This is a genomic window from Klebsiella michiganensis, from assembly GCF_002925905.1.
Taxonomy (GTDB): Bacteria; Pseudomonadota; Gammaproteobacteria; order Enterobacterales; family Enterobacteriaceae; genus Klebsiella; species Klebsiella michiganensis.
Window position 1 is genome coordinate 1,266,448 of sequence record NZ_PRDB01000001.1, and the last position, 210,039, is coordinate 1,476,486.

General features: G+C 56.4%; 176 protein-coding genes, 5 tRNA genes, 3 rRNA genes and 7 pseudogenes (1 of these 191 only partly in view). 103 read left to right on the forward strand and 88 right to left on the reverse strand.

The window, feature by feature from the left end:
- Window positions 1–2,612 (forward strand): annotated as a pseudogene (gene pulA / locus CDA56_RS06110) (pullulanase-type alpha-1,6-glucosidase); it begins 660 nt to the left of the window's first position.
- 71 nt (window positions 2,613–2,683) lie between these two features.
- A complete protein-coding gene (gene gspB / locus CDA56_RS06115; RefSeq protein WP_048262345.1) occupies window positions 2,684–3,208 on the forward strand; it encodes a type II secretion system assembly factor GspB in 525 nt (174 codons plus the stop codon).
- A gap of 28 nt (window positions 3,209–3,236) precedes the next feature.
- Here gspB and pulS read toward each other — a convergent pair whose 3' ends face one another.
- Entirely contained in the window at window positions 3,237–3,614 is a 378-nt protein-coding gene (gene pulS, locus CDA56_RS06120; protein WP_025107373.1) for a GspS family T2SS pilot lipoprotein variant PulS, read from the reverse strand.
- A gap of 572 nt (window positions 3,615–4,186) precedes the next feature.
- On the opposite strand from pulS, the gene mrcB reads away from it, so the two are divergent.
- From mrcB to fhuB, 5 genes are all read left to right on the forward strand, one after another.
- Window positions 4,187–6,739, forward strand: a complete 2,553-nt coding sequence (gene mrcB / locus CDA56_RS06130; protein WP_046877774.1) for a bifunctional glycosyl transferase/transpeptidase — start codon at window positions 4,187–4,189, stop codon at window positions 6,737–6,739.
- Window positions 6,740–7,013: 274 nt separating this feature from the next.
- Window positions 7,014–9,218 (forward strand): ferrichrome porin FhuA, encoded by a 2,205-nt coding sequence (gene fhuA / locus CDA56_RS06135; RefSeq protein WP_049082182.1) that lies wholly within the window; start codon window positions 7,014–7,016, stop codon window positions 9,216–9,218.
- Window positions 9,219–9,263: 45 nt separating this feature from the next.
- Complete coding sequence (fhuC, locus tag CDA56_RS06140; RefSeq protein WP_004098728.1) at window positions 9,264–10,061, forward strand: Fe3+-hydroxamate ABC transporter ATP-binding protein FhuC; 798 nt, start codon at window positions 9,264–9,266, stop codon at window positions 10,059–10,061.
- Window positions 10,061–10,951, forward strand: coding sequence for a Fe(3+)-hydroxamate ABC transporter substrate-binding protein FhuD (gene fhuD / locus CDA56_RS06145; RefSeq protein ID WP_102803160.1), 891 nt, complete (start codon window positions 10,061–10,063; stop codon window positions 10,949–10,951). Before fhuC ends, fhuD begins: the two co-directional genes overlap by 1 nt.
- Window positions 10,948–12,930 (forward strand): Fe(3+)-hydroxamate ABC transporter permease FhuB, encoded by a 1,983-nt coding sequence (fhuB, locus tag CDA56_RS06150; protein WP_102803161.1) that lies wholly within the window; start codon window positions 10,948–10,950, stop codon window positions 12,928–12,930. The genes fhuD and fhuB overlap by 4 nt, the downstream gene beginning before the upstream one ends.
- A gap of 118 nt (window positions 12,931–13,048) precedes the next feature.
- Here the strand turns inward: fhuB and hemL are convergent, their stop codons facing one another.
- The gene (hemL, locus tag CDA56_RS06155) at window positions 13,049–14,329 is read right to left on the reverse strand and encodes a glutamate-1-semialdehyde 2,1-aminomutase (RefSeq protein WP_046877771.1); all 1,281 of its coding nucleotides are present in this window, start codon (window positions 14,327–14,329) and stop codon (window positions 13,049–13,051) included.
- Between the two features lie 180 nt (window positions 14,330–14,509).
- Between hemL and clcA the strand changes: the two genes are divergently transcribed.
- Window positions 14,510–15,928 (forward strand): H(+)/Cl(-) exchange transporter ClcA, encoded by a 1,419-nt coding sequence (gene clcA / locus CDA56_RS06160; RefSeq protein ID WP_102803167.1) that lies wholly within the window; start codon window positions 14,510–14,512, stop codon window positions 15,926–15,928.
- A gap of 81 nt (window positions 15,929–16,009) precedes the next feature.
- A complete protein-coding gene (gene erpA, locus CDA56_RS06165) occupies window positions 16,010–16,354 on the forward strand; it encodes an iron-sulfur cluster insertion protein ErpA (protein WP_004098733.1) in 345 nt (114 codons plus the stop codon).
- A gap of 99 nt (window positions 16,355–16,453) precedes the next feature.
- Here the strand turns inward: erpA and CDA56_RS06170 are convergent, their stop codons facing one another.
- From CDA56_RS06170 to mtnN, 3 genes are all read right to left on the reverse strand, one after another.
- Entirely contained in the window at window positions 16,454–17,077 is a 624-nt protein-coding gene (locus tag CDA56_RS06170; RefSeq protein WP_009654554.1) for a TRIC cation channel family protein, read from the reverse strand.
- 183 nt (window positions 17,078–17,260) lie between these two features.
- Window positions 17,261–18,061: a vitamin B12 ABC transporter substrate-binding protein BtuF gene (btuF, locus tag CDA56_RS06180; RefSeq protein WP_025107381.1), complete on the reverse strand. Its 801-nt coding sequence runs from the start codon at window positions 18,059–18,061 to the stop codon at window positions 17,261–17,263.
- The gene (gene mtnN / locus CDA56_RS06185) at window positions 18,054–18,752 is read right to left on the reverse strand and encodes a 5'-methylthioadenosine/S-adenosylhomocysteine nucleosidase (protein ID WP_102803163.1); all 699 of its coding nucleotides are present in this window, start codon (window positions 18,750–18,752) and stop codon (window positions 18,054–18,056) included. Before mtnN ends, btuF begins: the two co-directional genes overlap by 8 nt.
- 83 nt (window positions 18,753–18,835) lie before the next feature.
- Here mtnN and dgt point away from each other — a divergent pair, with 83 nt between their 5' ends.
- The 3 genes from dgt (at window position 18,836) to cdaR (ending at window position 23,273) form a co-directional block, all read left to right on the forward strand.
- A complete protein-coding gene (gene dgt / locus CDA56_RS06190; protein WP_014227994.1) occupies window positions 18,836–20,350 on the forward strand; it encodes a dGTPase in 1,515 nt (504 codons plus the stop codon).
- 134 nt (window positions 20,351–20,484) lie between these two features.
- Window positions 20,485–21,924 carry a serine endoprotease DegP gene (gene degP / locus CDA56_RS06195; RefSeq protein ID WP_004098740.1) on the forward strand — a complete coding sequence of 480 codons (1,440 nt, stop codon included), beginning with the start codon at window positions 20,485–20,487 and terminating at the stop codon, window positions 21,922–21,924.
- 191 nt (window positions 21,925–22,115) lie between these two features.
- Window positions 22,116–23,273, forward strand: a complete 1,158-nt coding sequence (gene cdaR / locus CDA56_RS06200; protein ID WP_004098741.1) for a DNA-binding transcriptional regulator CdaR — start codon at window positions 22,116–22,118, stop codon at window positions 23,271–23,273.
- Window positions 23,274–23,309: 36 nt separating this feature from the next.
- Here the strand turns inward: cdaR and CDA56_RS06205 are convergent, their stop codons facing one another.
- The 5 genes from CDA56_RS06205 to map all read right to left on the reverse strand — a co-directional run bounded on the left by CDA56_RS06205 (window position 23,310) and on the right by map (window position 31,488).
- Window positions 23,310–26,288: a putative mucin/carbohydrate-binding domain-containing protein gene (locus CDA56_RS06205; protein WP_103814174.1), complete on the reverse strand. Its 2,979-nt coding sequence runs from the start codon at window positions 26,286–26,288 to the stop codon at window positions 23,310–23,312.
- Window positions 26,289–26,483: 195 nt separating this feature from the next.
- The gene (locus CDA56_RS06210; protein ID WP_004098742.1) at window positions 26,484–26,873 is read right to left on the reverse strand and encodes a DUF3461 family protein; all 390 of its coding nucleotides are present in this window, start codon (window positions 26,871–26,873) and stop codon (window positions 26,484–26,486) included.
- A gap of 107 nt (window positions 26,874–26,980) precedes the next feature.
- Window positions 26,981–27,805 carry a 2,3,4,5-tetrahydropyridine-2,6-dicarboxylate N-succinyltransferase gene (gene dapD, locus CDA56_RS06215; protein ID WP_004098743.1) on the reverse strand — a complete coding sequence of 275 codons (825 nt, stop codon included), beginning with the start codon at window positions 27,803–27,805 and terminating at the stop codon, window positions 26,981–26,983.
- Window positions 27,806–27,838: 33 nt separating this feature from the next.
- Window positions 27,839–30,502: a bifunctional uridylyltransferase/uridylyl-removing protein GlnD gene (gene glnD / locus CDA56_RS06220; protein WP_046878565.1), complete on the reverse strand. Its 2,664-nt coding sequence runs from the start codon at window positions 30,500–30,502 to the stop codon at window positions 27,839–27,841.
- A 191-nt stretch (window positions 30,503–30,693) separates the two neighbouring features.
- Complete coding sequence (map, locus tag CDA56_RS06230; RefSeq protein WP_004098745.1) at window positions 30,694–31,488, reverse strand: type I methionyl aminopeptidase; 795 nt, start codon at window positions 31,486–31,488, stop codon at window positions 30,694–30,696.
- 323 nt (window positions 31,489–31,811) lie between these two features.
- On the opposite strand from map, the gene rpsB reads away from it, so the two are divergent.
- The 21 genes from rpsB to tilS all read left to right on the forward strand — a co-directional run bounded on the left by rpsB (window position 31,812) and on the right by tilS (window position 57,512).
- On the forward strand, window positions 31,812–32,537 hold the full coding sequence (gene rpsB, locus CDA56_RS06235) for a 30S ribosomal protein S2 (RefSeq protein ID WP_003856207.1): 726 nt from the start codon (window positions 31,812–31,814) through the stop codon (window positions 32,535–32,537).
- A 119-nt stretch (window positions 32,538–32,656) separates the two neighbouring features.
- Complete coding sequence (gene tsf, locus CDA56_RS06240) at window positions 32,657–33,508, forward strand: translation elongation factor Ts (RefSeq protein ID WP_004098746.1); 852 nt, start codon at window positions 32,657–32,659, stop codon at window positions 33,506–33,508.
- 146 nt (window positions 33,509–33,654) lie between these two features.
- A complete protein-coding gene (gene pyrH, locus CDA56_RS06245) occupies window positions 33,655–34,380 on the forward strand; it encodes a UMP kinase (RefSeq protein ID WP_004098747.1) in 726 nt (241 codons plus the stop codon).
- A 205-nt stretch (window positions 34,381–34,585) separates the two neighbouring features.
- Complete coding sequence (gene frr / locus CDA56_RS06250; RefSeq protein ID WP_004098748.1) at window positions 34,586–35,143, forward strand: ribosome recycling factor; 558 nt, start codon at window positions 34,586–34,588, stop codon at window positions 35,141–35,143.
- Window positions 35,144–35,369: 226 nt separating this feature from the next.
- Entirely contained in the window at window positions 35,370–36,569 is a 1,200-nt protein-coding gene (gene ispC / locus CDA56_RS06255) for a 1-deoxy-D-xylulose-5-phosphate reductoisomerase (RefSeq protein ID WP_057173044.1), read from the forward strand.
- A 242-nt stretch (window positions 36,570–36,811) separates the two neighbouring features.
- Window positions 36,812–37,570 carry a (2E,6E)-farnesyl-diphosphate-specific ditrans,polycis-undecaprenyl-diphosphate synthase gene (gene ispU, locus CDA56_RS06265; protein WP_004098751.1) on the forward strand — a complete coding sequence of 253 codons (759 nt, stop codon included), beginning with the start codon at window positions 36,812–36,814 and terminating at the stop codon, window positions 37,568–37,570.
- Between the two features lie 12 nt (window positions 37,571–37,582).
- Window positions 37,583–38,440, forward strand: a complete 858-nt coding sequence (gene cdsA / locus CDA56_RS06270; RefSeq protein WP_014228000.1) for a phosphatidate cytidylyltransferase — start codon at window positions 37,583–37,585, stop codon at window positions 38,438–38,440.
- An 11-nt stretch (window positions 38,441–38,451) separates the two neighbouring features.
- Window positions 38,452–39,804 (forward strand): sigma E protease regulator RseP, encoded by a 1,353-nt coding sequence (gene rseP / locus CDA56_RS06275; protein WP_014228001.1) that lies wholly within the window; start codon window positions 38,452–38,454, stop codon window positions 39,802–39,804.
- 31 nt (window positions 39,805–39,835) lie between these two features.
- Complete coding sequence (gene bamA, locus CDA56_RS06280) at window positions 39,836–42,265, forward strand: outer membrane protein assembly factor BamA (protein ID WP_014228002.1); 2,430 nt, start codon at window positions 39,836–39,838, stop codon at window positions 42,263–42,265.
- Between the two features lie 130 nt (window positions 42,266–42,395).
- Entirely contained in the window at window positions 42,396–42,881 is a 486-nt protein-coding gene (gene skp / locus CDA56_RS06285; RefSeq protein ID WP_004098757.1) for a molecular chaperone Skp, read from the forward strand.
- Between the two features lie 3 nt (window positions 42,882–42,884).
- The gene (gene lpxD / locus CDA56_RS06290) at window positions 42,885–43,910 is read left to right on the forward strand and encodes a UDP-3-O-(3-hydroxymyristoyl)glucosamine N-acyltransferase (RefSeq protein WP_014837448.1); all 1,026 of its coding nucleotides are present in this window, start codon (window positions 42,885–42,887) and stop codon (window positions 43,908–43,910) included.
- A 102-nt stretch (window positions 43,911–44,012) separates the two neighbouring features.
- The gene (gene fabZ / locus CDA56_RS06295) at window positions 44,013–44,468 is read left to right on the forward strand and encodes a 3-hydroxyacyl-ACP dehydratase FabZ (protein WP_004098761.1); all 456 of its coding nucleotides are present in this window, start codon (window positions 44,013–44,015) and stop codon (window positions 44,466–44,468) included.
- Between the two features lie 3 nt (window positions 44,469–44,471).
- Window positions 44,472–45,260: an acyl-ACP--UDP-N-acetylglucosamine O-acyltransferase gene (gene lpxA, locus CDA56_RS06300; RefSeq protein ID WP_004098763.1), complete on the forward strand. Its 789-nt coding sequence runs from the start codon at window positions 44,472–44,474 to the stop codon at window positions 45,258–45,260.
- Entirely contained in the window at window positions 45,260–46,408 is a 1,149-nt protein-coding gene (gene lpxB / locus CDA56_RS06305) for a lipid-A-disaccharide synthase (RefSeq protein ID WP_102803164.1), read from the forward strand. The genes lpxA and lpxB overlap by 1 nt, the downstream gene beginning before the upstream one ends.
- Window positions 46,405–47,001 carry a ribonuclease HII gene (rnhB, locus tag CDA56_RS06310; protein WP_014228005.1) on the forward strand — a complete coding sequence of 199 codons (597 nt, stop codon included), beginning with the start codon at window positions 46,405–46,407 and terminating at the stop codon, window positions 46,999–47,001. Before lpxB ends, rnhB begins: the two co-directional genes overlap by 4 nt.
- A gap of 38 nt (window positions 47,002–47,039) precedes the next feature.
- A complete protein-coding gene (gene dnaE, locus CDA56_RS06315) occupies window positions 47,040–50,522 on the forward strand; it encodes a DNA polymerase III subunit alpha (RefSeq protein WP_049080690.1) in 3,483 nt (1,160 codons plus the stop codon).
- A gap of 12 nt (window positions 50,523–50,534) precedes the next feature.
- Window positions 50,535–51,494, forward strand: coding sequence for an acetyl-CoA carboxylase carboxyl transferase subunit alpha (gene accA / locus CDA56_RS06320; protein WP_004137983.1), 960 nt, complete (start codon window positions 50,535–50,537; stop codon window positions 51,492–51,494).
- Between the two features lie 190 nt (window positions 51,495–51,684).
- The gene (locus CDA56_RS06325) at window positions 51,685–53,475 is read left to right on the forward strand and encodes a chitinase (protein WP_104011301.1); all 1,791 of its coding nucleotides are present in this window, start codon (window positions 51,685–51,687) and stop codon (window positions 53,473–53,475) included.
- Between the two features lie 75 nt (window positions 53,476–53,550).
- The gene (locus CDA56_RS06330; RefSeq protein WP_025107388.1) at window positions 53,551–55,689 is read left to right on the forward strand and encodes a lysine decarboxylase LdcC; all 2,139 of its coding nucleotides are present in this window, start codon (window positions 53,551–53,553) and stop codon (window positions 55,687–55,689) included.
- Window positions 55,690–55,751: 62 nt separating this feature from the next.
- Complete coding sequence (locus CDA56_RS06335; RefSeq protein ID WP_004098774.1) at window positions 55,752–56,141, forward strand: VOC family protein; 390 nt, start codon at window positions 55,752–55,754, stop codon at window positions 56,139–56,141.
- A gap of 69 nt (window positions 56,142–56,210) precedes the next feature.
- Window positions 56,211–57,512: a tRNA lysidine(34) synthetase TilS gene (gene tilS, locus CDA56_RS06340; protein ID WP_102803168.1), complete on the forward strand. Its 1,302-nt coding sequence runs from the start codon at window positions 56,211–56,213 to the stop codon at window positions 57,510–57,512.
- Window positions 57,513–57,527: 15 nt separating this feature from the next.
- Here tilS and rof read toward each other — a convergent pair whose 3' ends face one another.
- Window positions 57,528–57,788, reverse strand: coding sequence for a Rho-binding antiterminator (rof, locus tag CDA56_RS06345; protein WP_004098776.1), 261 nt, complete (start codon window positions 57,786–57,788; stop codon window positions 57,528–57,530).
- Window positions 57,775–57,975: a YaeP family protein gene (locus tag CDA56_RS06350; protein ID WP_004098778.1), complete on the reverse strand. Its 201-nt coding sequence runs from the start codon at window positions 57,973–57,975 to the stop codon at window positions 57,775–57,777. The genes rof and CDA56_RS06350 overlap by 14 nt, the downstream gene beginning before the upstream one ends.
- 196 nt (window positions 57,976–58,171) lie before the next feature.
- Here CDA56_RS06350 and CDA56_RS06355 point away from each other — a divergent pair, with 196 nt between their 5' ends.
- Genes CDA56_RS06355 through nlpE form a run of 3 tightly spaced genes read left to right on the forward strand, consistent with a single transcriptional unit; the run spans window position 58,172 to window position 59,870 of the window.
- Window positions 58,172–58,717, forward strand: coding sequence for a YaeQ family protein (locus CDA56_RS06355; protein ID WP_004098780.1), 546 nt, complete (start codon window positions 58,172–58,174; stop codon window positions 58,715–58,717).
- Window positions 58,714–59,127 (forward strand): alternative ribosome rescue aminoacyl-tRNA hydrolase ArfB, encoded by a 414-nt coding sequence (arfB, locus tag CDA56_RS06360; RefSeq protein WP_025107391.1) that lies wholly within the window; start codon window positions 58,714–58,716, stop codon window positions 59,125–59,127. Before CDA56_RS06355 ends, arfB begins: the two co-directional genes overlap by 4 nt.
- Before the next feature lie 20 nt (window positions 59,128–59,147).
- Window positions 59,148–59,870, forward strand: coding sequence for an envelope stress response activation lipoprotein NlpE (gene nlpE / locus CDA56_RS06365; RefSeq protein WP_025107392.1), 723 nt, complete (start codon window positions 59,148–59,150; stop codon window positions 59,868–59,870).
- On the opposite strand, the gene CDA56_RS06370 is transcribed toward nlpE, so the two are convergent.
- The 7 genes from CDA56_RS06370 to metN form a co-directional block, all read right to left on the reverse strand.
- Entirely contained in the window at window positions 59,871–60,692 is an 822-nt protein-coding gene (locus tag CDA56_RS06370; RefSeq protein WP_032748068.1) for a YaeF family permuted papain-like enzyme, read from the reverse strand.
- A gap of 51 nt (window positions 60,693–60,743) precedes the next feature.
- A complete protein-coding gene (gene proS / locus CDA56_RS06375) occupies window positions 60,744–62,462 on the reverse strand; it encodes a proline--tRNA ligase (protein WP_014837454.1) in 1,719 nt (572 codons plus the stop codon).
- Between the two features lie 110 nt (window positions 62,463–62,572).
- Window positions 62,573–63,280, reverse strand: coding sequence for a tRNA (N6-threonylcarbamoyladenosine(37)-N6)-methyltransferase TrmO (gene tsaA / locus CDA56_RS06380; protein ID WP_064358571.1), 708 nt, complete (start codon window positions 63,278–63,280; stop codon window positions 62,573–62,575).
- A complete protein-coding gene (gene rcsF / locus CDA56_RS06385) occupies window positions 63,277–63,684 on the reverse strand; it encodes an Rcs stress response system protein RcsF (RefSeq protein WP_004098790.1) in 408 nt (135 codons plus the stop codon). Before rcsF ends, tsaA begins: the two co-directional genes overlap by 4 nt.
- Window positions 63,685–63,792: 108 nt before the next feature.
- The gene (gene metQ, locus CDA56_RS06390) at window positions 63,793–64,608 is read right to left on the reverse strand and encodes a methionine ABC transporter substrate-binding lipoprotein MetQ (protein WP_004098791.1); all 816 of its coding nucleotides are present in this window, start codon (window positions 64,606–64,608) and stop codon (window positions 63,793–63,795) included.
- Between the two features lie 39 nt (window positions 64,609–64,647).
- Window positions 64,648–65,301, reverse strand: coding sequence for a methionine ABC transporter permease MetI (locus CDA56_RS06395; protein ID WP_004098792.1), 654 nt, complete (start codon window positions 65,299–65,301; stop codon window positions 64,648–64,650).
- Window positions 65,294–66,325, reverse strand: a complete 1,032-nt coding sequence (metN, locus tag CDA56_RS06400) for a methionine ABC transporter ATP-binding protein MetN (protein WP_004098793.1) — start codon at window positions 66,323–66,325, stop codon at window positions 65,294–65,296. Before metN ends, CDA56_RS06395 begins: the two co-directional genes overlap by 8 nt.
- 188 nt (window positions 66,326–66,513) lie before the next feature.
- Here metN and gmhB point away from each other — a divergent pair, with 188 nt between their 5' ends.
- The 8 genes from gmhB (at window position 66,514) to dkgB (ending at window position 73,811) form a co-directional block, all read left to right on the forward strand.
- On the forward strand, window positions 66,514–67,080 hold the full coding sequence (gene gmhB / locus CDA56_RS06405) for a D-glycero-beta-D-manno-heptose 1,7-bisphosphate 7-phosphatase (protein ID WP_014837457.1): 567 nt from the start codon (window positions 66,514–66,516) through the stop codon (window positions 67,078–67,080).
- Window positions 67,081–67,448: 368 nt separating this feature from the next.
- Window positions 67,449–68,988: ribosomal RNA gene (locus CDA56_RS06415) — 16S ribosomal RNA — on the forward strand.
- A 71-nt stretch (window positions 68,989–69,059) separates the two neighbouring features.
- Window positions 69,060–69,136, forward strand: a tRNA-Ile gene (locus CDA56_RS06420).
- Between the two features lie 106 nt (window positions 69,137–69,242).
- Window positions 69,243–69,318, forward strand: a tRNA-Ala gene (locus CDA56_RS06425).
- A gap of 178 nt (window positions 69,319–69,496) precedes the next feature.
- A 23S ribosomal RNA gene (locus CDA56_RS06430) occupies window positions 69,497–72,402 on the forward strand.
- A 194-nt stretch (window positions 72,403–72,596) separates the two neighbouring features.
- Window positions 72,597–72,712, forward strand: a 5S ribosomal RNA gene (rrf, locus tag CDA56_RS06435).
- Together the 16S, 23S and 5S rRNA genes with 3 tRNA genes alongside form the textbook arrangement of a ribosomal RNA operon.
- 55 nt (window positions 72,713–72,767) lie before the next feature.
- Window positions 72,768–72,844, forward strand: a tRNA-Asp gene (locus CDA56_RS06440).
- Between the two features lie 163 nt (window positions 72,845–73,007).
- Window positions 73,008–73,811, forward strand: coding sequence for a 2,5-didehydrogluconate reductase DkgB (gene dkgB / locus CDA56_RS06445; protein ID WP_014837458.1), 804 nt, complete (start codon window positions 73,008–73,010; stop codon window positions 73,809–73,811).
- A gap of 30 nt (window positions 73,812–73,841) precedes the next feature.
- Here the strand turns inward: dkgB and yafC are convergent, their stop codons facing one another.
- Window positions 73,842–74,744, reverse strand: a complete 903-nt coding sequence (gene yafC / locus CDA56_RS06450; protein ID WP_004847906.1) for a DNA-binding transcriptional regulator YafC — start codon at window positions 74,742–74,744, stop codon at window positions 73,842–73,844.
- 104 nt (window positions 74,745–74,848) lie between these two features.
- Here yafC and CDA56_RS06455 point away from each other — a divergent pair, with 104 nt between their 5' ends.
- From CDA56_RS06455 to CDA56_RS06465, 3 genes are all read left to right on the forward strand, one after another.
- A complete protein-coding gene (locus tag CDA56_RS06455) occupies window positions 74,849–76,039 on the forward strand; it encodes an MFS transporter (RefSeq protein WP_014228021.1) in 1,191 nt (396 codons plus the stop codon).
- Window positions 76,040–76,144: 105 nt separating this feature from the next.
- A complete protein-coding gene (locus CDA56_RS06460; RefSeq protein ID WP_025108464.1) occupies window positions 76,145–76,942 on the forward strand; it encodes an endonuclease/exonuclease/phosphatase family protein in 798 nt (265 codons plus the stop codon).
- An 84-nt stretch (window positions 76,943–77,026) separates the two neighbouring features.
- Window positions 77,027–77,797 carry a class I SAM-dependent methyltransferase gene (locus tag CDA56_RS06465; RefSeq protein WP_057173109.1) on the forward strand — a complete coding sequence of 257 codons (771 nt, stop codon included), beginning with the start codon at window positions 77,027–77,029 and terminating at the stop codon, window positions 77,795–77,797.
- Window positions 77,798–77,854: 57 nt separating this feature from the next.
- Here CDA56_RS06465 and mltD read toward each other — a convergent pair whose 3' ends face one another.
- Together mltD and gloB are read right to left on the reverse strand one after the other, a co-directional pair.
- Window positions 77,855–79,222 (reverse strand): murein transglycosylase D, encoded by a 1,368-nt coding sequence (gene mltD, locus CDA56_RS06470; protein WP_004129156.1) that lies wholly within the window; start codon window positions 79,220–79,222, stop codon window positions 77,855–77,857.
- Between the two features lie 71 nt (window positions 79,223–79,293).
- A complete protein-coding gene (gene gloB / locus CDA56_RS06475) occupies window positions 79,294–80,049 on the reverse strand; it encodes a hydroxyacylglutathione hydrolase (protein ID WP_103815432.1) in 756 nt (251 codons plus the stop codon).
- Between the two features lie 32 nt (window positions 80,050–80,081).
- On the opposite strand from gloB, the gene CDA56_RS06480 reads away from it, so the two are divergent.
- Window positions 80,082–80,804 (forward strand): class I SAM-dependent methyltransferase, encoded by a 723-nt coding sequence (locus CDA56_RS06480; RefSeq protein ID WP_004847912.1) that lies wholly within the window; start codon window positions 80,082–80,084, stop codon window positions 80,802–80,804.
- Here CDA56_RS06480 and rnhA read toward each other — a convergent pair.
- Complete coding sequence (gene rnhA, locus CDA56_RS06485; RefSeq protein ID WP_004129160.1) at window positions 80,801–81,268, reverse strand: ribonuclease HI; 468 nt, start codon at window positions 81,266–81,268, stop codon at window positions 80,801–80,803. The genes CDA56_RS06480 and rnhA overlap by 4 nt on opposite strands.
- A gap of 65 nt (window positions 81,269–81,333) precedes the next feature.
- Between rnhA and dnaQ the strand changes: the two genes are divergently transcribed.
- Window positions 81,334–82,065, forward strand: a complete 732-nt coding sequence (dnaQ, locus tag CDA56_RS06490) for a DNA polymerase III subunit epsilon (RefSeq protein WP_025108466.1) — start codon at window positions 81,334–81,336, stop codon at window positions 82,063–82,065.
- 132 nt (window positions 82,066–82,197) lie between these two features.
- A tRNA-Asp gene (locus CDA56_RS06500) sits at window positions 82,198–82,274 on the forward strand.
- 254 nt (window positions 82,275–82,528) lie between these two features.
- Here the strand turns inward: CDA56_RS06500 and CDA56_RS06505 are convergent.
- Complete coding sequence (locus CDA56_RS06505) at window positions 82,529–83,299, reverse strand: amidohydrolase (protein ID WP_014837467.1); 771 nt, start codon at window positions 83,297–83,299, stop codon at window positions 82,529–82,531.
- Between the two features lie 183 nt (window positions 83,300–83,482).
- Window positions 83,483–85,927 (reverse strand): acyl-CoA dehydrogenase FadE, encoded by a 2,445-nt coding sequence (gene fadE / locus CDA56_RS06510; protein WP_014837468.1) that lies wholly within the window; start codon window positions 85,925–85,927, stop codon window positions 83,483–83,485.
- Between the two features lie 238 nt (window positions 85,928–86,165).
- Between fadE and lpcA the strand changes: the two genes are divergently transcribed.
- Together lpcA and CDA56_RS06520 are read left to right on the forward strand one after the other, a co-directional pair.
- Window positions 86,166–86,747 (forward strand): D-sedoheptulose 7-phosphate isomerase, encoded by a 582-nt coding sequence (gene lpcA, locus CDA56_RS06515; protein WP_004099149.1) that lies wholly within the window; start codon window positions 86,166–86,168, stop codon window positions 86,745–86,747.
- Window positions 86,748–86,896: 149 nt separating this feature from the next.
- Complete coding sequence (locus tag CDA56_RS06520; protein WP_004847917.1) at window positions 86,897–87,664, forward strand: class II glutamine amidotransferase; 768 nt, start codon at window positions 86,897–86,899, stop codon at window positions 87,662–87,664.
- Here the strand turns inward: CDA56_RS06520 and dpaA are convergent.
- Window positions 87,635–88,375, reverse strand: a complete 741-nt coding sequence (dpaA, locus tag CDA56_RS06525; RefSeq protein WP_014228031.1) for a peptidoglycan meso-diaminopimelic acid protein amidase — start codon at window positions 88,373–88,375, stop codon at window positions 87,635–87,637. The two genes, CDA56_RS06520 and dpaA, sit on opposite strands and share 30 nt — an antisense overlap.
- Window positions 88,376–88,788: 413 nt before the next feature.
- Between dpaA and CDA56_RS06530 the strand changes: the two genes are divergently transcribed.
- Genes CDA56_RS06530 through nqrM form a run of 7 tightly spaced genes read left to right on the forward strand, consistent with a single transcriptional unit; the run spans window position 88,789 to window position 94,848 of the window.
- Window positions 88,789–90,132: a Na(+)-translocating NADH-quinone reductase subunit A gene (locus CDA56_RS06530; protein WP_048261280.1), complete on the forward strand. Its 1,344-nt coding sequence runs from the start codon at window positions 88,789–88,791 to the stop codon at window positions 90,130–90,132.
- 3 nt (window positions 90,133–90,135) lie between these two features.
- Window positions 90,136–91,374, forward strand: a complete 1,239-nt coding sequence (locus CDA56_RS06535; RefSeq protein ID WP_004847922.1) for an NADH:ubiquinone reductase (Na(+)-transporting) subunit B — start codon at window positions 90,136–90,138, stop codon at window positions 91,372–91,374.
- A complete protein-coding gene (locus tag CDA56_RS06540) occupies window positions 91,367–92,161 on the forward strand; it encodes a Na(+)-translocating NADH-quinone reductase subunit C (RefSeq protein WP_004847924.1) in 795 nt (264 codons plus the stop codon). Before CDA56_RS06535 ends, CDA56_RS06540 begins: the two co-directional genes overlap by 8 nt.
- Window positions 92,154–92,792 (forward strand): NADH:ubiquinone reductase (Na(+)-transporting) subunit D, encoded by a 639-nt coding sequence (locus CDA56_RS06545; RefSeq protein ID WP_004099162.1) that lies wholly within the window; start codon window positions 92,154–92,156, stop codon window positions 92,790–92,792. Before CDA56_RS06540 ends, CDA56_RS06545 begins: the two co-directional genes overlap by 8 nt.
- 6 nt (window positions 92,793–92,798) lie before the next feature.
- On the forward strand, window positions 92,799–93,395 hold the full coding sequence (gene nqrE / locus CDA56_RS06550; protein WP_004847929.1) for an NADH:ubiquinone reductase (Na(+)-transporting) subunit E: 597 nt from the start codon (window positions 92,799–92,801) through the stop codon (window positions 93,393–93,395).
- An 11-nt stretch (window positions 93,396–93,406) separates the two neighbouring features.
- On the forward strand, window positions 93,407–94,630 hold the full coding sequence (gene nqrF, locus CDA56_RS06555; RefSeq protein ID WP_004847931.1) for an NADH:ubiquinone reductase (Na(+)-transporting) subunit F: 1,224 nt from the start codon (window positions 93,407–93,409) through the stop codon (window positions 94,628–94,630).
- Window positions 94,631–94,632: 2 nt separating this feature from the next.
- Window positions 94,633–94,848 (forward strand): (Na+)-NQR maturation NqrM, encoded by a 216-nt coding sequence (nqrM, locus tag CDA56_RS06560; protein ID WP_004847934.1) that lies wholly within the window; start codon window positions 94,633–94,635, stop codon window positions 94,846–94,848.
- A 32-nt stretch (window positions 94,849–94,880) separates the two neighbouring features.
- Here nqrM and CDA56_RS06565 read toward each other — a convergent pair whose 3' ends face one another.
- Entirely contained in the window at window positions 94,881–95,738 is an 858-nt protein-coding gene (locus CDA56_RS06565; RefSeq protein ID WP_025107267.1) for a glycerophosphodiester phosphodiesterase family protein, read from the reverse strand.
- Window positions 95,739–95,897: 159 nt separating this feature from the next.
- Here CDA56_RS06565 and dinB point away from each other — a divergent pair, with 159 nt between their 5' ends.
- Together dinB and CDA56_RS06575 are read left to right on the forward strand one after the other, a co-directional pair.
- The gene (dinB, locus tag CDA56_RS06570; protein ID WP_025107266.1) at window positions 95,898–96,953 is read left to right on the forward strand and encodes a DNA polymerase IV; all 1,056 of its coding nucleotides are present in this window, start codon (window positions 95,898–95,900) and stop codon (window positions 96,951–96,953) included.
- A 2-nt stretch (window positions 96,954–96,955) separates the two neighbouring features.
- Complete coding sequence (locus tag CDA56_RS06575) at window positions 96,956–97,420, forward strand: GNAT family N-acetyltransferase (RefSeq protein WP_025107265.1); 465 nt, start codon at window positions 96,956–96,958, stop codon at window positions 97,418–97,420.
- Window positions 97,421–97,522: 102 nt separating this feature from the next.
- On the opposite strand, the gene pepD is transcribed toward CDA56_RS06575, so the two are convergent.
- A complete protein-coding gene (gene pepD, locus CDA56_RS06580; protein WP_025107264.1) occupies window positions 97,523–98,980 on the reverse strand; it encodes a cytosol nonspecific dipeptidase in 1,458 nt (485 codons plus the stop codon).
- A gap of 258 nt (window positions 98,981–99,238) precedes the next feature.
- On the opposite strand from pepD, the gene gpt reads away from it, so the two are divergent.
- The 3 genes from gpt (at window position 99,239) to crl (ending at window position 101,504) form a co-directional block, all read left to right on the forward strand.
- Complete coding sequence (gpt, locus tag CDA56_RS06585; protein ID WP_004129200.1) at window positions 99,239–99,697, forward strand: xanthine phosphoribosyltransferase; 459 nt, start codon at window positions 99,239–99,241, stop codon at window positions 99,695–99,697.
- Window positions 99,698–99,803: 106 nt separating this feature from the next.
- The gene (gene frsA / locus CDA56_RS06590; RefSeq protein WP_004129202.1) at window positions 99,804–101,048 is read left to right on the forward strand and encodes an esterase FrsA; all 1,245 of its coding nucleotides are present in this window, start codon (window positions 99,804–99,806) and stop codon (window positions 101,046–101,048) included.
- A gap of 57 nt (window positions 101,049–101,105) precedes the next feature.
- A complete protein-coding gene (gene crl, locus CDA56_RS06595) occupies window positions 101,106–101,504 on the forward strand; it encodes a sigma factor-binding protein Crl (RefSeq protein WP_004847949.1) in 399 nt (132 codons plus the stop codon).
- Window positions 101,505–101,586: 82 nt separating this feature from the next.
- Here crl and CDA56_RS06600 read toward each other — a convergent pair whose 3' ends face one another.
- The 13 genes and pseudogenes from CDA56_RS06600 to gabD form a co-directional block, all read right to left on the reverse strand.
- A complete protein-coding gene (locus CDA56_RS06600) occupies window positions 101,587–102,093 on the reverse strand; it encodes a serine acetyltransferase (RefSeq protein WP_103815434.1) in 507 nt (168 codons plus the stop codon).
- Window positions 102,094–102,095: 2 nt separating this feature from the next.
- Complete coding sequence (locus tag CDA56_RS06605; protein ID WP_103815436.1) at window positions 102,096–103,514, reverse strand: DUF4832 domain-containing protein; 1,419 nt, start codon at window positions 103,512–103,514, stop codon at window positions 102,096–102,098.
- 2 nt (window positions 103,515–103,516) lie between these two features.
- The gene (locus CDA56_RS06610; protein ID WP_025107261.1) at window positions 103,517–103,927 is read right to left on the reverse strand and encodes a hypothetical protein; all 411 of its coding nucleotides are present in this window, start codon (window positions 103,925–103,927) and stop codon (window positions 103,517–103,519) included.
- Entirely contained in the window at window positions 103,924–105,039 is a 1,116-nt protein-coding gene (locus tag CDA56_RS06615) for a glycosyltransferase family 4 protein (protein ID WP_049080492.1), read from the reverse strand. Before CDA56_RS06615 ends, CDA56_RS06610 begins: the two co-directional genes overlap by 4 nt.
- Window positions 105,036–106,250, reverse strand: coding sequence for a glycosyltransferase family 4 protein (locus tag CDA56_RS06620; protein ID WP_064378307.1), 1,215 nt, complete (start codon window positions 106,248–106,250; stop codon window positions 105,036–105,038). The genes CDA56_RS06615 and CDA56_RS06620 overlap by 4 nt, the downstream gene beginning before the upstream one ends.
- Window positions 106,231–107,256, reverse strand: a complete 1,026-nt coding sequence (locus tag CDA56_RS06625) for a glycosyltransferase family 2 protein (RefSeq protein ID WP_064378308.1) — start codon at window positions 107,254–107,256, stop codon at window positions 106,231–106,233. The genes CDA56_RS06620 and CDA56_RS06625 overlap by 20 nt, the downstream gene beginning before the upstream one ends.
- Window positions 107,249–108,631, reverse strand: a complete 1,383-nt coding sequence (locus CDA56_RS06630) for a hypothetical protein (protein ID WP_014837479.1) — start codon at window positions 108,629–108,631, stop codon at window positions 107,249–107,251. The genes CDA56_RS06625 and CDA56_RS06630 overlap by 8 nt, the downstream gene beginning before the upstream one ends.
- Entirely contained in the window at window positions 108,622–109,839 is a 1,218-nt protein-coding gene (locus CDA56_RS06635; RefSeq protein ID WP_014228045.1) for a lipopolysaccharide biosynthesis protein, read from the reverse strand. Before CDA56_RS06635 ends, CDA56_RS06630 begins: the two co-directional genes overlap by 10 nt.
- A gap of 5 nt (window positions 109,840–109,844) precedes the next feature.
- Entirely contained in the window at window positions 109,845–111,932 is a 2,088-nt protein-coding gene (locus CDA56_RS06640) for a GumC family protein (protein ID WP_103815438.1), read from the reverse strand.
- 1 nt (window position 111,933) lies between these two features.
- A complete protein-coding gene (locus CDA56_RS06645; protein ID WP_004847971.1) occupies window positions 111,934–112,488 on the reverse strand; it encodes a polysaccharide biosynthesis/export family protein in 555 nt (184 codons plus the stop codon).
- Window positions 112,485–113,771 (reverse strand): outer membrane beta-barrel protein, encoded by a 1,287-nt coding sequence (locus tag CDA56_RS06650; protein WP_102803738.1) that lies wholly within the window; start codon window positions 113,769–113,771, stop codon window positions 112,485–112,487. The genes CDA56_RS06645 and CDA56_RS06650 overlap by 4 nt, the downstream gene beginning before the upstream one ends.
- Window positions 113,761–115,163, reverse strand: a pseudogene (locus tag CDA56_RS06655) (undecaprenyl-phosphate glucose phosphotransferase). Before CDA56_RS06655 ends, CDA56_RS06650 begins: the two are co-directional and overlap by 11 nt.
- A gap of 340 nt (window positions 115,164–115,503) precedes the next feature.
- A complete protein-coding gene (gabD, locus tag CDA56_RS06660) occupies window positions 115,504–116,952 on the reverse strand; it encodes an NADP-dependent succinate-semialdehyde dehydrogenase (RefSeq protein WP_032748090.1) in 1,449 nt (482 codons plus the stop codon).
- Window positions 116,953–117,214: 262 nt separating this feature from the next.
- Between gabD and CDA56_RS06665 the strand changes: the two genes are divergently transcribed.
- Entirely contained in the window at window positions 117,215–117,466 is a 252-nt protein-coding gene (locus tag CDA56_RS06665) for a zinc ribbon domain-containing protein (RefSeq protein WP_025107253.1), read from the forward strand.
- 42 nt (window positions 117,467–117,508) lie between these two features.
- On the opposite strand, the gene foxA is transcribed toward CDA56_RS06665, so the two are convergent.
- The 5 genes from foxA to uxuA form a co-directional block, all read right to left on the reverse strand.
- Window positions 117,509–119,617, reverse strand: a complete 2,109-nt coding sequence (foxA, locus tag CDA56_RS06670) for a ferrioxamine B receptor FoxA (RefSeq protein ID WP_104011302.1) — start codon at window positions 119,615–119,617, stop codon at window positions 117,509–117,511.
- A 121-nt stretch (window positions 119,618–119,738) separates the two neighbouring features.
- On the reverse strand, window positions 119,739–120,731 hold the full coding sequence (locus CDA56_RS06675; RefSeq protein ID WP_103815331.1) for a helix-turn-helix transcriptional regulator: 993 nt from the start codon (window positions 120,729–120,731) through the stop codon (window positions 119,739–119,741).
- A gap of 152 nt (window positions 120,732–120,883) precedes the next feature.
- Window positions 120,884–121,660, reverse strand: coding sequence for a Uxu operon transcriptional regulator (gene uxuR, locus CDA56_RS06680; protein ID WP_004847986.1), 777 nt, complete (start codon window positions 121,658–121,660; stop codon window positions 120,884–120,886).
- A gap of 138 nt (window positions 121,661–121,798) precedes the next feature.
- Window positions 121,799–123,274: a fructuronate reductase gene (locus CDA56_RS06685; protein ID WP_103815329.1), complete on the reverse strand. Its 1,476-nt coding sequence runs from the start codon at window positions 123,272–123,274 to the stop codon at window positions 121,799–121,801.
- 73 nt (window positions 123,275–123,347) lie between these two features.
- On the reverse strand, window positions 123,348–124,532 hold the full coding sequence (gene uxuA, locus CDA56_RS06690; protein WP_014228054.1) for a mannonate dehydratase: 1,185 nt from the start codon (window positions 124,530–124,532) through the stop codon (window positions 123,348–123,350).
- Window positions 124,533–125,207: 675 nt separating this feature from the next.
- Between uxuA and CDA56_RS06695 the strand changes: the two genes are divergently transcribed.
- The 4 genes and pseudogenes from CDA56_RS06695 to CDA56_RS31200 all read left to right on the forward strand — a co-directional run bounded on the left by CDA56_RS06695 (window position 125,208) and on the right by CDA56_RS31200 (window position 127,673).
- Window positions 125,208–125,465 (forward strand): YjhX family toxin, encoded by a 258-nt coding sequence (locus CDA56_RS06695; RefSeq protein WP_004110819.1) that lies wholly within the window; start codon window positions 125,208–125,210, stop codon window positions 125,463–125,465.
- Between the two features lie 10 nt (window positions 125,466–125,475).
- Window positions 125,476–126,027: a GNAT family N-acetyltransferase gene (locus CDA56_RS06700; RefSeq protein ID WP_103815327.1), complete on the forward strand. Its 552-nt coding sequence runs from the start codon at window positions 125,476–125,478 to the stop codon at window positions 126,025–126,027.
- Window positions 126,028–126,140: 113 nt separating this feature from the next.
- Window positions 126,141–126,566: pseudogene (locus CDA56_RS31195) on the forward strand (class I SAM-dependent methyltransferase); the annotation flags it as partial.
- 360 nt (window positions 126,567–126,926) lie between these two features.
- The gene (locus tag CDA56_RS31200; RefSeq protein WP_227632966.1) at window positions 126,927–127,673 is read left to right on the forward strand and encodes an SAM-dependent methyltransferase; all 747 of its coding nucleotides are present in this window, start codon (window positions 126,927–126,929) and stop codon (window positions 127,671–127,673) included.
- Window positions 127,674–127,797: 124 nt separating this feature from the next.
- Here the strand turns inward: CDA56_RS31200 and CDA56_RS06710 are convergent, their stop codons facing one another.
- Window positions 127,798–129,138, reverse strand: a complete 1,341-nt coding sequence (locus CDA56_RS06710; RefSeq protein ID WP_103815323.1) for a carbohydrate porin — start codon at window positions 129,136–129,138, stop codon at window positions 127,798–127,800.
- 122 nt (window positions 129,139–129,260) lie between these two features.
- The gene (locus tag CDA56_RS06715; protein WP_014228060.1) at window positions 129,261–130,658 is read right to left on the reverse strand and encodes an MFS transporter; all 1,398 of its coding nucleotides are present in this window, start codon (window positions 130,656–130,658) and stop codon (window positions 129,261–129,263) included.
- 437 nt (window positions 130,659–131,095) lie between these two features.
- Here CDA56_RS06715 and CDA56_RS06720 point away from each other — a divergent pair, with 437 nt between their 5' ends.
- The 4 genes from CDA56_RS06720 (at window position 131,096) to CDA56_RS06735 (ending at window position 135,705) form a co-directional block, all read left to right on the forward strand.
- A complete protein-coding gene (locus CDA56_RS06720; protein WP_004848002.1) occupies window positions 131,096–132,127 on the forward strand; it encodes a LacI family DNA-binding transcriptional regulator in 1,032 nt (343 codons plus the stop codon).
- A gap of 251 nt (window positions 132,128–132,378) precedes the next feature.
- Window positions 132,379–133,308, forward strand: a complete 930-nt coding sequence (locus CDA56_RS06725; RefSeq protein ID WP_004848004.1) for a dihydrodipicolinate synthase family protein — start codon at window positions 132,379–132,381, stop codon at window positions 133,306–133,308.
- A 142-nt stretch (window positions 133,309–133,450) separates the two neighbouring features.
- Window positions 133,451–134,299 (forward strand): fumarylacetoacetate hydrolase family protein, encoded by an 849-nt coding sequence (locus CDA56_RS06730; protein WP_103815321.1) that lies wholly within the window; start codon window positions 133,451–133,453, stop codon window positions 134,297–134,299.
- A gap of 116 nt (window positions 134,300–134,415) precedes the next feature.
- A complete protein-coding gene (locus CDA56_RS06735) occupies window positions 134,416–135,705 on the forward strand; it encodes an anaerobic C4-dicarboxylate transporter family protein (protein ID WP_004848008.1) in 1,290 nt (429 codons plus the stop codon).
- Window positions 135,706–135,779: 74 nt separating this feature from the next.
- Here the strand turns inward: CDA56_RS06735 and CDA56_RS06740 are convergent, their stop codons facing one another.
- A complete protein-coding gene (locus CDA56_RS06740; protein WP_014228062.1) occupies window positions 135,780–137,147 on the reverse strand; it encodes a formimidoylglutamate deiminase in 1,368 nt (455 codons plus the stop codon).
- Window positions 137,148–137,249: 102 nt separating this feature from the next.
- Between CDA56_RS06740 and hutC the strand changes: the two genes are divergently transcribed.
- The gene (gene hutC, locus CDA56_RS06745; protein ID WP_004848014.1) at window positions 137,250–138,011 is read left to right on the forward strand and encodes a histidine utilization repressor; all 762 of its coding nucleotides are present in this window, start codon (window positions 137,250–137,252) and stop codon (window positions 138,009–138,011) included.
- Window positions 138,008–138,565, forward strand: a complete 558-nt coding sequence (locus CDA56_RS06750; RefSeq protein ID WP_103815319.1) for a HutD/Ves family protein — start codon at window positions 138,008–138,010, stop codon at window positions 138,563–138,565. The genes hutC and CDA56_RS06750 overlap by 4 nt, the downstream gene beginning before the upstream one ends.
- Window positions 138,566–138,598: 33 nt before the next feature.
- Here CDA56_RS06750 and CDA56_RS06755 read toward each other — a convergent pair whose 3' ends face one another.
- From CDA56_RS06755 to CDA56_RS06775, 5 genes are read right to left on the reverse strand one after another with little or no spacing between them, the layout of a single operon-like run.
- On the reverse strand, window positions 138,599–140,131 hold the full coding sequence (locus CDA56_RS06755; RefSeq protein WP_064358626.1) for an HAL/PAL/TAL family ammonia-lyase: 1,533 nt from the start codon (window positions 140,129–140,131) through the stop codon (window positions 138,599–138,601).
- A gap of 10 nt (window positions 140,132–140,141) precedes the next feature.
- Entirely contained in the window at window positions 140,142–141,017 is an 876-nt protein-coding gene (locus CDA56_RS06760; RefSeq protein ID WP_049080081.1) for an ABC transporter substrate-binding protein, read from the reverse strand.
- Between the two features lie 30 nt (window positions 141,018–141,047).
- The gene (locus CDA56_RS06765; protein ID WP_014228066.1) at window positions 141,048–141,728 is read right to left on the reverse strand and encodes an ABC transporter permease; all 681 of its coding nucleotides are present in this window, start codon (window positions 141,726–141,728) and stop codon (window positions 141,048–141,050) included.
- 2 nt (window positions 141,729–141,730) lie between these two features.
- Entirely contained in the window at window positions 141,731–142,375 is a 645-nt protein-coding gene (locus CDA56_RS06770) for an ABC transporter permease (protein WP_032748114.1), read from the reverse strand.
- The gene (locus CDA56_RS06775; protein ID WP_014228067.1) at window positions 142,372–143,469 is read right to left on the reverse strand and encodes an ABC transporter ATP-binding protein; all 1,098 of its coding nucleotides are present in this window, start codon (window positions 143,467–143,469) and stop codon (window positions 142,372–142,374) included. The genes CDA56_RS06770 and CDA56_RS06775 overlap by 4 nt, the downstream gene beginning before the upstream one ends.
- Window positions 143,470–143,976: 507 nt before the next feature.
- Between CDA56_RS06775 and hutU the strand changes: the two genes are divergently transcribed.
- The 4 genes from hutU to hutG are packed head-to-tail and all read left to right on the forward strand — an operon-like array spanning window position 143,977 to window position 149,122.
- Window positions 143,977–145,653: a urocanate hydratase gene (gene hutU, locus CDA56_RS31205; RefSeq protein ID WP_103815317.1), complete on the forward strand. Its 1,677-nt coding sequence runs from the start codon at window positions 143,977–143,979 to the stop codon at window positions 145,651–145,653.
- A 52-nt stretch (window positions 145,654–145,705) separates the two neighbouring features.
- On the forward strand, window positions 145,706–147,100 hold the full coding sequence (locus CDA56_RS06785; protein ID WP_025107235.1) for a purine-cytosine permease family protein: 1,395 nt from the start codon (window positions 145,706–145,708) through the stop codon (window positions 147,098–147,100).
- Between the two features lie 11 nt (window positions 147,101–147,111).
- Complete coding sequence (gene hutI, locus CDA56_RS06790; protein ID WP_103815315.1) at window positions 147,112–148,320, forward strand: imidazolonepropionase; 1,209 nt, start codon at window positions 147,112–147,114, stop codon at window positions 148,318–148,320.
- Window positions 148,313–149,122: an N-formylglutamate deformylase gene (gene hutG / locus CDA56_RS06795; protein ID WP_103815313.1), complete on the forward strand. Its 810-nt coding sequence runs from the start codon at window positions 148,313–148,315 to the stop codon at window positions 149,120–149,122. Before hutI ends, hutG begins: the two co-directional genes overlap by 8 nt.
- A gap of 421 nt (window positions 149,123–149,543) precedes the next feature.
- Here the strand turns inward: hutG and CDA56_RS06800 are convergent, their stop codons facing one another.
- Window positions 149,544–149,924 (reverse strand): antibiotic biosynthesis monooxygenase family protein, encoded by a 381-nt coding sequence (locus tag CDA56_RS06800; protein WP_048261325.1) that lies wholly within the window; start codon window positions 149,922–149,924, stop codon window positions 149,544–149,546.
- Window positions 149,925–149,979: 55 nt separating this feature from the next.
- Window positions 149,980–150,873: an NAD(P)/FAD-dependent oxidoreductase gene (locus tag CDA56_RS06805; protein WP_048261327.1), complete on the reverse strand. Its 894-nt coding sequence runs from the start codon at window positions 150,871–150,873 to the stop codon at window positions 149,980–149,982.
- Between the two features lie 119 nt (window positions 150,874–150,992).
- Here CDA56_RS06805 and CDA56_RS06810 point away from each other — a divergent pair, with 119 nt between their 5' ends.
- The 3 genes and pseudogenes from CDA56_RS06810 (at window position 150,993) to drt4 (ending at window position 153,888) form a co-directional block, all read left to right on the forward strand.
- Window positions 150,993–151,652, forward strand: coding sequence for a TetR/AcrR family transcriptional regulator (locus CDA56_RS06810; RefSeq protein ID WP_048261329.1), 660 nt, complete (start codon window positions 150,993–150,995; stop codon window positions 151,650–151,652).
- Window positions 151,653–151,695: 43 nt separating this feature from the next.
- Window positions 151,696–151,767 (forward strand): annotated as a pseudogene (locus CDA56_RS06815) (phage polarity suppression protein); the annotation flags it as partial.
- A gap of 504 nt (window positions 151,768–152,271) precedes the next feature.
- Window positions 152,272–153,888: an antiviral reverse transcriptase Drt4 gene (drt4, locus tag CDA56_RS06825; RefSeq protein WP_048261331.1), complete on the forward strand. Its 1,617-nt coding sequence runs from the start codon at window positions 152,272–152,274 to the stop codon at window positions 153,886–153,888.
- A 15-nt stretch (window positions 153,889–153,903) separates the two neighbouring features.
- On the opposite strand, the pseudogene CDA56_RS06830 reads toward drt4, so the two are convergent.
- The 4 genes and pseudogenes from CDA56_RS06830 to proB all read right to left on the reverse strand — a co-directional run.
- Window positions 153,904–154,527, reverse strand: a pseudogene (locus tag CDA56_RS06830) (tyrosine-type recombinase/integrase); the annotation flags it as partial.
- Between the two features lie 245 nt (window positions 154,528–154,772).
- Window positions 154,773–154,848: transfer RNA gene (locus CDA56_RS06835), tRNA-Thr, on the reverse strand.
- Between the two features lie 112 nt (window positions 154,849–154,960).
- Window positions 154,961–156,214 (reverse strand): glutamate-5-semialdehyde dehydrogenase, encoded by a 1,254-nt coding sequence (proA, locus tag CDA56_RS06840; protein WP_014228088.1) that lies wholly within the window; start codon window positions 156,212–156,214, stop codon window positions 154,961–154,963.
- A 10-nt stretch (window positions 156,215–156,224) separates the two neighbouring features.
- Window positions 156,225–157,328, reverse strand: coding sequence for a glutamate 5-kinase (gene proB, locus CDA56_RS06845; protein ID WP_103815311.1), 1,104 nt, complete (start codon window positions 157,326–157,328; stop codon window positions 156,225–156,227).
- Between the two features lie 290 nt (window positions 157,329–157,618).
- On the opposite strand from proB, the gene phoE reads away from it, so the two are divergent.
- Complete coding sequence (phoE, locus tag CDA56_RS06850; protein WP_004129421.1) at window positions 157,619–158,671, forward strand: phosphoporin PhoE; 1,053 nt, start codon at window positions 157,619–157,621, stop codon at window positions 158,669–158,671.
- 61 nt (window positions 158,672–158,732) lie between these two features.
- Here phoE and CDA56_RS06855 read toward each other — a convergent pair whose 3' ends face one another.
- The gene (locus CDA56_RS06855; protein ID WP_048261334.1) at window positions 158,733–159,296 is read right to left on the reverse strand and encodes a C40 family peptidase; all 564 of its coding nucleotides are present in this window, start codon (window positions 159,294–159,296) and stop codon (window positions 158,733–158,735) included.
- 330 nt (window positions 159,297–159,626) lie between these two features.
- Here CDA56_RS06855 and CDA56_RS06860 point away from each other — a divergent pair, with 330 nt between their 5' ends.
- Entirely contained in the window at window positions 159,627–160,571 is a 945-nt protein-coding gene (locus CDA56_RS06860; protein WP_088168459.1) for a LysR family transcriptional regulator, read from the forward strand.
- Here the strand turns inward: CDA56_RS06860 and CDA56_RS06865 are convergent.
- Window positions 160,568–161,635 (reverse strand): ABC transporter substrate-binding protein, encoded by a 1,068-nt coding sequence (locus CDA56_RS06865; RefSeq protein ID WP_049082464.1) that lies wholly within the window; start codon window positions 161,633–161,635, stop codon window positions 160,568–160,570. The genes CDA56_RS06860 and CDA56_RS06865 overlap by 4 nt on opposite strands.
- Window positions 161,636–161,857: 222 nt before the next feature.
- Here CDA56_RS06865 and CDA56_RS06870 point away from each other — a divergent pair, with 222 nt between their 5' ends.
- Genes CDA56_RS06870 through CDA56_RS06880 form a run of 3 tightly spaced genes read left to right on the forward strand, consistent with a single transcriptional unit; the run spans window position 161,858 to window position 165,977 of the window.
- Window positions 161,858–163,426: an ABC transporter permease gene (locus CDA56_RS06870; protein ID WP_049082465.1), complete on the forward strand. Its 1,569-nt coding sequence runs from the start codon at window positions 161,858–161,860 to the stop codon at window positions 163,424–163,426.
- Complete coding sequence (locus CDA56_RS06875) at window positions 163,423–164,166, forward strand: ABC transporter ATP-binding protein (RefSeq protein WP_032718975.1); 744 nt, start codon at window positions 163,423–163,425, stop codon at window positions 164,164–164,166. The genes CDA56_RS06870 and CDA56_RS06875 overlap by 4 nt, the downstream gene beginning before the upstream one ends.
- Before the next feature lie 23 nt (window positions 164,167–164,189).
- Complete coding sequence (locus tag CDA56_RS06880) at window positions 164,190–165,977, forward strand: aryl-sulfate sulfotransferase (RefSeq protein WP_048261342.1); 1,788 nt, start codon at window positions 164,190–164,192, stop codon at window positions 165,975–165,977.
- Between the two features lie 7 nt (window positions 165,978–165,984).
- Here the strand turns inward: CDA56_RS06880 and CDA56_RS06885 are convergent, their stop codons facing one another.
- Window positions 165,985–166,782 carry an AraC family transcriptional regulator gene (locus CDA56_RS06885; protein WP_048261344.1) on the reverse strand — a complete coding sequence of 266 codons (798 nt, stop codon included), beginning with the start codon at window positions 166,780–166,782 and terminating at the stop codon, window positions 165,985–165,987.
- Window positions 166,783–166,882: 100 nt separating this feature from the next.
- Here CDA56_RS06885 and CDA56_RS06890 point away from each other — a divergent pair, with 100 nt between their 5' ends.
- Window positions 166,883–167,692: a sulfite exporter TauE/SafE family protein gene (locus CDA56_RS06890; protein WP_047724339.1), complete on the forward strand. Its 810-nt coding sequence runs from the start codon at window positions 166,883–166,885 to the stop codon at window positions 167,690–167,692.
- 110 nt (window positions 167,693–167,802) lie between these two features.
- Entirely contained in the window at window positions 167,803–168,465 is a 663-nt protein-coding gene (locus CDA56_RS06895; RefSeq protein ID WP_025107220.1) for an HAD family hydrolase, read from the forward strand.
- A 99-nt stretch (window positions 168,466–168,564) separates the two neighbouring features.
- Here the strand turns inward: CDA56_RS06895 and phnE (CDA56_RS06900) are convergent, their stop codons facing one another.
- From phnE (CDA56_RS06900) to phnC, 4 genes are all read right to left on the reverse strand, one after another.
- Complete coding sequence (phnE, locus tag CDA56_RS06900) at window positions 168,565–169,446, reverse strand: phosphonate ABC transporter, permease protein PhnE (RefSeq protein ID WP_025107219.1); 882 nt, start codon at window positions 169,444–169,446, stop codon at window positions 168,565–168,567.
- Entirely contained in the window at window positions 169,443–170,315 is an 873-nt protein-coding gene (phnE, locus tag CDA56_RS06905; RefSeq protein ID WP_025107218.1) for a phosphonate ABC transporter, permease protein PhnE, read from the reverse strand. Before phnE (CDA56_RS06905) ends, phnE (CDA56_RS06900) begins: the two co-directional genes overlap by 4 nt.
- A 68-nt stretch (window positions 170,316–170,383) precedes the next feature.
- The gene (phnD, locus tag CDA56_RS06910; protein WP_009654530.1) at window positions 170,384–171,325 is read right to left on the reverse strand and encodes a phosphonate ABC transporter substrate-binding protein; all 942 of its coding nucleotides are present in this window, start codon (window positions 171,323–171,325) and stop codon (window positions 170,384–170,386) included.
- 23 nt (window positions 171,326–171,348) lie between these two features.
- Window positions 171,349–172,191, reverse strand: coding sequence for a phosphonate ABC transporter ATP-binding protein (gene phnC, locus CDA56_RS06915; protein ID WP_014228100.1), 843 nt, complete (start codon window positions 172,189–172,191; stop codon window positions 171,349–171,351).
- Between the two features lie 927 nt (window positions 172,192–173,118).
- Here phnC and ecpR point away from each other — a divergent pair.
- From ecpR to CDA56_RS06945, 6 genes are all read left to right on the forward strand, one after another.
- Complete coding sequence (gene ecpR / locus CDA56_RS06920) at window positions 173,119–173,661, forward strand: ECP biosynthesis operon DNA-binding transcriptional regulator EcpR (RefSeq protein ID WP_014228101.1); 543 nt, start codon at window positions 173,119–173,121, stop codon at window positions 173,659–173,661.
- Between the two features lie 153 nt (window positions 173,662–173,814).
- The gene (ecpA, locus tag CDA56_RS06925; RefSeq protein ID WP_004848092.1) at window positions 173,815–174,402 is read left to right on the forward strand and encodes a common pilus major fimbrillin subunit EcpA; all 588 of its coding nucleotides are present in this window, start codon (window positions 173,815–173,817) and stop codon (window positions 174,400–174,402) included.
- Window positions 174,403–174,461: 59 nt separating this feature from the next.
- A complete protein-coding gene (locus CDA56_RS06930; RefSeq protein ID WP_014228103.1) occupies window positions 174,462–175,130 on the forward strand; it encodes an EcpB family pilus assembly chaperone in 669 nt (222 codons plus the stop codon).
- A gap of 25 nt (window positions 175,131–175,155) precedes the next feature.
- Window positions 175,156–177,681 (forward strand): fimbrial biogenesis outer membrane usher protein, encoded by a 2,526-nt coding sequence (locus CDA56_RS06935; RefSeq protein ID WP_046877023.1) that lies wholly within the window; start codon window positions 175,156–175,158, stop codon window positions 177,679–177,681.
- Between the two features lie 19 nt (window positions 177,682–177,700).
- A complete protein-coding gene (ecpD, locus tag CDA56_RS06940; RefSeq protein WP_134899450.1) occupies window positions 177,701–179,314 on the forward strand; it encodes a fimbrial adhesin EcpD in 1,614 nt (537 codons plus the stop codon).
- Complete coding sequence (locus CDA56_RS06945) at window positions 179,283–179,987, forward strand: fimbrial biogenesis chaperone (protein ID WP_014837540.1); 705 nt, start codon at window positions 179,283–179,285, stop codon at window positions 179,985–179,987. Before ecpD ends, CDA56_RS06945 begins: the two co-directional genes overlap by 32 nt.
- 27 nt (window positions 179,988–180,014) lie before the next feature.
- Here the strand turns inward: CDA56_RS06945 and CDA56_RS06950 are convergent, their stop codons facing one another.
- From CDA56_RS06950 to CDA56_RS06965, 4 genes and pseudogenes are all read right to left on the reverse strand, one after another.
- Complete coding sequence (locus tag CDA56_RS06950) at window positions 180,015–180,698, reverse strand: amino acid ABC transporter permease (protein WP_025107213.1); 684 nt, start codon at window positions 180,696–180,698, stop codon at window positions 180,015–180,017.
- Complete coding sequence (locus CDA56_RS06955) at window positions 180,688–181,440, reverse strand: amino acid ABC transporter permease (protein ID WP_014228108.1); 753 nt, start codon at window positions 181,438–181,440, stop codon at window positions 180,688–180,690. The genes CDA56_RS06950 and CDA56_RS06955 overlap by 11 nt, the downstream gene beginning before the upstream one ends.
- Window positions 181,437–182,254: pseudogene (locus CDA56_RS06960) on the reverse strand (amino acid ABC transporter ATP-binding protein). The gene CDA56_RS06955 and the pseudogene CDA56_RS06960 overlap by 4 nt, the downstream one beginning before the upstream one ends.
- 13 nt (window positions 182,255–182,267) lie before the next feature.
- Entirely contained in the window at window positions 182,268–183,077 is an 810-nt protein-coding gene (locus CDA56_RS06965; RefSeq protein WP_004099328.1) for an ABC transporter substrate-binding protein, read from the reverse strand.
- 721 nt (window positions 183,078–183,798) lie between these two features.
- Here CDA56_RS06965 and CDA56_RS06975 point away from each other — a divergent pair.
- Window positions 183,799–183,981, forward strand: a complete 183-nt coding sequence (locus tag CDA56_RS06975) for a hypothetical protein (protein ID WP_004129481.1) — start codon at window positions 183,799–183,801, stop codon at window positions 183,979–183,981.
- 107 nt (window positions 183,982–184,088) lie between these two features.
- Here CDA56_RS06975 and CDA56_RS06980 read toward each other — a convergent pair whose 3' ends face one another.
- The 5 genes from CDA56_RS06980 to CDA56_RS07000 are packed head-to-tail and all read right to left on the reverse strand — an operon-like array spanning window position 184,089 to window position 188,621.
- A complete protein-coding gene (locus CDA56_RS06980; RefSeq protein ID WP_004848112.1) occupies window positions 184,089–184,784 on the reverse strand; it encodes an ABC transporter ATP-binding protein in 696 nt (231 codons plus the stop codon).
- Window positions 184,777–185,559, reverse strand: a complete 783-nt coding sequence (locus CDA56_RS06985; RefSeq protein ID WP_014228113.1) for an ABC transporter ATP-binding protein — start codon at window positions 185,557–185,559, stop codon at window positions 184,777–184,779. The genes CDA56_RS06980 and CDA56_RS06985 overlap by 8 nt, the downstream gene beginning before the upstream one ends.
- Complete coding sequence (locus CDA56_RS06990) at window positions 185,546–186,595, reverse strand: branched-chain amino acid ABC transporter permease (protein WP_004848115.1); 1,050 nt, start codon at window positions 186,593–186,595, stop codon at window positions 185,546–185,548. The genes CDA56_RS06985 and CDA56_RS06990 overlap by 14 nt, the downstream gene beginning before the upstream one ends.
- Window positions 186,595–187,494 (reverse strand): branched-chain amino acid ABC transporter permease, encoded by a 900-nt coding sequence (locus CDA56_RS06995; protein WP_004099333.1) that lies wholly within the window; start codon window positions 187,492–187,494, stop codon window positions 186,595–186,597. The genes CDA56_RS06990 and CDA56_RS06995 overlap by 1 nt, the downstream gene beginning before the upstream one ends.
- Window positions 187,495–187,514: 20 nt before the next feature.
- Window positions 187,515–188,621 carry an ABC transporter substrate-binding protein gene (locus CDA56_RS07000; RefSeq protein ID WP_024359092.1) on the reverse strand — a complete coding sequence of 369 codons (1,107 nt, stop codon included), beginning with the start codon at window positions 188,619–188,621 and terminating at the stop codon, window positions 187,515–187,517.
- Between CDA56_RS07000 and CDA56_RS30845 the strand changes: the two genes are divergently transcribed.
- Entirely contained in the window at window positions 188,614–188,757 is a 144-nt protein-coding gene (locus tag CDA56_RS30845) for a hypothetical protein (RefSeq protein WP_162557331.1), read from the forward strand. The two genes, CDA56_RS07000 and CDA56_RS30845, sit on opposite strands and share 8 nt — an antisense overlap.
- A 260-nt stretch (window positions 188,758–189,017) precedes the next feature.
- Here the strand turns inward: CDA56_RS30845 and eutC are convergent, their stop codons facing one another.
- Genes eutC through eat form a run of 3 tightly spaced genes read right to left on the reverse strand, consistent with a single transcriptional unit; the run spans window position 189,018 to window position 192,570 of the window.
- Complete coding sequence (gene eutC, locus CDA56_RS07005) at window positions 189,018–189,794, reverse strand: ethanolamine ammonia-lyase subunit EutC (RefSeq protein WP_004099335.1); 777 nt, start codon at window positions 189,792–189,794, stop codon at window positions 189,018–189,020.
- Entirely contained in the window at window positions 189,791–191,179 is a 1,389-nt protein-coding gene (locus CDA56_RS07010) for an ethanolamine ammonia-lyase subunit EutB (protein WP_103814771.1), read from the reverse strand. The genes eutC and CDA56_RS07010 overlap by 4 nt, the downstream gene beginning before the upstream one ends.
- Before the next feature lie 11 nt (window positions 191,180–191,190).
- On the reverse strand, window positions 191,191–192,570 hold the full coding sequence (gene eat / locus CDA56_RS07015; RefSeq protein ID WP_004129501.1) for an ethanolamine permease: 1,380 nt from the start codon (window positions 192,568–192,570) through the stop codon (window positions 191,191–191,193).
- A 290-nt stretch (window positions 192,571–192,860) separates the two neighbouring features.
- Between eat and mmuP the strand changes: the two genes are divergently transcribed.
- Together mmuP and mmuM are read left to right on the forward strand one after the other, a co-directional pair.
- Window positions 192,861–194,267, forward strand: coding sequence for an S-methylmethionine permease (gene mmuP, locus CDA56_RS07020; RefSeq protein ID WP_103814773.1), 1,407 nt, complete (start codon window positions 192,861–192,863; stop codon window positions 194,265–194,267).
- Complete coding sequence (mmuM, locus tag CDA56_RS07025) at window positions 194,254–195,186, forward strand: homocysteine S-methyltransferase (protein WP_103814775.1); 933 nt, start codon at window positions 194,254–194,256, stop codon at window positions 195,184–195,186. The genes mmuP and mmuM overlap by 14 nt, the downstream gene beginning before the upstream one ends.
- An 89-nt stretch (window positions 195,187–195,275) precedes the next feature.
- On the opposite strand, the gene fbpC is transcribed toward mmuM, so the two are convergent.
- The 6 genes from fbpC to CDA56_RS07055 form a co-directional block, all read right to left on the reverse strand.
- Window positions 195,276–196,322, reverse strand: coding sequence for a ferric ABC transporter ATP-binding protein (fbpC, locus tag CDA56_RS07030; protein WP_014228120.1), 1,047 nt, complete (start codon window positions 196,320–196,322; stop codon window positions 195,276–195,278).
- 11 nt (window positions 196,323–196,333) lie between these two features.
- Complete coding sequence (locus CDA56_RS07035; RefSeq protein ID WP_103814777.1) at window positions 196,334–198,412, reverse strand: ABC transporter permease; 2,079 nt, start codon at window positions 198,410–198,412, stop codon at window positions 196,334–196,336.
- A 69-nt stretch (window positions 198,413–198,481) separates the two neighbouring features.
- A complete protein-coding gene (locus CDA56_RS07040; protein ID WP_103814779.1) occupies window positions 198,482–199,513 on the reverse strand; it encodes an ABC transporter substrate-binding protein in 1,032 nt (343 codons plus the stop codon).
- Complete coding sequence (uhpC, locus tag CDA56_RS07045) at window positions 199,513–200,832, reverse strand: MFS transporter family glucose-6-phosphate receptor UhpC (RefSeq protein ID WP_227638027.1); 1,320 nt, start codon at window positions 200,830–200,832, stop codon at window positions 199,513–199,515. The genes CDA56_RS07040 and uhpC overlap by 1 nt, the downstream gene beginning before the upstream one ends.
- 60 nt (window positions 200,833–200,892) lie before the next feature.
- Window positions 200,893–202,434, reverse strand: coding sequence for an MASE1 domain-containing sensor histidine kinase (locus tag CDA56_RS07050; RefSeq protein ID WP_014837550.1), 1,542 nt, complete (start codon window positions 202,432–202,434; stop codon window positions 200,893–200,895).
- Window positions 202,434–203,063, reverse strand: coding sequence for a response regulator transcription factor (locus CDA56_RS07055; protein WP_014228124.1), 630 nt, complete (start codon window positions 203,061–203,063; stop codon window positions 202,434–202,436). The genes CDA56_RS07050 and CDA56_RS07055 overlap by 1 nt, the downstream gene beginning before the upstream one ends.
- 466 nt (window positions 203,064–203,529) lie before the next feature.
- Here CDA56_RS07055 and tauA point away from each other — a divergent pair, with 466 nt between their 5' ends.
- Genes tauA through tauD form a run of 4 tightly spaced genes read left to right on the forward strand, consistent with a single transcriptional unit; the run spans window position 203,530 to window position 206,943 of the window.
- Entirely contained in the window at window positions 203,530–204,492 is a 963-nt protein-coding gene (tauA, locus tag CDA56_RS07060; protein WP_103814783.1) for a taurine ABC transporter substrate-binding protein, read from the forward strand.
- 11 nt (window positions 204,493–204,503) lie between these two features.
- The gene (gene tauB, locus CDA56_RS07065; RefSeq protein WP_103814785.1) at window positions 204,504–205,271 is read left to right on the forward strand and encodes a taurine ABC transporter ATP-binding subunit; all 768 of its coding nucleotides are present in this window, start codon (window positions 204,504–204,506) and stop codon (window positions 205,269–205,271) included.
- Entirely contained in the window at window positions 205,268–206,095 is an 828-nt protein-coding gene (gene tauC / locus CDA56_RS07070; protein ID WP_032694130.1) for a taurine ABC transporter permease TauC, read from the forward strand. Before tauB ends, tauC begins: the two co-directional genes overlap by 4 nt.
- Window positions 206,092–206,943: a taurine dioxygenase gene (gene tauD, locus CDA56_RS07075; RefSeq protein ID WP_032694131.1), complete on the forward strand. Its 852-nt coding sequence runs from the start codon at window positions 206,092–206,094 to the stop codon at window positions 206,941–206,943. Before tauC ends, tauD begins: the two co-directional genes overlap by 4 nt.
- 163 nt (window positions 206,944–207,106) lie before the next feature.
- Here the strand turns inward: tauD and olsF are convergent, their stop codons facing one another.
- The 3 genes and pseudogenes from olsF to CDA56_RS07090 form a co-directional block, all read right to left on the reverse strand.
- The gene (gene olsF / locus CDA56_RS07080) at window positions 207,107–208,825 is read right to left on the reverse strand and encodes a bifunctional ornithine lipid synthase OlsF (RefSeq protein WP_103814787.1); all 1,719 of its coding nucleotides are present in this window, start codon (window positions 208,823–208,825) and stop codon (window positions 207,107–207,109) included.
- A 238-nt stretch (window positions 208,826–209,063) separates the two neighbouring features.
- Window positions 209,064–209,555: an REP-associated tyrosine transposase gene (locus CDA56_RS07085; protein WP_032748194.1), complete on the reverse strand. Its 492-nt coding sequence runs from the start codon at window positions 209,553–209,555 to the stop codon at window positions 209,064–209,066.
- Window positions 209,556–209,767: 212 nt separating this feature from the next.
- Window positions 209,768–210,039 (reverse strand): annotated as a pseudogene (locus CDA56_RS07090) (porphobilinogen synthase); the annotation flags it as partial.

Genomic DNA, 210,039 nt, shown 5'->3' on the forward strand with positions numbered 1-210,039 from the left:
GCAAATTTACCGACCGCTATCTGAAACTGACGCCGACTACCGTCAGCCAGCAGGTCAGCATGCGCTTCCCGCACCTTTCCAGCTATGCGGCCTTTAAGCTGCCGGACAACGCCAACGTTGACGAGCTGCTGCAGGGAGAAACGGTCGCCATTGCCGCCGCAGAGGACGGGATCCTGATTTCCGCCACCCAGGTACAGACGGCGGGCGTGCTGGATGATACCTATGCCGAAGCGGCGGAAGCCCTGAGCTACGGCGCGCAGCTGGCCGACGGTGGCGTTACCTTCCGCGTCTGGGCGCCGACCGCTCAGCAGGTGGATGTGGTGGTCTACAGCGCGGACAAAAAAGTGATTGGCAGCCATCCGATGACCCGCGACAGCGCTTCCGGCGCGTGGTCGTGGCAGGGCGGTAGCGATCTGAAAGGCGCGTTCTACCGCTATGCGATGACGGTTTATCACCCGCAATCGCGCAAGGTTGAACAGTACGAAGTCACCGACCCGTATGCGCATAGCCTGTCGACCAACTCGGAGTACAGCCAGGTGGTCGATCTCAACGACAGCGCCCTGAAGCCTGACGGCTGGGATAGCCTGACGATGCCGCATGCCCAGAAGACAAAAGCGGATTTAGCGAAGATGACGATTCATGAATCGCATATTCGCGATCTCTCCGCCTGGGACCAGACCGTTCCTGCCGAACTGCGCGGTAAATATCTTGCGTTAACCGCCGGCGACAGCAATATGGTGCAGCATCTGAAGAAGCTCTCCGCTTCAGGCGTCACGCACGTTGAACTGCTGCCGGTCTTCGATCTGGCGACGGTGAACGAGTTCAGCGACAAAGTCGCCGATATTCAGCAGCCGTTCAGCCGCCTGTGCGAAGTGAACAGCGCGGTGAAAAGCAGCGAGTTCGCCGGATACTGCGACAGCGGCTCCGCCGTGGAAGAGGTGCTGAATCAGCTTAAGCAGAGCGATAGCCAGGATAATCCGCAGGTGCAGGCGCTGAATACGCTGGTGGCGCAGACCGACTCCTACAACTGGGGCTACGATCCGTTCCACTACACGGTTCCGGAAGGCTCCTACGCGACCGATCCGGAAGGCACGACGCGCATCAAAGAGTTCCGCACCATGATTCAGGCGATCAAGCAGGATCTGGGGATGAACGTCATTATGGACGTGGTATACAACCACACCAACGCCGCGGGCCCGACCGACCGCACGTCGGTGCTGGATAAGATAGTACCCTGGTACTATCAGCGTCTGAATGAAATTACCGGCAGCGTTGAATCCGCCACCTGCTGTTCCGACTCTGCGCCGGAGCATCGGATGTTCGCCAAGCTGATCGCCGACTCGCTGGCGGTGTGGACCACGGACTATAAAATCGATGGCTTCCGCTTCGATCTGATGGGCTATCACCCGAAAGCGCAAATTCTGTCGGCGTGGGAGCGCATTAAGGCCCTGAACCCGGATATCTACTTCTTCGGCGAAGGCTGGGACTCTAACCAGAGCGACCGTTTTGAAATCGCCTCGCAGATCAACCTGAAAGGTACCGGCATCGGCACGTTCTCCGATCGCCTGCGCGACTCCGTGCGCGGCGGCGGCCCGTTCGATTCCGGCGATGCTCTGCGTCAGAACCAGGGCGTCGGCAGCGGCGCGGGCGTGTTGCCAAACGAACTCGCCAGCCTGAGCGATGACCAGGTGCGTCATCTGGCCGATCTGACCCGTCTGGGCATGGCCGGTAACCTCGCTGACTTTGTGATGATCGACAAAGACGGCGCGGTGAAGAAAGGCAGCGAAATTGACTATAACGGCGCGCCTGGCGGCTATGCCGCAGACCCGACGGAGGTCGTCAACTATGTTTCGAAGCACGACAACCAGACGCTGTGGGACATGATCAGCTATAAAGCGTCCCAGGAAGCCGACCTGGCGACCCGCGTTCGCATGCAGGCCGTTTCGCTGGCGACGGTGATGCTCGGGCAGGGGATCGCTTTCGACCAGCAGGGTTCTGAACTGCTGCGCTCGAAATCCTTTACCCGCGACTCCTACGACTCCGGCGACTGGTTCAACCGCGTGGATTATTCCCTGCAGGATAACAACTACAACGTTGGGATGCCACGCATCAGCGATGACGGCAGCAACTATGACGTGATTACTCGCGTCAAAGAGATGGTTGCCACTCCGGGCGAAGCGGAGCTGAAGCAGATGACCGCGTTCTACCAGGAGCTGACCGAGCTGCGTAAATCCTCCCCGCTGTTCACCTTAGGCGACGGCAGCGCGGTGATGAAGCGCGTTGATTTCCGTAATACCGGTTCAGACCAGCAGGCCGGTCTGCTGGTTATGACCGTGGATGACGGAGTGAAAGCGGGCGCCAGCCTGGATAGCCGTCTTGACGGCCTGGTGGTGGCGATTAACGCCGCGCCGGAAAGCCGTACGCTAAATGAGTTTGCCGGTGAAACGCTGCAGCTAAGCGCGATCCAGCAGGCGGCGGGTGAAAATTCGCTGGCAAACGGCGTGCAGATTGCCGCTGATGGCACGGTCACGCTGCCGGCATGGTCGGTGGCGGTGCTGGAAATGCCGCAGGGCGATGCCCAGGGCGCCGGGCTGCCGGTCAGCAGCAAGTAAGACCTGAACCTCCCGGCCCGCGGCGTCATAACCACGGGCCGGGATGGCGTGTCTTGATTAAGGAGAAGCCCGTGCTTGTTCGTCAGCAAGAGCCGTACCCGCAGTCCGCGCCCCCGACGGTAGTTGGAAAAATGGTGCAGATCCCCTATGTGACCGTACCGCTGTACGCCGCGCTGCTGATTGCGCTCGGCTGGTTCGGCGGCGAGCAGTGGCGGAATAAGCCCGAGCCGCAGCCGATGAGCCAGCCAGTAGCGCATGCGGCGTTAGTGCCGCTGAATCAACCGGCGGTCAAAACTGCCGTGACGGCGGTTAAAGCCGAGCCAGAAATGAAGGCTGAACCAGAAATAGCGATCGATGAAGATACTCTGCCGCCTCTGCGCTATAGCGCGCACGTCTACGCCTCGCTGGCGGAGAAACGCAGCATTGTATTAAACGGACAGTCCTGGAAGGAGGGCGACTCGCCGCTGCCGAACCTGGTTATTGAGCAGATTCAGCAGGATCTCACCGTATTTAGCTTCAACGGTAAAACGTTTACCCTCGCGGCGCTGGATGACTGGCCGGGCGGGGCGATTGAGGAGAGTCCGCAGGCTGAATAAAATAGTGCGAGCGGAATAAAAATAAGCGCTATTTATTGCCGCGCAGGCTATCAATAAATGGCGCCAGCTGGCGATTAAACTGGCTGCATTTTGTGGCTTCCGGGGTACTGTCCTGCTGGAGCTGTTGATATAGCTGCGTGCTGCGCTGACTTAGCAGATTATCGTCAATATTCGCCCATCCGCGTTTTTTACCCACGTTTATTGCCGCACGATTAATCGCTTCATCGGCGGGCAGATCGCTGCGGTTGCATTTATTCTTCAGATAGCGCGCCCCGGCGGCGACGGAGGCAAGCTGCTCAAGCTGGGCCTGACCGCTCACGGCAGGACTGAGAGTTGTCGAACGATTTTGCTGACAGCCTGAGAGCAGGGCGACCGCCATAAGCGGGAATAGAATAAAGTTGCGCATAATATATTAATCGGAAAAATTAATTGGCTGACAGTTTAACAAATATTTGTCCGTAGTCATCAGAAAATCTGCCAAATTATCAATGTTAAGCGGCTCGCTTTTTTATCATTGTCGTCTTTTAAATTTGTTTTTCTTTCACCTGCATGATTTTTCTTTTATGGCGGAAATACTATTTTCCGGTGTTGCCGTTCCGCTTTCTTTTGGCGGCATGTAGAAGGATACGGACGGACATGTTTATGTTGTTAAAAAACATAATAATTTCCCTTTTGTTACCTGATGAGCATGTAAAATGCTGGTTAAGAATGTCGCGGTTTAGTGCTATCCTGTATCGCCTGGACAACAAGTACCGTGTCCCGAACTATTCTGTCGATGAAGCCGGTAACAATGTGATTTGTATGGTGAATTTTTAAAGTGAAAATCATGCGAGCGACATGATAACGCGTCGCGCAGTTCATAAATGGTCGCCTGAAAGCCAAAACGGTCGGGCGTCAATTTGAGAGATTTCTTCTTTCCCCCAATCGGGGAAACATTGAGAATCAGGCCTTTACGCCTGTAAGTTGCGGAGAAAAAGCATGGCGGGAGATGACCGCGAGCCGATCGGACGTAAGGGGAGACCCTCGCGCCCGGCAAAACAAAAGGTAACTCGCCGTCGGGTCCGGGAAGAGGACTACGACGACGATTATGATGATGACTATGAGGATGAAAAACCGATGCCGCGGAAAGGAAAAGGCAAAGGCGGTAAACCCCCTCGTCGTAAACGCGCCTGGCTATGGCTGCTGATTAAGATTGGGGTCGTCTGTGCGGTGTTGATTGCCGCCTATGGCGTCTACCTCGATCAGAAAATCCGCAGCCGCATCGACGGTAAAGTCTGGGATCTGCCCGCGGCGGTTTATGGCCGGATGGTCAACCTTGAGCCGGATATGCAGATCAGCAAAAACGAAATGGTGCGCCTGCTCAACGCCACGCAGTATCGCCAGGTGAGCGCGATGACGCGCCCGGGCGAATACACGGTACAGGCCAACAGTATCGAGATGATCCGCCGTCCGTTCGATTTCCCGGACAGTAAAGAAGGGCAGGTGCGCGCACGTCTGACCTTTAATGGCGATCGTCTGGACACTATCGAGAATATGGATAACAACCGCCAGTTCGGTTTCTTCCGTCTCGATCCGCGCCTGATCACCATGCTGCAATCGGCCAACGGCGAACAGCGTCTGTTTGTTAAGCGCAACGGCTTCCCGGATCTGCTGGTCGATACCCTGCTGGCGACGGAAGATCGTCATTTCTACGAACACGACGGCATCAGCCTCTACTCGATTGGCCGCGCGGTGCTGGCGAACCTGACCGCCGGGCGTACGGTGCAGGGCGCGAGTACGCTGACCCAGCAGCTGGTGAAAAACCTGTTCCTCTCCAGCGAACGTTCGTACTGGCGCAAGATTAATGAAGCTTATATGGCGCTAATCGTCGATGCCCGCTACAGCAAGGATCGTATCCTTGAGCTGTACATGAACGAGGTGTACCTCGGTCAGAGCGGCGATAACGAGATCCGCGGCTTCCCGCTGGCGAGCCTCTATTACTTTGGTCGTCCGGTGGAAGAGCTGAGCCTCGATCAGCAGGCGCTGCTGGTGGGGATGGTAAAAGGCGCGTCGGTCTACAACCCGTGGCGTAACCCGAAGCTGGCGCTGGAGCGACGCAACCTCGTGCTGCGTCTGCTGCAGCAGCAGCAGGTTATCGATCAGGAACTGTATGACATGCTGAGTGCGCGTCCGCTGGGCGTACAGCCGCGCGGCGGGGTGATCTCTCCGCAGCCGGCGTTTATGCAGATGGTACGCCAGGAGCTGCAGGCGAAGCTGGGCGACAAAGTGAAAGATCTCTCCGGCGTGAAGATCTTTACCACCTTCGACTCGGTCGCGCAGGACGCGGCGGAAAAAGCGGCGACGGAAGGTATTCCGGCGCTGAAGAAACAGCGTAAGCTGCCGGATCTGGAAACCGCGATGGTGGTGGTCGACCGCTTCACCGGCGAGGTGCGGGCGATGGTCGGCGGCGCGGAGCCGCAGTTTGCCGGCTATAACCGCGCGATGCAGGCGCGCCGTTCAATTGGTTCACTGGCAAAACCGGCGACCTATCTGACCGCGCTAAGCCAGCCGAACCAGTATCGTCTCAATACCTGGATTGCCGATGCGCCTATCTCGATTCGCCTGTCTAACGGCCAGACGTGGTCGCCGCAGAACGACGATCGTCGCTACAGCGATAGCGGTAAAGTGATGCTGGTTGACGCGCTGACGCGTTCAATGAACGTGCCGACGGTGAACCTTGGGATGGCGCTGGGTCTGCCGGCGGTGGTCGATACCTGGACTAAGCTGGGCGCGCCGAAGAATCAGCTGAACGCCGTGCCGTCTATGCTGCTGGGGGCGCTGAACCTGACGCCGATTGAAGTGGCGCAGGCGTTCCAGACCATTGCCAGCGGGGGTAACCGCGCACCGCTGTCCGCGCTGCGTTCCGTTATCGCTGAAGATGGTACCGTGCTCTATCAGAGCTATCCGCAGGCGGAACGCGCGGTGCCGGCGCAGGCGGCGTATATGACGCTATGGACCATGCAGCAGGTGGTGCAGCGCGGTACCGGTCGCCAGCTGGGCGCGAAGTATCCGGGCCTGCATCTGGCGGGTAAAACCGGGACCACCAACAACAACGTTGATACCTGGTTTGCCGGTATTGACGGCGGTCAGGTGACCATTACCTGGGTGGGTCGCGATAATAACCAGCCGACCAAGCTGTACGGCGCCAGCGGCGCGATGTCAATTTATCAGCGCTACCTGGCTAACCAGACGCCGACGCCGCTGGTGCTGACTCCGCCTGAAGACGTGGTGGATATGGGCGTCGATGGCAGCGGTAACTTTGTCTGCAGCGGCGGCATGCGCTCGCTGCCGGTATGGACGACCACGCCGGACGCGCTGTGCCGCCAGGGCGAACAGATCCAACAGCAGCAGCTTGAGCAGCAGCAGGCGAATAACCCGTTCAATCAGTCCGGGCAGCAGCCGCAGCAGCAAAATCAGCAGCAGCAACCGCCGAAGCAGGAGAAGAGCGATGGCGTAGCGGGCTGGATTAAGGATATGTTCGGCAGCAATTAACCCGCCGCTGCATCCTGTAAACCGGCGCTGTGTCGGTTGAATGGAGGCGGAAATATAGGCCCTCTACTACCCCGGTAGTAGAGGGCCTTTTTATCTCTGTCATTTAATTAACAGCCGTTTAACCCCACACTTACCGTCTGGTTATTTATTCATCCTTTGATCGCTCACAGGGGGCATATTTCTTGCCTTGCCGCGCGCGTTTCGCCTATTATGTCACCCGTTATAATAATAATTCTCGTTTACGTTATCATTCACTTCTATTAGAGATATACCCATGGCGCGTCTTAAAACTGCTCAGCCAAATCACTCGCTGCGTAAAATCGCAGTTGTAGTAGCCACGGCGGTTAGCGGCATGTCTGTTTATGCACAGGCGGCAGTTGAACCGAAAGAAGAAACCATTACCGTCACCGCCGCTCCGGCCCCGCAGGAGAGCGCCTGGGGACCGGCAGCGACCATCGCGGCGAAACATTCGGCTACCGCAACAAAAACCGATACCCCCATCGAAAAAACGCCGCAGTCTATTTCCGTGGTGACCCGTCAGGAAATGGAGATGAAGCAGCCGACGACGGTGAAAGAAGCGCTGGCCTATACGCCGGGCGTATTCTCGACTCGCGGCAGCTCAACCACCTATGATGTGGTGACGATTCGTGGTTTCACCACGTCGACAACGGTGAATACCAACCAGTATCTGGATGGGATGAAGCTGCAGGGTAATAACTATTCCGAAGTATCGATGGACCCTTATTTCCTCGAACGTGTTGAGGTGATGCGCGGGCCAACGTCGGTGCTGTACGGCAACAGCAACCCTGGCGGTATCGTCAGCATGGTCAGCAAGCGTCCGACCACTGAGCCGCTGAAAGAAATCCAGTTTAAAATGGGCACCGATAATCTGTGGCAGACGGGATTTGATTTCAGCGACGCCATTGATGATGACGGCGTGTGGTCTTATCGTCTGACCGGTTTGGGCCGCAGCCAGGACGCCCAGCAGCAAATGGCGAAGTCTACCCGTTACGCGGTCGCCCCCTCCTTTAGCTGGCGTCCGGATGACAAAACGGACTTCACTTTCCTGAGTAATTTCCAGAGCGATCCGTATGCCGGATATTACGGCTGGCTGCCGCGTGAAGGGACGGTGGTGCCGTATTACGACGCCAACGGTAAGGCGCATAAGCTGCCGACGGACTTTAACGAAGGCGAGGCGGATAATAAGATGTCCCGCCGTCAGCAGATGGTGGGCTACAGCTTCTCGCATCAGTTTGATGATACTTTCACCGTACGTCAGAACCTGCGTTATGCCAACGTCCATACCCTCTATCGTTCGGTCTACGGCAACGGATATACGCCGACAGGCAAAATCAACCGTGCGTATGTTCGCTCTGATGAGAACCTTAATACGTTTACCGTTGATACTCAGCTGCAGTCTGATTTCGCTACCGGCGCGGTAGGGCACACTCTGTTAACCGGCGTGGATTATTCGCGCATGCGCAATGATGTGAACGCCGATTACGGGACGGCTTCCGCGCTTGACATGCAGAATCCGCAGTACGGCAATGCAAACGTTAGCGTTAACTTCCCCTATTCAGTGCTGAACCGTATGGAGCAGACCGGTCTCTATGCCCAGGATCAGATGGCGTGGGATAAGTGGGTGATGACGCTGGGGGGCCGCTACGACTATGCAATGGCTTCAACCCTGACGCGCCCTGCGAATACCCTCGCCAAAAATCACGATCAGCAGTTCACCTGGCGCGGCGGTATTAACTATCTGTTTGATAATGGTATCTCGCCATACTTCAGCTACAGCCAGTCTTTTGAGCCGGTTTCCGGATCGTCGCGGGATGGTAAACCCTTCGATGCTTCCCACGGCGAACAGTATGAAGCCGGGGTGAAGTACGTACCGAAGGATATGCCGGTCGTGCTGACCGCCGCGGTATATCAGCTGACCAAAGATAAAAACCTGACGGCGGATCCGAACAACGCCTCGTTCAGCATCCAGACGGGCGAAATCCGCTCTCGCGGGATTGAGCTGGAGGCGAAGGCGGCGGTTAACGCCAACGTCAACGTGACGGCTTCCTATACCTATACCGACGCCCAATACCAGCATGACACCACCTTTAACGGCAAGCGTCCGGCGGAAGTGCCGCGCAACATGGCGTCGCTGTGGGCCGACTACACCTTCCACGAAACCGCGCTGAGCGGCCTGACGGTGGGTGCCGGGGCGCGCTATGTCGGTTCAACGGTAAGCTATTACAAAAACGATACTTCGACGGGGAAAAAAGATGACGCCTTCAACGTCGCGGGCTACGCGTTAATGGATGCCACCGTGAAATATGATTTAGCGCGCTTTGGTCTGCCGGGTTCGTCGATCGGGGTCAACGTCAACAACCTGTTCGATCGCGAATACGTTTCCAGCTGCTATAGCGAGTACGCATGCTACTGGGGCGCTGAGCGCCAGGTTGTGGCGACCGCGACTTTCCGTTTCTAACCACTTAACGGGCGCGGTTCGCCGCGCCTCTGACCAGGTTCCGTTATGCAGGAAATCACTCCGCACTCCGATACGACGTTTTCACTGGACCGCGTGACCTTCCGCGTGCCCGGCAGAACGCTGCTGCATCCTCTGTCGTTAACCTTCCCGGCGGGAAAAGTCACGGGCCTGATTGGCCATAACGGCTCCGGCAAATCGACGCTGCTGAAAATGCTTGGCCGCCATCAGGCGCCCTCGGACGGGGAGGTTTTGCTCGACGGTCAGCCGCTCGACAGCTGGGGCAGTAAAGCCTTTGCCCGCAAAGTGGCTTATCTGCCGCAGCAGCTGCCACCGGCGGAAGGCATGACGGTGCGTGAGCTGGTGGCGATCGGCCGCTACCCGTGGCACGGAGCGCTGGGGCGTTTTGGCGCGGCGGATCGGGAGAAAGTGGAAGAGGCGATTGCGCTGGTAGGCCTAAAACCGCTGGCCCACCGGCTGGTGGACAGCCTCTCCGGCGGTGAACGCCAGCGCGCGTGGATTGCCATGCTGGTGGCTCAGGATAGCCGCTGCCTGCTGCTCGATGAACCGACCTCGGCGCTGGATATCGCCCACCAGGTGGATGTGCTGGCGCTGGTCCATCGCCTCAGCCAGCAGCGCGGGCTGACGGTGATCGCCGTACTGCATGATATCAATATGGCGGCGCGCTACTGCGACTATCTGGTTGCGCTGCGCGGCGGTGAGATGATCGCTCAGGGAACGCCCGCGGAGCTGATGCGCAGCGAAACCCTGGAACAAATTTACGGCATCCCGATGGGGATCCTGCCGCATCCGGCTGGCGCAGCGCCGGTAAGTTTTGTCTATTGATGGAAAACCTCACATTCATCTCGCGGCGGCGCCTGCTGACCGCAATGGCGCTGTCTCCGCTGCTGTGGCAGATGCGCGGCGCGCGGGCGGCGGAAGTGGATCCGCAGCGTATTGTCGCGCTCGAATGGCTGCCGGTAGAGCTGCTGCTGGCGCTGGGCGTCACGCCCTACGGCGTTGCAGATATCCCTAACTACCGGCTGTGGGTCAATGAACCGGCGCTACCTGATTCGGTGATTGACGTCGGGCTGCGTACCGAGCCCAATCTGGAGCTGCTGACGCAGATGAAGCCGTCGTTTCTGGTCTGGTCGGCGGGATACGGCCCGTCGGCGGAAAAGCTGGCGCGTATTGCGCCCGGACGAGGATTCACCTTCAGCGACGGCAAGCGCCCGCTGATGATGGCTCAGCAGTCGCTTGGCGAAATGGCTGATCTGATCGGCAGGCAGCGGGAAGCGAAGCGCCATCTGGCGGAATTTGACGCGCTGATGGAGAGCCTGCGACCGCGCTTTGCCCGCCGCGGCGATCGTCCGCTGCTGATGATTACTCTGCTTGATAGCCGTCACGTGCTGGTTTTTGCGCAAAACTGCCTGTTCCAGGAGGTGCTCGACCGCTTTGCCATCAAAAATGCCTGGCAGGGCGAAACCACCTTCTGGGGTAGCGTCACCGTCGGTATTGACCGGCTGGCGGCCTACAGAGACGCCGACGTTATCTGCTTCGACCACGGCAATGCGCGGGAGATGGCGCAGCTTATGGCGACGCCGCTGTGGCGAGCGATGCCGTTTGTTCGCGCAGGGCGTTTTCAGCGCGTCCCGGCGGTGTGGTTCTATGGCGCGACGCTATCGGCGATGCATTTTGCCCGCGTGCTGGCCGACGCTCAGGGAGGCCCGGCATGAGATCGCGAATTTCGCCTTTGGCGACATCACTGCTGTTGACGCTCCTTCTCGTCGCTGCTGCGCTGACGCTGTTCAACCTCAACGTGGCGCTGCCGCGAAGCGAATGGGGGCAGGCGCTTTGGCAGCCGAATATCGATAATATCGCTCAGATGCTGTTCCACTACAGCCTGCTGCCGCGGCTGGCGATATCGCTGCTGGTCGGCGCCGGGCTGGGGCTGGTGGGCGTGCTGTTCCAGCAGGTGCTACGTAACCCGCTGGCGGAGCCGACGACGCTCGGCGTGGCGACCGGGGCGCAGCTGGGCATGACGGTCACCACGCTGTGGGCGATCCCTGGCGTGATGGCGTCGCAGTTCGCCGCGCTGGCCGGGGCGTGCATTGTCGGCGTGCTGGTGTTTGGCGTGTCGTGGGGCAAACGCCTCTCGCCGGTGACGTTGATTCTGGCAGGATTGGTGGTGAGTCTCTACTGCGGCGCGCTTAATCAACTGATGGCGATCTTCCATCATGACCAGCTGCAAAGTATGTTCCTGTGGAGTACCGGCACCCTGACGCAGACCGACTGGAGCGTGGTGCAGCGGCTGTGGCCGCAGCTGCTGGGCGGAGCGATTTTAACGCTACTGCTGCTGCGTCCGCTGACCCTGATGGGGCTGGACGACGGCGTGGCGCGCAACCTCGGACTGGCGCTCTCGCTGGCGCGGCTGGGGGCGTTGACCCTGGCGATTATCATTAGCGCCCTGTTGGTGAATGCGGTGGGGATTATTGGCTTTATCGGCCTGTTCGCGCCGCTGCTGGCGAAGATGCTGGGCGCGCGTCGCCTGCTCTCGCGCCTGCTGCTGGCGGCCCTGATTGGCGCGCTGCTGCTGTGGCTCTCCGATCAGGTTATCCTCTGGCTAGCCCGGGTGTGGATGGAGATCTCCACCGGTTCGGTGACCGCGCTGATTGGCGCGCCGCTGCTGCTATGGCTGCTGCCGCGCCTGCGCAGCATTAGCGCGCCGGTGATGAACGGTGGCGATAGCGTGCTGGCTGAACGGCAACATGTGCTGTGGTTCGCGCTGGGCGGGCTGGCGATTCTGCTGCTGGCCATCGTCGCGGCGCTGGCTTTCGGCCGCGACGCGCAGGGCTGGCACTGGGCCAGCGGTACGCTACTGGATGAGCTAATGCCCTGGCGCTGGCCGCGCATTCTGGCGGCGCTGTTCGCTGGCGTGATGCTGGCGGTGGCGGGCTGCATTATCCAGCGCTTAACCGGTAATCCGATGGCCAGTCCGGAAGTGCTTGGGATCAGCTCGGGCGCGGCGTTTGGCGTGGTGATGATGCTGTTCTTCGTGCCGGGAAATGCCTTTGGCTGGCTGCTGCCCGCCGGTAGCCTCGGCGCGGCGGCGACGCTGCTGGTCATTCTGATTGCCGCCGGACGCGGCGGGTTCTCGCCGCATCGCATGCTGCTGGCGGGGATGGCGCTGAGCACGGCGTTTACCATGCTGCTGATGATGCTGCAGGCCAGCGGCGATCCGCGAATGGCGCAGATCCTGACGTGGATTTCCGGCTCAACCTACAGCGCCACGCCGGAGCTCGTGATGCGCAGCGGCGCGGTGATGCTTATTCTGCTGGCGCTGACGCCGCTTTGCCGACGCTGGTTGACGATTCTGCCGCTGGGCGGCGAGGCGGCGAGGGCGGTCGGGATGGCGCTGACGCCGTCACGTATCGGGCTGCTGCTGCTGGCGGCATGTCTGACCGCGGCCGCAACCCTAACGATTGGCCCGCTCAGCTTCGTGGGGTTAATGGCGCCGCATATTGCGCGTATGATGGGATTCCGGCGTACGATGCCGCATATGGCGATCTCCGGCCTGATTGGCGGAGTGCTGCTGGTGTTTGCCGACTGGTGCGGCCGGATGCTGATGTTCCCGTACCAAATCCCGGCAGGATTGCTGTCGACGTTTATCGGCGCGCCGTACTTTATCTATCTGTTGAGAAAGCAGAGCCGGTAGCGTTTCACCATCGCGATGCCCGGCGGGCGTCGCGATGTTATAAACCGCTTATTGATTTTCAAAGAGTACAGCGCGTCGGAGAGGTATTGCCGGGGCTGCTCAGCCCCGGCAATCAGAGTTACAGCTTCGCGAAGGCGTTGCGCGCGGCGGCGACGGTGTTGTCGATATCTTCTTCGCTATGGGCGATGGACATAAAGCCCGCTTCAAACGCCGACGGCGCCAGGTAGACGCCCTCTTCCAGCATCAGGTGGAAGAAGCGTTTAAACCGCTCGACATCGCATTTGACCACGTCCTGGTAGCAGGTCACGGTTGGCGCATCGGTAAAGAAAATGCCGAACATGCCGCCGACGTTATTCACCACCAGCGGAATACCGGCATCGCGCGCGGCGTCCAGCAGGCCCTGGGCCAGCTGGTTAGTGAGCTCGGTTAGCGTCTCGTGCACGCCGGGCTGCGCCACTTCGCTCAGGCAAGCGAAACCTGCCGCCATCGCGATGGGGTTGCCGGAGAGGGTGCCTGCCTGGTAAACCGGGCCGGTCGGCGCCAGGGCATCCATCACCTCACGACGACCGCCGAATGCGCCAACCGGCATACCGCCGCCGATGATTTTGCCAAGGCAGGTCAGATCCGGCACAACGCCGTAGTAATCCTGCGCGCCGGCCAGCGCCACGCGGAAGCCGGTCATGACTTCATCAATAATCAGCAGCGCGCCGAACTCGTCGCACAGCGCGCGCAGGCCCGGCAGAAATTCCGGCTGCGGCGGGATGCAGTTCATATTACCGGCTACCGGCTCAACGATGATGCAGGCGATATCCTGCGGATACTGTTCGAACGCGGCGCGAACCGAGGACAGATCGTTATAGGTGCAGGTCAGGGTGTGTTTGGCGAAGTCCGCCGGCACGCCCGGCGAGTTCGGCTGGCCGAGCGTCAGCGCGCCTGAGCCGGCTTTTACCAGCAGGCAGTCGGCGTGGCCGTGGTAGCAGCCTTCGAACTTGATAATTTTGTCACGGCCGGTGAAGCCGCGGGCCAGGCGAATGGCGCTCATGGTGGCTTCGGTACCGGAGTTCACCATGCGGACCATATCCATGGTCGGGACCAGCTCGGTGACCAGCGCCGCCATTTTAACTTCCATCTCCGTCGGCGCGCCAAAGCTCAGGCCGCGTTCGGCGGCTTCAATGACCGCGTTGCGGATGGCCGGATGGTTATGACCCAGCACCATTGGGCCCCAGGAGCCGACATAATCGATATACGCTTTACCATCAACGTCGTAAAGGTAAGCGCCGTCGGCGCGCTCGATAAACAGCGGCGTACCGCCGACGCCGGTGAACGCACGTACCGGAGAGTTCACACCGCCGGGAATAAGTTCACGCGCAGCGTTATACAGATTTTCAGATTTGCTCATTGCCAGGGTCCTGGTTCGTGAAAAATGTTTTGTCGACTATTCTAAGTTATTCCAGGAAGGTTATGAAAGTTTTGCCCAATTGAAACAATGGGGTCACGGCGCATTTTTTTGACGACGGAGCCTGTCCGGTTGGCTAGAATGACCTTCTTTCTATTTGTATTACTTATTATTGATAATGGCATGAAAGCAGAAAACCCCTCTTCTTCAGCACATCAGTTCGTACGCGTTCGCCGCAGCGATGCCGTGCGTCGGTTGATTCAGCGTGATAAAACGCCGCTGGCGGTGTTATTAATGGCGGCCGTTGTCGGCACGCTGGCGGGGCTGATCGGCGTCGCGTTTGAAAAAAGCGTCAACTGGGTGCAGAACCTGCGCTTAGGCGCGCTGGTAGAGGTGGCGGACCACTGGTTTCTGGTCTGGCCGCTGGCCTTTATCCTCTCCGCTTTGCTGGCGATGGTGGGCTATTTTCTCGTCCGTCGTTTTGCGCCGGAAGCGGGCGGCTCCGGGATCCCGGAAATTGAAGGCGCGCTGGAGGAGCTGCGTCCCGTTCGCTGGTGGCGCGTACTGCCGGTGAAGTTTATCGGCGGCATGGGGACGCTGGGTGCGGGCATGGTGCTGGGGCGCGAAGGGCCGATGGTGCAGCTTGGGGGCAATCTTGGGCGCATGGTGGTGGACGTTTTTCGCATGCGCAGTCCGGAAGCGCGCCATACGCTGCTGGCAACCGGCGCCGCGGCGGGGCTCTCCGCCGCCTTTAACGCGCCGCTGGCCGGGATTCTGTTTATTATTGAAGAGATGCGCCCGCAGTTTCGCTACAACCTGATCTCCATTAAAGCCGTGTTTACCGGCGTCATTATGGCCACCATCGTTTTCCGTATCTTCAACGGCGATAAAGCGGTTATCGAGGTCGGTAAGCTCAGCAATGCGCCGGTCAACACCCTGTGGCTGTATTTGATCCTCGGGATGATTTTTGGCTGTGTTGGCCCGCTGTTTAATACGCTGGTGCTGCGCACCCAGGATATGTTCCAGCGGCTCCACGGCGGCAACATTAAAAAATGGGTGCTGATTGGCGGCCTGATCGGCGGAAGCTGCGGCGTGCTGGGCCTGATTCAGCCGGCGGCGTCCGGCGGCGGGTTTAACCTGATTCCCATCGCCGCGGCGGGCAATTTTTCCGTCGGCCTGCTGCTGTTTATTTTTATCGCGCGGGTGATTACCACGCTGCTTTGCTTCTCTTCCGGCGCGCCCGGCGGTATCTTTGCGCCGATGCTGGCGCTGGGGACGCTGCTGGGCACGGCGTTTGGCATGGCGGCGACGCCTCTATTTCCGGCCTATCATCTGGATGCCGGCACCTTTGCCATCGCCGGGATGGGGGCGCTGCTCGCCGCCTCGGTTCGCGCGCCGTTGACCGGCATCGTGCTGGTGCTGGAGATGACCGATAACTATCAGCTCATTTTGCCAATGATTATTACCTGTCTCGGCGCAACACTATTGGCACAATTCCTCGGCGGTAAGCCTTTATACTCGACTATTCTGCAGCGCACCCTGGCAAAACAAAAGGCGGAACAGGAAGCAAAGGCGCAGCCGGTCGGCGGGGAGAATACTTGAACGATTTACTCGGGTATTGGATAATGGCTCAAAAGGTCGGGTTATTCTTTAACCGGTCAGAAGTATCAATGGGAGCATAAAATGAGTGATGACGTAGCGTTGCCGCTGGAGTTTACCGAAGCCGCGGCGATTAAAGTAAAAGACCTGATTGCGGATGAAGACAATCCGAACCTGAAACTGCGCGTGTACATCACCGGTGGTGGCTGCAGCGGTTTCCAGTACGGCTTTACCTTCGACGATCAGGTTAACGAAGGCGATATGACTATCGAGAAGCAGGGCGTCGGCCTGGTGGTTGACCCAATGAGCCTGCAGTATCTGGTCGGCGGCGCCGTCGATTATACCGAAGGTCTGGAAGGCTCGCGTTTTATCGTGACCAACCCGAATGCGAAAAGCACCTGCGGCTGCGGCTCCTCGTTCAGCGTCTAAAGATAGTGCGCCCGGGAGCCTCTTCTTCCCAGCCCTCTCATACAGCGAGAGGGAGCAAACGCTAAAAACGGTAACGTTAAGGTTACCGTTTTGCTTTTATTACCGTCCATTCTCATCAAGCGCGAACGTTGGCAGCTTCAGGTGCCAGCGGATGGCCGCCAGCCTGATGACCAGCGTGACCACCATACCTATCATCGCCGCGTTTTCTAACGGAACCTGAAAGGTGTAGTACGCCGTCGCATGCACGATGCCACCAACGATGCAGGCCGTCGCGTAGATTTCCGTACGCAGAATCATCGGGATTTCACGCGCCAGCACGTCGCGGATGATTCCCCCGCCGACGCCGGTGACGACGCCCATGCAGACGGCCACCAGCGGTCCGCTATGGGCAAGAAAGGCTTTGTTGACGCCAATACCGACAAATACCGCCAGACCGACGGCGTCCAGCACCGGCAGCACCCATTTCGGTAACCGGCGCGGCTGGCGTACCAGCAGGATAGTGAACATACTGGTGACCATCGCCACCACCAGATCGGTAGGGTCTTTAACCCAAAATACCGGGCCGTTAGCAAGGGCCATATCGCGAATGGTGCCACCGCCCACCGCGGTCACCACGCCTAATACCAGCACGCCGAAAGGGTCCATGCGCAGCTTTCCAGCCAGCAGGACGCCGGAGATGGCAAACACGGCGGTGCCAATGATATCCAGCCAATAGACAAGCATCGTCAGTTCCCACTTAGAGTCTATCCCATTAGGCGATTTTATTTGCCAGTTTGGCCCCGGGCAGTGCTCACAGTCCTCACGCACCACATGTACGCTCCGGGTGTTCAGCGCTGCCCGTGTCCAAACTGGCTGCAACAATTGCGCCTGGTGGGATAGCCTTTTAGCACCTGGGTTAGCAGGTGATTATTTTATCTGCTCGAGCGCAGTACAGAGTTGTTTTGCGGCGAGAATAATACGTGGGCTCGCGCGTTCAAACCAGTCGCCATGTAGCGCAATAAAAGAAATTTTTAGCTGATTCTGCCAATAGCGCTCAACGGCGGGAAGTTGACTGGCGTCGCCGGCGATGACAATGGCCTGCGGCTGCCTTGCCAGCACCTGTTCACGGCTCACCTGCGGCCAGGGAACCCGGCTGGCGGCAAAAATGTTTTCTCCCCCACACAGCGTCAGAACCTGATCCTGAATCGAGCCTTTGCTGGTGGTAAAGAGAGGGTTGGCGCCGAACTGTAAAAAAACGCGTTTTTTCGGCCCGCTCGCGTAGCGGGTTTTTAAGGCCTGGTACGCGTCCTGCATTTTCTGCGCCGCCTGCCGCGCCTTTTCCGGCTGCGGGCTCCACTGCGCCAGCTGACGAAGCGTTGCGATAATCTCTTCGATGGTCGATGTTTCGACCCAGATGACTTTTATCCCGAGCGAGCTTAGCTGATTCACCTGGCGTTCAGCGTTACCGCCGCGCCACGCCAGCACCAGGTCGGGCTTAAGGGCGACGATGCGTTCCAGATTCATCCCCTGCCAGCTGGAGACCTGCTCTATCTTTGCGGCTTCCGGGGGATAATCGGAATAGCTGCTGACGCCAACCGGCGTAATACCGGCGGCAAACGCCAGTTCAGTATTGGCGGGAGATAGCGTAATCACCCGCGGCGCGGCGAAAAGCCACGCCGGGGCAAGCAGCATCAGGACGGCAAGCGCCGCGTTGAGCGACTTAGCCACGAGCCAGGTGCTGCACCAGGTTTTCCACCATCAGGGTGGATTGCTTCGCGGCAACGGCGAGAAACTCGTCGAAGCTCAGATGCGACTGCTGATCGGCAACATCGGAGATCGCGCGAACGACAACAAACGGTACGCCATAGTTGTGGCAGACGTGCGCGATGGAGGTGGCTTCCATTTCTACCGCGACGGCCTGCGGGAAGTTGTGGCGGATTTTGGCGAGACCAATGGAACCGTTGATGAATGCATCGCCGCTGACAATGAGTCCGCGAACCGCATTAAGATTCAGCGCGCTGATGCAGGTCTCTGCGGCGGCAATCAGCTTATCATCGGCTTTGAAACCGGCAGGGCAGCCCGGCAGCTGGCCATACTCATAGCCAAACGCGGTGACGTCCGCGTCGTGATAGCGCGTTTCGTCGGAGACGACAATATCGCCAACCTTCAGGGTCGACGCGAGGCCGCCCGCAGAACCGGTGTTAATAATCACATCCGGCTTGCAGTGCTCCATCAGAAGGGTGGCGCCCATGGCGGCGGCGACTTTGCCAATGCCCGATTTCAACAAAGCGACATCAACGCCCTGCAGCTGACCGGTGTAGATTTCGCTGCCGCCGATAGTGATGGTCTGGCGGTTGTCGATTTTGTCGCGCAGAAGGGTAACTTCTTCTTCCATTGCGCCAATAATACCGATTTTCATAGATTTACTCGCGATGTGTGGGTTTTAGCGGCATAGTCTATCATGCGCTTAGAAGGAAACGTTATTGCTCGCTCGGGGAGATCATGGCTAAGATCGATTTTCGCAACAAGATTAACTGGCGTCGCCGCTACCGTTCACCGCAGGGCGTTGAGACGGAGCGTGAAATCCTGCGAATTTTCGAAAGCGATCGCGGACGCATCATCAACTCGCCGGCAATCCGCCGGCTGCAGCAAAAAACCCAGGTTTTCCCGCTGGAGCGCAATGCCGCGGTGCGTACGCGGCTGACCCACTCTCTGGAAGTTCAGCAGGTGGGCCGCTACATCGCCAAAGAGGTGCTGAGTCGTCTGAAAGAGCAGAAGCTGCTGGAAAGCTACGGGCTGGATGAGCTTACCGGGCCGTTCGAGAGCATTGTTGAAATGGCCTGCCTGATGCACGATATCGGCAATCCGCCATTTGGCCATTTTGGCGAGGCGGCAATTAATGATTGGTTCAGCCAGCGGCTCTTCCCCGGCGATGCGGCCAGCCAGCCGTTAACCGACGATCGCTGCGTGGTTGCGGCGCTGCGCCTGCAGGAAGGCGATAGCCAGCTGAATGAGCTGCGGCGTAAGGTTCGCCAGGACTTATGCTGGTTTGAAGGCAATGCGCAGGGTATTCGCTTAGTGCATACGCTGATGCGCATGAATCTCACCTGGGCGCAGGTGGGCTGTATTCTAAAATATACGCGTCCGGCATGGTGGCGCGGGGAAGCGCCGGCCAGCCACAATTATTTAATGAAAAAACCTGGTTATTATTTAGCCGAAGAGGGCTATGTTGCGAGGTTGCGTAAAGAACTGGATCTGGCTCCTTACAATCGCTTCCCATTAACGTGGATTATGGAAGCCGCGGATGATATCTCATATTGCGTCGCCGACCTTGAAGATGCGGTAGAAAAACGCATCTTCAGCGTAGAGCAGCTTTATCAGCATCTCTATGAAGCCTGGGGCGTTCACGAAAAAGGCTCCTTGTTTAATCAGGTTGTCGAAAACGCCTGGGAGAAATCGCGTGCGAATTCTCTGAGCCGGAGTACTGAAGATCAGTTTTTTATGTATTTACGGGTTAATACGCTCAATAGGCTGGTACCGTATGCGGCGCGGCGGTTTATTGATAACCTGGCGAAGATTTTTAGCGGTGACTTTAACCATGCGCTGCTTGAGGACGATAGTGATTGCAGCCAGCTTCTTGAACTATATAAAAATGTCGCGGTAAAACATGTGTTTAGCCATCCGGATGTCGAGCAGCTGGAGCTGCAGGGCTATCGCGTGATCAGCGGTCTGTTAGATATATACCAGCCGCTGTTAAAATTATCGCTGGATGAGTTTAGTTTGCTGGTGGAAAAAGAGCGGGTGCGAAGTTTACCGATTGCATCACGTCTTTTTCAGAAACTTTCAACTCGTCATCGGTTAGCTTACATAGAAGCCGTAAATAAGATTTCGCGCAATAATCCGGAGTTTCCAGTGATGGAATATTATTATCGCTGTCGTCTCATTCAGGACTATATCAGCGGAATGACCGACTTGTATGCATGGGATGAATATCGACGATTGATGGCCGTAGAATAAGGGTGAGTTTTGTAAAGACGGACAATAAATTTTTACTTTTACCAAAACTTCATTCCGGAACTTCGCGCTATAAAATGACTCTGATAGTCACCAACACAGCAACTATTCGTTATCTGAAATTGAGATTGAAACCTATGAAAAAAACCACGTTAGCAATGAGTGCCCTGGCTCTGAGTTTAGGTCTGGCGTTGTCCCCTCTCTCTGCGAGCGCGGCGGAAACAGCTTCTTCTGCGACTAATGCGCAGCAGATGCCAAGCCTGGCGCCGATGCTGGAAAAAGTGATGCCGTCGGTCGTGAGCATTAACGTTGAGGGGAGCACCACCGTTAATACGCCGCGGATGCCGCGTAACTTCCAGCAGTTCTTTGGCGACAATTCGCCGTTCTGTCAGGATGGTTCTCCGTTCCAGAGCTCTCCGTTCTGTCAGGGCGGCGGGCAGGGCGGTGCGCCGGGTAGCGACGGCGGCCAGCAGCAGAAATTTATGGCCCTCGGTTCCGGGGTGATTATTGATGCCGCTAAAGGCTATGTCGTGACTAACAACCACGTCGTGGATAACGCGACTACTATCAAAGTTCAGCTCAGCGATGGCCGCAAGTTCGACGCGAAAGTGGTCGGCAAAGACCCGCGTTCTGATATTGCGCTGATTCAAATCCAGGATCCGAAAAACCTGAGCGCGATTAAGCTGGCGGACTCTGACGCCCTGCGCGTCGGCGATTACACCGTGGCGATCGGTAACCCGTTTGGCCTGGGCGAAACCGTGACCTCGGGGATCGTTTCCGCCCTGGGCCGTAGCGGCCTGAACGTTGAAAACTATGAAAACTTTATCCAGACCGATGCGGCGATCAACCGCGGTAACTCCGGCGGCGCGCTGGTTAACCTGAACGGCGAGCTGATCGGTATCAACACCGCGATTCTGGCGCCGGACGGCGGCAACATTGGTATCGGCTTCGCTATTCCGAGCAACATGGTGAAAAACCTGACCGATCAGATGGTCAAATTTGGCCAGGTTAAGCGCGGTGAGCTGGGCATCATGGGGACCGAGCTGAACTCCGAACTGGCGAAAGCGATGAAAGTTGACGCTCAGCGCGGCGCGTTCGTCAGCCAGGTGATGCCGAACTCGGCGGCCGCTAAGGCGGGGATTAAAGCCGGCGACGTGATTACCACGCTGAACGGTAAATCGATCAGCAGCTTTGCCGCGCTGCGTGCCCAGGTGGGGACCATGCCGATCGGCAGCAAAGTCGAGCTTGGCCTGCTGCGTGACGGCAAGCCGGTGACGGTGACCGTTGAGCTGCAGCAGAGCAATCAGAACCAGGTTGACTCAAGCACCATCTTCAACGGTATTGAAGGTGCGGAAATGAGCAACAAAGGTCAGGATAAAGGCGTCGTGGTGAGTAACGTGAAAGCGGGAACGCCGGCGGCGCAGATTGGCCTGAAGAAAGGCGATATTATCGTTGGCGCGAACCAGCAGCCGGTGAAAAATATTGCCGATCTGCGCAAAATTTTTGATGCCAAACCGTCGGTTCTGGCACTGAATATCCAGCGCGGCGATACGTCGATTTATCTGCTGATGCAGTAATCCCTGACGGTTCGCAAAGCCCCTTTTCTCCTTGCGGAGGAAAGGGGCTTTTTTATTTCTGCCGCCCCTTCCATTTTTCGTTCTGTGATATCTTCCACAACTCCATATTTCTTAGCCCGGCTTTGTGCAAATGCACAATGCGGCGTGTTGCCAACTCTTTTATGCTGTTAGCCTGCTCACGGGAGGGTTACATGGCTGGCTGGCATCTTGATACCAAAATGGCTCAGGATATCGTGGCGCGTACGATGCGCATCATTGATACCAATATTAACGTAATGGATGCCCGCGGGCGCATTATCGGTAGCGGAGACCGCGAGCGAATTGGTGAATTGCACGAAGGCGCGCTATTAGTGCTTTCCCAGGGCCGCGTTGTCGATATTGATGATGCCGTTGCCCGACATCTGCACGGCGTGCGCCAGGGGATCAACCTGCCGCTGCGTCTGGAAGGGGAGATCGTCGGCGTTATCGGCCTGACCGGCGAACCGGAGTCGCTGCGTAAATACGGTGAACTGGTGTGTATGACCGCCGAGATGATGCTGGAACAATCGCGGCTGATGCATCTCCTGGCCCAGGATAGCCGTCTGCGCGAAGAGCTGGTGATGAACCTGATTCAGGCGGAAGAGAACACCCCGGCGCTGACCGAGTGGGCCCAGCGTCTGGGGATCGATCTCAACCAACCGCGCGTGGTGGCTATGATTGAAGTGGATAGCGGCCAGCTGGGCGTAGACAGCGCGATGGCGGAGCTGCAGCAGCTCCAGACCGCGTTGACCACGCCGGACCGTAATAATCTGGTGGCCATTGTCTCGCTGACCGAAATGGTGGTACTGAAGCCCGCGCTGAACGCCTTTGGCCGCTGGGATGCGGAAGATCACTGCAAACGGGTCGAGCAGCTCATTAGCAGGATGAAAGAGAACGGTCAGCTGCGTTTTCGCGTGGCGCTGGGAAACTTTTTTACCGGACCGGGCAGTATTGCTCGCTCGTATCGCACCGCCAGAACCACCATGATGGTCGGTAAACAGCGGATGCCGGAGAGCCGTAGCTATTTTTACCAGGATTTGATGCTGCCGGTACTGCTGGATAGCCTGCGCGGCGGCTGGCAGGCTAATGAGCTGGCGCGCCCGCTGGTTCGCCTGAAGGCGATGGATAACAACGGCCTGCTGCGTCGCACCTTACAGGCCTGGTTTCGTCATAACGTGCAGCCGCTGGCGACGTCGAAAGCACTGTTTATCCACCGTAATACGCTGGAATACCGTTTGAACCGTATCTCTGAGCTGACGGGGCTGGATTTGGGTAATTTTGACGATCGTCTGCTGCTGTATATTGCGCTACAGCTCGATGAGCAGCGCTAAAAACACTCCCGCCTGCGGCGGGAGCGGGGACGGCAATTACAGGCGCTGCAGTCCGCGGGCCGTGACTTGCCAGGAGACGGTATGAGGCTGTGGCCAGGCGTTACCGTTTTGTGGGTTGATAATGACGGAGCGATCGCCGGCTTCGGCATGGAAGACTTCGATGATATAGCCCTCATCAAGTATTGCCGTATCTATATAGTCGCCAAGCTGCGATGAGCCTTTAATGGACTGGCGATAAACCACCGAGCCGCGCGTATTGTAGATATTCACCGCGGCATAGGCCGTCGTAAAGTGCTTATTCGGCACCACGGGGCTGGCGGTAAAGGTGAGCGCGCCGCGGCCAATATCCATCTCCATCGTCGCAAAACGAATATTATCATTGCCAAGTAGCTGCCAGCAGAAGAGATCGCCATACAGCTCTGTAGCCTCGTCCTCAGCATCCGTAGTTTCTTTATCCTCCGGGTCTGGCACCAGCGAACAGGTCTCCAGCCCATCCTTCACTACCCGCCAGCGGTTGTGCTGCTTCAGCGTAATGGCGCGATGCGTCGTATCATTGCTGGCGCTGGAGCGGAATGGCTCATCATGGAAAACCTCAATGATCATGTTTTCAGCGAGGGCGATAGTTTCGCTGTTTGCCAGGTTGTTGGTCGCTCCGGCATAGCTGCGGTGATAAACCACCGTTTCGTCCGCCCCGGTTACCGTAATGCTGGCGTAGGTATGGGAGACATAATACGGGTGCGGCGCGCCGGTACGGGTGGTGACCATCATGGCGTGCTGTTGATTATCGATAACGATCTGGCAAAAATCTTTGTTGCCCTGTCCTCTGAGATTGAGGGTCACGCTCTTGCCCGTCAACTCGCCCGGTTCACTATTATCCTGAGGCAGGACATCGGCATACTCTTTAAGCAGCCTGCTGCGCTGGGGCTCTTCAATATGGGAGAGCATCAGCCAGAGATCGTTTTTACATACGCTCTCTTCCTGCGCTAATAGCGAGGGCTGGTTACGCATCGCCTGAGCGTCATGCTCGAAAATAGCCAGTAAATCTTCCGCCGGATTATTATCGAGGATAAAGTTGTAAAGCCCACTCTCATCAATACGCATCAGCTGGCATTTCTCGCCCGCGATCAGCGGTAAATACTCCGGGGAGGCTTTCAGACGTCCCGGCTCGACGTGAGTAATATACAAGTGATAGTGAGGGCCGAAGGGAATAATCACCTTACCGGTGGCGCAGTTTGTGCCGTTCATATTGCGCTCAAAGACTTTTTCGCCGCTGGCGGAAAGTACGCATACGCCGGCATAGAGCGCGTCAGGGTAGTTGTTGTGCGGCGTGGCGCTGGTAATATTCAGCGTAAGCTGCTGATTTTCGAAATCGATATCCAGATATGCAAACGGCGTGTCGCCAATACCTAAAAAGCTCATTGTCACGTTACGCCCGCGGGTATCGCGTTGTCGGGTGTAGTTGATGGTAGCCGCATTTGCCCCTTCTTTTACGACGAGATAGCTGATATCCGGACGATATTTTTGTGAACGGCCTTTCGGAGGATCGATCTGGTAAACGCCGACTGGAATATCATTCAGGATCAACGTGTCATCATTAACAACCAGTGAATAATGCGTGCCACAATTATCTTTAATCGTCAGCGTTCGCCCGTAAATTTGTTCCAGCTGGTCGATATTGAACGTCAGGGATAGCGTCCCCGTTTTGCCTAATGCCGCCAGTTCGCTGTTATCCACCAGCCACACGAAGGAGTCCAGCCCCAGCTGCCGCCGCGCGCTATCCCATTCGCTTTGCGGAAGGAAAAGATATAGCGGATAGAGCGGTTTTGCCGCCAGCGCGGCGATATCTCCCTTAGTGGTAATTTCCAGCGTTAAGCCGCATAGCTCGATAAACGGCGTGACATCATACCCTGCGGCGGCGGCAATGGCGGTAGCCAACATATCGATAAGCTGATAATCGGACGGCCGGAAGCTATCGCCGTTGGCCAGTTCACGATAGTTCTGGTTAAAGGCGCTGAAGGCTTTGGTTCCTGCTTTTAGCAACATCAGCATCAGGAACTGCAGGCGCGGACGCAGGCCCCAGCTGGCGACCGGCGTCTGGTCTTTTATATAGGTCATCAGCTGGAGTTCCTGTACGGCCTGCTGACCATAGTTATAGAGCCAGCCATCCACATAGAGATGATTATCCTGGCTCAGGGTAAGCTGCTGATAGAAAGCGGCGTAAATATTGTTCCACACCTCATTGACGGGCAGAGTGGTGTCCTGCATAAATTTGCCCTGATACCCGTGCGCAATTTCATGAAGAATAACCCACTGCGTCGCAACGTTATCCAGCCAGCCTTCACCTAACGTTGATGATGTATGTGCGCACCACCAGGGGTGATAATAGGCTGCGCCGACGCCGTGTTTATCTGCCCGCACAAAGTAGCGGTTGGCGACATCCTGGTTCCACGGCGCATCCGGGCGATCGCTTAGCCCAGCCCAGTCGTTATAGCATTTGAAAAGGTGGGTGTAATAAGCGTGTAGCGAGGATAAGCCCGCTTTCATCGCATTATCGCGGTCGGCGTAGGGCAGCAGCAGGTTAATCACATCTAAATCAAGCAGCGCGAGTGCGGATTGATTTTTCTCCCAGCTGAGGAAAAATTCATCCTCAGATTGTCCTGCTTTCCAGCACGGCAGCGGTTTAGTTGCGACAGGTTGCTGGTAGATGACGGTGAATTCGCTGGACTGGTCGGTAAACAGCGTATCGACAAAAGGAACGGTGTCGACCGTGGCGCTGACCGTTTTCCAGCCGGTGGCGATCGTGCTGGTGCTTTCTAGCGCGGTATCATTGCAAAGCAGGCGCAGAATCGAGTTGCCGTTGCTGATATCCGGTTGGCGAATGTGCAGCGGCGTATTGGCGGGCAGAATAAAGCCCAGCGGCTGGCGATCGTGCTGCCGTCCTTTTTCAAAGCCGGTCTTATCCAGCCAGGGCGCAGATTGTAGGGTATAAAATTTTTGTTCAATTTCCTGTGTCATCGTATGATCTCCTTTCAGGTGGAAATTGAACATACAGCGACTTATTTTATTATGTCATTCATGCAGATAGGGATATGAGATGAAATGATATCAGAGAGGAATAGCTGATATTCGCTGATGCTGCCGGTGGGGGTGAGTGAGAAAAAAGAGGATGAGGCAGAGAGAAACAGGGCCAGCATCTGGCCCGTATCAGGCTTACTTATTGCGGGTCAGTTTTTCCAGATCGGATTCGATTTCGCTGATCTTATTCGTCACCACGCTTTCGAGGTGACGCAGATCGTCGAGGATCTTACGTTTCAGATCGATTTCGGTGCGATCGCGCTGACAGATTTGATCCAGCTCGTCGATGATATAGCGTAGATTAGGGCTAATCTCCTGGACTTCTTTATATCCCTGGCCCACGCCGTCGGCGACAACGGTTTTGCGCTGACGCGGATATTTGAACTTGACGCTCTTGGCGAAGAACTCGCCTTTATCCTTCTGAAAGTAGATTTTCAGAATGTCGTTGTTGGCTTCCTGCCGCAGGCTATAGCGATCGATTTCATCAGGATTGGTAATACCAAGACTTTTCAGATTATCGTACATAACGGTACCTTTGATATCATCGTAATCTTTGAATAATTAACGAAAAAATCCATCTTCGCCAGCTCAATATATAAAAAAAGCGGGATGCCTCCCGCTTTTCATGCTGCTTAGTCGATGGTACGCAGAAGTTCGTTGATTCCAACCTTGCCGCGGGTTTTGGCATCGACTTTTTTGACGATAACCGCGCAGTACAAGCTGTACTTGCCATCTTTTGACGGCAGGTTGCCGGAGACGACGACGGATCCCGCCGGAACGCGGCCGTAGAAGACTTCACCGGTTTCGCGGTCGTAGATTTTGGTGCTCTGGCCGAGGTATACGCCCATGGAGATAACGGAACCCTCTTCGACGATGACGCCTTCAACGACTTCCGAACGCGCGCCGATAAAGCAGTTATCTTCGATAATGGTCGGGTTAGCCTGCAGCGGCTCCAGTACGCCACCGATGCCGACGCCGCCGGACAGGTGGACGTTTTTGCCGATCTGCGCGCAGGAACCCACGGTCGCCCAGGTATCAACCATCGAACCTTCGTCAACGTAGGCGCCGATGTTCACATAGGACGGCATCAGAACCGTGTTGCGAGCGATATACGCCCCCTGACGAACGGCCGCCGGCGGAACGACGCGGAAACCTTCTTTCTGGAAACGCGCTTCATCATAATCCGCGAACTTCATTGGGACTTTATCGAAGTAGCGGCTTTCCGCACCATCGATAACCTGGTTATCGTTAATACGGAAAGAGAGCAGAACCGCTTTCTTCAGCCACTGATGGGTGACCCACTGGCCGTCAACTTTTTCAGCGACACGCAGCGCGCCGGAATCAAGCAGAGAAATCACCTGGTTAACCGCTTCGCGGGTTACGGTATCCACGTTTGCCGGCGTGATGTCGGCGCGACGCTCAAAAGCGGACTCAATAACGTTCTGTAATTGCTGCATTGTTTACTCTTTCCATTTACTTAAAAAAATACGTTACCCTTTATCGTTTGGATTGAGGGCCTCTGTCAACCGTTGTTGCACTTCTTGCTGTAGCTCATTATTAAGGGCGCGCCGGTCTGCGGTGGCGATTATAAATAAATCTTCTACTCGCTCACCAATTGTCGTAATTCGCGCGCCGTGGAGCGAAATTCCGAGGTCGGCAAACACCTGGCCGACGCGCGCTAACAGACCCGGCTGGTCGAGAGCAATCAGCTCAAGAAAGGATTTCCGGTCGGTATGCGTCGGCAGGAAATTCACCTCCGTCGGCACGGAAAAATGCCTCAGCTTCGCCGCCTGACGACGGGGCGCCGGCGGCTGCCAGCTGCGCTGGCTGATGGTCTGTTCCAGGCCCACGCGGATCATTTCGTGCCTGTCGGCGGAAAGCGGGCTGCCGTCCGGCTCAAGAACAATAAAGGTATCCATCGCCATGCCGTCGCGGGTGGTGAAGATCTGCGCATCGTGAACGCTAAGATTACGTCGATCCAGCTCGCCGCAAACGGCGGCGAAGAGGTAAGGACGATCCGGACTCCAGATGAAGATCTCGGTGCCCCCGCGCGAGGCGTGGGAACTGAGCAGGATCATCGGTTTGCTGAGATCGTGCTGCAGCAGATTACGCGCGTGCCAGGCGAGCTGGTTTGGCGTATGGCGCACAAAGTAGTTGGCGCGGCAGCGGTTCCAGATTTGGTGCAGCGCCTGTTCATTAATATTTTCCATCCGCAGCAGCGCCAGCGCCTGTAGCTGGTGGTGACGCACCCGCTCGCGCATATCCGGCGTGTTTTGCATCCCCCGGCGCAGCTGTTTTTCGGTGGCGAAATAGAGCTCGCGCAGCAGGCTCTGCTTCCAGCTGTTCCACAGGTTTTCGTTGGTGGCGCAGATATCGGCGACGGTCAGGCAAACCAGGTAGTGCAGACGGTTCTCCGTTTGCACCTCTTCGGCAAACTGCTTGATCACTTCCGGATCCTGAATATCGCGACGCTGGGCGGTGACCGACATCAGCAGATGATGACGCACCAGCCACGCCACCAGCTGGGTTTCGCGCGAGTTAAGACCGTGAAGCTCGGCGAATTTCAGCACGTCCTGCGCGCCGAGAATCGAATGGTCGCCGCCGCGTCCTTTCGCGATATCGTGGAAGAGGGCGGCGATAAGGATCAGCTCCGGATGCGTCAGGCGCGGCCACAGTTCAACGCACAGCGGATGGCGGCTGCGGGTCTCTTCTTTGGCGAAGCTCTCAAGCTTAAGCAGCACGCGGATCGTGTGTTCATCAACGGTATAGGCGTGAAACAGGTCAAATTGCATCTGACCGACAATATGCGACCATTGCGGCATATAGGCCCACAGCACGCTATGGCGGTGCATCGGCAGCAGCCCCCGGCTGACCGCGCCCTGATGGCGCAGCATGCTGAGGAACAGGGTCCGCGCTTCCGGAATATAGCAAAGCGGCTGCGTCAGATGACGACGGGCGTGGCGCAGGTGGCGAAGCGTGGTGGAGTAGATGCCGGTAATGCTGCTGTTACGCACCATCATAAAGAACATGCGCAGAATCGCCTGCGGTTCGCGGATGAACAGCGTGTCATCGCGCAGATCGATTAGCGTGCCGCGCAGCTGAAAATCATCGTCAATCGGCCGCGGCTTCTCATCTTCGGTGAGCGCCAGAATCGCCTCTTCGAACAGCTGGATCAGCATTTGGTTCAGCTCGCTCACCCGGCGGGTGACGCGAAAGAAATCCTTCATCATATGCTCGATCGGCTGGTTGCTTTCGCCTTCGTAACGCAGGCGACGGGCGACGCTGAACTGCCTGTCGAACAGCAGGCGATTATCGTAGCGGTTGAGCTCCAGATGCAGCGCAAAGCGAATGCGCCACAGCTGATGCAGGCATTCGTTAAGCTCGTTGCGCTCGGCTTCGGTCAGGAAGCCGAAGCCGACCATTTCATCAAGCGAGGTGGCGCCGAAATGGCGGCGCGCGATCCACTGCAGGGTGTGAATATCGCGCAGGCCGCCGGGGCTGCTTTTCACGTCCGGCTCGAGGTTATAGCTGGTCCCGTGATAGCGCTGATGGCGTACATTCTGCTCTTCGACTTTTGCCGCAAAGAACTTTTCCGATGGCCAGAAGCCGTCGCTGAATATATGTTTTTGCAGTTCAAGGAACAGCGCGACGTCGCCAATAAGCAGACGCGATTCAATCAGGTTAGTGGCGACGCTGAGGTCCGACAGCCCCTCCAGCAGGCACTCTTCGAGGGTGCGCACGCTGTGGCCGACTTCCAGCTTGATATCCCACAGCAGCGTCAGCAGCTCGCCGACCTTCTGCGCCTGCTCATCGGGCAGCTTTTTACGGCTCAGGATAAGCAGGTCGATATCGGAAAGCGGGTGCAGTTCGCCGCGGCCGTAACCGCCGACGGCGACCAGCGCGATGTCGTTCATCGACCCGAACCCGTACTCGACCCATAGCCGCTGAAGCAGCTGATCGATAAATTCGGTGCGCGCCTCAATCAATCTCTCTGCGGCGATGCCGTGGTCAAACGCTTCGCCCAGCCAGCGCTGAAAAGCGTCGATGTGCGCCTTGATAGCCGCGCAGTTGAAGTCGCTCTGCGGCCAGCAGCCCGGATTCGCCGGCTGGTCGGCCAGGGCAGGGGAGACAGTATCAGATAAAGAGTTGCTCATCGCGCCACCATAATAAAAAACTATCGCCCATAAAAAATCGCCGGGAGCGATTTTTAACGTCGCTTGCGGCGGCCCATAGGGTGACGGGCAGGACGCCCGTCATAAAAAATCGCCGGGAGCGATTTTTAACGTCGCTTGCGGCGGCCCACAGGGTGCCCGTCATAAAAAAGCCGGCTGGCGCCGGCTTTTCATCATTCGTTGTGCGAGATTATCGCCGGGATGGTGTCATCCTTGCGTAACGTCAGTATTTCGCAGCCGCTGTCTGTCACCACAATAGTATGCTCATACTGCGCAGACAAGCTCCGGTCTTTGGTTTTTACCGTCCAGCCGTCTTTCATACTGCGGATCTCTTTTTTACCCGCGTTGACCATCGGTTCAATGGTAAAGGTCATGCCGGGTTTGAGCACCACGTTGGTTTCCGGAGAGTCGTAATGCAGCACCTGCGGTTCTTCATGGAAACCGCGGCCGATACCGTGGCCGCAGTACTCGCGCACGACGGAGAAACCTTCCGCTTCGACGTATTTCTGGATAGCCGCGCCGATAGCGCGCAGATTAACGCCCGGTTTGACCATTTTCAGGGCCAGATAGAGGCTTTCCTGGGTAATGCGGCACAGGCGCTCGCCCAGAATGGTCGGTTTACCGACGATAAACATCTTCGAGGTGTCACCGTGGAAATCATCTTTAATGACGGTGACGTCAATGTTGACGATATCGCCATCTTTCAGCAGCTTGCCGTCGTCCGGGATCCCGTGGCACACCACTTCATTAATAGAGATGCAGACGGATTTCGGGAAGCCGTGGTAGCCCAGGCAGGCGGATACGGCTTTTTGTTCGTTAACGATATAATCGTTGCAGATGCGATCCAGTTCGCCGGTGCTGACGCCCGGTTTTACGTAGGGTTCGATCATTTCCAGCACTTCAGCGGCCAGGCGGCCGGCAACGCGCATTTTTTCGATGTCTTCAGATGTCTTGATAGAAATAGCCATGGATTGTGTCCAGCAGTGTCGATTTTTTCGACAATAATAGATTATGTCTGAACAATGTTAACAGTCCGGGCGTCCTGCTGCCAAATTGAGAATCATTAGCAGCACGCGACGTCAACAACAGTTGGTGTCTGGTCCTGTTTTGTGGTATAAAGCGCGCCGGACTTCTGTTCCATTCTCAGATACACAAGATGGACTGAAGCGACAAATCTCACTTTGTGTAACAACACACACGTATCGGCACATATTCCGGGGTGCCCTTTGGGGTCGGTAATATGGGATACGTGGAGGCATAACCCCAACTTTTATCTATAGAGGTTTTAAACATGGCAACTGTTTCCATGCGCGACATGCTCAAGGCTGGTGTTCACTTTGGTCACCAGACCCGTTACTGGAACCCGAAAATGAAGCCTTTCATCTTCGGCGCGCGTAACAAAGTTCACATCATCAACCTTGAGAAAACTGTACCGATGTTCAACGAAGCTCTGGCTGAACTGAACAAGATCTCTTCTCGCAAAGGCAAAATCCTTTTCGTTGGTACTAAGCGCGCTGCAAGCGAAGCGGTAAAAGACGCTGCTAACAGCTGCGACCAGTTCTTCGTGAACCATCGCTGGCTGGGCGGTATGCTGACTAACTGGAAAACCGTTCGTCAGTCTATCAAACGTCTGAAAGACCTGGAAACTCAGTCCCAGGACGGTACTTTCGACAAGCTGACCAAGAAAGAAGCGCTGATGCGCACTCGTGAGCTGGACAAGCTGGAAAACAGCCTGGGCGGTATCAAAGACATGGGCGGCCTGCCGGACGCGCTGTTCGTTATCGACGCTGACCACGAGCACATCGCAATCAAAGAAGCAAACAACCTGGGTATTCCGGTATTTGCTATCGTTGATACTAACTCCGATCCGGACGGCGTTGACTTCGTTATCCCGGGTAACGACGACGCAATCCGTGCAGTTAGCCTGTACCTGAGCGCTGTTGCTGCTACCGTTCGTGAAGGCCGTTCTCAGGATCTGGCTTCTCAGGCGGAAGAAAGCTTCGTAGAAGCTGAATAATAAGGCATACCCTTATTTAGTACCGTGTATAAATAGGGGCCTCTTAGCGGCCCCTTTTTCACTTTCAAATCTGTCTGGTTCCTGGAACCGGGCCGATCACATCTCCCGAGGAATAAAGAATGGCTGAAATTACCGCATCCCTGGTAAAAGAGCTGCGCGAGCGTACTGGCGCAGGCATGATGGATTGCAAAAAAGCGCTGACTGAAGCGAACGGCGACATCGAGCTGGCAATCGAAAACATGCGTAAATCCGGTGCTATTAAAGCAGCGAAAAAAGCGGGCAACGTTGCCGCTGACGGCGTGATCATCACTAAAATCGATGGCACCTACGGCATCATTCTGGAAGTTAACTGCCAGACTGACTTCGTGGCTAAAGATGGTGGCTTCCAGGCATTTGCTAACAAAGTTCTGGATGCAGCTGTTGCAGGCAAAATCACCGACGTTGAAGTTCTGAAAGCACAGTTCGAAGAAGAACGCGTTGCGCTGGTTGCTAAAATCGGTGAGAACATCAACATCCGTCGCGTTTCTTCCCTGGAAGGCGAAGTTCTGGGCTCTTACCAGCACGGCGCGCGTATCGGTGTTCTGGTTGCCGCTAAAGGCGCGAGCGAAGAGCTGGTTAAACAGCTCGCTATGCACATCGCTGCAAGCAAGCCTGAATTCGTTAAGCCGGAAGACGTTTCCGCTGAAGTGGTGGAAAAAGAGTACCAGGTTCAGCTGGACATCGCCATGCAGTCTGGCAAGCCGAAAGAAATCGCAGAGAAAATGGTTGAAGGCCGCATGAAGAAATTCACCGGCGAAGTTTCTCTGACCGGTCAGCCGTTCGTTATGGACCCGAGCAAATCCGTTGCTCAGCTGCTGAAAGAGCACAACGCTGACGTGACTGGCTTCATCCGCTTTGAAGTGGGCGAAGGCATTGAGAAAGTTGAGACTGACTTTGCAGCAGAAGTTGCTGCGATGTCCAAGCAGTCTTAATTTTCAAAAGGAGCCGCCTGAGGGCGGCTTCTTTTTGCGCCTAATGTGTAAATTCAGCCAACCGCTATAGTGGGCACGCTGAAAAGCGACGTACAATGTCGCCAGAATTAATTCATCTCATTCGTTGACAGTCTCAGGAAAGAAACATGGCTACCAATGCAAAACCCGTCTACAAACGTATTCTGCTTAAGTTAAGTGGCGAAGCTCTGCAAGGTTCAGAAGGCTTCGGTATTGATGCGAGCATACTTGACCGCATGGCTCAGGAAATCAAAGAACTGGTTGAGCTGGGTATTCAGGTTGGCGTAGTGATTGGTGGCGGTAACCTTTTCCGTGGTGCTGGTCTGGCGAAAGCGGGTATGAACCGCGTTGTGGGCGACCACATGGGCATGCTGGCAACGGTCATGAACGGCCTTGCAATGCGTGATGCACTTCATCGCGCCTATGTGAACGCCCGCCTGATGTCAGCGATTCCGCTGAATGGCGTGTGCGATAACTACAGCTGGGCGGAAGCTATCAGCCTGCTGCGTAACAACCGCGTGGTGATTCTTTCCGCGGGTACCGGCAACCCATTCTTTACCACCGATTCCGCTGCCTGCCTGCGCGGCATTGAAATTGAAGCCGATGTGGTACTGAAAGCCACCAAAGTCGACGGTGTATTTACCGCTGACCCGGCCAAAGATCCTTCCGCAACGATGTACGATCAGCTGACCTACAGCGAAGTACTGGATAAAGAGCTGAAAGTGATGGATCTTGCGGCCTTTACCCTGGCGCGTGACCACAAACTGCCGATTCGCGTATTCAATATGAATAAGCCTGGCGCGCTGCGCCGCGTGGTGATGGGTGAAAAAGAAGGCACATTAATTACTGAGTAATTCCCGTCAGCGTCAAATACGGGTAATATTCGGCCTTACTTTTTCGGGTTTTTGACCCGATGGTTTTCAACATGCTCTGTGGACGGAATGCTGCGGCTGACCCGCAGCCTGAAAGACGCTGAGCATAAACATGACTATACTTAGCTCACTTTTGCAGTGGGCGACCGTCTGGTCTGTCTGAGACAAGTTTTCAAGGATTCGTAACGTGATTAGCGATATCAGAAAAGATGCTGAAGTACGCATGGACAAATGCGTTGAAGCGTTCAAAACCCAAATCAGCAAAATACGCACGGGTCGTGCTTCTCCCAGCCTGCTGGATGGCATTATCGTGGAATACTACGGCACGCCGACCCCGCTGCGTCAGCTGGCTAGCGTAACGGTAGAAGACTCCCGCACGCTGAAGATCAACGTCTTCGATCGCTCCATGAGCCCGGCCGTTGAAAAAGCGATTATGGCTTCCGATCTCGGTCTGAACCCAAGCTCTGCGGGCAGCGATATCCGCGTTCCGCTGCCGCCGCTGACCGAAGAGCGTCGTAAAGATCTGACCAAAATCGTGCGTGGCGAAGCTGAACAGGCGCGCGTTGCCGTACGTAACGTTCGTCGCGATGCCAACGACAAAGTCAAAGCGCTGCTGAAAGAGAAAGAGATCAGCGAAGATGACGATCGCCGCTCTCAGGAAGATGTGCAGAAAATGACTGATGCTGCTATCAAGAAAGTTGATGCGGCGCTGGCGGATAAAGAAGCGGAACTGATGCAGTTCTGATTCTCTGCCGACACGCAGGTCTCACGATCGGCCTGCGTAAAATCTGAAACGCCGTACAGGAGACCGTACGCTCAATTTTCGGGATTGCGTTTAGACGGCTGGCCTTGTAGCCTTTGGCGCCATGTCAAAGGCCTTGCGCCTCCGCTCTGTCAACCGATAATTGATGCATAAGGGTTTGCTGGCGGCGTTTTGCTTTTTATCCTGTCTTCATTATTCTGGACGCCTCATGAAGCAATTAACCATTCTTGGTTCGACCGGTTCTATCGGCTGCAGCACGCTGGATGTGGTGCGCCATAATCCTGATAGCTTTTCTATCACCGCGCTGGTCGCCGGGAAAAATGTCGACCGTATGGTTGAACAATGTCTGGAATTCTCCCCTCGTTACGCGGTAATGGACGATGCGCACAGCGCGGAGCTGCTGCGTGCGCAACTGCGCGAGCAGGGCAGCCGAACGGAAGTCATGAGCGGCCAGCAGGCGGCGGCAGAAGTGGCGGCGCTCGACGAGGTCGAGCAGGTGATGGCGGCGATTGTCGGCGCAGCAGGCCTGGTGCCGACGCTCTCAGCCATTCGTGCGGGTAAAACGGTGCTGCTGGCGAACAAAGAGTCGCTGGTGACCTGTGGCCGTCTGTTTATGGATGCCGTGCAGCAGTACGGCGCACGATTGTTGCCGGTTGATAGCGAGCATAATGCGATTTTTCAGAGTATGCCGGAAACAATTCAACATAATCTGGGATACGCTGATTTAACCCAGAACGGCGTGGCGTCGATTCTGCTCACCGGCTCCGGCGGTCCCTTCCGGGAAACGGCGATTTCTGAACTGGCGGCGATGACCCCCGATCGGGCATGCAAGCATCCAAACTGGTCGATGGGGCGCAAAATATCTGTCGATTCGGCCACCATGATGAACAAAGGGCTGGAGTATATCGAAGCCCGCTGGCTGTTCAACGCCTCGGCGCAGCAGATGGAAGTCCTGATCCATCCGCAATCGGTGATTCACTCGATGGTACGTTATCAGGATGGCAGCGTCCTGGCGCAGCTCGGCGAGCCGGATATGCGTACGCCGATTGCCCACACGATGGGCTGGCCAAAACGCCTTAATTCTGGCGTGAAACCGCTGGATTTCTGTCAGTTGAGCACTCTGAGCTTCTCGGCGCCGGATTACGGCCGTTACCCCTGTCTGAAGCTGGCCATGGAGGCTTTTGATGTCGGCCAGGCGGCGACCACGGCGCTGAATGCGGCAAATGAAGTTTCGGTCGCGGCGTTTCTGAACGGGGATATTCGCTTTACCGATATTGCGGCGATAAATCAGGCGGTGCTGGATCAACAGGCGTTAAATGAGCCGCAAAGTATTGATGAAGTGCTGGCTATTGATGCGATGGCCCGGGTAAGCGCAGGCCAGCTCCTGACGGCGTGGCGCAAATTCTGATACGCGTTGTGATATTTGTGGGCGCTGTGCTTCAGTGATATAGTCTGCGCCATCCGATCGTTGCATTTTGGTGTGAAAGATTACGGTGGCCGTGGCAAGACACGGCTTTTTTGCGTAAAGCTTTTGGTTGTTCTCTGCGATTGGCCGTAGCTCCGGCACCGGATAAAAATGCGTATCCAGCGCTGACCGGTGGCCCGTGTTTAGTAGCTTAGCTAATCCTTATTATGGACTTAAAACGCGTTATGTTGTCTGCTAATCAAACTGTCAGCGAAATGTTGCCTGCGCATGGCTGTCGTCATGTGGCCATTATTATGGATGGCAACGGGCGTTGGGCAAAACGGCAAGGAAAGATCCGCGCCTTTGGCCATAAAGCCGGCGCTAAATCTGTTCGTCGCGCCGTCTCTTTCGCGGCGAATAATGGTATTGAAGCGTTGACGTTATACGCGTTCAGCAGTGAAAACTGGAATCGCCCGGCGCAGGAAGTCAGCGCGCTGATGGAGCTGTTTGTCTGGGCGCTGGATAGCGAAGTGAAAAGTCTGCACCGGCATAATGTGCGTCTGCGTATTATCGGCGAGACCACGCGCTTCAATGCGCGTCTCCAGGAGCGTATTCGCAAAGCGGAGGCGCTGACTGAGAACAACACCGGTTTGACCCTGAATATTGCGGCGAACTACGGCGGCCGCTGGGATATCGTCCAGGGCGTTCGTCATCTGGCCAAACAGGTGCAAGACGGGGTGCTTCAGCCCGAGCAAATCACAGAAGAGATGCTGAGCCAGCAGGTCTGCATGCATGAACTGGCTCCCGTAGATTTAGTTATTAGGACCGGGGGAGAGCATCGCATTAGTAATTTTTTGATTTGGCAAATTGCCTATGCCGAACTTTACTTTACGGATGTTCTTTGGCCCGATTTCGCTGAACAGGACTTTGAAGGTGCACTCCATGCCTTTGTTAATCGAGAGCGTCGCTTCGGCGGCACTGAGCCGGGCGGCAACAATGCCTGATGGGGGTCACTTTTGCTGAAGTATCGCCTGATTTCTGCTTTCGTCTTAATACCCGTTGTTATTGCGGCGCTTTTTTTACTGCCGCCCGCGGGTTTTGCCATCGTTACGCTAGTCGTCTGTATGCTCGCCGCGTGGGAGTGGGGGCAATTTAGCGGTTTCACTTCAACTACCCAGAGAGTCTGGCTGTCAGTGCTTTGCGGTCTGCTGCTGGCGCTGATGCTATTCCTGATGCCGGAATACCATTATGACGTTCATCAACCGCTGGTTGAGGGCGCGCTATGGGCATCATTAGGCTGGTGGGTCGTCGCGCTGCTTTTAGTGCTGACTTACCCCGCTTCAGCGGCTTTCTGGCGCAATTCAAAAACGCTCCGTCTGATTTTTGGCGTCCTGACCATCGTGCCGTTTTTTTGGGGCATGCTGGCGCTTCGGGCCTGGCATTATACCGATGACCACTATAGCGGTGCGCTGTGGTTGCTGTACGTAATGATTCTGGTCTGGGGCGCGGATTCCGGCGCTTACATGTTCGGAAAAATGTTCGGTAAGCATAAGCTGGCGCCGAAGGTTTCTCCGGGTAAAACCTGGCAGGGTTTTTTCGGTGGTCTGTTAACGGCAGCGGTTATCTCCTGGGCTTACGGCTGGTGGGCCCATCTGAATGTCACGCCGATGGTGCTGCTGGTGTGTTCTATTGTCGCGGCCCTGGCTTCGGTACTCGGCGACCTGACCGAAAGCATGTTTAAACGCGAAGCTGGCATTAAAGATAGCGGAAATCTGATTCCCGGACACGGCGGTATCCTCGATCGTATCGATAGCCTGACGGCCGCGGTGCCCGTGTTTGCTTGCCTACTCTTGTTGGTTTTCAGGACGATTTGACGGAAGGTTTTATGCTGAGCGTTCTCTGGAATTTGGCTGCTTTTATTATTGCGCTGGGCGTGTTGATCACCGTCCATGAGTTTGGCCATTTCTGGGTTGCTCGCCGCTGCGGTATCCGCGTTGAGCGTTTCTCAATCGGCTTTGGCAAAGCGCTGTGGCGCCGTTTTGATAAGCAAGGAACGGAATTTATTATCGCCCTTATTCCGCTGGGCGGTTATGTCAAAATGCTCGACGAACGCGTTGAGCCCGTGGCGCCAGAGATGCGTCACTCCGCGTTTAACAACAAAACCGTCGGCCAGCGCGCCGCCGTTATTGCCGCGGGGCCAATCGCGAACTTCCTTTTTGCCATTTTTGCCTACTGGCTGGTGTTTATTATCGGCGTGCCAGGCGTGCGTCCGGTCGTTGGCGACATAACGCCCAACTCGATCGCCGCGCAAGCACAAATTGCAAAAGGAACGGAACTTAAAGCGATAGATGGCATCGAAACGCCTGATTGGGATGCAGTACGTATGGCGCTGGTGGCGAAGATAGGCGATCGGCAAACAATAGTTACGGTCGCCCCTTTCGGGACCAATCAACGTCAGGATAAAATCCTCGATCTGCAGCACTGGGCGTTTGAGCCGGATAAACAAGATCCGGTTGCCTCGTTGGGCATTCAGCCTCGCAGCGCGCAGATTGATACCGTCCTGGCTGAAGTACAATCTGACTCGGCGGCGCAGAAGGCGGGTTTGCAAGCGGGCGACAGGATCGTTAAAGTCGATGGTCAACCGTTAACGCAGTGGATGACGTTTGTTAATCTGGTGCGTGATAATCCGGGTAGGGCATTAGTTCTGGACATCGAGCGGCAGGGTAGCCCCCTGTCGGTGACCTTGACGCCGGATACGAAGTCTACCAAAGGCAAAGCGGAGGGGTTTGCAGGGGTCGTACCTAAGGTCATCCCGCTGCCTGATGAATATAAGACAGTGCGTCAGTACGGGCCGTTTGCCGCCATCGCTGAAGCCACGGATAAAACCTGGCAGCTGATGTCGTTAACGGTCCGAATGCTGGGCAAATTGATAACCGGTGATGTCAAACTGAACAACCTCAGCGGGCCGATTTCTATCGCCCAGGGGGCTGGGATGTCAGCGGAATTTGGGTTGATTTACTATCTGATGTTCCTTGCGCTGATCAGCGTGAACCTCGGCATAATCAACCTGTTCCCGCTTCCCGTTCTCGACGGGGGACATCTGCTGTTTTTGGCGATTGAAAAGCTGAAAGGCGGGCCGGTATCCGAGCGAGTTCAAGACTTTAGTTATCGCATTGGCTCAATATTGCTGGTGCTGTTAATGGGGCTTGCACTTTTCAATGATTTCTCTCGGTTGTAAGAGAGTTTGTTAGGAAGAACGCATAATAACGATGGCGATGAAAAAGTTGCTCATAGCGTCGCTGCTGTTTAGCAGCGCAACCGTATACGGTGCTGACGGGTTCGTGGTGAAGGACATTCATTTCGAAGGCCTTCAGCGAGTCGCTGTTGGTGCGGCCCTCCTCAGTATGCCAGTGCGTCCTGGCGATACCGTAACCGATGATGATATCAGTAACACCATCCGTGCTCTGTTTGCCACCGGCAACTTTGAGGACGTCCGCGTACTGCGCGATGGTGATACCCTGCTGGTGCAGGTGAAAGAGCGTCCAACGATTGCCAGCATCACTTTCTCCGGTAACAAGTCGGTGAAAGATGACATGCTCAAGCAAAACCTTGAGGCATCCGGCGTGCGCGTAGGGGAATCCCTCGATCGCACCACGCTGGCTGATATCGAAAAGGGGCTGGAGGATTTCTACTACAGCGTCGGTAAGTACAGCGCCAGCGTTAAAGCTGTCGTGACGCCGCTGCCGCGTAACCGTGTCGACCTGAAGCTGGTATTCCAGGAAGGCGTCTCGGCGAAAATCCAGCAGATCAATATCGTTGGCAACCACGCATTCAGCACCGATGAACTCATTTCTACCTTCCAGCTGCGCGATGAAGTGCCATGGTGGAACGTGGTGGGCGATCGTAAATATCAGAAACAGAAGCTGGCGGGAGATCTTGAAACGCTGCGCAGCTACTATCTGGATCGCGGCTATGCTCGTTTCAACATTGACTCCACGCAGGTTAGCCTGACGCCGGATAAAAAAGGGATCTACATCACCATCAACATTACCGAAGGCGATCAGTACAAGCTTTCTGGTGTGCAGGTGACGGGTGACCTGGCTGGGCATTCGGCAGAAATCGAAGCGCTGACCAAAGTGGAGCCGGGCGAGCTGTATAACGGCACCAAAGTGACCAAAATGGAGAATGACATTAAGAAACTCCTCGGTCGCTACGGCTATGCCTATCCGCGCGTTCAGTCCCAGCCGGAAATCAGCGATAGCGATAAGACCGTGAAGCTGCACGTGAACGTCGATGCGGGTAACCGCTACTACGTGCGTAAAATTCGCTTCGAAGGCAACGACACCTCGAAAGATGCCGTTCTGCGTCGCGAAATGCGTCAGATGGAAGGCGCCTGGCTGGGCAGCGACCTGGTCGATCAGGGGAAAGATCGTCTGAACCGTTTAGGCTACTTTGAAACGGTTGATACCGATACGCAGCGCGTTCCGGGCAGCCCGGATCAGGTTGACGTGGTCTATAAGGTTAAAGAGCGTAACACCGGTAGCTTTAACTTCGGCGTTGGTTACGGTACGGAAAGCGGCGTCAGCTTCCAGGCCGGCGTTCAGCAGGATAACTGGCTCGGTACCGGCTATTCCGTTGGGATTAACGGCACCAAAAACGACTATCAGACCTATACTGAACTGTCGGTGACGAACCCGTACTTTACCGTGGATGGCGTCAGCCTCGGCGGTCGTGTTTTCTATAACGACTTCGACGCTAACGATGCGGACCTGTCTGACTATACCAACAAAAGCTATGGTACAGACATCACGCTGGGCTTCCCGGTTAACGAATACAATACGCTGCGCGCGGGCCTGGGCTATGTGCATAACAAGCTATCCAACATGCAGCCTCAGGTATCCATGTGGCGTTATCTGAATTCGATGGGGCAGTATCCGGACAACACCAACGACAGAAACTCGTTCAGCGCTGACGACTTCACCTTCAACTACGGCTGGACGTATAACAAGCTCGACCGTGGCTTCTTCCCGACCGAAGGCTCACGCGTCAACCTGAACGGTAAAGTGACGATTCCGGGATCGGATAACGAATACTACAAAGCGACGCTCGATACCGCGACCTATGTACCTATCGATGACGATCATAAATGGGTGATGTTGGGTCGTACCCGCTTTGGTTATGGCGATGGTCTGGGCGGTAAAGAGATGCCGTTCTATGAGAACTTCTATGCCGGTGGTTCAAGCACCGTGCGTGGCTTCCAGTCCAATACTATCGGTCCGAAAGCGGTTTATTTCCCGGCCAGCAGCCGTCATGACGACGACAGCAGCTACGATAACGAATGTAAGAGCAGCGAGTCCGCACCGTGTAAGTCTGATGATGCGGTGGGCGGTAACGCCATGGCGGTTGCCAGCCTTGAGCTGATCACCCCGACGCCGTTTATTAGCGATAAATATGCGAACTCGGTCCGTACTTCCGTCTTCTGGGATATGGGTACCGTGTGGGATACTCACTGGGATTCAGCCGCATATGGTGGTTACCCGGACTACAGCGATCCAAGCAATATCCGTATGTCTGCGGGTATCGCAGTACAGTGGATGTCGCCGTTAGGTCCGTTGGTATTCTCCTACGCTCAGCCGTTTAAAAAGTACGATGGAGACAAAGCCGAACAGTTCCAGTTTAACATCGGTAAAACCTGGTAATGGTATTGGCTACAATGGAATGTAAGTGCAGTTGCAGTATAGCGCTGACTATTGGCGATAACCGAGGTTATCGCCTGGCCACGCAAATAACGGTACCCCTGGGTACTCATGGGATGGTAAGGAGTTAATTGTGAAAAAGTGGTTATTAGCTGCAGGTCTGGGTTTAGCAATGGTAACTTCCGCTCAGGCGGCAGATAAAATTGCAATGGTTAACATGAACAGCCTCTTCCAACAGGTTGCCCAGAAAACAGGCGTTTCTAACACGCTGGAAAACGAGTTTAAAGGCCGCGCGAGCGAGCTGCAGCGTATGGAAGGCGACCTGCAGTCTAAAATGCAGCGTCTGCAGTCCATGAAAGCGGGCTCTGACCGTACCAAACTGGAAAAAGACGTGATGGCTCAGCGCCAGACTTTCTCCCAGAAAGCGCAGTCTTTCGAACAGGATCGTGCACGTCGTTCTAACGAAGAGCGCGGCAAGCTGGTGACTCGTATTCAGAGCGCCGTGCAGAGCGTGGCTAAAGATCAGAGCATCGATCTGGTTGTTGACTCTAATGCCGTTGCATACAACAGCAGCGATGTAAAAGACATCACCGCTGATGTGCTGAAACAGGTTAAATAAGTAATGCCTTCAATTCGACTGGCTGATTTAGCCCAGCAGTTGGATGCAGAATTACACGGTGATGGCGATATCGTCATCACCGGCGTTGCGTCCATGCAGTCCGCACAAGCGGGCGATATTACTTTCATGGTAAATCCTAAGTACCGTGAACACCTGGCCGCTTGCCAGGCATCTGCCGTCGTGATGACGCAGGATGATTTACCTTTTGCTCATAGCGCCGCGCTGGTAGTGCGTAATCCCTACCTGACCTACGCGCGCATGGCTCAAATTCTTGATACCACGCCGCAGCCGGCGCAGGATATCGCGCCCAGCGCGGTCATCGATGCGACGGCGAAGCTGGGTACCCACGTGGCGATTGGCCCCAACGCCGTGATTGAATCGGGCGTCATCCTCGGTGATAACGTGGTTATCGGCGCGGGCTGCTTCGTTGGGAAAAATACGAAAATAGGTGCCGGCTCGCGTTTATGGGCCAACGTCACCGTTTACCACGACATTGAGATCGGCGAGAATTGCCTGATCCAGTCCAGCACGGTGATTGGCGCAGATGGCTTCGGCTACGCGAACGATCGCGGCAACTGGGTTAAGATCCCACAGCTGGGTCGCGTGATTATTGGCGATCGCGTGGAGATTGGCGCCTGTACGACCATCGACCGTGGTGCGCTGGACGACACCGTCATCGGTAACGGCGTGATTATTGATAACCAGTGTCAAATTGCGCACAACGTGGTGATTGGCGACAACACCGCGGTTGCTGGCGGCGTGATCATGGCGGGCAGCCTGAAGATCGGCCGCTACTGCATGATTGGCGGAGCCAGCGTGATCAACGGCCATATGGAAATCTGCGATAAAGTCACCGTCACGGGGATGGGAATGGTTATGCGTCCTATCACCGAGCCAGGGGTTTACTCTTCAGGTATCCCGCTGCAGCCGAATAAGGTCTGGCGTAAGACCGCTGCGCTGGTACTGAATATTGATGATATGAGCAAGCGCCTCAAAGCCATTGAGCGCAAGGTTAATCAACAAGATTAGTGCTGCGTCCAGCCACATTAAATTTTCGGCCTGTTGCATTCATGAGATTGCCGCAGGCCGTGTTATTATTGCCTTTTAGGATATTTAGACAGGAAGAGTATTTTGACTACTGACACTCATACTCTGCACATTGAAGAGATTCTGGAACTTCTGCCTCACCGATACCCGTTCCTGCTGGTCGATCGCGTGCTGGATTTTGAAGAAGGTCGTTTTCTACGCGCAGTTAAAAATGTTTCTGTAAATGAGCCGTTTTTCCAGGGGCATTTCCCTGGTAAGCCGATTTTACCGGGCGTATTGATTCTCGAAGCTATGGCCCAGGCCACCGGCATTCTGGCATTCAAAAGCGTTGGAAAACTGGAACCGGGCGAGCTGTATTATTTTGCCGGGATTGACGAAGCGCGTTTCAAACGTCCGGTCGTGCCTGGCGATCAGATGATTATGGAAGTCACTTTTGAAAAAACCCGCCGCGGTCTGACTCGCTTTAAAGGCGTTGCAACCGTTGACGGAAAAGTGGTTTGCGAAGCAACGATGATGTGTGCCCGTAGCCGGGAGGCCTGATACGTGATTGATAAAACCGCCTTTATTCATCCTTCCGCCATTGTAGAAGAAGGCGCCGTTATTGGCGCTAACGTCCACGTTGGCCCGTTTTGTATTGTTGGTGCTAACGTCGAAATCGGCGAAGGTACCGTACTGAAATCTCACGTTGTCATCAACGGCCATACCAAAATTGGCCGCGATAACGAGATCTATCAGTTCGCTTCCATCGGCGAAGTTAACCAGGATCTGAAATATGCTGGCGAACCGACCCGCGTGGAAATTGGCGATCGCAACCGCATCCGCGAAAGCGTCACCATTCATCGTGGCACAGTACAGGGCGGTGGATTAACGAAGGTGGGCAGCGATAACCTGCTGATGATCAACGCCCACGTGGCGCACGATTGTACGCTGGGCGACCGCTGTATTCTGGCCAATAACGCGACCCTTGCGGGCCACGTTTCGCTGGATGATTTTGTTATCATCGGCGGCATGACCGCCGTGCATCAGTTCTGCATTATTGGCGCACACGTGATGGTGGGCGGCTGCTCCGGCGTAGCGCAGGACGTTCCGCCGTTCGTGATTGCGCAGGGCAACCACGCGACGCCGTTTGGCGTCAACATCGAAGGGTTGAAACGCCGCGGCTTCAGCCGTGAGGCGATCACTGCGATTCGTAACGCGTATAAGCTGCTGTACCGCAGCGGTAAAACGCTGGACGAAGCGAAAGCTGAAATTGCCGAGCTGGCGGCGCAGTATCCCGAAGTGCAGACCTTTACCGACTTTTTTGCCCGCTCCACGCGCGGCCTGATTCGTTAATGGCTGAATTGCGTCCCCTGACGATTGCCCTGGTCGCCGGAGAAACCTCCGGCGATATTCTTGGTGCCGGTCTTATCCGCGCGCTCAAAGCCCGCATACCTGATGCCCGCTTTGTCGGCGTTGCCGGGCCGTTGATGCAGGCGGAAGGCTGCGAAGCCTGGTATGAGATGGAAGAGCTGGCGGTGATGGGCGTTGTGGAAGTGCTGGGTCGCCTGCGCCGTCTGCTGCATATTCGCGCCGATCTCACCCGTCGATTGACCGAGCTTAAGCCAGACGTATTCGTCGGCATTGATGCGCCTGACTTCAATATCACCCTCGAAGGTAATCTGAAGAAGCAGGGTATCAAAACCATCCATTACGTCAGCCCCTCGGTGTGGGCATGGCGGCAAAAACGCGTTTTCAAAATTGGCAGATCCACCGATCTGGTACTGGCATTTCTGCCTTTCGAAAAAGCGTTTTATGATAAATTCAACGTTCCCTGCCGGTTTATTGGCCACACGATGGCGGATGCGATGCCGCTGGACCCGGATAAAGGCGCTGCGCGCGACCGTCTGGGGATCGATCGTAACGTGCATTGCCTGGCGCTGCTGCCGGGAAGCCGCGGGGCGGAAGTTGAGATGCTCAGCGCTGATTTTCTGAAAACGGCGCAGCTCCTGCGAGACCATTATCCTGACCTGGAAGTGGTTGTCCCGCTGGTCAACGCGAAGCGGCGGGAACAGTTCGAGCGCATCAAAGCGGAAACGGCGCCGGATCTTGCCGTCCACCTGCTCGACGGCCGGGCGCGCGACGCGATGATCGCCAGCGATGCCGCGCTGCTGGCCTCCGGCACGGCTGCGCTGGAGTGTATGCTGGCTAAGTGTCCGATGGTTGTCGGCTATCGGATGAAGCCGTTTACCTTCTGGCTGGCGAAACGGCTGGTGAAGACCGACTATGTGTCGTTGCCGAATTTACTGGCCGGGCGCGAACTGGTTAAAGAACTGCTGCAGGATGAATGCCAGCCGCAGGCGCTGGCCGAGGCGCTGAAGCCGCTGCTGGCCGACGGAAAAACCAGCCACGATATGCATGAAACCTTCCGCGCGCTGCATCAGCAGATCCGCTGCAACGCTGATGAGCAGGCGGCGGATGCCGTACTGGAGTTAGCAAAATGATGGAATTCGTATATCCGCATACCCATCTGGTTGCGGGAGTCGATGAAGTCGGACGCGGCCCGCTGGTTGGCGCGGTGGTGACCGCCGCGGTTATTCTCGATCCGGCAAAGCCGATCGTCGGTCTTAACGACTCAAAAAAGCTAAGCGAAAAACGCCGCCTTGCGCTATTTGACGAGATCAAAGAAAAAGCGCTGTGCTGGAGCCTCGGTCGCGCTGAGCCGCATGAAATCGATGAGCTGAATATTTTGCACGCGACCATGCTGGCCATGCAGCGCGCCGTTGCCGGTTTGCGCGTTTCCCCTGAGTTTGTTCTTATTGATGGTAACCGCTGTCCGCCGCTGCCGATGCCGTCACTGGCGGTCGTCAAAGGCGACAGCCGAGTGGCGGAAATCAGCGCCGCGTCTATTCTGGCTAAAGTGACGCGCGATGCTGAAATGGCCGTACTGGACCGGGAGTTCCCGCAGTACGGCTTTGCGCAACATAAAGGTTATCCCACCGCTTTTCATCTGCAAAAGCTGCTGGAACATGGCGTAATCGAGCAATACCGGCGCAGCTTTGGCCCGGTGAAACGCGCGCTGGGCCTGGCGTCCTGAACTGACACGCAAGCAATCAAGTAACGCGGAATCTGAAGATGGCTGAACCACGTTTCGTACACCTGCGGGTGCACAGCGACTATTCCATGATCGATGGTCTGGCGAAAACCGGACCGTTGGTAAAAAAGGCGGCCGCGCTCGGCATGCCTGCGCTGGCGATCACTGATTTTACCAACCTCTGCGGGCTGGTGAAGTTCTACGGAGCAGGGCACGGTGCCGGAATTAAACCCATTGTAGGGGCAGATTTTCACGTTCAGAGCGATCTGCTTGGCGATGAACTGAGCCAGCTGACGGTACTGGCGACGAACAACGTTGGCTATCAGAATCTGACGCTGCTGATCTCCAAAGCCTATCAGCGCGGCTACGGTGCGGCGGGCCCGATTATCGATCGCGACTGGCTGATCGAATTAAAAGAAGGGCTGATTTTGCTCTCCGGCGGGCGTATGGGCGACGTGGGTCGTAGCCTGCTGCGCGGAAACATGGCGCTGGTGGATCAGTGTGTTGATTTTTATGAACAACATTTCCCTGATTGCTACTTCCTTGAGCTCATTCGCACCGGCCGTCAGGATGAAGAGCCCTACCTGCATGCGGCGGTAGAACTGGCGGAAACCCGCGGCCTACCGGTGGTGGCGACCAACGATGTTCGCTTCCTTGAGCCGGGCGACTTCGACGCCCATGAAATCCGCGTGGCTATCCACGACGGCTTTACCCTCGACGATCCCAAGCGTCCGCGCAACTACTCGCCGCAGCAGTATATGCGCAGCGAAGAGGAGATGTGCGAGCTCTTTTCCGATATTCCCGAAGCGCTGCAAAACACCGTGGAGATCGCCAAACGCTGTAACGTGACCGTGCGCCTTGGCGAGTACTTCCTGCCGCAGTTCCCGACGGGGGATATGACCACCGAAGATTATCTGGTTAAGAAATCCAAAGAGGGTCTGGAAGAGCGTCTGGAATTCCTGTTCCCCGATCCGGATGAGCGGGCTAAACGCCGTCCCGAATATGATGAACGCCTGGATATTGAGCTGCAGGTGATTAACCAGATGGGGTTCCCGGGCTACTTCCTGATCGTTATGGAGTTTATCCAGTGGTCGAAGGATAACGGCGTGCCGGTAGGGCCGGGACGTGGTTCCGGCGCCGGATCGCTGGTGGCCTATGCGCTGAAAATTACCGACCTCGATCCGCTGGAGTTCGACCTGCTGTTCGAACGTTTCCTTAACCCGGAACGTGTCTCCATGCCCGACTTCGACGTTGACTTTTGTATGGAGAAGCGCGACCAGGTGATTGAACACGTCGCGGACATGTACGGTCGCGATGCGGTCTCGCAGATTATTACCTTCGGCACCATGGCGGCGAAAGCGGTTATCCGCGACGTTGGCCGCGTGCTGGGCCACCCGTACGGCTTTGTGGACCGCATTTCCAAGCTGGTACCGCCCGATCCGGGTATGACGCTGGCGAAAGCGTTTGAAGCCGAGCCGCAGCTGCCGGAGATTTACGAGGCGGACGAAGAGGTTAAAGCGCTGATCGACATGGCGCGTAAGCTCGAAGGGGTCACCCGTAACGCCGGTAAACATGCGGGCGGGGTGGTGATTGCGCCCACCAAAATAACCGATTTTGCCCCGCTGTACTGCGATGAAGCGGGCCAGCATCCGGTTACCCAGTTTGATAAGAACGACGTTGAATATGCCGGGCTGGTGAAGTTCGACTTCCTCGGTCTGCGTACGCTCACCATCATTAACTGGGCGCTGGAGATGATCAACGCCCGCCGCGAGAAGAACGGCGAGGGGCCGCTGGATATCGCCGCTATCCCGCTGGATGATAAAAAAAGCTTCGACATGCTGCAGCGTTCGGAAACCACCGCCGTCTTCCAGCTTGAATCGCGCGGTATGAAGGATCTGATCAAGCGTCTGCAGCCTGACTGCTTTGAAGATATGATCGCTCTGGTGGCCCTGTTCCGACCGGGGCCGCTGCAGTCGGGAATGGTGGATAACTTTATCGACCGTAAGCACGGTCGCGAAGAGATATCGTATCCGGACGTACAGTGGCAGCACGAATGTCTGAAACCGGTACTGGAGCCAACCTATGGCATTATCCTGTACCAGGAACAGGTCATGCAGATTGCCCAGGAGCTTTCCGGCTATACCCTCGGCGGCGCGGATATGCTGCGTCGTGCGATGGGTAAGAAAAAGCCGGAAGAGATGGCCAAGCAGCGCGGCACCTTTGAAGAAGGGGCGAGAAAGCGCGGCGTTGACGGCGAACTGGCGATTAAAATCTTTGACCTGGTAGAGAAGTTCGCCGGTTATGGATTTAACAAATCGCACTCTGCCGCTTATGCTTTAGTGTCCTATCAGACGCTGTGGCTGAAGGCGCACTATCCGGCTGAATTTATGGCGGCGGTAATGACCGCGGATATGGATAACACCGAGAAGGTTGTCGGCCTGGTGGATGAGTGCTGGCGGATGGGGCTGAAAATCCTGCCGCCGGATATTAACTCCGGCCTGTACCATTTTCACGTTAACGACGATGGCGAAATCGTTTATGGTATCGGCGCCATCAAAGGCGTCGGCGAAGGTCCGATAGAAGCGATCATTGAAGCCCGTAATCAGGGCGGCTATTTCCGCGAACTGTTCGATCTCTGCGCGCGTACGGATATTAAAAAGCTCAACCGCCGGGTGCTGGAAAAACTGATTATGTCCGGGGCCTTCGATCGCCTCGGGCCGCATCGCGCGGCGTTAATGAATTCACTGGGCGATGCGCTAAAAGCCGCCGATCAGCACGCCAAAGCCGAAGCTATCGGTCAGGCGGACATGTTCGGCGTACTGGCGGAAGAGCCTGAGCAAATTGAACAGTCCTACGCCAGCTGCCAGCCGTGGCCGGAACAGGTCGTGCTGGATGGCGAAAGGGAGACCCTGGGGCTGTATCTGACCGGGCATCCGATTAACCAGTACTTGAAAGAGATCGAGCGCTACGTAGGCGGCGTACGACTCAAAGACATGCATCCGACCGATCGTGGTAAAGTGACCACGGCGGCCGGGCTCGTTATTGCCGCGCGGGTCATGGTCACCAAGCGCGGCAATCGTATCGGCATCTGCACGCTGGATGACCGTTCCGGGCGTCTGGAGGTGATGTTGTTCACCGACGCCCTGGATAAATACCAGCAGCTGCTGGAAAAAGACCGCATACTTATCGTCAGCGGACAGGTCAGCTTTGATGACTTCAGCGGGGGGCTTAAAATGACCGCTCGTGAAGTCATGGACATTGACGAAGCCCGGGAAAAATATGCTCGCGGGCTTGCTATCTCGCTGACGGACAGGCAAATTGATGACCAGCTTTTAAACCGACTCCGTCAGTCTCTGGAACCCCACCGTTCGGGAACTATTCCAGTACACCTCTATTATCAGAGGGCGGATGCACGCGCGCGGTTGCGTTTTGGCGCAACATGGCGCGTCTCTCCGAGCGATCGTTTACTTAACGATCTGCGTGGCCTTATCGGCTCGGAGCAGGTGGAACTGGAGTTTGACTAATACAGGAATACTATGAGTCTGAATTTCCTTGATTTTGAACAGCCGATTGCAGAGCTGGAAGCGAAAATCGATTCTCTGACTGCGGTTAGCCGCCAGGATGAGAAACTGGATATTAATATCGATGAAGAAGTGCATCGCCTGCGTGAAAAGAGCGTAGAGCTGACGCGCAAGATCTTCGCCGATCTTGGTGCATGGCAGGTTGCGCAACTGGCGCGTCATCCACGTCGCCCGTACACCCTGGATTATGTCCGCCTGGCTTTCGACGAATTCGACGAACTGGCCGGTGACCGTGCCTATGCTGACGATAAAGCTATCGTCGGCGGGATTGCGCGTCTGGACGGGCGTCCGGTAATGATTATCGGCCACCAGAAAGGGCGCGAAACCAAAGAGAAAATTCGCCGCAACTTCGGTATGCCGGCGCCGGAAGGCTATCGTAAGGCACTGCGCCTGATGGAAATGGCCGAACGCTTTAAAATGCCGATCATCACCTTCATCGACACCCCGGGCGCCTACCCGGGCGTCGGTGCGGAAGAGCGCGGCCAGTCTGAAGCGATTGCCCGCAACCTGCGTGAAATGTCGCGTCTGAGCGTCCCGGTTATCTGCACCGTTATCGGTGAAGGTGGTTCCGGCGGCGCGCTGGCAATCGGCGTGGGCGATAAAGTGAATATGCTGCAGTACAGCACCTATTCCGTTATCTCCCCGGAAGGCTGTGCCTCCATTTTGTGGAAAAGCGCCGATAAAGCGCCGCTGGCCGCCGAAGCTATGGGGATTGTTGCCCCGCGTCTGAAAGAGCTGAAGCTGATTGACTCCATCATTCCTGAGCCGCTGGGCGGCGCGCATCGTAATCCGGAAGTCATGGCCGCCTCTCTGAAAGCGCAGCTGCTGGCCGATCTGGCTGACCTCGATGTTCTGAGTGAAGAAGAGCTGCTGAACCGTCGCTATCAGCGTCTGATGAGCTACGGCTACGCCTGATTATCTGACTCATTTTTTATCCCTAAGGGCCGGATTTTCCGGCCCTTTTTTTATGTGTTGTTTACTGAGACGAGATGAGATGAATAAGAGCAATTGTGATTAGCCGATGATGCCGATCTCTCCTGAAACTGCAGCAACTGCCAGGGATTGCGACCCGGCAGGCCGTTAACAAGGATAAAGGAGAAATACTATGGCATTGCACAAAACCGTCGCATTAAGCGCCGTGGCCGCAGGGATCATGTTAAGCCTGGGGGCCGCACAGGCCACACCGTTGCTTGGCGCAACGGAAGCGACAACCATCAAGGCGAGTGACCTGGCCGCGAAAGAAAAAGCCTTAACCGACTTTCCGCTCATGACATCGGTAAAATCATCGATTCAAACGCTGCCGAACAGCGAAGTTGAAAAAATCGAGCCGGGTCTGGCGACTAACCCGGCAAACGTGAAGCGCGTGGAAAGCATTCTGTCCGAAAAGGATTGGGAATATCTGTTCCCGATGCGCGCGGCAGAATATACCTACTCTAACTTTCTGAAAGCTATTGGTAAATTCCCTGCGGTTTGCGGGACCTATACCGACGGACGCGATAGCGATGCCATATGCCGTAAATCTCTGGCAACCATGTTTGCCCACTTTGCTCAGGAAACCGGCGGCCACGAAAGCTGGCGCGGTATTCCCGAGTGGCGCCAGGCGCTGGTTTATCTCCGTGAAGTGGGCTGGGTTGAAGGTCAGAAAGGCGGCTACAACGGGGAGTGTAACCCGGATATCTGGCAGGGGCAGACCTGGCCCTGCGGTAAAGATAAAGACGGCGACTACCTGAGCTACTTTGGCCGCGGCGCAAAACAGCTCTCCTATAACTACAACTACGGCCCGTTCTCCGATGCCATGTACGATGGCGACGTTCGTCCTCTGCTGGATAAACCGGAGCGGGTGGCGGATACCTGGATGAACCTGGCGAGCGCGGTGTTCTTCTTCGTTTACCCGCAGCCGCCGAAGCCCTCTATGCTGCACGTCATCGACGGAACCTGGGTACCAAACGATCATGATAAAGCGAATGGCCTGGTTGAAGGCTTTGGGGTCACCATTCAAATTATCAACGGCGGCGTCGAGTGCGGCGGGGCGGAAGAGAACGCGCAGTCTCTGAACCGTATTGCCTACTACAAAGAGTTCGCAAACTACCTGAAAGTGCCGATTGCTGATGATGAAGTTCTCGGCTGTAAGAATATGAAGCAGTTCGATGAAGGCGGCGCGGGCGCGTTACCGATTTACTGGGAAGAGGATTGGGGATGGAGCCCGGACACCGCTGACGGCAAGACTAACGCCTGCCAGCTGGTGGGCTACCAGACGCCGTATAGCGCCTTTAAACAAGGTGACTATGCGAAGTGCGTCCAGAGCCACTTCAACGTCAATATCATCGACGATACCGGCCAGGCCGAGGATACTACCCCGGCGACGCCTGACGATACCACGCCTGCGCAGGAAACTAACGTGGCGCCGGTTGCGCGTATCGCCGGTCCGATTGGCGCTATCGAAGCGGGCGCCAGGGTTTCCCTGAGCGCGGAGGGCTCTACCGATGCGAATGGCGATAAGCTCACCTATACCTGGATGTCGCAGGACGGTCAGACTATCAGCGGACAGGATAAAGCCGTTATCACCTTTACCGCTCCGGAAAAAGATCGCGATGCGCAATATGTGGTGAGCCTGACGGTAAGCGACGGGACCTTGTCCAGCACCGCAACGTACACCCTGAACGTGAAGGCTAAAGCTGCTGCTGCGGATGAAACGACCGATGGCAAAGACAGCGACACCATCAGCTATCCTTCCTGGAGCAGTACCCAGACCTGGAAAGCGGGCGATATCGTTAATAACCACGGCGCGCTGTATCAGTGTAAACCGCTACCTGAAGGGGCGTGGTGCAACGTGGCGCCGACCTACTATGAGCCCGGCGCAGGCATTGCCTGGGGCGATGCGTGGAAAGCGCTGTAATAGAGATAAATCCGCCAGTGCTTAGCGCTGGCGGGGTGATATGATGCTTTCCTTAGGTAAATTCAGGAGGAAAGCGTGAATATCATTGCGATCATGGGTCCCCACGGCGTCTATTATAAAGACGAACCGATCAAAGAACTGGAAGCCGCCCTGCAACGGCAAGGTTTCCAGACCATCTGGCCGCAAAATAGCGCCGATCTTTTGCAATTTATCGAGCATAATCCGCGGATCTGCGGGGTTATTTTTGACTGGGATGAATATAGCGTTGATCTGTGCAGCGATATTAATTGCTTAAATGAATATCTACCGCTGTACGCATTTATCAACGCCCATTCGACGATGGACGTCAGCAGCCAGGACCTGCGCATGACGCTATGGTTCTTTGAATACGCGCTGGGGCTGGCGGAAGAGATCGCTACCCGCATCGGTCAATACACCCGCGAATACCTCGACAACATAACCCCGCCGTTTACCAAAGCCTTGTTCAACTATGTGCAGGAGGGGAAATATACTTTCTGTACCCCCGGGCATATGGGCGGCTCGGCATATCAAAAAAGTCCGGTGGGCTGTCTGTTTTATGATTTCTTTGGCGGGAATACCCTAAAGGCCGACGTCTCTATTTCCGTGACGGAGCTGGGATCGCTGCTCGATCATAGCGGTCCGCATCTGGAGGCGGAAGAGTATATTGCCCGCGCATTCGGCGCCGAACAGAGCTATATGGTGACCAACGGAACCTCGACGTCGAATAAGATTGTCGGTATGTATTCTGCTCCGGCGGGCAGCACCCTGCTTATCGATCGCAACTGCCATAAATCGTTGGCTCATTTACTGATGATGAGCGACGTGGTGCCGCTGTGGCTAAAGCCGACGCGCAATGCGCTAGGGATCCTCGGCGGCATACCCAAGCGCGAATTTACCCGCGACAGTATTCAGCAAAAGGTTAATGCGACAGGCGGCGCCGGGTGGCCTGTGCATGCGGTGATCACCAACTCCACCTATGACGGACTGCTGTATAACACCACCTGGATCAAAGAGACCCTCGACGTACCGTCAATCCACTTTGATTCCGCCTGGGTGCCCTATACCCATTTTCATCCGATCTATCAGGGTAAAAGCGGGATGAGCGGCGATCGCATTGCGGGGAAAGTGATCTTTGAAACGCAGTCGACGCATAAAATGCTGGCCGCGCTATCGCAGGCTTCGCTGATTCATATTAAAGGCAGCTATGATGAGGATACCTTCAATGAAGCCTTTATGATGCACACCTCGACCTCCCCGAGCTACCCGATCGTTGCCTCCATTGAGACGGCTGCCGCCATGCTGCGCGGCAACTCCGGCAGACGACTGATTCAGCGTTCGATTGAGCGGGCGCTGGATTTTCGTAAAGAGGTGCAGCGGTTGCGCGAAGAGTCTGACGGCTGGTTTTTTGATATCTGGCAGCCGGAAGAGGTGGGGGAAGCGCAGTGCTGGCCGGTTTCACCCGGAGAAAGGTGGCATGGCTTTCAGGACGCCGATGACGACCATATGTTCCTCGATCCGGTGAAAGTCACCATTCTGACGCCCGGTATGGACGAGCAGGGCAACATGGATAGCGAAGGCATTCCGGCCGCGCTGGTGGCGAAGTTCCTTGATGAGCGCGGCGTGGTGGTAGAAAAAACCGGGCCGTACAACCTGCTGTTCCTGTTCAGTATCGGTATAGATAAAACCCGGGCGATGGGGCTGCTGCGCGGATTGACCGAGTTCAAACGCGCTTACGATCTCAATTTACGGGTGAAAAACATGCTGCCGGATCTGTACGCCGAAGATCCGGATTTTTACCGCAACATGCGTATTCAGGATCTGGCTCAGGGTATTCATCGTCTGATTCGCCAGCACCAGCTCTCGCAGCTGATGCTTAGCGCTTTCGACGTCCTGCCGGAGATGAAAATGACGCCGCATCAGGCCTGGCAGCGGCAGATTAAAGGCGAAGTGGAAACCATTGAACTGGAGAATCTGGTCGGGCGTATTTCAGCGAATATGATCCTACCGTACCCGCCCGGCGTGCCGCTGCTGATGCCCGGCGAGATGATCGCCGAAGAGAGCCGCGCGGTGCTCAATTTCCTGCTTATGCTGTGCTCCATCGGCCGCCACTATCCGGGTTTCGAAACCGATATCCACGGCGCGAAACGCGATGAAGACGGCGTGTACTGGGTTCGAGTCTTAAAAAATGACTAAGCGCTTGCGCACTCACGAACTGAACGAGTAACTTTGTTGGCTTCAACTGGAGGAGTTGTACCATGCTGGGTTTAAAACGGGTTCACCATATCGCCATCATTGCGACGGATTATGCGAAGAGTAAAGCCTTCTACTGCGACATTCTGGGGTTCACCCTGCAGGGCGAGTTCTATCGCCAGGAGCGCGATTCATGGAAGGGCGATCTGGCGCTAAATGGCGAATATGTTATTGAACTCTTTTCATTCCCGTTTCCTCCTGCGCGTCCGAGCCGCCCCGAAGCCTGCGGGCTGCGCCATCTGGCGTTTAGCGTTGATGATGTCGATGCCGCCGTTGCGCATCTTGAGGCCCACGGCGTGGCCTGTGAAGGCGTTCGTATCGACCCCTTCACCGGTAAACGATTCACCTTTTTTAACGATCCGGACGGGCTACCGCTGGAGATTTATCAGCAGTAATTCTTGTCAGAGCGTGTTCTGCCGGGTAACGTGCCGGACACGCTTTCCTCAGTTAGTACTCTCATGATGATGATCCCCGACATGGCGCAAACGCTACAGCCGCACCGCCATTTTTTAGTGGCCTTTAGCGGCGGGCTGGATTCGAGCGTGCTCCTGTATCGCCTGGTTTGCTGGCGCGAACAGGATCCTACCGTTCAGCTGCGGGCGATGCATATTCACCACGGCCTCAGCGCGAACGCCGACGATTGGGTGGCGCACTGCCGACAAATATGCCAGCAGTGGCAGGTACCGCTTTTGGTTGAACGGGTGGCGCTCGCCGATGAGGGGCTGGGGATTGAGGCCCACGCGCGTCAGGCGCGCTATCAGGCTTTCCGTTCGGCGCTATTACCCGGCGAAGCGCTGGTGACGGCACAGCATCTTGACGACCAGTGTGAAACCTTTCTGTTGGCGCTTAAGCGGGGGAGCGGCCCAACCGGGCTTTCGGCGATGGCCGGCGAGTCCGATTTTGCCGGGACGAAACTGCTGCGTCCGCTGCTTAACGAAAGCCGCGACTCCCTGCACCGGTGGGCGATAGCCCATCAGCTCAGCTGGATTGAAGACGAAAGTAACCAGGACGACGCCTACGATCGCAATTTTCTCCGCCTGCGAATTGTTCCGCTGCTTAGCGCTCGCTGGCCGCACTTCGCCGAGGCCGTAGCGCGCAGCGCCAGCCTGTGCGGCGAGCAGGAACAGCTGCTGGATGAAATGCTCGCTGCGGAGCTGGCAACGCTGGTGGCGGAGGATGGCGCGTTGACTATCGAACCGTTGGCGGCCATGAGCGCCCCGCGTCGGGCCGCGCTGCTGCGCCGCTGGCTGGCTGGGCTCAATGCGCCGATGCCTTCGCGCGAGATGCCGGAGCGTATCTGGCGTGAAGTGGCGATGGCGCGCGAGGATGCGTATCCCTGCCTGCGCCTTGGCCAATTCGCCGTTCGTCGCTATCAGCAACGGCTGCACTGGGTGAAATATCTCCCCGGACAGAGCGAGACGGTGCTGGCGTGGCGCGATATTGCCAGGCCGCTGCCGTTACCCGACGGCCTTGGCGAACTGAAGCTCCTGGCCGGCGGCCCGTTACGCGGCCCGCGCCAGGATGAAGCGGTCACTATTCGTTTTCGCGCCAGCGGTAACCTGCATATCGTCGGCCGCCGGGGCGGCCGCAAGCTGAAGAAAATCTGGCAGGAGCTCAACGTTGCGCCCTGGCGGCGCGATACCACGCCGCTGCTGTTTTACGGCGAAACGCTTATCGCCGCAGCCGATGGTCTGTTTATTACCGTCGATGGGAAAGTTCAGGAAGGTGAAGGCGTGCAGATGATGTGGATGAAAACGGGCGGCTGAGCCACCCGTTTTGCTTCAGGACTCGCTAACCACTACCGTACCGATTTCCGGATGGCTGAAGCTGGCGATTTTATCCAGGCGCAGTTCGCGGACGTCACCGGCGAGCTCCACGACGAGATACTCGATATTTTTGCGCGAGATAAGATCGTTGGCCTTCGCTTGCAGCTGTTCGCCATCTTTGAGCTCCAGCGCCAGGACCAGATGGTGCTGACAGGCAAGTTCGAGGTTGTCATAATCATCGCAATTGATGGGTTGATAAGTATCATTCATTGACATAATCGCTCACCAGTAAGTTTGCCGCCGCATATGCGGCCTTTTCCCTGACTGACTCAGCAAGGGCCTGATCCGCCGCAACCTCATTCAATACTTTCAACACGCAACCTAGCGCATCCGGGATATACCCAAGGTCCCCGCTGGCTATTTCCGCATACCGCTTGCGTATTAACTCACAATATTTGTCCACATGCCCTCCTGTCAGCGTTCTGACTTAACCGTGGGATGTAAGTTTAAGCCTACGAAGATAAACTCTGTTTAGCAAGGTGACTATACCATAGTCATTTAAGCAATATCAGCAGGATGAAAGGGGATCCTGCGATTGCTGACAGCCTTTTGCCGCCAGTTTCGCTACAATGAACGCCATTTTTATCAGGAGTTTCCTCATGGCGCTGAAAGCGACGATTTATAAAGCGACGGTGAACGTGGCCGACCTGGACCGAAACCAGTTTCTGGATGCCAGTTTGACGCTTGCCCAGCATCCGTCAGAAACCCAGGAGCGCATGATGCTGCGCCTGCTGGCGTGGATGAAATACGCCGACGAGCGTCTGCAGTTTACCCGCGGTCTGTCTTCCGATGATGAAGCTGAACTCTGGCTGCTAAACGATCATCTGGGCGTTGATCTATGGATTGAACTGGGGCTGCCGGACGAACGGCGGATTAAAAAAGCCTGTTCGCGGGCGCAAGAGGTGGCGCTGTTTGCCTATAATAGCCGGGCGGCAGAAATCTGGTGGCAGCAAAATAAAAGCAAAATGGCACAGTTTTCAAAGCTAACCGTATGGTATTTAGATGATACTCAGCTGGCGCAGCTCAGTGCTTTTGCCGATCGGACAATGTCGCTACAGGCGACTATCCAGGATGGCGCTATCTGGTTATCTGACGCTAAGAATAATCTGGAAATTCATTTAACGGCCTGGCAAACATCCGCATGATTACGATTAGCCGCAGCGTGGCGATTGCGGATGACGAGGTCTCGCTTTCCGGGATACGCGCCCAGGGGGCGGGCGGTCAGCATGTCAATAAAGCATCGACGGCTATCCATTTGCGCTTTGATATTAAGGCATCGAGCCTGCCCGAGTATTATAAGGAACGTCTGCTTACCTCCAGCCATCACTTAATTTCTGCCGAGGGTGTGGTTATCATTAAGGCTCAGGAATATCGCAGCCAGGAGATGAATCGCGAAGCGGCGATTGCGCGTCTGGTTGCCTTAATACAAGAATTAACCGCAGTGCAGAAGCACCGCCGGGAGACGCGGCCGACCAGAGCGTCAAAAGAGCGCCGGCTTGCCTCAAAGGCGCAAAAATCCTCAGTTAAGGCGCTGCGTGGGAAAGTTCGTCCTTAAAGGCATGGCGAACCGGTGGAATGGATAATAAGGAATTTACAGTGAAGAAAATCGTATTTTCAGTCGTGGCGGCATGCTCGCTTTTTGCCCTATTCGGCTGTAACCATCGCGCGGAGATGGACACGCTACAACCGGCGCCGATGGAAGAGCTAAAGCCGATGCAGCAGAGCTGGCGCGGCGTGCTGCCGTGTGCCGACTGCGAAGGCATCGAAACTTCGCTCTTTCTTGAGAAAGACGGCACCTGGGTGATGAACGAGCGGTATCAGGGCGTCAGTCGCGAGCCTTCCTCCTTTGCTTCCTATGGCACCTGGGCGCGCACGGCCGATAAGCTGGTGCTGACCGACAGCAAAGGCGAGAAGTCTTACTATCGGGCGAAGGGCGACAAGCTGGAAATGCTCGATCGCGACGGTAATCCCATCGAGTCTACGCTGAACTATACGCTTGAGTCAGTCAAATCCAGCCTGCCCATCACGCCAATGGCGATGCGCGGAATGTACTTCTATATGGCGGATGCCGCGACCTTTACCGATTGCGCAACCGGCAAGCGAGTGGCAGTCGCGAATAACGCGCAGCTCGAGCGTGATTATGCCGCGGCGCGCGGAACGGATACTCGCCCGGTGCTGCTGGTGGTTGAGGGGCACTTTACGCTGGAAGCGAATCCGGATTCGGGAGCGCCGGTTAAAGTTCTGGCGGTGGATTCACCAGGCAAGTTTTATCAAAAAGAAGACTGCAATTCTCGTTAGTTAATTGAGTCCTACGAGACGGCTTGTCTTGATATAAATTCCCAATTTAAGATGCCCGATATACTGCAATTGTGTTTCGGGCTTAAAGTTTGCCACGTCCCCCTCACGCATATGAAGCAGGTCTGATGGGCTAATCCAGCCCGGTTGAGCCAGGGTCAGCGGGTGTCCGGCCTTCGCGAAGGCATCGCTGACAAACTCAGAACAAAACCACATTTTTTTGTCCCCGGAAACGGCATCGCTAAGCTGCGCTTTGGCCAGGCCATTCACGCACTGCTGGCGGAAATCTTTCGAAAAGGGATTCAGGGAGCAGAGCTGTTTGGTTACCATAAAGGGCACAAATTCAATGATGCCGCGATAGTTATAGCCGCTGTTTCTGTTTTTATAGGCGAAATTTTTAATGCCTGCGGCCTGTTGCGGCGTGAGGTCAGGCGCTCTTAGAGCAAACAGCTTATCGCTGTGCCGCATCGCTTGCTGGAGCGGAATAATCTGCACCCCAGCGCCGGTTGCTTCTGCAACCTGGTTATCACCGATATAGATAGCAACATGGCTAACGGACGATGTGCTAAAAGCACGAATCCCCAGGGACGTCACGCCAATGCTGGAAGAGAAAAGGAGATCGCCGGGGAGCAGGTCTTGTGCGTTAATTTCAGTCAGCGTGTTATTAGCCACCGAGCTCTGGCGCTGAAGTTTAACTGCCCATTGCTGCGATGGTGGCTTAATAGCGGAAGCGGAAGGCGCGGACCGGCTGACGTCTACCGTGCAGGCCGAAAGTAAAAACAATGCGGGAAAAAGCAGGACATAATTTGCCCGTTGTTTAGCCATGATTACAATCCTTGTAAAAAAGAGGCTCTGAAACCAGAGCCTCTTTTGGCGTTAACCTTTAATTTGTTGTACCAGGTAATTCACGATATCGCCGGTTTTAATCAGCTGCTTCTCGCCGCTGCGACGATATTTATATTCGATATCGTCGTTGTCGAGGTTACGGTCGCCCAGCACGATGGTGTGCGGAATACCGATAAGCTCCATATCGGCGAACATCACGCCCGGACGCTCTTTACGGTCGTCCATCAGCACGTCGATACCCAGCGCGCTCAGCTCTGCGTACAGCTTCTCGGCCAGCTCCTGCACGCGGTAGGATTTATGCATGTTCATCGGCAGAATCGCAACCTGGAACGGGGCGATAGCTTCCGGCCACAGAATCCCGCGATCGTCAAAGTTCTGCTCAATGGCGGCCGCCACCACGCGCGTCACACCGATACCGTAGCAGCCCATCGTCAGGATCTGGTTACGGCCATCTTCGCCCTGTACGGAGGCTTTCATCGCTTCAGAGTACTTGGTACCCAGCTGGAAGATGTGGCCCACTTCGATACCGCGTTTAATCAGCAGCGTACCTTTACCGTCCGGGCTCGGGTCACCCGCCACGACGTTACGGATATCAGCCACTTCAGGGGTGGCGACGTCGCGATCCCAGTTGATGCCGAAGTAGTGTTTCCCGTCGATGTTCGCGCCCGCGGCGAAATCGCTCATTGCGGCAACGGTACGGTCAATAATCACCGGAATGGGCATATTAACCGGGCCCAGAGAACCAGGACCCGCCTGCACCAGCGCGCGGATCTCTTCTTCGGTGGCGAAGGTCAGCGGGCTGGCGACCTGCGGCAGTTTTTCCGCTTTCACTTCGTTCAGCTCATGATCGCCGCGAACCAGCAGGGCAATCAGCGGAGACTTGCTGTCTTCTACCGCTTTGACCAGCAGGGTTTTCACCGTTTTCTCAATCGGCAGATTGAACTGCTCAACCAGCTCGGCGATGGTTTTGGCGTTCGGCGTATCGACCAGCGTCATTTCCTGAGTGGCGGCCGCGCGTGGCTCTTTCGGCGCAACGGCTTCGGCGAACTCAATATTGGCCGCGTAGTCGGAAGAGTCAGAGAAGATCACGTCATCTTCGCCGCTCTGCGCCAGCACCTGGAATTCGTGAGATGCGCTACCGCCGATAGAACCGGTGTCAGCCTGTACCGCACGGAAATCCAGGCCCATACGGCTGAAGATTTTGCTGTACGCGGCGTACATCGCGTCGTAGGTTTCCTGCAGAGATTCCTGAGAGGTATGGAAAGAGTAAGCATCTTTCATCAGGAATTCACGGGAACGCATCACGCCGAAACGCGGGCGCACTTCGTCACGGAACTTGGTTTGGATCTGATAGAAGTTCAGCGGCAGCTGTTTGTAAGAGCTCAGCTCGTTACGAATCAGGTCGGTGATCACTTCTTCATGAGTCGGGCCGAGTACGAACGGACGTTCGCCACGGTCAGCAATACGCAGCAGTTCCGGGCCGTACTGTTCCCAGCGACCACTCTCTTGCCACAGCTCAGAGGGCTGAACTACCGGCATTAACACCTCGATTGCACCGGCGTTATTCATCTCTTCACGCACGATGTTTTCGACTTTTTTCAGGACGCGCACGCCGGTCGGCAGCCAGGTATATAACCCGGAGGCCAGCTTGCGGATCATCCCGGCGCGCAGCATCAGCTGATGGCTGATAACCTCGGCGTCGGCAGGTGTCTCCTTCAGAGTGGAGAGCAGGTATTGGCTAGTACGCATGTTGTTACGGTTCCATTTGGACGATCGATACAGGCTGGGAGCCAGCCTGACACAAAAAAGTGGTTTAGTTTACCAGTGTGGCAAAGATGCCAAAAGAGAGGAAAATAAAATTAGCGTGGTTCGAGAGAAAAGACTTCAAAACCGGACGAAATCACCCGCCAGCGCACGTTAAAATCCAGCAGCCAGACGGCGTAGGTCTTTCCCGGGTCTTCTTCTTTACGATATGCCGGGCGCGGATCTTGCGCCAGAACTTCGCTAATAAACACCTTAAGTCGGGGATAGCGCTTTTCCAGTTCTAAAAGCCGGGCTTCTGTTTCGGGCGTGAAGCTCACCGCCACTTCCGCCTGCGGTGCCTGCTGCGCGTAGCTCGCGCTGGCTTCCGGCAGCGCTTCGGCAAAGGGCAGGTAAGGTTTGATGTCCACGACCGGCGTACCATCCACCAGGTCCAGACTACCGAGTTCCAGAACAACGTGTTCTTTCTGGCAGCGAATACCTTTTAGCTCGACCAGCGACATACCGATTGGATTAGGACGAAAGGTCGAACGGGTGGCGAAAACGCCCATCCGCGCATTACCGCCGAGGCGGGGAGGGCGCACGGTCGGACGCCAGCCGCCTTCCATGGTCTGATGAAACACAAACAGGATCCACAGATGGCTGAAGTTTTCCAGGCCACGTACGGCATCGGCCTGGTTATAGGGGGGCAGAAGATATAATTCGCCGCCGCCGTTTTTAACCAGCCCAGGCTGGCGGGGGACGGCAAATTTTTCTTTATAGGGCGAGCGAATAACGCCTATCTGCGCAAACTGAAAATCACTCATTGCGCCGTAACGTTAAGCGCTGAACCAAGGCAGACGGCCTGGCGGTAGCAGCCCGGAGTTCCGCTGGTCACTTCGCAGCGGTGCAGCAGCACGGCATTGGCTTTCATTTTTGCAGCGTTAATCTGCATGCGCTTGCGCGCCGTCGGGATATTGGGCGGAGAGTCTTGATTCGAGGCCTGGCATGATTCACCGGTGACTTCGCCGAGTTCGCGGAAAGGTTTACCCACCAATTCTGTTGCATCGGTATAGATTCTTACCGGGGCCGGACGCGTCGCTTTCGGTTTTGCCGGTTCCGATTTGGCAGGCGGGGTTACGGTGCTTTGTACAGGCTCGACGGGAGATCTGCTTAGCATAGAACAACCGCTTAACATGAGTGCTAACAAACAGACCGGTAAAGCACGCATAGTATTTCCTCAATAAATAATAAAACAGGGCGCTATTGAATCAGGTGCTTGCATAAATGACAAGACGGGCATAAAGCCCGTCCTGAATGATATTACGCTGAGAAAAGATTACCAGCCTTTCACCGCACCGCCATTAAAGATTTTGTTAGCCGCTTCGTAAACTTCATCACTCTGATAGGCCTGAACAAATTTCTTAACATTTTCCGCATCTTTGTTGTCTTCGCGAGCGACAATCAGGTTCACGTACGGAGACTCTTTACCTTCCACGAAAATACCGTCTTTTGCCGGCGTTAAGCCAATCTGGCTGGCATAGGTAGTATTGATAACCGCCAGAGCGATTTGCGCATCATCCAGAGAGCGCGGCAGCTGCGGGGCTTCCAGCTCAACAATTTTCAGGTTTTTCGGGTTTTCAATAATATCCAGAGAGGTTGGCAGCAGACCAACGCCTTCTTTCAGTTTGATCAGGCCAACCTGTTGCAGCAGCAGCAGAGAGCGGCCAAGGTTGGTGGGATCGTTAGGAATCGCGACCTGAGAGCCCGGCTGCAGTTCGTCCAGCGATTTGATTTTTTTCGAATAACCCGCAATCGGGTAAACAAAAGAGTTACCTACGGAAACCAGCTTGTAGCCGCGATCTTTGATTTGCTGGTCAAGATACGGTTTATGCTGGAAGGCGTTAACGTCGATATCACCTTTGCTCAGCGCTTCGTTCGGCAGAACGTAGTCGTTGAAGGTCACCAGTTCGACATCAAGGCCGTATTTTTCTTTTGCTACTTTCTGCGCGACTTCCGCAACCTGCTGCTCCGCACCGACGATAACGCCGACTTTAATATGGTTAGGATCTTTTTCGTCCTGACCGCAACCCACCAGAGCCAGAGAACCGATTAACGCGCCGACTGCCGCAAAGGTTTTGAAATTAAAGGCCATGTTATTTCCTTCCTGTAAGATTCTGTATTGTGTGTAATGTTATTTGTGAGTCACAGCCCGGACGATACGATCGCCTGAGAATTGGATTAAGTACACCAGAATAACCAGCAGCACCAGTACGGTATTCATTACCGTTGCATTGTAGCCGATATAACCGTACTGATAGCCAATCTGCCCGAGACCACCGGCACCCACGGCGCCGCCCATCGCGGAATAGCCTACCAGCGTAATGAGCGTGATGGTTGCCGCATTCACCAGACCCGGCAGCGCTTCCGGCAGCAGAACCTTACGCACGATCTGCATCGGCGTTGCGCCCATGGCGCGGGATGCTTCGATAAGGCCGGTGGGGATCTCCAGCAGGGCGTTTTCCACCATACGGGCGATGAACGGCGCAGCGCCGACCGTCAGCGGAACGATAGCCGCCTGCAGGCCAATCGACGTGCCAACGATCACGCGAGTGAATGGGATCATCCACACCAGCAGGATAATAAAAGGAATCGAGCGGAAAATATTCACCACCGCCGAAAGCGTGCGGTAGAGCTTCGCATTAGCGACAATTTGCCCCGGACGGGTGACGTACAGCAGCACGCCGACCGGCAGGCCGAGAACAAAACCGAAGAAGCCGGAGACAAACGTCATGGCCAGCGTTTCCCATACGCCGCGAACCAGCAGCCAAATCATTGGTTCAGACATATCCCAGTACCTCTACTTTTACATGGTGTTCCTGTAGCCAGGCGATTGCGGCCTGGGTATCTTCCTGCGTGCCGTGCATCTCAGTGAGCATAATGCCGAACTTCACGCCGCCCGCGTAATCCATCTGCGCGCTAATAATGTTGTTATTCACATTAAAACGACGGGCAGTCTCAGAAAGAAGCGGGGCATCAACGGAGTGACCCGTAAACTCCATGCGCAGCATGGGCACGCTATCGGGAAGCGCTTCAGGTTTAAGGCGGGCCTGATAATCATCCGGGATATCAAGGTGCAGCGTTGACTGAATAAACTGTTGCGCCAGCGGGGTTTTGGGATGAGAGAAGACCTCACTCACCGTATCCTGTTCAATCAACTGGCCGTTGCTGATAACGGCAACGCAATCGCAGATGCGTTTGACGACATCCATTTCATGGGTAATCAGCAAAATCGTCAGGCCCAGGCGACGGTTGATATCTTTCAGCAGTTCCAGAATCGAACGCGTAGTGGCCGGGTCCAGAGCGCTGGTGGCTTCGTCGCAGAGCAGGACTTTTGGATTGCTCGCCAGCGCACGGGCGATGGCCACGCGCTGTTTTTGACCGCCGGAGAGATTTGCCGGATAGCTATCGTGTTTATCCCCCAGACCGACGAGATCGAGCAGCTCGGTCACCCGGCGCTTGATTTCATCTTTCGGCGTATTATCCAGCTCCAGAGGCAACGCCACGTTGCCGAATACGGTGCGTGAGGCAAGCAGGTTAAAGTGCTGGAAGATCATGCCAATCTGGCGACGAGCGCGAGTGAGCTCTTTTTCTGACAGCGCCGTTAGTTCCTGACCGCCCACCTGTACGCTGCCCTGCGTTGGACGTTCGAGCAGGTTAACGCAGCGGATTAACGTACTTTTACCCGCGCCGGAAGCGCCGATGACGCCATAAATTTGCCCGGCGGGGACATGCAGGCTGACATCGTTCAGCGCCTGTATGCTGCGATTTCCCTGCTGGAACACTTTGGTAATATTCGAAAGTTTAATCATCAGTTATTTATTATCGTTTAGCCGTTTGCCGTGGCATTTTCTTCTGCCGTGTCCAGGCGATGCCTGTCAATGAAATGGATGTTAAGGCATCCAGACGTCTAAATCAATCTGACTCTGTATAATGAGCACTTTCTTGCGTCCGGAAACATGCGATACTACGCGCATTAGCCTTTATCAGGAGCAAACCGGTGGCAATGTCAGTACCCGCAATTTTTCTTGACCGTGATGGCACGATTAACGTCGATCACGGCTATGTCCATGAAATCGACAACTTTGAATTTATCGATGGCGTCATTGACGCAATGCGTCAATTAAAGGAGATGGGCTACGCGCTGGTGCTGGTGACCAACCAGTCCGGTATCGCCCGCGGTAAGTTTACTGAAGAGCAGTTTGAAACGCTGACGGAGTGGATGGACTGGTCGCTGGCCGATCGCGGCGTTGATCTGGATGGCATCTATTATTGTCCGCACCACCCGCAGGGAACCGTTGAAGAGTTTCGCCAGACCTGCGACTGCCGCAAGCCGCATCCAGGGATGCTGATTTCGGCGCGCGACTATCTGCATATTGATATGGCGGCTTCATTTATGGTTGGCGATAAAGTCGAAGATATGCAGGCAGCTCTGGCGGCCAATGTCGGCACGAAAGTATTAGTGCGCACCGGCAAGCCGGTGACCCCAGAAGCCGAAAGTGCCGCTGATTGGGTACTTAATAGCCTGGCAGACCTGCCGGATGCTATCAAAAAGCAGCAAAAATAAGCGTTATGTATAAAAGGTGAGCGGTTGAAATAAAATTGCATTTTACCGCTTGTCACCGCCGAATAACTCCCTATAATGCGCTCCCACTGACACGGCAGATGTGAATCACTTCACAAACAACCCGGTCGGTTGAAGAGAAAAAATCCTGAAATAACGGGTTGACTCTGAAAGAGGAAAGCGTAATATACGCCACCTCGCAACGGTGAGCGAAAGCCGCGTTGCACTGCTCTTTAACAATTTATCAGACAATCTGTGTGGGCACTCAAAGTGACATGGATTCTTAACGTCGCAAGACGAAAAATGAATACCAAGTCTCTGAGTGAACATACGTAATTCATTACGAAGTTTAATTCACGAGCATCAAACTTAAATTGAAGAGTTTGATCATGGCTCAGATTGAACGCTGGCGGCAGGCCTAACACATGCAAGTCGAACGGTAGCACAGAGAGCTTGCTCTCGGGTGACGAGTGGCGGACGGGTGAGTAATGTCTGGGAAACTGCCTGATGGAGGGGGATAACTACTGGAAACGGTAGCTAATACCGCATAACGTCGCAAGACCAAAGAGGGGGACCTTCGGGCCTCTTGCCATCAGATGTGCCCAGATGGGATTAGCTAGTAGGTGGGGTAACGGCTCACCTAGGCGACGATCCCTAGCTGGTCTGAGAGGATGACCAGCCACACTGGAACTGAGACACGGTCCAGACTCCTACGGGAGGCAGCAGTGGGGAATATTGCACAATGGGCGCAAGCCTGATGCAGCCATGCCGCGTGTATGAAGAAGGCCTTCGGGTTGTAAAGTACTTTCAGCGGGGAGGAAGGTGTTGAGGTTAATAACCTCAGCAATTGACGTTACCCGCAGAAGAAGCACCGGCTAACTCCGTGCCAGCAGCCGCGGTAATACGGAGGGTGCAAGCGTTAATCGGAATTACTGGGCGTAAAGCGCACGCAGGCGGTCTGTCAAGTCGGATGTGAAATCCCCGGGCTCAACCTGGGAACTGCATTCGAAACTGGCAGGCTGGAGTCTTGTAGAGGGGGGTAGAATTCCAGGTGTAGCGGTGAAATGCGTAGAGATCTGGAGGAATACCGGTGGCGAAGGCGGCCCCCTGGACAAAGACTGACGCTCAGGTGCGAAAGCGTGGGGAGCAAACAGGATTAGATACCCTGGTAGTCCACGCTGTAAACGATGTCGACTTGGAGGTTGTTCCCTTGAGGAGTGGCTTCCGGAGCTAACGCGTTAAGTCGACCGCCTGGGGAGTACGGCCGCAAGGTTAAAACTCAAATGAATTGACGGGGGCCCGCACAAGCGGTGGAGCATGTGGTTTAATTCGATGCAACGCGAAGAACCTTACCTACTCTTGACATCCAGAGAACTTAGCAGAGATGCTTTGGTGCCTTCGGGAACTCTGAGACAGGTGCTGCATGGCTGTCGTCAGCTCGTGTTGTGAAATGTTGGGTTAAGTCCCGCAACGAGCGCAACCCTTATCCTTTGTTGCCAGCGATTCGGTCGGGAACTCAAAGGAGACTGCCAGTGATAAACTGGAGGAAGGTGGGGATGACGTCAAGTCATCATGGCCCTTACGAGTAGGGCTACACACGTGCTACAATGGCATATACAAAGAGAAGCGACCTCGCGAGAGCAAGCGGACCTCATAAAGTATGTCGTAGTCCGGATTGGAGTCTGCAACTCGACTCCATGAAGTCGGAATCGCTAGTAATCGTGGATCAGAATGCCACGGTGAATACGTTCCCGGGCCTTGTACACACCGCCCGTCACACCATGGGAGTGGGTTGCAAAAGAAGTAGGTAGCTTAACCTTCGGGAGGGCGCTTACCACTTTGTGATTCATGACTGGGGTGAAGTCGTAACAAGGTAACCGTAGGGGAACCTGCGGTTGGATCACCTCCTTACCTTAAAGAACCTGCCTTTGTAGTGCTCACACAGATTGTCTGATGAAAATGTAGCAGTAAAAAATCTCTGCAGGCTTGTAGCTCAGGTGGTTAGAGCGCACCCCTGATAAGGGTGAGGTCGGTGGTTCAAGTCCACTCAGGCCTACCAAATTCGCTCCCGTGCTGCGTTGTGAAATAACTCGCATACTTCAGTATGCTTCGTTCTTCCACGCCTTGCCCGGAATCGAATTACGGTAAATGAGATTAACTACGATGGGGCTATAGCTCAGCTGGGAGAGCGCCTGCTTTGCACGCAGGAGGTCTGCGGTTCGATCCCGCATAGCTCCACCATCTTTACTGCACAACACAAGAAAACTTCAGAGTGTACCTGAAAAGGTTCACTGCGAAGTTTTGCTCTTTAAAAATCTGGATCAAGCTGAAAATTGAAACGACACACTGTTTAAGTGTGTTCGAGTCTCTCAAATTTTCGCGACACGACGATGTTTTACGAAACATCTTCGGGTTGTGAGGTTAAGCGACTAAGCGTACACGGTGGATGCCCTGGCAGTCAGAGGCGATGAAGGACGTGCTAATCTGCGAAAAGCGTCGGTAAGGTGATATGAACCGTTACAGCCGGCGATGTCCGAATGGGGAAACCCAGTGCAATTCGTTGCACTATCGTTAACTGAATACATAGGTTAACGAGGCGAACCGGGGGAACTGAAACATCTAAGTACCCCGAGGAAAAGAAATCAACCGAGATTCCCCCAGTAGCGGCGAGCGAACGGGGAGCAGCCCGGAGTCTGAATCAGCTTGTGTGTTAGTGGAAGCGTCTGGAAAGTCGCAGGGTACAGGGTGATACTCCCGTACACTAAAACGCACAGGTTGTGAACTCGAAGAGTAGGGCGGGACACGTGGTATCCTGTCTGAATATGGGGGGACCATCCTCCAAGGCTAAATACTCCTGACTGACCGATAGTGAACCAGTACCGTGAGGGAAAGGCGAAAAGAACCCCGGCGAGGGGAGTGAAAAAGAACCTGAAACCGTGTACGTACAAGCAGTAGGAGCCCACTTGTTGGGTGACTGCGTACCTTTTGTATAATGGGTCAGCGACTTATATTCTGTAGCAAGGTTAACCGTATAGGGGAGCCGCAGGGAAACCGAGTCTTAACTGGGCGTTAAGTTGCAGGGTATAGACCCGAAACCCGGTGATCTAGCCATGGGCAGGTTGAAGGTTGGGTAACACTAACTGGAGGACCGAACCGACTAATGTTGAAAAATTAGCGGATGACTTGTGGCTGGGGGTGAAAGGCCAATCAAACCGGGAGATAGCTGGTTCTCCCCGAAAGCTATTTAGGTAGCGCCTCGTGAACTCATCTTCGGGGGTAGAGCACTGTTTCGGCTAGGGGGTCATCCCGACTTACCAACCCGATGCAAACTACGAATACCGAAGAATGTTATCACGGGAGACACACGGCGGGTGCTAACGTCCGTCGTGAAGAGGGAAACAACCCAGACCGCCAGCTAAGGTCCCAAAGTCATGGTTAAGTGGGAAACGATGTGGGAAGGCCCAGACAGCCAGGATGTTGGCTTAGAAGCAGCCATCATTTAAAGAAAGCGTAATAGCTCACTGGTCGAGTCGGCCTGCGCGGAAGATGTAACGGGGCTAAACCATGCACCGAAGCTGCGGCAGCGACACTATGTGTTGTTGGGTAGGGGAGCGTTCTGTAAGCCGTTGAAGGTGGCCTGTGAGGGTTGCTGGAGGTATCAGAAGTGCGAATGCTGACATAAGTAACGATAATGCGGGTGAAAAACCCGCACGCCGGAAGACCAAGGGTTCCTGTCCAACGTTAATCGGGGCAGGGTGAGTCGACCCCTAAGGCGAGGCCGAAAGGCGTAGTCGATGGGAAACAGGTTAATATTCCTGTACTCGGTGTTACTGCGAAGGGGGGACGGAGAAGGCTATGTTGGCCGGGCGACGGTTGTCCCGGTTTAAGCATGTAGGCGGATGTTCCAGGTAAATCCGGAACGTCACTAACGCTGAGGTGTGATGACGAGGCACTACGGTGCTGAAGTGACAAATGCCCTGCTTCCAGGAAAAGCCTCTAAGCATCAGGTAACATCAAATCGTACCCCAAACCGACACAGGTGGTCAGGTAGAGAATACCAAGGCGCTTGAGAGAACTCGGGTGAAGGAACTAGGCAAAATGGTGCCGTAACTTCGGGAGAAGGCACGCTGATGGTAGGTGAAGCGACTTGCTCGTGGAGCTGAAATCAGTCGAAGATACCAGCTGGCTGCAACTGTTTATTAAAAACACAGCACTGTGCAAACACGAAAGTGGACGTATACGGTGTGACGCCTGCCCGGTGCCGGAAGGTTAATTGATGGGGTTATCCGTAAGGAGAAGCTCTTGATCGAAGCCCCGGTAAACGGCGGCCGTAACTATAACGGTCCTAAGGTAGCGAAATTCCTTGTCGGGTAAGTTCCGACCTGCACGAATGGCGTAATGATGGCCAGGCTGTCTCCACCCGAGACTCAGTGAAATTGAACTCGCTGTGAAGATGCAGTGTACCCGCGGCAAGACGGAAAGACCCCGTGAACCTTTACTATAGCTTGACACTGAACACTGGTCCTTGATGTGTAGGATAGGTGGGAGGCTTTGAAGTGTGGACGCCAGTCTGCATGGAGCCATCCTTGAAATACCACCCTTTAATGGCTGGTGTTCTAACGTGGGCCCCTAATCGGGGTTGCGGACAGTGTCTGGTGGGTAGTTTGACTGGGGCGGTCTCCTCCTAAAGAGTAACGGAGGAGCACGAAGGTCAGCTAATCCTGGTCGGACATCAGGAGGTTAGTGCAATGGCATAAGCTGGCTTGACTGCGAGCGTGACGGCGCGAGCAGGTGCGAAAGCAGGTCATAGTGATCCGGTGGTTCTGAATGGAAGGGCCATCGCTCAACGGATAAAAGGTACTCCGGGGATAACAGGCTGATACCGCCCAAGAGTTCATATCGACGGCGGTGTTTGGCACCTCGATGTCGGCTCATCACATCCTGGGGCTGAAGTAGGTCCCAAGGGTATGGCTGTTCGCCATTTAAAGTGGTACGCGAGCTGGGTTTAGAACGTCGTGAGACAGTTCGGTCCCTATCTGCCGTGGGCGCTGGAGAATTGAGGGGGGCTGCTCCTAGTACGAGAGGACCGGAGTGGACGCATCACTGGTGTTCGGGTTGTCATGCCAATGGCATTGCCCGGTAGCTAAATGCGGAAGAGATAAGTGCTGAAAGCATCTAAGCACGAAACTTGCCCCGAGATGAGTTCTCCCTGACTCCTTGAGAGTCCTGAAGGAACGTTGAAGACGACGACGTTGATAGGCCGGGTGTGTAAGCGCAGCGATGCGTTGAGCTAACCGGTACTAATGAACCGTGAGGCTTAACCTTACAACGCCGAAGATGTTTTGGCGGATTGAGAGATTTTCAGCATTGATTCAGAGTTGAGTACGCAATAATTTGCGCAGCAGCAAGGCGACAAGCGAAGGAAAAGAAGGAGCATACTGAAGTATGTGACTGACTTTGCGAGCGCGGGCAACGCGGCTGATGCGATAAAGAATTGCGTACTGAGCACAAAGAATTTGCCTGGCGGCGACAGCGCGGTGGTCCCACCTGACCCCATGCCGAACTCAGAAGTGAAACGCCGTAGCGCCGATGGTAGTGTGGGGTCTCCCCATGTGAGAGTAGGGAACTGCCAGGCATCAAATTAAGTAGTAAGCCGGTGCATAAATCCGGTGGTTACAGAAGTATTCGGTGGAGCGGTAGTTCAGTCGGTTAGAATACCTGCCTGTCACGCAGGGGGTCGCGGGTTCGAGTCCCGTCCGTTCCGCCACTTATTAAAAGCCCTGAGCATTTGCTCAGGGCTTTTTCTTTGCCTGTCGCTTTATTATTGCTTTTTTAGCAAAAATCCTCTGCGTTTAGCGCTCTTTTTCTCAATCCTCTCGTTGGTCATAATTACCCTCGTTAACCGATATGAATGAATAAAGAGGAAAATCATGACAATCCCTGCATTTGGTCTTGGGACCTTCCGTCTGAAAGATGACGTGGTTATTGCATCTGTAAAAACGGCGCTTGAGCTTGGCTATCGCACCATTGATACCGCGCAAATCTATGATAATGAAGCTGCTGTGGGTCAGGCTATTGCTGAAAGCGGCGTTGCGCGCGATGAACTGTTCATCACCACCAAGATCTGGATTGAAAATCTCAGCAAAGACAAGCTGATCGCCAGCCTGAAAGAGAGCCTGCTGAAGCTGCGGACTGACTATGTCGACCTGACGTTAATCCACTGGCCGTCGCCAAACGATGCCGTTGCCGTCGAGGAGTTTATGGCCGCGCTGCTGGAAGCGAAAAAGCAGGGGTTGACCCGTCAGATTGGTATTTCTAACTTCACCATTCCGCTGATGGAGCGGGCAATTGCCGCCGTTGGCGCAGAGAATATCGCGACCAACCAGGTTGAACTCTCTCCGTACCTGCAGAACCGTAAAGTGGTTGATTGGGCGCGTGAACACGGTATTCATATCACCTCTTACATGACGCTGGCCTACGGTAAGGCGCTGAAAGATGAAGTGATTGCACGTATTGCAACGAAACATAATGCCACGCCGGCACAGGTTATCCTGGCCTGGGCAATGGGCGAAGGTTATGCGGTAATTCCGTCTTCGACGCGGCGCGAAAACCTGGCAAGCAACCTTAAAGCTCAGGATCTGCAGCTTGATGAAGACGATCGCCAGGCGATCGCCGCCCTGGACTGCAACGATCGTCTGGTTAGCCCGGACGGTCTGGCGCCTGAATGGGACTAATCTAATCCCCCTCTGTACTCTACAACCCTCTTACAGCTCCTTCGGGAGCTGTTTTACATGTTCGCTAAGAAAGTCGATAAAGGCTCTGATCCGCGTGCTTACGGCTCTGTCGCTGTAGTAAACCGCGCTAAACGGCATTTCAACCGGCAGCCGTTTATCAGCCAGCAGCTCGACAAACGCCCCTTCAGCAATTTCCTTATCCACCATATAGTCCGACAGACAGGCGATTCCGTTACCGGCCAGGCACAGCTGCTTGAGCGTTTCTCCGCTATTGGAAGATATCTCGCTTTCGATTTCCAGCAGCTGGCCATCGCAGCAGGAGACTGGCCAGGTATTCAATGAAACAGGTTCGCTAAAACCGAGGCATTGATGATTTTTTAGCTCAGCGACGCTTTGCGGCGTTCCATGGCGAGCGAGATAGTCCGGTGAAGCGATTATTTTGCGGTAGCTATTAAACAATGGCCTGGCGCGCAGGCTGGAATCGGTCAGCGTGCCGGCGCGGATCGCGACGTCAACTTTCCGCTCAATCAGATTGATAAAGGTTTCGGACGAGACCAGAGTAAGGCTCATCTCTGGATAACGCTCACGGAAGGGTTTTATCAACGGCATCAGAAAATGCAGTATCACCGGCGTCGCGGCATCAACCCGTAATAGTCCTCTTGGCGTCGTACGACTCTCCAGAAGTTCATTTTCGGCAGCGGCCATCTCCTGAAGCACAACCTGCATGCGACGGAAATAACGCTCTCCTTCTTCGGTCAGGCTTAGCTGACGGGTCGTACGGTTAAGCAGGCTCACGCCGAGCTTTGATTCCAGCTTTTTCACCGCCCGGCTGACGGCGGAATTGGCCTGACCTAGCTGTTCCGCTGCGCGGCTAAAGCTGCCGCTCTCGACCACGGCGACAAAAATGGCGATTTCTTCTGAGGTAGCTCTCATTATTGCACCTGTGGCAAAATTCTATTGATACTTTGGCTATTTTTGTTATTAAAGCATCTCTTCATACTACGTGTCATCTTAATCATGTTGATACGGAGTACATTATGCCGCTGGCGCTACTTGCCTTAACTATCGGTGCCTTTGCTATTGGCACGACCGAATTTGTCATTGTGGGCCTGGTGCCCACCATTGCAGAACAACTTGCTATTTCGCTACCCTCTGCGGGGCTGTTGGTTTCTATCTATGCGCTCGGCGTGGCGATTGGCGCCCCGGTGCTCACCGCGCTGACCGGGCGTATGCCGCGTAAGCAACTGCTGCTGGCGTTAATGGCGCTGTTTACCGCCGGTAACCTGCTGGCCTGGCAGGCGCCGGGTTATGAAACTCTGGTTCTGGCACGCCTGCTGACGGGACTGGCGCACGGGGTATTCTTTTCGATCGGATCGACAATTGCGACCAGCCTGGTCCCGAAAGAGAAAGCGGCTTCGGCGATTGCGATTATGTTTGGCGGTCTGACCGTTGCGCTGGTGACCGGCGTACCATTGGGCACCTTTATCGGCCAACACTTTGGCTGGCGCGAGACGTTCCTTGCCGTGTCGATCCTTGGCGTAATCGCATTAATGAGCAGCCTTATCCTGGTGCCGAATAACATTCCCGGTCGTGTCAGCGCCGGTTTGCGCGCCCAGCTCCAGGTTCTGACTCATCCCCGTTTACTGATAATCTATGCCATTACGGCTTTGGGATATGGCGGCGTATTCACCGCTTTTACCTTCCTGGCGCCGATGATGCAGGATCTTGCCGGATTTAGCCCGGCGGCCGTTAGCTGGATCCTCCTGGGCTACGGTGTTTCTGTAGCGGTGGGCAACGTATGGGGCGGAAAGCTGGCGGATAAGCATGGCGCCGTGCCCGCGCTGAAGCTGATTTTTGCCGCCCTGGTTGCTTTACTGCTGATCTTTCAGTTTACGGCCAGCATTCAGTATGCGGCGCTGGCGACGGTACTGGTGATGGGCATCTTCGCATTCGGTAACGTTCCGGGTCTGCAGGTATACGTTGTGCAGAAAGCGGAGCAGTATACTCCAGGCGCGGTTGACGTTGCCTCAGGCCTGAATATTGCCGCCTTTAACATCGGGATTGCCTTAGGATCGGTGATTGGTGGGCAGACGGTAGAACATTATGGTCTGGATCAGACGCCCTGGATTGGCGCGCTGATAGTTCTGGTCGCGCTGTTGCTGGTGGTTCTTAGCGGCCGGCTCGATAAGCCTCAGCGCTGTGCTACGGTTCTTTCCGTAGAAGGATAAAGGTTTCTGGCAAATTGCATTGAAAGTGTATACAAAAATCCCTATAACAGAAGGACCAGCTGCAGTCTCGGGCTGGTTTCCTGTTATCGAGGTTTGATGCCTAAATTGCGAAAGAATACCTATGCCATGCGCTACGTCGCCGGACAACCCGCGGAGAGAATCTTACCTCCGGGGTCGTTTGCTGGCATGACTCCGGCTTTTCCGGCCGGGGTACCGTTAAGTTCGGATGAGAAAATCCGCGTGCTGGTGTGGAACATCTTCAAACAGCAGCGCGCAGAGTGGAAATCCGTGCTTAATAATTTCGGTAAAGATGCGCACCTGGTGTTATTACAGGAAGCGCAAACCACGCCTGAGTTAGTGAAATTCGCCACCTCCAATTATCTGGCCGCTGACCAGGTTCCGGCACTGGTGCTTCCGCAGCATCCTTCCGGCGTGATGACGTTAGCTTCCGCCCACCCCATTTACTGCTGCCCACTGCGCGAGCGCGAGCCTATCCTGCGGCTGGCAAAGTCAGCGTTGGTCACCGTTTACCCGTTACCGGATACCCGGCTGCTGATGGTGGTAAATATCCACGCGGTCAACTTTAGTCTTGGCGTGGATGTCTACAGCAAGCAGCTGCTGCCGATTGGCGACCAGATTGCCCATCACAGCGGGCCGGTGATAATGGCGGGTGACTTTAACGCCTGGAGTCGTCCGCGAATGAACGCTTTGTATCGCTTTGCGCGTGAAATGTCGCTGCGCGAAGTCCGCTTCTCTGACGATCAGCGCCGCCGTACTTTTGGCCGCCCGCTTGATTTTGTGTTCTACCGGGGGTTAAGCGTGCACGATGCTTCCGTGCTGGTGACCCGCGCGTCCGACCACAACCCGCTACTAGTTGAATTCAGTCCCGGCAAGCCTGATTAATTAAGGTATGTCAGGCCTGCCATGGGGCAGGCCTGCGTATGCATGGTGCTGCCTTTATTACTCAAAAAACCGAAGGATAATGCAATGACAACACGCTCTCATCATGACAACGTCGAAAAACAGTTTGGCTCACAGGCCAGCGCCTACCTGAGCAGTGCCGTACACGCTTCAGGGCGCGATCTGCAGCGACTGGCCGAACGGCTGGCGGACTTCCCTCAGGCCCACGTGCTGGATATGGGATGCGGTGCCGGACACGCCAGCTTTGCGGCGGCAGGGCAGGTTGCCCAGGTAACGGCATATGATTTATCCAGCCAGATGCTGGAGGTGGTGGCTCAGGCCGCAAGGGATAAAGGTTTTGCTAATATTGCCACGCAGCAGGGCTATGCCGAATCTTTGCCTTTCGCTGATGCCAGCTTTGATGTCGCGATCAGCCGTTATTCTGCGCATCACTGGCATGATGTTGGCCAGGCATTGCGTGAAGTGAAGCGGGTGCTGAAACCGGGCGGAGTGATGATTATTATGGATGTGATGTCGCCCGGCCATCCTGTTCGCGACGTCTGGCTGCAGACGGTTGAGGCGCTGCGCGATACCTCCCATGTTCGCAACTACTCCAGCGGCGAATGGCTGACAATGGCGAGTGAGGCCGGTTTGGTGATAAATCATCTGCTGACCGATCGCCTGCCTCTGGAGTTCAGCTCCTGGGTCGCGCGGATGCGGACGCCAGCGGCGCTGACGGCAGCGATTCGTTTATACCAGGAGAGCGCATCGGCGGAGGTCAAAGCCTATTTTGCATTGCAGCAGGATGGTTCTTTCACCAGCGATACGATTATGTTTGAGGCCCATAAGGCCATCTAACGCAGAGATAAAACAAAAGGCACCGCATGGGTGCCTTTTTTAATGCCTGCTGAATCATCAGGATTCCGGTCTGTCGCTGTTTTTCACAAACAGCGTCAGCTGATCGCCAGGTTTCAGGTTGCCGGTATCGCTGTTCCAGCGCATCACATCGCGAATGTTCACGCCATGGCGTTTCGCAATGCTCGACAAAGAGTCGCCCTTACGCACGCGATAGGTAATGCTATCGCTATTGTTTGCCAGACGTTCAGCGCTGCTGCCTGCGCCAATCACCAGATTCTGACCGACCTTCAGGTTAGAACCGCGAATACCGTTCCACTGCTGCAGATCTTTCGTTGATACGCCGAGACGCGATGCAATGCCGGAGATGGTGTCACCGGAGCGCACCTGGTAGCTGCGGCTGGTCAACGGCTTGTTATCAGCCAGCAGCGTCGGCTGCACGGCGGCAATATCACCGGAGGCCAAAGACTCACGCAGTTGCGCCGCATGCTTCTGCGGTACCAGTACGTAATTCGGCCCGTTCGCGCCCAGAGTCGACCCCTTAACGCCTGCATTGAACGTTTTCAGCTTGCTGACGGGCATTCCTGCCATATCCGCTAGCTGTGAAATCTCAACCGGACTGTCGAGACGTACACGCGCCAGGGCACGGCTTTCGTCTGCTGTCGGCAACCTTACGCCATACCGCTTGCTGTTCTTGAGAATATCGCTCAGGGCCAGCATTTTTGGTACGTATATTTTGGTTTCCTGTGGTAATGACAGCGACCAGAAATCGGTGGGTTTACCCCGTGATTTGTTCGCTTTGATAGCCTTCATTACCCGACCTTCGCCGCTGTTATAGGCAGCGACGGTTAACAACCAGTCGCCGTCGAACATTTTGTTCAGACGTTGCATCATGTTTAACGCTGCCGTGGTTGAGGCAACGATGTCACGACGCGCATCGTAACTGCGGGTCTGTTTCAAACCATAATTGCGCCCGGTGCTCGGAATGATCTGCCAAATGCCTGCGGCATTGGCGCCAGACGTTGCGTGCGGGTCAAAAGCGCTCTCCACTATGGGTAGTAATACCAGTTCCATTGGCATGTTACGTTTCTTAACTTGCCCGGCTATCCAGTACATATACGGCTCTGCCCGTAAAGTTACATCGTGGAGATAGCTCTTATTTCTTAAGTACTTCTGTTTTTGTTCGCGAATCCGGACGTTTTCCGGAATTCCCATCTTTAGCTCGTCGCCTATTGAAGTCCACAGATCCTGGTCTTGCGCGTAGAAGGTTCCATCATCTAACCAGCGCGCTCGACTTGTGAACTTGCTTGCTTCCCCTTGACTCGCTGCAGAAAGGCTCTGTGCGTGCTGTTGTACGGTGCCATCGTTCTTAGACGCCTGGCACCCCACCAGCAGGACAGAGGCGAGTAAAATCGCTCGTGCCTTCATGTGTGTGTCAATAGTTGCTTAAAAGACGAGCAAGGATAACGGTGAAGTCGTCTGAAGACAAGAATTAAATATCAGAAGTCGTCTTTCTTTGACCTTAACCAGGCAAATCGCTGAATAGAGTGTTGCAAATTTGTTTCTTTGTCTATTTCTTTAATTAAATCATCATCATCCGTTCGAAGAAATAAATTAATAAGACGCTCATTTTTCAGAGTTACGGGGAGTGTTTTTTGGTTTTTTGCACGTAACTCATTAACTTTGTGGTAGTAATCGTTTATCTCCCTATCATGGGGAAGGATGCTTATTGCAAACTTCATGTTTGCTAAAGTGTACTCATGTGCGCAACATATTAATGTTTCGTCAGGAAGGGCGCTAATCTTCTTAAATGATTGATACATCTGCTCTGCGGTCCCTTCGAATAGTCTGCCGCAGCCGCCGGAAAACATTGTATCGCCACAAAATAGATAAGGTGCGCTGTAGAAACAGATGTGTCCTAAAGTGTGACCTGGCGTGGCAAAAATAGAAAATTCGCGGCCCAAAACAGTGAGGCTATCTCCGTCCTTCACGACGTGGGTTGCGCCCTTATCCTGGGTTTCTGCCGGTCCGTAAACCACCAGGTTCGGGAATTTTTCCCGCAGTTGTTTAACGCCGCCAACATGGTCGCGGTGGTGATGCGTCAAGAAGATAGCTTCCGGCTGCCAGCGGTTTTGTTCGATGGCGGCGAGCACGGGCGCGGCTTCTCCGGGATCGACTATCAGGCAGCGCCCGCTATCTTCACTAAGAACCCAGATGTAGTTGTCCTGAAATGCGGGAATACTGATAAGATTCATAAATTACCTCTAATGCGTAGCGGAAGGTTGCGATGAAGCCGGCAAGGATACCTCATACAGTTACAGCGCCAGAGCACTGGTCCAGCATGCCGTGGGGCGAATACTACCGCGAATCGCTGGAACGGCAGATGAAACCGTGGCTCGCTAAATTATATGGCTTTCATTTACTTAAGATTGGCAATCTGAGCGCGGAAATCAATACCGAAGCCTGCGCGATTTCCCATCAGGTGAATGTCTCTTTGCAGGGGAATCCTGTGCAGGTAAAGGCCGATCCGCTGCATTTGCCTTTTGCCGAAAAGTCGGTAGATGCCTGCCTGCTGGCGCATACCTTACCGTGGTGCAGCGATCCGCATCGACTGCTGCGGGAAGCGGACCGGGTGCTGATTGACGATGGCTGGATAATTTTAACCAGTTTTAATCCTGTAAGCCTGATGGGGTTACGTAAACTGGTGCCGGTGTTACGCAATAAGCCCCCCTATAACAGCCGCATGTTCACCTTAACGCGTCAGATGGACTGGCTGGGGTTGCTGAATTTTGAAGTTATGCACTACGGGGGCTATCAGGTCCTTCCCTGGTCGCGCCACGGGGGGAAAATGCTCAGCACGCATCTACCGGCGTTGGGATGTCTGCAGCTCATTGTTGCCCGTAAACGCACTATCCCATTGACGCTAAACCCGATGAAATCGGGCAAAGCAAAAAAACGGATACCGCAGGCGGTAGGCGCCACGCGTCAGTGGCGCAAGGGGCAGAATTAACTTTCTGCCTGATAACCGATGTCGTCCCGGGTTGGGTTAGATGCTGCCGCGCGCGCCAGTTCGTCGCAACGTTCGTTTTCCGGATGTCCGGCATGGCCTTTAACCCATTCCCATTTTATCTTGTGTTGACCCAGCGCGGCGTCCAGGCGCTGCCAGAGATCGACATTTTTTACCGGTTTCTTGTCGGCCGTTTTCCAGCCGCGTTTTTTCCAGTTGTGGATCCACTGCGTAATCCCCTGACGCACATACTGGCTGTCGGTACTGAGGATCACTTCACAATGTTCTTTCAGCGCTTCCAGGGCGACGATGGCGGCCATCATCTCCATGCGGTTGTTCGTTGTAAGGTTAAAGCCTTCGCTAAAAGTTTTTTCCTTCCCGCGATAGCGTAAAATCGCACCGTAGCCGCCAGGACCTGGATTTCCCAGGCAAGAACCATCGGTGAAAATTTCTACCTGTTTGAGCATCTCTGGTAGACTTCCTGTAATTGAAATCGATACGTAAAACGGTAAGTCTGACATAAATGACCGCTATGAGCACTGCAATTACGCGACAGATCGTTCTCGATACCGAAACCACCGGTATGAATCAGATTGGTGCGCACTATGAAGGGCACAAGATAATTGAAATCGGTGCGGTGGAGGTGATCAACCGCCGCCTGACCGGAAACAACTTCCACGTCTATTTAAAGCCGGACCGGCTGGTGGATCCTGAAGCGTTTGGCGTCCACGGTATTGCGGACGAATTCCTGATGGATAAGCCCGCGTTTGGTGATGTGGTCGATGAGTTTCTCGACTATATCCGCGGCGCGGAGCTGGTCATCCATAACGCATCGTTCGATATCGGCTTTATGGACTATGAATTTGCTAAGCTGAATCGCGGCATTCCGAAGACGGATACCTTTTGTAAGGTGACCGATAGCCTGGCCCTGGCGCGTAAAATGTTCCCGGGCAAGCGTAACAGCCTTGATGCCCTCTGTTCACGTTATGAAATAGACAACAGCAAGCGAACGCTGCACGGGGCGTTGCTCGATGCCCAGATTCTGGCCGACGTTTATCTGATGATGACCGGTGGCCAGACGACGATGGCTTTCTCAATGGAAGGGGAAGGGCAGCAGCAGGCCGGAGAAATGGGCATTCAACGCGTTGTGCGCGCCGCCAGCAAATTACGGGTGGTTTACGCCTCTGATGAAGAGCTGATGAACCACGAGTCGCGGCTCGATCTGGTGCAAAAGAAAGGCGGAAGCTGCCTGTGGCGGGCCTGATTTACCCATAAACGCGCTAAAAATAGTCTGTTGGGTGATTTTTGCAGCAAGCGATTCAAAAATGAAGAAAAAGCGTTGACGGAGTAGAGGGGAATCCGTAATATTCGCCTCGTTCCCAAGGGAACAGTAAGTGGAGCGGTAGTTCAGTCGGTTAGAATACCTGCCTGTCACGCAGGGGGTCGCGGGTTCGAGTCCCGTCCGTTCCGCCACTATTCAGAAAGCCTGAATCAGCAATGATTCAGGCTTTCGTCGTTTTAGCCTGCAGAACACATTCTCTTCCCCGTCTTCGCCAGCCATCCGTTGCGCCGGTCTGACAACGTTTGCCCGCGAGCCTGGCGTTAACAGCATTCATATTCTCGTTCCGCGCTGCGGGCGTTTACCTGCAGGGCTTTGGGGCGAGCGGGCGGGATAGCGCTGGTTTGAGGCATAAAAAGGGAGCCTGGGCTCCCCTGCCAGTCTGGCTTTAGCTGAGCGTGAAGGGATCTGCGTCCTGCCAGGCCGGAAACTTCTCGCGATACTCTTTTAGCGACGTCAGCGAAAGCTCAGCATCCAGGCGAGTCGCCTGATGCGGTTCGGCCGTCGCGATAATCTCACCCTGCGGCGTGATTATCCGACTATCGCCCCGGTAATGGTGTCCGTTGCCATCGGTGCCGACGCGATTGCATCCAGCAACATAAGCCTGATTTTCGATAGCTCTGGCGACCAGCAGCGACTGCCAGTGCATTGAGCGCGGGGCGGGCCAGTTGGCAACATACAGCGCTAAATCGTAGTCGTTATGGTTGCGTGACCACACGGGGAAGCGCAGGTCGTAGCATACCAGCGGCAGAATTCTCCAGCCGCGCCAGGCAAAAATGACCCGCTCGTTACCCGCTGCGTAATGATGATGTTCATCCGCCATGCGAAACAGGTGGCGTTTGTCATAGAAATGGATTTTACCGCCGGGCTCAACCAGCAAGAAGCGGTTAACCGGACCACGGTCCGTTTGCAGCGCGGCGCTACCGGCAATCAGCGCGTTGGTTTGGTCGGCTTTAGCCTCCATCCAGGCTACCACTTCCTCTTGCGACAGCGACTGTTTTGCTGCTTCCATCGCGAAACCGGTGGTGAACATTTCGGGTAAAACAATGAGGTCACGCCCGGTAATCCCTTCCAGTTGACGATCGAAATGGCGCAGGTTGGCGGGACCGTCCATCCACACCAGCGGTTGTTGTAAAAGGGTAATTTTCAGTCCGGGCACGGTGGTGAACTCCAGTATGATGAGAGGAATTATAATGACTTTAACACCATATCAGCCGATGGACGGCTCAGGGAATATTTTGTAAAAGAATGACAGCCCTGGAAATACCTTCCGCTGAATTGTCAGAAAAAAGAGAGGCGGGGAAGTCCCCGCCTCGATCGTGATGGGTTTATTTTTTCGTTTTTAAGCCGCTTCGATCTTGCGCACTTTCTCCGGCAGCTTTACCGGGCGGGTCGCCAGTTCATCCGGGGCGAAATCGTCGACGTTAATGCTGCGCAGTCGGCTGGTTTCCGCACGGACCAGGATGTCCGCCTCGTCCTGATTGATTAGCCCTTTTGCCAGCGCATTGCGGGCCAGTTCATCAAGACGCGTAAACGACAGATTCTTGCCCAGCTCTTTGCACAGGCGCTGGTGGATAGGGTCTGCTGCCATAACATCAAGCAGCGCTTCTTCCAGCAGGCCAACCGGATTATGCTCGCTCGGCGTCAGATACTGACCGCGGCCGATACGCGAACGCGTCGCGCTCGGAACCTGCAGGATTTTCGCTACCTTATGATCCAGCTTGTCTGAAGGCGCCAGGTAATGACGTCCGGTCGGGAAGATTGCCACGCGAAGCGCCCCAGCGACCAGACGATTCGGGAAGTTCACCAACAGATCGTCAATCGCCTGCTCGGCCTGATACAGCGCATCCTGCACCCCCCAGTGAACCAGCGGTAAGTCCGCTTCGTTACGCCCCTCATCGTCATAGCGTTTCAGGACCGCCGACGCCAGGTAGAGCTGGCTCAGCACATCTCCCAGACGCGCAGAAATTCTTTCACGACGCTTCAGACTACCGCCCAGTACCGCCATTGAGACATCGGACAGCAGAGCCAGGTTGGCGCTCAGTCGGTTCATATGTTGATAGTAGCGACGAGTGGCATCGCGGGTCGGCGAGCTGCTGGTGAGACCGCGGGTCAGGCCCAGCCAGAAACTGCGTACCTTATTGCTGCCCACGTGCCCGATGTGTTTAAACAGCAGCTTGTCGAAAGCGTTAACGTCGTTATTCTGCGCGGCCGCCATTTCATCCAGCACGTACGGATGGCAACGAATCGCACCCTGGCCGAAGATCATCATGCTGCGGGTCAGGATATTCGCCCCTTCAACGGTGATGGCGATCGGCGCGCCCTGATAGGCCCGCGCCAGGAAGTTTCCGGTGCCGAGCATAATGCCCTTACCGCCGGTAATATCCATTGCGTCAATGATGGAACGCTGACCACGGTGAGTACAGTGATACTTCACAATTGCCGACAGTACCGCTGGTTTTTCGCCAAGCATAATGCCGTAGGTAATCAGCGAGGCGGCGGCATCCATTACGTAGGCGTTGCCTGCGATACGCGCCAGCGGTTCTTCGATCCCTTCCATTTTACCGATAGAGATTTTGAACTGGCGGCGAATGTGCGCGTAGGCGCCGGTAGCCATGGCGACGGATTTCAGGCCGCCGGTAGCGTTTGACGGCAGGGTGATGCCGCGTCCCACGGATAAACACTCAACCAGCATCCGCCAGCCCTGGCCGGCCATCGACGGGCCGCCAATAATGTAATCGATAGGAACGAAAATATCTTTCCCTTGGGTCGGGCCGTTCTGGAACGGAACGTTCAGCGGGAAATGGCGACGCCCGATTTCAACGCCGGGGGTGCTGGTGGGGATGAGCGCGCAGGTGATGCCCAGCTCCTCTTCTCCACCCAGCAGGCGGTCTGGATCGGAGAGTTTAAACGCCAGCCCCAGTACGGTGGCGATAGGCGCAAGGGTGATATAGCGTTTGTTCCAGGTCAGGCGCATACCCAGCACCTGCTGGCCCTGCCATTCGCCCATGCAGACGACGCCGGTATCCGGAATGGCGCCGGCATCTGAACCCGCTTCCGGGCTGGTCAGCGCGAAGCACGGGATCTCCTGGCCGCGAGCCAGGCGCGGCAAATAGTGGTTTTTCTGTTCTTCTGTACCGTAATGCTGCAGCAGCTCGCCCGGGCCTAATGAGTTCGGCACGCCGACGGTAATCGCCAGGATCCCGGAGACGCCCGATAGCTTTTGCAGGACGCGAGCCTGCGCGTAGGCGGAGAATTCCAGCCCGCCGTACTCTTTCTTAATGATCATCGCGAAGAAGCGATGCTCTTTCAGATAGGCCCACAGCTCCGGCGGCAGATCGGCCATCTCGTGGGTAATTTCGAAGTCGTTCGCCATACGGCAGGCTTCTTCGACCGGGCCGTCAATAAAGGCTTGTTCTTCAGCGGTGAGGCGCGGCTGCGGATAGTTGTGCAGTTTCTGCCAGTCGGGGTTGCCGCGGAACAGATCGCCTTCCCACCAGGTTGTGCCAGCGTCAATCGCTTCTTTCTCGGTGCGCGACATCGGCGGCATGACCTTACGGAAAGCGCGGAACGCCGGGACTGAAATCATGGATTTACGCATCGGCGCAAGGTTAAACGGCAGTAAAACGATCGCCAGCGGAATCAGCAGCCAGATATTCCACAGCCCCGCAGCGCCGAGTGCGGCGGTCCAGACAAGCAAAATCGCGCTGCTCAGCAGCAGATTGATTCGGTGATAGAAGAGCGCACCGAGTAAAACAACGGTTGCAACAATACTCAAAATCATCATAGAGAAATGCTCCCTGTCTTGTAGGAGGTCTGACCACTTGTGATGATATGGTTGTAGTGGATGTAATTTGTTTTAGCAATGTGTTTACAAAATAATTACAACCTTGCTCACATTGTTGTACGGAAATGCGGCACATAAAATCAAAAGCACAGGGGATTGCATTGCGTGCTGCTTCTCGCTGCGTCGGCTATCCGGTAAACTGCCTGGGTTATCCCACAAATACTGAAGGATTATCCTCATGTACCAGGATCTTATTCGTAACGAACTGAATGAAGCCGCTGAAACGTTGGCTAACTTTCTGCAGGACGAAGCCAACATTCACGCGATTCAGCGTGCTGCGGTGCTGCTGGCGGATAGCTTTAAAGCTGGCGGCAAAGTCCTTTCCTGCGGTAACGGCGGTTCGCACTGCGATGCGATGCATTTTGCGGAAGAACTGACCGGGCGCTATCGTGAAAATCGCCCCGGCTATCCGGCCATTGCGATTTCCGACGTGAGCCATCTCTCTTGCGTCAGCAATGATTTCGGCTATGAATATGTTTTCTCTCGCTATGTAGAATCAGTGGGTCGTGCAGGCGACGTATTACTGGGGATCTCTACTTCCGGTAATTCAGGTAATGTTATCAAAGCGATTGAAGCCGCCCGCGCCCAGGGGATGAAAGTGATTACTCTGACCGGGAAAGATGGCGGTAAAATGGCGGGGTCAGCGGATGTAGAAATTCGCGTACCGCATTTTGGCTACGCCGACCGTATTCAGGAAATCCATATTAAAGTGATTCATATCCTGATTATGCTGATCGAAAAAGAGATGGTTAAAGCTTAAAAGGCTATTTTGTTAGCCATTTTGAACCCGGGCAGTGCTCAAGATCCTCACGTACATGAAGTACGCTCCGGTTTCTGCGCGCTGGCCGTGTCCAAACTGGCTGCACCAATAACGCCTTTTATGTTTCAGTAAGTGGTATGAGGTGATCTATGTGCGAATTGCTCGGGATGAGCGCGAATGTGCCCACAGATATTTGCTTCAGTTTCACCGGGCTGGTGCAGCGCGGTGGCGGAACCGGGCCACATAAAGACGGCTGGGGCATTACGTTTTATGAAGGTAAGGGCTGTCGCACATTTAAAGATCCGCAGCCTAGCTTCCAGTCGCCCATAGCAAAGCTGGTGCAGGAATATCCTATCAAGTCCTGCTCGGTCATCGCCCATATTCGCCAGGCCAACCGAGGTATCGTTGCGCTGGAAAACACTCACCCCTTTACCCGGGAGCTATGGGGGCGCAACTGGACCTACGCCCATAACGGTCAACTGGAGGGGTATGAGAGCCTCGAGACGGGAAGTCTGCATCCTATCGGGGAGACCGACAGCGAAAAGGCCTTCTGCTGGCTGCTGCACAGCATCACCGAGCGCTATCCGGAAATGCCGGGCGATATGGTTGAGGTATTCAGATTTATCGCCACGCTTGCCGGAGCGCTGCGTGAAAAAGGCGTTTTTAACATGCTGCTCTCCGACGGGCGCTACGTGATGGCGTTTTGCTCGACGAATTTATACTGGATTACGCGACGGGCGCCGTTTGGCGTAGCGACGCTGCTGGATCAGGATGTAGAAATTGACTTTCAACGCGAGACCACACCGAATGATGTGGTCTCCGTTATCGCCACTCAGCCGCTTACCGGCAACGAAACCTGGAATAAAATTATGCCAGGCGAGTGGGCGTTATTTTGCCTCGGGGACCGAGTAGTTTGACGCGAGCTGCGGCTGCACAACTTCGTGGCTGAGCGGTTTGCTCACCACGTAGCGGCCATTGGCGACCGAAACCACCGGCGGCTTATGCGTCTGCCGGAAGTAGTCGTACCCGGGTTTCAGCTGCTGCCAGAAATCCGCGAAGTAGGAAAATTTGTGACGCGCCATGTTGGCGTCGGTCATGCGGAAAGGATAAATGCTCACCTGAACGTTGGGCTGGCCGAAGACTAACGCGCCGGTGACGAACTGGAAGATTTCATCAATACCGGTATCGGTCATGGCGTAACAGCCAACGGATACGCAGGCACCGTGAATCATCAGATACTTTCCTTCATAGCCATGCGCGCGGTCGTAGGCGTTCGGGAAACCGATATTGATCGCTTTGTAGAAACGGCTGTCGGGTTTTAGCTGATTGCGGGAAACGTTATAGAAACCTTCGGGACTCTTGAAATCGCCCTGGCGCTGCTTTGGACCGAGCCCGCCGGAGTAGTTACAGATCCGGTAGCTGTCGAGAAGCTGGTAGGTTTCGCCCATCTTGACGTAAAGATCGAGCATGCGCTCTTCTTTGAAGATCTCAATGTAGACCGGCGAACCCATGAGCTGCTGCTTATACTCTTTGCTCATCGGCGTTGTCGAGCTGTTACTGCTAAGTAGCCCTGCGAATGAAACGCACGGCAACAGAAGCATCGCAATAAATAATGCGATTTTGCGCATACTACTTGTTCCTTGATAAAACAAATAACCACATTGCCAGGACGGCAAGAGAGACCCGAAATCAGAGTTTTCTGGTTTTAGAGCGCTCACATTAGCATCACGGCATTTTTTCGCAAGCACGACGTGCCACGTTTACGTTTTAGTTTTCCGTTATAGCGAATATTCAGGTAAAGCGCAGTCAGAACTTTGCGTAATAGCTCGCATTTTAGAACGACTTAATGGCAGTTTGTCTACAGGCGCTGCTCACGAAATGTTACACTTGCTCCGCTAAATACTCAGGGTAAGAAAGGATGCTTCTCTCCCGTCTTGTGAATCACCAGGACTACGATGTTCCTTTCTTCCTCTTATTTTCCATTAATTATGCTGGCCTCGGCCTGATGCCGGGGTTTACGTAACGGATACCTGCTAACGATATGATTAAAATCACGAAAGGGCTGAATTTGCCCATAGCTGGCATGCCATCACAGCAGATTTCTTCGAAGACTGCGGTCAAGCGCGTTGCGCTGTTGGGTGAAGAGTACATCGGTATGCGCCCCTCAATGGCGGTGCGTGAAGGCGACCGGGTACAAAAAGGTCAGCTTCTGTTCGAAGATAAAAGAAATCCTGGCGTGCGATTTACTGCCCCTGCGAGTGGAACCATCAGCGCCATTCATCGCGGCGAACGGCGGGTTCTGCAATCGGTCGTTATTGACGTAGATGGCGATGATGCCGTTCACTTTCCCCACTATGAATTAGCCGATCTTGCCGCGTTGACGCGCGAGGCCGTGCAGCAGCAGCTGGTGGAGTCGGGGATGTGGACGGCGTTTCGCACCCGCCCTTTCAGCAAAATACCTGCGCCGGGCAGCGTTCCAGCGGCCATATTTGTCACTGCCATAGATACGAATCCACTGGCGGCAGACCCTCAGCCAATCATTCTGGCCCAGCGCGAGGCTTTTGACGCGGGCTTAACCCTGTTGACGCGGTTGACCGACGGTAAGGTCCACGTCTGCCAGGCCAGCGGTGGCAAGCTTGGCGGGCATCCCGTGGGCCAGGTGACCTTCAACCAGTTTGCCGGGCCGCATCCGGCCGGGCTGGTCGGGACCCACATCCATTTTCTCGAGCCGGTTAGCCTGAAAAAGCAGGTCTGGCATCTTAACTATCAGGACGTTATCGCCGTTGGCAAATTGTTCCTTGAAGGGGAGTTGTCTAGCGAACGTATCGTTGCGCTCGGCGGCCCGCAGGTGAAAGAGCCTCGTTTATTAAAGACCTGCTCTGGCGCCAGCCTTGATGAACTGCTGGCAGATGAACTTCTGGATGATGAAAACCGCGTTATTTCTGGTTCAGTCCTCAGCGGAACGCATGCTCAAGGGCCCCATGCTTTTCTTGGCCGCTTTCATTTACAGATAAGCGTCGTAAAAGAGGGGCGTGAGAAAGAGCTGTTCGGCTGGGTAATGCCCGGGAAAGATAAATTTTCCATCACCCGCACCACGCTCGGCCATTTTATGAAGCGTAAGCTATTTAATTTCTCGACGGATACCAACGGCGGCGAGCGGGCTATGGTGCCGATTGGCAACTATGAGCGAGTGATGCCGCTGGATATTCTGCCCACCATGCTGCTGCGTGATTTGCTGGCGGGGGATACCGACAGCGCGCAGGCGCTGGGCTGTCTGGAACTGGATGAAGAAGACCTGGCGCTTTGCACCTACGTATGTCCCGGCAAGTATGAATATGGCCCGGCATTGCGCAGCGTGTTAACCCAGATAGAGCAGGAAGGATAAGTGATGGGCTTAAAGCAACTGTTTGACAAAATTGAGCCGCACTTTACGCACGGCGGCAAGCTGGAAAAATACTATCCGCTGTTTGAAGCGACGGCGACGCTGTTCTACACCCCCGGGCAGGTCACGCGCGGCGCGGCGCACGTCAGAGACGCCATCGATCTCAAGCGGATGATGATTCTGGTGTGGTTCGCCGTTTTCCCGGCGATGTTCTGGGGAATGTATAACGTTGGCCTGCAGACCATTCCTGCACTGCATAAATTATACGGCGCTGAGCAGCTGCAGCAGGTTATCGCCGGGAACTGGCACTACAGCATCGCGCAGTGGTTGGGGGTGAACTTCACCGCTGACGCCGGTTGGCTCAGTATGATGACCCTGGGGGCGGTATTTTTCCTGCCTATCTACATCACCGTGTTTCTTGTCGGCGGGTTCTGGGAAGTCTTGTTTGCTATCGTGCGCAAGCACGAAATAAACGAAGGCTTCTTCGTAACGTCAATTCTGTTCGCGCTGATTGTGCCGCCATCGCTGCCGCTATGGCAGGCCGCGTTCGGGATCACCTTCGGCGTCGTCATGGCCAAGGAGATTTTTGGCGGAACCGGGCGTAACTTTCTCAACCCAGCCCTGGCGGGGCGCGCGTTTTTATTCTTTGCCTGGCCGGCGCAAATTTCCGGCGACCTGGTATGGACTGCGGCGGATGGTTTCTCCGGCGCGACGCCGTTATCCCAGTGGGCAAGCGGCGGCGGTGAATCGCTGGTTAACGTCTCTACCGGCCAGCCGGTAAGCTGGATGGACGCCTTCCTCGGCAATATCCCGGGGTCGATTGGCGAAGTCTCGACGCTGATGATTCTCATCGGCGGCGCCATCATCATTTTTGGTCGCGTGGCCTCGTGGCGCATTGTCGCAGGGGTTTTCATCGGCATGGTGGCCACCGCGACGCTGTTTAACTTTATAGGCTCTGATACCAACCCGATGTTTGCCATGCCGTGGTACTGGCATCTGGTGCTCGGCGGTTTTGCCTTCGGCATGATGTTTATGGCGACGGACCCGGTGTCCGCGTCGTTTACGGATAAAGGTAAATGGAGCTACGGCCTGCTGATCGGCGTGATGTGCGTCCTGATCCGCGTGGTCAACCCGGCCTATCCGGAAGGGATGATGCTGGCGATCCTCTTCGCCAACCTCTTCGCGCCGCTGTTTGATTACCTGGTGGTGCGGGCCAATATTAAGCGGAGGAAATCGCGTGGCTGAGAATAAAAGTAACGATAGCATCGGCAAAACGCTGCTGGTGGTGCTGGTGCTTTGTCTGGTCTGCTCAATTGTGGTCGCCGGTTCTGCCGTGGGGCTAAAATCGCGCCAGCAGGAGCAGCGCGCTCTCGATAAACAGCGCAATATCCTGGCGGTTGCCGGTCTGATGAAGCAGGGAATGAGCGCAGATGAAGTGGCTGACATTTTTAAGGCCCATATCTCTCCGCGTTTAGTCGATTTAGCCAGCGGTGAGCTGCTGGATAAAGATCCGGGCAAGTTTAATCAGGCCCAGGCCCTGAAAGACCCTCAGCAGAGCCTACAGCTGGAGGCGAGTCAGGATCCTGCCGGTATCAAACGCCGCAGTAATATTGCCGAAATTTACCTGGTGCGCGATGAAAAGCAGCAGATTCAGGAAGTGGTACTGCCTATTTACGGTAATGGCCTGTGGTCGGTGATGTACGCTTTTGTGGCGCTGGAAACCGATGGCCGCACGGTCAAAGGGATCACCTATTACGATCACGGTGAAACGCCGGGGCTGGGCGGGGAAATTGAAAACCCCAACTGGCGCCAGCAGTTCGTCGGTAAACAGGTGCTTGATGATAAAGGGATGCCTGCGCTGAGAATCGTCAAAGGCGGCGCGCGTCCTGGCGACCTGCACGCCGTTGATGGCCTGTCGGGCGCAACGCTGACGTCAAACGGCGTGCAGCATAGCTTTGATTTCTGGATGGGCAAACTGGGCTTTGGCCCATTCCTGCAAAAGGTGCGAGAAGGGGAGCTGAATAATGGCTGATTTGGGCGACATGAAAGAAATGAAGCGCGTGCTGGTGGGGCCGCTTATCGCTAATAACCCTATCACTCTGCAGGTACTGGGCGTCTGCTCCGCGCTGGCGGTGACCACCAAGCTGGAGACCGCTTTTGTAATGACCATTGCGGTGACGCTGGTTACGGCATTCTCCAGCATGTTTATCTCCATGATTCGCCACCACATTCCGAATAGCGTGCGCATCATTGTACAGATGGCGATTATCGCTTCGTTGGTTATCGTCGTCGATCAGGTGCTACGCGCGTTTGCCTATGAGATCTCGAAACAGCTTTCGGTTTTCGTCGGTTTGATCATCACTAACTGTATCGTGATGGGGCGCGCCGAAGCCTATGCCATGAAGTCGCCGCCGTTGGCGAGCTTTATGGACGGTATTGGCAACGGTCTGGGATACGGGGCGATCCTAATCATCGTCGGTTTCCTGAGAGAGCTGATCGGCAGTGGTAAGCTATTCGGTATTACCGTGCTGGAAACGGTGCAGAACGGCGGCTGGTACCAGCCAAATGGTCTGTTTCTTCTGGCGCCCAGTGCGTTCTTCATTATCGGTTTGTTGATTTGGGCGGTGCGCAGCTGGAAGCCTGAACAGCAGGAAAAGGAGTAACCGATTATGGCTCATTATATTAGCCTGTTTGTTCGCGCCGTGTTTGTTGAAAATATGGCGCTGGCCTTCTTTCTTGGGATGTGTACTTTCCTCGCGGTATCGAAAAAGGTCTCGACCGCTTTCGGACTCGGCGTGGCGGTAACGGTCGTACTTGGGCTGGCGGTGCCGATCAATAATCTGGTGTATAACCTGGTGCTGCGCGACGGTGCGCTGGTTGAAGGCGTCGACTTAAGCTTTCTGAACTTTATCACCTTTATTGGCGTGATTGCCGCGCTGGTGCAAATCCTGGAGATGATCCTCGATAAGTACTTCCCGACGCTCTATAACGCGCTGGGGATCTTCCTGCCGCTGATCGCCGTCAACTGTGCGATCTTTGGCGGCGTCTCCTTCATGGTGCAGCGTGACTATAACTTCACCGAATCTATCGTTTACGGCTTTGGCTCCGGCATCGGCTGGCTGCTGGCAATTGTGGCGATGGCGGGCATTCGTGAAAAAATGAAATACGCAAACGTGCCTGCGGGTCTGCGCGGGTTAGGGATCACCTTTATTACCACGGGTCTGATGGCGCTGGGCTTTATGTCATTCTCCGGTGTGCAGCTATAAGGGCGGAAAGTATGGAAATAATTCTTGGCGTAGTGATGTTCACGCTGATCGTCCTGGTACTATCGGGGCTGATACTGGCCGCGCGTTCGAAATTAGTGAATGCGGGCGACGTGGTCATTGAAATCAATAACGAAGCGGATAAACAAATTCGTACTCCGGCCGGCGACAAGCTGCTGAATACGCTCTCCAGCAACGGTATCTTCGTTTCATCCGCCTGCGGCGGCGGCGGTTCCTGCGGCCAGTGCCGGGTGACGGTGAAAGAGGGCGGCGGTGATATTCTGCCTACCGAACTGTCTCATATCACCAAGCGTGAGGCGAGAGAGGGCTGCCGTCTGGCCTGCCAGGTCGCGGTGAAGCAGAACATGAAAATTGAGCTGCCGGAGGAGATTTTTGGCGTTAAGAAGTGGGAGTGTGAAGTTATCTCGAACGATAACAAAGCCACTTTTATCAAGGAGCTGAAGCTGCGCGTGCCGGACGGTGACGCGGTTCCGTTCCGGGCCGGCGGGTATATTCAGATCGAATGCCCCTCGCACAAGGTTGCCTATGCCGATTTTGACGTTCCGGACGAGTATCGCGGCGACTGGGATAAATTTAACCTTTTCCGCTACGTCTCTGACGTGAAAGAGCCAACGCTACGCGCCTACTCCATGGCTAACTATCCGGAAGAGAAGGGTATCATCATGCTCAACGTGCGTATCGCAACGCCGCCGCCGCAGGTACCTGATGCGCCTCCGGGGATCATGTCCTCCTATATCTGGTCGCTGAAGCCGGGCGATAAAGTGACGATTTCCGGGCCGTTTGGGGAGTTTTTTGCCAAAGAAACGGATGCTGAGATGGTCTTTATCGGCGGCGGAGCGGGGATGGCGCCGATGCGCTCGCATATTTTCGACCAGCTTAAGCGACTGCACAGCAAACGTAAAATCAGCTTCTGGTACGGTGCGCGATCTCTGCGAGAAATGTTCTATGATGACGAATTCGAGCAGCTGGCGCGGGAAAACCCGAATTTTACCTTCCACGTGGCGCTCTCCGATCCGCAGCCGGAAGATAACTGGACCGGCCATACCGGCTTTATTCATAACGTTCTGTATGAAAACTATCTGCGCGATCACCCGGCGCCGGAAGATTGTGAATTCTACATGTGCGGGCCGCCGGTGATGAACGCCGCGGTCATTAAAATGCTTAAAGATCTCGGCGTTGAGGATGAAAACATCATGCTGGACGATTTTGGAGGCTGATGATGCTGACGGTATTTGTCGCGACCTTCGTGATTTTCGCGCTGGTTATCCTGGGAATGTCGCTTGGTTATCTGATCAAGCGCAAAAGTATTCAGGGCAGCTGCGGCGGGATCTCATCGCTGGGTATGGAAAAGGTCTGCGACTGTCCTGAGCCCTGCGATGCGCGCAAAAAACGCCTGGCTCGCGAAGCGCAGCGCAAGCAGGATCGCATCCTATAATCAGCAGGCCGCACCGTGCGGCCTTTTTTGATTTACCAGGTTTTCGCTTTCGCCGGCGAGTCTACCATCACGCCGTCGGCGCCCAGCTCGCTTGCGGTACGAAAATCATCGGCACTATTAATGCCGAAGAAGACAATATGGGCTTTGCCCTGTGAGCGGAAACAGTCCATAGCTTCTTTATCCCAGGTGAGCGTGGCTGGCGATACGCCTTCGCCCAGCGTGAACTTCTCCACTATTTCTACCTTGCGTTTCAGCTCCAGACCGTACCAGTATTCATTGCCCGACGCCGCAGTTGGCTGGCACTGGTGGCTAAGCGAAATATTAGCCAGCTTCGTTCGCGTTTCGCCCCGGCTGACGAAATGGGGGATAGATGCTGGCAGCGCCGCGATATAGCGGTCTTCCGTTGAATACACCCGTACGCGCGAGAGGCTATTGGTCTTTTGCAGTACTTCGCTAAGACGCGCCGCCATGATGGCCGGATCTGCATCAGGTGATTTGATATCGATGTAAAAGAAGGTCTGTGGCCACTGTTCCAGTACCGATTGCAGCGTTGGAATGGTTGCGTTTTTACCGCGCCAGGGGTGAGTTTCACCGCCCCATGTCCATCCCGCGTCCATACGGGTCAGCTCGGCAGCGCTGAAGCTTGAGATTTTCCCCGTATGGTCAGTCAGCGCGGACAGATCGCTCGGGCGATATAAGACCGGAACGCCATCCTGGCTTAATTGTACTGTTATCCAAATCGCCTCGGCCTTATTCTCCAGCGCAAGTTTTATCGCCGGAAGGGTATTTTCCGGCGCATCGCCGGTGCCTCCCCGATGGGCAATGAGCTGCGGCGCGGCGCAGGCGCTGCTGGCAATAAGCAAACCAAGCGCAGTAAGTATTGATTTCATGATTGCATTCACCTTATATACTCATATAACTATATGAAAAGTAACTTATATTTATTGCATTTTTATGTTGTAGCACGTTTTTCAGGATAGTGGATTTAAAAAGATTAAATTTCGCCGTATTTTGCTATACTGTATGCATGTACAGTCTAAGGTTTGGCTATGCGTAAAATCATCCACGTTGATATGGACTGCTTCTTCGCGGCGGTGGAAATGCGTGACAACCCGGCACTGCGCGACATCCCTATTGCCATTGGCGGCAGTCGGGTGCAGCGCGGTGTTATCAGTACGGCTAACTATCCGGCGCGTAAATTCGGCGTGCGCAGCGCCATGCCAACCGCCACCGCGCTCAAACTTTGCCCCCACCTGACGCTGCTTCCCGGCCGCTTTGACGCCTATAAAGAGGCGTCGAACCATATCCGGGAGATTTTTTCCCGCTATACCTCGTTAATCGAACCATTATCGCTGGACGAAGCCTATCTCGACGTTAGCGACAGCGTTCATTGTCAGGGGTCGGCGACGCTGATGGCGCAGGAGATCCGCGAGACCATCCATCGTGAGCTAAATTTGACCGCCTCCGCAGGAATTGCGCCGGTAAAATTTCTCGCAAAAATCGCCTCGGATCTGAATAAACCCAACGGTCAGTTTGTTATTGCGCCGCATCAGGTCGCGGAGTTTGTCAAAACGTTGCCGCTATCGAAGATCCCTGGCGTCGGCAAGGTTTCCGCCGCGAAGCTCGAGAGCATGGGGCTGAGGACCTGTGAAGATGTGCAGAACAGCGATCTGGCGATGCTGCTCAAGCGCTTTGGTAAATTTGGGCGGATACTGTGGGAACGCAGCCAGGGGATTGATGAACGAGAAATCAGCAGCGAGCGCCAGCGCAAATCGGTGGGCGTTGAACGAACCCTGATAGAAGATATCCACGAATGGGCGGAGTGTGAATCGATTATTGAGAACCTTTACCCGGAGCTGGAACGGCGACTGGCGAAGGTTAAACCGGATTTGCTGATTGCCCGTCAGGGGGTCAAGCTGAAGTTTAATGATTTTCAGCTCACCACCCAGGAACATGTCTGGCCCCGGCTGAATAAAGATGATTTGATTTCTACCGCGCATAAAGCCTGGCACGAGCGGCGCGGAGGTCGGGGAGTAAGGCTGGTGGGGCTGCACGTGACGCTGCTTGATCCGCAGCTGGAGCGGCAACTCGTTTTGGGATTGTAACGATGTTAACGATAAGAATGTACGAAGAGCGGGATTTTCCGGCGCTATGCGCACTATTTTTACGCGCCGTTAAAGAGACCGCCAGCGCCGACTATTCCCCCCGGCAAATTGCCGCCTGGGCGCAGGTTGATGAAGCCCGCTGGCGGCAAAAACTCGCGGCGTCACGCGTACTGGTGGCAATAAATGATGCCTCGCCGGTCGGGTTTATTACCGCCGTGGATGACTATATCGATTTACTATTTGTCTCTCCCGACTATAGCCGCCAGGGCGTCGCCAGCGCGCTGCTCAATACGCTATTGAGGCAGCTTCCTGAGCGCGTTTATACGGTAGAGGCCAGTATTACGGCAAAGCCCTTTTTTGCGCGTCACGGCTTCACCGTTATGCAGCCACAGGAAGTGACGGCGCGGGGTGAACAATTTCTTAATTATTTGATGCGGCGGCAAATCGACCCCACATACAGCGCGTGACAGGTATGCCCGGATGCGGTTACCACAATCGGCACGGCGTGCTTTCGCTCGGTCATTTTATAAAGAAAAGGCCCACTCTCTGCGGAGTGGGCCTGTGTTGTCTTACTTCGCCGGAATGGATTTCAGCAGTTCAGTCAACAGCGTCCAGTACTGGCCCACGCTTTCGATATGAACCTGCTCATCCGGGGAGTGAGGACCGGTGATGGTTGGCCCGATAGAAACCATGTCCATATCCGGATACGGTTTTTTGAACAGCCCGCACTCCAGGCCCGCGTGGATAATCTGGATGTTCGGCGTCTTGTTGAACAGACGCTGATAGGTTTCACGCACCAGATGCATCACCGGCGAGTTGGCGTCCGGCTGCCAGCCCGGGTAGGCGCCTTTCGCTTCGGTTTTCGCACCGGCCAGCTTGCCCAGCGAATCCAGCATGCTCACGACATAATCTTTGCCGCTGTCGATCAGCGAGCGAATCAGGCAGTGAATCTGCACGTTGTCGCCGGTCATGGTCACCACGCCGACGTTCAGCGAGGTTTCCACCACGCCTTTTGCCACATCAGAGTTGCGGATGACGCCGTTTGGCGTGGCGTTCAGCAGACGCACAAAGGTATCACGAGATTGGGCCGTCAGCGCAGGCTGCTCGTTAGCAACCGACTCCAGCAGCACAGTCAGGTTTTTCTCTTTGGCCGCCAGCTCGTTTTTCAGGATCGCCTGGTACTCATTAGCCAGCGCTTTCAGCGCGTCCGCTTTATCCGCGGCCACGGCGACTGTCGCGAACGCTTCACGCGGGATCGCGTTGCGCAGGGTGCCGCCGTTGAAATCGACCAGGCGCAGATCCAGCTCTTCAGCATGGCCTGCGAGGAAGCGTGCCAGCAGCTTGTTGGCATTACCTAAACCAACGTGGATCTCGCCGCCGGAGTGGCCGCCTTTGAGTCCTTTAAGGGTCAGCTTAAAGCTCTGGAAACCGGCCGGAACGGCTTCGCGGGTCAGCGCCAGGTCAGAGGTGAAGTCGATACCCCCCGCACAGCCCATGTAAATCTCACCTTCTTCTTCGGAGTCGGTGTTGATCAGGATATCCGCCTGCAGCCAGTTGGCCTGCAGGCCAAACGCGCCGTCCATACCGGCTTCTTCCGTCATGGTCAGCAGCACTTCCAGCGGGCCGTGAACCACGTTGTCGTCAGCCAGTACCGCCAGCGCGGAAGCCATGCCGATACCGTTGTCGGCGCCCAGGGTGGTGCCGCGCGCTTTGACCCACTCGCCGTCGATGTACGGCTGAATCGGGTCCTTAGCGAAGTCATGAACGGTATCGTTGTTTTTCTGCGGCACCATATCGAGGTGCGCCTGCAGCACAACCGGTTTGCGGTTTTCCATACCGGCAGTCGCGCCTTTACGAATCAGAATGTTGCCAACCTGGTCGCGTTCCGCGTGTAAGCCTTTTTCTTTTGCCCAGCCCATGATGTGCTCAGCGAGCTGTTCTTCGTGATAGGAGGGGTGAGGAATAGAGCAGATTTTGGCAAAAATATCCCACAGCGGCTGCGGGGATAATTGAGACAGTTCAGACACGATAAGTCTCCTTACAATCACCTGCAAAAGTCGTTTGCAGATCGAGGGGTTAGCAATCAAATACACTACAAGCCCGGGCTTGCGCGATGGGGTTGAGAATACCACTTTCCGTGTACTCTGGTAGTGTAAACCACGTAAAAAGAGTCGTCGTGGCCGCTTAACGCTGGTTTTTAGCGCGTCAGATCTCTATAATCTCGCGCAACCATTTTCCCCCTCGAACATTATTTAAGCCGTATTACACAGGCTGGGACACTTCACATGAGCGAAAAATACGTCGTCACCTGGGACATGTTGCAGATTCACGCCCGCAAGCTGGCCACTCGCCTGCTGCCGGTTGAACAGTGGAAAGGCATTATTGCCGTTAGCCGCGGCGGTCTGGTACCGGGAGCACTACTGGCGCGTGAACTGGGTATTCGTCATGTTGATACCGTTTGCATCTCAAGCTATGACCACGATAATCAGCGTGAACTGACCGTGCTGAAACGTGCTGAAGGCGATGGCGAAGGCTTTATCGTGATCGATGACCTCGTCGACACCGGCGGTACCGCCGTAGCCATCCGCGAAATGTATCCGAAAGCACATTTTGTCACTATCTTCGCAAAACCGGCCGGTCGCCCGCTGGTTGATGATTATGTTGTTGATATTCCCCAGGATACCTGGATTGAACAGCCGTGGGATATGGGCGTGGTGTTCGTACCGCCTATCGCAGGTCGTTAATTTCCAGCATAAATGCTAATTACCACGCCCGGTTTTGCCGGGCGTGGTTTTTTTTACCCTTGCGCAGGTTACAATAGCTTCAGTGGCAACATGATGGAGGCTGCACATGTCCCAGGCTAACCTTAGCGAAACGCTGTTTAAACCCCGATTCAAACATCCGGAAACCTCTACGCTGGTGCGTCGGTTTAATACCGGAGCGCAGCAACCGATCCAGTCTGCGCTCAGCGGTAATCACGTTGATCACTGGTATCGATTGATTAACCGCCTGATGTGGATCTGGCGTGGCGTGACGCCGCAGGAAATCCTCGACGTGCAGGCGCGCATCGTCATGAGCGATGCCGAGCGAACCGACCCGGAGCTTTACGATACGGTCGTTGGCTATCGCGGCGGCAACTGGATCTTTGAATGGGCCAAACAGGCGATGGACTGGCAGCAGAAGGCCGGTCAGGAAGAGAATCTGCTCGTGAGCGGTCGTCACTGGCTCCATGCGGCAAACCTTTACAGCATTGCCGCCTATCCGCACATCAAGGGCGATGAGCTGGCGGAACAGGCGCAGGTGCTGGCATACCGGGCTTATGAAGAAGCCGCTCAGCGCTTGCCCGGCAAGCTGCGAGAGCTGGAGTTCTCTATCCCCGGCGCCGCGCCGATCACCGGTTTCCTGCATATGCCGCCAGGCGATGGGCCGTTCCCGACGGTACTGATGTGCGGCGGGCTTGACGCGCTACAGACCGACTATTACAACCTGTATGAAAACTATTTTGCGCCGTTGGGTATCGCTATGCTGACCGTGGATATGCCTTCCATCGGTTTCTCCTCAAAATGCAAGCTGACCCAGGATACCAGTCTGCTGCACCAGTATGTGCTGCAGCATCTGGCTAATGTGCCCTGGGTCGATCATACCCGCGTGGCCGCCTTTGGTTTCCGTTTCGGCGCGAATATCGCCGTGCGGTTGGGCTATCTTGAGTCCCAGCGCCTGAAGGCGGTGGCCTGCCTGGGGCCGGTGGTACACGGCCTGCTGGTGGACCCGCTGCATCAGGGGCGGGTGCCGGAGATGTATCTTGACGTTCTGGCTTCGCGGCTGGGGATGCATGACGCTTCCGACGACGCGCTGCGCGTTGAGCTTAACCGCTATTCCCTGAAGGTTCAGGGGCTGCTGGGACGCCGCTGCCCCACGCCGATGCTCTCAGGCTTCTGGAAAGACGATCCGTTCAGCCCGGAGGAGGAGTCGCGGCTGATTACTTCATCATCATCCGACGGCAAGCTGTTGGAGATCCCGTTCAATCCGGTCTATCGCAATTTCGATCACGCGCTGCGGCAGATCGCCCGCTGGATTAGCCATAGATTTAGTTAATATATTGCTAAATTCTATCGATTTGGTAACGTCATGGCATCACTAAAGGAGATCGCAATGACGTTACCGAGTGGACACCTGAAGAGTAAGCTGATTAAGAAATTCACGGCGCTTGGCCCTTACATCCGTGAGGAGCAATGTGAAGACAACCGCTTCTTTTTCGATTGCCTGGCTGTTTGCGTCAACGTAAAACCAGCGCCTGAAAAACGCGAGTTCTGGGGATGGTGGATGGAGATGGAAGCGCAGGAATCGCGCTTCACCTATAGCTATCAGTTTGGATTGTTCGACAAAGAGGGCGTCTGGCGTCCGGTCGCGATTGACGATCCTGAAGTCACTGAAAAGCTTGAAAAGACGCTACGTGGTTTTCACGAACGAGCCGAAGCGTTGCTGGCGACGTTCAGTCTTAAGCTGGAGCCCGCCGATGATTTTAGCGAACCGGTTAAGCTGAGAGCCTGAGTTCCGGTCAGCGGCTGTCATCCTGCTCGCAATAAAACCCGCGTTTCGACCAGCGCGGGTTTCCTTCCCAGGCAAACCCGCGCTAAATACCGTTTAATATCCGACAGGGTTGACCGACGGCAATCATTCCTGCGGCCAGATCTTTGGTCACCACCGTGCCTGCCCCAACCTTGACGTTGTCGCCCAGCGTGACCGCGCCAATCACCACGGCGTGGGCGCCAAATTCGACGTTATCGCCGATGAGCGGGCTGTCGCCCTCACGACCCTGACTGTCGGTCACGCTGCCAATCGTGACGCCCTGGCGCAGGGTGCAGTTCTGGCCGATGACCGTTCCCCGATTAATCACGATGCAGTGCGGATGATACAGCTTCAGCCCATAGCCAATGCGCGCTCGCCACGGCAGCTCAATGCAAAATAAACACTCGTTAATCACGATATTGAGAATAACGAAGGGGATCCCGCAGATCTTCCACAGAGGATTACGGCTGCGATAGAGCGTCGCCAGACGATAAAGCAGAACCGCGATTTTCGCTTTTATGCCGCCGCAGGATTTGATTTCCCGGGCGACCAGCCTGATAGCCTCAAACATGGTTATTCCTTAAGGTTAAACGAAGCCAGTGAATACCATCCATCACCGGTTTTACCTTCGTTAGCGAGTTGAATACGCGGCTGGCCCTGATAATTGGTCAGGGCCGCTTCCAGACGATATTGGCCGCCCGGGAGTCCGGCAGGCAGCGGCAGCGTAGCGCTGCTGTGATGTTCGCCGGGCAGCCACTGGCGAACGTCATCCGCCGTTTTGATTTGCGTAACGGTAGTTCCGGCGTCATTGACTATCCGCCATTGCACAAGGTACGGGAGATAGGCTGGCGCGACGCCGTCGTTACGCCAGGTGACGTTTAGCGTAAGCGGCATGCCGCTGCGTACGGGCGTATCCCATTCCAGCTGACCCACCCGGTAGCGGTAGCCGATTCGCAATAACGCGCTATCAACGATATCGCGATACGCTGCCGGCACCGGACGCGATTTCAGATTCAGGGTACTGGCGTGCTGCGCTAATGCCCAGTCGAAGCTTGCCTGGACCTCTTCGCGGGTATAGTGCTGCACGCTTTCCCACTCCGCCATATAACCGCAAATTTCCAGGCTAACGGGGGCGTGCTGCCAGCTATCATTAAATCCGGACCACGCCGTCTGCGCCGCGGCCAGGCGTTGAGGATAGTCATCGCGCATATGGCTCCACTCTGCGGAAAAGTTATGCCAGTCTCCCCAGCAATCCGCGCGCCACCCCGCGCCTTTTTGGCTGGCCCAGGCCAGCGAATTACCGCCGCTGATTAACATGATTTTGGGCGTTTTCGGGAAACTGCTGAAGTGCATATCAACGTAGCGATTGAGCTGCTCCGGAGCGTACTTTTCCAGCAACGGCGCAACGTCAGGGAAATTGGAGTTGTGCCATTCCCCCCACGAACCCACCATGCCGATATCGACAAACCCGAGGTTCGGATTGCCGTCATAACGCGCGCCGAGGGCGTTAAGCAGCTTTTGCGCATAGGCGATAAAGGTCGGATCGCTGAGGTCCGGCACAAAGGTTTTGCCATTTTCGACCCATTGTCCCTGAATGCCTTTTTTGATAAGCCAGGCGGGGATTTTCGAGCCCGATTGCGGTTCATCGAGCGCCATGAAACGCAATCCGACGTTCATCGCCGGCTGATGCCGGGCGGCGACGCTGAAAGCACGATCGATCGGCGCAAAATCATAGACGCCTTCTTCAGGCTCCAGATCGCTCCAGTAAAAGCGATCGTATTCAAACCCGGTGTCCGGATACTCTTTCAGAGAGGGTTTCTGACCATAACCATCGTGGAAACTGGCCACGCCGATCCCTGGGTTCGTCAACAGACCGGTAAAGGCCGGCGGGGTGATAACCGTGCGTTCAGCCAGCACTGCCGCTGAGGGTATGACTCCGGCCAGCAGTAGCGCCACAAGGCGCGCGGCGCGGCGCAGCGAATAAGAGCTCATCGTTAATTCACTTTATCGTGGAGGTTCACAAACCACGTCCAGATACCGACGTGGAAGTTTTTAAACACATCGATACCCAGCGCGGATTTCAGCATATAGAGCGCCAGCAGCACCGCAAGAATGGCGAACAGCACGGCGATGGTAATCGCCAGGGTGGAGAATATACGCCCGAGCAGAGTACTCTCTCGCGGAATTTTGCGCAGATCGCGGCCGCATAAAAAGACCACGAAATAGCGGCGATGCAGAAAAGGAAAGCTATGGCGAAAATCAATGCGATGGCGCGAGGCCAGGCTCGCTCTCACCAGCGCCTGTTCAATACCGCGCTTTTGCTCCGGCGTGAGTGAGGTTTCTGTTTCCGGGTCAAGCGCGGAATAAAAGCGCTCGACGACCAGGTCGGATGTTGATTTAGTCACGGTTGACTCTTATTCATTAAACGCTGATAGACCTGAGCGGTTTTTGCCGCAATGTCCGGCCAGCGGTATTTAGGCATCAGTTGGCTGTAATCCGCGGTCTCCTCGCCGCGCCAGGACTGGAGCTTTTGCGCCAGCGCGGCGACATTGCCCGTCGGAAAATAGACCTCGGCAGGCAGGCCAATCTCGAGGTTGGCCGGGATATCGCTGACGATAACCGGCAGTGACCAGGACATGGCTTCCAGCAGGGCAATGGGCAGCCCTTCGTGATAAGACGGTAGAACAAAAAGCCCGGCCTGTGAGAACAAAGTGTGCAGCGGATCGCCGCTAATAAAACCGGTCATGATCGCTCCCGGGGTTTCGGCCGCCTGCTTCTTCAGCCGCTCGCTGTACTCATCGGGATGGTCGGCATCGCCAATCAGCACCAGCGGCAGCGAACAGTTCGAGGCTTTGTAGGCGGCAAGCAGATCGTGCAGCCCCTTTTCTTCCACAAAACGGGCGACGGCGACAACGTATTGTCCGGCTTCCAGCGAATACTGATTCAGCGTGGCCCGTCGCGTCTCTTCGGCGGGAAGCTGCGGTTGGCGCACGCCGTTATAGATCACGTTAGCGTTGGTACGGCCGTGTTTGGTCTTAATGAGCGTATTAATCACTTCCGAGATAACAATAACCTCGTTAGCATATTTCACCGCCCATTTCTCACCGAGGCGCAGCATCTCTTTCGCCATTTTGCCCCACTTCTGGCGATCGTAGTCCGGGCCGTGGTGGGTAAAAACGACGCGCTTGCCGAGCAGGCGCAGCAGCGGGACCACCAGGCCAGGGCCGACCGCGTGAACGTGAACCACATTTGAGCCGTCAAACAGGGTAGTGAAGGCGGCCAGCGTAGAGTGAATAATGGCTTCGAATTTACGGCTTTTGGGTGCCCACAGGCTTTTCAACCGCACGCCTTTATATTCGCTACGGCGATAGTCCACGTACGGTGAGCGGGCAATGACGCAGATATCGGCGTGATTCTGGTGATAGATTTCTGGATAAAGATTCTGGCAATGGGTCTCAACGCCGCCCTGGACGTTCGGAATACCGCGGGTGCCAAGCACCGTCACTTTGAGCTTCATTTCGCTTCCCCCACGAGCTGCTGATAGAGTTCCTGCAGAACCTGCATATGCCGGGCGAGATCGTATTTCTCCTCTAAACGCTGGCGTGCGTTGATGCCCATTTCACGCGCCTGCTGCGGATTGGCGGCCAGGCTATCCATGATGCGCGCCAGCGCGTCGGCATCCCCGGGTTCCACCAGATAGCCATCAATGCCATCGCGAATTTGCTCCGGAATGCCGCCGATATTGCCGCCGACGACGGGGCGACCGAACGCCATGGCCTCCAGCACCGACATCGAGCAGTTTTCATAATATTCGGAAGGGACGATCACCGCCCGCGCGCCGCGAATCAACGCGTTGAGCGCGTCTCCGTGGCGCATATAGCCGAGAAATTCCGGACCGCTAAAGCGGGCGCGCAGGTCGCTGCCGAGAGGGCCATCGCCGACGATTTTCAGCGGCATGGACTGCTGCATTTTTTGCTGCGCCAGCGCCAGGGTGGCCACGCCTTTCTCACGGCTCAAGCGGCCGATATAGAGGAAATAATCCCCCGCCGTATCGCCCGGGATCGTGGTGCTGGCATCAATACCGTTGACGATCACATCGATCCGCGACCTGGGTAATTTACGCAGCAGCGTCTGACGCATAAATTCGCTGGGAGCGATAATGCAATCGAGCATGGCGTAATTTTGCGCGAACTTTTGCCAGTAGGCCTCAAGCGAGAGCAGCAGGCTTTTAAAGGTATCGCCCTGCTGGCAACGATGGCGAAAGGCATTGCTCACCGAACCGGTAAGACAGTCATCGCAGACGTGGCCATCGCGTAGCATGGTGTACGATGGGCAGACGATTTTATAATCGTGCGCCGTCAGTACGGTTTTGCAGCCAAAGCGCTTAGCGACGCCAATCAATGCGGGCGTCAGCTGGTGGTAGATATTATGAAAGTGCACAATATCCGGGCGCTGCTCCAGCAGCAGGGTGTTGAGTTTATTGCAGGCCTCAGCGTTGTAGATAAAGTCGATGCCCGCTTTGAGCTTGCCCGTCAGCCCGTGGCTTTGATGATAATCCACGTTATGTACGAAGAAGCTTTCCCAGGGCGAAGGCTTATTTTCCGCATGCTGCATGCTGAAGTCGACAACCTGATAGCCCGCTTGCAGCATGGCGTCTCGCTCCTGGAAAAAAACGGTTTCCGCTCCGCCCTTAATAAAAAAGAATTTATTAACGAATAATATTTTCATGTTCTGTCTGGATATGTTTTGGGTTGGAGACGGTCACGGCGGGTTGTTTCAGCGGATCGCGAACGGAGTTAAGCAGGCCTCGCACCATACCTGCGGAAAATAACGATAAGTTGACCACGCTCTGGACGCCGTCCCGCAGCGACTTATTTTTAATCGCCTTCAGCGCGATAAATGCCAGCAGCGGAAGCAGGGCGATAAAAATCACCCCGGGATTGAACGACAGGAGGCAAATAATCAATACCAGGATATACAGCGTGAATATCAGTTCGTTGCGAACAATCTTAAGCGCGGCGGGGAAATGCTTTTTCCCCCAGCAGTTGCGTAATAGCTCACCCGGCGCCCATAAAAAACCGTTCTTCCAGCGATAGGTCAGCATTTTGAACGTCGGCATGGTATAGGACGCATGGCTAAAATAGGGCGCGGCGAGGCGGTGGAGTTTATAGCCCGCGGCCTGTAAACGGATCCCCAATTCGGCTTCTTCATAACCGTGAAGGTTAAGATTGGTCAGATAGCCAATTTTCTCGATTGCCGAACGGCGGTAAAGGCCGCCGCCGCCAAGATGATCGGTATCGCCCTGCGGATAGATAAGATGCAGGCGCTGCTTGCGCGATTTAAACTCATAGTTAGCGGCGTCATCCATCTCGACGCTGCCCGCCACGCCCGCATATTCGGGATGCGTTTCAAGAAACGCCACGGCGGTGTCGAGAAAACCCGGCTCCAGCTCCATATCGCCGTCCAGCAGCAGCAGATAGTCCCCTTCGCTGAATAACCAGCCCAGCTGGTGGCCCACGCCGCAGCAGCGATCTTTCGCGTTATCGAGGCAGACCACCATCGCGTCTTTGGCGACGGCCAGCTCGCGGGTATTATCGGTGGACAGGCTATCGGCGACGATAATCTGATGCGGGTAAGGCTGCAATTGCTTGCGGACGCTGTCGATCGTTTTTTCAATACCCTGCGCTTCGTTGAGGGTCTTAATGCTGACGGTAATTGATGGCGTTTTATTCATATTGGGTACCGGAGTTCAGACGGACGGAACGATGAATGACAATAAGCGCCCCGAGGGCCAGCCATAATAAAAACTGTAGCATGGGAATGATCATCAGGATCTGGCTGTAGGGAAGGCTGAGCAAACAGCCAATGGCAAAGACGTAAAACGCAGGCGCGGAGCTGAGCAGCTGTAAATCTTCCCGTTTGAGATCGTAGCGGGAAAAGGTCTCTTTGGGCCGCATGCCGATGAGAATAGCGGCAATCATGGCGATAAATAAGATCACGCCGATAATACCGACTTCCCACAGCATCATGCTCAGCGCGGTGGAGTCGAGTATCAGATGATACCAGGCGCCAATATAGCCGGGGGAGACGGTACTGCCGCTGTTGGTGGCGTTCAGACCGTAGCCAAACAGCATCCCGCCGGGGCCAAAAAGCTCGTTATGCTGGAGCCAGAAGAAAATAGTGGTAAACCGGCCGAGCTCGCCGCTTTCCATAATGTAATTGGTATCAAAGATATAGCCGAGGGAATCGATAAATACCGAGAGCGCGCTTTTGGTCGGGTCCCCGCCGAAGGCCGACGAGTAATTGGACGCCAGAATGGTGATAGCGGCAAAAATTAGCACCACCATTCCGGCGGCGATAATCATCAACGAGCGCAGGGTGACTTTGCTGATGCCGCTGACGTAAGCGGGCATGATCCACAGCAGCGCCAGTAAGAAAGGCGACAGCAGAATCACGAATTTTACCTCGCCCACCACGCAGAGGAAAAAGGCCAGCACGATATGCGCCGCCATCGACTTGAACGAGCAGATACCGTGCTTAAATTCGGACACCTTCAGCAGCATAATCAGCAGGCAGAACATCCCCATGGCCGCGGTATTGCCGCCGCCCATCGGGTCGCCGCCAAACGTGCCGACCACCGAATCCCACTTTTCATCCTCGCCGCGCAAAGCCACGCGTTTTGGCACCACCACCAGCACCTGATAGATAGCCAGCGGGAACTGGACGTAGAACAGCCAGTAAAATAGCCGGGTCAGGCGGTGCAGCTGCGACTCGCGAAACATGCCGAGCAGCATGCAAAACATCACCAGCGACAGGGCCAGTTCATTTTTGAAGCCGACGATGGCGGTAACGATGCCGGATTGTAAAACCGTGGCGCAGAGGCTGAGGATGATAAACGTCAGATACAGCGCCAGCACCACCTTCTCGCGCGCGCTAAGCGCCAGCGGCTGCGGCCGGCTTTGCATCATCAGCAGGACCACCATCACCAGCACCATGAAAAAGGGGAGCCACAGCACGGCTGCCACGCCGGTGAAATACTGAATCGTGCCGCAGAAGACGATGGTCGTCAGCGCGAATACCTCCAGATAGCGACCGGTGTTTAGCTGCATATTTTCTGCTCCTGCCGGGAGAGCTGTAGCGCCCGTTTGTTCATTTTCAGCAGGATGAACAGATAGCGAATGCTGGTCAGCACGGAGAACGTCAGGAGGGCTATCTCATAGCGCTGGCCCAATTCAGGCAGCGCGATAAAAGCGACGATAATAATCAGCAGCTGCTCGATCTGAATGCGTAAAAAATAGCGTTTAGAACCAAAGATAAGCTCAATAACGGTCAGCGGACTGACGGCCAGCGCGGCGAACAGATAGGGCAGCATATAGCGTGAGGTCGGAATGGAATTGAGCCACTCCTGACTGAAGCCCAGGCGCATGACCAGCGGATAGAAAATCCAGATCCCAAGGATACAGATCAGCGCCGCGGCCATCAGCAGCAGGCGAATCTTTTTGTACTCCGGATAGTTAAAGGTGCCGTTGCGAAAATCCATCGACCATTTTGAAAAGATGGAGTTGCGCACCGCGTTACCGACAATCATCACCGGTGATAAACAGAAGCGGCTCACCACCGAGAAATAGCCGGCGACCAGCGGTGAAAACCAGATATTTATCAACATCGTCGGCAGGTTATTGCTGGCCATCGCCAGCACTTCCGCGCTGCCTACGCGGCTGAGGTGCTGCCAGTGCTGGCGCGCAAAAAGGCCGTTCGCCCGCGGTGAAAAGTGCGCCGGCGTCAGGGTGCTGAAGCGAAACAAACGCAGCAGGCAGAGGCCGAGCAGCAGCAAAATGCCCGCCATCCAGGCAATATAGAACAGCGTGGTATTCGGCATCGCCAGCAGAGCTATCGCCACCACCAGCGACACGGCGATACGCTGGAAGGTGAGGAACTGATAGTTACCGCCGCGCAGCGAGAGGTTCTCGGCGATCAAAACCAGCGCATAGCCGAAGGTGAGCAGGTAGAGAAACGCGATATTGAGATGGAATATCAGTCCGGTGATGACCGCCCACGGCAGCGCCAGAAGCAGGCTTTGCAGCAGGCAAAACACCACGTTCTGCCCCAGCTCATGCTCTTCCTGGCGCGGGATCAGCAGCTGCGACGCAAAGGTGCAAACCTGCGCGCCAATCAGCACGTTGCTGTAGATCATCGCATAGTGCCCGACTTCCGCCATGCCGTAGCGATGGGAAATCAGCCATACGGAAAAAGCGCCGATCGCCTGCGAGAGGACCGAGGAGCTGGCGATTGAAGAAATACTCTTAATTAAGTTCATAATCGCTACTTCGGTGAAATCAGTTCGCCCATGCCGCGCTCGGGCAGGCGTTTGCCCTCCTGCGTCTCCAGGTTCTCTTCTTGCACCCGGTTAAGCATGGTGGCGACAGGCGTTGGCGCGACGGCTTGCAGACGATGTTGCGCGTCGCGGATGCGTGACGCCTGCTCGCCTGCGTTGACCACCAGCAGGCTGATATCGACGTGCGGCGCCAGCAGCAGGGCGTCCTGGGCCAGCCCGAGCGATGGCGCATCAATAATCAGATAATCGTAGGTCTGCCGCAGCGTCGTCAGCAGCGCCGGGAGCCGTTCAGAAGTGAGCAGCAGCAGGGCTGAGTCGCTGAGTTCGCCTCGCGGCATAAAATCCAGCGTCTCGGAAAGGGGGGCCACAGCCTGGGACGCGGCGCTGCGGCCATCAAGACGCTCGCTGAACCCTGTTTTATGCTGAGGATAGCGCGCGGAGAGCCCCGCGCTTGCCAGATAATCTACATCGATGAGCAAGGTTTTGCCTGACTTAGCGGCGGACCACGCCAGCATTTCGGCAATCAGGCTGCTGCCGGCATCTGCCTGCGCCGAGGTCACCAGTATCGTCCCGCTATGAGTATTCTGGCCGAGCAGCGCCAGGCGCAGGCTGTGGAGCATATCGGCATACAGCAGGTTCTGGAACGTCAGCTTCGCGCTGTTCGCCTGAGGCAACAGCGGAAACTCACCGCTGGCATCAAGGCCCGTTTTGGCTTTAAGTTCGCTGATGCTGTTCACCGTTTTGTCGAGCGCGGTGCTGACTATCAGGTACATGATGTACAGCGCCAGCGCCATCAGGGTCGCCATCACGATAAGCAGACCGCGCTGCGGTTTAGAAGGAAGATTTGGCGGCACGGCGGCATCGTAGATCACTTCATCGGGAACCGAAAAGCTCTCGGAGAGCTTCTGCTCATTCGCCCGCTGATACAGCGATTTATACAGCTCTTCGGTTTTGTTCAGCGCGGTCATCATGGTGTTGTATTTGTCGCGCTTGGCGCCCAGCGCCTGGAAGTCGGCTTTCTGGTCGTTGAGCATCTGCTGATAGTGCTGTTCATCGTCCAGCGCGATCTGATACTGCTGGCGTAAGCCGTTAAGCAGTTCCCCCAACACCTGGCCTATCTGCCCGTTGACGACCTGCAGCTGGGCCTGAGCCTGAAGATATTTCGGATGCTTAGGGCCATAGTGTTTTGCCGCTTCCGATAAGTTACGCCGCGTCTGGATCAGCGCGATACGCAGATCCTGAATCTGCGGATGACCGGAAATTTCCGGCAGCGAGATGATGGCTTCCGGCGCTTTTCCCTGCTGACGGCGCACTTTGTCCCACACCGTTTGCGCTTTCAGACGGCGCTGGGTGGCGTCGGCCAGATGGTTAATCACGATCCCCAGGCGCTCGGTCTCGTAGCCATCCATGCTGCGAAAGGTCAGCAGGCCGTTTTGTTTGAGAAAATCATCGATGTCGGCTTTCTGGCGATCGAGCTTATCGCGCAGATCGTCCATCATTTTCTCGTTCCAGCCCTGGGCCTGAAGTAAGATTTTCTGCTTCTGCGCCAGGCTGTAATCGATAAACGCCTGCGCCACGCCGTTGGCGATATCGGCGGCTTTTTGCGGCGATTTCGCCTCCATCGAAACGGATACCAGCTGCGTGGTGCGCACGCCGGAGATGGTCAGGTTTTTTTGCAGGGCGCGCAGCGCATTATTGACCCGTGCGGCCTCATCAAGATTGTCCCCGCCGTTAAATTCCGGGTCCCGATCCAGCTTTAGCGCTTTTACCGCGGCTTCCAGCACGACGCGGGAGCCCATCAGCGCGTATTTGGTTTCATAGTAATCGCTGCGGGTGGAATCATAGTTTTCCAGCCGCGGCAGGGGGGTAACATCCTGCGACTGCGCTTTAAACAGCACCGTCGCGGTTGCGGTATAGCTGGATGACATAAAGCGCGTCAGGATCCACGACGCCGCGGCAGCCACCACCACCACTACCAGGCACCAGATCAGCTTGTGCTTAATTTTGTTGAAATAAGGCGTGAAGTCGATAAAGCCTTCTTTCTTCTTTCCATTTTCAACTAATGAAATAGCCATATCAGAAGAAACTCATGCCAATGATGATGGTATCTCCGGCCTGTACGGCGGAGTCGGCGGCGACGTTTTCCAGCAGTTTACCGCTGCGAAACTGACGAATGCGGATGTCATGGCGATCGGCGCGATCGGTAAACCCGCCGGCCAGCGCAATGGCTTTTTCAGCGGTTAAGCCCGGTTCCCAGGCGTAACCGTCCGGTTTTTTGACTTCGCCTAACAGATAAATTTTACGGTATTCGGCAATGCTCACGGTCACCATTGGCGCCTGCAGATAGTTACCGCGCAGCTTATCGGCAATTTCGTTGCCGACCTGTTCAGGCGTTTTCCCTTTCAGCATCAGGGAGCCTATATAAGGATAATCAACGCTGCCGCTATTATCGATTTTTACGCGCATAGTGAGATCCTGCTCGCCGGAAACCGCGATATTGATCTCATCTCCCTGGTCCAGATGATAAACGGCATCCGGCGGCGTTCGGATCGTCTGCGGCGGCGCCGAACAGCCCGCCAGCCATAGCGCCAGAAGAGAAATCACCGCCCGTTTTCCATAGCTAAGGATCATATTTGTACCTGCGTCATAAAAATAATGGCCGAGTCGTTGTAGCCCAGCGTGCGCTCGACCTCATGGTCATAGTCCGGGCCAATATAAAAGGCATCTTTTTCTTTATTAGAATGCATCGTGTTCCATTGCAGCTTCAGCTGAAAATTAACGGATGGACGGTAGTCATAGTTGAAGGTGAGCGACACGAGGTTTGATCGATCTTTGCGTCCGTTGGTCTGGTGTTTGTAATCCTCTGTAATATAAGAGTAATCAACCAGAGTGGAGAACCTGTCGACCAGCCAGTGGTGCTCATAGCCCAGACCGAAATTTGATACCAGAATATAGCCGCCGGAGTCGGTGGGATCTTTTATTCGTTGTGAACTGTGTAGGTTGAGCTTTATCTGTTCAAGCGGTTTCCAGTCGGCGTTAATATCCCAGTTCAGGCCGTTGAACCCCTGCGAGTCGGGATTATGGATAAAATCTTTATACAGCCAGGCGACGTTGCCGTGGATCTCGGTCTTGCCGGAAAGACGATTTTTCATGCCGACCAGCAGATAATATTCGTTACTGTCTTTTAACGGGTTGAGCTCATAGCGACGTTGGTTGGTAATAAAACTGTAGCGATAGCGCAGCGTTTTGGCTTTTTGATCAAAAAGCTCGGCGACCAGGCTGTTTTCATGCCACTCCTGATCGTGCATGTAATAATGAAAGTCGGCGCTGGCGTCCTCAATGCTGTCGAGATTGCGAAAGCGCAGCTGCTTATGCATTAGCGCAACTTCTGCTTTACCGCGCCCTTCCGGCGCCCCGTAGCTATAGCGCAGTTCACTGTTAAAGAAGCGCGTGGCGATGGGCTTATTAATGCCAAACTCTTTAAACTGCTCGGGGAGAAACCCCTCGGTGGTATCGCGGCCGCGCTCTTCATGGCCGAACGTTTCATCGAGATCCAACGACAGCCCGTGCATGCTGCCGAAGCGCCACTTGCCGTTAAACATAAAAAAATGGTTGTCGCGGTTATCTGCGCTATCGCTGGCGTAGCGGCGGTAATCGCCGGAGTACATCAATAAATAGCGGTCCTCGTAGCGCTCGCCGATGGCTTTGAAAATCGGCTTAACGCCTTGATAAGCGGAGCCGATTTCATTCTCGCCGTAGCGTTGCCAGGTCACGTTGTCATTGTAACCGACGTCATAACCCACCTGGCTCTCGAAATCGATGCCAGCCACACCGGTATGTGGTTTTGCCTGCAGGTCAGCCCATGCGTAAGGCATCGCCAGCAAACCTGCGAGGAAAGTGAGTTCAGAACGCATTCTTCCCCACAAATCCGCGGAAAAACGTTAAAAACACAATTTTAATGTCCAGCAGCAGCGACCACGACTGAATATATTCCAGATCGTACTGAATGCGTTTTTCCATTTTATCAATCGTGTCGGTTTCGCCGCGAAAACCGTGTATTTGCGCCAGCCCGGTAATGCCGGGCTTCACTTTATGGCGGATCATGTAATTTTCCACCAGCACGCGATACTGCTCATTATGCGCGACCGCGTGAGGGCGTGGGCCCACTATCGACATAGTTCCCTGCAGCACGTTAAAAAACTGCGGCAGTTCATCAAGCGAGGTTTTACGTAAAAAGGCGCCGAAGCGGGTAATGCGCGGATCGTTACGCGTTGCCTGGGTCACTACAGCGCTATTTTCCATCACGCGCATGGTTCTGAACTTCCAGACGGGGATCTGTTTACCGTTCAGGCCGTAACGGTTTTGTTTAAACAGCACCGGGCCCGGCGAAGTCAGCTTAATTCCGATCGCCACCGCCAGCATGACCGGCAGGCTGACCAGGGTAAAAAAAGCGCCAAGCACGATATCTTCGATACGCTTGAGTACCGCGCCTTCGCCTTCAAACGGCGAGGTAAAAATGCTGATCGTCTGAATATTGCCAAACATCCGCAGCTGAGAAATATGTGAGCTGTAGGAAAAGAGGTCCGGTACCAGAAACACATCTACGGTGGTGTCGGAAAATTCATTCAAGAACTGGCGAATACGCTGCTGGGCGACCATCGGCAGGGCAATATAGACTTCATCGATTTCTCCGGCTTTCGCCAGCGCCAGCAGGTCTCGTGAATTGCCTTTTTTCTCAATGCTGAGCAGGCGACTGTCGCGCTGCACGGCGCGGTCCTCAAAGAAGGTGATGTCAATCCCGTCGTGGGTATACTCCTTAAACAGCGCCTGCTCGATGGCCAGCCCGGCTGGCGTTATGCCTAAAATAGCCACCTTGAGTCTGGATTTGAAAAAATAGCGGCTGGAGATAACGCGAATCAGAAACATACTAATAAATATGGCAATCGAGCACAGCACAATAATTTCAGCTAATCGCACCGCGTTTGTGCTGGCGTGATTGTTCAGTAATAATTCGGCGCTTACAAACAATAAAAATGATAACAAGCCGCTTATACTGACGCTGAAAAATAATTTAGTTAATTTTTTTAAATACTGGCCTTTAAACTGACCAGAATATAGCTGAAAGTGTTCATTGGCTCTGATAAAAATCAGTGAATATATTATGCCCAGGAACAGAGAGGCCGTTGAGGGTTCGACGAAAAGTATTTTAAATAAGCGAAAATGAACAAGTTGACGGCAATAAAATCCAGTAGCTTCATCAGCTTACTATAGCGGGCGTTGTAAATTTTAATGGTGCTATCCGTCATCTTTTTGCTCGTTTTATAGTCAATAAAATGATGTCCTGTCCTTCTTTAAAGCTGAATTTATATCTATGAATCTATTCAAAAATTAAGCTTTAGCTCGGCGTTGATTATTGTAGCCTACGATTAATCTTATGTCGAACCTGCCCCGGACTGAGAGGAGATAACTTTTCCTGACGGGCAATAATATTTTTATCATTGCCTGAAGCATAAAAATGGCGGTTACGATTAAATAGGGGCGGAGAGACCCGGGCGGCAAACGAACGGCCGTCGTGACTACATTTCCTGGCCGATCCGCACTTGAGCGTTAAAAAATTCGCGCCAGCGGGGCTGGCGCGTTTATTGGCTAAATCCCAATGCACATGTATTTGATTTCTAAGTAATCCTCGATGCCATACTTCGACCCTTCGCGGCCGAGACCGGAAGATTTCACGCCGCCGAACGGGGCGACCTCGGTGGAGATCAGGCCGGTGTTAATCCCGATAATGCCGTACTCCAGCGCTTCGCCGACGCGAAAGACGCGGCTCAGATCGCGAGCGTAGAAATAGGCCGCCAGGCCGAATTCGGTGTCGTTGGCCTGAGCAATAACATCCGCTTCATCTTTAAAGCGGAATAGCGGGGCGAGGGGGCCAAAGGTCTCTTCTTTCGCCACTTTGGCATCACCGGGGACGTCCACCAGAATCGTTGGCTGAAAGAAGTTTCCGCCGAGCTCATGAACTTTCCCGCCGGTTACTATCCGCGCGCCTTTGCCCAGCGCATCGGCGATATGCTCCTGTACTTTGGCGATCGCTTTCTCGTCAATCAGCGGCCCGATGGTGACGTTCGGCTGCAGGCCATCGCCGATTTGCAGCTTACTCACCGCCTGCTGAAGCTTTTCGGCGAAACGATCGTAGACGCCATCCTGGACGTACAGGCGGTTGGCGCAGACGCAGGTCTGCCCGGCGTTGCGAAACTTGGAGGCCAGCGCGCCTTCGACGGCTTTATCCAGATCGGCGTCGTCAAAAACGATAAACGGCGCGTTGCCGCCGAGCTCCAGCGAGACCTTCTTGATATCTTTCGCGCACTGTTCCATCAGCTGGCGGCCAATTTCCGTCGAGCCGGTAAACGAGAGTTTGCGCACCAGCGGGTTACCGGTGAGCTCATTGCCGACTTCGCTGGCCGATCCGGTGACCACGTTAAACACGCCCTCGGGGATCCCGGCGCGGTTGGCGAGCTCCGCCAGCGCCAGCGCGGAGAACGGGGTCTGGCTGGCGGGCTTGAGCACCATCGTGCAGCCTGCGGCCAGCGCCGGACCCGCTTTACGGGTGATCATCGCCGCGGGAAAATTCCACGGGGTGATAGCGGCGGTTACGCCAATCGGTTGTTTAATCACCAGCAGCCGCTTGTCGGCCTGATGGCCGGGAATGGTATCGCCGTAGATACGCTTGCCCTCTTCGGCAAACCACTCGATAAAGGAGGCGGCGTAGCTGATTTCACCTTTTGCTTCCGCCAGCGGTTTACCCTGTTCCAGCGTCATCAGGCGCGCCAAATCGTCCTGATGCTCCATCATCAGCTCAAACCAGCGGCGCAGGATAGCGGAGCGTTCTTTGGCGGTAAGGGCGCGCCATGCGGGCAGCGCGCCGGCGGCGGCATCGATAGCCTCGCGGGTTTCTGCGGCGCCCATTTTGGGCACGCTGCCCAGCTGCTGGCCGTTGGCGGGGTTCGTGACCGCGAGGGTCTCTTTGCTGCTGGCGTCGCGCCAGCGTCCGTTAATCAACGCCTGCTGGCGAAAAAGGGTAGGGTCGTTAAGTTGCATGGTTGCGTCCTGTCGTAAACTGTTTTAGCAGTGAATGCGTCCGGCTCGGCTGGGCCTGCCGTTTATAGAAGCTCCCGGCAGACGCAGCGGCATCAAACATCTGTCCCTGTTTAGTGTAGTCGAACGCGTTCAGGAAGCCGGGCGCAAGCCAGGCTGTGGCTATAATAACCATGTATAATTTACGGTTATTTGAGCTGGCAGGACGTTATTGGACGAAAAACGCGGTATTTTTTATGCTCAATCCGCAAGAAAGGAGCGCTCTATGTCACAGCAAGAACGGTTTTGTCAGGCCTGTGGAATGCCGATGTCCGCCGGGGAGGCGAAAAGCGCAAGCGAAGAGTACTGCGCCTGGTGCTGCGATAGCGAGGGGAAGCTTAAATCCTGGGAGGACGCCGTCTCCGGCCTGGCCGAGTTCCTCGATTCCTGGCAGAAGGTCGGCCCCGCGGAAGCGCGCAAGCGGGCGATGCGCTACTTAACGGCCATGCCCGCGTGGGCCCATAAAGCGGAAGAGTAACCCGCAGCCCGGAGCGCAACACTCCGGGCTTTTTTAGCGCGATCAGAACTTCCAGGAGACGCTGCCGACGATACTGCGCTCTGCGCCAAAGTAGCAGTAAGAGAGCGAGTTACAGGCGGCAATGTAGCTCTTGTCGGTCAGGTTATTCACGTTCAGCTGGGCGCTGAGGCCTTTAATTCCCACCTTCGACAGGTCATAGCCGATCGCCATATCCACCAGCGTATAGGACGGCAGAGTGTGGGTATTCAGGCGGTCGCTGGTAATGCCGTTGACGTAGCGCACGCCGGAACCCAGCGTCAGGCCATCCAGCGGGCCGCTTTTCACATCATAGCTCAGCCAGGCGCTGGCCTGATTGCGCGGTGCGTAAACGGCACGCTTGCCTTGCTCTTCCGGGCTGCTTTTCTTATAGCGAATGTCGGTGTAGGTATAGGCGGCCTGCAGGCGGAAGCTATCCGTTAGCTGGCTTATCGCCTCCAGCTCTACCCCTTTCGACTCAATTTCACCAATCGAACGATACGGATCGGTCGGCTCTTCTTTGGTGGCGATATTGGTCTGATTGATGCGGAATACCGAAGCGCTGAACTGGCTGTTCATTCCTTCCGGCTCATACTTCAGCCCGGCTTCCCACTGCTTGCCTTTCATCGGATCCAGCACGTTGCCGTTTTCGTCGGCGAAGCTGGTGGGCGTAAAGGCGGTGGAGTAGCTGATGTACGGGGCAAACCCGTTATCGAACAGATACAGCAGCGCGGCGCGGGTGCTGAAGTTGTTCTTATCCAGATCGCTGCGCGTTTGATTAAGCTTATCGATGTTGGAGACGCTGACCTGGTCGTAGCGCCCGCCGAGGGTCAAACGCCAGCGCTCCCAGGACATTTGATCCTGTAAATAGTAGCCGGTCTGGCGCAGCTTGTGCTTCTCGCGGCTGTACATGGTGATGTAATCCGGCTTCGCGCCGTAGACCGGATTAAAAGCGTCAATGGCCGGGAATGCGCCATAGTAGCCGGTGGTGTCGTTGCTGCGGTCCTGATAGTCGATCCCTATCAGCAGGCGATGGTTAACGGCCCAGGTATCGACGCTGCCGTCGAGCTGGTTATCGAGGGTGATGGCGTTCATCTTTTCGTCCGAGCCGGAATAGCCGCGGTTCAGCTCGGTTTCGTTCAGCCAGCCCGCGGCATAAACCTGATTCAGCTCGACTTTGGTATGCAGGTAGCGCAGCTTCTGCCGCACCGACCAGCCGTTATCAAACAGATGCTCGAAGTTGTAGCCGACCATATTTTCGCGGCGATCGTACTTGTCGTAGTCATCTTCTCCCTCGAAGAAGGTGTTAGCGATTTTCTTGCCGTAGTGCGGCACCACGGTACCTTCATAGGGGAGGCCCGAGTGGCTGCCGCCCTCCGGGTCGCGATGCAGATAGGCCATTAAATCAAGGCGCGTCTGGTCGGTGATGCGCCAGGTCAGGCTGGGCATAATCGCGTAGCGCTGCTCTTTTAAGGTATCAAACTGCGAGTCTGCATAGCGGGTCATGCCGCTTAAGCGCGCCGCCACGCGATCGTTATCGTCCAGCGCCCCGGTAACGTCAAACGCTGCCCCGCGCTGGTTGTTATTCCCGGCAAACAGCTTAATTTCTCCGCCGGGATCGAATGAGGGTTTACGCGAGGTGAGGGCGACGATGCCGCCGGGTGAAGAGCGGCCGTACAGCACCGAGGCAGGGCCGCGCACCACTTCGATATTTTCCAGGAACCACGGATCGACCACCAGCGAGCTGTGCGAGTTGGTATCGCCCATCATTTTCAGGCCGTCGAGATAGACGTTATCCAGGCTGCCGTCGGAGAAGCCGCGCAGGACGATATAGTCAAAGCGGTTGGAGGCGCCAATCTGGTTACTGTAAACCCCGGGGGTATAGCTCACGGCCTGGCGGACGCTGATCGCGCCCTGTTCTTCAAACTGCTCGCGCGTGATAATGGACACCGATTGCGGGGTCTCTATATCCGGGGTGGCAATTTTGGTCGCGCCGCTCTGCATCTGCGAAGTGACCACGATGGTTTCGTTTTTTGTTGTTTCCTGGGCCAGCAGCGGGAAGGCGACGCCGCCGGTCACCCATCCTACCAGTAGCGCCAGGCGAGTTTTCGCAAACATGAACATCTCCAAAGGCATTTCTAATTGTTAATAAGAATTATTACCTTTTTGATGCTGTCTATAGCTATGCGCAATGCCAGGATACGTATGCGCGCTGCCAAAGCCGCTGACTATTTTTCGCAAAAAGGGGAAAAATGGATTAGCCCGGCTTTTGCACATCGCAGGGCGAGATGCCGTAGCGCCGACGAAAAGCGGTAGAGAAGTTGGTGGCGTGCTGGTAGCCCGACATCCAGGCCGCCTGCTGCACGCTATAGCCCTCCAGCAGATAGCTTCTTGCCCGCGCCAGCCGGCAATCGCGCAGGTAGTCAAAAACCGAACAGCCGTAGGCCTGGCGAAACTTACTGCGCAAGCTGCTGGAGCTCATCGCCGCCCGCTGGGCCAGCTCATTGAGGGTGTAGTCGTTTTCCGGCGCCTGCTCCAGCAGGCGGCGAACTCTCTCCAGCCGCTGCTGTTCGCCGCCCGCCGGGGCGACGTGCTTCGCGCTTTCATCCTGACAGACGCTCAGCCCATGACCGAACAGCTGCAGGATAAGCCCTTCCAGCATCAGCTGTCGGGACACGCGACTCAGCGCGCTCTGCTGCGCGTACTGCAGTCCGCTCAGCAGAAAACCCGGTATCTGCCAGATAAGCGTTGGCGTCTGGCACCTTTCCCACTCGCGCATCAATGAATCGAGCAGGCCATCGCGCCAGGTGCCGTCCGGGTAGAGACCGAGGGAGAGCGTACGGAGCCGGCTGTCGGCATCGTGGCGGGCGCGCATGGCCTGATGTTCGCTAAGGCGCGAGGTGAAGGCCATCCCGGAACGCACCAGGTGCTGCTCCCCGTTGAGGGTCAGCGCGACGCAGCCTTCCAGCACCACCAGCATATAGAGCGGGCTACTGTGGCGGGAGGTGGTCTCATAAGGCTGCAATACGTGAACATCAGAATGGGTGACGCACATGCCGCAGGGCAGGGTCATCTCTTCCACTTCTCCCCGCAGCACCGGGCTGGCGTGCGGAGGCTCCGGCTTTTGCAGCAGCTGCGGGAAGCGGTAGTCGATACCGTATCGTTCACCAAACGCCATAAACTCGCTGACGGAGAAAGTTTTCCTCAGCACCTGGCGGGCGGGTTCGTTCTGCGTAGTTGTCTTGTTCATGCGGTTTTCGGCACCGGAGAGGGCGTCATCGGATGACGTCACCTTATCACTGCGCGGGCAGGGCGACAATAAAGATGAGAATCATTATCAACTTTTGCGCTGCGGCACAGAAGGCGCGCGGACGGCCGCTATCCGTGCGCCAGCGGCAGGGATCAGGCGTCTGCGTTGTCCAGCGGCCAGGAGTCGAACAGGTAGCCGTCGAAGTAGATATCATCGACGTTGGAGAACTCCAGCAGGCGGCGTTTGACGTTTTCCAGATGCTGCCACATGGCAAGCTTGGCCGCCCGGGCGTCTTTTTTGATTAAGGCGGCGAGGATCCGTTTGTGATCCACCAGCCACTCCTGGCGGTAGTGGGTATCGCCGAGATGGCGGTGCAGCTGGATCCACATGGGGTTATTTTCCCGCCACTGCCATGACTGCCTGAACAGCTCGACCAGCATACTGTTGTGGGTCGCTTCGGCAATAGCCAGATGAAACTGCATATCGCCGCTTTCGGAGCCGCCCGGCGCGCTGCTGGCCAGCTCGCGCTCTTCCAGCTGCAAAGCCTGGCGCATTTTGATGATATCTTCCCGGGTTGCCTGCAGGGCGGCAAATTCGGCGATATTGCTCTCCAGCAGCTGGCGGGCCTGCAGCAGTTCAAACGGACCGGCATCATTGCAATGATTGATGTCCGCGCTCTCCGCCGCGCCTTCTCCGACGGCGTTATCGAGCACGTAGATCCCGGCGCCGCGGCGCACTTCGACCAGCCCTTTAATCTCCAGCATGATCAGCGCCTCGCGGACCACGGTGCGGGTCACGTCCAGCATCTCGGCGATTTCACGTTCCGGCGGTAAGCGATCGCCGGGGTTATAGGGCGTCTGGACGATCAGATTGCGGATCAACGCGCCGACTTCCTGATAGGGTCTGTGCTGAGAAGTTTGTGATTTCATGATGTTATGTTGTGAGATGCGATAGCCCGGTGGCTGACTATAGCATCTGGCCAGGGGGTTGGCACCTCCCCGTGCGCGGAGAGTGGGAAAACGGGTCAACCACATTGGTGTGCAGTTGACCCATGGCAGGACAGAGCGTTACAGGCCGCCGCCGAGCGCCGCAACGCACTCGCGGGCGCCGCGTTCGCACAGCGCGTGGTAAGCCTGCGTCACCGCCGCAATAAAATCGCTATTGTCCGGCAGATCGTGGGCAAAAATTCCGCTTAACGCCAGCAGCGCGGCGACGCGTTCTGCACCCTGAAAACGCTGGTTGATCTGTTGGATCTCCGCCAGCAGCGGGTCGACGACATCAATAGGCTGCCCCCGCTCGTCGATGCCCTGGGTATAGCGCATCCAGCCCGCCACGCCGAGCGCCAGATGGCGCCAGCTGCTGCCGTTTTGCAGATGCAGACGGATGGGATCCAGCAGGCGCTGCGGCAGCTTCTGGCTACCGTCCATGGCGATCTGCCAGGTACGATGGCGCAGCGACGGGTTGCTGAAACGGGCAATCAGCAGCGTGGCGTAGGCCTGGAGATCGGTGCCTTCCGGCATGGAGAGCGTCGGCGCCTGCTCCTGCATCATCAGGGCGAAAGCCGCTTCGCGATAGGCCGGGTTGGTCATGGTATCGGCGATGGTTTCATAGCCGCCGAGATAGCCAAGATACGCCAGGAAGGAGTGGCTGCCGTTGAGCATCCGCAGCTTCATCATTTCAAACGGCACGACGTCTTCAACAAACTGCGCGCCGACTTTATCCCACGCCGGGCGGCCGCTGACGAAGCTATCTTCAATCACCCACTGGCGGAACGGTTCGCAGGCGATGGCGCACGGATCGTAGACCCCAAGCTGGTCGGCAATCTCCTGCAGCGTTTCCGGCGTCGCCGCGGGTACGATGCGGTCAACCATGGTGCACGGGAAGGTGGCATGGGCTTCAATCCACGACGCCAGCAGCGGGTCGCGCGCCTGGGCCAGGCCAAGCACCGCCACTTTCGCCACGTGGCCATTCTCGCGGACGTTATCGCAGGACATCACCGTAAAGGCCTCAAGCCCCTGCTCACGGCGCAGGCGCAGCGCTTCGACAATATAGCCTATGGCGGATTTCGGCGTCGTCGGGTTGGCGAGGTCGTGTTGAATCAGCGGGTTGTTGAGATCGAGCTGGCCGCTGGCCGCATCGGTGCAGTAGCCTTTTTCCGTGACCGTCAGGGAGACGATTGCCGTGTGCGGACGCGTCATGGCGCGCAGAATGCCGTCACAGCCGTCGATTTCCGGATGCAGCGCCTCTTTCATCGAACCGATAATTTTCAGCGCGGTGCTGTCAGCGCCTTTTTCCGCCACCGTGTAGAGCAGCTGCTGGTTTTTCAGCTGTTCAATCAGAACGCGATCGTTGCCCGGCATCAGGTTGACTTCGCAGATGCCCCAGTCGCTGTCGCTGGTTTCCAGCAGATGATGGGTATAAAGCGCCTGATGCGCGCGGTGAAATGCGCCGCAGCCCAGGTGAACGATGCGGGATTCCAGGCGAGAACGATCCCACGCGGGGCGCGTCACCGGCAGGTTGCTGTCGGCAATGGTTGCAGTCATAGCAAACTCCAGAGTGGGCCGCAAAAGGCGGCCGAAGAGGTAAAGGCGGGACGTCGGCCCCGCCAGCCAGGAATTAGCGGCTAAAAAAAGCGCGCTGAATCGCCAGCTCGACGCCGCGAACTTCAGCCAGCCCTTTCAGGCGACCAATCGCGGAATAGCCGGGGTTGGTTTTCTTTTTCAGATCGTCGAGCATCTGGTGGCCGTGGTCAGGACGCATAGGGATAAGATCCTCTTTGCCTTCCGCTTTACGGCGGTGCTCTTCTTCAACAATCGCTTTCACCACTTCGTACATGTCCACGTCGCCGTGCAGGTGAGCGGCTTCGTGGAACGTTTTCGGGTTCTCTTCGCGCAGCGTAGAGCGCAGATGGGTGAAGTAAATGCGCGGGCCGAACTGCTTAATCATATCCACCAGATCGTTGTCGGCGCGGACCCCGTAGGAGCCGGTGCACATGGTAAAGCCGTTAGCCATGCTGTTCACCGTGTCGACCATCCACTGCATATCTTCAATGGTCGAGACGATGCGCGGCAGGCCGAGAATCGGGCGCGGCGGATCGTCCGGGTGTACCGCCATACGTACGCCAACCTCTTCGGCGACGGGGATAATCGCTTTCAGGAAGACGGCGAAATTCTCGCGCAGCGCGGCTTTATCAATATCTTTATAGGTGGCAAGGTGCTGGCGGAACTGGTCGAGGGTATATCCCTCTTCCGCGCCCGGCAGACCGGCGATAATGTTGCGGGTCAGGCGCGCTTTATCTTCATCGCTCATGGCGGCGAAACGCTGATTCGCCTGAGCGACCTCTTCGGCGGTATAGTCCGCTTCCGCGCCCGGGCGCTTGAGGATATGCAGTTCAAAGGCGGCGAATTCAATTTGATCGAAACGCAGGGCTTTGGAGCCATCCGGCAGGACGTATTCCAGATCGGTACGGGTCCAGTCGAGGACCGGCATAAAGTTGTAGCACACGGTACGGATGCCGCACTGGGCCAGATTGCGCAGGCTCTGCTGGTAGTTAGCGATCCACTTCGCGTAGTTGCCGGTATGGGTTTTGATCTCTTCGTGAATCGGTACGCTTTCGACCACCGACCATACCAGCCCGGCGGCTTCCACGATGGCTTTACGCTTGAGGATTTCGTCAACCGTCCACACTTCACCGTTCGGGATATGGTGCAGGGCGGTAACCACTCCGGTCGCGCCCGCCTGACGGACGTCAGCTAAAGTGACCGGATCGTTAGGGCCATACCAGCGCCATGTCTGTTCCATGCTTAACCTCTTTCACGTTATTGACCTGCTTCAGGCCGCTGCTTTGATGGTAGCGTCGGTTCCGGTCAACCATCGTAACGGAGGGGAAACCAGACGATATGGCGTATAAATTCCTCCAATTGGTCGAACATGTCAACCATGAATGGTAAATTGGTAAACCAAAGTGTGACGGAGATGCGTGAAGGGGAGGGAACGTTAAACAGGGCTTCATTGATAAACCGCCACGGGGCGCGGGCTGATTCTGCTGGCGTTAGCGTTAAGCAACTTTCATGTACTTCAAGTGATTACTCAGCACCGGGGAAGTGGAATTCTTCATGGGCATAGGGCCAGTGCGCGGCGGGTAGCGTCGTATTGCGAAATGGTTAACCAATGTACCAAACCTATCGACCAGAAGAACGGAGGCGGTCATTGATGCCGGCCGGAGCGCGTACGGACTCGCAGCAGATCACACTTTTTGATTATTACGATTTCCATATAAAAACTACGTGTTATCATTCCGCTGGTAAATACCTTTTCAACTCTCACCGAGGCTTTGATGCTGGAGAATGTCATCATCAGATAATCAGCTTCCCGACCTTTTCAGGCCGGACTGGTTATCGCTGCGCTTAAACCTTACGCGAACACCTGCGGGTGTTGGCTCGTTTTTACGCATGATGATTAACAGGTTTCTTCAGTATGAATCTATCCCGTCAGGAACAACGTACCTTACACGTTCTCGCTAAAGGTGGCCGGATCGCGCACATCCGCGATGCATCAGGCCGCGTCACCTCTGTTGAATGCTACAGCCGCGAAGGGCTCCTGCTCAGCGACTGCACGCTCGCCGTTTTCAAAAAACTCAAAACCAAAAAGCTGATTAAGTCCGTCAACGGACAGCCCTACCGCATCAATACCACCGGGCTGAATAACGTCCGCGCACAGCTGGACAATCGCTAAGGAGCCTCTGATGACAAACCACAGCTTCACTTTTCATGTCGCCTCTGAAGGCGATACCGATGACATTCTCGACGTCGAAACCCGGGCTTTCGGCTACAGCAAAGAGGCCAGGCTGGTGGCCGATTTGCTCAACGATGAGAGTGCCTGCCCGACGCTATCGCTGCTGGCCAGGCATAACGGAGAGGCGGTTGGGCATATTTTATTCACCCGGGCGACGTTCAAAGGGGAGCCGGACTCGCCGATGATGCACATCCTTGCTCCCCTGGCGGTGGTGCCGGAATACCAGGGCGTGGGCGTTGGCGGAGAGCTTATCCGGCACGGCATTGAGCAGTTGAAAGCAATGGGAAGCCAGGCGGTATTTGTTCTGGGCCACGCCGCTTACTACCCCAGGTACGGGTTTGAGCCATGCGCGGGAGATAAAGGCTATCCGGCGCCTTATCCGATTCCCGCGGCGCATAAAGCCTGCTGGATGCTGCAGCCGATTTCGTCTCAGCCGCTGGGACGAACGGGCCAGATACAGTGCGCCCGGGCGTTAATGAAACCCGAGCACTGGCGCGAGTAATCAATAAGGAGATGATGATGACTATTGGCACGATTATTACAGGTTCCAGGCATATCGCGTTGTCATCCCGGGAGCGCAAAATCCCCTGGGATGAACCGGCTTTTAGCCAGCGTATGCTGGAGAACCATCTGTCGCAGGAGCACGACTGGGCCAGCCGCAGGCGGGCGGTTATCGAACAACAGGTCGCGTGGATTGCCGGACAGCTACCCACCGGCGCGCGCATTCTGGACCTCGGCTGCGGGCCGGGCTTTTACACCCGCCTGCTGGCGGAGCGCGGCTTTTACTGTACGGGCGTGGATTTTTCGCCGGCGTCGATCGCCTGGGCCCGGCAGCAGGCGCAGGCGGCCGGGCTGGATATTGCCTATCACCAGCAGGACGTTCGCGAGTACGCGCCGGAAACCCAGTTTGATTTCATTATGATGACCTTCGGTGAACTGAACGTGTTCAGCGCGGCTGAGGCCCGCTCGCTGGTTCATCGCTGCGCGCAGTGGCTGGTTCCGTGGGGAAAGCTGCTCATCGAGGTTCATACCTATGCAGAGGTTAAACGTCAGGGAATGGCCGATCCCGGCTGGCAGCGCTGTCCGCAGGGGCTGTTTCTTGATGTTCCGCACCTGCTGCTGACGGAGCACGCCTGGGATCCGGCGGCGCAAACCAGCTCCACGCGGTTTATGGCGATTGAAGAGAGCGGCAAGGTGACGCTCTTCGGCAGCCGGATGACCGCCTGGCATGATGATGCTTATCTCGACCTGCTGCGCACGGCGGGTTTGACCACCATTACTCGCCCGGATGAGGCGGAATGGCCGGTCAGCGAAACCTTTACCGGCAAGCTGTACGCGCTGCTGGCCGAAAAAAACGTTCCCGATTCTCTTTCCGTAAAACCCATAAAAGGAATTCAACCATTGGATATCCCACGTATTTTCACCATTAGTGAAAGCGCTCATCGCATCCATAACCCGTTTACGCCGGAAAAATACGCCGCCCTTGGCCGGGTGCTGCGAATGAAGGCCGGAACCCGGATACTCGATCTTGGCAGCGGGTCGGGGGAGATGCTCTGTACCTGGGCGCGCGATCGCGGCATTCGCGGCATCGGCGTCGACATGAGCGCGCTGTTCAGCGAGCAGGCTAAGCTGCGGGCAGAAGAGCTCGGCGTTGCCGACTGCGTGACGTTTATTCACCAGGACGCCGCCGGTTATGTGGCCGAGGAAAAATGCGACATCGCCGCCTGCGTGGGCGCGACCTGGATCGCCGGCGGCGTCGCCGGGACTATCGAGCTGCTGAGCAAAAGCCTCAAGCCCGGCGGTATGCTGCTGATCGGCGAACCGTACTGGCGCCAGGTACCGGCAACGGAAGAGATAGCACAGGCCTGTGGCGCCTCTTCGCTCGCCGACTTTCTGACGCTTGCCGATCTGGTCTCCTCTTACGCTGCGCTTGGCTATGACCTCGTCGAAATGGTGCTGGCGGACCAGGAAGGTTGGGACCGCTACGAAGCGGCGAAATGGCTCACCATGCGCCGTTGGTTAGAGGAAAACCCCGATGATGAGTTTGTGCCAGAAGTCCGGGCGGAGCTGACGATGGCGCCAAAACGCCATGCGACTTATACGCGTGAATACTTTGGCTGGGGCGTGTTTGCGTTAATCAAGCGGTAGTTGAAATACCCGGCATAGCAGGAAGGCTATGCCGGGATCAGGGGGGTTCAGAACCGCAGGAAAGGGCGCCCATGGGTAATGATCACACGCACTGGGTCAGATCTGACGGTAGCAGCCCGTTTTATCAGAATTTGACGGTCACCTGATTGCCGAGCACCCAGGCGTTTTTAATCTCTTCGCTTCCTCCCGGATGAACGAGCAGCTGCAGGTTAGGGCGCACGGTCAGCCATGGCGTCGCGCGAAAGCTATAATGCAGCTCTGCGGCATACTCGGCTCTGCGAACCGGAACATACAGAGGGTTATCATAATCATCGATCCCCCGCATCTGGTTCAGGAGCTGCGCCCGACGGGCGACTCTGTCGTTGGCGTGCATTTTACTGACGCCGAAGCTGATAAAGTCCTGCGGACGGCTGGCGAAAGGGCCTTGATAAATGGCGCCGGCCTGAATCTGATAGTCCATTGTCGCCGTATCTTTATCATTCATTGCCAGATGCCCGAAAAGGCTAAGGCCACGTTGGCGCTGGCTGCTCGAGTAGGTCAGCTGCTGGACGACATAGAGATAACCTCCGTAGCGGCCGTCGTGTCGCCGGGCGGCCTGGTGCGTGAGCACATAGGGATCGCCATTGTCATCATCCAGCACATCATTGGCGTCCGCCGTGTTATACCATCCCCCGAGTTTCCAGATGCCGGGGAGTTTTGCCGCGCCGAGAGTAGGTCGATATCCCAGTTCAAAAAGGTACATGTACCCCAGATGCCCTGTACCATCCAGCTGGAAGCTTCCGTGGCGGGTGGCGTAGGCAGGATTGTACTGAAACGCGCCGGCCTGGACGTAAAGCGCCGGGGCGGGGCTGTATTTAATACGGCCGCCCCACTGGCCTATGGGGGTGTTATACCAGACGCCGCTGCCGTGGCCGGCTAAAGAGCCGCACAGCGACAGGTTTTGAAAAAAGCAGCCGTTGTTATCAAAATCCTCTCCCGGCGGCATCAGGCCCACCTTGAGATCCAGCTTTTTATCCCACCCGGTTTTTTTGAACCAAAACTGCGTCGCGTGCCATGTTTGCCCCCGACCGTAGTTGCTCTGAACACCGGAGCCTATTACCGGCGCGCGCGGATCCTGAAGGCGATCCTGAGTCAGATCTCGCCCGTTACGATTATTCACCGACGCTTTAAATTCACCGTCGTGAATACCTAAAATCTTTTCCAGATCCATATTTACGCCGAGAATATACTGGTCGCTGTAGCGCAGGGTTTTATCGCGAACGTAACCGCCGGAGATATTCGTGGCCGTCATTGCGCTATATTCCAGCGTAAAATCATAACCATGACGGCGCAGATCCGTACGCACGCCTCCCCATTCTCCGGTCATGTTTTTTGCGGTGGGAGAAAAAAGCGTCTCGTTGGCCAGCGTCTGTAAAGGGTGTAGTAAAGCCAGCAGCATCGTGCCGCTGTGGATGAGTTTGTTCATGTTTTTACCGCCTGTTAATGATCCAGGTCTATGAATAATTCCCGGTAAGGCGCAGCTGAATCAGCCGACTGCGCCGACCTCCCGTCAGAGGTGGCCCCGCGCTTCCCGGAGCCACAGGCCGTCTATGGCGACAGCTCTTCTAACGATTTTCCTTTGGTTTCAATGGCAAAAAGCCAGGTAATTAAGCCGCCAATCAGCGCAATGACCGCGAAAGTAATAAACACAAAGCGGATCCCGAAGCCGCTGACGATAAAACCGACCATCAGTGGGCCGATGGATGACCCCGCCCGGAGCCATGCGCTGGAATACGCGGTGCCGATAGCGCGCAGTCGGGTGGGGTAAAGCTCTGCCGCGTACAGATAAAGCGAGAAAGCGATGGTCTGCAGAATGGCGTAGGTCAGGCTGCCCAGAATCAGAATTTCAACGGCGGATTTCGCGCCCAGAACGGAGAGCGTAATCAGCGGAACGATGGCCAGTAAAAAGGCCCATGTGTACCAGCGTTTGCGCCCGACGCGGTCGATCATCAAGGCGCAGATCACCGAAGCCACGACGCCGCAGGAAGAGGTGATCCAGCCGTAGGCCAGACTGGTATCGAGGGAGAGGTTAAACCAGGTTTTGTAGAGGGTTGGAAACCAGGTGATCATTCCGTTGTTGACGCTATAAACCGTCAGCCACAGTCCCCAGAGCATAAAGGTGCGGGATTTATAGATACCGCCAAAGAGGGCCTTAACCCCTTCCGGAGCCGCTTTTTGCACCGCGGGGGCTTTTATTTCCGGTTCGGGCAACGTCATCCCGCGCCTGATGACCTCTGATTCCAGCGTCGATACGATGCTGTCCGCTTCCTTCAGCCTCCCTTTTGCTGTCAACCAGCGCGGTGATTCCGGCATCAGCCAGCGCAGGGGAACGGTCAGCGCGGAGGGGACTAAGCCAATTAAAAACATGACCTTCCAGCCATAGATGGGTACCAGAAAATACCCCACCAATCCGGCAAACATCATGCCGATAGGGAAAATCACTTCATACAACAAAAAGAAACGCCCGCGCTTTTTGGCACCGACAAATTCATTGATATAGGCGCTGGCAACGGGGACTTCCGCACCGATACCCACCCCCTGTAAAAAGCGAATAACAAGAATTGACCAGCCGTTCCAGGCAAAAAGGCAGGCCGCATCCATGAGTACGAACATGATGATGGTGATACGCAATACGCCGATACGGCCTATTTTTTCCGCCAGCGAGCCGAAAAACAGGGCGCCGCACAGCTGGCCCACGTAGCTGGCCGCAATAATAAGACCGACAAACGTCGGCGTGAGACCCCACTCCTGGGTAAGCTGGGGGAGCGCAAATGCGATTGCAATAATGGTATAGGCATCGAAAAACGTCGATAAGCCGACGATAACGCGGATCGCTTTCAGCCGTCGGGTGATGGGGAGGCGTTCCAGCCTTGCCAGCAGCGCGTCTGGCGTGGACGCCGTTCCGCTGGCAACGGCGTAATCTGAAGCAATGGCCTGAGTTGACATAGTATTACCCTGTTAAACGTTGTCTGGGGCATACACGTAAGGTTCTGAATAACCACAGGGCAACGAACCCTTATTCATCGACGTGCTGCATATAATGCTGTCCTGATGTGTTTATGATAACGTTACTGCAATCGATTTCACTTGCAGCTAATCCTTTGCTGGATTCGCCGCTAAGTCAATTACGCCTGTTGTATAAATGTCGAGCAGTTCACAATCTGAAAAAACTCACGCGCAAAAAGGCGAAGCGGCGAATGCAAAGCAAAATGGATAAGAAATGTGAATTAACGACCAGCCGAATGAACCCGGCAAAGTGAAGCACCATTCCTTTTGTCCGGGCGAGGTTTGACGTAAGATCCTTTAACCCCACGGTTTGCACGATGGTATCCGTTGAACGGGCAACACGGATTTTTACCCGCATTGATGAGTTGGAGCAGCAGATGGATCAAGAAAGTGAACTGAACGATTTGCCGGAAAAAAAGCTGGCGACAATGCGGGATGTTGCTCGCGCTGCGGGCGTGAGCGTCTCGACCGTTTCGCGCGTACTCGATGAACGGTTACCCACCTCGCGCAGCGCCTCGGCAGAGAAAATTCGCCAGGTGGCCCGTGAGCTGGGCTACCGTCGGGACTATGTTGCTTCCAGCCTGCGCCGGGGCGATACCGGAACGCTTGGCGTCCTGGTGCCGAGGCTGACCGATGCCGTTACGGCGATGCTTTTCGAAGAGATAGCCAGGGCGGCGGCCAGGCGAGGCTATTTCGCGATCGTTGCGACCTGCGGTGATAGCAAGGATCAGGAGAAAAACGCCGTGGAATCGCTGCTGGATCGCCGCGTGGATGGGTTGATCATGTCCACCTGCCGGCTGGACGATCCTTTGCCGCAAACCCTGCGTGAACGGGATGTGCCCCACGTTCTGGCGCTGCGTACCGACGGTTTTAGCCCCTCATCGGTCGGGGACGATGAGCTTGGCGGCTATCTGGCTACCCGACACCTGATTGATTTAGGCCACCGCGATATTGGCCTGATTGGCGGCCCTGATTTTGCCTCCAACGCGCGCAACCGGCGTAAGGGCTTTGAGCGGGCAATGCAGGAAGCCGGGCTCAGGATCGAAGCGGAATGGTGCTGTCATTCAGATTTTAATATCGCCTCGGGGGAGCAGCAGGGAATGAAAATTCTCAGCCAGCCTCATCGCCCGAGCGCGCTATTTGCCGTCAATGACGAGCTGGCGATCGGCGTCCTCGCGGCCGCGCACCAGCAGGGGCTGGTGATTGGCGAAGATCTCTCCCTGGTCGGCTACAATGATATTCCCCTGGTGAGCAGACTGCCCGTGGCGCTGACCTCGGTCAGAACGCCGCTGGAGCATATCGCCAGCAATGCGGTTGATATGTTATTGAATCCAGAGATAAATAATAATATGCGGATTACCACGCCTTCCCTTATTCCCCGTAAGTCTACCGCGTCTCCACGTAAATAATCCCCCTGCGATCCTCCCCGACTTTCCAGGAGAAAGCGGGGAGGGTTGAATTTTGTATAACGGATCTCATCCCGGATGCAGATCGCGGTTTAGTTTGTGATCTGCGTTGCATTTTTAACCAACATGGCGTTGACGGTTTTATTTTTGAGGTTCAATGTCAACGTCGTGAAAACGATTGCAGAAACGATTTCACTTCCGTTTCAAAGAATCGCTTAACCGTAAACAAATGCTTACTCATCAAGGGGATATTTATGATTAACATCGATCTGAGAGGTTTGACTCCGGCTCCGGTTACACCCTTCACTCGCGATGGACGCGTAGACTATGATGCCATTCAGCGCCTCGGCAGCTGGCTGGGCAGCATCGACGGGGTGAAAGGTCTGGTGGTGCTGGGACACGCAGGGGAGGGGACTTTTCTAACCCAGGAAGAGCAGGCGAATGTGATCCGCGCGTTTGTGAAGTCCGTGGATGATAAGCTTCCGATTATTGCCGGCATCACCGGGGAAGGGACGGAAGTGGCTGCGCTGGAGGCGAAGCGCGCCGTTGCCGCCGGCGCATCCGCCGGTTTGCTCTATCCTTCCCACGGCTGGCTGCGCTTTGGCTATCAGGATGGCGCGCCTCAGGATCGCTACCGCGTGGTGTACGAAGAAAGCGGCCTGCCGCTGATTCTTTTCCAGTATCCGGATGTCACTAAAGCCACCTACAACCTGAAAACGCTGCTGGATATCTCCGCGCAGCCGGGCGTATTTGCCATGAAGAATGGCGTACGTAATATGCGCCGCTGGGATACCGAAATTCCGGTTATTCGCCGCGAGCGTCCGGATCTGCAAATCTTAAGCTGCCACGATGAATATCTGCTGCATACCGCCTTTGATGTGGATGGCTTCCTGGTCGGCTACGGCAATATCGCGCCTGAGCCGTTAATTGAAATGATTAAGGCGGGTAAAGCGGGCGATTACGTTAAAGCGCGTGAGCTGCACGACCGACTGCTGCCGGTGACCAAAAGCGTCTACCACCGCGGTTCGCACATGGAAGGTACCGTGGCCCTTAAACATGCTCTGGTTGCGCGCGGGATCCTTGAACATGCCACCGTTCGCTCACCGCTGCTGCCGCTCGAAAATGGCGCTGAAAAAGAGATCCACGACGCCATGCGCGCCGCTGAGCTGGGCCGCGTCGGTTAATTTATTCTGCGTCTGTTGTTAATCCGCAATGCAGAGATATCGCTTACTGTATTGCGGATCATCGGTTACTTCGCCCCGGTATTTTTTGCTGCTCTTCATCATAACGTCGGGGCTTTCACCTCTGTATATTGCTGGGTGATTTATGAAACTATTAAGCTTTCGCGTTAATGATAAAAACAAATATGGCCTGGCGACCGCTGACGGCGTCATCGATCTGCAGGCGCGGTTTCCTCAATATGGCAGCCTGCTGGAATTTATACCGCATCTTCATCTTGTTGATACTCTGCCGCCGTCTGCGAAACAGGCGAACTATTCTTTCGACGAGATCGCTTTCCTGCCGGTCATTACTGAACCGAAAAAAATTATCTGCGCTGGCGTGAATTATCGCGATAAAAACGCTGCCGGTGACGAGAAGCCCTCTAACCCAGTGCTATTCATCCGCTTTGCGGATTCACAGGCCGGGCATCTGGCAGCGCTCCTCAAGCCGGAACGCAGCAATGAGTTTGACTATGAAGGCGAAATGGCGCTGGTGATGGGCCGTGGAGGACGCAATATACCAGAGCAGGAGGCGCTGCATTATGTTGCCGGCTACAGCTGCTATATGGATGGCTCCGTGCGCGACTGGCAGCATGCCTGCTTTACCGGCGGCAAAAACTGGCCAGCGACGGGCGGCTTCGGCCCCTGGCTGGTGACCGCGGACGCTATCCCCGACCCGCAAAATCTGAATATTACCACCCGGCTGAATGGCCAGACGGTGCAGCAGGATAATACGGGCAGCATGTTGTATTCAATTGCCGAACTCATTGCGTATATCAGCACCTTCAGCGCGCTCTCGCCGGGGGATGTCATTCTGACCGGCACGCCCGGAGGCATCGGAAAAAAACGTACCCCGCCGCTCTTTATGCAGCCCGGGGACAGGGTGGAAGTCGAGATTGAGCAGATCGGATGCCTGATAAATAGCGTGCGCAGCGATGCCGCGGTAGCGCGATAAGTTATCGTTTTGTATCCAAAAACAGGGTGAGAGCGCGTTTGCCCGGCGGCCAGGACTTGCAGGCCATTTAATCATGTAAAGGGTTAATGCCGGACAGGGAGCGGTGGAGGCAATGTATGATATTGGTTCAGTTTCTGGTGGTGCTGCTGTTTCTGTACATCGGCATGCGGGTCGGGGGGATCGGCGTGGGGTTTGCCGGCGGCGCCGGCGTGATTGTCCTCAGCGCGCTCGGCGCCACGCCGGGTGATATGCCGATGCTGGTTATCGTATTTATCATGGTGGTGATCGTGGCGATTGCCGCCATGCAGGAGGCCGGCGGTATTGAATACCTTGTTGACCTCACCGAGCGCCTGCTGCGCCGCTATCCGCGATTGTTAGTCATCACCGCGCCCCTTTCCACCTGGCTATTAACCATGATGGCCAGCACCGGGCAGGTCTCTTTTGCCTGTATGCCGGTTATTGTCGGCGTGGCGAAAGAGAACAATATAAAACCCACCCGGGCGCTTGCTCTTTCGGTCGGCGCCTCTTTGCTGGGCATTGTGGCGTCGCCCATTTCTGCGGCGGTGATTTTCTTCTCGGGGATTCTGGAAAAGGGCCATTCTGGCTGGGGCTATATTGAGCTTATTGCGGTATCAATCCCGTCCACCTTTCTGGCGCTGCTGGTCACCTCCGTTTTTTACCTGTGCTGGGACAGGATCCGCCAGCAGGATCGGCTCAATGACAATCCGGTTCAGGTGCAGGCAAGGACTGCGCGGGCGATCCCGCCCTGTGCCGGTCGTTCGGTGCTGATTTTTATCGTCGGGTTGGTTGTGGTGCTGGTTTATGCGATTGTCACCAGTCCGAAGCTCGGGCTGATTGCCCATCCGGTCATGAGCAGCGGACAGGCGCGGGTAGGGGTGATGATGGGCGTTGCGCTGCTGATTGTGGTGTGCTGCCGGGTTAACGTACACAAGGTCCCGTCCGGCTCGGTATTTAAAACCGGGATGACCTCCTGCATCTGTATTCTCGGCGTCGCCTGGCTGGGTTCAACCTTTATGGACAGTAATCAACAGTGGTTGCAAAGCGCGGTCTCGTCACACTTGCTGGATTCGCCCATGATGCTGGCCATTATTATTATGGCGGCCTCATGCTTCTTGTATTCTCAGGCGGCCTCCACAAAAATTTTATTCCCCGCCGCGCTGAGTATGGGCGTTGCCCCGGCTATTTTGGTTGCCTGCTTCCCGGCAACGGCTTCTCTTTTTATTTTGCCAAACTATCCGACGCTGCTGGCGGCGGTAGAGCTGGATGATACCGGCTCCACCAGACTGGGCCGACATATTATCGATCACCCTTTTCTGCTGCCTGGCCTGGCATCGGTCCTGCTTTCAATGCTCTTCGCCGCGGGGCTGGCTTATTGGATTCAGTGAATCGCCCGAGGCTTTTACTTTGAATACATCCGAAAACAAAACGGTTCACCGTCGGTGAACCGCTTTTTTCGATATCAGGCTGCAAGATCTTTCATTACCTGAATAAATGCCTGAGAGACAGATTCTTCTTTATGGTGATGCCCATCCTCAATCACCCAGCGTCCGCCAGTCATCACCGCGGTAATGGGATTAGATGAGCAGGCGAAGATCCAGCGGTTGAGCAGCATCTGGTCTTCTGCGCTGGCGATAAAGGGATTCTGGCTATCCAATACGACCAGATCGGCCCGATATCCTACGCTTAGCTGGCCAATGTTTTGGCCCAGCGCTCTGGCGCCGCCTCGTAGCGCCCCTTGATACAGCACGTTGCCGACGTGAGGCTCGCCTGGGACGATGAGCCGGTTGCGGCGCTGGGCTATCAGGCGCTGCCCGTATTCGAACCAGCGTAAATCCTCGCTGACGCTGACGCTAATGTGGCTGTCGGAACCAATTCCCCAGACGCCGTTATGCTCCAGATATTGTGGGCCAGGGAATATGCCATCGCCGAGATTGGCTTCGGTAGTCAGGCACAGGCCGGCCACCGCACCGGATGTGGCGATCTTCATCGTTTCCTGAGGCGTCAGATGAGTGGCGTGGATCAGGCACCAGCGCGAATCCACGGGGAGATGGTTGTACAGCCACTCCACCGGGCGCTCGCCGGACCAGGCCAGGCAGTCATCCACCTCTTTTTGCTGTTCAGCAATATGAATATGAATCGGCTGCTGGCCAGGATGGCAGGCCAGAATGGCGCCAATCTGCTCCGGCGTAACGGCCCGTAATGAGTGGAAGCACAGACCGGTACGCTGCATTGGCTCGCCGGCCAGCCGCGATGTGAGCGACTCGTACATTGTCAGGTAGCTGTCGCTATCGTTGATAAAGCGGCGCTGTCCAACGGAGGGCGGCTGCGCGCCAAACCCGGCGTAACTGTACAGGACGGGCAGCAGCGTCAGGCCGATGCCGGTATGTTTCGCCGCGCTGGCGATACGCAGCGCTAATTCCGTCCGCTCTTCATAAGGCGCGCCGCTGCTGCTGTGATGCAGATAGTGGAATTCGGCGACCGAGGTGTACCCGGCTTTGAGCATTTCGATGTACAGATAGCTGGCGATGGTTTCCAGCTGTTCTGGCGTAATTTTATCTACCAGCCTGTACATCAGATCCCGCCAGGTCCAGAAGCTATCCGACGGGTTTCCCGCCACCTCCGTTAACCCGGCCATCGCCCGCTGGAAGGCATGGGAGTGCAGGTTCGGCATACCCGGCACGACGACCCCTTTGATGCGCGTCGCCTGCGGATTCGGCGCTGCGTTCTTTTCCAGCGCGGTTATGATGCCTTCTTCGGACACGGTTATGCCGACATTATTTGCCCAGCCATCAGGCAACAGCGCTTTTTCTGCCAACCAGACTGCCATTTTACCACCTTATTATCAGTGCTAATGTATATACATGTACATATATATACATCTAACAGGTCATAGAGTAAACTGACAACGTCAGCATATGAGGAATGGTTAATGGCGCGTAACGACCTGTCAAATTCGGATTCCATGGATGAGTTACTTGAACATCCCGCCCCCTTTTATGAAAGGGTAAAGGCCATGATCAAAACCAAGATCCACAGCGGGGCATGGCCCGCGAATTACCGTGTTCCTTCTGAAAGCGAGCTGGTCACGCTGTTTGGCTATAGCAGAATGACGATTAACCGCGCGTTGCGAGAACTGACCGCGGAGGGCTTGCTGGTGCGGATGCAGGGGGTCGGTACTTTTGTCGCCGAAATTCGCGGCCAGTCGGCGCTGCTGGACATTAACAATATCGCTGACGAAATCGCCAGCCGTGGCCACCGCCACCACGCCAGAGTCTTCAGACTGACGGAAATCGAAGCCGATGCCCAGCAGGCGTTCAGCTTTGGCATGCAGCAGGGTTGCGGTCTGTACCATTCGCTGATTTGCCATTATGAAAATGGCGTACCGGTTATGCTGGAAGACCGACTGGTGAATATGCAGGTTGTGCCGGACTACCTGCAGCAGGATTTTACACGTATCACGCCGAACGCCTATCTCTCCTCAATTGCGCCGATTGTTGAAGGCGAACACGTTATTGAAGCGGTCAACGTCACGCGGGCCGAGTGTGTTTACCTGGAAATTGATGAACATACGCCTTGTCTGCTGGTCAATCGTCGGACGTGGACCGGCCGTCAGGAGAAGAAAATCGTCACCAGCGTGCGCCTGGTCTATCCCGGTCCGCGTTACCGCCTGGAAGGGAGCATGCGCAAATGATCCGTCTGCTCCCTGCCGGGTTGTATACGGAAATGCCCTGGAAAAACGGCCAGGGCGTGACGCGCGAAGTGGCCCGCTATCCGGAAGGGGGGGAATATGACTGGCGTATATCCCTGGCGACCATTCGCCAGCCTGGTCCGTTCTCCGCATTTCCCGGCTACCTGCGCAATATCAGCGTGCTGGAAGGCGGCGGGATGTACCTGACAATCGATGGGCAGCGCAGCGCATTGATTGCGCCTTTCCAGGCGCTGGGGTTTAACGGCGCGAGCGGCGTATCCTGTGAGATTGTCGGCGGCCCGCTGCTGGATTTTAATGTGATTTACCGGGAAGCCGCTCTGCGGGCGACGGTGAGCTGGTGCGGGGCGGGGACGTGGTCGCATCAGGGCGGACTGCGGATATTGTTTAATGCCGGGCCCGCGTTGCGGGTGAGCGTCGGCGACCAACGCTATTTACTGGGACATTACGACAGCCTGCTGGTGGATGAAGCGGTGGCGCTGGTTATCCAGGACTCTCCGGGCGCGCGTCTGGCCCGCATCACGCTGATTCCCCTTTAATCACGCCGCAGGTTCCTCCTGCGGCGCCTGTTGTCACTCCTCTTCGCACAATGCCTGCAGCATCGCGCTGAGTTCGCCCTGATTAATCAGGGCGCGTAGCGCGTGTATATCGGGGTAGAGCAGCGTATCTTTATCCCGGAACGGCACCGCCTGACGCACTCTCTCCAGCGTCGCCTCGCTGCCCACGGCGGCACGCAGCGGGCGATGGAACTCCAGCGCCTGACAGGCGCACAGCAGTTCGATGGCGACGATGTCCACGGCGTTTTCTACCGCCTTAAGCGCTTTACGTGCGGCGGCAACCCCCATGCTGACATGATCTTCCTGACCGGCGCAGGTGGATACCGTGTGGATACTGGCCGGGCCGGCCAGACTGCGGTTATCGCCCGCCAGCGCAGCGGCGACGTAGGGTGGGATCATCATCCCGGAGTACCCCGAATCCGGCGAGATAAGAAAGGCCGGCAGCCCGCTGAGATGCGTATTGGTTATTCGGTCGCAACGGGCCTGGGAAGCGGTGCTCAACTGGGCAATCGCAACGGCCAGCGCATCCAGCGCCAGCGCCGTTGGCGCACCGTGACCGTTGCCCCCTGGCATCACGATAAGCCTGTCTTCTTCTACCAGAAACAGCGGATTATCGGTCACCGAATTGAGTTCGATGGTCATAATCTGTCGACAGTGGGTCAGCTGGTCGCGCACCGCGCCGTGGATCTGGGGGATACAGCGTAAACTAAGCGCGTCCTGAACCCGGTGGTCGCGATAACGCGCCAGGATCTCGCTGCCTTTCAGCAGGCGGCGCAGGTTTTGCGCGGTTTCCTGCTGTCCGGGATGAGGGCGCAGGGCGTGCAGGCGGGCATCGTAGCCGCGCGTATTGCCCCGCATGGCCTCGAGGCACATCCCGCCCGCCATATCGGCGACGGGGAGCAGACGCTGGAAATCCGCCACGGCCAGGCAGCCCAGCGCGGTGATCTCATAGGTGCCGCCGACCAACGCGTGACCCTCTCTGGGACCGGGAACATAGGGCGGGATACCCGCCCGCGTCAGCGCCTGTTGCGCCGGCAGCAGTTCTCCCTGATACCAGCATTTGCCCTCGCCGAAGACCGCAAGGCCGATATGGGCGGTGGCAATCAGGTAACCGACGGAGCCGCCGGCGGGTGACCACGGCGTGACCTGACGGTTCAACATATCGGCGATACGCTGCGCCAGCGCCGGGGTAACGCCGCTGTATCCCTGCAGCAGGGATTTTAACGTCACCGCCATCATGGCCCGCACTTCACGCACCGTCAGGTCCGGACCGACTCCGCAGGCGTGGCTGCGCAGCATATTCAGCTGAGTATCCGTCATCCTGTCCGGGGACAGCCGGGTGGTGACCAGATCGCCGACGCCGGTCGTCAGCCCGTAGATTACCTGGCCTTGTTCAATGGCGCGCTGAATACGGCTGCTGACCCGCGCCATATTATCCAGCGCGGCCTTCTCCAGCGCGATCGGCGCGCCGTCGGCAATCCGCACTATCTCATCCACAGTACCCGGTGCCTGCCCGAGGGTAATGCTGCCGTTCAGAGGAGTTGTCATGTCTGCGACCTTATTGGCTAAATCCGTGTTTTACCAGCCACTGATGCGCGATATCGTCGATGCTGACAAATTCGGCAATTTTCTCGTTCATGTCGATCAGATCTTCAGTCGTTAGCTGAGCAGAGACTTTATTCAGCGTGGTGGTCACGGCGTCATTCAGCGCTTCACTGGCGACGATTGGCACAATATTTTGCGCCGCGAACAGATGTTTTGTGTCTTCCAGCACGACAAGGCGATCTTTTTTGATTGCTGGCGAGGTTGAAAGCAGATCGGCGACCTGGACCTGGTTATTTTTCATGGCGCTGAGCGTCAGCGGCCCGCCGACGTCCAGCACTTTAAAACTCTTAAAGTTCAGCCCGTACACGTCGCGCAGGCCGGAGAGCCCCTCATGGCGGGTTTTCCATTCCGCCGGGCCGCCCAGCACCAGTTGGCTGGCAACAGGCTGTAAATCGGCGATGGTTTTCAGTTTATATTTATCGGCGGTTTTCTGCGTCACGGCCAGAACGTCGATATCCTGAGCCTGGGAGATCTGCAGCATTTTAACTTTCTCCGGCAGCTTAGCGGCCAGCTCTCTGGCGACGTCCTCACTACCGTGTGCCGCATTTTTCGCATCCAGATAGCTCAACAGCGCGCCGCTGTATTCCGGGATCAGCGTGATGGAACCGTCCAGCAGCGCCGGGATATACACTTCGCGGCTGCCGATGTTCAGCTTTTTCTCCACCGGGATATTTTGCGCTTCTAACGCACCCGCATAAATGGTGCCCAGCAGTTGGCTTTCCGGGAAGTCTGCAGAACCGACAATGACTTTCGGCGCGGCCCAGGCCGATGAGGTCGCCGACAGCAGCAGCGCTGAACACAGCGTCAAAATACTTTTTTTCATATTCATTGAGGTATCCTTTTGAGCAGTGGAATGAGGTTATGGGTTTTTAATACGCCGGGTAATACCGGGTGAAACGACTATTTTTTGCGAGAAAGAGAACAAGCAGTCGATCAGTAAAGCCAGTAGCGCCACCAGCATGGCGCCGGCGATCATCTGGCTGAAATCGTTCGCCGCGCGTCCGTCAATAATCAGACGTCCGAATCCCCCCAGCGAGACATAGGCTGCGATGGTGGCGGTGGAAATAATCTGCAACGTGGCGCTGCGCACGCCGGAGAGGATCAGCGGAAGCGCGCAGGGCAACTCCACCTGTAGCAGGATCTGCAGCCGCGTCATCCCCATGCCGCGAGCGGCATCAAGGACATAGGGATCGAGCGCGCGAATACCCGCATGCACACCCAGCGCAATCGGCGGGAGCGCCAGCGCCACCAGCACCAGAATACAGGGCAGAATAAAGGCCATATCGGACTCAAACTCGCCGGAAAGTAAAATCACCAGCAGAATAATCAGCCCAAATGAGGGCAGGGAGCGCAGGGCGTTGGTGGTACCGATGAGCAGGCCTTCCCCTTTACCGGTATGGCCGGTGTAGCAGCCGACGGGAAACGCGATGATAAAGGCGATCGCCAGAGCGACAGCGCTATAGCTGATGTGCTGCGCCAGAAGGGGGAAAATGCCGCCCTCACCAAACCAGTGGATGGGATCCATAAACCAGGTAAGCATAATTATCCTCTCTGAGGTTGCCAGCGGCTGAGTTGACGAGTGGCGTAAACCACCAGCATATCCAGCAGCAGCGCCAGAATGATGCTGAGCGCGATCCCGGCGATGATGGGCGTCAGAAATTGCAGCTGGAAGCCCAGGGTAAACAGCGAGCCGAGCTGCGGTGCGCCAATTAATGCCGCGACGGAAACGATACTGACGTTAGACACCACGGCAACGCGCAGGCCGGAACCAATCACCGGCACGGCCAGCGGCAGGTCGATCTGGAAAAACTGCTGAGCGGGTTTATACCCGAGCGCTGCCGCGGACTGACGGGTATCGGCCGATACGGAGTCCAGCCCGTCGCAGACGGTGCGAACCAGTAGCGCAAAGCTGTAGATGGTCAGTGCGACCACAACATTAATGGGGTCCAGAATCTGCGTGTGGAGCAGCGGGGGCAGCAGCACAAACAGCGCCAGTGACGGAATGGTATAGAGTAGGCCAAACAGGTTAACGATCGCCGACTTGACCGATGGCAGGTGGTGAATGCCCCAGCCGACAGGGATCGCCAGAATTAACCCTATCACTACCGGCACAATTGAGAGATAACTGTGCCAGAGAAACAGGTTGAAGATTTTATCGCTCTGCGCCCATAGCCAATCGAATCTCATGCTCCCTCCTGGCGCGTGGATTTACACATGTCGAGTACTTGATCGAGGTGGATGGTCCCCAGCGGGATTTGCCGTTCATCGACGATCACGGCCCGGTGGTTGGGCGAGCTCAGCGCAGCGTCCAGCAAATGGCGCAACGGGCTCCCCTGCTGGTGGAACGTCGCCCCCAGATTGATGTTGTCGTGGGTAATTGCTGTTGCCGGCTGATGGGTGTCGAACCAGCCAAACGCTTTGCCGTTTTGGGTAACCAGCAGCCAGCGGTCGATGGCCATCTCTTTGGCCTGCTCGAAGGAACAGTCCAGCTCGGCATAGGGCTCGTTGCGTAACCCGGTTTCTGTGTCGGCGGCGTGGAAACTCAGTTTGCGATAGCCTCTGTCTTTGCCGATAAAGTCCGCCACAAAGGCGTTTTGCGGCGTATTGAGCAGTTCGCCTGGGGAGGCCATCTGCGCCAGCTTGCCGCCAGGTTTAAGTACCGCGACCAGGTCGCCGAGCTTCATGGCTTCATCAATATCGTGAGTGACCATAATGATGGTTTTGCTCACCTCTTTCTGAATACGCAAAAACTCTTCCTGCAGCTGTTCGCGGACCACCGGGTCGACCGCGCTGAACGGTTCGTCCATCAACATAAACTCCGGGTCTGCCGCCAGGGCGCGGGCAACGCCCACGCGCTGCTGCTGGCCTCCGGAAAGCTGCCAGGGGAAGCGTTTGGCGATTTGCGGATCCAGACCGACGACTTCCAGTAATTCCCCGGCTCTGGCTCTGGCTTTACTTTTGGCGGCGCCGTTGAGAATCGCGGTGGTGGCAATGTTGTCGATAATGTTTTTATGGGGGAATAAACCTGCATTTTGAATGACATAGCCAATACGGCGGCGCAGTTGCACGATATCCATTTGCTCGGTGGCTTCGCCGTTAAGCAGGATCCGGCCCGATGACGGTTCCACTAACCGGTTAATCATCCGCAATGAGGTGGTTTTTCCACAGCCCGAAGGGCCGACAAATACCGTAATTTTGCCCCCCGGCGCTACCAGGCTAAGGCCATCTACTACGACCGAACCGTTGTCGTAGTGCTTAGTCACATTCTGGAAGGTAATCATCTTCACGCCTCTGATTGTTGTGTGTGGTGTTCCCGAATACAGGGGAGTCACGCGACAAAATGCTGCTATGTATAATCTTGTATGTACAACTAGCAAAACTTGTGCCACTGCCAGAGGGATATGCAATGAAATGGTTATTTTGTTATTTTAAAACAATTACTTATAGTGTATTTGCGTTATCTGGTACTGCCGTCTATGGCGAGATAAGAAGTCATGACGAGATAGAAAATTCACTAGTGTTATCTTTTTGTGATGTTTTAGTGCACAAAAATAAGGCGAAGAGCTGTATTTTTGCACCAAAATGGCCCATCATCACGGTGTGTTCACGAGTGTATAGCGCAGTATGTCCTTCTGTTTTTATGTTAATTTGTTGAATTTTATTGGTTTTATAAATTAATTTCTAACCTGGCATCCAATATGCTTATCATGTATATACAATTAAAATGCAAATAACAAAACTAACAATTAATTAACATATGACAGGTAACGGATAAGAAGGTAAAGCGCATGAGTAAACAAGCAACCCGTTTTCGCGATGTTGAAATCAGAGCCCCGCGAGGCACTAAGCTGAACGCAAAAAGTTGGTTCACAGAGGCGCCGCTGCGCATGCTGATGAACAACCTGGATCCTGATGTCGCCGAAAATCCAAAAGAGCTGGTGGTGTACGGCGGTATTGGCCGGGCGGCCCGCAACTGGGAATGCTACGACAAGATCGTTGAGACCCTGAAGCAGCTCAATGATGATGAAACGCTGTTGATCCAGTCCGGCAAGCCGGTGGGGGTTTTCAAAACCCACGACAACGCCCCGCGGGTGCTGATCGCCAACTCCAACCTCGTACCGCACTGGGCAAACTGGGAGCACTTCAACGAGCTTGATGCACAAGGTCTGGCGATGTACGGGCAAATGACGGCCGGCTCATGGATCTACATCGGCAGCCAGGGCATTGTTCAGGGCACTTACGAAACGTTTGTGGAAGCCGGGCGCCAGCACTATAACGGTAGCCTGCGCGGACGCTGGGTGCTGACAGCGGGTCTGGGGGGCATGGGCGGCGCTCAGCCGCTGGCCGCAACCCTGGCGGGAGCCTGTTCGCTGAATATTGAATGCCAGCAGTCGCGTATCGACTTCCGTCTGCGTACCGGCTATGTCGATGAGCAGGCGAGCGACCTGGATGACGCCCTGACCCGCATCGCCCGCTATACCGCAAAAGGAGAAGCGGTATCCATCGCGCTGCATGGCAACGCGGCGGAAATTTTACCGGAGCTGGTAAGACGCGGCGTGCGCCCGGATATGGTGACCGACCAGACCAGCGCACACGATCCCCTCAACGGTTATCTGCCGCTGGGCATGAGCTGGGAAGACTACCGCGCTCGTGCGCAGTCCCACCCGGTGGAGACGATCCACGCGGCGAAAGCCTCAATGGCCGAACACGTTAAAGCCATGCTCGCCTTCAGGCAGCAGGGCATTCCCACCTTCGATTACGGCAACAACATCCGCCAGATGGCGAAAGAGATGGGGGTGGAAAACGCTTTTGACTTCCCGGGCTTTGTTCCCGCCTATATTCGTCCGCTGTTCTGCCGGGGGATTGGCCCATTCCGCTGGGCGGCGCTTTCCGGCGATCCGCAGGATATCTACCGTACCGACGCGAAAGTTAAAGCGCTGATACCCGATGACGAACACCTCCACCACTGGCTGGATATGGCCAGAGAGCGCATCAGCTTCCAGGGGCTGCCGGCCCGGATCTGCTGGGTCGGCCTGGGACAGCGCGCCCGGCTGGGCCTGGCGTTTAACGAAATGGTCCGCAGCGGCGAGCTGTCGGCACCGATCGTGATCGGCCGCGATCATCTTGACTCCGGCTCCGTTGCCAGCCCTAACCGCGAAACGGAAGCGATGCAGGACGGCTCCGACGCGGTCTCCGACTGGCCGTTGCTGAACGCGCTGCTGAATACCGCCAGTGGCGCGACCTGGGTTTCCCTGCACCATGGCGGCGGCGTAGGGATGGGCTTCTCCCAGCACTCCGGCGTCGTCATTGTCTGCGACGGCAGCGATGAAGCGGCGGAGCGCATCGCCCGGGTGCTGAGCAACGACCCGGCCACCGGTGTGATGCGCCATGCGGATGCGGGTTATGACATCGCGATTGAATGCGCCAGAGAGCAAGGACTCAACTTGCCAATGATTGCGGACTAATTTCTCCGGCGAAGGGGGCAATGTATCCCCTTCGCCTCACCGGAGTGCTGCCATGAATAATAACAACACAACATACATCGAAACACGTTCTATTGAACCCATCCCTGACGGTGAACGCCACGGTAGCATTTTTAGCCAGTTCACCCTGTGGCTGGGGGCTAACCTGCAAATCACCGCCATGGTCACTGGCGCATTAACGATTGTATTCGGCGGGGATGTTTTCTGGTCGCTGGCCGGTCTTATGCTGGGGCAGATTGCCGGTGGGATTGTGATGGCATTGCATGCCGCGCAAGGGCCGCAGCTGGGGATACCACAGATGATCAGCAGCCGGGTACAGTTCGGCGTCTACGGCGCCTGCCTGCCGATTCTGCTGGTCTGCCTGATGTACCTTGGCTTTATCGCCACCGGGGCGGTGCTGTCCGGCCAGGCGATCTCAGCGGTTTTCCATACTACGGAAACCAGCGGCATTCTGCTTTTTGCTGCCGCCACGCTGGTTATCGCCTACGTCGGCTATCGTTTGATCCACCTGTTGGGCAAGCTGGCGAGCCTGGTGGGGATTATCGCGTTTATCTACCTGCTGTGGAAAATCAGTTCCTTTCCGGCTATTGGCGACCTGCTGAGTATCCGACCCTTTAGCTGGAGTACGTTTTTAACCGCCACCGGCCTTGCGGCTTCCTGGCAGATCACCTTTGGCCCCTATGTTGCCGATTATTCCCGCTATCTACCGCGCAGCACCTCTCCCGGGAAGGTCTTTTTCGCCGTCGGGAGCGGTTCGGTGATTGGCGCGCAAATCGCCATGACCGTCGGGGTGCTGGCTGCCGCTCTCTCGCAGGGAAAACTGGTCGGTCATGAGGTGGACTATATCGTCGGCCTGGGCGGCACCGGCGCGATTGCCACGCTGTTATATCTGAGCATCGCGTTTGGTAAACTGACGATCAATACCCTGAATGCCTACGGCAGCCTGATGTGCCTGGCGACGGTGTACAGCTGCGGGAAGCAGCGAGTGCGCGTAAGCCAGTCGGTACGTCTGCTGGTGCTGGCGATGATTATTACCCTGGCGACCGCTATCGCGATTATCGGGCAACACTCTTTCCTGTCGGCTTTTAAATCCTTCCTGTTGTTTCTGTTAACTTTCTTTACACCGTGGAGCGCGATTAACCTGGTGGATTACTATTTCTTCAACCATCAGGCTATAGACATGGAGGCGCTGAACGATCCGAACGGGAAATATCGGGCGTGGAATGTGACGGGGCTCGGGGTTTATCTCGTTGGAGTGGCGGTACAGACGCCGTTTATTGATAGTGGATTCTATTCCGGCCCATTTGTGAAGATGCTGGGCGGTATCGATATCTCCTGGCTCATTGGGCTGGCGCTACCGGCGGGGCTCTACTATGTCCTGCGCAAAGCGCAGTCCGCAGCGGCGGCTGGCGCCGCCATCAGTCGTTAAAGGAGAGCGTCATGTATACCCTTTGGCATCACTGCCGGATCGCCACCATGGCCGCTGGGCATTATCAGTTGCTTGACGATGGCGCGATGCTGACCGACGGCGCAGTGCTGTTATGGGTCGGGAACCGGGCAGAATTGCCGGACTTGCCCGTTGCGCAGCGGGTGGATTTGCAGGGCAGGGTGGTCACGCCGGGACTGGTGGATTGTCATAGCCACGCGGTGTTTGGCGGCGACCGGGCCCGGGAATTTGAAATGCGTCTCAACGGGGCGAGCTATGCGGAGATCGCGGCTGGCGGCGGCGGGATCGCCAGTACAGTCAACGCCACGCGACAGGCCAGCGAAAGCCAGTTGCTGGAGAGCGCGCGGCAGCGTATCCGGGAGCTATGCCGGGACGGCGTAACGGCGCTGGAGATCAAATCCGGCTACGGCCTGGATCTGGCTAACGAACGTAAAATGCTGCGGGCGATCCGCCGTTTAGGCGACATATTGCCGCTGACCGTGCGCAGTACCTGCCTGGCGGCCCATGCGGTGCCCGTCGAGTATCAGGAGCGGGCGGATGCCTGGATTGACTATATTTGCGAACGACTGCTGCCGGAACTGCATCAGGAAGGGCTGGTGGATGCGGTGGATGCGTTCTGCGAACACCTGGCATTTTCGCCCTCGCAAGTGGAGCGGGTCTTTCAGAAGGCCCGGGAACTGGGGCTGCCAGTGAAGCTCCATGCTGAACAGCTAACGCTACAGCATGGGGCGGCGTTGGCCGCTCGCTACCATGCGCTGTCGGCGGATCATCTGGAATATTTGTGCGAAGAAGATATCGCCGCAATGGCACGCCATGGGACGGTGGCGGTGCTGCTGCCGGGCGCCTATTACTTCCTGCGTGAGAAACAGCTACCGCCGCTGGATCTGCTGCGTCAGTACCGGGTGCCGATTGCCCTCGCCAGCGATTTAAATCCCGGCACCTCGCCGGTGTTGTCCCTGCGTCTGATGATGAATATGGCCTGTACGCTATTCCGCATGACGCCGGAAGAGGCGTTGGCTGGCGTGACGCTTAACGGCGCGAAGGCGCTGGGGCTGGATACCGTTTGTGGTTCTCTGGAAGCCGGAAAAGAGGCCAGCTTCGTGGCGTGGGATATCGCTTATCCGGCGGAGCTAAGCTACTGGCTGGGAGGCTCCCTTTCGAAACAGGTGATTTATCAAGGTAAGGAGGTTTATTGTGATTAAGGCGTTTGATTTGCAGCAGGGGAACCTGCCGCTGCTGGTCAGTATGCCCCACCCGGGAACGTTATTAACCCCCGAAGTCGCCCAGGGGCTCACGCCGAGGGCGAAGCGTCTGGAAGATACCGACTGGCATATTCCCTTGCTCTATCAGACCATCGCGGACATGGGGGCCAGCACGTTATGCGCCCGCTATTCCCGCTATGTGGTGGATATCAATCGCCCGGCGGATGATAAACCGCTTTACAGCACGGCGACAACCGGGCTGTTTACCGATATCTTTTTTGACGGCGAAGCCCTGTTCGTGCCTGGCGGTGCGCCTGACGCGGCGGCGAAGGACGCGATACTAAAACAGGTCTGGCAGCCTTATCACCAGGCGCTTGCCGCTGAACTGACACGCCTGCGTGAGAAATTTGGCTATGCGCTGTTGTGGGATGCGCACTCGATCAAATCCGTGGTGCCGCGCTTGTTCGAAGGGCGGCTGCCGGATCTGAACTTTGGTACGGCGGACGGCGCCAGCTGTTCGACACAGCTCAGCCAGGCGCTGCTGGCAAGCTGCAATGCGTTCCCGCAGTATAGCCGGATACTCAATGGCCGCTTTAAAGGCGGATATATCACCCGTCACTATGGCGATCCCGTCAACCATATTCATGCTGTTCAGCTAGAAATGGCCCAGTGCTGCTATATGGATGAGGAGAGCTTTGCTTATCTTCCGGAGAAAGGGCAGCAGGCGCAACAACTGCTGGAGAGGTTGATTAATACTGCGTTGCAGTGGGGACGAGAGCAGTACGGCGAGCCCGGAATGTGAACTCGTATATTGAAAAGCTGAAGACACAGGCATCCAAAAAGTCTGTAAAACAGCCGAAGGCGATAAGAAAGGTCAAATAAAGCGACGCCTTACCGCCTGCCTGGCTTCTTCTGAAGAGAGGGGGAATGCGGGCCGTTAGCGGACCCCCCTTATATCTCCGTCTTTCAGGGCGGGGATCCTGCTTCAGCATTAACGCTATGCGATCGTTGTGTCAGCACTTTCACGTGCACGGGCAATTGCAATTTATAAGTGCTTCACGGATAAGGTCTGGATGTCATTGTTGAGCGAGAGGGGGTCGTTTCTTTTTGGCTTGACAGCGATATCTCGTCAGAAAATCAATTACTCAGATGTCATGTTTCTCAGCTCAGCATCCACTGCCAGGCGGGGATGCCGGCCGTCGCGCTTTGACATATTTTCGGCGTCAGGCCGTGCAGAAGCCGGCGACGGCGACCTTCTGGAACAGGTGCGGGCTGGCCACGACGGATGAGGGATATGCCGGAAGTTTCGCGAGGAACGCGGGATCGGTGAAGGCGGCGCGGACCGCCTCAGTTGACTCCCACACCACATAGTTCAGGTAAGTCGGACTATCGCCGATCGCCCGATGTAGTTGCATGGAAATGAAGCCTGGTTGCTTCGTAATGACCCCGGCAGCCGCCCTGAAAGCGTCCAGGAAACCCGCTTCGTCGGTGGGCTCGACGACCGTAAACAGGTTGATGAGCACAAGAGGCGCGGTCGCGATACTGAGTTGGCGGTCAAACGGAAATTTCTCGTCCAGAGGTTTGAATGGTTTTATGGCAGTCATGGCGGAGCTCCTGTCTGTTGTGAAATTGAAGTGGGTTGATCGATGCCGTTTTTACTCAAGCGAGCATCGACTGCTGGGCGAAGATACCCGCCATCGCGCCTTGCCATGTTGCCGTAGTGACCGAGGGCATTCCGGGGTTGGCGAGGTCGCCAGCGGCGTAAATGCCTGGCATGCTGGTTTCGCGGCGCTCATCGGTCTTGAGGGCGATGCCGGTTGGCGTATTGACCGTGGCGAGGCCCAGTGTGTCATGAAGGCTTGCGGACGGCCTGGTACGGGGATGCGCGAAGAGGATATCGACCGCGACAGCGGGGCCGTTATCGAGTCGGACGGCGGACTTATGGCCTTCATTACCGAAAATTTCCACGATCTTGCCTTCAACGATGGCTTTGTTTCGGCGGACGAGGTCGGTTCGGATATCGGGTGCGATGTCGTGACCATCGGTAAAGACCGTCAACCTGTCGGTCCAGTCATGGAAGAGTCTGACCTGATTGTGCGACTGCGGGCCAGACCAGATGAGGCCCCAATGCTGGTCGGCGACTTCAAAGCCGTCGCAGTAGGGGCAGGGTATGATGGACGTCCCCCAGCCTTCAGCAAAGCCAGGAATATCAGGTATCTGGTCAGTGATGCCATAGCTCAGGATCAGGCGGCGCGCCCTCAGGCTTTCGTTATCGTCAGTGACGACGCAGAAATCGTCGATGGTGCCGGATAAGCTTTCGGCCCGCGCATTGACAAGGCCGATCGTTGGATAGCGCGCCAGCTGCTGACGTGCCTCGACCAGGATGTCCAGCGGCGGCTTGTGGTCGTGGCCGAGCACACCATGCGAATAGCCGGCAAAGCGATTGCGCGGCCGATCAGTGTCGAGGACCGTGACTTTGCGACGGGCGCGTCCAAGCTGCAGGGCGGCGGCAAGGCCGGCAAAGCTGCCGCCGATGATGATGACGTCATTCATGGTGATGGGCTCCGTGTTTTGGATGCGGGAAGATGGTTGGGTGTAGCGTGCCTTGTTTATTTATGATACTTATTGGTATCCTAATTATGTAATTAGGATACTGTCAAGGACTATATTTCGTGACCCATAAAAACAGCCAGACCCGGCGGGGCCGGCCCGTCAACGAGGCGCTTCGCCAAACCATCGTCGACGCCGCATCCGAACTCTTTTTGGAATTGGGATTTCAGGCGACGACCCTGGACAAAATCGCCCAGCGAGCGAAGATATCCAAGCTCAGCATCTATCGGCACTTCGATAATAAAGAGGCGCTGTTCAGTGCGGCCATCGTGGCCGGCTGCAGTCAGTCGTTTGCGCCGCAAGCCCTTCTGGAAGGCGTTGAGGGTTCGCTCGAAGAGCAGCTGATGGCGGTGGGGTCGTTACTGCTTCGCACGCTGCTGAGATCGGATGTTCGCGGCGTCGAAGCCATGGTTATGGCCGATAAGAAGAATCAGGCATCGTTAAGCAAGCTCCATTACGAAGCCGGCCCTGCTCATGTCATCACCCAGGTCGAGGCTTTTTTGCGCCAGCTGCACGCAAAGGCGCTTCTGAACGTGCCCGATCCTCACCAGTCCGCTCGTTTGTTTGCCGCGCTTTTCAAAGGCTCTGACCTTCTGATGATCGCGCGCTTCGATGAGGCCAGAGCTGAGAACGACAATGAAATCGAATCTTATTGTCGGTCGGCTGTCGCCATGTTCATCGCCGCACACGGTGGCATTCCGGGGGCGCTATCGCGGGCGTGATCTTGCCTGGTATTCCAGCTTGCGTTCCGATCGCAACGTAATTAATCGTGAAAAATTCACCCCTGCGCAGAACATGATTTACATCCGCCGACGCGCGGAACTGGCCGCACGGTAGCCTGCCTAAAAATCCCCGTAAATCCCGCTATTTTTAACGAAACAAGCCATGTATTCATAAGGTGCATGGTTTTGCATGCGTTTTTCCGACCCTGCATTCCCTGCCTGCGCCAGTCGCGGCGCGGCCTGAGGACACCTTTGCATCTGCATTAAAAGCGGCCCCTTAAGCGGGCAGGCGTGGCGTGGAGAGCATTGCGCGCCAAAGTGTAATGATATATTTTCAGCATTTTTTTACACTCACACCCTTTTGCAAGATAGGTCACCACTTAACGTAGGTTTTTCCCGGGTTTCGATAAAACCACTTAGCATCGGAGCTGATTTACCTAATATCGAACAATAAATATGAACCTTTCAGTGAAACCGTATGGCATCAAACTCATAAATTAGCAAATGGGTAAAAGTGGGATATGTGAGGTGTGTATGAGTTTTACTTATTGGGTTTAGTTGAAAATGGTGATTTAATGGCTCTTGAAATTTATCATTATTTAGCTAACCCCGAGGACTTATGGCAATTTTTGATGAAAAGCGGCATTTGTATGAAGCCTTGCTGAGACATAACTATTTCCCCAACCAAAAAGGTTCGATAAGTGAAATCCCACCGTGCTTTTCTTCCAGAACATTTACACCGGAAATAGCGGAATTAGTTTCATCTGACACGTCAGGGCGTAGAAGTTTACAAGGTTATGATTGTATAGAGTATTATGCTACCAGATATAACAATTTCCCAAGAACGCTCTCAATCATCCATCCAAAAGCGTACGCAAAGTTAGCCAAGCATATACATGATAACTGGGAGGAAATACGTTTTATAAAACAAAATAAAAGCAGCATGATCAAACCAGATATGCATACTGATGGCCGTGTTATAATCATGAATTATGAGGATGCAGAAACTAAAACTGTAAGAGAGCTGAATGATGGTTTTGGACGGCGATTTAAAGTTAACGCAGATATATCAGGTTGCTTTACCAACATCTACTCACACTCTATTCCGTGGGCGGTTGTAGGTATTAATAATGCAAAAACAGCCTTAAATACTAAAGTAAAAAATCAAGATAAACACTGGAGCGACAAGCTTGACTATTTTCAGCGTCAGGCTAAGAGGAATGAGACACATGGTGTTCCTATTGGCCCCGCAACCTCAAGTATTGTTTGCGAGATTATCTTAAGCGCTGTAGATAAACGACTGAGGGATGATGGTTTTTTATTTAGACGTTATATAGATGATTATACATGCTATTGTAAAACACATGATGATGCCAAGGCTTTTTTACATTTACTTGGTGTGGAGCTTTCCAAGTATAAATTATCATTAAATTTACATAAAACTAAAATAAGTAATCTCCCAGGGACTTTGAATGATAACTGGGTTTCTTTGCTTAATGTAAACTCACCAACAAAGAAACGTTTTACAGATCAGGATCTAAACACTCTAAGTTCTTCTGAAGTAATTAATTTCCTAGATTACGCTGTGCAATTGAACACTCAAGTAGGTGGTGGAAGTATACTAAAATACGCTATTTCACTGGTTATAAACAACTTAGATGAGTATACAATCACTCAGGTGTATGACTATCTCCTGAACTTATCATGGCATTATCCAATGCTTATCCCATATCTAGGCGTTCTTATCGAGCATATTTATTTAGATGATGGCGATGAGTATAAGAATAAATTCAATGAGATTTTGAGAATGTGTGCAGAGAATAAATACTCTGACGGTATGGCTTGGACTCTTTATTTTTGCATTAAGAATGACATTGATATTGATGATGATGTTATAAAAATGATTATATGTTTCGGTGACTGCTTGAGCTTATGCTTGCTAGATAGCATAGGGATATATGAAGAAAAAATTAATGATTTTGTTACGGATATTATTAAATTAGATTATGAGTATGACATAGACAGATATTGGCTCCTTTTTTATCAGCGATTTTTTAATAACAAAGCCCCAAGCCCTTACAATGACAAATGCTTTGATATCATGAAAACTTATGGAGTTAACTTTATGCCAGATGAAAATTATAATACCAAAGCTGAGTCATACTGTCATGTAATCAATAACCCATTTCTCGAAGATGAGGATGAGATTGTAAGCTTTAACGATTATATGGCGTAGTTTTCAGGCCTCATTTCAGGGGCCTAAATTTCTTGCATACCATTGAAGCATTTCTCTTCTTTTTTCAATGTATAGAGCATGATTGTAAGTTCCTCGTATACTATTTTTATCAACATGGGCTAGCTGCATCTCAATTAAAGCACTTTCAAATCCATTTTCATGTAATATCGTAGATAAAGTATGTCTAAATCCATGCCCCATTAATTCCCAACTATAACCAATTCGCTTAATAACCTTGTTTATGCTTGCTTTACTCATTGGCTTATTCGGATCGTTCCTCCCCGGAAAAAACATAACGATAGTTCCCTGTCATGACTTTTAGTTCATTGAGTAAATCTAACTCCTGAGTCGACAATGGCACAAGGTGTGCCTTACGCATTTTCATCCTTTCAGCAGGAATTTCCCAAATAGCGTTACCTAGATTAAATTCTGACCATAATGCCGCACGTAATTCGATGGTCCTTACACCCGTAATCATCAGTAATTTCGTGGCAATCAGGACACGCCGACCTCCGGTGTAACAATCCAAAGCACGCAGAAAATCTGGTATTTCATCAGCTTTTAGGAAAGGGAGTGATTGGATTGGTGTACATCGAGGGCACTAGAAAGATCCGCTGCAGGGTTAAACTCAGCCTTTCCACATTAGCAATGACAGCCCTTGCCCATCTCCAGGTGTATAGGCTTTAGTTTCAGGCTTAGCGCGGCGAATCTGCATATCGTTTAAAGGCATGTGTATAGGAATCCAAGACCGAACAGGAACATATACACAAACCTATACACATTTAGTGCCGGATTCTACTGGATGGTAACGGACGACTATGGACTAAAAAACGTTATAAATCAGATGATTTACGGAATAATACGGACGGTTGAGGAACTTGAAATGGTGCCGATAATAGGAGTCGAACCTACGACCTTCGCATTACGAATGCGCTGCTCTACCAACTGAGCTATATCGGCCCTGCAAGATGTGCTGACGAGCGTAAGCACGGGATAGAAGGTTAAAACTAAGTGGGTGATGCGTCAATGCCCTTGCGAATCAAACGGCTACTTTTGCATCACCCAATTAGCATTAAGCACGAATGGTATCGTCGCCGAAACCAATCCACTTATAGGTCGTCAGGGCTTCCAGGCCCATCGGGCCGCGCGCGTGCAGCTTCTGGGTGCTGACCGCCACTTCCGCGCCGAGGCCGAACTGGCCGCCGTCGGTAAAGCGGGTAGAGGCGTTGACGTACACCGCCGAGGAATCCACCTCGTTGATAAAGCGGTTCGCGTTGCCCAGGGTGCGCGTCAGGATGGCGTCAGAATGCTGGGTGCCGTGCTCGCGAATATGCGCTACCGCTTCATCCTGATCGGCCACCACCTTCACGTTCAGATCCAGCGACAGATACTCATTGTCATACTGCTCCGCTTTCACCGGCTCTACGCTGGCCGGGCCGTTTTGCAGCGCGGGCAGGGAGGCCGCATCGGCGTGCAGGCTGACGCCGCTTTCCGCCATCTGCTTGCTCAGTGCGGGCAGGAAGCGTTCGGCGATATCCTGATGCACCAGCAGCGTTTCGACCGAGTTACAGGCGCTCGGGCGCTGCACTTTGGCGTTAACGATAACCTTCAGCGCTTCGGCCACGTCGGCGGAGTGGTCGATATAAATATGGCAGACGCCGATACCGCCGGTGATCACCGGGATCGTCGACTGCTCGCGGCACAGCTTATGCAAACCTGCGCCGCCGCGCGGGATCAGCATATCGATATACTTATCCATCTTCAGCATCTCGCCGACCAGCGCGCGATCCGGGCTCTCAATCGCCTGCACGGTGGCCGCCGGTAAGCCGCACTCCTGCAGCGCCTGCTGAATCACTTTCACCGTGGCGGCGTTGGTGCGCCAGGTCTCTTTACCGCCGCGCAGAATCGCCGCGTTGCCGGTTTTCAGGCACAAAGAGGCGACGTCGACGGTCACGTTCGGACGGGCTTCATAAATTACGCCCACCACGCCCAGCGGCACGCGGCGACGCTCAATACGCAGGCCGCTGTCCAGCAGACCGCCGTCGATCACCTGACCGACCGGGTCCGCCAGGCTGCAGACCTGACGAACATCGTTAGCAATTCCGCTCAGGCGCGCCGGGTTAAGCGCCAGGCGGTCAAGCAGCGCCTCGCTCAAACCGTTGGCGCGCGCTTCCGCCAGATCCTCAGCGTTAGCCCGCAGGATCGCGTCGGTCTGCGCTTCAAGATAGTCGGCAATCTTTTCCAGCACCCGGTTCTTTTCGCGGCTGGAAAGCTGCGCGAGTTTGTACGAGGCCGCTTTGGCAGCAATGCCCATTTGTTCCAGCATTTTCAGCTCCTTAACGGATAATCATGTCGTCACGGTGGACGGCGACCGGGCCGTATTCATAGCCCAGAATGGCATCGATCTGCTGCGAGTGCTGCCCGGCGATGCGGCGCAGCGCATCGCTGTTATAGCGGCTGACGCCGTGGGCGATATCGCGGCCTTCAAGGCTGCGAATGCGGATCACTTCGCCGCGCGAGAAGTTGCCGGTGATGGTTTTAATCCCTTTCGGCAGCAGGGAGCTGCCGCGTTCGAGAATTGCCTGGGTCGCGCCGGCGTCCACGGTAATTTCGCCCGCCGGCGGCGCGCCGAAAATCCAGCGCTTACGGTTTTCCAGCGGCGATTCCTGGGCGTGGAAGCGGGTCCCGACGGAGATGCCCTCCATCACGTCGCCAATCACCCCCGGACGGCTACCGGCGGCGATGATGGTATCGATGCCCGCGCGGCAGGCGACGTCGGCGGCCTGCAGCTTGGTGCCCATACCGCCGGTACCTAAACCGGACACGCTATCGCCCGCGACGGCGCGCAGAGCGTCATCGATGCCGTAAACGTCTTTAATCAGCTCGGCCTGCGGGTTGGTGCGCGGGTCGGCGGTGAACAGGCCCTGCTGATCGGTCAGCAGCAGCAGTTTATCGGCGCCGGCGAGAATCGCCGCCAGCGCCGAAAGATTATCGTTATCGCCGACTTTAATCTCGGCGGTCGCCACGGCGTCATTTTCATTAATGACCGGCACGATATTGTTATCCAGCAGCGCGCGCAGGGTATCGCGGGCGTTGAGAAAACGCTCGCGGTCTTCCATATCGGCGCGGGTCAGCAGCATCTGGCCGACGTGAATACCATAAATAGAAAACAGCTGTTCCCACAGCTGGATAAGACGGCTCTGGCCGACCGCCGCCAGCAGCTGTTTCGACGCAATGGTCGCAGGCAGTTCCGGGTAGCCGAGGTGCTCACGTCCGGCGGCGATCGCCCCGGAGGTGACTATCACAATTCGATGACCCATCGCGTGCAGCTGCGCGCACTGGCGCACTAATTCAACGATATGGGCGCGGTTCAGGCGGCGGGATCCGCCCGTTAAAACACTGGTGCCCAGTTTTACCACCAGCGTCTGGCTATCACTCATGATTCTCTGCCGTTCAAAAAGGAGTTTCGATATCGAGTTGATGTTGTAACAGGAGTCAGCCCGCTTGCCAACACCTGGCGTGGTGGACGAACCACTTCATTGCGCGGATCGGGCATTCTGGCGGGGAAGTGTGACACATTCATGACGGAAATAATTTAATACCCTTTTTTAGAAAAAGTTCCATATTGTCATAAATTTTTAATATTAGAGCGTTAAAAAACCTGCAGTTTTTGACGGGGCTTCCGCCCGGAATTGATTAGCGCGTATAAATAAATCACCAGGACTGAATAATGAAAAAGAGCTCACTGGCATTAATGATGATGGGTCTTATTGCTTCTTCGGCTACGCAGGCGGCAGAAGTTTATAATAAAAACGGCAATAAACTGGACGTCTACGGCAAAGTCAAAGCGATGCACTATATGAGCGACTATGACAGCAAAGATGGCGACCAGACCTACGTTCGTTTCGGCATCAAAGGCGAAACGCAGATTAACGACGATCTGACCGGCTACGGCCGCTGGGAATCGGAGTTCTCCGGCAACAAAACTGAAAGCGACTCTTCGCAGAAAACGCGTCTGGCGTTCGCCGGCGTGAAAGTCAAAAACTACGGTTCATTTGACTATGGTCGTAACCTCGGCGCGCTGTACGACGTTGAAGCCTGGACCGATATGTTCCCGGAATTCGGCGGCGACTCTTCCGCGCAGACCGATAACTTTATGACCAAACGCGCCAGCGGCCTGGCAACCTACCGCAATACCGATTTCTTCGGCGTGGTGGATGGCCTGGATCTGACCCTGCAATATCAGGGGAAAAACGAAGGCCGTGAAGCCAAGAAACAGAACGGCGACGGCTTCGGTACCGCCTTAAGCTACGACTTCGGCGGCAGCGACTTCGCCGTCAGCGCGGCCTACACCAGCTCCGATCGCACGAACGATCAGAACCTGCTGGCCCGCGGCACGGGTAAAAAAGCGGAAGCCTGGGCGACCGGCCTGAAATATGACGCCAATAATATCTACCTGGCGACCATGTACTCAGAAACCCGCAAAATGACGCCAATCAGCGGCGGTTTTGCCAATAAAGCGCAGAACTTTGAAGCCGTGGCGCAGTACCAGTTCGATTTCGGCCTGCGTCCGTCCCTGGGCTACGTGCTGTCAAAAGGCAAGGATATTGAGGGCGTGGGGAGCGAAGACCTGGTCAACTACATTGACGTTGGCGTGACCTATTACTTCAACAAAAACATGAACGCCTTTGTGGATTACAAAATCAACCAGCTGAAGAGCGATAATAAGCTCGGGATCAACGATGACGATATCGTCGCTGTCGGTATGACCTACCAGTTCTAAGCCGTCGCCGGTAAAAAACAATAAAGCCGCCGTGGTGACAGGGCGGCTTTATTCTTGCTGATTAACGGTTTTTCGCCAGATGCAGATTATCGTTATTCATCGTGATCTGCGCGTTATATTCCTTCGGCAGGCGGCGCGCCTGATAAAATGCCGATTGCCAGTACGGATTATCCAGCGAAGAGCGCATCACGCCCTGGCTGGTGGAGGCATGGAGGAAATTACGGTCGGTATCATAGAAGCCGACGTGCATGCCGCCTTTAATACGGAAGAAAACCAAATCTCCCGGCCGCAGCTGCCGCGGGCTCACGCGTTCTCCCATATGCAGCAGTTCGCGGGTGGTGATGCGCTCCATCGGCAGGTTGAAGCGATCTTTGAGCGTACGCCAGACAAACCCGGAGCAGTCGACCCCGCTTTGCTCCGTCCCGCCCCATTCGTAGGGCGTTCCCTCCCAGGTATGCATCTGATCGTGCAGCGCGGCGATCACCGGGATCAGATCGTCAGAACCTCCGTCGATGGTCGCGTGGCTACTCTGGGCGGCGGTTTTATGCGGTTTCGATGAGGATGAACATCCTGCCAAAAGCAAAAAAGGAACAAATAATAGCGCGTGAGAGAGTCTGGGCTTCATATCATTGTTTTTCGTCACTGAAAACGGGCCGTGATATTTTATAGCCGATTCGCTACGGCCTCAGAATGACCAAAAGCAAAATTTACGAAACCTTACGTAAATAATATAGGTTGGATACGCGGTGAACATCGGCGGCCTTTATTTTCGCCGGGACCGTCTCATCTTCCATTAATAAATTTTTTCTCTGTGAAACAATATTTCACAAATATCCGCGTGTTGCGCATCTGTTCCGCTTCAGCGCAAGGTGAAAGATCCTCATCATCCCGCCATTGCGCCGCCACGCTGCCCTCCAGTACTTTTGTAGACTAAAAGAGAGAGTGGGGCGGGCTAATGCATCTGGATTTTCGCCAACTGCGCAACTTTGTCGCGTTAGTTGAATACGGCAGTTTTAATCGCGCGGCGGAGGCGGTGTGCCTGTCGCAGTCGGCGTTCAGCCGCAGCATTCAGGCGCTGGAGCAGAGCGTCGGTCATCCGTTATTCGATCGCCAGAGCAAGCTACCGACGCTCACCCTGCACGGGCAAAAGCTGCTGCCCTACGCCCGCCGCTTTCAGGAGCTGAACGTGGAGCTCAGCAGCCAGCTGCGCGAAGCGGACGATGCGCAAAACGGCGAGGTCGCTTTTGGCTGCGGCCCGGCCCCTGCCGCAAGGCTGATTCCGGCCGCCGTCGGCGAGTTTCATCGCCTTTTGCCGCAGGCGAGGGTGCGCTTTCAGATTGATAACTGGCTGGCGCTGCATCAGGCGCTGACCTCTCAGCTCTACCCTTTTGTGGTCGCCGACAGCTGGCAGGCCGAGCTCGACCCGCAGCTGCGCGTGCAGCCGCTCAGCCCGCAGCGCTGCTTTTTCGTCTGCCATGCCGATCATCCGCTGGCCAAACAGGGGCCGGTCTCTATCCAGGCGATGCTGCGCTACCCCTTTGCCGCCCCCTATCTGCCGCCGGGCGTGCGCAAGGTGCTGGCGACCCTCAGCCAGCAGCAGGACTTTACCCCGGCGATTCAGTGCGATCATATCTACGCGCTGCTTGCCACCCTCGCGCAGACCAACGCGATTAGCTTCGCCAGCGAGGATGGCTTCGCGCTATGCCAGCACAGCCATCGTCTGGTTAAGCTGGAGCTCAGCGATCTGCCTGAGGAGTGGCGGCTGATGCAGACCCGGTTTGCCATTATCTCTCCGGTTCACGCGGCCCAGCCGCCGCTGGTGGAGAAGCTGATTGAGATTATCCTTCATACCGATCGTCAGCATCAGCTTCAGCTGCTGGCGCAGGAGGATAGGGGTTAACCGGCGTTTTTCGCCTGGCCTTTGGCATCGTACTGCGGCCAGCGGTTTTCCAGCCCCTGGGCTTTCAGCGCCTGCTCGACAAACTGGCCGTCTACCCACTGGCTGACGTCAAAAGCGCTGCGGATTAGCCGCCCGGATTTAGCCTGTTCGACGCTATTGCTAAAGCTGTCGGTCAGGAACGGATCGATACGCGGCGAGGTGGTAAAGTTCAGATCCTGCGGCTGCAGCTCTTCGAGAAACAGCGCCTGCGGGATCTGGCTCTGCTGCGCCATCTCGGCGGACCAGGCGTCGCGATTGGCCGGGTCGCTGATTTCCGCGGCGTTCTTCACCAACACGTTAACGATCTGCTGGGTCGCCTGCGGCCAGGCGTCAATAAACGCCTGCGTGCCGAGGAACCCGGCCTGAGTGGTGTTCTGGCGGCCGGAGTCACCGCTTTTGACGACCACATCAATCTTATCGCCGCGTAGCGCCAGCAACGAAACGCCGCCCCACACCGCATCGACGCGACCGGCCGCCAGCGCCGCTTTGCCGGCGTTCCAGTCGAGGTTGATCACCTGCAGGCTGCGCTCGTTGAGGCCGACGGTTTGCAGCGCCCGGTCAAAGGCCAGCTGGTCCGCCGTGCCGCGATAAACCGCCACCCGTTTGCCTTTCAGATCGGCGAGGGTTTTAATCCCGGAAGCTTTGGTCACCGCGAGGTAAGATTCCGAACCCCGGCTGCCCAGCAGCAGGCGCGTCGGCAGCCCGTTGGCCCTACCGATAATCGCCGCCAGATCGCCGAGGTAGACAAAATCCAGCTGGCGGTTGGCTAAGGCTTCATTTACCGCTGGGCCCGCGCCTTTGAAAAACTGCCACTGCACTTCCACACCCTGCGGTTTAAACGCCTCTTCCAGCTGATGGCGGATAAACGCCATGCCGACCGGCCCCTCAATAAACGGCTTGCTCCCCGCGCTTTGGTCCGGCACGCCGATGCGAATGGTACGCAGCGCTTCGGCCTGCGCGCTGGCCGCCAGGCCGATAACCGCCACCAGCGCCAGCACGGTGCGGCTAAAAAATGCTTTCATCATAACGTGTTGCTCTCCTGAGTTTTTTCTCACCCTAAAGAGCCAACGGGCTGCGTGTTAAATGCTTTTATTCGCCAAGCTTGGGTGAAAAAAAGCTAAATCAAACGCCGCGCGCCCGGCAGCCTGAAATGCATTCGATGCATCGGGATTATTCGCCTTACGCAATGGCGGCGAAGGAGAAGTCACGTTTTGATAGCGGCATAACTTGCCGAAAAGTGGACCGATATGTCGCAGATGATCTTAAGAACCGATGCCCCAGGCAGGCCGGGCTTCAGGCTTAACGGCTGGCCGTGGCTGCTGCCTGCGTTACTGCTGCTGCTGTGGTACATCGCCGCCCGCGAACGATGGATGCCGGAGCAAATTTTGCCCGCGCCGTCGGTGGTTGCCGATACCGCGCTATCGCTGCTGAGCGGGGATCTGCTGGCGCAGTGGGGATTCAGCCTTCAGCATCTGGCGCTTGGCCTGCTGCTGGGCGCCATTGCTGGGACGCTGCTCGGCGCGCTGTTCGGCCTGGTGCCGGCCGCCGCGCAGCGGGTGGAACCGCTGTTCTACGCGCTGGCGCAAATCCCGACGCTCGGCTGGATCCCGCTGTTTATGGTGCTGTTCGGGATTGATAACGGCCTCAAGCTGGCGGTTATCATCAAAACCACCGTAGTGCCGATGACCATTAACACGCAGCAGGCGGTGGCCGGCGTGCCGCTGACCCTGAGCGAAGCCGCAAAGGTGATGAACTTTTCCCGCTGGCAGCGGCTGCGCTGGCTGGTGATCCCCGCAAGCCTGCCGGGCTGGTTTACCGGCCTGCGTCTGGCGCTATCGCAGGCCTGGGTGTCGCTTATCGTCGTCGAACTGCTGGCCTCTTCAGAAGGCATTGGCTACCTGATGGTCTGGGGTCGCCAGCTGTTTCAGCTGGATATCGTCTTCGTCACCATTGCGGTCGTGGGGCTGAGCGGCATGCTGATGGAGTGGGCGGCGAACCGCGCCTGTACCCGTCTGGTGTTCTGGCCGCAGCCTGCCGCCGGACGCCTGGCGTGGAAACCGCAGGCCAGCTGGCGGGCGCTGCAGCTGCCGCTGGTCCTGCTGGCGCTGTGGCAGCTGGCAAGCTCGTGGGGCTGGATCGATGGTGCGCTGTTCTCTTCGCCGCTGGCGGTGGCGACGCGTTTTATTCAGGGCGCCCTGAGCGGGGAGCTGACCGCGGCGATGCTCGCAAGCCTCGGGCGAGCCTTTGTCGGCGGCGCGCTGGGGATTGCGGGGGGCCTGCTCTGCGGACTGCTGCTGGCGCTGCGCCCGCGCGCCGGGCAAATCTTCACGCCCACGCTCAACGTGCTGCGCCATATCGCCCTGTTTGCCTGGCTGCCGCTGCTGACCGCATGGGTGGGCAACGATAACGGCGGCAAAATCGTTTTTATCGCGCTGGCGTCGTTCTTTCCGATGTTCTTCAGCACCCTGCAGGCCGTGCTTCAGCGTAACCCGCAGCTCGACGAAGTCGCCAGGGTACTGCGCCTGGGCGAGTTAGCGCGCCTGCGCAGGGTTATTCTTCCCGGCGCGGCGCCGGGGATCTTCGCCGGTCTGCGGCTGGCGCTGATTTACGCCTGGCTTGGCAATATCGGCGCGGAATATTTCATGTCCTCCGGCGTCGGCATCGGCAGCCTGATGATCAATGCCCAGCAGCTGCTGGATATGCCCACCATTCTCTGCGGCATGGTGCTGGTCGGTATTACCGGCGCGGCGCTGGATAAAGCCGGACGTTTACTGGAAATGCGCGCCACCCGCTGGCGTCAACAGGAGCAGCTATGACCTCTTCAACCCTGGTCTCTTTTCGCCACGTGCGTAAATCCTGGCAACAGGTGACGGCGCTACAGAATTTCAGCCTGGATATCGCCGCCGGTGAACTGGTGGCGCTGGTGGGCAGCAGCGGCTGCGGTAAATCGACGCTGCTGCGGATGCTGGTAGGCCTTGAATCAGCGACCCAGGGCGATATTTGCATTAATGGCGAGCCGGTCACCGGCGTGGGCAAAGAGCGCGGCATTGTGTTTCAGGAGCCGCGCCTGTTTCCCTGGCTTAACGTGCTCGACAACGTGATGCTCGGCCTGGCGGATGAAAAGCTCAGCCGGGCGGCGAAGCGCCAGCGGGCGCTGGAAATGCTGGAGCGCGTGCAGCTCAGCGAATTCGTCAACGCGCTGCCCGCGCAGCTCTCCGGCGGCATGGCCCAGCGGGTGGCCATTGCCCGCGGCCTGGTGGCCCGTCCGCAGATCCTGATGCTCGACGAGCCTTTCGGCGCGCTGGATGCCCTGACGCGCCACACCCTGCAGCAGGAACTTTTACAGATCCACCAGCGCGCGGGAACCACCACGCTGCTGGTGACGCACGATGTGGAAGAAGCCGTCGCCCTGGCCGATCGCGTCGTCGTGCTTTCGCCGCGTCCGGGGCGGATACGGGAAGTGGTAAGCCTGGCGCTGCCCCATCCGCGCCAGCGCGATGATGCCGCGTTTATCGCCGCCTGCCGCCAGATTCGCAACCTGATTACTTCTGCCTGATTCTATTATTTAAGGAGCAACATATGGGACATCCTTCCGTCTACCCGACCGGCGCCACCCTCTACGATCCGCAGCGCGCCTGGAGCGGCTATACCCTTTTCCAGGCCACCGAACACGGCGCGGTGCTGGTGGACATGAACGGCCGCGTGGTGCGCGAATGGCCTGAACTGCACGGGTTTCCCAATAAAATCCTGCCCGGCGGCGCAATCCTTGGCCACAGCGGCGAGCGCGACCCGCGCTACGGCATGCAGGATATGCTCGATCTGATCCAGGTGGACTGGGAGGGCAACGTCACCTGGAAATTCGACCGCTACGAGCAGGTGAGCGATCCCGGCAACGCCACGCGCTGGATGGCGCGCGCGCATCATGACTATCAGCGGGCGGGCAACCCGGTGGGCTATTACGCGCCGGGGCTGGAGCCGCAGGTGGATGGCGGCAATACCCTGATCCTCGCCCACACCAATCTGGTGAATGAAGCGATCTCCGACAAGCTGCTGCTGGACGACACCATTATCGAAGTCGACTGGCAGGGTAACGTGGTGTGGGAGTGGCGCTGCAGCGATCATTTTCACGAGCTGGGCTTCGACGATGCGGCGCGCACCGCGCTCTACAACAACCCGAATATGCGCGCCAGCGGCGGCGGAATGGGCGACTGGATGCATATCAACTCGATGTCGGCGCTGGGGCCGAATAAGTGGTACGACGCCGGCGATACGCGTTTTCATCCCGACAACATTATCTGGGACGCCCGCGAATCCAACATTATTGCCATTATCGACAAACAGAGCGGCAAGATCGTCTGGCAGCTGGGCCCGGACTACAGCAAACCGGAGCTGAAGCACATCGGCTGGATCATCGGCCAGCACCATGCGCATATGATCCCGCAGGGGCTGCCGGGCGCGGGTAATATCCTGATTTTCGATAACGGCGGCTGGGCCGGATACGGCGCGCCGAATCCGGCGTCGGCGGACGGGGTGAAAAACGCCTGGCGCGATTATTCACGGATCCTGGAGATCAACCCGCTGACCCTCGATATCGAATGGCGCTACTCGCCCTATGAAGCGGATCTGCCGCAGCCAACCGATTCGTACCGCTTTTACAGCCCCTACATCAGCAATATGCAGCGCCTGGAAAACGGCAATACCCTGATTAACGAAGGATCGAACGGGCGCATTTTCGAAGTGACCCGCGACCACGAAATTGTCTGGGAATATATTTCGCCGTTCTGGGGCAAGACCCTGAACAACAATATGGTCTATCGCGCCTACCGCATTCCCTACGGTTGGATCCCGCAGCTGGCGCAGCCGCAGGAGACGCCCATTGCGGCGGTGGACGTGCGTACTCTGCGCCAGCCCGGCGCGGCGGCGGCCGGTCCGGCGCAGAGCGTGGTGCGGGTGGCGGGCGTACAGCCGTACAGTAAAAGCGCCGATGCGCTGTGCGTGGCAACCGATAACGATACCCTGCGCCGCAGTCCGAAGCTGTTCCGCGTCGCGGAAAGCGCGTTCACGCCGATAAGCGCGGCGGGCGAGCTGGAGAGCGAACGGCCGGTGCTGCTGTTCGTCGGCGCGGAACGCTGCGTGCACTGCCGCAAGCTCTGGCAGCTGCTGGCGCATGAAAAGCTCAGCCCGCGGCTTGCTCAGCTGGATACGCGCTATCTGGATGCCGACCGGCATCAGGATCTGGCGGGCGACCTCGGCGTGCGCGGCCTGCCGACGCTGCTGCTGATTAAACCGGGGCAGCCAGCATCCCGCGCGCCTGCGCAGCTCTCGGTGGACGCGCTGCTCGACTGGCTCCATCGCGCAGCCGGGTAATCCGCGACTACGGCGGGCTGGCGTGTGCCGGTCCGCCGTTTATCTGGCGGATAAACGCCAGCGGCGAATAGCCCATCGCTTTGCGGAACATCGCGGTAAAGGCGGCCGGATACTCATAGCCCAGACTGAGCGCGACTTCGGTAACCGAACGCCCCTCGCGCAGCGCCGTCATGGCGTACATCAGGCATGCCTGCTGGCGCCAGTCGCAAAACGCCATCCCGGTCTCCCGGCGAAACAGACGATTAAACGTGCGTACGCTTTTACTCAGTTTTTGCGCCCACAGCTGCGGCGTACTGCGGATGCTCGGCTGGCGCTGAAAATCGCCGCATAGCGCCGCGAGGTGGCTGTTCTGCGGAAGCGGCGTAAACATCGGCAGCGGTGCGGCGGCGCGCAGTTCATGGAGCAGTAGCGCAATCAGGGCGGCATCGCGCCCGCTCTCGTCATACAGCAGCGGTAGCTGACAGGCGGCCAGCAGCAACTGATGGGTCAGCGGAGAAACCTGTAAGACTTCGCAGCGTTCGCTTTCCCGCGGGGCGTCCCGCGCGTCAATATACAGGCTGTGGGTGCTGACGCCGGGCATCCAGACGCGATGCGGTTTCGTCGCCGGGATCCAGACCCCGCTGAACGGCGGCACCAGCCACTGGCCGTCGTCCGTTTCGACCTTCATTAATCCGTGCATGGCGTACAGAAACTGCGCCCGGCGGTGGCTATGTCGCTCCAGAAGCGTGTTGGGCGGATAGTCGCTGCCCAGCGCCAGTACCCGGCGAGGAAGATGGTCGACGTCATTAATCGCAACGTTGCGCATGAAGATAGCCCTGGCTGAAATTCGTAATAGATTGGCTTTAAAGCGTAAGCCGGCCACGGCGTTATTCTATATCGTTACCTCCTTTTGTGGAGGAGTGCGAATGAGCGACTGGCTTTTTCTGTGCGGTATACTTTCCGGCGTGACCACCTGGCTCTTTGGCTTCGGCGGCGGTTTCGTCACCGTCCCGCTGCTCTATTTCCTGGTGACCGGCGCGTGGGGCGCGCAAAGCGTCGTCGGGCAACAGGCGATGCACATCGCCGTCGCCACCTCGGCGCTGGTCATGCTTTGCTCCGCGCTGCTGGCGAGCTGGCGACACGCGCGTACCGGTACTCTCCGCTGGCGCCGCTTATGGGCCATGCTCACCGGCATTGCCGTTGGCGGAACGGCGGGCGCGCTGCTGGCGCTTGAGGCGAGCGGGGCGTGGATCCGCTGGCTGTTCGTTATCTATCTGCTGGCAACCGTTGCCGATTGCTACCTTCGCGCCGGATTTATGACCCCGCCATCCCGCCGGGTGATACCGACGGTGCCGCATGAGCTAACGGTAGGGGGGATCATTGGCCTGATCGCCTCTTTTCTCGGCGTGGGTGGAAGCGTGATGACCGTCCCTCTGATGCGCCGTCGCGGCGTGCTGATGGCTGAAGCGGCGGGGATGGCCAACGTGCTGACGCTGCCGCTGGCGGCAACGGCGACGCTAACCTGGCTGTTGATGGCCTGGCTCTCGCCGGTGGCGTTACCGAATGGGTTTGTCGGCAATATCTGGCTGTCGGCGGCGGCGCAGCTGGTGGCGGGAAGCTGGCTGGGGTTAAAAATCGCCTCCCGCTGGCTGGCGCGTTTACCGGACCGCTGGCATGTGCGAATTTATCCGCTATTGCTGATTGCCGTACTGCTGGTGATGAGCGTGTGGGGATAATGAGGGACGCGGCGCTGCGCATCCATCCGAGAGTAGCCCGGGTCATTCTGCTGTCATTTTTCTTGCGCATGCTCTCGCGAGACGCCGTGGCCGATAAAGGAAAATAAACGATGGGTAAAACGCTGACCATTTTCGATCTGGATAATACGTTAATTAAGGGCGACAGCAGTACGCTGTGGAGCCGCTTTATGGTGCGCGAAGGCTGGGTAAACGATCCCGATTACCTGGCGCGGGAAGCGATGCTGATGGATGACTACGACCGCGGCGAAATGAATATCGCCGATTATGTGGCTCTGATTCAGGCGCCGCTGATTGGCGTCGCAAAGCGGGAGGTGGACGCGCTGCTGGCGCGCTGCGTGCGCGACGAGATTATGCCGCGCGTGTATCCCCAGGCGTGGGATCTGATTCGGACTTTACAGGCTAAAGGCGAGCAGATGCTGGTGATCTCGGCCTCGGTCAGCCTGCTGGTGCAGGCGGTGGCGGCGCAGCTGGGTATCGAACAGGCGCTGGGGATTGACGTTGAGATGGCCGACGGCGGCTATAGCGGCGTGATTGCCGGTACGCCGAGCTATCAGCAGGGGAAGGTGGTGCGCCTGGCGCAGTGGCAACAGGCGCATCCTGAATACTCGGGGGAGGTGACCTTCTACACCGACTCGATCAACGACCTGCCGCTGTGCCTGCATGCCGATCGCGTACGGCTGGTCAATCCGTGCCCGCAGCTGGCGGCGGCGAACGCGCAGCACCAGTGGCCGGTGCTGGCGTGGCGGCTGTGATTTTTCCCCCGGGTCGCGGCGTAAACGCCTTACCCGGGCTACTTTTTCGTGCCGTTTGGGTAGCCCGGACAGGTGCGCAGCACCGCCTCCGGGAAAAAACTAATCAGCTTTAAACAGCGGCACCGCGCTGCCGCCGATATAGCGGCGGCGCAGCCAGGCGGACAGCGTATCCATCGCCATCACCACCGCCACCAGCAGCAGGGTAATAAACATCACTACGTCCCAGTTCCACAGACGCATATTTTCCGCATAAATCAGGCCAATGCCTCCCGCGCCGACAAAGCCGAGCACCGCGGCGGAACGGGTATTCGATTCAATCTGATACAGGCTCAGCGCCAGGAACGTCGGGAAAGACTGGGTAAAAATGCTGAAACGGTGCTTCTGCAAACCGTTCGCCCCCACCGCCGTCAGGCCGCGTCCCGGCGAGCGGTCAACCGCCTCGTGTCCCTCTGCGTACAGTCGGCCCAGCAGCCCGGTATCCTGCATAATTATCGCCAGCACCCCGGCCAGCGGCCCGAGCCCCACGGCGCGGACAAAAATCAGCCCCCAGATAGCCATATCGATACCGCGCAGCACGTCGAACAACCGGCGCATCAGCAGGGCGATCGTTCCCGGAATCACGCCGCGCATAATATTCCGCGCCGCCAGAAACGAGAGCAGCAGGGCGATGACCGTCGCGGTAAGCGTCCCGGCGAAAACAATCGCCAGGGTAATGGCGATTTGCGTGAAGTAATAGCGAAACGGCCAGTTGAAAAAGTCGTGCCAGACGAACATCCGTAGCAGATAGCGGCTGATTTGCTGCAGCCCCGTGGCGAGCTGCTCGCCGCTGATGCCGAACTGCATAAAGAACCAGACATAGTAGAGGGCGCTGGCCAGCGCAAGCAGGCCGACGTAGCGCAGATAGCGCCCCTGGGCCTGGTATAAATGCCGATGCTGGCGACGGCTGGCGGCGATATCCGGTTGATTTTGCCACTGACTCATTTTTTCCCCTCCAGAACCCACTGCCGCAGGCGGCCGGATAGCATATCCAGCAGCGATACCACGATAATAATCAACAGCAGCGTGATGCTGACCTGATCGTACCGGTCCAGTTTGATATTGGTCATCAGCTCCTGGCCGATGCCGCCCGCGCCCACCAGCCCGAGGATCGTTGAGGAGCGGAAGTTAATTTCGAGGCGCATAAAGCCGTAGGAGAGAAAGATGGGTTTCACCTGCGGCCACAGGGCAAAGCGGATACGCTGCAGATGCGACGCGCCGCAGGCGGCCAGGCCGCGTACCGGTTTATCCTGGGCGCTCTCCACCGCTTCATAGAACAGCTTGGTCAGGCTGCCGATGGTGTGGAGCATTAATGCCAGAAAGCCGGGGATCGCCCCGATACCAAAAGCCATCACGAAGATCACCGCCCACGCCAGCTCCGGCATGGTGCGCAGAAAAGCCACCAGCACGCGGACGGCAAAACGCAGCGGGGCAGGGGACCATGCGTTGTTGGCCGCAACGAACGCCAGCAGGGTGGCAATCGCCACCGCCACCAGCGTGGACGCCAGCGCCAGCTGCAGCGTTTCCCAGATAAGGGGCAGTTGAATGGGCAGACGATAGCCCCAGTAAGCCAGAGAGCCTTTAGTGTGCGAATCGGCAAACAGGTCGGCGACGTGCAGCGTCGGCAGCGTCTCAAACATGTAATCGAGAAAATTGGGCAGCGAGTGCCAGATAGTAAAGAGATTAAACTCGGCCATACTGCCGGCGGCAAAATAGAGCGCCAGCAGCAGCAGGGACCAGCTAAAGGTGTCGCGCTTTTGCCGCGAGCGGACCTGCTGGTAATAGCGTTCGAATTCGGTATGGGTATTATTCATGCGTCGCTGTGTCTTCAACGAGTCGCCGCCGCCCGCGAGACTGGCCGGACGACGGCGTCAGGGCGGGATTAACGCGCGGTAACCAGTTCGCGTTTCATATCAATGATCTGCTGGAAATCGGCTACGCTGCCCGGGCCGATATGCTGCGTACCGCCCATCGCTTTGATAAAGCAGGCGTGATCGTCGGTATCCAGCTTTTTAATCGCGGTGACGACTTTGGCCTTAAAGTCAGCAGGCAGGGAATTGCTGACCAGGATTGGGCCGTTCGGGATCAGCGGCGATTGCCATATAATGCGGATTTGCTTCATCAAATCCGGGTGATCCATGCGAATCAGTCGGTTGAAGGCGCCGACGCTGTAGCCGCTATTATAATCACCCACCATCGAGGTCCAGGTCACCGCGCCGGCAAACTGACCGTTCAGCACGCCCAGAATATCCTGCTCGTGGCCGCCGGAGAAGGTCACGCTGGAGAAGAAGTTATTATATTTATTATCCGACGTGCCGCCGAACTGCTGTTTAAAGGCGTGGTTGGGAATTAAAAAGCCGGAAGTGGAGTCCGGATCGGCGAAGCCAAACGCTTTGCCTTTCAGATCTTCTAACTTTTTATACGGACTGTCGGCTTTGACAATCACCACCGAGTGATAGCCGCGGGACTGATCTTTATCATCTACGGCAATCCCGACAATATCGACGGCTTTAGGGTTGTTAATATAAACGGAAGCGTATGATGACGGCGACATACTTAAGACCACGTCAACTTTTCCGCCCAGCAATCCCTGAATCACGCCGGAATAGTCGGAAGAGTTACGTAATTTTGTATCGACCTTCAGCTCCTTATCAAGGAACTGTTTAACGCACTGGTTATCACCAATTTGTTGGGTTGCGTTCTGACCGCCAAGGATGCCCAGATTTAATTCCTTCGGCTGTTCAGCAGCGCTTGCCTGCCACGCCATCATAATGCCTGCAACCGCTGCGGATAAACGAACTGCGCCAGTGATGTACTTTTTCATTATTTTGCCCGTGTGAGTGAAATTTAATGCAATTGGCTAATTTCATCGCCGTACAGCCGATGCAGAATATCCTGATTCAGCTGCGTGGGATGATCGTCAAAAATAATCTTGCCCTTGGCTACGCCGATGACCCGCGTGCAATATTCACGCACCAGCTCCACCGAATGCAGGTTTACCATCACGCTGATACCCTGTTCGCTAATTTCGCGAAGGACATTCATAATCCGCTGCGTATTTTTCGGGTCGAGAGAAGCGACCGGTTCATCGGCCAGCAAAATACCCGGGTTTTGCATCAGCGCCCGGCAAATCGCCACGCGCTGCATCTGCCCGCCGGAGAGGTTTTCCGCCCGCTGTAGCGCATGCGGCAGCATATTCATCCATTCCAGCAGGGAGATGGCGCGGGCGCGGTCCGCGTCGGGGAAAACTTTGAATAATGATTTCAGGGTGGAGGTCTGGCTCAGGCGACCCAGCAGCACGTTGGTCAAAACGTCGAGACGCGGGACCAGGCAGAAATCCTGAAAGATCATGCCGCACTGGCTGCGCCAGGCGTTTAGCGCGCGGCCCGACAGCTTTGATACGTCCTGCGGCGTACCCACTTCCGGATAGCTGAGGATCTCGCCGCCGCTGGCGCTGTGGGTACCGTTCAGTACGTGCAGAAGCGTTGACTTTCCGGCGCCGGAGCGGCCAATGACGCCAACCAGCTCGCCCGCATGAAGATCGAAACTGATGCCGTCCAGTACGGTTTGCTGCGCGCTGTAGGATTTGCTCAGGTTGCGTACGCTCAGGACCTTACGCTGCCGGTCGATAAAGGGCGGCGTAAACGGTTGATAATCGGTTTCTGCCACCGCAGCCAGGGAACTGTTCATAAATGCGTCCAGGTTCGTCAGTAAACTGGGCACTATTAATGGTGTTTTATATGACTGCCGGATGACAGTAAGGCGAACAAATAGTGAACGGATGCGAAAGCTGGCCTATTTGTTGGAAAAAAAATTCATCATGGATCACACTTTTGCATTAGCAATCGGGCATCTGAAAATACTCTGCCTACCTTTAATACGCGATAGCGCATGAGATTAATAATGATACGTATTTCATCTGATAAAGATGACGCATTTTATGCGACATTAGCCGGGTAATGCTATCGCCGCGGGTACAACGGGACGACTCTGGACGCTCGTGCAATTCTTATATCTGAGTCGGTTTAACCGAGTGGATTATCTTCAGGTACTGGATTACGATTCGCGGCGGAAAATTTTTAGTCGGTGACTATCCCTTTTGTGCGGCGTGTAATTCCATTATTTACACTAATTAATGAAATTAACCACTAATTTTGTGTTGTTTATTGGTTTTATGTTCTTATTTTTTGAATTTATTCGGTTTTTTCGCTTTTTTAAATAAAAGTGAGGTTAAGAATAGTCTTAACAACTAATGGCTAAGATCCTGGAACATATAATATTCACTTAAGAATCTACGCATATCCCACCAATAACCGTATGAAAACCAATGGTTTTTGTGTTTAACTCAATATCCTTATTTTTATTCTTCTGACTTAAATTGACCTGGTCGGTAATTAGCCCTTTGCGCACTTATTGACACACATGGAGAAAAATCCTAAATTTGGTAACACAAGAAACAAGCAAGTCATTTAGTGCTCTTTATCTCTAGCAATACTATTTTGAATTTTGATTGAATATATTAAAGAGGGAATTTGCTGACTTAGACTTTGCAGGCCTGGGCTATCAGCAGTGTTGTGATACGTTCAAGATTTCCAGGACTATGGGGTTTAACTTTATATGGATTATAAATATTCTTTGGACCAGTGCATCTGGCCAGCGCATGACAGCTATTTTTTAAAAGGACTCGCTGAGCTAATTATTGATATTGATGACCTGATTTACCTGTCGCTTGAAAAGGTACGCCGGGAGTTTGTATTTATTAATCTTAGCGCCAGTTCGCTGAATTATTTTATCCGCCGCGATAGCGAGTGGCTGGCTGAAATGAAAGGCAAGCAAATTGTATTAATTGCCGCGAGGCGCTCGGAAGCGCTGGCCAACTACTGGTATTACAATGGTGCTATTCGTGGCGTGGTCTATGTGGACTTAGCCAAGGATATTCGTCAGGAGCTGGCATACGTTATCAACGGCCGTTTTCTACGTAAAGATATAAAGAAAGACAAAATTACCAACAGGGAAATGCAAATAATTCGGATGACGGCACAGGGAATGCACCCGAAATCTATTGCCAAGATTGAAAATTGTAGTGTGAAAACGGTTTATACCCATCGGCGAAATGCCGAGGCCAAACTGTATTCAAAGATATATAAGTTAGCGCTGTAATTAGTAATAAACGTTGTTTTTAAAATTGTGCACCAGGTCGTAACACCCAAAATAATTTGCGTCGCAGATAATAATGATGCGGCCTGAACTATGGCGGGAATGCACACAGACGTGGGACATCAGGTCCCTTAATAAACTCAGGATGAAAAAGCTATGAAAAAAAAGGTTCTTGCAATTGCTCTGGTAACCGCGTTTGCCGGTATGGGTGTCGCTCAGGCAGCTGACGTTACTGCTCAGGCAGTCGCTACCTGGTCCGCAACCGCCAAAAAAGACACTACCAGCAAGCTGGTGGTGACTCCGCTGGGCAGCCTGGCTTTCCAGTATGCCGAAGGGGTTAAAGGCTTTAACTCACAGAAAGGCCTGTTTGATGTGGCTATCGAAGGTGACGCCACCGCGACCGCATTCAAGCTGACCTCTCGTCTGATCACCAATACCCTGACTCAGCTGGATACCTCTGGTTCCACCCTGAGCGTGGGCGTTGACTACAACGGCGCAGCGGTCGAAAAAACGGCTGACACCACCATGATCGACACCGCGGCGGGCACCCTGGGCGGCAACCTCAGCGCGCTGTCTAACGGCTATAACGTCGCCGGTCGCACCACCGCTCAGGACGGCTTCACGTTCTCCATCATCAGCGGCACCACCGATGGCACCACTGCCGTTACTGACTACAGCACGCTGCCGGAAGGTATCTGGAGCGGCGACGTCAGCGTACAGTTCGACGCGACCTGGACCAGCTGATCCTCTCGTAGCACCAGGCAGGGGGGCTCCCCCTGCCTTATTTCACGGATTGAATTCATATGAAAAAACACATTCTGGCCATCGGCCTGTTGCTCAGCACAATGACGCCAGCCCTGGCGCTGGATGTGGGCGATATCTCTTCATTTATGAACAGCGGCAGCAGCACGCTGAGCAAAGAGATCAAGAACACGACCGACAGCGGTCGCTTAATTAACATCCATATGGAACGCCTCTCTTCGCCGCTGGACGGTGGCAAGGTGATCCCGATGGATAAGCAGGACGAGATTTTACTGACCCCCGCCAGTCTGCTGCTGCCCGCGAAGGCCAGCGACGTGATCCGCTTTTTCTACAAAGGCCCGGCGGACGATAAAGAACGCTATTACCGCATTGTCTGGTTCGATCAGGCGCTCAGCGATGCCCAGCGCAATGGCTCGACCCGCAGCGCGGTAGCGACGGCCTCGGCGCGGATCGGCACCATCCTGGTGGTCGCGCCAAGAAAAGCCAATTTCCGCTATCAGTACGCCAACGGCACGCTGGTCAATACCGGTAACGCGACGTTGCGCATTCTTGCCTACGGCCCGTGTCTGAAGCCGGCTGACGGTAAAGAGTGCAAGGAAAATTATTTCCTGATGCCGGGAAAAGAACGGCGCTTCACGCGCGTGAATGTGGCGGATAAAAAAGGACGGGTCGCGCTCTGGCAGGGCGAGCAGTTTGTTCCCGTGAAATAGACATTTCTTCTGACGGATCAACATTATGGCTCTACCAGGGAACGCTCCAGGATTAAAAACACTCCTTGCCTCCGGCATGGTCATTTTGCTGGTTCCGTTTAGCGTCACTGCCGCCACCGACAAAGTACAGCAAATCGGCGGCGTGATTATCCCTCAGGCCTTCAGCCAGGCGCTGCAGGACGGAATGAGCATCCCACTGTTTATTCATCTTGAAGGCAGCACCGGTACCCAGGACGATCAGCGGATCGGCAATGCCTTTATCTGGCTGGATAATGGCGTTCTGCGCGTTCGGCAGATTCAGCTGGAAGAAAACGATAATAACGCCACCGTCAGCGAGCAGACCCGCAAACAGCTGACCGCGCTGGCCAATGAAGCTTTCAGCAAAGATCTTAACATTAGCCTGACGGATGACGCCCGGCTACAGCTCAGCCTGCGCCAGCTGCTTCTGCAGCTGGTGGTAAAAAAAGAGGCGCTGGGTACGGTGCTGCGCTCGCGCAGCGAAGATATCGGTCAGTCCAGCGTCAACACCCTTAGCAGCACCCTGAACTATAACCTCGGGGTCTATAACAACCAGATGCGCAACGGCGGCAATAATACCTCCAGCTATCTGTCGCTGAACAACGTTACCGCGCTGCGCGAGCACCACGTGGTACTGGACGGCTCGCTTTACGGTATTGGCTCCGGCAATCAGGACAGCGACGTCTATAAAGCGATGTATGAACGCGACTTTGCCGGTCACCGCTTTGCGGGCGGGATGCTGGATACCTGGAATTTACAGTCCCTTGGCCCGATGACCGCCGTTTCGGCAGGGAAGATCTACGGCGCTTCCTGGGGCAACCAGGCCAGTTCGACGGTGTTCGATAACACCCAGTCGGCTACGCCGGTGGTCGCCTTTTTACCCGCCGCCGGGGAAGTCCATCTGACCCGCGACGGACGCCTGATGAGCGTACAGAACTTTGCCATGGGTAACCATGAGGTCGACACCCGCGGCCTGCCGTACGGGATTTATGATGTCGATGTTGAAGTGATTGTGAACGGCCGGGTGGTCAGCAAACGCACCCAGCGGGTCAATAAATTATTCAGCCGCGGACGCGGCGCCGGCGCGCCGCTGGCCTGGCAATTCTGGGGCGGCAGCTTCCATATGGATCGCTGGTCCGAAAGCGGTAAAAAAACGCTTCCGGCAAAAGATAGCTGGCTGGCGGGGGCCTCGGCCTCCGGGTCGTTCAGCACCTTAAGCTGGGCGGCCACCGGCTACGGCTATGATAACAACGCCGTCGCCGAGACGCGCCTGACCCTGCCGATCGCCGAGTCCATTAACGTGAACCTGCAGAATATGCTGGCCAGCGACAGCTCCTGGAGCAGCATCGGCAGCATCAGCGCCACGCTGCCCGGCGGCTTTAGTTCGGTGTGGGTCAACCAGGAAAAAACGCAGATTGGCGACCGGATACGGCGCAGTAATGCCGACAACCGGGCCATCGGCGGCACGCTGAACCTCAATTCACTCTGGTCAAAGCTGGGTACCTTCAGCATCAGCTATAACGACGACCGCCGCTATAACAGCCATTACTACACGGCGGATTACTACCAGACGCTTTACACCGGCTCATGGGGATCGCTGGGCCTGCGCGCGGGCGTACAGCGCTTTAATAACGGCGACAGCAGCGCCAGCACCGGGAAATATATTGCGCTCGATTTCTCGCTGCCGCTCGGCAACTGGTTCAGCGCCGGGATGACGCACCAGAACGGTTACACCATGGCCAACCTGTCGGCGCGTAAACAGTTTGATGAAGGCAGTATTCGCACCATCGGCGCGAACGTTTCGCGCGCCATTTCCGGCGATACCGGCGATGACAAAACCCTCAGCGGCGGCGCGTATGCTCAGTTTGATACCCGCTACTCCACCGGCACGCTGAATGTGAACAGCGGCGTGGATGGCTATGTGAACACCAACCTGACCGCCAACGGCAGCGTGGGCTGGCAGGGGAAAAATATCGCCGCCAGCGGCCGCACCGACGGCAACGCCGGCGTGATTTTCAAAACCGGCCTTGAGGATGACGGCAAGCTCAGCGCCAAGGTTAACGGCCGTATTGTGCAGCTCTCCGGCAACCGTAATTACCTGCCGCTGTCGCCGTACAGCCGTTATGAAGTGGAGCTGCAGAACAGTAAAAACTCGCTCGATAGCTACGATATCGTGACCGGGCGTAAGAGCCAGTTGACCCTTTATCCGGGCAACGTGGCGGTGATTGAGCCGGAAGTGAAGCAGATGGTGACGGTCTCCGGGCGTATCCGCGCGGAAGACGGCACGCTGCTGGCTAACGCGCGGATTAATAACCATATCGGTCGTACCCGCACCGATGAGAACGGTGAGTTTGTGATGGACGTGGATAAAAAATATCCCACCATCGATTTCAGTTACGGTAAAAACCAGAGCTGCGAAGTGGCGCTGGAGCTGAGCCAGGCGCGCGGCGCGGTGTGGGTGGGCGATGTGGTCTGTAGCGGCCTCTCCACCTATGCCCGCACGCAGCAGACAGGAGAAGGTAATGAAAGCTAAATGGCTGGCATGTTTAGTGATGTTCACGGCGGCGCTGTGCGTGACGCGGGTCAACGCCGCGGTCACCAAAACCACCTGGCCGGATGCGGCGGCCATGCAGTTTGTTTTCGTGGAAAACAACTCGGACGATAACTTCTTTGTCACCCCGGGCGGCGCGCTGGACCCGCGAATGACCGGGGCTAACCGCTGGACCGGGCTGAAATATAACGGCTCGGGCACCATTTATCAGCAGAGCCTGGGCTATATCGACAATGGCTATAACACCGGTCTGTACGCCAACTGGTTCTTCGATATGTGGCTGGATAACTCTCCCGCATCTCATCCGTTACAGGGGCTGCGCTGTATCAACTGGTATGCGGGCTGCGATATGGCCACCAGCCTGATTCTGCCGCAAACCAGCGATGCCAGCGGCTTCTACGGCGCGACGGTGACCTCCGGCGGACAAAAGTGGATGCACGGCATGATGTCCGACGCTTTCTACCAGTATCTGCAGCAGATGTCGGTGGGCAGCAGCTTCTCGATGACCATCAACTCCTGCATGACGTCGGTGAGCTACGACGCCAGCAGCGGCGCGCGCTGTAAAGATCAGGCTTCAGGTTACTGGTACGTGCGCAAAGTCACCCATACTAAAGCGGCAAACCTGAAGCTGATTAACACCCATGCGCTGGCGGAAGTCTTTATCAACAGCGACGGGGTCCCGACGCTGGGCGAGGGGAACGCCGACTGCCGCACCCAGACTATCGGCTCCCGTTCCGGTCTGAGCTGCAAAATGGTGAACTATAATTTGCAGCACAATGGCCTGAGTAATACCTCAATTCATATTTTTCCGGCAATCAGCAACTCGGCGCTGGCTTCCGCGGTCGGAAGTTATGATATGCAGTTCAGCCTGGATGGGAATTCATGGAAGCCGGTGAGCGGCATCTCCCAGTACTATACGTTTAATGAGATGAAATCATCTGACTCGGTTTACGTCTTTTTCTCGAGCAACTTTTTTAAGCAGATGGTCACGCTGGGCATCAGCGACGTGAACACCAAAGACCTGTTTAATTTCCGTTTCTATAACACCACCTCGCCGGAGTCAGGCTGGTACGAGTTTTCGACCTCCAACACCCTGATTATTAAACCGCGCGACTTCAGCATCAGCATTATTTCCGATGAGTACATTTCGGCGCCGACGCGCGAAGGCTACGTGGGCAGCGGCGAGCCGTCGCTGGACTTTGGCTATATTGTCACCACCAGCGGCAAAACCGCCGCCGATGAAGTGCTCATTAAAGTGACCGGGCCAACGCAGGCGATCGGCGGACGTTCATACTGTATTTTTAGTTCACCCGACGGCACGTCGAGAGTACCGTTCCCGGCGACGCTGGCGTTTACGACGCAGACCGGGACCATCAAAACCTACGATGCCGGATGCGATGATACCTGGCGCGATATGACCGACGCCCTGTGGTTAACCACGCCGTGGACGGATATTTCCGGCGACGTCGGTCAGATGGACAAAACGACGGTGACGTTTTCCATTCCGATGGATAACCCGATATCGCTGCGCACGGTGGAAGATAACGGCTGGTTTGGTGAAGTGAGTGCTTCAGGAGAAATTCATGTTCAGGCGACGTGGCGTAACATTAACTAATTTGCTGCGGATGCTTATCTGCCTGCTGTCGCTCGGCTTCGCGACCGCGGCGCAGGCCATCTCGGTGGGTAATTTAACTTTCTCGCTGGCGGCGGAAGATAACTTCGCGTCTAAACGGGTGATTAATAACAATAAAAGCGCCCGGTTGTATCGGGTTTCTATTGTCGCTATCGACCGCCCCGGCGGCAAAGAGGTGCGTTCTCGCCCGGCGGACGGCGAGCTGCTGTTTGCCCCGCGTCAGCTTACCCTGCAGGCGGGGGAGAGCGAGTATTTTAAGTTTTACTACCACGGCCCGAAAGATGACCGTGAGCGCTATTACCGGGTCTCCTTTCGTGAAATACCCACCCGCAATTACGTGATGCGCAATAAAAGCGGTACCGAGGTGAGTATGGATCCGGTGGTGGTGATGGACACGATTCTGGTTGTGCGCCCGCGCGAGGTACGGTTCAAGTGGGCCTACGATCGGGCGGCGGGCACCGTCAGCAATACCGGGAATACCTGGTTTAAGCTGCTGATCAAGCCCGGGTGCGATACGACGGAAGAGGAAGGGGATGCATGGTATTTACGGCCCGGGGACGTTGTTCGCCAGGCCTCGCTGCGCCAACCGGGGAACCATTACATCATCTATAACGATAAATTTATAAAAATGACCAAAGACTGCCCGGTGAACTAACCGGGCAGCTTTTTTCGCGCTTCGTCGCTAAACCGTACGCCCGGCATAGCGGCGGTTCGCCAGCAGGCTCAGGCCGCAGCACAGCAGATAATAAACCGCGCCGGTAAAGACAAATATCGCCAGCGGGTAAATCTGCACCCGGTTATTCACCTGCCCGGCGACGGTGGTCAGTTCCGGCACGTTGACGATAAACGCCAGCGACGTGTCTTTGAGCAGCCCGATAAATATCCCTACCAGCGAGGGCTGAACGTTGCGCAGAGCCTGCGGCAGCAGAATAAGGCGCAGCGTCTGTCCGGGGGCAAAACCCTGGGTCAGCGCCGCTTCGTACTGCCCGCGGGGCAGCGATTGCAGGCCCGCCAGCACCGAGTGCATCACCGACGCGGCGGTAAACCACGCCAGCGCCACCGTGACGGTGACCGCGCCCGGCAGGTCGCTGCCGGTGAGCATGGGGAGCAGATACCACAGCCAGAAAATGACGAAGATCAGCGGGATGCCGCGAATAATCTCCGCCCACAGGAAGAGCAGCCGCCGCACGATCCCGTCGTAGCGCCAGGCGATGGCCGCCAGCAGCACGCCCCCCGGCAGCGCCAGCGCGGCGGCGCCGACTGCCATCAGCAGCGTCAGCACCACGCCGCCGGGAATACCATCCGCCAGCCGTCCCCACAGCAGATAATCGAGGTTATCAACGATAACCGCCAGGTTAGCGTTCATAGCCGGCTCTCCTTTGCTGATCCCTTCCCGGACCGAGACGCGTCAGCGCCACGCCCATGAGCACCCCAAGCGCCAGATACAGCGCGGTGCCGACGGCAAACGCCTCCAGCGCATGCGCGTTGTAGCTCTCGATTTGCCGCACCTGATAGGTCAGTTCGGCGAAGCCGATACCGCTCGCCAGCGAGGAGAGCTTCATCAGGTTCAGATACTGGCCGATAATCGGCTGCCAGGCGTTAGCCAGCCCCTGCGGCAGCAGAATGTGGCGCAGCTCCTGCCACGGCGTAAACCCCTGCGACAGCGCCGCTTCCCGCTGGCCGTGGCTAACGGCGCGCAGCCCGGAGGCGATCTCTTCGATCAGAAACGCCGAAGTAAAGACCCCGAGTCCCCACATTGAGCAGAGAAACTCCGGCGTCAGCCACCAGACGTTGCCCGGCAGAATCGACCAGCTGTGGTCGTCGTTGATAAAATCTCGCGCCCCCAGCGGCAGCAGATTCCAGGCGGCAAAATACCAGAACAGCAGCTGGACCAGCAGCGGCGTATTGCGGAACAGTGAAACCCAGGCCGCCACCAGCCAGCGGCCGGGCCTTCCGCCCCCGAGACGCAGCGCCAGCAGCAGGACGGCCAGCACGGTCGCCAGAATCATCCCCGCGACGCTGACCCAGACGGTGGTGAGAAAACCGGAGATGATCCACTGCAGCGGCTGCCCGCTCAGCACGCCATGCCAGTCGAGATGTGGGATCACGCCTCACTCTCCTGGTGCAGCGGATCGAGCACCTTCTGCAGGAAACGGCGGGTGCGGGCGTGCTGCGGCCGGGCGAAAAACTCGGCCGGCGGCGCGACTTCGAGAATATCGCCGCCATCGATAAACACCACCCGATCGGCAATCTCGCGGGCGAACTGCATCTCGTGGGTCACCACCACCATGGTGATCCCGCTGTGGGCGAGGGTTTTCATGACCTGCAGCACTTCGCCGATCATCTCCGGGTCCAGCGCCGACGTGGGTTCATCGAACAGAATGATTTGCGGCGAGGAGGCGAGGGCGCGGGCGATCGCCACCCGCTGCTGCTGACCGCCCGAGAGCTGGGCAGGCATCTGCCGGGCTTTATCCGCCAGGCCAACCTGGCTGAGCAGCGCCAGAGAGCGCTCGCGGGCGGCGCTTTTGCTCCAGCCGTGAACGCGTTCCAGCGCGAGGGTAATATTCTCCTGCGCCGTCAGGTGGGCGTAGAGATTAAACTGCTGAAAAACGAAGCCGACCCGGCTGCGCAGCTGGCGCAGGGCGCTGCCGGTAAGCTGGCGCGTCGGTTTGCCGTCGATCAGAATCTCGCCGCGCTAAGGGATTCCAGCTGATTGATCAGGCGGATCAGGGTTGATTTGCCCGATCCCGAAGGGCCGAGGATCGCCACTACTTCGCCGGGTTCAACCTGTAAATTTACGCCGTTCAGCACCCGATGGTCGCCGTAGCTTTTGGCGACATCGCGAAACTCAATGCTGGCGCGCTGCAGATGCGAAAAATCCGCGGACGATGCCGCGGAGCGTGAAAATAGAGCCGATAACATCATCTTTCTCTGCTTATTTCGCTTCGATAGTAAAGGCGCGCGGCTGCGGGGTTTTGGTGCTCGGGCCAAACCAGACGTCGTAAATTTTGGCCGCTTCACCGGATTTCTCCAGCTTGACCAGCTCGTCATTGACCGCTTTCAGCAGGGCCGGTTCGCCTTTCTTCACGCCGACGCCAATCTCTTCTTTGCTCAGCAGGTCGGGGATGATTTTGAAGTTTGCCTTGTCCGGCGCTTCCGCCAGCAGTCCGGCGAGGATGGTGCTGTCCTGGGTGATGGCCTGCACGTTGCCGTTGCGCAGGGCGGTCAGCGCCAGCGGAATATCGTCATAAGAGAGCACGCGCGACTGCGGGAAACGCTGATGCAGCGCCTGTTCGCCGGTGGTGCCTTTTACCGCGCCGATGCGCGCTTTGCTGTAATCATCGAGCTTATCCGGCGATTTTGCCGGGACGAGGAACTGCTGGCCGGTCACGAAGTAAGGCGTTGAGAAATCAATCACCTGGGCGCGTTCCGGGGTGATGGTAATATCGGCTACGATCAGGTCGGCCTTACCGGACTGCAGCAGCGGAATGCGGTTGGCCGGGTTGGTGGCGACCAGCTCCAGCTTGACGCCGAGCGATTTTGCCAGCGCTTCGGCGAAGTCCACGTCGTAGCCGACGATTTTATGCGTTTTCGGGTCTACCGAGCCGAACGGCGGGTTGGCGTCGAAGGTGGCGACTTTGACCACGCCGGCGGCTTTGATATCGGCTAGTTGATCGGCCTGAGCCTGCGCGGCGAGCACCAGCATGCCCAGCGCCAGCGCGATTTTTGTTTTTGCAATGCGCATTGTTATTCCCCTGAATCCCTGTTTTGTTTTGTGTTTATCACGCTCCCACAAATCGCCCGTCGGCGGCAAAGAAGAAAAAGTTCTTATCTATAACGAAAAAGAACTTAACAAAGTTGTGGATATTGTTTACCCGGCTCTGTGCCACCAAACTGGGGAGACATTCCGTCAGCTATTGGTATCTTTCTGAAACCACAAGACTTGCAGCGATGCCCTGGTGCCCGCTGAAATCGGCGAACCGGAGGTCGGAAGACAAGGGCTGGCCGCCAGGGATGGCGGCCAAAGGCGAATCGAGACAGCGATGTCGAGTTGAGCCGACCGCAGGCTGAGGACCGGGAGGTGAGCGCAGTGCGCAGCACCGATTTCTTTGCGGGACCGCGGGGATTGTAAAGGGGGAGACGGTTTTCTCCCCCTTTACCCGTTCACGGGTAGCGGTGAGGCATTTTCTGCAGATTGCGAGTGAACGGAACCCTTACGCATAGAATTACAAATCAGGCTTCGGCAAACGCTGCGGGTCCTTCCCAGCCTGCGCTGCGCTTGGCTGGGCTACGGGGCCTCAGTCGTCTGGGGTCGTGTAGCCCGAATAAGACGTTTACGTCGCAATCCGGGAAAGGCCCCAATATGCATCCCACAGAATTACAAATCCGGAATTGATATTTCCTGCCCGCCGTCAACTGTGGTTGAAATAGACACAGGCAAAAATGCTTCCCGACGGAGGAGAAAAATGAAAGTGGCGCTGTGGCAACGCATAACGGGCTGGCTGGCTTCTTTATCTGGATCCGGCGGTGAAGCCGGTCAGCAGGATACCCAACGCATCATGGAGGCAATATTACCGGTCGCCAGTCTCTACGGAATTGAGCTCGGCAACGTTGAAACAAGGTGGTTTCGCCATGATAAAACATACTGAGCGGCGCAGGACGCGTGAAGCCTACTGGAACGAGGTGTGCTTTGTGTAGCGCGAGGCTGTTTGCGGTTGCGGCGACGCAGGAAGCGAAGCCGCAGCCCTGAACAGCTTTATCCCCCCAGATACATCCGTTTGATTTCCGGATTCGCCAGCACCTCCGGTGCCGGACCAGAGAGCATAATCTTCCCATTCTCCAGCACATAGGCGCGATCGGCGATGGTCAACGCCGCCGTGGCGTTCTGCTCTACCAGCAGCACGGTAATATTCTCTTCCCGCAGCTGCTTAATCGTCGCAAACAGCTCCCCGACAATTTTCGGCGCCAGGCCGAGGCTTGGCTCATCGAGCATCAGCAGTACCGGCTCGCTCATCAACGCTCTGGCGATCGCCAGCATCTGCTGCTCGCCGCCGCTCATGGTTCCCGCCATCTGGCTGCGCCGCTCTTTCAGCCGGGGAAACAGGCTGTACATGCGATCGCGCAGGCGGGTAAAGCCGGCGAGATTGTTGTAGGCCCCCATGCGCAGATTTTCTTCGATGGTCAGGTTGGTAAAGATGCGCCGTCCTTCTGGCACCAGCGCCAGCCCCTTACGCACAATCTGATGCGTCTGGCTGCGGGAAATATCCTCGTTGAGAAAATTGACCCGTCCCGTGGAACGCACCAGGTTGACGATCCCGTTGAGGGTGGAGGTTTTCCCGGCACCGTTGCTGCCGATAAGGGTCACAATCTCCCGGTCGTGAATATCAATGTCCACCCCTTTCAGCCCCTGAATCACGCCGTAAAACACTTTTAACTCGCGCGCGCTAAGCATAACGAACGTCCCCCAGGTAGGCGGAAATCACGTCCGGATCCTGAATGGCTTCGGACATCAGGCCGCTAAACAGCGGTTTGCCGTACTCCAGCACCATCACCCGCTCGCACAGCTTGTTGACGAACGGCATATCGTGCTCGATCAGCAGTACGCTGAGCTGATAGTCGTTACGCATGCGGAAGATCAGATCCGCCAGATCCTCCGTCTCTTTCGGGTTCATCCCGGCGGCGGGCTCGTCGAGCAGCAGCAATTTTGGCGACGTCGCCAGCGCGCGGGCGATCTCCACCTTGCGCTGGTTGCCGTAGCTGAGGTTGGTGGCCTGCACGTCGGCGAAATGGGCGATACCGATATCGTCCAGAATCGCCATCGCTTTGGCCTTTGCCGCCCGCTCGGCGGGGAAGTAGCGGCCAATATGCAGCGCCGCTTCCAGCAGCGAATAGCGGCTGGCGCTGTCGAGGCCGACCATCACGTTTTCTAATACCGTCATCGAGTTGAACAGGCGGATATTCTGAAAGGTGCGGGCGATCCCGGCGTTGACCACCCGGTTCGGCTTCAGCCCCTTCAGCGACTTTCCCGCCAGGGTCACGCTGCCGCTGGTCGGCTTATAGTTGGCGGTGATGACGTTGAACATCGTGGTTTTGCCCGCGCCGTTGGGGCCAATCAGGCCAAAAATTTCCGCCTCGTCGACGTGGAAACTGACGCTGTCGATGGCCCGCAGGCCGCCGAACTGCATGGTCACGTCCTGTACCTGTAAAATGACCTTATTTTGCGCCATAGCCGCGGCCCCTTTTGCCCACTTGCCAAATCTCTTTTTTGCCCAGCAGACCTTCGCGGGCGAACAGCATGATGATCAGCAGCAGCAGCGAGAACACCACCATCCGCAGGCCCGGATACGCGCCGAGATCGTGACCGAAGAACTGGAGCGGCTGGTCGAGAAAGCGCAGCCACTCGCCGCTGCCGACCACCAGTACGGTGCCGAGCAGCGCGCCGGTGGTGCTGCCCAGGCCGCCGAGCACGATAATAATCAGCAGCTGGAAGGTGAGCATAAAGTCGAACAGGCCCGGCGAGATGGTGGTCAGCAGCGAGGCCAGCAGGCCGCCGCCGATCCCTTCGAAGAAGGCGCTGGTGGCGAAGGCGCAGGTTTTAATGCGAAACGTGTTCACGCCCATGGCGATAGCGGCGTCTTCGTCGTCGCGCACCGCTTTCATCATTCGCCCGTACTTCGACCACACCAGCTGCAAAATCATCCCGGTCGCCAGCAGGGCGAACAGCCCGCACCAGAACAGGAGATGCGGCTGCTGCGGAATATCGTTGAGGCCAATGGCGCCGTTGGTGATCTGCGGATTGTTGATAGCGAGGATTTTAATGATAAAGCCGAAGCCGAGGGTCACAATCGCCAGGTAGTCGCCGCGCACGCGGAAGACCGGCAGGGCAAGGCAAACCGCCAGCGCCGCCGCGCACAGGCCGCTAATGAGCAGCGCGGGCAGGAACCCGGCGTGCAGCACGAGGATCCACGGGCTGGGGGCGGCCATCTCAAACATATCCAGCTTGCTGTCGCTGGGGAGGATCAGCAGGGCGGTGACGTAAGCGCCGACCGCCACAAAGCCGTTGGGCTCCAGCGACAGCTGGCCGGTCACGCCGTTGATCAGGTTATAGCTGACCGCGAGGATCATAAAGACGAAAATGGTGCTGATGACGCGAATAATGTAGTCGTTGAAGACGACGTTGATCCCGGCCAGCAGCGCGACGCAGAGAGCAATAATGACCAGGTTGCGCAGCTGCGCCCCGGCGGTAGTCGTAGCGTTGAGCATCAGAAACGGCTCCTTTCCAGACGTTCATCGCCCATAATGCCAACCGGGCGGAACAAGAGGACCAGAATCAAGAACATAAAGGCAAAGGCGTCTTTGTAACCGCCCAGCTCGGGAAACAGAGCGACCGCCACCACCTCGGTAAAGCCGAGAATAAAGCCGCCGAGCACCGCGCCGGTGACGCTGCCGATTCCGCCGAGCACCGCGGCGGCGAAGGCCTTCAGGCCGATCAGCACGCCCATCAGCGGGTCGATGGTCGGGTAGCTGATGGAGTAGAACACCCCGCCCAGCGCCGCGAGGCTGCTGCCGAGGGCGAACACCAGCGAGATAATGCGGTTGGCGTCGATGCCCATCAGGCGCACGGTATTAACGTCGAAGGCCACCGCGCGGATCGCCATCCCGTAGCGGGTGCGGTACAGCAGCCAGAGGATCGCCAGCAGCAGCAGGACGGTGATCAGCGGCACGATCCACGCCACGTTGGTGATAATCACGTCACCAAAGGCGCGGGTGTTGTTGAAAAATTCCGGTGCGGAAAAGAAGCGCGAGCTGCCGCCAAACAGCACGTTGAACAGGTTTTCGAGGAAGAAGCTGACGCCGATGGCGGTGATCAGCATGGAGATTTTTGATGCCTGACGCAGCGGGCGATAGGCCACCCGGTCGATCAGCATGCCGAACAGGCCGCACAGCGCGAGGGTCAGGAAAACGGCTACCCCGAAGGGTAGCCCAATGGAAGAAAACAAAAACAGGGTGGTAAACGCCCCGACCATCATTACGTCCGCATGGGCGAAGTTGATCAGGCGCAGCACCCCATAAACCATCGTATAACCGATGGCAATCAGGGCGTACATGCCCCCAAGGCTCATTCCATTGACCACTTGCTGGAGAAAAATGGCACCATCCATCTGATATCCCTTATAAAACCTTAAGGATTAACCACGGTACGAAACGCCAGCTTGCCATCCTTCACTTCGTTGATGACCGCGCTGCGGATAGCGTCGCCGTTTTGTAACGTCAGCGTGCCGGTTACGCCCTGGAAGTCCTTAGTGGCGCGAATTTTTTCGTTAACGCAAACCCGGTCGTGCGGGTCGCTGCACTGGTTCATGGCGTTGATAATGACGTTATAGGCGTCCGCCGCCATCGCGCCCCAGGTGTGGGTCGGCTGCTGGTATTTGGCTTCCCAGGCTTTGATAAACACCTCGCCCGCCGGCGTTTGCTCTTTGGCGTTCGGCGAGTAGTAGTCGGTGGTCATATAGCCGTTGACCGCGTCTTTGCCGACGTCAAAAAAGACCTGATCCGCCGCCAGCCCGTCGCCGCCGACCACCGGCTTGCTCAGCCCCAGCTGCTTCGCCTGTACGGCGATCAGCGCCCCTTCGGTGTAGTAGATCGGCATATAGATCATGTCGACGTTCTTCGCCTTCACGCTGGCCAGCTGGGCCTTAAAGTCTTTGCTGCCGCCGGGAGCCTGAACTTCGATAGGAATGGTGCCGCCGTTTTTCAGGAACTGCGTGCGAAAGGCCTTCGCCAGGCCGACGGAGTAGTCGTTGCTGCTGTCGAAGACGATGGCGGCGGTTTTGGCTTTCAGATCGCGCGAGGCGAGGTTAGCGCCGACCACGCCCTGGAAGCTGTCGGAGAAGCAGACCCGGCTGACGTAAGGGTGGTTGCGGGTAACGCGGTCGTTGGTCGCGGTTGAGGAGACCAGCGGCGTTTTGCTGTCGTCGGCGATTTTGGTCATCGCCAGGGTATTGGAGGAGGTGACTTCGCCGATCACCGCATCGACTTTATCGCTGGAAACCAGGCGCTGCATGGCGTTAGCGGCTTCGACCTTATCGCTCTTATCGTCGATCACGATAAGCTTCACGGTGTCGCCGTTTTTTAACGTCGGCGTAATGCTCTGGATAATATCCAGCCCTTTTTGCGAAGGCTGACCGTAGCCGCTCAGCGCACCGCTCAGCGGCAAGACCACGCCGATTTTAATTTCAGCCGCCTGCGCGCTGCTGGCACCGACCCACGCGGCAACCAGCGTGGCCATTAAAGACGCTTTCCCGGAAAACTTGTTCATTGTTACCTCACCGTCGGTCGATTATTTATCTTTAACCATCAATGACTGCATAACATTGAGACATAATTCGCCAGCGTATCCGGCGAATTATTGGCTGTTATGTTGAATAGATAACGAGATATATTTGGTATGCGGATTTACCTTACAACGTCCGTTTCGTTTTTACTCATGCAATATTCTTATTACCTCCAGGAGAGGGCATAAGGCTGATGTAAATACTGTTTTTGGTACGGTTAACGCATTTTGCCAGGTGGCGGCTGACGCCTTACCCGGCCTGGAAAACCCGCAATTTTAGCGCGCACCCGAATATAATATTCAGGTGCGCCAGATAATATTAAAAATCTATTCTGCTGCCTTCGTGACTTATTATTTTAACTGGCTCAACGGTTTTATTTTTCCATGCAGCGCCGGATTATCGCTTTCGTCTTTCAGGCGCACTCCGGTAAGCCGCCGCAAAAAGGCCTGCTCCAGTAGCCAGGCCAGTTTAAATGCGGCGGCATCAAAGCTCAGTCCTTCCGGACGGATATTAGAAATACAGTTGCGCTCCGACTCCAGCCGCTGACGATGCGGCTGCCAGGTTAAATACACCCCGAGGCTATCCGGCGAGGAGAGCCCGGGCCTTTCGCCAATCAATATCGCCACCGCTCTGGCCTTCAGCGTTTCGCCTATATCATCGCCCAGCGCGACCCGCGACTGGTGCGCCAGTACCACCGGGGCCAGGCTCAGGCCGAGGGTTTTCAGATAGGGCAGCAGGGCGCGAATCAGCGGCACCGCCTGGCGCTGCACGGCGTACGACGACAGCCCGTCGCCAATCACCAGCAGCAGGTCGGCGGGGCGCGCGCCGCTGGCGGCGAGGTCGGCGCGGCTCTCTTCGTTCAGCTGTCGCCCCAGATCCGGGCGATTCAGATAGACATGGCGATCGCTGGCGGCGCTGCGGACGGTCAGCGTCGACAGCCCCAGCTCCGCCAGCGGCTGGACTAACTGGTCGCTGGCGAAAGGCTGGTGAATGGCATCGCGCGCCCGGGCGTGGGCGAGGCCGAAATTCAGCACTTCGCGGGTCGGCAGGCTGGCGCCGCTGCGCCCCAGCGCAATCCGCGCATCGGTAAACTCACGCAGCGGGTTCCAGGCGTCGGGAGGATTCATACCGGTTCTCCTTGCGGCAGGACGGAAAGCAGCGGATGGCGGGCATCGGTCAGACGCAGCGCGCCGTGACGGTCAATAATTTGCATCTTCGTCAGCCAGTCGGCGAACTCAGGCGCATGCTGTAAACCCAGCAGTCGGCGGGCGTAAAGGGCATCGTGGAACGAGGTGCTTTGGTAGTTGAGCATAATATCGTCAGCCCCCGGAACGCCGATCAAAAAGGTCAGCCCGGCCGCGCAGAGCAGCGTCAGCAGGGTATCCATATCGTCCTGATCCGCTTCGGCGTGATTGGTGTAGCAAACGTCGCAGCCGATGGGCAGCCCCATCAGCTTGCCGCAGAAGTGATCTTCCAGCCCGGCGCGGATAATCTGCTTACCATCGTACAGATACTCCGGGCCGATAAAGCCCACCACCGTATTGACCAGCAGCGGCTCAAAATGGCGGGCGACGGCATAGGCCCGGGCTTCGCAGGTCTGCTGATCAACGCCGTGGTGGGCGTTGGCGGAAAGACAGCTGCCCTGGCCGGTTTCAAAATACATCACGTTGTTGCCCAGCGTGCCGCGGTTCAGGCTAAGCGCCGCTTCCCGTGCTTCCTGCAGCAGCGCCAGATTAATGCCGAAACCGCTGTTGGCGGCTTCGGTACCGGCCACCGACTGGAACACCAGATCCACCGGCGCGCCGCGCTCAATCAGCTGCAGGGTGTTGGTGACGTGGGTCAAAATGCACGACTGGGTGGGGATGGCGAAGCGCTGAATAATATCGTCAAGCATATGGTTCAGCTGCGCCAGCACCGGCAGGCTGTCGCTGGCCGGATTGATGCCGATCACCGCGTCCCCGGCGCCGTACAGCAGGCCGTCGAGCATGCTGGCGGCGATGCCTTTCATATCATCGGTCGGGTGATTGGGCTGCAGGCGCACGCTCAGGCGCCCCGGCAGGCCGATGGTATTGCGAAAACGGGTGATGACCCGGCATTTGCTGGCGGCGAGGATCAGATCCTGATTGCGCATCAGCTTGCTGACCGCGGCGGCCATCTCCGGGGTTATCGCGCGGGCGACCTGGCGCAGCGCCGCTTCATCGGTGGCGTCGTCGAGCAGCCAGTCGCGAAAATCGCCGACCGTAAGATGGCGAATCGCCGCGAAGCCCCGGGCGTCGTGGGTATCGAGGATCAGCCGGGTCACCTCATCCTGCTCGTAGGGAATCAGCGGATTATCGAGAATCTCCGTGAGCGGAATCTCCGCCAGCGCCATTTTTGCCGCCATACGCTCTTCGGCGGAGCCGGCGATAACGCCCGCCAGCGCGTCGCCGGAACGCGCAGGAGAGGCCTTCGCCATCAAGGTTTTCAGACTATCAAAGCGCCATACCTGGCCTGATAGCGTGGTTTTATACATGTGTCGCCTCCTCAGGAGACCGTACGCAGCTGCGGATCCACCGCCGCGCGCTGGCGGGCCGCTGCGGTCTTGCGAAACCACAGGTAGCCGCCGAGCATCATGGCGGCGAAAATCAGCGCCAGCAGGGTGTTGTACCAGACCATCGCCACCAGGCAGAGTACCGCCATGGCCAGCGCGAAGGCCGGCGCCCACGGATAGAGCGGCGCGCGGAACGGTCGAATCAGCTTCGGCTCGCTGCGGCGCAGTTTAAACAGCGCCGCCATCGAGGTGATATACATAACAATAGCGCCAAATACCGACATCGTGACGATACAGGCGGTCAGCGGCATCCCGCTAATGGTGATCAGCGAATCGGAGAAAATGGCGGCGATGCCCACCACGCCCCCGGCGAGGATCGCCAGATGCGGCGTGCGGGTGCGGCGGTTCAGCGTCGCCAGGCTGGCAGGGAGATAGCCCGCGCGCGCCAGCGAGTAAATCTGCCGCGAGTAGCCCATGATAATCCCGTGGAACGAGGCCACCAGGCCGAAGAGTCCCAGCCACACCAGCATATGCAGCCAGCCGCTGCTGTTGCCGACCACCATTTTCATCGCCTGCGGCAGCGGGTCGTTAATATTGGCCAGGGTTCGCCAGTCGCCCACGCCGCCGGCAAAAATCATCACGCCAATCGCCAGCACGGTCAGGGTCAGGATGCCGCCGCCCAGCGCCCGGGGAATGGTGCGCTGCGGATCCTTCGCCTCTTCGGCGGCCATCGATGCGCCTTCAATCGCCAGAAAGAACCAGATAGCGAAGGGGATGGCGGCAAACATCCCCGGCAGCGCCAGGCCGCTGAAGCTCTCCGCGCCCGCCCAGCCGTTAGCGGTAAAGTGGCTCCAGGAGAAGCCCGGCGCGACAACGCCCATAAACACCAGCAGTTCGAAAATCGCTAATAACGTCACCACCAGCTCAAAGGTCGCGGCGATACCCACGCCGAGAATATTCAGCGTCATAAAGATGATGTAGGCGCCGCAGGCCACCCATTTGGGGTCGAGCGCCGGAAACTGCACGTTAAGATAGGCGCCGATGGCCATGGCGATGGCGGGCGGGGCGAAGACGAATTCAATCAGGGTCGCGAAGCCGGCGATAAACCCGCCGGTCGGGCCAAAGGCGCGGTAGGCGTAGGCAAAAGGCCCGCCCGCATGCGGAATGGCGGTGGTCAGCTCGGTAAAGCTAAAAATAAAGGCGCAGTACATCGCGGCGATGGCCAGCGCGACGATCATAAAGCCCAGCGTCCCGGCCTGGGACCAGCCGTAGCTCCAGCCAAAATACTCTCCGGAAATAACCAGCCCAACGGCGATCCCCCATAAGCGGAAACTGCCGAGCGTTCTTTTTAGCGTTGTGGTTTGCTCTGTCATGTTCGTTGCCTCGCCAGATAAAGATATCGGGAGGGTTGCAAAGAGAATGCCAGGGCATACCACCGATAAACGCGGCGGTTTACGCCAACGAGGATCAAAAAAGGGGCAGACTGCGCCCGGCGGGAGAGTCGCGGTGGTGCAGCTGCCCGCAAATGTGGCGTTATTGGTGCACGATGGCGCCAGCGTCTTTTTTGCGCCATCGCGCCAGGCCGCTTTGCAATTTAGCAGTGGTCGCGGTATAAGGAATCTCTTATCTGGATGTTTAGATGTCTATACGCCCATGAGGTCAAATGCAAACAACACAACAACAAGGTGGGCAGCTTAAGCGCACCATGAAGACCCGCCACCTGATTATGCTGTCGCTGGGTGGCGTTATTGGCACAGGGCTATTTTTTAATACCGGCTATATCATCTCCACCACCGGAGCGGCGGGTACGCTGTTGGCCTATCTGATTGGCGCGCTGGTGGTCTGGCTGGTGATGCAGTGTCTGGGCGAACTCTCGGTGGCGATGCCGGAAACCGGGGCGTTTCACGTCTACGCCGCCCGCTATCTCGGCCCGGCGACCGGGTACACCGTCGCCTGGCTCTACTGGCTAACCTGGACCGTCGCGCTTGGCTCAAGCTTCACCGCCGCCGGATTCTGCATGCAGTACTGGTTCCCGCAGGTGCCGGTATGGGTCTGGTGCGTGGTGTTCTGCGCGGTGATTTTCGCCCTCAACGTTATCTCCACCCGCTTCTTTGCCGAAGGTGAATTCTGGTTCTCGCTGGTGAAGGTGGTCACCATTATTGCCTTTATTATTCTCGGCGGGGCGGCGATCTTCGGCATCATTCCGATGCAGGATGGCTCCCCGGCGCCGGGGCTGCGCAATCTCACCGCCGAAGGCTGGTTCCCGCACGGCGGTCTGCCGATCCTGATGACCATGGTGGCGGTTAACTTCGCTTTCTCCGGCACCGAGCTTATCGGCATCGCGGCGGGGGAAACGGAGAATCCGCACAAAGTCATTCCGGTGGCCATTCGCACCACCATCGCCCGGCTGATTATCTTTTTTATCGGCACCGTCTTCGTGCTGGCGGCGCTGATCCCGATGCAGCAGGCGGGAGTCGAGAAAAGCCCGTTTGTGCTGGTGTTCGAAAAGGTGGGGATCCCTTACGCGGCGGATATCTTTAACTTTGTGATCCTGACGGCGATTCTGTCGGCGGCCAACTCTGGCCTCTACGCCTCCGGGCGGATGCTGTGGTCGCTCTCCAATGAAAAAACGCTGCCGGCCTGTTTTACTAAATTAACCAAGAACGGCGTGCCGCTGACGGCGATTTCGGTCAGCATGCTTGGCGGCGTGCTGGCGCTCTTCTCCAGCGTCGTGGCCCCGGATACGGTGTTTGTCGCGCTGTCGGCGATTTCCGGCTTCGCGGTGGTGGCGGTATGGCTGAGCATCTGCGCCTCGCACTTTATGTTCCGCCGCCGTCATCTGCAGCAGGGGAAGGCGCTAAGCGAACTGCACTACCGCGCGCCGTGGTATCCGCTGGTGCCGGCGCTGGGATTTGCGCTTTGCCTGGTGGCCTGCGTGGGTCTGGCGTTTGACCCGAGTCAGAGGATTGCGCTGTGGTGCGGGATCCCGTTCGTGGCACTGTGTTATGGTGCGTATTATCTGACTCGTTCACGGAAACTCACCCAGGAGCCTCAACATGTCGCAGAATAATCCGTTAACCGCCCTCCTTGACGCAAAGCCCTTTATCCTGCTGGACGGCGCGATGGCGACGGAGCTGGAAGCGCGCGGCTGCAATCTTGCCGACAGCCTGTGGTCGGCGAAAGTGCTGGTCGACAACCCGGAGCTTATCCGCGAAGTTCACCTCGGCTATTTCCGCGCCGGCGCGCAGGTGGCGATCACCGCCAGCTATCAGGCCACTCCGGCGGGCTTTGCCGCCCGCGGCCTCGATGAAGCGCAGTCGAAAGCGCTGATCGGCAAAAGCGTTGAGCTGGCCCGCAAGGCGCGGGAGGCGTATCTGGCGGAAAACCCGCAGGCGGGCGCGCTGCTGGTTGCCGGTTCGGTCGGGCCGTACGGCGCCTTCCTGGCGGACGGTTCGGAGTATCGCGGCGATTATGTCCGCAGCCGTGAGGAATTTCAGGCGTTTCATCGTCCGCGCGTGGAAGCGCTGCTCGACGCCGGGGCCGATCTGCTGGCCTGCGAAACGATGCCGAATTTCGCCGAGATGAAGGCGCTGGCGGAGCTGCTGACCGCCTATCCGCGCGCGCGGGCGTGGTTCTCGTTTACCCTGCGCGATGCGCAGCATCTCAGCGACGGCACGCCGCTGCGGGAAGTGGTTGGTGTGCTGGCAAACTATCCGCAGGTGGTGGCGCTGGGCATTAACTGTATCGCGCTGGAGAACACCACCGCCGCGCTGGCGCATCTGCATAGCCTGACGGCGCTGCCGCTGGTGGTTTATCCTAATTCCGGGGAGCACTATGACCCGGTATCCAAGACCTGGCATCACCACGGCGAAGCCTGTGCAACGCTGGCGGGATATTTACCCCAGTGGCTGGCGGCGGGGGCAAAGCTGATTGGCGGCTGCTGCCGCACGACGCCGAAGGATATTGCCGAACTGAACGCCCGGCGTTGAGTTTGCGCCGGGTGGCGGCTGATGCCTTACCCGGCGGACAACGTGCACGAATCGTAGGCCGGGTAAGCGTAAGCGCTACCCGGCATCAATCATCCGGCATCCGCTAACACAAACATCCCGTACGGGTGGATTTCGAGATAGTAATGCTCGCCGACGTCCGGCTGCAGCCGCGTCGCGTTCACCTGCAGCAAAATTTCCTGCCCGTGCCACTCCACCGTCACCTCGTACTGCGGCCCCATATAGGCCACGTGACGGATCGTGCAGCGCTGGCTCTCCTCGCCGCGATCGCTCAGGGTGATCGCCTCCGGGCGGACGCCGACGCTGCCCTCGCCGTGGGCGGCAAAATGCGGCGGCCTCGGCAGCCGATAGCCATAAATATCGACGAAACCCTCGCTGAAGGCGGCCGGGAACAGGTTGGCATCGCCCATAAAGCTCGCCATAAAACGCGACGCGGGCTGGCGGTAAAGATCCTGCGGCGAGCCGATCTGCATGATATGCCCCTTATTCATCACCAGCACGGTATCGGAAACCGCAAAGGCTTCACTCTGATCGTGGGTCACGTACAGCGAGGTGATATCAAACTGCTTTTGCAGCTCGCGGATCTTATCGCGCATGCTGCGCCGCAGGTTGGCGTCGAGGTTGCTTAAGGGCTCATCAAACAGCAGCACCTTTGGCTTGAGGATCAGGGCGCGCGCCAGCGCTACGCGCTGCTGCTGGCCGCCGGAGATCTGATCGACATAGCGGTCTTCGAAGCCCTCCAGATCCACCATCGCCAGCGCCTCCTTCACCCGCGCTTTCACATCGCCGCGCGACGCGCCGAGCATTTTCAGACCGTAGCCGACGTTGTCCCCCAGCGACATATGCGGAAACAGAGCGTAAGACTGAAACACCATACAGATGTCGCGCTGCTGAATGGAGCGATGGGTCACGTCTTCGCCATCGATGAAAATCTGCCCTTCGCTCGGTTTTTCCAGCCCGGCGACCAGGCGCAGAATGGTGGTCTTACCGCAGCCGGAAGGGCCGAGCAGGGTCACCATTTGCCCCTGCGGGATGGTGAGATTGATATTGTCGATAACCGTGTTGCTGCCGAATCGCTTGGTGACGTTGCGCAGTTCAACAAAATTTTTCTGACTCATAGTGCGCTCCATTACGCCTGGTTTTTGGCTTTTGACCGGGAGATACGCGCTTCCCCGATCAGCCAGTCAAAGATAAAAATAATCGCCAGCATCACTACGATCAGAATCGATCCGTAGGCGATCGCCACGCCGTATTCGCCGTCTTCCACCCGGTTGAGGATATAGGCGGTAGCGACGCGGGTGTCCGGCGTCACGAGGAACACAATGGCGCTGACGGTGGTAATGGCGCGCACAAAGCTGTAGATCAGCGCCGAGAGGATCGCCGGGCGCAGCAGCGGCAGCAGGATATGCGTAATGGTGCGCAGGGAACCCGCGCGCAGGCTGAGCGACGCTTCGTCCAGCGATTTGTCGATCTGGCCTAAACCGGCAATGCCCGCCCGGATGCCCACCGGCACGTTACGCATCACCATCGAGATAATCACAATCGCCGCCGTTCCGGTGAGGTACACCGGCGCGCTGTTAAAGGCGAGAATATAGGAGACGCCCGCCACGGTGCCCGGTACCGCGAAGCACAGCATGGTGGTGAACTCGATGGTCTTTTTGCCTTTAAACTGCTGACGCACCACGATCCAGGCGATCAGCAGGCCGAAGGCGGCGGTGATCGGCGCGGCGATCCCGGCGTAAAGCAGAGTATCGAGCAGCGAAGGCCAGGCGCCGTCGCTCATCCCCTGGCCGAACAGCTTGATAAAGTTATCCAGCGTCAGGGTGTAGTCCACGCCCCAGTTAACGGTAAAGCTGCCGTAGAAAATGCTGCCGTAGAGCAGGGCGTTGAAGGCGATCCACACCGCCAGAATGGCGATCACGCTCCACACCAGGGTCACCGGCAGCGGCTGCACGTCGCCGCGATAGGACTTACCGGAAACCGTGACGTACGAGCGCTTGCCGATCCACATATACTGAATGCAGAACACCAGCAGCGAGAAAAGCAGCAGGAACGCGCCCAGAGTACTGGCGGCCTGATAATCGAGCTGCGAACCGGTGATATAGAAGTAGATTTGCGTCGCCAGCACGTCGAAGTTGCCGCCGAGCACCAGCGGGTTGCTGAAGTCGGCCAGCGACTGGACGATGACGATTAAAAACGCGTTCGCCAGCGCCGGTTTCAGCAGCGGGACGAAGACGCCGTTAAAGGTCTGCCAGCGGCTGGCGCGCAGGGTGTACGACGCCTCCTCCAGCGACGGATGAATGGTTTTAATCGCGCCGTCGAGGATCATAAACGCCATCGGAGTGAACGCCAGCACCTGCGCCAGCCAGATGCCGGTAAACCCGTACAGCCAGTTGGTGTTGGTTAAGCCAAACCAGTCGACCATCAGTTCGGTGACGTAGCCGGAACGGCCCATCATCAGGGTAACGCCGAGGCCGACGACAAACGGCGGGGTGACGATCGGCAGAATCGAGAAAATGCGGCCAATAATCGCGCTGCGCTTTGCGATGCGGGTGGTGTAAATCGCCAGCACCAGGCCAAAGAAGGTGCAGCCGATGCCTACCGCAATCGACAGGGCGATGGAGTTGAGGATCACCTGGACAATATGCGCCTGCGACAGCACGGCCATAAACGCCAGCGGGGCAAACTCGCCGGCGTCGTTGGTGAACATCGGGATGAAAATGGCGATGCTCGGCCAGACGATAAAGACGCCGATTAACGCCACGATGGTGACCAGCGAACCAATCACAAAGCGGTCGCCGCCCAGCCATTCCAGGCGGGTGAGCGCCAGGGTCATGATGGCGCCCAGCGCGACAAACAGCACGAGGGTGGCGTAGCCTAACCCGCGGCCTTCCACGGTGGCGCTGACGACGATAAACGCCATACAGAGGAGCGCCCAGCCGGCGTCGAGGTAGTGGCGGCTGCGCTGCTCCCGGCTGGCTTCCCGCCATGGACGAATCAGCAGCAGGCTCGGCAGGAGATACCACAGCCAGCTGATATTGAACTGTGACCAGCCGTAGGCCGCGAGAATTTCATCTTGCGTGGACTCCAGCAGACCGTAATCCAGGCTCCAGCTCGGCAGCAGGGCGAACGCCAGCCAGCCGAATAAAACCCAAAGGAATATCGCATCCCGCTTTTTCACGGGATGGAGTGCAAGTGTGTGTGACATAAGTTTTCCGGTGTCGTAGGCCGGGTAGGGCGTGGATGCCGCTACCCGGCAAATGAACGCAGTGCGGGCTTATTTACCCATCTTCACTTCGCTAACCCATTTATTGATGAGCGCTTTACGCACGTCCGTTGAGCCGTATTTATCCATGTCGTAGTTGATAAGCTTCAGGTCGTCGAGCTTCAGCGAGTTCGGCGAAGTTTCGGCGGTGGTGTTGGTCAGGATCTGATAGGACTTGCCTTTCTTCCACGCCAGCTCCTGGGCCTCTTTCGACAGCACCCAGTCGACGAACAGTTTGGCGTTGTCGAGGTTGCGCGCGCCCTTCAGAATGCTCACGCCGCCAATTTCGTAGCCGGTGCCTTCGCAAGGCGAGATCAGCTCCAGCGGCGCGCCCTGTTCTTTTTCCAGCGAATAGTCGTGCAGGAAGCCGATGCCGATGGCCGTTTCACCGCGGGCGGCGTTGCGCGCCGGGGCGATACCGGATTTCGTGTACTGGGAGACGTTAGCGTTGAGCTGTTTAAGATAATCGAAAGCATGATCGTCTCCCCACAGCTGGGCGAAGGTCGCCAGCGCGGTGTAGGCGGTGCCGGAGCTCTGCGGGTCGGCAATCTGGATTTCGCCTTTATATTCCGGTTTGGTCAGATCCTTCCAGCATTTTGGCACCGGCAGGTTTTTCTCTTTCAGGCGCTGGGTGTTCACGCCGAAGCCGAGAATGCCGACGTACACCGCCGAAGAGTAGTTGCCTTTCAGCTTCGCCGGATCGCGGAACTGCTCCATCACCTGCGTAAGATTCGGCGATTTATAGGGCTGCAGCAGGCCCATTTCGCCGGCCTGGGACTGCGGGTCGAGGGTGCCGCCGTACCAGACATCCGCCTGCGGGTTTTTCTTCTCGGCATCGACCTTCGCCAGCGTGCTGCCGGAGCCGTTGCGAATAAACGAGGTTTTTACGTCATATTTTTCGCCGAAGGCTTTAGTTTCCGCCTCACACATTTCGTTGGTGGCGCTGCAATAGACCACCAGACGACCTTTGGCGTGCGCCGCGCCGCTTAACGTCGCCAGCGCAATGCCGGAAGCAATCAGGGTAGTGACCAGCGTTTTTTTCATTATTTTATCCTTTGAGCAGCAGAGGTAGTAATGCTCGCCATCAGCAGCGGCATCAGCAATAAACCCATCAGAACTGCGGCGACCGAGAGTAAACTGAACATCCCCGACCAGCCGTAGCGTTCAATGACCAGCGACAGAGGCCAGCCCGCCAGCGCTGCCCCCAGATAGGCGAACAGGCCGAGAAATCCGCTGATGGAACCCGCCGCCGCTTTGTGTCCGCACTCCACCGCCGCGAGGCCAATCAGCATTTGCGGGCCAAAAACGAAGAAGCCCACCGTAAAGAAACACACCGCCAGCAGCGCGTAGTGGTGTACCGGCGCCAGCCAGAGCGCGGCGACGGAGACCATCAGCCCCAGCGTGAACAGTAAAATCATCGGCGCCCGCTGGCCGCTGAACAGCAGATCCGAGCCCCATCCGGCGAACAGTGCGCCGAGCAGGCCGCCCGCTTCAAACAGCATCACCGTGGCGTTGGCGCTGAGCAGATTGACGCCGTGGCTCTCCGTCAGCCAGATGTTGCCCCAGTCGTTGAGCGCGATGCGGATCAGGTAGACCAGCACATAAGAGACGCCCAGCAGCCAGATCATCGGGTTCTTCAGCATCGTGGTGCGCAGCATCTGCCACAGCCCCATCGGCGGGCTTTGCCGCTCCTGGCGCAGCTCCAGCGGGTCGTTATGCCAGGCGCCCACCGACGGCAATCCCTCTTCGCGGGGCGTTCCTTTCAGGTGCAGCGTTAACCAGATGCCTGATGCCATGCTGATCGTCCCCGGTGCCAGCATCGCCGCCTGCCAGCCCCACCAGTGGGCGGCAAAGGCGCTAATCAGCGGGATAATCGCCCCGCCGATGTTGATCGACATATTCCAGCAGCCCCACCAGAAGCCGCGTTCGTTGCGCGAGTACCAGTGGGTTAGCAGGCGGGCGCAGGGAGGCCAGCCCCAGCCCTGAAAAAATCCGTTCAGCGTCCAGACCGCCAGCAGCAGCGTCAGCGACTCGCCGAAGGCGAACACCACGTTCAGCAGACCGGTGGCGAACAGTCCCGCGCCCATAAACCAGCGCTGCCCGTGGCTGTCGTGCCACAGCCCGGCGGTAAACTTCGACAGGCCGTAGGTCAGGTAAAACAGCGATCCCAGCAGGCCAATATCGCCTTTATCCAGGCCCAGATCCGTTTGCAGCGCCGGCAGAACGTAGTTAACGCTTTTGCGCGTCAGGTAAAACGCCGCATACCCGATGACCATGTACATCAGCAGCTGCGGACGCAGCGTCCTGTAACGTTGATTAATGTCGGTTGCTGAGCGCATAGCCGTCTCCGTTTTGCTGACTATATGAAAGTGAAATCGAAAGGGGATGAGAGAAAGTCCGGAGTGACTAAGACTTTTTCCTGGTTAGCCGGCTGTTTGTTGCAAATTTGTGGGCAAGTTAACAATTACGCGTGTGCCGCGCTGCGACTCCAGCGTCAGCTCTCCGCCCAGGGCGCTGACCCGCTCACGCATGCCCTGAATGCCGAAGCCGGCCATTTTGTCGGGGCTGATGCCGATACCGTTGTCCTTCACCTCCAGGCGCAGCAGCGTCCCCTGCTGATACAGGGCAATGGCGACCTCGCTGGCGTCGGCGTGCTTACAGACGTTATTAAGCAGCTCCTGCAGCAGCCGATAGAGGGTGAAGCGCACCGTTTCGCTCTCCGGCGTGGCGGTGAGCCGGTAGTCAAAGCGACAGCGGATACCGCGCTCGGCAAAGGCAAACTCATTGAGCAAATGGTGCAGCGCCTCTTTAAACGACAGCTCATCGAGGGCCGGCGGGCGTAACTGGCGCAGCAGCTGGCGGGTGGAGTGGTGAATACGCCGGGCGAGATCGTTAATCTGGCTGGCGGCGGCCTGGGTTTGCGCCGGATCGCGCGCCCGCTTCACCAGCTGCGACTGGATCTGAATGGCGGTAATATTCTGGCCGATTTCGTCGTGCAGCTCGCGCGCCAGGCTTTTGCGCGTATCCTCTTCGGTATGGATCAGCTTTTCGGCCAGCGCCCGCCGGGCCGCCAGCTCCGCTTCCAGCCGCTGGCGGTAGTGGTGCAGGTTTTGCGCCAGGTGCTGCTGGCGGCTGATGGCAATGCCCAGCCCGATGCCGAGCAGCGCCTGGGTGGCCAGAAAAATCTCCAGCTCCACCAGGTTGCTGAATCCAACGCCAACCTGGCGGGCGATGGTGATCATCATGCTGCCCAGCAGGCCGGAAAGGACGCCGCCCTGCCAGCCGAACTTCCACGCCATCACCACGTTGGGCAGAAACACCACAATTAACAGCAGGCGCTCGATTTCCGGCGACAGTACCATCTGGGTGCCTATGCCGATGATAAAGAACAGGCTGCACCAGATGATCAGCGAGGTGCGCAGCGGTGGATTATTGGTATCCAGTCCCAGCAGATGGTAGCGGTGCTGCTGGCGCAGGAATTCAAAAATCAGATAGACAAACGGCGTCAGCAGCACCCCGCCGGTAAACGAGGCCAGGCCGAGCATCATCGCCGGGCTTTTCACAAACGGCGAGAGCAGGGCGGTGTTGAGCAGCGCGCTGGCGGTAACCGTGGCCAGCAGCAGCGTCAGCCGCTGCCAGTAAAGGGGAAAGCGGTGCCAGAACTGTTGGGCGAGGCCGGCGGGAAGCAGGCCGATCAACGGCGCGGCCAGCAGAATATAGCCGTTCAGCAGCTGTTCGCCGTGCAGCCAGAGCAGCATCAGCACCGGAGGCAGCACCAGCGCGGGCCAGTAGCGGCGCGAAAGCAGGATCAGCAGCGCCAGATAGACGCCGTGCGGCAGGAACAGCGCCGCCTGCTGGCCGTTATGGGTCAGGTAAAATCCGAGCGTCCACAGCATCAGCCAGCCGCTTCCCCAGGCCAGCACGATGAACAGCGAGATGACGCTGTGGCGAAGGCTGCGCGACATTAATGACCCGCCAGCAGCTGGTGGTCGAGGGCGAAATGGACCAGATCAATGGTGCTGTGACACTGTAGTTTGCCCAGCACGTTGGCGCGATGGACGTGAACCGTTTTGTGGCTGAGTTCGAGCTTAAAGGCGATCTCCTTGACGCTGTCGCCTTTAACCAGCAAATCAAAGACTTCGCGTTCACGCGGGGTGAGCACTTCCAGCACCTGCGCCGGTTGTTCTCCGCCGCGCAGCGCCCGCAGCGCATCGGCGCACAGGTAGTGTCCGCCCATACCGACGGAACGCACCGCCTGGACCAACTCTTCCGGGCCGCAGCGTTTGGTCAGATAGCCGCTGGCGCCGGCATCAAGCGCGCTCTGCACGAAGGTGGGGGTGTCGTAAATACTGAGAATAATGGCGCGGAACTGCGGCTTTTGCGCGCGCAGGCGCTTTAGCAGGCTCAGGCCGTTCTCATCCGGCATGGCGATATCCATGACCGCCACGTCGACGTCGTCGCGCAGCAGCGCCGGCCAGGCTTCCGCCGCGCGGCTGAACTGGCCAACCACCTCGAGATCTTCTTCGAGGCTGAGTAACTGCGCAAAGCCTGAACGCACCACCACATGGTCATCGACCAGCACCACTCGAATCATGTTTCTTCTCTCTCAGCGCATCATGGTTCTATGATGCCTGCCGCCGCTGCGCTGGCAATCAATCAGGCGCAGTTATGCAACGAATGTAACAAAATCGCAATACACTTCATCCTTCAAGCTGCCTCTTTGTTGGCTTCGTTTGCCCGCCCCGGTCACTGACTTATGTCAGCTCCCGGGGACGAACAACCTTGCCGCCTCGATGCAGCATGAATGATTTTGTGTATAAGCATTGCCGATTTTTTTCTAAAAACGCTTTGTTCTTAGCAAGAATTTTTAATTACTTCATCAAACGCATCGCGCCGGAAATACTGCACCCATAACACACATACCCCTAAATAATTCGAGTAGCAGGAAGGCGGCAAACTCGGGCGATCCTGGAGCATAGATAACTATGTGACAGGGAAGAACGAGTGCAGCCAACGCACATGCTACTCGAAGTATGACGGGGATAAGGGAAGCAGACACTATGGCACTATCATCGCGTATCACACTCATTGCCGCGCTGGCGCTGGCGGCGTTCCAGGCCCAGGCGGTCAACGTTACCGTGGCGTATCAGACCTCCGCCGAGCCGGCGAAAGTCGCCCAGGCGGACAACACCTTCGCCAAAGCGAGCGGGGCGACCGTCGACTGGCGCAAGTTTGACAGCGGCGCGAGCATCGTGCGGGCGCTGGCTTCCGGCGACGTGCAGATCGGCAACCTCGGCTCCAGCCCGCTGGCGGTCGCCGCCACCCAGCAGGTGCCGATTGAAGTCTTTCTGCTGGCCTCAAAGCTCGGTAACTCCGAAGCGCTGGTAGTGAAGAAGAGCATCACCAAACCGCAGGACCTGATCGGCAAACGCATCGCCGTGCCATTTATCTCTACGACTCACTACAGCCTGCTGTCGGCGCTGAAGCACTGGGGGATTACACCGGGTCAGGTGCAGATCCTCAACCTGCAGCCGCCGGCGATTATTGCCGCCTGGCAGCGTGGCGACATTGATGGCGCCTACGTCTGGGCGCCGGCGGTTAACGCGCTGGAAAAAGACGGCACGGTTCTCACCGACTCGTCGCAGGTGGGCGAGTGGGGCGCGCCGACGCTGGACGTGTGGGTGGTACGCAAAGACTTTGCCGAAAAGCATCCTGACATCGTCAAAGCCTTCGCCAAAAGCGCCATTGACGCGCAGCAGCCCTATATCGCCAACCCGGATGAGTGGCTGAAGCAGCCGGAGAACATCAGCAAGCTGGCGCGCTTAAGCGGCGTACCGGAAGCCGACGTCCCGGGGCTGGTGAAAGGCAATACCTACCTGACCGCCGCCCAGCAGGCGCAGGAGCTGAACGGGCCGGTGAATAAAGCCATCATCGACACCGCTAAATTCCTGAAAGAGCAGGGCAAAGTGCCCGCCGCCGGTAGCGACTACAGCCAGTACGTCACCGACCGTTTTGTGAAGTAAAGGAGGTCATGATGCTGCAAATCTCGCATCTTTCCGCCGATTACGGCGGTAAACCGGCGCTGGCGGATATCAACCTGACGCTGGACAGCGGCGAACTGCTGGTGGTCCTGGGGCCCTCCGGCTGCGGTAAAACCACGCTGCTGAACCTGATTGCCGGATTCGTGCCTTATCAGCACGGCAGCATCACCCTTGAAGGCCAGCGGGTTGAAGGGCCGGGCGCCGATCGCGGCGTGGTGTTTCAGCACGAAGGGCTGCTGCCGTGGCGCAACGTGCAGGATAACGTCGCGCTCGGGCTGCAGCTGGCCGGGGTCGACAAAACGCAGCGCCGGGCAACCGCCGCGCAGATGCTGAAAAAAGTGGGCCTCGAAGGAGCGGAAAAGCGCTTTGTCTGGCAGCTCTCCGGCGGCCAGCGCCAGCGGGTAGGCATTGCCCGCGCGCTGGCGGCCAACCCGCAGCTGCTGCTGCTCGACGAGCCGTTTGGCGCGCTGGATGCCTTTACCCGCGAGCAGATGCAAACCCTGTTGCTCAGCCTGTGGCATGAGACCGGTAAGAAGGTGCTGCTGATTACCCACGATATCGAAGAGGCGGTGTTTATGGCCACCGAACTGGTACTACTCTCGCCGGGGCCGGGCCGGGTGCTCGAACGGCTGCCGCTCGATTTTGGCCGCCGCTTCGTCGCCGGTGAATCCTGCCGCAGCATTAAATCGGACCCGCGGTTTATCGAACAGCGCGAATACGTCCTCAGCCGGGTATTTGAACAACGGGAGGCTTTCTCATGAGCGTGGTCATCAATGACAAACCGCGTCAGCGGGGGCTGAAGTGGCGCTGGCCGCTCTCGCGTCAGCTCAGCCTGAGCGTGGCGACCCTGGCGGTACTGCTGGCTATCTGGTGGGCCGTTGCCGCCCTGCAGCTGATTAGTCCGCTGTTTCTGCCGCCGCCGGGACAGGTATTGCAGAAACTTATCACTATTGCCGGTCCGCAGGGTTTTATGGACGCCACCCTCTGGCAGCACCTGGCGGCGAGCCTGACGCGTATCGTTATCGCGCTGCTGGCGGCGGTACTGCTCGGCGTGCCGGTGGGGATCGCCATGGGGCTGAGCCCCACGGTACGCGGGATCCTCGACCCGCTGATCGAGCTTTATCGCCCGGTGCCGCCGCTGGCCTATTTACCGCTGATGGTGATCTGGTTCGGCATCGGCGAGACCTCGAAGATCCTGCTGATCTACCTGGCGATATTCGCGCCGGTGGCGATGTCGGCGCTGGCGGGGGTTAAGAGCGCCCAGCAGGTGCGCATTCGCGCCGCGCAATCTTTAGGGGCCAGCCGGGCGCAGGTGCTGTGGCTGGTGATCCTGCCCGGCGCGCTGCCGGAGATCCTCACCGGCCTGCGCATTGGGCTCGGCGTGGGCTGGTCGACGCTGGTGGCCGCGGAGCTGATTGCCGCCACCCGCGGGTTAGGTTTTATGGTGCAGTCCGCCGGTGAGTTCCTCGCCACCGACGTGGTGCTGGCCGGGATCGCGGTGATTGCCATCATCGCCTTTTTACTGGAACTGGGGCTGCGCGCGCTGCAGCGTCGCCTGACGCCCTGGCATGGAGAAGTACAATGAGCGAACGTTTAAGCATTACCCCTCTGGGGCCGTATATTGGCGCGCAGGTATCCGGTGTCGACATCACCCGTCCGCTGAGCGACAACCAGTTTGAGCAGCTGTATCACGCGGTGCTGCGTCACCAGGTGGTGTTCCTGCGTGAGCAAAACATCACTCCCGAGCAGCAGCGGGATCTCGCCCTGCGCTTTGGCGACCTGCATATTCATCCGGTCTATCCGCACGCGCCCGGCGTGGATGAGATTATCGTGCTCGATACCCACGACGATAACCCGCCGGATAACGATAACTGGCACACCGATGTCACCTTTATAGAGACGCCGCCCGCCGGGGCGATCCTCGCGGCAAAAGAGCTGCCGTCAACCGGCGGCGACACCCTGTGGACCAGCGGCATTGCGGCCTATGAGGCGCTCTCCGCGCCTTTGCGCCAGCTGTTAAGCGGCCTGCGCGCGGAGCATGATTTTCGCAAATCGTTTCAGGAGTACAAATACCGCAAAAGCGAAGAGGAGCATCAGCGCTGGCTGGAGGCGGTCGCGAAAAATCCGCCGCTGCTGCATCCGGTGGTGCGCACCCATCCGGTGACCGGGAAGCAGGCGCTGTTTGTCAATGAGGGCTTTACCACCCGCATCGTCGACGTCACGGAGAAAGAGAGCGAGGCGCTGCTCGGCTTCCTGTTTGCTCACGTTACTAAACCGGACTTTCAGGTACGCTGGCGCTGGCAGCCGAACGACGTGGCGATTTGGGATAACCGCGTCACCCAGCACTACGCCAACGCCGATTACCTGCCGCAGCGGCGCATTATGCACCGGGCGACGATTCTCGGGGATAAACCCTATTACCGGGCGGGGTAATGCTTGTAGCCCGGTCGCGCGCCGTGGAGAACATCGGAAGCGGTATTGCGCGTGGCTTCCCGGAGGCGGCGCTTAACGCGCCTGTCCGGGCTACCGGTCCGTAGAAAGCGGTAAACCCGTAGCCCGGCTAAGGCGCAATGCGCCGCAAGCCGGGAAAAGGCTTTTATGCCGATTTTTGCGCGTCCAGATGTACCCCAATATAGCGCTGATAGCGGTTCGCCTTCAGGTAGGTCAAGTCCACCAGCACCAGACCATCCACGCAGTTGTTGAAATCCGGGTCGCTGCCGAAATCGATAAACTGTACGCCGCCCGGCTCGCAAACTTCCGAGTACTGCTTATACAGCGGCGGGATCGCGCAGCCGAGGTTGCCGAGCAGGGACTTCAGCCGCGCCAGATCGTCGTTGTAATCTTCTCCGCCAAACTGCGTCAGCACATCGGGCAGCGAGGCCGGATAAGGGCGGCGCGACTCCGCCAGCGGATGCGTCGCCGGGAACCACAGTCGATAGAACGCGACCAGCAGATCGCGCGCCGACGGCGGCAGCCCGCCGGAAATCGACACCGGGCCGAACAGATAGCGATAGTGCGGATAGCGCGCCAGATACGCGCCGATGCCGGACCACAGGTAGTCCAGTCCGCGGCGGCCCCAGTAGCGCGGCTGGATAAAGCTGCGCCCCAGCTCAATTCCGTGCTGCAGAATATCGTCCATGCGCGCGTCGTAATGGAACAGGCTGTAGCTATAGACGCCGTTCAGGCCGCGCTTTTCCAGCTGCATCGCGGTCGGCATAAAGCGGTAAGCGCCGACGATTTCCAGGTCTTCTTCATCCCACAGAATCAGATGCAGATAGTCGTCGTCGTAACCGTCAACGTCGCGACGTTTGCCGCTGCCTTCGCCCACCGCGCGGAAGGCGATTTCCCGCAGGCGGCCCAGTTCGCGCAGCACCGGCGCATCTTCCTGGCCGCGGCGCTGCCAGAGATAAATCACTTTGCCATCCGCCGTGCGCCCCAGCGTTTCCGCCCGTCCCAGTTCGCGCTTGAGCAGGGCGCGGTCTTCAGGTCGGGCAATAGCGCTTTCGCTTTTAAATACGCCGGGCTGCCCTTTTGCCAGCAGCTCCAGGTGGCGATAGCAGCGTTCGGTCAGCTCGCGAACAGAGCGCTGAGGATCGAACCAGCTTGACCAGGCAATCTGTTGGCCGAAATTAACCGGCAGGCTGCCGTTGCGGCGGCGAAACATTTGCTGCATCAGCAGCAGCAGCGGCAGGCTATCGGAAATCAGCGTGCTGGCGTAAAACAGCGCGCTGTTGCGCGCGCGGATCCACGCCGGCAGCAGCGGGGCGCGATATTTCGCCGCCAGCTTAATAAATCCGGAGTGCCATTTTTTATCGCGAATACCGCGCCGGGTGAGGCGTGAAACTTCACCCGCCGGGAAGAAAATCAGCACGCCGCCGTTTTGCAGCTGCTGGTCCATCTGCTGCAGCGCCGCTTTGGCGGTTCGGCCGTTGATATTATCGACCGGAATAAACAGCGAGCTCAGCGGTTCAAGGTGGGTCAGCATGCGGTTGGTGACCACTTTGACGTCGCGACGCACGCGGGACACCGCGTAGAGCAGGGCCAGGCCGTCAAGCGTACCGGTGGGGTGGTTGGCGATAATAACCAGCGGGCCATGTTCGGGGATTTGTTCGAGATCGTGCGCCGGGATAGCGCAGCGGATATTAAGATGTTCGAGCACCTGTTCGACCGTATCCAGTCCTTTCAGGTGATGATGACGCGCGGCAAACTGCTGAAACTCTTCCTCATGCAGGAGCTTTTTCAGCACCTTTTTCTGCCAGAGCGCTGGCTTTGCCTGAGGCCACAGGTCATCGATGACATTGTCGAGACTAAACATAGCGGCACCTCCTCCGTCCTGCCCAGACAGTAGAAGGCGCAGATGTCGCTCAGATTACAGTTGAGTGAAGATTTGGGATATTTCCCCGGGTTGCGGCTGGCGCCTTACCCGGGCTACCGGCCCACAGACGGTGGTGAACCCGTAGCCCCGGTAAGCGCAGCGCGACCGGGGGAAGCCTGGCAATGAACCCGGCAACCGGAGCAGATCGTAGCCCCGGTAAGCGTAGCGCGACCGGGGTTTACTGGCGTTCGCCGCACAAAAAATCGTGAATTTCGCCACCCCAATTATCGGGATATAACCCGCGCCGAACATCCCGGTGAAAGGTTGAAAAAGGCCAATCACAAACCTGTCGTACCCAACCGTGTTTTACAGGATTAATGTAGGTGTAATCGATATGCCGGCGGTAGTCTTCTTCATCGCGGATTGCATGTTCCCAGAAACGCGGTTGCCAGACATTTTCTTGTTTTAATGCTTTGCTAAAGCAACCTTTTATGTCCCGCCATCTGGCGGAGAAATCGCTATCGTCTCCGGGTAATGTCCAGATGCAATGAAGATGTTCAGGAAGGATAACCCATGCATCAATGTAAAAGGGTTTTCGCCGTTTGATGGTGAGGATGGCGTGACGTAAAGTACCGATGTGCTCGGTCAGAAGTCTGCTTTTTCGGTTTCGCAAATTAACTGTAAAAAACCAGGTTCCACCCTTCAGATAATAACGACGGTAGGCCACCATGCAGCGCTCCTTTGCAAAAGATAACGTCTTAAGCGGCAGGGTAGAGTCGGGGTAACAGTCTGGCAAGAATCCAAAGATAATGGTGGAAAGAGTCTCGCAACTTTTTGCAGCAGAGGAATTCCCCGGGTTGCGGCTGGCGCCTTACCCGGGCTACCGGAGCAGGTTTGTAGCCCCGGTAAGCGTAGCGCGACCGGGGAACGGTAATAGCCGAATTAACGCAGGATTTTCTTTTCGGCGAGATCGAGGGCGAAGTAGCTGAAGATCAGATCCGCGCCGGCGCGCTTGATTGCGCCGAGGCTTTCCAGCACCACTTTCTCTTCATCGATAGCGCCGGCCTGGGCGGCGAACTTAATCATCGCGTATTCACCGCTCACCTGGTACGCGCCGAGCGGCAGGTTGGTGCGCTCGCGCAGATCGCGCAGGATATCGAGATAGGGACCGGCCGGTTTGACCATCAGGCAGTCGGCGCCCTGGGCTTCGTCCA

Excerpts from the sequence above, each read along its gene's own strand:
- CDA56_RS06455 (WP_014228021.1), top strand. The coding sequence starts at position 74,849 with ATGCCGCTGGCGCTACTTGCCTTAACTATCGGTGCCTTTGCTATTGGC.
- CDA56_RS06355 (WP_004098780.1), top strand. The coding sequence starts at position 58,172 with ATGGCGCTGAAAGCGACGATTTATAAAGCGACGGTGAACGTGGCCGAC.
- lpcA (WP_004099149.1), top strand. The coding sequence starts at position 86,166 with ATGTACCAGGATCTTATTCGTAACGAACTGAATGAAGCCGCTGAAACG.
- dnaQ (WP_025108466.1), top strand. The coding sequence starts at position 81,334 with ATGAGCACTGCAATTACGCGACAGATCGTTCTCGATACCGAAACCACC.
- CDA56_RS06205 (WP_103814174.1), bottom strand. The coding sequence starts at position 26,288 with ATGACACAGGAAATTGAACAAAAATTTTATACCCTACAATCTGCGCCC.
- nlpE (WP_025107392.1), top strand. The coding sequence starts at position 59,148 with ATGGATAATAAGGAATTTACAGTGAAGAAAATCGTATTTTCAGTCGTG.
- proB (WP_103815311.1), bottom strand. The coding sequence starts at position 157,328 with ATGAGTGATAGCCAGACGCTGGTGGTAAAACTGGGCACCAGTGTTTTA.
- pyrH (WP_004098747.1), top strand. The coding sequence starts at position 33,655 with ATGGCTACCAATGCAAAACCCGTCTACAAACGTATTCTGCTTAAGTTA.
- frsA (WP_004129202.1), top strand. The coding sequence starts at position 99,804 with ATGTCCCAGGCTAACCTTAGCGAAACGCTGTTTAAACCCCGATTCAAA.
- ecpA (WP_004848092.1), top strand. The coding sequence starts at position 173,815 with ATGAAAAAAAAGGTTCTTGCAATTGCTCTGGTAACCGCGTTTGCCGGT.
- tauA (WP_103814783.1), top strand. The coding sequence starts at position 203,530 with ATGGCACTATCATCGCGTATCACACTCATTGCCGCGCTGGCGCTGGCG.
- gloB (WP_103815432.1), bottom strand. The coding sequence starts at position 80,049 with ATGAATCTTATCAGTATTCCCGCATTTCAGGACAACTACATCTGGGTT.
- CDA56_RS06535 (WP_004847922.1), top strand. The coding sequence starts at position 90,136 with ATGGGCTTAAAGCAACTGTTTGACAAAATTGAGCCGCACTTTACGCAC.
- CDA56_RS06985 (WP_014228113.1), bottom strand. The coding sequence starts at position 185,559 with ATGGCGCAAAATAAGGTCATTTTACAGGTACAGGACGTGACCATGCAG.
- fadE (WP_014837468.1), bottom strand. The coding sequence starts at position 85,927 with ATGATGATTTTGAGTATTGTTGCAACCGTTGTTTTACTCGGTGCGCTC.
- rnhB (WP_014228005.1), top strand. The coding sequence starts at position 46,405 with ATGATGGAATTCGTATATCCGCATACCCATCTGGTTGCGGGAGTCGAT.
- CDA56_RS07000 (WP_024359092.1), bottom strand. The coding sequence starts at position 188,621 with ATGGCCACGCTGGTTGCCGCGTGGGTCGGTGCCAGCAGCGCGCAGGCG.
- erpA (WP_004098733.1), top strand. The coding sequence starts at position 16,010 with ATGAGTGATGACGTAGCGTTGCCGCTGGAGTTTACCGAAGCCGCGGCG.
- CDA56_RS06890 (WP_047724339.1), top strand. The coding sequence starts at position 166,883 with ATGAGCGACTGGCTTTTTCTGTGCGGTATACTTTCCGGCGTGACCACC.
- ecpD (WP_134899450.1), top strand. The coding sequence starts at position 177,701 with ATGTTCACGGCGGCGCTGTGCGTGACGCGGGTCAACGCCGCGGTCACC.
- CDA56_RS06935 (WP_046877023.1), top strand. The coding sequence starts at position 175,156 with ATGGCTCTACCAGGGAACGCTCCAGGATTAAAAACACTCCTTGCCTCC.
- mmuP (WP_103814773.1), top strand. The coding sequence starts at position 192,861 with ATGCAAACAACACAACAACAAGGTGGGCAGCTTAAGCGCACCATGAAG.
- CDA56_RS07050 (WP_014837550.1), bottom strand. The coding sequence starts at position 202,434 with ATGTCGCGCAGCCTTCGCCACAGCGTCATCTCGCTGTTCATCGTGCTG.
- dnaE (WP_049080690.1), top strand. The coding sequence starts at position 47,040 with ATGGCTGAACCACGTTTCGTACACCTGCGGGTGCACAGCGACTATTCC.
- phnE (WP_025107218.1), bottom strand. The coding sequence starts at position 170,315 with ATGAATAATACCCATACCGAATTCGAACGCTATTACCAGCAGGTCCGC.
- CDA56_RS06770 (WP_032748114.1), bottom strand. The coding sequence starts at position 142,375 with ATGAGATTCGATTGGCTATGGGCGCAGAGCGATAAAATCTTCAACCTG.
- CDA56_RS06725 (WP_004848004.1), top strand. The coding sequence starts at position 132,379 with ATGATTAACATCGATCTGAGAGGTTTGACTCCGGCTCCGGTTACACCC.
- phnC (WP_014228100.1), bottom strand. The coding sequence starts at position 172,191 with ATGAACAGTTCCCTGGCTGCGGTGGCAGAAACCGATTATCAACCGTTT.
- phoE (WP_004129421.1), top strand. The coding sequence starts at position 157,619 with ATGAAAAAGAGCTCACTGGCATTAATGATGATGGGTCTTATTGCTTCT.
- tsf (WP_004098746.1), top strand. The coding sequence starts at position 32,657 with ATGGCTGAAATTACCGCATCCCTGGTAAAAGAGCTGCGCGAGCGTACT.
- CDA56_RS06870 (WP_049082465.1), top strand. The coding sequence starts at position 161,858 with ATGTCGCAGATGATCTTAAGAACCGATGCCCCAGGCAGGCCGGGCTTC.
- hemL (WP_046877771.1), bottom strand. The coding sequence starts at position 14,329 with ATGAGCAAATCTGAAAATCTGTATAACGCTGCGCGTGAACTTATTCCC.
- CDA56_RS06650 (WP_102803738.1), bottom strand. The coding sequence starts at position 113,771 with ATGCGTTCTGAACTCACTTTCCTCGCAGGTTTGCTGGCGATGCCTTAC.
- CDA56_RS06605 (WP_103815436.1), bottom strand. The coding sequence starts at position 103,514 with ATGAGCTCTTATTCGCTGCGCCGCGCCGCGCGCCTTGTGGCGCTACTG.
- accA (WP_004137983.1), top strand. The coding sequence starts at position 50,535 with ATGAGTCTGAATTTCCTTGATTTTGAACAGCCGATTGCAGAGCTGGAA.
- eat (WP_004129501.1), bottom strand. The coding sequence starts at position 192,570 with ATGACAGAGCAAACCACAACGCTAAAAAGAACGCTCGGCAGTTTCCGC.
- tauC (WP_032694130.1), top strand. The coding sequence starts at position 205,268 with ATGAGCGTGGTCATCAATGACAAACCGCGTCAGCGGGGGCTGAAGTGG.
- ispC (WP_057173044.1), top strand. The coding sequence starts at position 35,370 with ATGAAGCAATTAACCATTCTTGGTTCGACCGGTTCTATCGGCTGCAGC.
- metN (WP_004098793.1), bottom strand. The coding sequence starts at position 66,325 with ATGATTAAACTTTCGAATATTACCAAAGTGTTCCAGCAGGGAAATCGC.
- olsF (WP_103814787.1), bottom strand. The coding sequence starts at position 208,825 with ATGTTTAGTCTCGACAATGTCATCGATGACCTGTGGCCTCAGGCAAAG.
- CDA56_RS07085 (WP_032748194.1), bottom strand. The coding sequence starts at position 209,555 with ATGGTGGCCTACCGTCGTTATTATCTGAAGGGTGGAACCTGGTTTTTT.
- CDA56_RS06805 (WP_048261327.1), bottom strand. The coding sequence starts at position 150,873 with ATGAATGACGTCATCATCATCGGCGGCAGCTTTGCCGGCCTTGCCGCC.
- CDA56_RS06735 (WP_004848008.1), top strand. The coding sequence starts at position 134,416 with ATGATATTGGTTCAGTTTCTGGTGGTGCTGCTGTTTCTGTACATCGGC.
- CDA56_RS06950 (WP_025107213.1), bottom strand. The coding sequence starts at position 180,698 with ATGAACGCTAACCTGGCGGTTATCGTTGATAACCTCGATTATCTGCTG.
- fhuD (WP_102803160.1), top strand. The coding sequence starts at position 10,061 with ATGGAAAACCTCACATTCATCTCGCGGCGGCGCCTGCTGACCGCAATG.
- glnD (WP_046878565.1), bottom strand. The coding sequence starts at position 30,502 with ATGAGCAACTCTTTATCTGATACTGTCTCCCCTGCCCTGGCCGACCAG.
- CDA56_RS07035 (WP_103814777.1), bottom strand. The coding sequence starts at position 198,412 with ATGTCACACACACTTGCACTCCATCCCGTGAAAAAGCGGGATGCGATA.
- eutC (WP_004099335.1), bottom strand. The coding sequence starts at position 189,794 with ATGAATCCTCCCGACGCCTGGAACCCGCTGCGTGAGTTTACCGATGCG.
- CDA56_RS06615 (WP_049080492.1), bottom strand. The coding sequence starts at position 105,039 with ATGAAGCTCAAAGTGACGGTGCTTGGCACCCGCGGTATTCCGAACGTC.
- CDA56_RS06730 (WP_103815321.1), top strand. The coding sequence starts at position 133,451 with ATGAAACTATTAAGCTTTCGCGTTAATGATAAAAACAAATATGGCCTG.
- crl (WP_004847949.1), top strand. The coding sequence starts at position 101,106 with ATGACGTTACCGAGTGGACACCTGAAGAGTAAGCTGATTAAGAAATTC.
- CDA56_RS06565 (WP_025107267.1), bottom strand. The coding sequence starts at position 95,738 with ATGAAATCAATACTTACTGCGCTTGGTTTGCTTATTGCCAGCAGCGCC.
- yafC (WP_004847906.1), bottom strand. The coding sequence starts at position 74,744 with ATGAGAGCTACCTCAGAAGAAATCGCCATTTTTGTCGCCGTGGTCGAG.
- tsaA (WP_064358571.1), bottom strand. The coding sequence starts at position 63,280 with ATGAGTGATTTTCAGTTTGCGCAGATAGGCGTTATTCGCTCGCCCTAT.
- dpaA (WP_014228031.1), bottom strand. The coding sequence starts at position 88,375 with ATGCGCAAAATCGCATTATTTATTGCGATGCTTCTGTTGCCGTGCGTT.
- rof (WP_004098776.1), bottom strand. The coding sequence starts at position 57,788 with ATGTCAATGAATGATACTTATCAACCCATCAATTGCGATGATTATGAC.
- CDA56_RS06685 (WP_103815329.1), bottom strand. The coding sequence starts at position 123,274 with ATGACTGCAACCATTGCCGACAGCAACCTGCCGGTGACGCGCCCCGCG.
- CDA56_RS06370 (WP_032748068.1), bottom strand. The coding sequence starts at position 60,692 with ATGGCTAAACAACGGGCAAATTATGTCCTGCTTTTTCCCGCATTGTTT.
- CDA56_RS06520 (WP_004847917.1), top strand. The coding sequence starts at position 86,897 with ATGTGCGAATTGCTCGGGATGAGCGCGAATGTGCCCACAGATATTTGC.
- degP (WP_004098740.1), top strand. The coding sequence starts at position 20,485 with ATGAAAAAAACCACGTTAGCAATGAGTGCCCTGGCTCTGAGTTTAGGT.
- CDA56_RS06760 (WP_049080081.1), bottom strand. The coding sequence starts at position 141,017 with ATGAATATGAAAAAAAGTATTTTGACGCTGTGTTCAGCGCTGCTGCTG.
- CDA56_RS06640 (WP_103815438.1), bottom strand. The coding sequence starts at position 111,932 with ATGGCTATTTCATTAGTTGAAAATGGAAAGAAGAAAGAAGGCTTTATC.
- CDA56_RS06800 (WP_048261325.1), bottom strand. The coding sequence starts at position 149,924 with ATGACTGCCATAAAACCATTCAAACCTCTGGACGAGAAATTTCCGTTT.
- CDA56_RS06895 (WP_025107220.1), top strand. The coding sequence starts at position 167,803 with ATGGGTAAAACGCTGACCATTTTCGATCTGGATAATACGTTAATTAAG.
- CDA56_RS06885 (WP_048261344.1), bottom strand. The coding sequence starts at position 166,782 with ATGCGCAACGTTGCGATTAATGACGTCGACCATCTTCCTCGCCGGGTA.
- CDA56_RS06865 (WP_049082464.1), bottom strand. The coding sequence starts at position 161,635 with ATGATGAAAGCATTTTTTAGCCGCACCGTGCTGGCGCTGGTGGCGGTT.
- CDA56_RS07010 (WP_103814771.1), bottom strand. The coding sequence starts at position 191,179 with ATGTATAAAACCACGCTATCAGGCCAGGTATGGCGCTTTGATAGTCTG.
- CDA56_RS06720 (WP_004848002.1), top strand. The coding sequence starts at position 131,096 with ATGGATCAAGAAAGTGAACTGAACGATTTGCCGGAAAAAAAGCTGGCG.
- lpxB (WP_102803164.1), top strand. The coding sequence starts at position 45,260 with ATGGCTGAATTGCGTCCCCTGACGATTGCCCTGGTCGCCGGAGAAACC.
- proA (WP_014228088.1), bottom strand. The coding sequence starts at position 156,214 with ATGCTGGAACAAATGGGCATTGCTGCCAAAGCGGCCTCGTACAAACTC.
- CDA56_RS06325 (WP_104011301.1), top strand. The coding sequence starts at position 51,685 with ATGGCATTGCACAAAACCGTCGCATTAAGCGCCGTGGCCGCAGGGATC.
- CDA56_RS06480 (WP_004847912.1), top strand. The coding sequence starts at position 80,082 with ATGAAGCCGGCAAGGATACCTCATACAGTTACAGCGCCAGAGCACTGG.
- CDA56_RS06855 (WP_048261334.1), bottom strand. The coding sequence starts at position 159,296 with ATGAAGCCCAGACTCTCTCACGCGCTATTATTTGTTCCTTTTTTGCTT.
- CDA56_RS06945 (WP_014837540.1), top strand. The coding sequence starts at position 179,283 with ATGTTCAGGCGACGTGGCGTAACATTAACTAATTTGCTGCGGATGCTT.
- CDA56_RS06755 (WP_064358626.1), bottom strand. The coding sequence starts at position 140,131 with ATGACAACTCCTCTGAACGGCAGCATTACCCTCGGGCAGGCACCGGGT.
- arfB (WP_025107391.1), top strand. The coding sequence starts at position 58,714 with ATGATTACGATTAGCCGCAGCGTGGCGATTGCGGATGACGAGGTCTCG.
- hutU (WP_103815317.1), top strand. The coding sequence starts at position 143,977 with ATGAGTAAACAAGCAACCCGTTTTCGCGATGTTGAAATCAGAGCCCCG.
- gpt (WP_004129200.1), top strand. The coding sequence starts at position 99,239 with ATGAGCGAAAAATACGTCGTCACCTGGGACATGTTGCAGATTCACGCC.
- CDA56_RS06335 (WP_004098774.1), top strand. The coding sequence starts at position 55,752 with ATGCTGGGTTTAAAACGGGTTCACCATATCGCCATCATTGCGACGGAT.
- hutI (WP_103815315.1), top strand. The coding sequence starts at position 147,112 with ATGTATACCCTTTGGCATCACTGCCGGATCGCCACCATGGCCGCTGGG.
- CDA56_RS06740 (WP_014228062.1), bottom strand. The coding sequence starts at position 137,147 with ATGGCAGTCTGGTTGGCAGAAAAAGCGCTGTTGCCTGATGGCTGGGCA.
- CDA56_RS06995 (WP_004099333.1), bottom strand. The coding sequence starts at position 187,494 with ATGGATGGTGCCATTTTTCTCCAGCAAGTGGTCAATGGAATGAGCCTT.
- map (WP_004098745.1), bottom strand. The coding sequence starts at position 31,488 with ATGGCTATTTCTATCAAGACATCTGAAGACATCGAAAAAATGCGCGTT.
- proS (WP_014837454.1), bottom strand. The coding sequence starts at position 62,462 with ATGCGTACTAGCCAATACCTGCTCTCCACTCTGAAGGAGACACCTGCC.
- CDA56_RS06665 (WP_025107253.1), top strand. The coding sequence starts at position 117,215 with ATGTCACAGCAAGAACGGTTTTGTCAGGCCTGTGGAATGCCGATGTCC.
- CDA56_RS06620 (WP_064378307.1), bottom strand. The coding sequence starts at position 106,250 with ATGAAAATATTATTCGTTAATAAATTCTTTTTTATTAAGGGCGGAGCG.
- CDA56_RS06765 (WP_014228066.1), bottom strand. The coding sequence starts at position 141,728 with ATGCTTACCTGGTTTATGGATCCCATCCACTGGTTTGGTGAGGGCGGC.
- dinB (WP_025107266.1), top strand. The coding sequence starts at position 95,898 with ATGCGTAAAATCATCCACGTTGATATGGACTGCTTCTTCGCGGCGGTG.
- CDA56_RS06875 (WP_032718975.1), top strand. The coding sequence starts at position 163,423 with ATGACCTCTTCAACCCTGGTCTCTTTTCGCCACGTGCGTAAATCCTGG.
- CDA56_RS06465 (WP_057173109.1), top strand. The coding sequence starts at position 77,027 with ATGACAACACGCTCTCATCATGACAACGTCGAAAAACAGTTTGGCTCA.
- CDA56_RS06860 (WP_088168459.1), top strand. The coding sequence starts at position 159,627 with ATGCATCTGGATTTTCGCCAACTGCGCAACTTTGTCGCGTTAGTTGAA.
- CDA56_RS06395 (WP_004098792.1), bottom strand. The coding sequence starts at position 65,301 with ATGTCTGAACCAATGATTTGGCTGCTGGTTCGCGGCGTATGGGAAACG.
- CDA56_RS06715 (WP_014228060.1), bottom strand. The coding sequence starts at position 130,658 with ATGTCAACTCAGGCCATTGCTTCAGATTACGCCGTTGCCAGCGGAACG.
- CDA56_RS06930 (WP_014228103.1), top strand. The coding sequence starts at position 174,462 with ATGAAAAAACACATTCTGGCCATCGGCCTGTTGCTCAGCACAATGACG.
- rpsB (WP_003856207.1), top strand. The coding sequence starts at position 31,812 with ATGGCAACTGTTTCCATGCGCGACATGCTCAAGGCTGGTGTTCACTTT.
- CDA56_RS06710 (WP_103815323.1), bottom strand. The coding sequence starts at position 129,138 with ATGAACAAACTCATCCACAGCGGCACGATGCTGCTGGCTTTACTACAC.
- uxuA (WP_014228054.1), bottom strand. The coding sequence starts at position 124,532 with ATGGAACAGACATGGCGCTGGTATGGCCCTAACGATCCGGTCACTTTA.
- mtnN (WP_102803163.1), bottom strand. The coding sequence starts at position 18,752 with ATGAAAATCGGTATTATTGGCGCAATGGAAGAAGAAGTTACCCTTCTG.
- mrcB (WP_046877774.1), top strand. The coding sequence starts at position 4,187 with ATGGCGGGAGATGACCGCGAGCCGATCGGACGTAAGGGGAGACCCTCG.
- CDA56_RS06880 (WP_048261342.1), top strand. The coding sequence starts at position 164,190 with ATGGGACATCCTTCCGTCTACCCGACCGGCGCCACCCTCTACGATCCG.
- tilS (WP_102803168.1), top strand. The coding sequence starts at position 56,211 with ATGATCCCCGACATGGCGCAAACGCTACAGCCGCACCGCCATTTTTTA.
- pulS (WP_025107373.1), bottom strand. The coding sequence starts at position 3,614 with ATGCGCAACTTTATTCTATTCCCGCTTATGGCGGTCGCCCTGCTCTCA.
- CDA56_RS06700 (WP_103815327.1), top strand. The coding sequence starts at position 125,476 with ATGACAAACCACAGCTTCACTTTTCATGTCGCCTCTGAAGGCGATACC.
- CDA56_RS06785 (WP_025107235.1), top strand. The coding sequence starts at position 145,706 with ATGAATAATAACAACACAACATACATCGAAACACGTTCTATTGAACCC.
- CDA56_RS06530 (WP_048261280.1), top strand. The coding sequence starts at position 88,789 with ATGATTAAAATCACGAAAGGGCTGAATTTGCCCATAGCTGGCATGCCA.
- CDA56_RS06775 (WP_014228067.1), bottom strand. The coding sequence starts at position 143,469 with ATGATTACCTTCCAGAATGTGACTAAGCACTACGACAACGGTTCGGTC.
- clcA (WP_102803167.1), top strand. The coding sequence starts at position 14,510 with ATGAAAGCAGAAAACCCCTCTTCTTCAGCACATCAGTTCGTACGCGTT.
- CDA56_RS06695 (WP_004110819.1), top strand. The coding sequence starts at position 125,208 with ATGAATCTATCCCGTCAGGAACAACGTACCTTACACGTTCTCGCTAAA.
- CDA56_RS06965 (WP_004099328.1), bottom strand. The coding sequence starts at position 183,077 with ATGCGCATTGCAAAAACAAAAATCGCGCTGGCGCTGGGCATGCTGGTG.
- ecpR (WP_014228101.1), top strand. The coding sequence starts at position 173,119 with ATGGATTATAAATATTCTTTGGACCAGTGCATCTGGCCAGCGCATGAC.
- fhuC (WP_004098728.1), top strand. The coding sequence starts at position 9,264 with ATGCAGGAAATCACTCCGCACTCCGATACGACGTTTTCACTGGACCGC.
- nqrF (WP_004847931.1), top strand. The coding sequence starts at position 93,407 with ATGGAAATAATTCTTGGCGTAGTGATGTTCACGCTGATCGTCCTGGTA.
- nqrE (WP_004847929.1), top strand. The coding sequence starts at position 92,799 with ATGGCTCATTATATTAGCCTGTTTGTTCGCGCCGTGTTTGTTGAAAAT.
- bamA (WP_014228002.1), top strand. The coding sequence starts at position 39,836 with ATGGCGATGAAAAAGTTGCTCATAGCGTCGCTGCTGTTTAGCAGCGCA.
- rcsF (WP_004098790.1), bottom strand. The coding sequence starts at position 63,684 with ATGCGTGCTTTACCGGTCTGTTTGTTAGCACTCATGTTAAGCGGTTGT.
- cdaR (WP_004098741.1), top strand. The coding sequence starts at position 22,116 with ATGGCTGGCTGGCATCTTGATACCAAAATGGCTCAGGATATCGTGGCG.
- lpxD (WP_014837448.1), top strand. The coding sequence starts at position 42,885 with ATGCCTTCAATTCGACTGGCTGATTTAGCCCAGCAGTTGGATGCAGAA.
- CDA56_RS06750 (WP_103815319.1), top strand. The coding sequence starts at position 138,008 with ATGATCCGTCTGCTCCCTGCCGGGTTGTATACGGAAATGCCCTGGAAA.
- tauB (WP_103814785.1), top strand. The coding sequence starts at position 204,504 with ATGCTGCAAATCTCGCATCTTTCCGCCGATTACGGCGGTAAACCGGCG.
- CDA56_RS06980 (WP_004848112.1), bottom strand. The coding sequence starts at position 184,784 with ATGCTTAGCGCGCGCGAGTTAAAAGTGTTTTACGGCGTGATTCAGGGG.
- CDA56_RS06625 (WP_064378308.1), bottom strand. The coding sequence starts at position 107,256 with ATGAATAAAACGCCATCAATTACCGTCAGCATTAAGACCCTCAACGAA.
- foxA (WP_104011302.1), bottom strand. The coding sequence starts at position 119,617 with ATGCCTTTGGAGATGTTCATGTTTGCGAAAACTCGCCTGGCGCTACTG.
- CDA56_RS06170 (WP_009654554.1), bottom strand. The coding sequence starts at position 17,077 with ATGCTTGTCTATTGGCTGGATATCATTGGCACCGCCGTGTTTGCCATC.
- nqrM (WP_004847934.1), top strand. The coding sequence starts at position 94,633 with ATGCTGACGGTATTTGTCGCGACCTTCGTGATTTTCGCGCTGGTTATC.
- fhuA (WP_049082182.1), top strand. The coding sequence starts at position 7,014 with ATGGCGCGTCTTAAAACTGCTCAGCCAAATCACTCGCTGCGTAAAATC.
- ispU (WP_004098751.1), top strand. The coding sequence starts at position 36,812 with ATGTTGTCTGCTAATCAAACTGTCAGCGAAATGTTGCCTGCGCATGGC.
- dgt (WP_014227994.1), top strand. The coding sequence starts at position 18,836 with ATGGCTAAGATCGATTTTCGCAACAAGATTAACTGGCGTCGCCGCTAC.
- phnE (WP_025107219.1), bottom strand. The coding sequence starts at position 169,446 with ATGAGTCAGTGGCAAAATCAACCGGATATCGCCGCCAGCCGTCGCCAG.
- drt4 (WP_048261331.1), top strand. The coding sequence starts at position 152,272 with ATGGCAATTTTTGATGAAAAGCGGCATTTGTATGAAGCCTTGCTGAGA.
- CDA56_RS06630 (WP_014837479.1), bottom strand. The coding sequence starts at position 108,631 with ATGCAGCTAAACACCGGTCGCTATCTGGAGGTATTCGCGCTGACGACC.
- dapD (WP_004098743.1), bottom strand. The coding sequence starts at position 27,805 with ATGCAGCAATTACAGAACGTTATTGAGTCCGCTTTTGAGCGTCGCGCC.
- fhuB (WP_102803161.1), top strand. The coding sequence starts at position 10,948 with ATGAGATCGCGAATTTCGCCTTTGGCGACATCACTGCTGTTGACGCTC.
- phnD (WP_009654530.1), bottom strand. The coding sequence starts at position 171,325 with ATGAAAAAGTACATCACTGGCGCAGTTCGTTTATCCGCAGCGGTTGCA.
- fbpC (WP_014228120.1), bottom strand. The coding sequence starts at position 196,322 with ATGAGTCAGAAAAATTTTGTTGAACTGCGCAACGTCACCAAGCGATTC.
- dkgB (WP_014837458.1), top strand. The coding sequence starts at position 73,008 with ATGACAATCCCTGCATTTGGTCTTGGGACCTTCCGTCTGAAAGATGAC.
- CDA56_RS06600 (WP_103815434.1), bottom strand. The coding sequence starts at position 102,093 with ATGTTTGAGGCTATCAGGCTGGTCGCCCGGGAAATCAAATCCTGCGGC.
- CDA56_RS06675 (WP_103815331.1), bottom strand. The coding sequence starts at position 120,731 with ATGAACAAGACAACTACGCAGAACGAACCCGCCCGCCAGGTGCTGAGG.
- CDA56_RS07055 (WP_014228124.1), bottom strand. The coding sequence starts at position 203,063 with ATGATTCGAGTGGTGCTGGTCGATGACCATGTGGTGGTGCGTTCAGGC.
- rnhA (WP_004129160.1), bottom strand. The coding sequence starts at position 81,268 with ATGCTCAAACAGGTAGAAATTTTCACCGATGGTTCTTGCCTGGGAAAT.
- rseP (WP_014228001.1), top strand. The coding sequence starts at position 38,452 with ATGCTGAGCGTTCTCTGGAATTTGGCTGCTTTTATTATTGCGCTGGGC.
- mltD (WP_004129156.1), bottom strand. The coding sequence starts at position 79,222 with ATGAAGGCACGAGCGATTTTACTCGCCTCTGTCCTGCTGGTGGGGTGC.
- CDA56_RS06635 (WP_014228045.1), bottom strand. The coding sequence starts at position 109,839 with ATGAACTTAATTAAGAGTATTTCTTCAATCGCCAGCTCCTCGGTCCTC.
- uxuR (WP_004847986.1), bottom strand. The coding sequence starts at position 121,660 with ATGAAATCACAAACTTCTCAGCACAGACCCTATCAGGAAGTCGGCGCG.
- CDA56_RS06210 (WP_004098742.1), bottom strand. The coding sequence starts at position 26,873 with ATGTACGATAATCTGAAAAGTCTTGGTATTACCAATCCTGATGAAATC.
- gabD (WP_032748090.1), bottom strand. The coding sequence starts at position 116,952 with ATGCAACTTAACGACCCTACCCTTTTTCGCCAGCAGGCGTTGATTAAC.
- CDA56_RS06545 (WP_004099162.1), top strand. The coding sequence starts at position 92,154 with ATGGCTGATTTGGGCGACATGAAAGAAATGAAGCGCGTGCTGGTGGGG.
- CDA56_RS06645 (WP_004847971.1), bottom strand. The coding sequence starts at position 112,488 with ATGATCCTTAGCTATGGAAAACGGGCGGTGATTTCTCTTCTGGCGCTA.
- tauD (WP_032694131.1), top strand. The coding sequence starts at position 206,092 with ATGAGCGAACGTTTAAGCATTACCCCTCTGGGGCCGTATATTGGCGCG.
- hutC (WP_004848014.1), top strand. The coding sequence starts at position 137,250 with ATGGCGCGTAACGACCTGTCAAATTCGGATTCCATGGATGAGTTACTT.
- metQ (WP_004098791.1), bottom strand. The coding sequence starts at position 64,608 with ATGGCCTTTAATTTCAAAACCTTTGCGGCAGTCGGCGCGTTAATCGGT.
- CDA56_RS06990 (WP_004848115.1), bottom strand. The coding sequence starts at position 186,595 with ATGCTCAACGCTACGACTACCGCCGGGGCGCAGCTGCGCAACCTGGTC.
- CDA56_RS07040 (WP_103814779.1), bottom strand. The coding sequence starts at position 199,513 with ATGAAAAAAACGCTGGTCACTACCCTGATTGCTTCCGGCATTGCGCTG.
- CDA56_RS06575 (WP_025107265.1), top strand. The coding sequence starts at position 96,956 with ATGTTAACGATAAGAATGTACGAAGAGCGGGATTTTCCGGCGCTATGC.
- CDA56_RS06975 (WP_004129481.1), top strand. The coding sequence starts at position 183,799 with ATGAAAGTGGCGCTGTGGCAACGCATAACGGGCTGGCTGGCTTCTTTA.
- mmuM (WP_103814775.1), top strand. The coding sequence starts at position 194,254 with ATGTCGCAGAATAATCCGTTAACCGCCCTCCTTGACGCAAAGCCCTTT.